Origin of the sequence: Streptomyces sp. NBC_00234, assembly GCF_036195325.1 — a bacterium.
Classification (GTDB): Bacteria; Actinomycetota; Actinomycetes; order Streptomycetales; family Streptomycetaceae; genus Streptomyces.
On the sequence record NZ_CP108101.1, the window covers coordinates 4,736,770 to 4,966,473 of the forward strand.

The window sequence follows — 229,704 nt, forward strand, 5'->3', positions numbered from 1 at the left end:
TGGTCTTCCCGGTCGCTGCGGTCGCCGAGAAGCCCGGCACCTTCCTCAACTGGGAGGGCAGGGCCCGGATGTTCGAAGCGGCGCTGAAGCCCGACCAGATGACGCGGACGCTCGCCCCGAGCGACGCGCGCGTGCTGCACATGCTGGCCGACGCCATGGACGTGCACCTGGCACTGCCCGATCCGAGGGCGGCCCGGCGCGAGCTGGACCGGCTCGGGGGCCGGCAGGGCGACCACGCGGCCGACCCGCACGAATCGGGCCGTCCGCTGCCGAGGCCCGGCGACGGCGAGGCGATCCTCGCGGGTCACCGGATGCTGCTCGACCTGGGCCGGCTCCAGGAGGGCGACGAGGCGCTGGCCGGGACCCGGCACGCGGCCGTCGCCCGGCTGTCGGCGGCCACCGCGGCGGAGACCGGGGTGAAGGACGGCGACCTGCTGGCCGTCACCGGTCCGGTCGGCACCGTGGAACTCCCGCTGGCCGTCACGGTCATGCCGGACCGGGTGGTCTGGGTGCCGCTGAACTCCGTCGGGCGCGGCGTCCCCGCCGACACGGGTGCGCAGCCCGGCGGTCCGGTCCGGATCGGCCCCGCCGCCGGAACCCCCGCAGACTCACCGGAGGTGCGAGCGTGACTGGCCTCGATCGACTCGCCGCGGCACCGCACGGTGCGGTGCTCGCCGCCGAGGATCTCTCGATGTTCGGCACCGACCCGTGGTGGCTGGTCGCCATCAAGGCGGTCTTCTGCTTCGCGTTCCTGATGGTGACCGTGCTCTTCTCCATCGTGTGGGAGCGCAAGGTCGTCGCCTGGATGCAGCTGCGCATCGGGCCGAACCGGCACGGCCCGTGGGGCATGCTCCAGTCCCTCGCCGACGGCATCAAGCTGATGCTGAAGGAAGACGTCATCGTCAAGCGGGCGGACAAGGTCGTCTACGTCCTGGCGCCGATCATCGCCGCCATCCCCGCGTTCATGGCGATCGCGGTGATCCCGTTCGGCCCGGCGGACAACGAGGTCTCGATCTTCGGGCACCGTACGGCGATGCAGCTCACCGACCTGCCGATCGCGATGCTGTACATCCTCGCGGTCGCCTCGGTCGGTATCTACGGCATCGTGCTGGCGGGCTGGTCCTCCGGATCGACGTACCCGCTGCTGGGCGGGCTGCGTTCCTGCGCCCAGATGATCAGCTACGAGATCGCGATGGGCGCCGCGTTCGCCTCGGTCTTCCTCTACTCCGGGTCGATGTCGACCTCGAAGATCGTGGAGGCGCAGGAGGACCGCTGGTTCGTCATCCTGCTGCCGGTCTCCTTCATCATCTACATCGTCACGATGGTCGGTGAGACCAACCGGGCGCCGTTCGACATGCCGGAGTCCGAGGGCGACCTCGTCGGTGGCTTCAACACCGAGTACTCGTCGATCAAGTTCGCGATGTTCATGCTCGCCGAGTACGTCAACATGGTGACCGTCTCCGCGGTCTCCGTGACCCTGTTCCTGGGCGGCTGGCGGGCTCCGTACCCGGTCAGCACCTTCTGGGAGGGCGCGAACCACGGCTGGTGGCCGATGCTCTGGTTCGTCATCAAGGTGCAGCTGCTGCTGTTCTTCTTCATCTGGCTGCGCGGCACGCTGCCCCGTGTGCGCTACGACCAGCTGATGAAGCTCGGCTGGAAGGTCCTGATCCCGGTCTCGGTGGTCTGGCTGATGCTCGTCGCCACCGTCCGGGCGCTGCGCAACGAGGGCTACGACTTCTCGAAGATCGTGCTGTACGTCGCCGGAGCCGTGATCGCGATCCTGCTGATCTCCTTCGTCGTCGACATCTTCCGCGACCGCAAGGCCAAGGAGGCGGACGCGGCGGCGGAACCGGAGCCGGCGTTCGACCCGATGGCGGGTGGATTCCCGGTGCCGCCACTGCCCGGACAGGCCCTGCCGCCCGTGCCGAGGCGCAGATCGCGCCGTGAGCGCGAGCTCGTTGTCAGTGGCGGGTCGGATACTCACAGTGACGAGAAGTCGAGTGACGGAAAGGAGGCTGACGGTGTCTGAGTCATCAGAGCCCTCAGGGGAGAAGTTCCAGAATCCTGTGGCCGGCTTCGGCGTGACCTTCAAGGCCATGTTCAAGAAGCGGCTGACGGAGCAGTATCCGGAGACGCCGAAGGTGACGGCGCCGCGCTTCCACGGCCGGCATCAGCTCAACCGTCATCCGGACGGCCTGGAGAAGTGCATCGGCTGTGAGCTGTGCGCCTGGGCGTGTCCGGCCGACGCGATCTACGTGGAGGGCGCGGACAACACCGAGGAGGAGCGCTACTCCCCGGGTGAGCGCTACGGCCGCGTCTACCAGATCAACTACGCCCGCTGCATTCTCTGCGGACTGTGCATCGAAGCGTGCCCCACGCGGGCGCTGACGATGACGAACGACTTCGAGCTCGCCAACACCACCCGCGAGAGCCTCATCTACACCAAGGACGAGCTGCTCGCCGGGCTGGAGGAAGGCATGGTCGACAGTCCGCACGCGATCTTCCCCGGTATGGACGAACAGGACTACTACCGGGGCCTGGTGACCGAGGCGGCGCCCGGCACGGAGCGCCAGACGGCGGTCTCCAAGGGCGAGAACGAGAAGGCCGCGGCGGACGAGGAGGTGGACGCATGACCGGCCTGGCCGCTGCGGCCTCCACCACCTCGACCGGCGAGGCCGTCCAGTTCTGGATTCTCGCCACGGTCGCCGTGATCGGCGCGCTCTCCACCGTCCTGATGAAGAAGGCCGTGCACAGCGCGCTGTCGCTCGCCGCGACCATGATCATCCTCGCGGTGTTCTACCTCGCCAACGGGGCGTACTTCCTCGGTGTCGTCCAGATCGTCGTCTACACCGGCGCGATCATGATGCTGTTCCTCTTCGTGGTCATGCTCGTCGGTGTCACGGCGGCGGACTCGCTGAAGGAGACGCTCAAGGGCCAGCGCTGGCTGGCCGCCGGATGCGGGCTCGGCTTCGGCATCCTGCTCTGCGCGGGTATCGGCAACGCCTCCCTGAGCAACTTCAACGGGCTCGGCACCGCCAACGCCGCGCACGGGGGGAACGTCGAGGGGCTCGCCAACCTCATCTTCACCAAGTACGTCTTCGCCTTCGAGATCACCGGCGCCCTGCTGATCACGGCGACCGTCGGCGCGATGGTGCTCACGCACCGCGAGCGCACCGAACGGGCCAAGACCCAGCGGGAGATGTCCGAGGACCGGGTGCGCAGCAACCACCTCCCGCCGCTCCCCGCACCGGGTGTCTACGCCCGGCACAACGCGGTGGACATCGCGGGACTGCTCCCGGACGGCACCCCGTCCGAACTCACCGTCATGCAGACGCTGCGCCGGCGCGGCCAGATGCGCGACGTGTCGAACGAGGCAATGGCCGACCTCAAGGCGCTGGAACAGCGCTCGGGGGCGCGGCTGGGCCGTGACAACGACGAAGAGGAGGTCGCCAAGTGAATCCGGTCAACTACCTCTACCTCGCGGCCCTTTTGTTCACCATCGGCGCCTCCGGGGTGCTGATCAGGCGGAACGCGATCGTGGTGTTCATGTGCGTGGAGCTGATGCTCAACGCCTGCAACCTCGCGCTCGTCACGTTCTCCCGGATGCACGGCAACCTCGACGGCCAGATCATCGCCTTCTTCACGATGGTCGTCGCCGCCGCGGAAGTCGTGGTCGGGCTCGCGATCATCGTGTCGCTGTTCCGCTCCCGCCACTCGGCCTCGGTCGACGACGCCAGCCTGATGAAGCTGTAAGGGGTCGGAATCGTGGAGAACCTGATTGCGCTGCTGGTCGCGGCGCCTCTGCTCGGAGCGGCGGTGCTGCTGTGCGGCGGCCGTCGGCTCGACCGGGCCGGCCACTGGATCGGCACCCTGTTCGCCGCCTCGTCGTTCGTCGTCGGTGTCGTGCTCTTCAGCACCATGCTGGGGTACGAGACCGATGCGCGGACGATGCGTCAGTATCTGTACAGCTGGATTCCGGTCGAGGGCTTCCAGGCCGACATCGCCTTCCAGCTCGACCAGTTGTCGATGACGTTCGTTCTGCTGATCACCGGTGTGGGCACCCTGATCCACATCTACTCGATCGGCTACATGGAGCACGACGAACGCCGTCGCCGCTTCTTCGGCTATCTCAACCTCTTCCTCGCGGCGATGCTCCTGCTGGTCATCGCCGACAACTACCTGCTGCTGTACGTCGGGTGGGAGGGCGTCGGTCTGGCGTCGTACCTGCTCATCGGCTTCTGGCAGCACAAGCCCAGTGCGGCGACCGCCGCCAAGAAGGCGTTCCTGGTCAACCGCGTCGGCGACATGGGTCTGTCGATCGCGATCATGCTGATGTTCACCACCTTCGGCACCTTCGCCTTCGGTCCGGTGTTCGCGGCGACCGGAGAGACGAGCGAGGGCAAGCTGACGGCGATCGGCCTGATGCTCCTCCTGGCGGCCTGCGGCAAGTCGGCCCAGGTGCCGCTGCAGTCCTGGCTCGGTGACGCGATGGAGGGCCCGACCCCGGTCTCGGCCCTCATCCACGCCGCCACCATGGTCACCGCGGGTGTCTACCTGATCGTCCGGTCCGGCGCGATCTTCAACGCCGCTCCCGACGCGCAGCTGGCCGTGGTGGTCGTCGGCGCGGTCACGCTCCTGTTCGGTGCGATCGTCGGTTGCGCCAAGGACGACATCAAGAAGGCCCTCGCCGGGTCGACGATGTCGCAGATCGGCTACATGATCCTCGCCGCGGGCCTCGGCCCCATCGGCTACGTCTTCGCGATCATGCACCTGGTGACGCACGGCTTCTTCAAGGCCGGGCTCTTCCTCGGTGCCGGTTCGGTCATGCACGGCATGAACGACGAGGTCGACATGCGGAAGTACGGCGGCCTCCGTAAGTACATGCCGGTCACCTTCGTCACCTTCGGCCTCGGCTATCTCGCGATCATCGGCTTCCCCGGTCTGTCCGGCTTCTTCTCCAAGGACAAGATCATCGAGGCCGCGTTCGCCAAGGGCGGCACCGAGGGCTGGATCCTCGGCTCCGTCGCCCTGCTGGGCGCCGCGATCACCGCGTTCTACATGACGCGGGTGATGCTGATGACCTTCTTCGGCGAGAAGCGCTGGCAGCCGGACGCGGAGGGCCACGAGCCGCACCCGCACGAGTCCCCGAAGTCGATGACGATTCCCATGGTCGTGCTGGCCTTCGGTTCGGTGTTCGCGGGCGGGTTCTTCTCCATCGGCGACCGCTTCGTGCAGTGGCTGGAGCCGGTCACCAAGTTCGAACACGGGCACCCGCCGGTCAGCGCGGCCACCGTCACCGGCGCCACCATGGTGGTGCTCGTCATCGGTGTCGCCGTCGCCTGGGCGATGTACGGGCGCAGGCCCGTCCCGGTCGTCGCCCCGCGCGGTTCGCTGCTCACCCGGGCCGCCCGCCGCGACCTGTTCCAGGACGACTTCAACCACGTGGTCCTGGTCCGTGGCGGTGAGCACCTCACCCGCTCGCTGGTCTACGTCGACCACAGTCTGGTCGACGGCGTCGTCAACGGTACGGCCGCTTCGGTCGGCGGGCTCTCCGGCCGGCTGCGCAAGCTGCAGAACGGCTACGCCCGCACCTACGCGGTCTCGATGTTCGGCGGTACGGCGGTCGTCATCGCCGCGACCCTGCTGATGAGGGCGGTCTGATCACCATGTCCTTTCCCCTCCTGACAGCGACGGCGGTGCTTCCGGCGATCGGAGCGATCGCCACCGCCGCCGTCCCGGCCGCGCGGCGCACCGCCGCCAAATGGCTGGCCCTGCTGGTCTCGCTCGGCACGCTCGTCCTGGCGGGCATCGTGTTCGCCCGGTTCGAGCCCGGCGGCGACCGCTACCAGCTGACCGAGTCCCACGCCTGGATCGCGGACTTCGGTGTGCGGTACGAGCTGGGTGTGGACGGCATCGGGGTGGCGCTCATCGCGCTCACCGCGCTGCTGATCCCGTTCGTCGTGCTGGCCGGCTGGCACGACGCCGACCCGCTGGAGACCAAGTCCTCGCGGTGGCGGCCCACTCAGGGCTTCTTCGCCCTGATCCTGATGGTGGAGGCGATGGTGATCCTCTCCTTCGAGGCCACCGACGTCTTCCTCTTCTACATCCTCTTCGAAGCCATGCTCATCCCGATGTACTTCCTCATCGGCGGCTTCGGGGACCGGGCGCACACCGGCAGCGACGAGAACGCGGCGGCCCAGCGTTCGTACGCCGCGGTCAAGTTCCTGCTCTACAACCTCGTCGGCGGCCTCATCATGCTGGCCGCGGTCATCGGGCTGTACGTGGTCGCGGGGAGCTTCTCGCTCTCCGAGATCGCCGAGGCGCGGGCCAGTGGCTCGCTGGAGATGGCGACCAGTACCGAGCGGTGGCTGTTCCTCGGGTTCTTCTTCGCCTTCGCGGTGAAGGCCCCGCTGTGGCCGCTGCACACCTGGCTGCCGAACGCGATGGGGGAGGCGACCGCACCGGTCGCCGTGCTGATCACCGCGATCGTCGACAAGGTCGGCACCTTCGCGATGCTCCGCTTCTGCCTCCAGCTGTTCCCGGAGGCCAGCAAGTGGGCGACGCCGGTGATCATCGTCCTCGCACTGATCTCCATCGTGTACGGGGCGCTGCTCGCGGTCGGCCAGCGCGACATCAAGAGGCTGATCGCGTACGCCTCGATCTCGCACTTCGGCTTCATCATCCTCGGCATCTTCGCGATGACGAGCCAGGGCCAGTCCGGCGCCACGCTCTACATGGTCAACCACGGGATCTCGACGGCCGCGCTGATGCTGGTCGCCGGGTTCCTGATCACCCGGCGCGGCTCCCGGCTCATCGCCGACTACGGCGGGGTGCAGAAGGTGGCGCCGGTCCTGGCCGGAACCTTCCTGATCGGTGGTCTGGCCACGCTCTCGCTGCCCGGCCTGGCGCCGTTCGTCAGTGAGTTCCTGGTCCTGGTCGGCACGTTCAGCGCGTATCCGGCGGCGGGCATCATCGCCACCTCCGGCATCGTGCTGGCCGCGCTCTACGTCCTCGTCCTCTACCAGCGGACGATGACCGGGCCGGTCAAGGCGCAGGTCCAGGGCATGCCCGACCTCAAGGTCCGGGAGCTGGCGGTCGCCCTTCCGCTGATCGCGGTGCTGATCTTCCTCGGGGTCTTCCCGAAGCCGCTGACCGAGGTCGTCAACCCCGCGGTCGAGCACACCATGCAGGACGTACAGAAGCAGGACCCCCAGCCCGAGGTGGAGGCCGCCAAGTGAGCGCAACAGCTGTCCACAGCCTGTGGACAACGGTGGGCGGGGTGACATCGGCCGCTCCGGACGAGAAGTTCACGGCGCCGACCATCGAGTACGCCCAACTGGCGCCCGTCCTCATCGTCGTCGGCGCTGCCGTCCTCGGCGTGCTGGCGGAGGCGTTCGTCCCGCGCAGGGGCCGGTACTACACGCAGGTCTTCCTGACCGTCGTCGCACTCGCCGCCGCCTTCGCCGCCGTCATCGGCCTGGCGGCCGGCGGGTACGGCACGACGAAGGCCCACATCGCGGCGATGGGCGCCATCGCCGTGGACGGCCCCGCGCTGTTCCTGCAGGGCACCATTCTCCTGGTCTCCATGGTCGCCGTGTTCACCTTCGCCGAACGGCGACTGGACCCCGTGACGCACGGAAACCGCGTCGACTCCTTCGCCGCGCAGGCCGGCTCGGTCCCGGGCAGCGACAGCGAGAAGGCCGCGGTCCGGGCGGGATTCACCACGACCGAGGTCTTCCCGCTGGTCCTCTTCGCCATCGCGGGCATGCTGGTCTTCCCGGCGGCCAACGACCTGCTGACGCTCTTCATCGCGCTGGAGGTCTTCTCCCTCCCGCTCTACCTCCTGTGCGCCGTCGCCCGCCGCAAGCGGCTGATGTCGCAGGAGGCCGCGGTGAAGTACTTCCTGCTCGGCGCCTTCTCCTCGGCGTTCCTGCTCTTCGGGATCGCCCTGCTCTACGGCTACGCGGGCTCCGTCTCGTACGCCACCATCGCCAACGTGGTGGACGGCTCGGTCCAGGCCATCGACCCGGCACTCGCCGACACCATGGGCAACGACGCACTGCTGCTCATCGGCGGCGCGATGATCGTGACCGGCCTGCTCTTCAAGGTCGGCGCCGTCCCGTTCCACATGTGGACGCCGGACGTCTACCAGGGCGCCCCGACCCCGGTCACCGGATTCATGGCGGCGGCCACGAAGGTCGCCGCGTTCGGTGCGCTGCTGCGCCTCCTGTACGTGGTGCTGCCGGGCCTCGCCTGGGACTGGCGCCCGGTCATGTGGGCGGTCGCCATCGTCACGATGCTGGGCGGCGCGATCGTCGCGATCACCCAGACCGACATCAAGCGCCTGCTCGCGTACTCCTCTATCGCGCACGCGGGCTTCATCCTCGCCGGTGTCATCGCCACGACCCCGCAGGGCATCTCCTCGGTGCTCTTCTACCTGGTCGCGTACTCCTTCGTGACGGTCGGCGCCTTCGCCGTCGTCACCCTGGTCCGCGACGCGGGCGGCGAGGCGACGCATCTGTCGAAGTGGGCCGGACTCGGCCGTCGCTCGCCGCTGGTCGCCGCGGTCTTCGCGGTGTTCCTGCTGGCCTTCGCCGGCATTCCGCTCACCTCCGGCTTCTCCGGGAAGTTCGCCGTGTTCAAGGCGGCGGCGGAGGGCGGTGCGGGCGGTCTGGTCGTGGTCGGTGTGATCTCCTCGGCCATCGCCGCGTTCTTCTACATCCGGGTCATCGTCCTGATGTTCTTCAGCGAGCCGAAGGCGGACGGCCCCACGGTCGCCGTCCCGTCCCCGCTGACGATGACGACGATCGCCGTCGGAGTCGCCGTGACCCTGGTGCTGGGCCTGGCCCCGCAGTACTTCCTGGACCTGGCGAGCCAGGCGGGCGTGTTCGTACGGTAGCCGGAACGGCACCCACCGTCCCCGGACGCCGGACGGGCTCGATCCAGAGCCCGTCCGGCGTTGTCGTAGGTGCCGCCTATCGTGGTGGGGGACGGGACAGGCCCGACAGGCCGGACCACGGGGGACAGAGCAGATGAGCGGGACGGGCGTGACCATGGGTGTGACCGAGAGCGAAGCGCAGCAGACGCTTCACCGGGTGTTCGGGTACGAGGCGTTCCGCGGCGAGCAGGGCGCGGTCATCGAGCACGTGGTGGCGGGCGGCGACGCGGTCGTGCTCATGCCGACCGGTGGCGGCAAGTCCCTCTGCTACCAGATCCCGGCGCTGGTCAGACCCGGCACCGGCATCGTGATCTCGCCGCTCATCGCCCTCATGCAGGACCAGGTCGACGCCCTGCGGGCGCTGGGCGTGCGGGCCGGCTTCGTCAACTCCACGCAGGACTTCGACGAGCGCCGGTCGATGGAGTCCCAGTTCCTCGCGGGCGAGCTCGACCTCCTCTATCTGGCCCCCGAGCGGCTGCGCCTGGACTCCACCCTCGCGCTGCTTGCCCGAGGCGAGATCTCCGTCTTCGCCATCGACGAGGCGCACTGCGTGGCGCAGTGGGGCCACGACTTCCGCCCCGACTATCTGGCCCTGTCCGTCCTGGGCGAGCGCTGGCCCGACGTACCCCGCATCGCGCTGACGGCGACCGCGACGGATGCCACGCACCGGGAGATCACCCAGCGTCTGGGGATGCCGGAGGCCAAGCACTTCGTCGCGAGCTTCGACCGGCCCAACATCCAGTACCGCATCGTGGGGAAGTCCGACCCGAAGAAGCAGCTGCTGACCTTCCTCAAGGAGGAGCACGCCGGGGACGCGGGCATCGTCTACTGCCTCTCGCGCAACTCCACCGAGAAGACCGCCGAGTACCTCTGCCGCAACGGCATCGAGGCCGTTCCGTACCACGCGGGCCTGGACGCCGGGACGCGCGCACTCCACCAGTCGCGCTTCCTGCGAGAGGAGGGCCTCGTCGTCGTGGCGACCATCGCCTTCGGCATGGGCATCGACAAGCCCGACGTCCGCTTCGTCGCCCACCTCGACCTGCCCAAGTCGGTCGAGGGGTACTACCAGGAGACCGGCCGCGCCGGCCGTGACGGCGGCCCGTCCACGGCCTGGATGGCGTACGGGCTCCAGGACGTCGTCCAGCAGCGCAAGCTGATCCAGGGCGGCGAGGGGGACGAGGCGTTCCGGCGCCGCGCCGCCTCCCACCTCGACTCGATGCTGGCCCTGTGCGAGACGGTCCAGTGCCGTCGCGCCCAGCTCCTGACGTACTTCGGCCAGGAGCCCGGAGCGGAGACCTGCGGGAACTGCGACACCTGCCTGACCCCGCCCGAGACCTGGGACGGCACGGTGGTCGCGCAGAAGCTGCTGTCCACGGTGGTGCGGCTGAAGCGGGAGCGCGGCCAGAAGTTCGGCGCGGGCCAGATCATCGACATCCTGCTCGGCCGGAAGACCGCGAAGATCATCCAGTTCGATCACGACCAGCTCTCGGTCTTCGGCATCGGCGAGGAGCTGGCCGAGGCCGAGTGGCGGGGCGTGGTGCGTCAGCTGCTGGCGCAGGGCCTCCTCGCGGTGGAGGGCGAGTACGGCACGCTGGTGCTGACCGACGACAGCGCGTCCGTCCTCGGGCGTGAGCGCGAGGTGCTGCTGCGCAAGGAGCCGAAGAAGCCCACGTCCCGGTCCTCGTCCTCCTCGAAGGGCGAGCGCAGGGGCAAGGCCGCAGCCGCTGTCGCGGAGCTCCCGGCGGAGGCCGTCCCCGTCTTCGAGGCCCTGCGCGCGTGGCGCGGCGCTCAGGCGAAGGAGCTGGGGCTTCCGGCGTACGTCATCTTCCACGACGCCACGCTGCGGGAGATCGCCGCTCTGCGGCCCGGCTCGGCGGCCGAGCTGGGCGGGGTCAGCGGCCTGGGCGAGAAGAAGCTCGCCACGTACGGCGAAGGGGTGCTGGAGGTCCTCGCGACGTTCGGTGCGGTCGAGGCCGGGACCGGGGCAGCGGACGCACCGCGTGCCGAGCCGGCCGAGCGACCTGCCGTACCGGCCACCAGGGAAGCCCCCGGACGTCCCGTCCACGCGGCGGCCCCGGACCCGGAGTTCGGCTGGGACGAGGAACCGCCCGAGTACGAGTGAGCCGTGGAGCCGGGCGGCGGTGGTCGTGGGACTACTGCGGGTCCGCCGCCCGGCGGCGCGGGGTGATGGCGGTGAGGTCGAGATCGACCGGGAAGGGGACGGACACCTTCATCCGGTCGTGGAAGATCCCCGTGGAGGTGTAGACGCCGGTGGCCGGTTCCAGCTCGAAGACGTAGACCACGGCACGCCCGTCGTGGTTCTCCACCCGCCAGAAGTGCGGGATCTTGACCCGGGCGTACTTCACGGGCTTGGTCTCCCGGTCCCGCGACCGGGACTCGGGTGAGACGACCTCGATGGCCAGCCGCACGGACTCGGCGGGGAATCGGGTCTGGTTCGGGTTCTGGATGATCTCGCCGTCGACGACGATCACATCGGGCTCGGGCCGGTTGTAGCGGTCGATGTCGATGGTGAACTCGCGCACGACCTCCAGCTCGGGCGGCGCCAGCGACTGCAGCTGCCAGTTGAAGAAGTCGACCGCCCGTGAATGGAACAGGGTCTGCGGACTCACGAAAACAAGGCTCCCGTCGATCAGCTCCGTGTGCGGAGGCAGATTCGGGAGTGTGTCCAGGTCATCGGCGGTCCAGCCGCCCACGGGCGGAACCGCCCACCGCGGCTCGGGCGCCTCGGGTTCGATGCTCATCAGTGCTCCCATACGAAGGAGTCTCGCGGGTCCGTCCAGCGTATCCGCCGATAACCCGTTCGGAACCGCGCGAACAGGTGAACCCATCGGTGCCGTTGACGGCCGCGCGCCGGCAGGGGCGCGCGGCCGTCAACGGGCGGACCTCATGCGGACGGCACGATCCGCCCGGTGACCTCGCCGAGGCCGACGCGTGTGCCGTGCGGCCCCGGGGCCCACGCGGTCAGGGTGACCACGTCGCCGTCCTCCAGGAACGTGCGCTTGCCCTCGGGAAGGTCCAGCGGGTCGCGGCCGTTCCAGGTGAGCTCCAGGAGGGAGCCGCGCTGGGCCGGCTCGGCGCCGCTGATGGTGCCGGAGCCGTAGAGGTCGCCGGTACGCAGCGAGGCGCCGTTCACCGTCATCTGGGCCAGCTGCTGGGCCGCGGTCCAGTACATCGAGGAGAACGGCGGCTCGGAGACGAGGTGCCCGTTGATCGCGACGGAGATCCGCAGATCGATGCCGCCGTGCTCCTCCTCGTCCGCGTCGTCCAGGTAGGGAAGCAGCGGGAAGTCGCGGGCGGGCGGCTGCGTGCGGGCCGCGTCCAGCGCCTCCAGCGGGGTCACCCACGCCGAGACGGACGTGGCGAAGGACTTGCCGAGGAACGGCCCCAGCGGCACGTACTCCCACGCCTGGATGTCGCGCGCCGACCAGTCGTTGAGCAGGCAGAGCCCGAAGACGTGCTCACGGAAGTCGCCGAGCGGCACCGGGGTGCCCTGCTCCGAGGGGACGCCGACGACGAAGCCGACCTCCGCCTCGATGTCCAGCTTCACGGAGGGGCCGAAGACCGGCGCCGGGTCCGAAGGGGCCTTGCGCTGGCCCGAGGGGCGCACCACGTCCGTGCCGGAGACGACGACCGTGCCGGCCCGCCCGTGGTAACCGATGGGCAGGTGCTTCCAGTTGGGGGTCAGCGCGTCGCCGTCCGGCCGGAAGATCTTGCCGACGTTGGTGGCGTGGTGCTCGCTGGCGTAGAAGTCGACGTAGTCCGCGACCTCGTACGGCAGGTGGAGCGTCACCGAATCCACCGGGTGCAGCAGGGGCTCGACGTCCGCGCGGTGCGCCGGGACCGTCACCCAGGCCGTCAGCGCGCGCCGCACGTCGCGCCAGGCGGTGCGGCCGGCTGCGAGCAGGGGCATCAGGCTGGGCTGTGCGAGCAGTTGCGCGTAGGGGGAGCCGAGCGCGTGGGCCGCGGCTCCGGCGTCCAGCACGTGGTTGCCGATGCGGACGCCGACCCTGCGGTGGCCGGCGTGGTCGGGGGTGGAGAACACACCGTACGGAAGGTTGTGCGGACCGAAGGGGTCGCCCTCGGCCAGATCGAGCGGGCTGCTCTGCTCGGGCATGTGTTGCTGCCTCGCTTTCCAGGTCACTTGAAGGACACGTTACGTCGGTGTTGATACCCAGTGACAGTGTCTCAACTGTGCCTAATGCCCGGAAAGTTCTATGGGGTCCCCGGAAATCCGGGAACCCCATGGGTGAACATGTCCGGATCAGCCCGCCGTGCGCGGAATGCGCTTCTCCCAGGTCCGGTGGAAGACGACTTCGCCGCCGTCCTTGCAGATCACCTCGTTGGAGGTGATGAAGTCCTCCGCGTCCGCGCCGATTTCGGAGTGGGTCTCGATCTCCACGTCCCAGGCCAGCTCGGGGCGGTGCAGCCGGATCGTCCAGTCCGAGCGGGTGCGGGCGGAGAGCGGGTCCTGCTCCTGGATGGTGTACGTCTCCACCGCGTCCTCGGTGAATTCGAGCCCGTCCGGGTAGACACGGGTGCCGCCGTAGCGCGGGTCGACCTCCATGCGCCACTCGCCCTTGGCGACGTCCCGGATCACCAGGCGCTCCGGGCGCTGTTCGTCGAGCGTGGCCGGGTAGACGACGCCGAGCGCTTCGGACTGCTCCGGTTCGCCGAACGAGATGCCGTTGTCCTCGGTGTGGCGGCGCACCGGCAGTTCGACGAAGCTGCCGTCCGCGTCCAGCGTGAAGCCCGCCGAACCGGCCTGCGGCCAGATCCACGGCCAGTACGAGGACGAGACCGCGAGCCTGATCCGGTGGCCGCGCGGGAAGGTGTGGCCGATGCCGTTCAGCTCGAAGGTCACGTCCTCCGTCTCCCCGGCCGGCCAGTCCTCGGCACGGTCGCGGCCGTGCCGCGCGGAGAGGTTGAGGACGCCGCGGGTGACCAGGGTGGAGGAGCCGTCCGGTGCCACGTCGCAGAGCCGGGCGATGGCCGTGCCGCGCGGTACGTCCATCCGGATGCGGAGCTTCACCCTCGGGCGGCCCAGGATCTCGATGGGGGCGTCCTCGACGGGGAACTCGAACGAGACGGACTTGGCGTCCTCGTCGCGCTGGTCGGGCGGCAGGTCGCCGTCGTTGCCGAAGGGGAAGAAGCGGCCGGCGTCCACCCCGGTCTGCTGCGGCGAGAGGACGATCTGCGGGCCGCCCTGGAGGGCGTACACGACGGGGGAGACGTTCTCCGACGGCCAGCTCGCGTCGCCGACCCAGCGGCCGGGGAGCGTCTCGTAGACCGTGGCGGGCGGGTGCGAACCGCTGATCCAGGAGCGCAGCAGGGGCTCGTTCATCACCCCGTTGTCGACCCCCTTGAGGTGGTGGTCCCACCAGCGCAGCGTCTCCTGGAGGAAGCCGATGCCGGGGCCGGGGGGCAGCCCCCGGTCCGGGTACTGGTGCGACCACGGGCCGATCAGCCCGCGTACCTTCGCCGGGTCCAGGTGCTCGACCAGCCGCAGCACGGTGTCGCGGTACGGGTCGTGCCAGCCGCCCACCGCGAGCACGGACGCCTTGATGGCGCCGTAGTCCTCGCAGACGCTGCCGTGCTTCCAGTACGCGTCACGGGTCTGGTGGGCCAGCCAGGTGTGGATGAACGGATCGACGCCCTCCAGCCGGTTCAGCCACATCTCCTTCCACTTCTCGCCGACCTGCTCGGGGTCCGGCGGCCGGGAGACGAACGCCAGCATGGTGGCCGCCCAGGCGTGCATGTCGACGGCGAGGACCGAGCCGCCCATGTAGTGGACGTCGTTGTCGTAGCGGTCGTCGGTGGAGCAGACGGTCACGATCGCCTTGAGGGGCTCGGGGGCGAGCGCGGCGAGCTGGAGCGAGTTGAAGCCGCCCCAGGAGATGCCGAACATGCCCACGTTGCCCGAGCACCACTCCTGCTGGGCGAGCCAGTGGATGACGGCGACCCCGTCGGCCAGCTCGGTCGCGTCGTACTCGTCGCCCGGCATGCCCTCGCTGTTGCCGTGCCCGCGCACATCGACGCGCACGGAGGCGTACCCGTGTCCCGCGTACCAGGGATGCCGCTGCCAGTCCCGGGGAGCCGTCCAGTCGCTCAGCCGGTAGGGCAGGTACTCCAGCAGCGCCGGTACGGGTTCCTCGGTGACCGGCCGCCAGATCCGGGCGTACAGCCGCGTGCCGTCCGGCAGCGGGATGTACAGGTCCTCGCGGGTCGTCTCGTACGGGAATTCAGTGCGGATGTGCATGGCGGTACCTCAGTGGACGGGGTGCATGGTGCGCTTGAGCCAGGGGCCGGCGGCCATGACGGCCAGGCCGGCGACCACCGCGATCGCGCCATTGACACCGAAGTAGGCGGGGTTGGAGACCTCGCCGTACAGCTTCACGATCTGGGCCTGGATGCCGTTGGCGAGCGCCAGGGACAGGAACCACAACGCCATCGTCTGGCTGGCGAACGCCTTGGGGGCGAGCTTGGTGGTGGCGGACATGCCGGAGGTCTCCAGCAGGACGTCACCGAGTCCGAGCAGGAGGTACGAGCCGACGATCCACCAGGCGGCCATCTTGTACGTGTCGTCGGCGTGCCCGGAGGTCGGCAGGACCATCAGGAGGAAGGACAGACCGCCGAGGACGACCCCCATGGCGATCTTGTTGGAGGCGTGCGGCTGGCGCGGGCCCATCCGGGCCCAGACGGCGGCCACGACGGGTGCGAGCGCCACCTCGAAGGCGCCGAGCGCGGAGGCGTACCAGCTCGCCGGGAAGTGGAAGCCGAAGATCTCCGTACGGGCGTTGGTCGACGCGAGCAGCATCATCGTCGAGTACGCCTGGAAGAGGATGAAGTTGAAGACGACCGAGGCCAGGAAGAGCACGACGTACGGGCGCAGCCGCCCGCGCTCCTCGGAGGTGACCCGGGGGCTGCGGAACATCACTACGAAGTAGACGACCGGAGCGATCACCGAGATCAGGGTGAGCAGGTCGACGAAGCGGTCGATCGTCAGCCAGCCCGCCAGGGTGAGCGCGGTGGCGAGGAGGGCGAACCCGACGATGCCGGCGGCGATGTTCAGCAGGGCGCGCCGCATCGGGCCGGGCGCGAGGGCGAACTCGGCGGCGTGCTTACGCCCGGCCAGGTGACGCCGGCCCGCCACGTACTGGATGAGGCCGAGCGTCATGCCGACCGCCGCGGCCGAGAATCCCCAGTGCCAGCTGGCATGCTCGCCGAGCCAGCCGGTGATCAGCGGTCCGGCGAACGCGCCGATGTTGATGGCCATGTAGTACAGGGCGAATCCGGCGTCGCGCCGGTCGTCGTCGGTGCGGTAGAGCTTGCCGACCATCGAGGCGACATTGGGCTTGAGCAGGCCCGTTCCGGCGCTGATCAGCCCCAGGCCGACCCAGGTCATGGTGTCGGTCGGTACGGCCATCGAGTAGTGGCCGCAGGCGATGAGGATGCCGCCGTACAGGACGGCGCGGTACGAACCGAGGATCCGGTCGGCCAGCCAGCCGCCCGCGACGGAGACCAGATAGACCAGGGTGCCGTAGGCGGCGGAGACCGACGCGGCCGTTCCCGGGTCCATGCCCATGCCGCCGTTGGACACCGTGTCGGCGAAGAACAGGACGAGGATCGCCTGCATGCCCAGGAACGAGAACCGCTCCCAGACCTCCAGGCCGGACAGGGTCATCAGACCCCGCGGCTGGCCGAAGAAGGCGCGGTCGTCCTCCGGGGGCGGCTGGGTCGGCTCGGTATCGCTGGCGGTGTGGGACAAAGCGACAACTCCTGATCGTATGAGCTGATCCCGAACATACCGGCGGTCGCGGGAAGGCGCCCACGGTGATCCAAAGGGGACCGGATACGCTGACTTGAGTGAAGACAGCGACACATCGACATTCCGTGTGATCGTCAGCAGACAGGAGATCCCCTCGTGACCGTCGTCGGGCCGTTCGGACTGTGCGTTCGGGACCAGGCTCTTGAGGCCGATGTCCAGACCGGTTTGGCCGCTGTCGAGGCGGGGCTGCTCGAGGCCACCAAGAGTGAGGTGCCCTTCATCACGGAGGCCGCACAGCACCTGGTACGTGCAGGGGGCAAGCGTTTCCGTCCGCTGCTGGTGATGCTGGCTTCCCAGTTCGGTGACCCCGACGCGCCGGGTGTCGTGCCCTCGGCCGTGGTCGTCGAACTGACCCATCTGGCGACGCTGTACCACGACGACGTGATGGACGAGGCGGACGTACGCCGCGGGGTCGACAGCGCCAACACCCGCTGGGGCAACTCGGTCGCCGTACTGACCGGGGACTTCCTCTTCGCCCGTGCGTCGCACATACTGGCCGACCTCGGTCCGGAGGCCGTACGCATCCAGGCCGAGGCGTTCGAGCGCCTGGTCACCGGTCAGATCCTGGAGACCGCGGGCCCGCGCGACGGACGCGATCCGGTCGGCCACTACCTCGACGTCATCGGCGGCAAGACCGGTTCGCTGATCGCCGTCTCCGGGCGGTTCGGCGCGATGATGTCCGGCGCCGACGAGTCGGTCGTCGACATCCTCACCCAGTACGGGGAACGGCTCGGCGTCGCCTTCCAGCTCGCCGACGACGTGCTCGACATCGCCTCCGACACCCACGAGTCCGGCAAGACGCCCGGCACCGACCTGCGCGAGGGCATCCCGACCCTCCCCGTGCTCCTGCTGCGGGCACAGGCCGCGGCCGACGGGAAGCCGGACGACGTGGAGCTCGTCGAGCTCCTGGACGGCGACCTGAGCGACGACGACCGGCTCGCCGAGGCGCTGCGCAGGCTCCGCGCCCACCCGGCGCTGGAGCAGGCGCGACGGGACACCATCCGTTACGCGCAGGAGGCGCGGGCCTCGCTGGCGCCGCTGCCCGAGTGCTACGCGAAGGCCGCGCTCGAAGAGCTCTGCGACGCCGTGGTGCACCGCGCGGGCTGACGCTCCGCCCGGCCCGGGTTTCGGCTCGGTCCGCGCACGGCAACCCTTACTGGAAGGGTGGCCCCCGAGGGTTCGGTGTCATACCGGAGCAGTACGTGGAGTTGATCCCGCGGGCTGACGCTTGTGGCCGCCCGATTTGGTCAGATGGAGAACAACCACTCCTGACCACATCGGGTGAGCAGGGCGGCAGGGAGTGGCTGCAGAGCGGACGGAAGCCGCCGACCACGGAGGTAGGGCACACATGGCACCGAACGACAGCGCGGAGACCACCAGCGAGGCCACGGGTACTGTCGCGGGCCGTCGCAAGGCGGCGCGATACATCGTCCCGTTCGCGGTCGCGGGAGTCGCGGCGGCGACCATCGGGCTCGTCCCGGCACTGGCGGATTCCGGGGACCCGGAGCTGCCGAAGATCACCGCCCAGGAACTCATCGAGAAGATCGCCGCCTCGGACCAGCAGCAGCTCTCCGGCACGCTGAAGGTCACCGCGGACCTCGGACTCCCGTCGATCGGCGGACTCGCGGGCTCCTTCGCCCCGGGCGGCACCGGAGCGGGCGAGGGCGACTCCGCGGCCGACCCGCAGGCCAAGCTCATGGAGCTCACCTCCGGTACGCACACGCTGCGGGTGGCGGCCGACGGCCCCGACAAGCAGCGTCTGTCGATCCTCGGGGACGCCGCCGAGTACAGCCTGATCCACAACGCCGGCGAGGTCTGGGCGTACGACAGCCAGTCCGACGAGGCGTACCACGCGAAGAGCGACACCTCGAAGGCCGGCAAGCACGAGAAGGCGCCGAAGGGTGTGCCCGCCACGCCCGACGCGCTGGCCGAGGAGGCACTCAAGGCCGCCGGTGACACCACGTCGGTCACGGTCGACGGCACGGCGCAGGTGGCGGGGCGCGACGCGTACCGGCTGCTGATCAAGCCGAAGCAGTCCGGTTCGACGATCGGCTCGGTCACGATCGCGGTCGACGCGAAGAACGGCGTACCGCTGAAGTTCACCCTGGCCCCGAGCGGCGGCGGCAAGGCCGTGATCGATGCCGGGTTCACCAAGGTCGACTTCGGGAAGCCGGACGCGTCCTCCTTCACCTTCACCCCGCCCAAGGGCGCGAAGGTGACCGAGGCCGAGGACCTGGCGGCCGAGGCGGAGAAGAACGGCAAGGCGGACCGGCTTCCGGAGGAACTCGGCGCGCTGGAGGGCTTCCAGGGGCTCGACGTGATCGGCGAGGGCTGGACCTCGGTCGCCGCGCTGGAGGTCCCCGGCGGGGCCGGGCTGCCCACGCAGGGCGCCGAAGGCGTCCCGGCCGAGGCGCAGCAGTTCCTCGACGCGCTGGGCGACCGGGTCACCGGGACGTTCGGCTCGGGCACGGTCTTCAAGACGCGCCTGGTGAACGCGCTGATGACGGACGACGGCAAGGTCTACGTCGGCGCCGTCACGAAGGACGCGCTGGTGCGCGCGGCCGACACCGCCAAGTAGGCACCGCCCCGCGAGCCGCCCCGCCGTACGCTCCGTACGGCGGGGCGGCTCCGTACGGTGGGACCGTCCGCGCAGCAGTGAGCGTGACTGGGAGTGCGTATGAGCGACGCAGGGGCCGGGGAAGCGGCCGTCATCGAGACGCGAGGTCTCACCAAGCGCTACCGCGGCGGCTCGCTCGCCGTGGACGGGCTCGACCTGCGGGTCCCCGCGGGCAGCGTCTTCGGCTTCCTGGGGCCCAACGGCTCCGGCAAGACCACCACGATCCGGATGCTCATGGGCCTCATCGAGCCGACCGCCGGCACCGCGCGGGTCCTTGGCCGGCCGATGCCGGCCGGGTCGCGTTCCGTGCTCCCGCAGGTCGGAGCGCTGATCGAGGGACCCGCGCTGTACGGCTTCCTGACCGGCCGGGACAACCTGGTGCGCTTCGACTCCGCCGACCCGGCCGCCGATCCGCGCACCCGTCGCGCCCGGGTCGAAGCCGCCCTGGACCGGGTCGGACTCGCGGCGGCGGCCGGCAAGAAGGCCAAGGCGTACTCGCTCGGTATGAAGCAGCGCCTCGGACTCGCCGCCGCCCTCCTCCGGCCGCGCCGTCTCCTCGTCCTCGACGAGCCGACCAACGGCCTGGACCCGCAGGGCATGCGCGAGATCCGTTCGCTGGTCCGGGAGCTGGCGGCGGAGGGCACCACCGTCTTCCTCTCCTCGCACCTCCTCGACGAGATCGAGCAGGTCTGCACGCACGCCGCCGTGATGGCGCGCGGCCGTCTCGTCACCCAGGGCCCCGTCGCCGAACTCGCCGCGGGCTCCCGGGGCCGGCTGGCCGTCACCACCCCGGACCCGGGCGAGGCCGCCCGCGTCCTGGAGGAGCTCGGGGTCACCGGCCTGGTGGCCGACGGGCAGCGGCTGACCGCCGACGCCCCGCCGCCCGGCACGGACCCGGCCGAGCTGAACGCGGCGCTGGTACGGGGCGGGGTGCGCGTCCGGTCCTTCGGGGTCGAACGGGCCTCGCTGGAGGACGCCTTCGTCGCACTCACCGGAGAGGGATTCGATGTCGCAGGCTGAGCTCACCGGCGTCACCACACCCGCCAACGCCCTGTGGACCTTCGGGATCCTCCGGTCCGAACTGGTCACGACCCTGCGCCGCCGCCGCACCTTCGTCCTGCTCGGGGTGCTCGCCGCCGTTCCCGTACTGATCGGCATCGCGGTGCGGATCGAGACGGGCGGCGGCGGCCCGTCGGGCGGACCCGGCGGCCCGGCGGGACCCGCCTTCCTCGCCCAGGTCACCAACAACGGGCTGTTCCTGGTCTTCGCCTCGCTCGCGGCCACGCTTCCGGTGTTCCTGCCGATGGCGGTCGGTGTCGTCGCGGGCGACTCGATCGCGGGCGAGGCCGGCAGCGGCACGCTGCGCTATCTGCTGGTCGCCCCGGCGGGCCGTACCAGGCTGCTGCTCGCCAAGTACGCCTCCGTGCTGGCGTTCTGCCTGGTCGCCACGGTGGTGGTGGCGGCTTCGGCGCTGGCCGTGGGTGTGCTGCTGTTCCCGGTCGGCGACGTCACGACGATCTCGGGGACCCGGATCGGCTTCGGCGAAGGTCTGGTGCGGGCCGGGCTGATCGCCGTCGCGGTGGCGGCGTCACTGATCGGATTCGCGGCGCTCGGTCTGTTCGTCTCGACGCTCACCAGCAGTGGCATCGCGGCGATGGCCGCCACCGTCGGGGTGCTCATCACCGTGCAGATCGTGGACACGATTCCGCAGCTCGACGCCGTGCATCCGTATCTCTTCCCGCACTACTGGCTGTCGTTCGCGGACCTTCTGCGCGAGCCGGTCCTCTGGGACGGGCTGGCCGACAACCTCGGCCTGCAGGGTCTGTACGCGGCGGTGTTCGGTTCGGCGGCCTGGGCGCGGTTCACCGCGAAGGACATCACGACGTGACCGGGGGAGTGGGGTTCGCCCGTGCCGTCGGCCGGTCGAGCCGTCCCCCGATCGGCTCGTCGCGGCACGACGGCACGAACGGTGCGAACAGCTGGAACGTGACGACACGGTACGTTCCGTTTCCGCGTGGTTATTGTTCGACTTCTGACGACACGCTGTCAACAAGAAATGGCTCGAATCCACCTATGCTCACCGAATGATCACATCGCCGAGTTCCCAGCGCCGGAGCGAGCGATCACGCAAGGCCACGCTCGAGGCCGCTCTCGACCTGTGTGCGGAGAAGGGGTACGCCCGCGTCACCGTCGAGGCCATCGCCGCCCGCGCGGGCGTGAGCAAGAAGACGATCTACCGCTGGTGGCCCTCGAAGGGCGCGGTGATGCTGGAGGCGTTCACCGAGGGCCTCGTGGGCGCCACCCCCTTCGTCGACACCGGCGATATCGCCGCCGACCTGCGTACCCACATCGGTGCCGCGGTGCGACTCCTGTCCACCTCGCCCTTCGGGCCCGCCTACGCCGGAATCCTCTCCGAGGTGCACCACGACGACGCCCTCGCGAAGGCCGTCAGGGAGGACCTGGTCGAACCGCGTTTCACACGCGCGGTGGGCCGTCTGCGCCAGGCCCAGGAGCAGGGCCAGATCCCCGAGGACGCGGATCTGCCGCTCGCGGTCGAGATGCTCTACGGCCCCGTCTACTACCGCCACGTGCTGCGCAAACCGCCGCAGGACGAGGCGACGATCGCCGCCCTGGTCGCCCACGTGCTGCGTTCCCTGGGGGCGCGGGAGACCTGATCCCCGCCGCGATCCGGTGGCGGAGTGGGCGGGGTGGCTCGATGCTGGTCTGAAGCAGGCCGGAGCGCGAGATGCGCAGAGCCATCGACGGTGGGGTGAATCCGTGACGGACGCAGGTACGGGGGGACCGGGGTCCCGGGTGTGGGAAAAGGCTCCCGAGGGACTGGGAGCGGCGCTCCTGAACACGCTGTTCGACCAGTCCGCGGTCGGCCTGCACGTCCTCGACACGGACCTCCGGCTGGTACGCGTCAATCTCCTGACCGACATGGGCCCCGTCGACCGGCTGCTCGGCCGCCGGTTCGACGACGTCTACCACCTCGACGCCCCGCGGGAGACCGCGGAGCAACTGCGGGAGGTGATGCGCACCGGGGTCCCCCTGGTGGGGCTGCTGATGCGCGGACGGTTCACGGACGCGGACGGTCCGCTCCGCAGTCTGACGGTCTCCGTCTACCGGCTGGACAACGAGGCGGGCGAGGTGATCGGCCTCCTGGCAGCGGTCGTCGACGTCACCGAACGGGAGAAGGTGCGTGCCCGGGACAGGTGCCTGACCGCGGTCCGTGACGGCGTGGGCAGCTCCCTGGACGTGGCGGACATCTGCGAGGCGTACATCGAAGCCGTCGTGCCGCGCTTCGTCGACTTCGCGACCATCGAGGTGGTGGACGACGTGCTGCGCGGCGCGGATCCGCCGCTCGGGCCGCTGGGCCCCGACGTCCCGCTGCGGCGGGCCGCCCGTACGGGGTTCCTCGGCGGCCTGGGGTGGGAGCAAGACGAGCACGAGGCCGCGCCGGCCCCCGAGGTGCGGCGGCTGGCCCCCCGCACCCCGTACGCCCTGGCGGCCTCGGACCTGGGCGTACGGGTCGTACGCCTCGACAGCGACACCCCGTGGCTGGACGCCGACCCCGACGCGGCCCGGCTGATCGGGGCGACCGGCGCGCACTCGTTGATGGTGGTCCCGCTGACGCTGCGCGGCACGGTCCTCGGGCTGGTGAGCCTGTACCGGTGCGGGGTTTCGGACTCCTTCGACGAGGACGACGTCAGTCTCGCCCTGGCCACCGCCACCCGGGTCGCGCTGAGCATCGACAACGCCCGCCGCTACGAGCGCGACCACGTGATCGCCTCTACGGTCCAGCGCCGCCTGCTCCCGCAGGAGGAAGGCCCCCGGATCGCCGTCGAGACGGCGCACGTCCTGCTGCCCGGGCGCAACAGCGGTTCCTGGTTCGACACGATCGCGCTCTCCGGGGCCCGTACCGCCCTGGTCGTCGGGACGGTCGCCGGGCGCGGCCTCCAGACGGCCATCGTCATGGGGCAGCTGCGCACGGTCATCCAGGCGCTGTCCGGTATCGACCTGGAACCCGACGAGATGCTGGCCCGGCTCAAGGACACCGCCGACCGTCTCGCCAAGGAGCGGGCCGCGCTGCCGCCCGGCGACTCCCTGCAGAAGGAGACGCTGACGGCGACCTGCATGTACGGCGTCTACGACCCGTTCTCCCGTACCTGCACGATCGCCCGGGCCGGCCACCCGGGGCCGGTCGTGACCGGGCCCGACGGCACCCCGCTGGACGTCGAGGTTCCCGAGGGTCCCGGTCTGTTCTCGAAGGACACCGCACCCTTCGCCCCGGCCACCATCGCGCTCGAAGAGGGCAGTGTCCTCGCCTTCTTCACCAGCGCGTTCCGGTCCGACGCCGCGGCGCCCGCCCTCATCAGGGACACACTCGCCCACCCGGACAAGCCGCTCCAGGACCTGTGCGACAACCTCGTCTACACGCTGCCCCCCGACTCCCACCCGGACGGCGCCGCGCTCCTGCTGGCCCGCACCGGCACCGTGCCGGCCGACCACGTCGCGACGTGGGAGCTGGAGCACGACCGGACGACTCCGAGCCTGGCGCGCGGGCTGGTGCGCGAACAGCTCGAAGCCTGGCAGCTCGACGAGGAGACGGTCTACGCCACCGAACTCATCGTCAGTGAACTGATCACCAACGCCGTCCGGTACGGCACTCCGCCGCTCCATCTGCGGCTCCTCCTGGACCGCACCCTCACCTGCGAAGTCCACGACAGCAGCTCGGTCGCCCCGCATCTCAGGCACGCCCGCACCGTGGACGAGGGCGGACGCGGACTGTTCATCGTGTCGCAGCTGGCCAGCCACTGGGGTACGCGGTTCAGCCGCGACGGCAAGGCGCTCTGGACCGAGCAGGAGGTGAGCCCGCCCCAGGGCCGGGAGGGCACCGGTTCCTGAGCGGCTCCGCTCCGCCTCAGCCGAACACCCGCTCCAGGACCTCCGCCACCCCGTCGTCCTCGTTCGAGGACGTCACCTCGTCCGCCACCGCCTTCAGTTCGGGGTGGGCGTTGGCCATCGCCACGCCGTACCCGGAGCGGCGGAACATCGGCAGGTCGTTGGGCATGTCGCCGAAGGCGATCGTGCCGGCCGGGTCCAGGCCGAGCGCCTCGGCGGCGAGGGCCAGGCCGGTGCCCTTGTCGACGCCGTACGGGGCCAGTTCGACGGTGCCGGGGCCCGCCATGGTGACGGTGGCCAGATCGCCCACGACGGCGCGGGCGGCGGACGCCAGCGCGTCGTCCGAGAGCTCCGGGTGGCGCACCAGCACCTTGATGACCGGGCGCTCCCAGAGCGCTGCGCGATGGGGTGTCCGTACGGCGGGCAGCGTCGGATGGGGCATCCGATAGCCCGGTTCGATGAGCGTCCGGCCGTCGGTGCCGTCCTGGTCCACGGCGGCGAAGACCCCGCCGACCTCCGCCTCGATCTTGCCGAGCGCCGTCTCGGCCAGCTCCCGGTCGAGCGTCACGGAGCGGAGCAGGCGGCCGGTCCCCGCGTCGTACAGCTGGGTGCCCTGCCCGCAGACGACCGGGCCGTCGGAGCCCAGTGCGGCGAGCAGGGAGCGTATGCCGGGCACCGGGCGGCCGGTGACGACGAGATGCCGTGCGCCCGCCGCCGCGGCGAGGGAGAGCGCGGCGCGGGAGCGGGGGCTGACGAGGTCTCCGGGGCGCAGCAGCGTGCCGTCCAGATCCGTGGCGACCAGAGTGAATGAAGGTGCGGGTGGGGTGGGCATGGGAGCCACCCTATGGAGTGCGCGGAGCCCCGGTACGACCGCTGTCGCGGTGCGTGCCGGGGCTCGCGTGCCGGGGGCTGCCGGGCAGGTCAGCTGAAGACCACGGAGCGGACCTTCAACCGCTCGGAGGCGTGCCCGCCGTTCGGGCGGAGGCTGAAGTAGGGGCCCTCGCAGTCGGCGTCGGCGAAGACCGTGGCGACCGAGTCCGTGTAGTTCCTCGGGGTGTGGGCCGGCGGCGTCCACCCGGGGGCCACCTCGGGAAGCGTGATGCACACGCCGCTCGGCGGGTCGGCCAGGGTGCCCGTCTGCTGTGCGCCGCCGGGGATCTCGTACTGGTAGGTGAAGTATCCCTCCGCCGCCGAGGCGGAGCCGGGGGCGGCGAGGAGCACGGCGAGGCCGCAGGCGGCGGCAGCGGTGAGGGTGCGCAGGCGCATGGAAGAACGTCCCGATTCATCAGGGGGGTGGGTGTGACGTCCCAGCCCTTCCCGGGGTGATCACGGGTACGCGGTGCCGGCCCTGCGGAAACGATCACTCGCCGCCCGTTCGGAGTACCGGGGCGCTACTGCACGCAGAATTCGTTGCCCTCCGGATCGGCGAGCACCGTCCAGGAACCGCCCTGCTCCTCGACGTTGCGCAGCACGCTCGCCCCCAGCCCCACCAGCCGTGCCGTCTCCGCCTCCCGGCGCTCGGGACCGGCGTGCAGATCCAGGTGGACGCGGTTCTTCACCGTCTTGGGCTCCGGTACGCGCTGGAACAGCAGCCGGCGCCCGAGACCCGTGCCGGACTTCTCCTCGTACGGATCGTCGGGGTGCCGCGCCGCCGCGAGGTCGCGCCAGGCGCGGCGTCCGTGCGCCTGCGTGGTCACCGACTCGGTGACGGCCCCGAGGCCGAGGAGTTCCTCGATCAGGGGGCTGTTGTCCTCGACCAGGTAGCCCAGGGCCTCGGCCCAGAAGCCTGCCTGGGCATGCGGATCGGCTGCGTCGATGACGACTTTCCAGTCCAGAGTCATGGCAACCGTTCATAGTGGCTGCACGCCGGGGACGGCAAGGGACACGCCGGGGCGGTGGCCCCGGCGTGCCGGTGGTGCGGGGTCAGGAGGTCATGTCCGCCTGGAACTCGTCGAGGATCTTGCCCGCGGCCGTGTAGCCGATGCCGGCGATCCACAGACGGTCGTCGACCTTGATGGTCCTGTCGTTCCTGGTCGCCTTCAGGCCCTTCCACAGACCGCTGTTCATCGTCTCGGTCGTCCCGGCCTTCGCAGGGTCGCCGTACGTGGACGTGAAGATGACGTCGGCGTCCGCGAGGTCGATCTTCTCGGGGCTCACGTCGTACGAGAACCCGTCCTTGGCCTTGTCGGTGATCGCGGGGCGGCCCACCCCGATGTCGGCGAAGAGCGAGCCGATGTAGTTCTGCTTGCCGTAGATGCGGATGTCGGCACCCTCGACGAAGCGGACGAAGTTGACCTCGGTGGCCGCCGCCTTCTCCTTGCCGCCGATCGCCTCCGTCACCTTCGCCACGTGCGCGTCGTAGGCGGCGACGACCTTCTCGGCCTCGGCCTTCTTGTTGAGCGCGTCCGCGTGCAGCCGGAAGTTCTCCTTCCAGGCGGTACCGGTGGACTCCGTCATCACGGTCGGGGCGATGGCGCTGAGCTGCTCGTAACGCTGGCCGTCGCGGACCTTGCTCGTCAGGATCAGGTCGGGTTCGAGCGAAGCGACCGTCTCCATGTTGGGGTTGGCGATCTCGCCGACCACCTTGATGTCCGCCACGTCGTCCGCGGGCAGGTAGGAGGGGAAGCCGTCCTCCGTCGCGGCGTGCGTCGCGCCGACCGGACGCACGCCGAGGGAGATCGCGGAGTCCAGTTCGCCGGTGTCCAGGACCACGACGCGCTGGGGGTTCGTGGGCACCTTCACGTCGCCCATCACCGTCGTGACCGTGCGGGTCTTCGCCGGAGCGGAGCCGGCGGAGTCGCTGTCCGGGTCCGAGGAACCGCACGCGGACAGGGCCATCACGCCGGTCAGGGCCAGCGCGCCCGAGGTGAGGATGCGGCGGGAGATGCGGGACATGGGGCGCCTCTCGGGTGGGACGGTCCGGGTCGGCGCCGGACGTCCACCGGTTCTGGTTCGGTAAGGCTTGGCTAAGCGCCAAGCTTACGCAGAGGCGGAGGGCTCCCATAGGGGGCATCGGGGGCGCGAACCACCCGCTTCAGGGCGTCGGCGCCCGCTCCGGAGTCCCCGCGCCCGCACCCGATTCCGGTGCGGGCTTCGGCACCGTTTCCGGCACCGGCTTCGGCGTCGGCTTGTGGGCGGCACCGGAAGCGGAATCGGCGCCGAGACCGGGGGCGGCGTTCGCCACCGCTTCGGCCAGCCGCGCCGCCTGAGCCCTCGTCCGCCGTGCCTGCCGCAGGGCGTCCCAGGTCAGCAGGGTCAACGCCAGCCACACCAGCGAGAAGCCGGCCCAGCGCTCGGGCGGCATCGCCTCGTGGAAGTAGAGGATGCCGAGCATGAACTGGAAGACCGGCGCCAGATACTGCAACAGCCCCAGCGTGGACAGCGGTACGCGGATCGCCGCCGCGCCGAAGCAGACCAGCGGGCCGGCCGTGACGATGCCCGTGGCGGCGAGCAGCACCCCGTGCCAGGGGCCTCCCGCCGTGAACGTCGCCTCGCCCGAGGCGCCCAGCCACAGCAGGAAACCGAGTGCGGGCAGGAAGAGCACGGCGGTCTCGGCGGCCAGTGACTCCAGGCCGCCCATGTTGACCTTCTTCTTCACCAGTCCGTACGTCGCGAAGGAGAACGCCAGCGTCAGCGAGATCCAGGGCGGCTGCCCGTATCCGATCGCGAGCACCAGTACTGCGGCGAATCCGGTGGTGACCGCCACCCACTGGGCGGGCCGCAGCCGTTCGCCGAGGAGCAGGACGCCCATGGCGATGGTGACCAGCGGGTTGATGAAGTAGCCGAGCGATGCCTCGACGACCTGGCCGTTGTTGACGGCCCAGATGTAGAGCCCCCAGTTGACCGTGATGACGGCCGCGGCCGTCGCGATCAGCCCCAGCTTGCGGGGTTGCCTGAGCAGTTCGCCGATCCAGGCCCAACGGCGTACGAACAGAAGGGCGACGGCGACGAAGCCGAGCGACCAGACCATCCGGTGGGCGAGGATCTCGACCGCCCCGGAAGGCTTCATCAGCGGCCAGAACAGGGGGACCATTCCCCACATCCCGTACGCACCGATTCCGTAGAGCAGACCTGCCCGCTGCTCGTTCTTCCCCTCCACGGGCCCTCCCCGGCGTCCTCGTCGACGGAACGGCCGACCTGACGAAGGTAGCGCCGCGAAGGGGGTCGTGTCATGGCCGTCTCATGGAAACGGTCGTGACGCCCGCGAGGGGGGTGGTCGCCCGCTCCGGGGGCCGAGGGCGCCCGCGACGGTACGGGCGCCGCGTCTGCGGCGTCAGACGCCCGCGACCGCTGCCTTCACCGAGTCCGCGAGCGGTGTCGTCGGCCGGCCGATCAGCCGGGCCAGGTCGCCGCCGGTGCCGGCGAGCAGCCCGCGCCCGATCGCCTCGTCGACGTCGACGAGGATCGCCGCGAAACCTTCGGGCACCCCCGCGCCGACCAGGATCTCCTGGTGCACGGCGGCCGGGACGTTCTTGTACGTGATCTCCTTGCCGGTCGCCTCGGCGATCGCCGAGGCGTACTCCGCGAGCGACCAGGCGGCGTCGCCGCTCAGCTCGTACGCGGCGCCGAGGTGGCCCTCGCCGGTGAGTACGGCCGCGGCGGCTGCCGCGTAGTCGGCGCGCGTGGCGGAGGCGACGCGCCCTTCGCCCGCGTTGGCGACCACGGCGCCGTGCTCCAGGACCGGAGCCAGGTTCGCCGTGTAGTTCTCCGTGTACCAGCCGTTGCGCAGGAAGGTGTACGGCAGCCCCGAGTCGAGGATCAGCTGCTCGGTGGCCTTGTGCTCGGCGGCCAGCAGGAAGTCGGCCTCGGGTCCGCCCAGTACGCCGGTGTACGCGAGCTGGGCGACGCCCGCCGCCTTCGCCGCGTCGATCACGGCGCCGTGCTGCTCCGTCCGCCGGCCCACCTCGCTGCCGGAGACGAGGAGCACCCGGTCGCCGGCCCGGAAGGCATCGGCGAGCGTCTCCGGCCGGTTGTAGTCGGCGATGCGCAGCTCCACGCCGCGCGCGGCCAGGCCGGCCGCCTTCTCCTTGTCGCGGACGACGGCGGCGACCGACGCGGCGGGGACGGTGGCGAGCAGCTGGTCGATGACGAGGCGGCCGAGCTCTCCGGTGGCTCCGGTGACAACGATGCTCATGGGGGCTGCTCCTTCGTGGTGATTTGGTCCGTTTTCCGGCGTTCGGATCCTCACTTTACGGCGGGTACTAACTTTCGGATAGTACCCACTTTGAAGTAAGGTACTGACATGACCGTTAGTGCGATGGACCCCGTTCCCGACGTCAACCGGACGATGTGCCCCTCCCGGCTGGTGCTGGAGCACGTCACGAGCCGCTGGGGTGTCCTCGTGCTCGCCGCGCTGCTGGAGCGCTCGTACCGCTTCAGCGAGCTGCGCCGCACGGTCGGCGGCGTCAGCGAGAAGATGCTCGCCCAGACCCTGCAGACGCTGGAGCGCGACGGCTTCGTCGACCGGGACGCCAAGCCGGTGATCCCGCCGCGGGTGGACTACTCCCTCACGCCGCTCGGCCGGGAGGCCGCCGAGCAGGTGTGGGCGCTGGCCCGCTGGACGGAGCGCCAGGTGCCGGCGGTCCAGGCGGCCAGGGAGGCGTACGACGAGGCCCGGAGCTGACCGTTCGGGTCGGCTCCGGGCCTCGTGTTCCTGCGGTACGGGGGTGGCGGCCGGTCAGCCGACCACCGTCCAGGTGTCGTTGCCCGCGAGCAGCGAGCTCAGGTCGCCCTTGCCGTCCCGCTCGATGGCGGTGTCCAGCTGCTCCGACATCAGGGTGTCGTAGACCGGCCTGACGACGCTGCGCAGCACCCCGATGGGGGTGTGGTGCAGGGTGTCCGGGTCGGCGAGCCGGGAGAGGGCGAAGGCCGTGGCCGGCGACGCGGCGTGCGCGTCGTGGACCAGGATCTGCGACTGGTTCTCCTCGGTGACCGCGACCACCTTCAGATCGCCGGTGACCGTGTCCCGTACGACGCCCTTGGTGCCTTCGGCGCCGAAGCGGATCGGCTCGCCGTGCTCCAGCCGGATCACCGCCTCCTGTGCCTGCTCCTGGTCCTTGAGGACCTCGAAGGCGCCGTCGTTGAAGATGTTGCAGTTCTGGTAGATCTCCACCAGGGCCGTGCCGGGGTGGTCGGCCGCCGCGCGCAGCACGCTCGTGAGGTGCTTGCGGTCGGAGTCAACGGTGCGTGCGACGAAGGTCGCCTCCGCGCCGATCGCCAGCGACACCGGGTTGAAGGGCGCGTCCAGCGAGCCCATCGGCGTCGACTTGGTGATCTTGCCGACCTCGGACGTGGGGCTGTACTGGCCCTTCGTCAGCCCGTAGATCCGGTTGTTGAACAGCAGGATCTTCAGGTTGACGTTGCGTCGCAGCGCGTGGATCAGGTGGTTGCCGCCGATGGACAGCGCGTCGCCGTCACCGGTGACGACCCAGACCGACAGGTCGCGGCGCGAGGTGGCGAGCCCGGTCGCGATGGAGGGGGCGCGGCCGTGGATGGAGTGCATCCCGTACGTGTTCATGTAGTACGGGAAGCGGGAGGAGCAGCCGATGCCGGAGACGAAGGTGATGTTCTCCTTCGCCAGGCCCAGCTCGGGCATGAAGCCCTGGACGGCTGCGAGGACCGCGTAGTCACCGCAGCCCGGGCACCAGCGCACTTCCTGATCGGACTTGAAGTCCTTCATGGACTGTTTTGCCTCGGCCTTGGGCACCAGCTGAAGAAGCTCGTTGGTGTCAGGCATCGATGGCCTCCTTGAGAGCTGTGGCGAGCTGCTCGGCCTTGAACGGCATTCCGTTGACCTGGTTGAAGCTGTGGGCGTCCACCAGGTACTTCGCCCGGAGCAGCATGGCCAGCTGACCGAGGTTCATCTCCGGTACGACCACCTTGTCGTAACCCTTCAGCACCTCGCCGAGATTCCTCGGGAAGGGGTTGAGGTGACGCAGGTGGGCCTGGGCGATGGGGGCTCCGGCGGCCCGCAGCCGGCGTACGGCGGCGGTGATCGGGCCGTACGTCGAACCCCAGCCCAGCACCAGGGTCCTGGCGCCCGCGGGGTCGTCGACCTCCAGGTCGGGGACCTCGATGCCGTCGATCTTGGCCTGCCGGGTGCGGACCATGAAGTCGTGGTTGGCGGGGTCGTAGGAGATGTTGCCCGTGCCGTCCTGCTTCTCGATGCCGCCGATGCGGTGTTCGAGACCGGGTGTACCGGGCACGGCCCACGGGCGAGCCAGGGTCTGCGGATCGCGCTTGTAGGGCCAGAACACCTCGGTGCCGTCGGCCAGTTCGTGGTTGGGTCCGGTGGCGAACTGCACCCGCAGATCGGGCAGCTGGTCGACCTCGGGGATCCGCCAGGGCTCGGAACCGTTGGCGAGGTAGCCGTCGGAGAGCAGGAACACCGGGGTGCGGTACGTCAGCGCGATCCGGGCGGCGTCGATCGCCGCGTCGAAGCAGTCGGCCGGAGTCCTCGGCGCCACGATCGGGACCGGGGCCTCGCCGTTGCGCCCGTACATCGCCTGGAGCAGGTCGGCCTGCTCGGTCTTGGTGGGCAGACCCGTGGAGGGGCCGCCACGCTGGATGTCGATGATGAGCAGCGGCAGTTCGAGCGAGACCGCGAGCCCGATGGTCTCCGACTTGAGTGCCACACCCGGACCGGACGTGGTCGTCACCGCGAGCGAACCGCCGAACGCGGCGCCGAGTGCGGCGCCGATGCCCGCGATCTCGTCCTCCGCCTGGAAGGTCCGCACGCCGAAGTTCTTGTGCTTGCTGAGCTCGTGCAGGATGTCCGAGGCCGGAGTGATCGGGTACGAACCCAGGTACAGCGGCAGATCGGCCTGGCGGCCCGCGGCGATGAGCCCGTAGGAGAGGGCGAGGTTGCCGGAGATGTTGCGGTACGTACCGGTGGGGAACGCCTGGGAGGCGGGCGCCACCTCGTAGCTGACCGCGAAGTCCTCGGTGGTCTCGCCGAAGTTCCAGCCGGCCCGGAAGGCCGCGACGTTCGCCTCGGCGATCTGCGGCTTCTTGGCGAACTTCTCCCGCAGGAACTTCTCGGTGCCCTCGGTCGGCCGGTGGTACATCCACGACAGCAGTCCGAGCGCGAACATGTTCTTGGAGCGCTCGGCCTCCTTGCGGGAGAGCCCGTACTCCTTGAGCGCCTCGACGGTCAGCGTGGTGAGCGGCACCGGATGGACGTTGTACGCCTCCAGTGAACCGTCCTCCAGCGGACTCGTCGCGTAACCGACCTTCGCCATCGGCCGCTTGGTGAACTCATCGGTGTTCACGATGATTTCGGCGCCGCGCGGCACGTCCTCGATGTTGGCCTTGAGCGCTGCCGGGTTCATCGCGACCAGCACGTTCGGCGCGTCACCCGGCGTGAGGATGTCGTGGTCGGCGAAGTGCAGCTGGAAGGAGGAGACCCCCGGCAGGGTGCCTGCGGGGGCCCGGATCTCGGCCGGGAAGTTGGGCAGCGTCGATAGGTCGTTCCCGAAGGACGCGGTCTCGGAGGTGAAGCGGTCACCGGTGAGCTGCATGCCGTCACCGGAGTCACCCGCGAACCGGATGATCACCCGGTCCAGGCGGCGGACCTCTTTCTCGCCGGTGCCGCCCGCTGTGTCGGACACGGGGACTCGTTGTTCCCCGACGACAGCCTCACTGGCCTCGTCGGCCCTCTCGGCTGGGCTACTGACCTGGGTCACTGAACTGGACCTCCCTCGGGGCGGCGGCTCGGGAACGGCCGGCCCACCGGCGGTCCCGCAACCCACCCTACTTCGGTAAGGGTCGCCTTCCCTGGACCGATCATATGGTGGACTTCATTTTGAGACGCGCGTTTGTCCTGGTTCGTCATAGTTAACAGGCCCCCCGGCCGTTCGTCGAAGACGCCGTGCGCTCATTCTTTGGGTCTAGGACCTGGCCCGGCCCCCCGGCCCCTCGCCATCATCTGACGAAGTGTCAGTCCATTACGACTTCAAGTACGTCAGGACAGCGAGAACGCGCCGGTGATCCCCGTCACTGGGTGAGAGGCCCAGCTTCAGGAAGATGTTGCTGACGTGCTTCTCCACGGCCCCGTCGCTGACCACGAGCTGCTTGGCGACCGCCGAGTTCGTCCGGCCCTCCGCCATCAGACCGAGGACCTCCCGCTCACGCGGTGTCAGTCCCGCCAGCACGTCCTGCTTACGGCTCCGCCCCAGCAGCTGCGCCACGACCTCGGGGTCCAGCGCCGTGCCGCCCTGCGCCACCCGGACCACGGCGTCCACGAACTCCCGGACCTCGGCGACCCGGTCCTTCAGCAGATAGCCCACGCCCCGGGTGCTGCCGGCGAGCAGCTCGGTGGCGTACTGCTCCTCGACGTACTGCGACAGGACGAGCACCCCGATCTCCGGGTAGTCCTTGCGCAGCCGTACGGCGGCCCGCACGCCTTCGTCCGTGTGCGTCGGCGGCATCCGTACATCGGCGACCACGACATCGGGCAGCGTGTCCTGCGCGGCGAGATCCCCCACGGTCTTGAGCAGTGCCTCGGCGTCTCCCACCCCCGCGACGACGTCGTGCCCGAGATCGGTCAGAAGCCGGGTGAGTCCTTCCCTGAGCAGCACCGAATCCTCGGCGATGACCACCCGCACCCTGTCCTCCACGACGCTGTGTCCCCCCACATTCGATCTGTACGCGCCGGCACGCGTCCACTGACCCGTGCCCCGCCCCTTGCGGGGTCCAGCATCCCAGCATCGGCGCCCCGATGGGCCGAGCGGAGGCACTTTCGGGCCGGGCGCACGGGAGGGGGCCGAGGGGTGCGCGGGAAATGGCTGGTTCAGCCCCGCCAGGGGAGCTCGGCGGTGACCGTCGTCGGGCCGCCGGCCGGGGAATCGACGACCAGGATGCCGTCCACCGCGTCCAGCCGCTCGGTCAGTCCGGCCAGGCCGCTGCCGGCCGTCGTGTCGGCGCCGCCCCGGCCGTTGTCGGTGACCTGGAGCATCAGCCGGTTCGACGTCCGCCAGACGTCCACCGACGCGCGGGTCGCGTGCGCGTGCTTGCTGACGTTCTGCAGCAGCTCCGACACGGTGAAGTACGCGATCCCCTCGATCGCCTGGGCGGGCCGCGCGTCGAGGTCCACATCGACCTTCACCGGGACGGTGCAGCGGGAGGCGATGGCGGAGAGTGCGGCGTCGAGGCCGCGGTCGGTGAGGACGGCGGGGTGGATGCCGCGGGCGAGGTCGCGCAGCTCCTGGAGGGCGACCTTCACCTCTCCGTGGGCCTCCTCGACCATGCGGGCGGCTGCTTCGGGGTCGTCGGTCAGCTTCTCCTTCGCCAGGCCCAGATCCATGGCGAGGGCGACGAGGCGTGCCTGCGCGCCGTCGTGCAGGTCGCGCTCGATGCGGCGCAGGTCGGCGGCGGCGGTGTCCACGACCACTCCGCGGTCCGACTCCAGCTCGGTGACCCGGTTCGCCAGGCTGGAGGGGCCCAGCAGGCCGAGCACCATCACCCGGTCGACCGAGGTCAGACCCCGGATGATCCACGGAGTGACCAGGACGAGGACCAGACCCACGGCACTGGTCACCGCCAGCTCGAAGGGGGAGTCGAGGTAGACGCGGTGCCCCCGGTCGCCGTACAGCTGGATGCCGTCGACCCCCGCGTACACCGGGAAGACCCAGCGCCACAGCGGATAGGTGAGCGCGCTCCACCCGTACGCCCAGAACGTCAGCGAGACGCAGAAGGCGAACACCGCCCACGGGAAGTGCAGCAGCGCGTAGAGCAGGTGCCGCCAGGACACGCCGCTCCTCAGGACCGCGCCGACCCAGGACATCAGGCCGCCCGTCCGGCCCCGCACCCGTGCGGGATCCGCCACGTCCACCTTCAGCAGCGCGCGCGCCCGGGCGCGCTCCATCGCGCCGAAGCCGCGGCACATGGCGAGACCCGCGGCGAGTATCGGAATGCCGAGGAAGGTGATCAGCATGCCGATGCCCAGCGAGGTCATGGTGACCGCGAAGCTGAACAGCACCGTGCTGATCGGCAGGCTCAGCATCAGAAAACCGAACTCGCGCCAGGTCCGCGCCTCGAAGGGGGCGCGGAGCGCGGCCGGGAAGAAGTGCTTCGCCGGGGGATGGTCCCCGGAACCGGACACGGACCGCTGGTGGTCCCGGGTGTCCGGTTCGTATGCCGTGGCCATGGGTGCCGTCCGTTCCTTCTCAGCGGGGTCTGTTCGTCTCACGGGGCTTTTCTCCATCCCGAGCTCAAGGGTGGCGGTCCGGAGGGTTCCGCACCATGAGGGCGGTCGCCGTATCCGGGCGGGGGTTTTCCCCACCCCTCCGGGGTGCTCACACACCCCGGGGCCTTCGGGACCACTACGACAGGACCTAGTGCTTCTGCATCGCGTCCACGCGGTCCCGCCACGGCAGCTCCGCCGTGACCGTCGTCGGACCGCCCACCGGGGAGTCGAGGACGAACATCCCGTCGACCGCCCCGAGGCGCTCGGCGAGCCCGGCCATGCCCGTACCGCCGTCCATCCGCGCACCGCCGGTCCCGTCGTCCTGCACCTGGATGAGCAGCCGGTCCGTCGACCGCCACACCTGCACGGACGCCGACCGGGCGCCGCTGTGCTTGCTGACGTTCTGCAGCAGCTCCGACACGGTGAAGTACGCGATCCCCTCGATCGCCTCCGCGGGCCGCCCGGGCAGCTCGACCCTCACCTCGACGGGGACGGTGCAGCGGGAGGCGATGGCGGAGAGTGCGGCGTCGAGGCCGCGGTCGGTGAGGACGGCGGGGTGGATGCCGCGGGCGAGGTCGCGCAGTTCCTGGAGGGCGACCTTCACTTCTCCGTGGGCTTCGTCGACCATGCGGGCGGCTGCTTCGGGGTCGTCGGTCAGCTTCTCCTTCGCCAGGCCGAGCCCCATGGCGAGGGCGACGAGGCGTGCCTGCGCGCCGTCGTGCAGGTCGCGCTCGATGCGGCGCAGGTCGGCGGCGGCGGTGTCCACGACCACTCCGCGGTCCGACTCCAGCTCCGCGATCCTGCGCTCCAGCTCGTCGGAGGGGGAGAGCAGCGCGCGCACCATGGCCCGGTCCGCGTTGGTCAGGCCGCGGGCGATGAACGGGAGCACCGGCCAGAGAACGAACAGGCTCACCAGCGTGATCGTGAACGTCAGGACGCCCCAGGGCAGCCGTATGAACGAGTACAGCAGGGCACGCCACCCCACCGGATCCTTCAGCCCCGCCCACAGCCAGGAGAAGAACCCCTTCTCCCGGCGGCCGAGCGAGACCGGGCTCGGCTCGTCGATCCGTACCCCGAGCATCGCCCGCGCCCTGCCCCGCTCCATCCGGCCGATCCAGCGGGCCCCGTGGAGCCCCGCCACGAGAAGCGGCAGACCGATGACGGTGACCGAAAGCCCCACGCCGACACCGATCATGAACACTGTGTAAACAAAACCGGCAATCGCCATCGGGAGGTTGGCCAGAAGGTAAGCGATCTCCTTCCAGGTCCAACCGCCCAGGGCGAAGCGGGCGGGCGGCGGCCGGTCGTTGTCCGGCACGGAGGGGCTCATGGTCATACGCTCCAGCCTGCCGGGCCGTCCCTGTGGACGCCATGGGGTAAGTGGGTGGGGTGAAGTAGGGATAACCCCACCGTTGTCCGACGCGGCTGCTTACCGTCCCTTTAGCAGGGCCTAGACTCCCGTGCGTACAGATCGTCGAACAGGTTCGAGGGAGCGAGGGGCGGACGTGGCGGACGTGCGGAGCATGCCGGAATCGACCGTTCTCGCGGCGGAGTACTTCGAGAGCTATTCAGTGGTCGGACTGCTCGCCCTCATCGGCGTGCTGTTCGTCGCCGTCGCCTTCGGGGCCGGCCGACTGCTGAGGCCCGTGGTCCCGACGCCGGAGAAACTCCTCACCTACGAGTGCGGTGTCGATCCCGTCGGTGAGGGCTGGGCGCACACTCAAGTCCGTTATTACGTCTATGCCTTCCTGTACGTGATCTTCGCCGTCGACTCGATCTTCCTTTTCCCGTGGGCGACGGTATTCGCCGCACCCGGATATGGGGCGACGACGCTGGTGGAAATGTTCATCTTCCTCGGCTTCCTGGCCGTAGGACTGCTCTACGCATGGAAGAAGGGCGTCCTCGAATGGGCGTGACGAGCGAACCGCAGCCCGGACCCGTCGCGCTGCCGGACCCGACGCTGCTGGAGCCCAAGCGGCTCGGCGTGCTGTCCCGGCTCGCGCCCGAACCCATGAAGGTGGTCCTGAACTGGGGCCGCCGCTACAGCCTCTGGGTCTTCAACTTCGGGCTCGCCTGCTGCGCCATCGAGTTCATCGCCGCGTCCATGGCGCGCCACGACTTCATGCGGCTCGGCGTGATCCCGTTCGCTCCGGGCCCCCGCCAGGCCGACCTCATGGTCGTGTCCGGCACGGTGACGGACAAGATGGCCCCGGCCGTGAAGCGTCTGTACGAGCAGATGCCCGAGCCGAAGTACGTCATCTCCTTCGGGGCCTGCTCCAACTGCGGCGGCCCCTACTGGGACTCGTACTCCGTGACGAAGGGCGTCGACCAGATCATCCCGGTCGATGTGTACGTACCGGGCTGCCCGCCCCGCCCCGAGGCCCTGCTCCAGGGCATCATCAAGCTCCAGGAGAAGATCGCCCGCGAGTCGCTCGCGGAGCGGTACGGCACGGACGACTCGGGCCGCCCCTCCACCGCCGCACTCCGCAGCGGCCTGGTCGCGGCTCCGACCGCTCCGACCGCTCCGACCGCTCCGACCGCCCCGACGGCCTCGGGGGAGGAGCACCGGTGAACGCGAACCCCTCCGCGGACGCGTCGTCCGATGCGTCCGAGGCATACGACCGGCTCCCGGACGCCGTCACCGAGATCTTCGGCGAAGAGGCCACGGCCGAATTCGCCTACGACCTGCTGACCGTGGACGTCCCGGCGGCCTCCTGGACCGCCGCCCTGGAAACGGCCAGGGACCGGCTCGGCCTCAGTTACTTCGACTGGCTCAGCGCCGTCGACGAACCGGGCACGGGCTTCCGCGTCTGCGCCCACCTCGCAGCTCCCCGGGCCGGTACGGTCCGGAGCCTGATGGTCCGTACGACCGTCCCGCACGACGCCCCCTCCCTCGCCACGGCCATCGGCGTCTACGCGGGCGCCGACTGGCACGAGCGCGAGACGCACGAGATGTTCGGCATCGCTTTCGAGGGCCACCCGCACCTGGTCCCGCTGCTGCTGCCCGAGAACTTCGAGGGCTACCCGCTCCGCAAGGACTTCGTCCTGGCGGCCCGGGTCGTCAAGGCGTGGCCCGGCGCGAAGGAGCCGGGCGAGTCCGAGCACGGCGGTCCCAAGCGGCGCACGATGCTGCCGCCCGGCGTCCCCGACCCGAACGAGTGGGGCCCCCTGAAGGGCCAGCTCCCGCCCGCCCCGGCCCGCCCCGCCAGGGCAGCCCGCCCCGCGGGCGACCGCCCGGTACGCCGGGCCCGGACCGCGGGTGAGGGCGAGGCCACGGAGACCGCCGCCCGCCGGCCCCGCACCGAGGCCGAGCCGACGGAATCCGCGACGCCGACGGGCCCGGTGCGCCGCAGCCGCAGCGTGTCCCAGGGCTCGGCAAGCCAACAGCCGGCCCCGACCACCCCGGACACCACCCCCGCGGAACCCGCTCCGGACACCACCCCCGCGGAACCCGCCCCGGACACCACCCCCGCGGAACCCGCCCCGCGCCCGTCCCGCAGCCCGGACGCGCCGTGGCACAACGTGGCCCCGGAGGCTCCCGAGTCCGCCCGTCCTTCTGCGGGCGAGGGCGAGGGCAAGGGCAAGGGCGAGGGCGAGGACAAGGCCGCCGCCCCCACCGACAAGCCCGCCGCCCCCACCGAGCAGCCCGACACCACCCCGACGCCGCCCCCGGCCCCCGAGCCCGAGGCCGACCCCGACCGTCCCGCCGGAGGCGATACCGCGTGAACGACGTACTCGACGTCGCCCTCCGGCTCCTCATCGTCTTCGCCGTGTTCATGCTCGTCCCGCTGATCGTGGGACAGACCGAACACAAGGTGATGGCCCACATGCAGGGCCGCCTCGGCCCCATGTACGCGGGTGGCTTCCACGGCTGGGCCCAGCTCGCCGCGGACGGCGTGAAGTTCGTGCAGAAGGAGGACATCGTCCCGGCGGAAGCCGACCGACGCGTCTTCCAGCTCGCACCCGCCGTCGCCCTGCTCCCGTACCTCCTCGTGCTCGTCGCCATCCCGATCGGCCCGAGCGAGGGCGCGGTCGGCCAGGTCGTCGACGCGGGCATCTTCTTCGTGCTCGCCGTGATGGGCATCGGCGTGCTCGGCTCGCTCATGGCGGGCTGGGCCTCGGCCAACAAGTTCTCCCTCCTCGGCGGACTGCGCACCGCCGCGCAGCTGCTCGCGTACGAGCTGCCGATGCTGCTCGCCGCCGCCTCCGTCGCCATGGCGGCGGGCACGGTCTCCCTCCCCGGCATCCTCAACGCCTTCGAGTGGTGGTGGCTGCCCTGGCAGATCGTCGGAGCCCTGGTCTTCTTCGTGGCCGGCCTCGCCGAACTCCAGCGCCCCCCGTTCGACATGCCGGTCGCCGACTCGGAGATCATCTTCGGCGCCTACACCGAGTACACCGGCCTGCGCTTCGCGCTGTTCCTGCTCGCCGAGTACGCGGGCATCGTCGTCCTGTGCGGGCTGACCACCGTCCTCTTCCTCGGCGGCTGGCACGGGCCGCTCGGCGCCGACGGCCTCGGCTGGGTCTGGACCCTCCTCAAGACCGCGGTCCTCGCCTTCGTCGTCATCTGGCTGCGCGTCACCTACCCCCGACTCCGCGAGGACCAGTTGCAGAAGCTCGCCTGGACCACGCTCATCCCGCTCGCGCTCGCGCAGATCGCGCTCACCGGCATCGTGAAGGTGGCGATCAACTGATGGCTCCGATCCCCGGCTCCGGCCTGGCCAAGGGCCTCGCAGTCACCCTGCGGACCATGACGAAGCGCACGGTCACCGCGCAGTACCCCGACGTCCAGCCCGAACTGCCGCCCCGCAGCCGCGGCGTCATCGGACTGTTCGAGGAGAACTGCACGGTCTGCATGCTCTGCGCCCGTGAGTGCCCCGACTGGTGCATCTACATCGACTCCCACAAGGAGACGGTGCCCGCCGCCGCTCCGGGGGGCCGCGAGCGCAGCCGCAACGTCCTCGACCGCTTCGCGATCGACTTCGCCCTCTGCATGTACTGCGGTATCTGCATCGAGGTGTGTCCCTTCGACGCGCTGTTCTGGTCTCCGGAGTTCGAGTACGCCGAGACGGACATCCTCGAACTCACCCATGAGCGCGACAAGCTCCGCGACTGGATGTGGACGGTGCCGGAGCCGCCCGCACTCGACCCGGGAGCCGAGGAGCCGAAGGAGCTCGCCGCCGCACGCAAGACGGCGGAGAAGCTGAAGGCCCAGCAGCAGGCCGAAGAGGCCGAGCAGGCCGAGCAGGCCGGGACGCCCCAGGGGCAGACCGACCAGCAGACCCAGCAGCCCGAGGAACCCGGACAGGAGGGCCAGGAGTGACTCTCGCAGCCGCCGCGGCCCACCCGGGATTCCTTTCCCCGACCGGTGTGGAGATCGCCTTTCTCCTGGTCGGCCTCGCCACCTTCGGCGCGGCCGTCATCACCGTCACGACCAGGCAGCTCGTGCACGCCGCACTCTGGCTGGTCGTGGCGCTCGGCGGCATCGCCGTCGAGTACCTCCTGCTCACCGCCGAGTTCATCGCCTGGGTGCAGGTACTGATCTACGTCGGTTCCGTGGTCGTCCTCCTCCTCTTCGGGCTGATGCTCACCAAGGCCCCCATCGGCCGCTCCCCGGATGCCGACTCGGGCAACCGCTGGGTCGCTCTCGGCGTGGCCGCCGTCGCTGCCGCCGCCCTCGTCTGGGTGGTCGTGGACGCCTTCCGGACCACCTGGATCGACCTGGACGGCCCGGCGCAGGGCTCCACCGACGCGACCGGAGAGTTCCTCTTCCGGCACTGGGTGCTGCCCTTCGAAGCGCTCTCCGTCCTGCTGCTCGCCGCCCTCATCGGCGCGATCGTCCTGTCCCGCAAGGACCGAGAGGACAAGAGCTGATGCACCTCGCCTATCCCGCCGTGCTCGCCGCCCTCCTCTTCTGCACCGGGCTCTACGGAGTGCTCGCCCGCCGCAACGCGATCCTGGTCCTGATGTCCGTCGAGCTGATGCTCAACGCCGTCAACCTCAACCTGGTCGCCTTCGACGTCTGGCTGCGCGAGGCCCTCCACTCCGGCCAGGCCCTCACGCTCTTCACCATCGCCATCGCCGCGGCCGAGATCGGCATCGGCATGGCGATCGTCCTCGCCGTCTACCGCAACCGCGGCAGCTCCGACGTCGACCGCCTCCGCGACACCGCCGAGACCGACGCCGCCGAGACGCTCCCCGGTGACGAGGACATCCACGGCACCGAAGACCAGGCCACTGCTCCGGCAGGGAAGGCAAAGAAGGCTGAGGCCACCGCGTGACCACCACGACCCTCGCCGTTCTCGTCCCCCTTCTCCCGTTCCTCGGTGCCGCGGCGGGCCTGCTGCTCGGCCGCACGGCCCCGGGGTTCGTACGCCCCCTCGCCGTCCTGCCCACGTTCGCGGCCCTGGTGATCGCCGTCGTCGTCGCCGTACGGCAGGGCGGTGGCCGGGCCATCGAGGCAGCCACCGAGCTGACGCCCACCGGCTCCGTACCGATCGATCTCGCGCTGTACCTGGACGGCTTCGCCGTCCTCGTGGCCGTGCTGGTCGGACTCGTCGCCACCTGCGTGCAGATCTACTCGACCGCCTACCTGCGCGACGACCCCCGCTACCCCTCGTACGCGGCGCTGGTCTCCCTCTTCACCTCCGCGATGCTGCTCGTCGTCTACTCCGGCGACCTGATGGTGCTCCTGGTCGGCTGGGAGATCATGGGCATCTGCTCGTACTTCCTCGTCGGCCACTACTGGGAGACGCCGGAAGCCCGCGCCGCCTCCCTCAAGGCGTTCCTGGTCACCAAGCTCGGCGACGTCCCCTTCCTGATCGGCCTGTTCGCACTCGCCGCCGACGCCGGCACGTTCCGCATCACCGGCGTCCTCGGTGCCGTCGCGAACGGCGGCCTCGACCACCCCACCGTCATCGCCCTGCTGCTCCTCGCGGGCGTGGCCGGCAAGTCCGCGCAGTTCCCCCTGCACACCTGGCTGCCCGATGCGATGGCCGGCCCCACCCCCGTCTCCGCGCTCATCCACGCGGCGACGATGGTCGCCGCCGGTATCTACTTCGTGGCCCGGCTCCTCCCGGTCTTCACCGCATCCGGCGCGGCCCTGGTCGTCCTCTCCGTGATGGCCGCGATCACGATGATCGGCTCAGGACTCGCCGCCCTCGCCCAGGACGACATCAAGCGCGTCCTCGCGTACTCGACCATCGGCCAGCTCGGCTACATGGCCGGCGCCCTGGCCGTCGCCGACCGCGGCGCCGCCGTCTTCCACCTCATCTCGCACGGTGCCTTCAAGGCCGTCCTCTTCCTTGGCGCAGGCGTCGTCATCCACGCCGCCGGGACCAACTCACTGGCTGCCATGTCCCGCATGGGCGGCCTGACGAAGCGCATCCCGGACGCCTACTGGACGATGACCGTCGCCCTCCTCGCGCTGGCCGCCATCCCGCCGTTCGCCGGCTTCTTCTCCAAGGAAGCCATCCTCGTCGCCGCCGAGCACACCGCCTTCGGCGACCGTGACGTCGCCCCGGCCGCCGCGGGCTGGACGATCCTCGTCGCCGGACTGCTCGCCGCGGTGCTCACCGCCGCGTACGCCACCCGCCTCTGGCTCCTCGCCTTCAAGGGGCGTGGCGCCGAGGTCCCCGACCACGGCAAGCAGCCCGTCGCGATGACATCGGTCCTCTGGCTCCTCGCCGTCCCGACCATCGGCTTCGGACTGACCGTCGGCGTGATCACCGACTGGTTCGACGGCCACAGCCTCACCCCCTCCGTCACCACCGCGGTCCTTTCCACCGGCGTCGGTCTCGTCGGCGGACTCGTCACCTACGGCGCCTGGCGTCACACCACCGCCCTCGCCGCCCGCACCCCGGCCGGCATGGTCGTCGCCCACCCCGACGCCGAACCCGCGCTCGTCGAGATCGAGGCACTGACCGCGCACACCGCCGCCTACGGCGCCAGCGGTGACGCCCCCGACCCCGCCGACCCCGGCCGGCTGCTCCTCGGGCGGCTCCACCACCACGCCGCCACCGGCTTCCACCTCGACGCGCTCTACGCGACGCTGTTCGTCCGCCCCGTCGAGGCCGCCGCCCGACTCGTCCGCTTCCTGGACCGCGAGGTGATCGACACCTACGTACGCGGCTCCGGCACCGGCGCACGCTGGCTCGGCGCGGCCGTCCGCCGCGCCCAGACCGGCAACGTGCAGACCTACCTCAGCGCACTGCTGGCCGGTTCCTTCGTCCTGGCGATCGCCGCCGTCGTTTTCGCCAACATCAACGCCGGGTCGTGAGCCGTGATCGATATCAGCGAATCCGTGATGCAGTTCCTTCTCGCGTTCATCGTCGTCGGCCCTCTCCTCGGTGCCGCCGCTGCCCTGCTCCCCGCCCCGCCCGGACTGAAGGGCAAGAACCCCGACCAGGCCGTGCTCCGCCACGGGGTCACCATCACCGGCGCCATCCTGCTCGCGGCGATCGTCCTGGCCATCGGCTTCGACCACGACCAGCCGTCGAAGATGCAGGCCACCACGGACATCAGCTGGATTCCGGCGCTCGACGTCCGGATCCACCTCGGTGTGGACGGCATTTCGCTCCCCCTCCTCGTACTGACCGCGCTGCTGACCTTCCTCTGCGCGCTGTACAGCTACTTCAAAATGCCGGCGGGCCCGTCCCCGAAGGCATTCGTCGCACTCGTCCTCGTGCTCGAGTCCGGCACCCTCGCGACCTTCGCCGTCCTCGATCTGCTGCTGTTCTTCCTGGCCTTCGAGATGGTGCTCATCCCGATGTACTTCCTCATCGCCCGCTGGGGCGGCGAGAGGAAGCAGGCCGCGGCCTGGAAGTTCATCCTCTACACACTGCTCGGCTCGGTGGTCATGCTGCTGGGCCTGCTCCTCATCGGTCTGAAGAGCGGCACGTTCGACATGGTGGCACTCGCCACTGACAACGGCCGTGGGCTCACCTCGTCCGTGCAGGTCATCGCCGTACTGGCCATCGGGATCGGCCTCGCCGTGAAGACCCCGATGTGGCCGCTGCACAGCTGGCTCCCCGACGCCCACACCGCCGCCCCGACCGTCGGCTCGGTCCTGCTCGCCGGCGTCCTGCTGAAGATGGGCACGTACGGGTTCGTACGCATCCTGCTCCCCATCACCCCCGACGGGATGCACACCTTCGCGCCCTACCTCGCGGCGTTCGCGGTCGTCGGCATCATCTACGGATCGCTCGCCTGCCTCGCCCTCGTCCGCGCCGGCGCCAAGGGCGACCTCAAGCGTCTGATCGCGTACTCCTCCGTCGGCCACATGGGCTTCGTGCTGCTCGGCATCGCGACCATGACCCCCACCGGGGTCAACGGCGCGCTGTTCGCCAACATCGCCCACGGCCTCATCACCGGCCTGCTGTTCTTCCTGGTCGGCGCGGTCAAGGACCGGTACGGCACCGCCGACCTCGACACCCTCGCCGGCGCGACCGGAGCCGCCCTCTACGGGCGGGCTCCCCGCCTCGGCGCCCTGCTCGCCTTCGCCGCCGTGGCCTCGCTCGGCCTCCCCGGCCTCGCCGGGTTCTGGGGCGAGATGCTCACCCTGTTGGGCGCGTTCGACCCCGCCGAGGGGCTCAGCCGCCCGGCCTTCCTCACCTTCATGGCGATCGGCGCCTTCGGCACGCTCCTCACCGCCGCGTACATGCTGCTCGTCGTGCGCCGCGTGTGCATGGGTGAGCCCGCCAAGCAGCAGCGGTCGGCCATCGCCGACATCCAGACCTACGAGTTCGCCGCCTGGACCCCGCTCGTCGCCCTCACCGTCCTCGCCGGACTCTGGCCCGCCGTCCTCCTCGGCCTCACCGACCCGGCCGTGCAGAAGCTCCTCGCAGGAGGCAAGTCGTGACCGCAGCCGTCGTCACCACCGCGGCCGAGAGCACCACAAGCCTCGTCCAGTCCGTCGACTGGCTCGCGATCGCGCCCCCCGTCATCGCCGCCGCGGTGGCCCTCGGGGTGCTCGTCGCCGACCTCTTCCTGGCCGAGCGGCACAAGCCGCTCCTCGGGTACGTGACCATCGCCGGACTCGTCGCGGCCCTCGCCTTCCTCGTACCGCTGCGCGACGGCGACCGCTCCACGTTCTGCGTCTCCGGCCCGGCCGAGGCGTGCAGCTACACCGCCGACCACTTCGCCCTGGTCATCCAGGCCCTGGTACTCGGCGGCGCCCTGCTCACCGCGCTGCTCTCCCTCGACGACACCCGCAAGCTGCCCGCGGGGGAGTACTGGTTCCTGCTGCTCTCCTCCGCGGCCGGCGCGGCCCTCCTGCCCGCGGCCCGGGACCTCGCCACGCTCGTCGTCGCCCTCGAAGTCGCCTCGCTCCCCGCGTTCGCGCTCGTCGGCATCAAGCGCGGCGACCGGCGTTCCTCCGAAGCGGCGCTGAAGTTCTTCCTGTCCTCCGTCGTCGCCACCGCCGTCATGCTTCTGGGTGTCAGCTTCGTGTACGCGACGACCGGCACCATGCACCTCACCGAGATCGCCGCCCGCCTCGACGACGTGCCGGGCCAGTTCGACACCCTCGCCAAGGCCGGTGTCGTCCTCACCCTCGTCGGATTCGCGTTCAAGACGGCCGCAGCCCCGTTCCACTTCTGGGTCCCCGACACCTATGTGGGCGCGCCGCTGCCCATCGCCGCGTACCTCTCCGTCGTCGGCAAGGCGGTCGGCTTCTCCGGCCTCATCCTCGTCACGGTGATCGCGTTCCCGTCGTACGCCGACGTCTGGGGACCGGCCGTCGCCGTCCTCGCGGCGCTCACCATGACCATCGGCAACGTCGCCGCCCTCCGGCAGAGCGCCACCCGCGCCCGCAGCGCCGTACGCCTGCTCGCCTGGTCCTCCGTCGCCCAGGCCGGCTACCTCCTGGTCCCGATCGCCGCCGCCGCGTACTCCAGCGACGAACAGATCGGCTCGACCGTCGCGTACGCCCTGATGTACGCCGTCGTGAACCTCGGCGCCTTCGCGGTGGCCGCCGTGGTGGCCCGTACGCACCCGGGCAACCGGATCTCCGACTACCGCGGTCTCTACGCCACGCGCCCCCTCACGGCGCTCGCGATGGGCTTCTTCCTGCTCTGCCTGGCCGGTCTGCCGCCCGGCATCATCGGCCTCTTCGCCAAGGTCACCGTCTTCTCGGCGGCCGTGGACGCGGGGCTCGGCTGGCTCGCGGTCGTGATGGCCGTCAACGTCGTGATCGCGCTCTACTACTACCTCCAGTGGACCGCGCTGCTCTTCCGCGCCCCGGAGACCGCCGAAGCCGCCGAAGGCGCCACGGAGTCCACCCCGGCCCCCGCCGTGACCAGGCTCCGCGTCCCGGCCCCCCTCACCACGGCCCTCGTCCTCACCACCGTCGTCGGCATCGTCCTCTCCGGCGCCCCGCAGCTCGTCCTGAGGTTCGCCGCCGTCAATCTCTTCTGACCGGCCCAAGATCGGTTTGCCCGGAGCAGCCGCCACACGGCATGGTCTTGCCTGCATACGTCACGTATCGAGCAAAGAGGAGCAAAGCGGTGCTGAACGGGTTCAAGGACTTCATCCTGCGCGGGAACGTCATCTCGATGGCCATCGGCCTGGCCGTCGGAGCGGCCTTCACGGCCGTCGTCACCGGCTTCAGCACGGCCTTCATCACCCCGCTGATCGGTCTCGCCACCGGCTCCGTGGGTGACTTCAGCGCGGCGGAGTTCAGCGTCGAGGGCGCGATCTTCCCGTACGGAAAGTTCCTGGCCGCCGCCATCGCCTTCCTCATCACCGCCGCGGTCCTCTACTTCTGCGTCGTCGTGCCGATGGCCAAGGTGCAGAACCGATTCACGACCAAGGAAGAAGAGAAGAAGGCCGACATCAAGGCCGCCCTGCGCGACTGCCCCCGCTGCTTCTCGGAGATCCCGGCCGTCGCCTCCCGCTGCGGCCACTGCACCAGCGAGGTCGAGCCCGACCACGAGGCGCTGGCGCTCGCGGGTCTTCCCGCCCAGCGCTGAGGCAGTCGCGACCGCGCCCTCCGAACACGGCGCAGGCAGCGGCCGGCCACCCGGACGGCCCATGCCTGCGCCCGCGCGCACAAGGGAACTAGCTTTCCCCGCCTGGCGTTGACCAGTACGGGAGGCTCCACTGGGGAGTGGAGCACCACCAAGCAAAGGGTTCCCCTGCCGCACCATCTGGAGGGCGTACCGTGCACCGCCGGCACAACGGGCTGAGAACCGCCGTACTCCTCGGGGGCCTGTCAGCACTCATCATCGTCATCGGCAGCTTCTTCGGCCGTACGGGGCTGATCGTGGCCCTCGTCGTCGCGATCGGCACCAACGCCTACGCCTACTGGAACAGCGACAAGCTCGCACTCCGCGCCATGCGGGCCAGGCCCGTCAGCGAGTTCGAGGCGCCACAGCTCTACCGCATCGTCCGTGAGCTCTCGACCGCCGCCCGGCAGCCCATGCCCCGGCTCTACATCTCCCCGACCCAGGCGCCCAACGCGTTCGCGACGGGCCGCAACCCGCGCAACGCGGCCGTGTGCTGCACCGAGGGCATCCTCCAGATCCTCGACGAGCGCGAGCTCCGGGGGGTGCTGGGGCACGAGCTGAGCCACGTCTACAACCGCGACATCCTCATCTCGTCGGTCGCGGGCGCGCTCGCCTCCGTGATCATGTTCCTGGTGAACTTCGCCTGGCTGATTCCTGTCGGCCGGTCCAACGACGACGAGGGCCCCGGGCTCTTCGGCATGCTGCTGATCATGATCCTCGGCCCGCTCGCGGCCTCGGTGATCCAGCTCGCCGTCAGCCGCTCCCGGGAGTACGAGGCGGACGCCTCGGGAGCCCAGCTCACCGGCGACCCACTTGCCCTCGCGAGCGCTCTGCGTAAGCTCGAAGCAGGTACGAAACAGCTTCCGCTGCCACCCGAGCCGAAGATCGAGACCGCGAGTCACATGATGATCGCGAACCCGTTCCGACCCGGCCGCGGTATGTCCAAGATGTTCTCGACGCACCCGCCGATGGCGGAACGCATTGCCCGACTCGAGCAGATGGCAGGTCATCGCCCGTGAAGACAATTCTGAACGTCATATGGCTGATTCTCTGCGGCTTCTGGATGTTCCTCGGCTACGTGACCGCGGGACTCCTGCTCTGCATCACGATCATCGGCATCCCGTTCGGGCTGGCCGCGTTCCGCATCGGCATCTACGCCCTCTGGCCCTTCGGCTACACGGTCGTGGACCGCCATGACGCGGGCGCCCCCTCCTGCGTCGGGAACGTCCTCTGGCTGATCCTCGCCGGATGGTGGCTCGCCCTCGGCCACATCTTCACGGGCATCGCCCTGTGCATCACGATCATCGGAATCCCGCTGGGCATCGCGAACTTCAAGCTCATCCCGGTCTCGCTGATGCCGCTCGGCAAGGAGATCGTCCGCTCGGACCAGCCGTTCGCCACCCGTTAGGGCCGGTCGTCACACTTCCGTCTGCCGCGCGGTGTCTGACCCTGGGGCCGGTCGTCCAAGCCACCGCCGGGCCCCGCGAGCCCGGTCTCGCGCAGCGTCAGGTTGAGCCGCCCGCCGCGCATCCCGCTCGCGGGATCGGCTGTCCCGGCGTACACCTTGGGCACCCCGTGGAACGCGTAACGCGACGGCCCGCCGAACACGAACAGATCGCCCGAGGCCAACTCCACGTCCGTGTAGGGCCGTCCACGGTCCTCGGTGTTCCCGAAGCGGAACACGCACCGGTCACCGATGCTCAACGACACCACAGGAGCGCCGGAGCGCTCCTCCTTGTCCTGGTGCATGCCCATCCGCGCGGCACCGTCATAGAAGTTGATCAGCGCGGCGTCCGGTGCGTACGCCTCCGCCGTGCCCGCGTCCCCGTATGCCTCCGCCACCGCCGCCCGCCCCAACTCGCCGAGCCGGACGGGGAACGGGGCCACCCGGGCGCCGTTCACGTCGTCCGCGGTACGGGAATAGCGGTACGGCTGCCAGTGCCACCCCAGGCACACCGTCCGGACCGACATCACGCCACCGGCCGGCAGCACCGTGTGCCGCAGCGGCACGGGCCCGTGGGCCCACTCGCGGCACGCCTCGACCAACTCCCGCTGCTGCTCCTCAGAAAGCCACTCGGGCACATGGACGGCACCCGGAGCGACGACGGCCCGGGGCCGTGGAAAGAGACCTGACACCGAGGCACCACCCTTCTCCCTCACCCGCGCGGACGCGTCACCCCGCGACCCGTCCGGGGCCGTCCACCGGAGCCCCCTCGAGCCCCAGCAACTGCTTCTTGCGCTCCAGCCCGCCCGCGTAGCCCCGCAGCGCCCCGTCCGCGCCGATGACCCGGTGACAGGGCCGGACGATCAGCAGCGGATTGCGCCCGATCGCCGTTCCCACCGCCCGCACCCCCGGCCCCGGGGAGCCGACCTGCTCGGCCACCTGGCCGTACGACACGGTCTCCCCGTACGGGATCGCGTCCAGCGCTTTCCAGACACGCCGCTGGAAGTCCGTGCCGACCCCATCGGCGTACGCGACGTCGAAGCGGGTCAGCCGTCCCTCGAAGTAGGCCGCGAGCTGTCCGGCGATTCCGGCGAACGCCTCCGGGGCGTGGAGCCATCCGTCCTGGACCGTGGAGCCACCCTTCTGGCCCGGCAGGGACAGCGACACCAGGGCCACACCGGACGCCGCACCAGCAGCCCCGGAGGCCCTCTCGCCGACGAGCAGAAGCTCGCCCAGCGGGCTGCCCACCCTCGCGTACATCGTCATGACCCTCACGCTCCTTGCCCGTATCGCTTGCTGCCCTGCCGAGTCTGCGACCCGCAACGGCCCGCGACCGGCGGTATTCGGACATCGCGTCCGACGTCCGCGGAGACCGCGACCGGAACGAATACGGGGCGGACTGCCGACCGGCACGCCCGCCCCGCCCGCGACTGCCGCACGGCAGCGACCGGACTACCGGTAGTTCGCGAACTGCACCGCGAAGTCGAGGTCCTTGCCCTTCAGCAGCGCCTGGACGGTCTGCAGGTCGTCCCGGCTCTTCGAGCTGACCCGCAGCTCGTCGCCCTGGACGAGCGCCTTGACGCCCTTGGGACCCTCATCGCGAATGATCTTCGCCACCTTCTTGGCGTTCTCCTGGGAGATGCCTTCCTCGATCGTGGCGAAGATCTTGTACTCCTTGCCGGAGAGCTGCGGCTCACCCGCGTCCAGCGCCTTCAGCGAGATACCGCGCTTGACCAGCTTGGACTGGAAGATGTCGAGGATGGCCTTGACCCGCTCCTCGCCGTTCGCCTCCATCAGGATCTTCTCGCCGGACCACGAGATCGTGGCGCCCGTGCCCTTGAAGTCGTAGCGCTGGGAGATCTCCTTGGCGGCCTGGTTGAGGGCGTTGTCGACCTCCTGCCGCTCGACCTTCGAGACGATGTCGAAACTGGAGTCGGCCATGACGTGTGGCTCCTTGCGTCGAATGCGTGTGACGTACGCCCAAAGCCTAGCCATCCCGGCTCGTCCGGAGTGCTGATCAATTGGGTAGCGGAGCACCCCCAGTCATCGGGTATCGTTTACGTCGTCGCCCAGGGGGTCCTCACGGACTGCCCAGGCGCTGTTCTAGGCGGTGTGCCCGAGTGGCCAAAGGGAGCAGACTGTAAATCTGCCGGCTCAGCCTACCCAGGTTCGAACCCTGGCGCCGCCACAGAACGGGGAACCCCCGTCGACCTGCTGACAAGCAGATCGGCGGGGGTTTCTTCATGTTTCCGGCAGGGGCTGTCAGTTGCCCGCGATGTCCTTCACCGCGACCGTCACCGGCACGTTCCCGGAAATGAGTTCCAGCGTGAGGCCCGCGCTGGCCGGGGTGTCCAGGAGTTCCACGATCGAGGCCGCCACGTCGTCGCGCGGCACCGGGCCGCGGCCGGTCGAGGCCGCCAGGAGGATCAGGCCGGTGCCCGCGTCGTCCGTGAGCATGCCGGGACGCAGGATCGTCCAGTCCAGTGAGGGCCGGGAGCGTACGTAGTCGTCGGCCGCACCCTTGGCGCGCAGATACACGTCGAACACCTCGTTGCCCGCGTGGCCGGCGTCCGCGCCCATGGACGAGACCACCACGTAGCGCCGCACGCCCGCCCGTTCCGCCGCGTCGGCGAAGAGCACCGCTGCCCCCCGGTCGACGGTGTCCTTGCGGGAGGTGCCGCTGTTCGGGCCCGCTCCGGCGGCGAACACCACGGCGTCGGCGCCGCGCAGCACCTCCGCGGTCTCCTCGACGGAGGCCGATTCGAGATCGAGGACGACCGGTTCGGCGCCCCTTTCCCGTAGGGCGTCGGCCTGTTTCGGATTGCGGATGATTCCGACCGCTTCGTCTCCGCGCGCAGCGAGCAGCCGCTCCAGCCGCAGCGCGATCTGACCATGTCCACCTGCGATGACAATGCGCATGCCCCCGACCGTACGCCGCAGCGGGCGAGCGTGCTCACGAGCCGCAGCCGGGACCCTTGCCGGGCCCTCCTTCCGGTGCGCAGGGGCCACCCGAAGGAGGGCCCTTCTCGGGGCGGCCCTGGCGTGGGAGGTCGAGTGGGACGGTCGCCTCCGAGTCGCAGTACTCGCGCACGGCGCTGGTCCGCGCGACCACCCGGCCCCGGTGGACCACGATCCGGCTGTACGCGAGGGAGAGCACGCCGGAGAGCCGCTCCCCGCGCACCGCGAGGAGCTCCGCGGGGAAGCCCGCCTCGACGCGTACCTCGGGAAGCCCCATGGCCGCCCTGGCAGCCGCCGAGACGGCCTCGTAGGCGTGCTCGGCGCGCATGCCGTGCTGGGAGGCCAGGAGGTAGGCGGCTTCGAGCGGGTCGCCGCGGCCCACGGGGTTGGCGACGTCCCGCAGTGCCCCGCTGCCCGCCGCGACCCGGACCCCGGCGGCCCGCAGCAGCCGTACGGGCGCGGAACCCCGGCGCTCGACGCCGGAACAGCCGCCCTGGGGGAGGCAGATGACGGTCACTCCGGCGGCGGCGAGCTGGTCGGCGGCGCGGACGGCGGCTTCGAGGGGCAGCTGGGACAGACCGCCGCAGGGGCCGATGGAGACGCCCGGCCGCAGTCCGGCCGCCATGGCGGCGAGCCGGGCCAGCCGGGCCGGATCGTCACTGTCCGTGTGCAGATCCACGGGGCAGCCGTGCTCGGCGGCGATCTCCAGGACGGCCTCGGCGTAGCCGGCCGGGTCGGGATCGAGGTCGGGGCAGCCTCCGACCACGCCCGCGCCCATCTTCACGGCGTCGCGCAGCATGGCGAGGCTGTCGGCGCCCGCGACGCCGGTGAGCAGGCGGGGCACGGCGACCGGAGTGAGGTCGGCGAGCCCGCGCAGCGCACGCCGGGCCTGGAGGACGGCTTCGAGCGGGGCGAGCCCCTGGACGTCCCCGATGCGCACGTGGGAGCGCAGCGCGGTCGCGCCGTGCCCGACCTGGAGCAACGCGGCCTCGGTGGCGCGGCGCTGGATGTCCTCGGCGAGGTGGGACGCCGGGCCCTGGCTGTCCGGCCCGGCGCTGTCGGCGGTGAGCGCCGTGTCGCTGTGCGCGTGGGGTTCGGCGGGGGCCGGGAGCAGCAGGTAGCCACGCAGGTCCACACGGGCGCCCCGGGCGGTCAGGCTGCCCGCGGTGCCGACGGCTTCGATACGGCCGCCACTGAGCCGTACGTCCACGATGCGGCCGTCGGTGAGCCCGGCGCCGCACAGGACGAGTGCGGCGTCGGGAGCGGCTGTGGCGTCGGGGCTGCTCGCGGGGCCGGCCGCACCGGCACCGTCGGCCGCGCTGTCGTCGGGCCGCCGCGGCTGGCTGTCGGGCATCGTGCTCCTGGAGGAGGGGGGCAAGATCACACAGAGTGAGTCGAGCCTAGGGGGGTACCCGGTCCGCTTCGATGAGGAGCGAAATAGTCGTACCGGTGTGGCCTTGCGGGACGCGCGTGACCCCTGGGTGCGGCAGGAGGCGGGGTGTCCCGGGAACGTGCCGTACCGCTCTCCGGCTCCGCGACCGGAACCCCTGTGCGAGTCCCCGGTGGGGGCCCGCCGGGAGGCCGATCGGGAGGTCGATCAAGAGTCCGATCAAGTGCCTGGTCAAGGGCCTGATCAAGGGGTCCGGGACGGGTCCGGTCGACGCCGCGGAGAAGGCCGCGGAAACGGATTTGGGCGATCGGCGACAGACCGTGTAATGTCTTCATCGCTCGCCCCAATAGCTCAGTCGGTAGAGCGTCTCCATGGTAAGGAGAAGGTCTGCGGTTCGATTCCGCATTGGGGCTCTGGTGATCGGGAAACCCCGCTTCGGCGGGGGGACTCGTCATCAAAGCGGTGTAGCTCAGTCGGTAGAGCAAGCGGCTCATAATCGCTGTGTCACCGGTTCAAGTCCGGTCACCGCTACTTACGGTAGCCGATTGTGGGGTCGGTCCTTCGATCGGCTACTCTTTTTTGCGTTCATCCGTCCATCCGTCCGTCCAAGGAGCACTCACGTGGCTGCCACCGACGTCCGCCCGAAGATCACGCTGGCCTGCGTGGAGTGCAAGGAGCGGAACTACATCACCAAGAAGAACCGGCGTAACAACCCGGACCGTCTTGAGATGAAGAAGCACTGCCCGCGCTGCAACTCGCACACTGCGCACCGCGAAACCCGCTAAACAGGCTCGTACACGAGGCCGTCCCCATTGGGGGCGGCCTCGTGTCGTTTGCGAGGGCTGTACTCCGGCCCATTCGTCTTTACATCAGGAGGGAGCGAGCCCATGGCGCTCGACCAGTCCTTCGTGGGACGGACTTATCCGCCCACCGCGCCGTACGAGGTCGGCCGGGAGAAGATCCGTGAGTTCGCCGAGGCGGTGGGTGACGCCAATCCCGCGTACACCGATCCGCAGGCCGCGGCGGCTCTCGGTCATGCCGATGTGATCGCCCCGCCCACTTTCGTCTTCTCCATCACGTTCAAGGCCGCGGGGGATGTCGTACGGGACCCGCAGCTGGGCCTGGACTACAGCCGCGTGGTGCACGGGGACCAGAAGTTCGCGTACGTGCGTCCGGTGCGGGCGGGGGACCGGCTGACGGTCACCTCGACCATCGAGGGCATCAAGTCCCTCGCGGGCAACGACATCGTGGACATCCGCGGTGAGGTCCACGACGAGGCCGGCGAGCACGTGGTGACCGCCTGGACGAAGCTGGTGGCCCGCGCCGCCGAGGAGGCGTGATGACGGCGAAGGTCGCTTACGAGTCGGTCGAGGTCGGTACCGAGCTGCCCGCGCAGTCCTTCCCGGTCACCCGCGCCACGCTCGTGCAGTACGCGGGTGCCTCGGGTGACTTCAACCCGATCCACTGGAACGAGAAGTTCGCGCTCGAGGTCGGGCTGCCCGACGTGATCGCGCACGGCATGTTCACCATGGCCGAGGCGATCCGGGTGGTCACGGACTGGGCCGGTGACCCCGGAGCGGTCGTCGAGTACGGGGTGCGCTTCACCAAGCCGGTCGTCGTCCCGAACGACGACAAGGGCGCGCTGGTCGAGGTCAGTGCCAAGGTGGCCGCCCTGCTGGGCGACAACCAGGTGCGGGTGGACCTGACGGCCATGAGCGACGGCAAGAAGGTGCTGGGCATGTCCCGCGCCGTGGTCCGGCTCGCCTGAGTCCGGTAGCTGTGAGTAAGGGGCGCCCCTCCTGAAGGGGCGCCCCTTACGCGTCTCCTCCGGCGGTACACGTGCTCCGGATACCCGCTTGCCAAGTTAGTGATTGAGCAATAACTTAGCTTCATGGCAAGGATGAGTGCAGAGGACCGGCGCGAGAGCGTGGTGCGTGCGGCGATCACCGAGTTCGCCCGCGGGGGCTACAACGGCACGTCCACCGAGGCGATCGCCAAGCGCGTGGGCGTCTCGCAGCCGTATCTGTTCCGGCTCTTCCCGAACAAGCAGGCCATGTTCCTGGCCGCCTCCGAGCGCTGCCTCGCGGACACCCGGAAGGTGTTCATGGACGCCACGGAGGGGCTGGAGGGGGAGGAAGCCCTCCACTCCATGGCGGCGGCGTACCAGCGGCTCATCGTCGACGACGCCGACAAGCTGCTGATGCAGATGCAGATGTACGCGGCCATCGCGGCGGCCGAGGCGTCGGGGGACCACGAGTTCGGCGAATCGGTGCGCAGGGGCTGGGAGCTGATGTGGGACGAGATCCACGTCGTCCTGGGCGCGGACCAGAACGAGACCACCACGTTCCTGGCGTACGGAATGCTCGTCAACACCCTGGCCTCGCTGGGTTTCCCGGCGGACCACCGGGTCTGGTCCGGCTTCTACCCCTCGGCCAGGCCCGTCACCTGACAGACCCGTCACCTGTCAGGCCCACCATCTGACGGATTCGCCGCCCGGTGGACTCTCCCGCCGGGTGGATGGGAACGGCGCGGCCCGGGTTCCGCCCGGTTTTCTGCCCATGAAAGTTAGTAATCAATAACTAACCCCTTGGGGGAGCAGTGGACCAGCACACAGCCAGTCGCGGGGGAGCCGTCTGGGCCCTCGTCATCACCAGCGTCGCCGGCTTCATGGCCGCGCTCGACAACCTCGTCGTGACCACCGCCCTGCCCTCGATCCGCGAGAGCCTCGGCGGTGAACTGGAGGAACTCGAATGGACGGTGAACGCCTACACGCTCACCTTCGCCGTCCTGCTGATGTTCGGCGCCGCACTCGGTGACCGGTTCGGCCGCCGCCGGCTCTTCCTGGCCGGCCTCACCGTCTTCACCGGCGCCTCCGCCGCAGCCGCCCTCTCGCCCGGAATCAACGAGCTCATCGCCTTCCGCGCCGTGCAGGGCGTCGGCGCGGCGATCATGATGCCGCTGACCCTCACCCTGCTCACCGCGGCAGTCCCGGCCGCCCGGCGCGGCATGGCCCTCGGCATCTTCAGCGCCGTCACCGGCCTCGCCGTGGCCAGCGGGCCGCTCATCGGCGGCAGCCTCACCGAGCACATCTCCTGGCAGTGGATCTTCTGGCTGAACGTCCCGATCGGCCTGGCCCTGCTCCCGCTGGCCCGGCTGCGCCTGCGCGAGTCGTACGCCCCGGACGCCCGGCTCGACGTCCCCGGCACCCTGCTCGTCAGCGGCGGACTCTTCGGCATCGTCTACGCGCTGGTCAGCGCCACGGCCGACGGCTGGACCAGTCCCGCCGTCCTGACCGGCCTGATCGCGGGAACGGCGCTCCTGATCGTGTTCGTGTTCCACGGCTTCACCGCCAAGAACCCGATGCTCCCCATGCGGCTGTTCCGCGACCGCGCCTTCTTCGGGATCAACATCGCCAGCATGCTGATGTTCCTGGGAATGTTCGGATCGATCTTCCTGCTCAGCCAGTTCCTCCAGAACGGGCTCGGCTACTCGCCCACCGAGGCCGGTCTCCGGATGCTTCCGTGGACCGGGATGCCGATGCTGGTGGCCCCGATAGCCGGCTATCTCTCCGACCGTTTCGGTGGCCGCCCGGTCGTCGTGGCCGGTCTCACCCTCCAGGCCGTCGGCCTCGGGCTCTTCGCGATGGTCCTCGCGCCCGATGTGAGTTACGCGGCCCAGCTGCCGGGCCTGATCATCGGCGGTATCGGCATGGCGATGTACTTCGCGCCCGCCGCCAGCCTCGTGATGTCCAGCGTCCGCAGCGGCGAGCAGGGCATCGCCTCCGGAGCCAACAACGCGCTGCGGGAGGTCGGGGGCGCGCTCGGGGTCGCCGTGCTCGCGTCCGTCTTCTCGGCCCAGGGCGGGTACGAGTCCCCCCAGGCGTTCTCGGACGGAACGGTTCCGGCCCTCTGGATCGGCGCCGCGGTGGTGGCCCTCGCCGCGCTCGTCGCCCTGCTGATCCCCGGCCGCCGCGCCGCCGGCAACCCGGAGCCGGAGCCGGTGCGTGAGCGGACGCCCGTCGCCGCCTGACCGGCCGCTCCACGCCCACGGTCCGTGGCCCCGCCCGAGCGGCGGGCCCACGGACCGTACTCTTGTCCCCGTGCAGGAACTCCACGACGCCCCCCTCGCCCCCCTGACCACCTTCCGGCTCGGCGGACCCGCGGCCCGCCTCCTCACGGCTACCACCGATGCCGAGGTGGTCGCCGCCGTGCGCGAGGCCGACGAGACGTCCACCCCGCTCCTGGTGATCGGCGGCGGATCCAACCTGGTCATCGGCGACAAGGGCTTCGAAGGCACCGCGCTGCGCATCGCCACCAAGGGCTTCGCCCTGTCCGGTACGACGCTGGAGCTGGCCGCCGGCGAGGTCTGGACCGACGCCGTCGCCCGGACGGTCGAGGCGGGTCTCGCGGGCATCGAGTGCCTCGCCGGAATTCCGGGCTCCGCCGGTGCGACACCGATCCAGAACGTCGGCGCGTACGGCCAGGAGGTGTCCTCCACCATCTCGGAGGTCGTCGCCTACGACCGCCGCACCCGCGAGACGGTCACCATCCCGAACGCCGAGTGCGCCTTCTCGTACCGCCACAGCCGCTTCAAGGCCGAACCCGACCGCTACGTGGTGCTTCGCGTCCGCTTCGAGCTGGAGGACGCGGACGGGATGTCCGCGCCCCTGCGCTACGCGGAGACGGCGCGGGCCATGGGCGTGGAGCAGGGCGACCGCGTTCCCGCCGCGGCTGCCCGCGAAACGGTCCTGCGACTCCGTGCCGGCAAGGGCATGGTGCTGGACCCCGAGGACCACGACACCTGGTCGGCCGGATCCTTCTTCACCAACCCCGTCCTCGGCCCGGAGCAGTACGAGGCGTTCCTCGTCCGCGCCAAGGACCGCCTGGGCGACGGCGTGACGCCTCCCGCCTTCCCCGCCGCCGATGGCCGCACGAAGACCTCCGCGGCCTGGCTGATCGACAAGGCCGGCTTCACCAAGGGGTACGGCACGGGCCCGGCCCGTATCTCCACCAAGCACACCCTCGCCCTCACCAACCGGGGCGACGCGACCACCGAGGACCTCCTGGCCCTCGCCCGCGAGGTCGTGGCCGGTGTCCACGCGGCCTTCGGTGTCACGCTCGTCAACGAGCCCGTGACGGTCGGCGTCGGCCTGTAGGGCGCGCGGGCCGCTCAGTAGGCGATGCCCACGCCCTGCTTCAGGGCCGCCGGCTCGTCGATCAGCGCCAGCATCGCGTGTGCCACGTCGGCCCGCGAGATGGACCGGCCGCTGCGGGGCGTGCCACCCACGACCGTCCGGTACACCCCCGTGCGGGGCCCGTCGGTCAGCTTCGGCGGCCGTACGGACGTCCAGTCCGTCGTGCTGCGCGCCAACGCGGCCTCCATCAGCGTCAGATCGGCGTACACGTCCTTGAGGACCGCCCCGATCGCCCTGCGCATCGCCCGGTCCAGCAGCGGTTCGTCCGCCGCCTCCGGGCCCACCGGCGCCGCGCTGACCACCAGCAGCCGCCGTACGCCCTCGGCCTCCATGGCCCCCAGCACCTGCCCGGTCAGCCGCTCCGCTACCCCGTCGGCCTTCCTGCCGCGCGAGCCGAGGCCCGAGAGCACCGCGTCCCGTCCCGCCACCGCCCCGCGGACCGCCGCCGCGTCGTCGAGCCGCACCACCGCGTGGAGGTCCGCCGCGGCCAGGCCCTCCGGGAGCCGGGCGGGGTCACGGACCACGGCCGTCACCTCGTGCCCCGCCTCCGACGCCTGCCGCACGAGCTGCCGGCCGATGGCTCCCGTGGCCCCGAACACTGTGAGTCTCATGGCGCACCCTCCAGGGTGGGTAAGTGTTCACTCACCTCTAGAGTGAGTGGATACTCACCCGCTCGTCAAGGTTGGTTGGAGCACGCATGGAGCAGAAGCCGGCCCGGGTCCGCATCGTCGAGGCCGCCCACGAACTCATGCTCGGCATCGGCCTCGCACGGGCGACGACGAAGGAGATCGCCAAGGCGGCAGGCTGCTCCGAGGCGGCGCTCTACAAGTACTTCGGCAGCAAGGAAGAGCTCTTCGTGACCGTGCTCGGCGAGCGGCTGCCCCGGCTCGGCACGCTCCTGAGCGAGCTCACGGAAGACCCCGGCGCACGCACCGTCGAGGCGAACCTGACCGAGATCGCCCGCAGAGCCGCACTCTTCTACGAGCAGACGTTCCCGATGGCCGCGTCCCTGTACGCAGAGCCCCGGCTCAAGCGCCGGCACGAGGCCGCCATGCGCGAGCTGGGCACCGGCCCGCACAAACCGATCCAGGGCGTCGACGCCTATCTCCGCGCCGAGCAGAGGGCAGGCCGCATCCACCCCGAGGCCGACACCTACGCCGCCGCGTCCCTGCTCCTGGGCGCCTGCTCCCAGCGCGCCTTCGCCTACGACATGCTGCCCGGAGGCACGCCCCCGCAGCCGCTGGACGAGTTCGCCGCCTCGGTCGCCCGCACCCTGCTGCGCGGAATCAGCAGCTGAGCCAGTCGTCGATCCCGCCGAGCAGCTTCTCGCGTACGTCCGTGGGCGCCGCGGACCCCCGTACGGACTGCCGCGCCAGCTCGGCCAGTTCCTCGTCGGTGAAGGCGTGGTGGCGCCGTACGAGCTCGTACTGGGCGGCCAGCCGGGAGCCGAAGAGCAGCGGATCGTCCGCGCCGAGCGCCATCGGTACGCCCGCTTCGAACAGCGTGCGGATGGGGACGTCCATCGGCTTCTCGTAGACCCCGAGCGCCACGTTGGAGGCCGGGCAGACCTCGCAGGTCACCCCGCTCTCGGCCAGCTTGCGCAGCAGGCGCGGGTCCTCGGCGGCCCGCACGCCGTGCCCGATCCGGGAGGCGTCGAGGTCGTCCAGACAGTCCCGCACGCTCGACGGGCCGGAGAGCTCGCCGCCGTGCGGGGCCGCGAGCAGCCCTCCCTCGCGGGCGATGGCGAAGGCCCGGTCGAAGTCACGGGCCATACCGCGGCGCTCGTCGTTGGAGAGCCCGAAGCCGACGACACCGCGGTCCGCGTACCGCACGGCCAGCCGCGCCAGCGTGCGCGCGTCCAGCGGATGCTTCATGCGGTTGGCGGCGATCACGACCCGGATACCCAGCCCGGTGTCCCGGGCCGCGGAGTCCACGGCGTCGAGGATGATCTCGATCGCCGGAATCAGCCCGCCCAGCAGCGGGGCGTACGAGGTTGGGTCGACCTGGATCTCCAGCCACCCAGAGCCGTCCGCGACGTCCTCCTGGGCGGTCTCGCGCACGAGCCGCTGGATGTCCTCCGGCGCCCGCAGACAGGACCGGGCGATGTCGTAGAGGCGCTGGAAACGGAACCAGCCCCGCTCGTCCGTCGCCCGCAGACTCGGCGGCTCGCCACCGGTCAGCGCCTCGGGCAGGCGCACGCCGTACTTGTCGGCGAGTTCGAGCAGCGTCGTGGGTCGCATCGACCCGGTGAAATGCAGGTGCAGGTGGGCCTTGGGCAACAGCCGTACATCACGCTCCATCCCAAGATCCTGCCGTACGGGCGGGCCGTCGCGGTAGCCGCTTTCCCTCTTGGGACTGTCCTCGAACAAAAAAGCAGACCCCCGGACCGGAGTCCGGGGGTCTGCCTGTGCGACGGGGAGCGGTCAGTCCTTGGCCTCGCCCAGCAGCTTCTGGAGCCGCGAGACACCCTCGACGAGGTCGGTGTCACCGAGCGCGTACGAGAGCCGCAGGTAGCCCGGCGTACCGAACGCCTCACCCGGTACGACGGCGACCTCGGCCTCGTCCAGGATGAGCGCCGCGAGCTCGACCGAGGTGGCCGGACGCTTGCCGCGGATCTCCTTGCCGAGCAGCTCCTTCACCGAGGGGTACGCGTAGAACGCGCCCTCCGGCACCGGGCACAGCACGCCGTCGATCTCGTTGAGCATCCGCACGATGGTCTGGCGGCGGCGGTCGAAGGCCGTACGCATCTCGGCGACCGCGTCCAGGTTGCCCGAGACGGCGGCCAGCGCGGCGATCTGGGCCACGTTGGAGACGTTCGAGGTGGCGTGCGACTGCAGGTTGGTCGCGGCCTTCACCACGTCCTTGGGGCCGATGATCCACCCGACGCGCCAGCCGGTCATCGCGTACGTCTTGGCGACACCGTTGACCACGATGCACTTGTCGCGCAGCTCGGGGAGGATCGCCGGGAGCGAGGTGAAGGTGGCGTCGCCGTAGACGAGGTGCTCGTAGATCTCGTCGGTCAGCACCCACAGGCCGTGCTCGACGGCCCAGCGGCCGATCGCCTCGGCGTCGGCCTCGCTGTAGACGGCGCCGGTCGGGTTGGACGGCGAGACGAAGAGAACGACCTTCGTACGCTCGGTGCGCGCCGCTTCCAGCTGCTCGACGGAGACCCGGTAACCGGTGGTCTCGTCGGCCACGACCTCGACCGGGACACCGCCGGCGAGACGGATGGACTCCGGGTAGGTGGTCCAGTAGGGCGCCGGGACGATGACCTCGTCGCCCGGGTCGAGGATCGCGGCGAACGCCTCGTAGATGGCCTGCTTGCCGCCGTTGGTCACCAGGACCTGGGAGGCGTCGACCTCGTAGCCGGAGTCGCGCAGCGTCTTCTCTGCGATGGCGGCCTTGAGCTCCGGGAGCCCGCCGGCCGGGGTGTAGCGGTGGTACTTCGGGTTGCGGCACGCCTCGACCGCGGCTTCGACGATGTAGTCGGGCGTCGGGAAGTCGGGCTCACCGGCGCCGAAGCCGATCACCGGACGGCCGGCGGCCTTCAGGGCCTTGGCCTTGGCGTCGACGGCGAGGGTCGCGGACTCGGAAATCGCACCGACGCGGGCGGAGACCCGACGCTCGGAGGGAGAAGTTGCAGCGCTCATGGCGCCCATGCTCCCAGACCGGAAAAGCCGTCGGCACACGGGTTTCAGGGACCGGACAGGACTCGGACAGCATGCGGACAGGACCGGTCGGTTCCTATCTGTTCGACGCAGCGGCGTTGAGCACGTACACTCACCTGTCGTTGGCCTTCACCAGCCGCACCGTTTCAGCTTCTGGTTCATTCCGGGGGATGCGGTAGGTTGGTGGAAACCACAAAGGGTCGTAGCTCAATTGGTAGAGCACTGGTCTCCAAAACCAGCGGTTGGGGGTTCAAGTCCCTCCGGCCCTGCTACACACGTCTTCGCCAGGATGTGTGCGCATGTACGTACTTCATTGCACAGTCGTGCGGCTCCCCCGGGCGCGGCACGGCCACGACCCGGAATCAGGTGAGTAGCGTGACGGACGCCGTGGGCTCCATCGACATGCCTGATGCTGAGGATGAAGTCCCCGAGTCGAAGAAGAAGACTCGGAAGGGCGGCAAGCGCGGCAAGAAGGGCCCCCTGGGCCGGCTCGCGCTGTTCTACCGCCAGATCGTCGCCGAGTTGCGCAAGGTCGTCTGGCCGACTCGCAATCAGCTGACGACGTACACATCCGTGGTGATTGTGTTCGTAGTCGTCATGATTGGTCTCGTTACCGTGATTGACTTCGGATTCGCGCGGGTCATCAAGTACGTCTTCGGCTGATCCCGCGAAGGGCGCCTCACAGGCGCCCCTTTCGCATGTTCCAGCCATTTGTATCCAGGAAGAAGCAGCCATCGTGTCTGACCCGAACCTGAACGACGCCGCCGAGCCTACGGTGGACGCCGTCGAGTCCGCCGAGGACGAGCTCGACATCGTTGAGGCGGCGGACTCCGTGGAGCCCGACCAGGCCGAAGCTGCCGACGAAGCCGCGGGTGAGCCCTCCGAGGAGGCCGCCGTGCACGTCGAGTCCGACGCTGAAGAGTCCGCGGACGAGGAGTCCGACGAAGAGGTGGCCGAGGCCGCCGACGACGAGAGCGCCGACGAGGAAGAGGCCGAGCCGGCCGCCCCCGTCGACCCCGTCGCCGCCCTGCGCGAGGAGCTCCGCACTCTCCCCGGCGAGTGGTACGTCATCCACACGTACGCCGGTTACGAGAAGCGCGTGAAGGCCAACCTCGAACAGCGTGCGGTTTCGCTCAACGTCGAGGAGTTCGTCTACCAGGCGGAAGTCCCCGAGGAAGAGATCGTTCAGATCAAGAACGGTGAGCGGAAGAACGTCCGTCAGAACAAGCTCCCGGGTTACGTCCTGGTGCGCATGGACCTGACGAACGAGTCCTGGGGTGTTGTCCGCAACACGCCCGGCGTCACCGGCTTCGTGGGCAACGCCTACGACCCGTACCCGCTGACCCTCGACGAGATCGTCAAGATGCTCGCCCCCGAGGCCGAGGAGAAGGCAGCCCGCGAGGCCGCCGAGGCCGAGGGCAAGCCGGCTCCGTCCCGCAAGGTCGAGGTCCAGGTTCTGGACTTCGAGGTGGGCGACTCGGTCACCGTCACCGACGGCCCGTTCGCGACACTGCAGGCGACGATCAACGAGATCAACGCCGACTCGAAGAAGGTTAAGGGCCTCGTCGAGATCTTCGGTCGCGAGACCCCGGTCGAGCTCAGCTTCGACCAGATCCAGAAGAACTAGCAGCTTCCGCAGGTTTCTGGACACATGCCTACCGAGCAGGTCAGACAGGCTCTCGCAGCCGTCTGACCTGCTCGGTTTTTGGTCGCGCAGCTATACCCGTTATCGTTGTGCGGTATGCCTGCATCCGGATGACCGGATGACGGCGAAAAACTCTCACTAGGACCCGGAGAGAGCAATGCCTCCCAAGAAGAAGAAGGTCACGGGGCTTATCAAGCTCCAGATCAACGCCGGTGCGGCCAACCCGGCTCCGCCGGTCGGCCCCGCACTGGGCCAGCACGGCGTCAACATCATGGAGTTCTGCAAGGCCTACAACGCCGCGACCGAGTCGCAGCGTGGCATGGTCGTGCCGGTGGAGATCACGGTCTACGAAGACCGCTCCTTCACCTTCATCACGAAGACTCCGCCGGCCGCCAAGCTGATCCTCAAGGCCGCGGGTGTGGACAAGGGCTCCGGCGAGCCGCACAAGACCAAGGTTGCCAAGCTGACGGCTGCCCAGGTTCGCGAGATCGCCACGACGAAGCTCCCCGACCTGAACGCCAACGACCTCGACGCCGCGTCGAAGATCATCGCTGGCACCGCCCGTTCCATGGGCATCACGGTCGAAGGCTGATCCAGCCCTTCAAGCCCTCAGTGGTAGGACCAAGCGCTGGTCCGCACCACGACTCCACACTCTGAAACCACAGGAGTAGAAGTGAAGCGCAGCAAGAACCTCCGCGCTGCGGACGCCAAGATCGACCGGGAGCGCACCTACGCCCCGCTCGAGGCCGTCCGTCTCGCCAAGGACACCGCCGCCACCAAGTTCGACGGCACCGTCGAGGTCGCGTTCTGCCTGGGTGTTGACCCTCGCAAGGCCGACCAGATGGTCCGTGGCACCGTGAACCTCCCGCACGGCACCGGCAAGACCGCCCGGGTCCTGGTCTTCGCGACCGGTGACCGTGCTGCGGCAGCGGAAGCCGCGGGCGCCGACATCGTCGGCGCCGACGAGCTCATCGACGAGGTGGCGAAGGGCCGTCTGGACTTCGACGCCGTCGTCGCCACCCCGGACCTCATGGGCAAGGTCGGCCGCCTGGGCCGCGTGCTCGGTCCGCGTGGTCTGATGCCGAACCCGAAGACCGGCACCGTCACCCCCGATGTCGTCAAGGCTGTCAACGACATCAAGGGCGGCAAGATCGAGTTCCGCGTCGACAAGCACTCGAACCTGCACTTCATCATCGGCAAGGTTTCTTTCGATGACACGAAGCTGGTCGAGAACTACGCCGCGGCGCTCGAGGAGATCCTCCGTCTGAAGCCGTCCGCCGCCAAGGGCCGCTTCATCAAGAAGGCGGTCATGAGCACGACGATGGGCCCCGGCATCCCGCTGGACTCCAACCGCGTGCGCAACCTCCTCGTCGAGGAGGACCCGGCCTCCGTCTGAGCCCCCGTGCTCACCCGGTAGCCGCGTCACGGCATTCCGACGGGCCCCGCACCTTCCGAGGTGCGGGGCCCGTCCCCGTATCCCCGGAGACGCTTTCGTGGGCCTCCGGGGACCCGGACAGCGCGTTCCAAACCTCCCGCACCACTCGAACCGGGACGGATTTGCTCCGCGAGCCCCGGGTCACGTACTCTCCTGAAGAAGCCAAAGACCGCTGGTCGTTGCTGTGCTCTCGCAAGAGGGACCGGTGACCGAAGGATCCGTGAAGAACGGACGACCTGCGCAGGTGACTGTGGAAAGCTCCCGGACTTCGTGCGGTTGAGCTACGCCCTGGCACTTGTGCTGGGGCGTTTTGTTTTTCCCGGCCCCTTCTGAGCGGTCCTCATCACCCGGAAGGAGGCCGACGCTCATGGCAAGGCCCGACAAGGCTGCCGCGGTAGCCGAGCTGACGGACCAGTTCCGCAGCTCGAACGCCGCTGTGCTGACCGAGTACCGGGGTCTCACCGTGGCGCAGCTCAAGACGCTGCGTCGTTCGCTCGGTGAGAACGCCCAGTACGCCGTGGTGAAGAACACGCTGACCAAGATTGCGGCCAACGAGGCCGGGATCGACACGCTGGACGACCTGTTCGCAGGTCCGACGGCGGTTGCCTTCATCACCGGTGACCCGGTGGAGTCGGCGAAGGGTCTTCGTGACTTCGCCAAGGACAACCCGAACCTCATCATCAAGGGCGGTGTCCTTGATGGTAAGGCGCTGACCGCTGATGAGATCAAGAAGCTCGCGGACCTCGAGTCCCGCGAGGTTCTGCTCGCCAAGCTGGCCGGCGCCATGAAGGGCAAGCAGACTCAGGCTGCGCAGCTCTTCCAGGCTCTGCCGTCGAAGTTCGTCCGCACCGCGGAAGCGCTTCGCGCCAAGAAGGCCGAGCAGGGCGGTGCCGGTACGCCGGCTCCCGCCGAGGCTGCCGAGTAACCACTCGGTAGTCCAGCGGGCACCACGTACGCCCGCCGACATATACATCCGGCACCTGCCGAATTAGTGGAAGGACGCCATCATGGCGAAGCTCAGCCAGGAAGACCTGCTCGCTCAGTTCGAGGAGCTCACCCTCATCGAGCTCTCCGAGTTCGTTAAGGCGTTCGAGGAGAAGTTCGACGTCACCGCCGCCGCGGCCGTCGCCGTTGCCGGCCCCGCCGGCCCGGGCGCCGTTGCCGAGGCCGCTGAGGAGCAGGACGAGTTCGACGTCATCCTCACCGCCGCCGGTGACAAGAAGATCCAGGTCATCAAGGTCGTGCGCGAGCTGACCTCCCTGGGCCTCAAGGAGGCCAAGGACCTCGTGGACGGCGCCCCGAAGCCCGTCCTCGAGAAGGTCGCCAAGGAGGCCGCCGAGAAGGCTGCCGAGTCCCTCAAGGGCGCCGGCGCCTCCGTCGAGGTCAAGTGATCCTGCGAGTCATCTGACTCCTCAGGACCGTCCCTGCCGCGAGGCGGGGATGTCACATCGCAAAGGGCGATCACCCATTCGGGTGGTCGCCCTTTGGCGTACCCGTGGCGGCTGCCTTGCTCTTCTGCCGCTGACGAGTATCGTGATCTTCGCCGTGCGCCTCTCAGGGGCCGCCAGCAGGCGTTCTGAGGCACCTGGAGGGGATCTCCGGGACCACCTCCTGGCTGAGGGGCCTTGACGAACCGCACGCGGCGCGCAATTCTCAGGACGCGTCGTCACATCGATCCGCATCCGAGGCATGGATCGAGAGTGAAGAGGGCAGTAAAGAAGTGCGCACCCCGCGCGAGGGCTAGGCATAGGTGTTGAGAACAGCTGTTGAGAGCAACGTGGGTCTCTGAGAACCCCGACTGGACATCAGTGTGGCACTTGGCTACACTGACCCTTTGCGCTGCCTGTTAGCTGCCTCCTGCCCGTCACCAGGGGCATGCCCAATCTTGAGCACCGTTGGCCGATCCTCCCTGACCTGGGATTTCTGTCTCCGTGTCCAACTTGGGACCGGTACGCGCGTAGTGAGTCCGAGCCCTCGGAAGGACCCCCTCTTGGCCGCCTCGCGCAACGCCTCGACCGCGAATACGAACAACGGCGCCAGCACCGCCCCGCTGCGCATCTCTTTTGCAAAGATCAAGGAGCCCCTCGAGGTTCCGAACCTCCTCGCGCTGCAGACCGAGAGCTTTGACTGGCTCCTCGGCAATGCCGCCTGGAAGGCTCGCGTCGAGGCTGCTCTGGACAGTGGACAAGACGTCCCCACCAAGTCCGGCCTGGAGGAAATCTTCGAGGAGATTTCACCGATCGAGGACTTCTCCGGGTCGATGTCGCTTACGTTCCGCGACCACCGCTTCGAGCCCCCGAAGAACTCGATCGACGAGTGCAAGGAGCGCGACTTCACGTTCGCCGCGCCGCTCTTCGTCACGGCCGAGTTCACCAACAACGAGACCGGCGAGATCAAGTCCCAGACGGTCTTCATGGGCGACTTCCCGCTCATGACCAACAAGGGCACCTTCGTCATCAACGGCACCGAGCGTGTCGTCGTGTCGCAGCTGGTCCGCTCGCCGGGTGTCTACTTCGACTCCTCGATCGACAAGACGTCCGACAAGGACATCTTCTCCGCGAAGATCATCCCGTCCCGGGGTGCCTGGCTGGAGATGGAGATCGACAAGCGCGACATGGTCGGTGTCCGCATCGACCGCAAGCGCAAGCAGTCCGTGACCGTACTCCTGAAGGCTCTCGGTTGGACCACCGAGCAGATCCTCGAGGAGTTCGGCGAGTACGAGTCCATGCGCGCCACCCTGGAGAAGGACCACACCCAGGGCCAGGACGACGCGCTCCTCGACATCTACCGCAAGCTGCGCCCGGGCGAGCCGCCCACGCGCGAGGCTGCTCAGACGCTGCTCGAGAACCTCTACTTCAACCCGAAGCGCTACGACCTCGCGAAGGTCGGCCGCTACAAGGTGAACAAGAAGCTCGGCGCGGATGAGCCGCTCGACGCCGGTGTTCTCACCAGCGACGACATCATCGCGACCATCAAGTACCTGGTGAAGCTGCACGCCGGGGAGCTCGAGACCGTCGGCGAGTCCGGCCGGACGATCGTCGTCGAGACCGACGACATCGACCACTTCGGCAACCGTCGTCTGCGTAACGTCGGCGAGCTCATCCAGAACCAGGTCCGTACGGGTCTGGCTCGTATGGAGCGCGTCGTGCGTGAGCGCATGACGACCCAGGACGTCGAGGCGATCACGCCGCAGACCCTGATCAACATCCGGCCGGTCGTCGCCTCCATCAAGGAGTTCTTCGGCACCAGCCAGCTGTCGCAGTTCATGGACCAGAACAACCCGCTGTCGGGTCTCACCCACAAGCGCCGCCTGTCGGCTCTTGGCCCGGGTGGTCTGTCCCGTGAGCGGGCCGGCTTCGAGGTCCGTGACGTGCACCCGTCCCACTACGGACGCATGTGCCCGATCGAGACCCCTGAAGGCCCGAACATCGGTCTGATCGGTTCGCTCGCCTCGTACGGACGCGTCAACGCGTTCGGTTTCATCGAGACGCCGTACCGCAAGGTCGTCGACGGTCAGGTCACCGACGAGGTCGACTACATCACGGCCGACGAGGAAGACCGTTACGTCATCGCCCAGGCGAACGCGACGCTCTCCGACGAGCTGCGCTTCACCGAGCCCCGTGTCCTGGTCCGCCGTCGTGGCGGAGAGGTCGACTACGTGCCCGGCACGGACGTCGACTACATGGACGTCTCGCCGCGCCAGATGGTGTCCGTCGCCACCGCGATGATCCCCTTCCTGGAGCACGACGACGCCAACCGTGCCCTCATGGGCGCGAACATGATGCGGCAGGCGGTGCCGCTCATCAAGTCCGAGGCGCCGCTCGTCGGCACCGGCATGGAGTACCGCTGCGCCACCGACGCCGGTGACGTGCTCAAGGCCGAGAAGGACGGTGTGGTCCAGGAGGTCTCCGCGGACTACATCACGGTCACGAACGACGACGGCACGTACACCACGTACCGCATCGCCAAGTTCATGCGCTCCAACCAGGGCACCTCGGTCAACCAGAAGGTTGTCGTCTCCGAGGGCGACCGGGTCGTCGCCGAGCAGGTGCTCGCCGACGGACCGGCCACCGAGAACGGTGAGATGGCCCTGGGCAAGAACCTGCTCGTGGCGTTCATGCCGTGGGAGGGTCACAACTACGAGGACGCGATCATCCTGTCGCAGCGCCTCGTGCAGGACGACGTCCTCTCCTCGATCCACATCGAGGAGCACGAGGTCGACGCCCGTGACACCAAGCTCGGCCCGGAGGAGATCACCCGGGACATCCCGAACGTCTCCGAAGAGGTCCTCGCGGACCTCGACGAGCGCGGCATCATCCGTATCGGTGCCGAGGTCACGGCCGGTGACATCCTCGTCGGCAAGGTCACGCCCAAGGGTGAGACCGAGCTGACGCCGGAGGAGCGTCTGCTCCGCGCGATCTTCGGTGAGAAGGCGCGCGAGGTGCGCGACACCTCGCTGAAGGTGCCGCACGGCGAGATCGGCAAGATCATCGGCGTCCGCGTCTTCGACCGCGAAGAGGGCGACGAGCTGCCGCCGGGCGTGAACCAGCTGGTTCGCGTCTACGTCGCGCAGAAGCGCAAGATCACCGATGGTGACAAGCTCGCCGGCCGTCACGGCAACAAGGGCGTCATCTCGAAGATCCTGCCGATCGAGGACATGCCGTTCCTGGAGGACGGCACCCCGGTCGACATCATCCTCAACCCGCTGGGTGTCCCGTCCCGAATGAACCCGGGACAGGTCCTGGAGATCCACCTCGGCTGGCTCGCCAGCCGCGGATGGGACGTCTCCGGCCTCGGTGACGAGTGGGCCCAGCGCCTGCAGGCCATCGGCGCCGACCAGGTCGCCCCCGGCACCAACGTCGCCACCCCGGTCTTCGACGGTGCCCGTGAGGACGAGATCACCGGCCTCTTCCAGGCCACGATCCCGAACCGCGACGGTGACCGGCTGGTCCAGCCCTCGGGCAAGGCCAACCTGTTCGACGGCCGCTCCGGCGAGCCGTTCCCGGACCCGGTTTCGGTCGGGTACATGTACATCCTCAAGCTGCACCACCTCGTCGACGACAAGCTCCACGCTCGTTCGACGGGTCCGTACTCCATGATCACCCAGCAGCCGCTGGGTGGTAAGGCTCAGTTCGGTGGACAGCGATTCGGTGAGATGGAGGTGTGGGCACTCGAGGCTTATGGCGCTGCTTACGCCCTCCAGGAACTGCTGACCATCAAGTCCGACGACGTGACCGGCCGCGTGAAGGTCTACGAGGCCATCGTCAAGGGCGAGAACATCCCCGAACCCGGCATTCCCGAGTCCTTCAAGGTGCTCATCAAGGAAATGCAGTCGCTCTGCCTCAACGTGGAGGTGCTGTCCTCGGACGGCATGTCCATCGAGATGCGCGACACGGACGAGGACGTCTTCCGCGCTGCGGAAGAGCTCGGTATCGACCTGTCCCGGCGCGAGCCGAGCAGCGTCGAAGAGGTCTGACGGGCCTGGCCGGGGCCTCCTCGTGAGGCCCCGGCCGCCCCGGACCGTTCAGACCATGTTTGACACTCGACCCTGAAAGAGGGATTGACGACAAGTGCTCGACGTCAACTTCTTCGACGAGCTGCGGATCGGCCTTGCCACCGCGGACGACATCCGGACCTGGTCGCACGGCGAAGTGAAGAAGCCGGAGACCATCAACTACCGCACGCTCAAGCCCGAAAAGGACGGACTCTTCTGCGAGAAGATCTTCGGTCCGACCCGGGACTGGGAGTGCTACTGCGGCAAGTACAAGCGTGTCCGCTTCAAGGGCATCATCTGTGAGCGCTGCGGCGTCGAGGTCACTCGCGCCAAGGTGCGTCGTGAGCGGATGGGCCACATCGAGCTTGCCGCTCCCGTCACCCACATCTGGTACTTCAAGGGCGTCCCGTCGCGTCTCGGCTACCTGCTTGATCTCGCTCCGAAGGACCTCGAGAAGGTCATCTACTTCGCCGCGTACATGATCACGTTCGTGGACGAGGAGCGCCGCACGCGTGACCTGCCCTCGCTGGAGGCGCACGTCTCCGTCGAGCGTCAGCAGGTCGAGAACCGTCGCGACTCCGACCTCGAGAACCGCGCCAAGAAGCTCGAGACCGACCTGGCCGAGCTCGAGGCCGAGGGCGCCAAGGCCGACGTACGCCGCAAGGTGCGCGAAGGTGCCGAGCGTGAGATGAAGCAGCTGCGCGACCGTGCGCAGCGCGAGATCGACCGCCTCGACGAGGTGTGGAGCCGCTTCAAGAACCTCAAGGTCCAGGACCTCGAGGGCGACGAGCTGCTCTACCGCGAGCTGCGTGACCGCTTCGGCACGTACTTCGACGGCTGCATGGGTGCCGCTGCTCTGCAGAAGCGCCTCGAGTCGTTCGACCTCGACGAGGAGGCCGAGCGCCTCCGCGAGATCATCCGTACCGGCAAGGGCCAGAAGAAGACCCGTGCGCTCAAGCGCCTCAAGGTCGTCTCCGCGTTCCTGCAGACCAGCAACAAGCCCAAGGGCATGGTGCTCGACTGCGTGCCGGTCATCCCGCCGGACCTGCGTCCGATGGTGCAGCTGGACGGTGGCCGCTTCGCGACCTCCGACCTGAACGACCTGTACCGCCGTGTGATCAACCGCAACAACCGCCTCAAGCGTCTCCTTGACCTCGGTGCCCCCGAGATCATCGTGAACAACGAGAAGCGGATGCTGCAGGAGGCCGTCGACGCGCTGTTCGACAACGGCCGCCGCGGTCGCCCGGTCACCGGTCCCGGTAACCGTCCCCTGAAGTCCCTGAGCGACATGCTCAAGGGCAAGCAGGGTCGATTCCGTCAGAACCTTCTCGGTAAGCGTGTGGACTACTCCGCGCGTTCCGTGATCGTCGTCGGCCCGCAGCTGAAGCTGCACCAGTGCGGTCTGCCCAAGGCCATGGCGCTGGAGCTCTTCAAGCCGTTCGTGATGAAGCGCCTGGTCGACCTGAACCACGCGCAGAACATCAAGAGCGCGAAGCGCATGGTCGAGCGCGGCCGCACGGTCGTCTACGACGTGCTGGAAGAGGTCATCGCCGAGCACCCGGTTCTCCTGAACCGTGCGCCGACGCTGCACCGCCTCGGCATCCAGGCGTTCGAGCCGCAGCTCGTCGAGGGCAAGGCCATCCAGATCCACCCGCTCGTCTGCACCGCGTTCAACGCGGACTTCGACGGTGACCAGATGGCCGTGCACCTGCCGCTCTCCGCGGAGGCGCAGGCCGAGGCCCGCATCCTGATGCTGTCCTCGAACAACATCCTGAAGCCGGCCGACGGTCGTCCCGTCACCATGCCTACGCAGGACATGGTGCTGGGTCTGTTCTTCCTGACCACCGACGGCGAGCTCCGTGACACCAAGGGCGAGGGCCGCGCGTTCGGCTCCACGGCCGAGGCGATCATGGCGTTCGACGCCGGCGAGCTGGCGCTGCAGTCGCCCGTCGACATCCGCTTCCCGGTGGGCACCATCCCGCCGCGTGGCTGGGTGCCGCCGGTCGCCGAAGAGGGCGAGCCCGAGTACCAGCCGGGTGACACCTTCCGGCTGCGGACGAGCCTGGGCCGCGCGCTCTTCAACGAGCTGCTGCCCGAGGACTACCCGTTCGTCGACTACTCCGTCGGCAAGAAGCAGCTCTCCGAGATCGTCAACGACCTCGCCGAGCGCTACCCCAAGGTCATCGTGGCGGCGACGCTCGACAACCTGAAGGCGGCGGGCTTCCACTGGGCCACCCGTTCCGGCGTCACCGTCGCCGTTTCGGACATCGTCGTCCCCGAGGCCAAGAAGGCCATCGTCAAGGGCTACGAGGACCAGGACGAGAAGGTCCAGAAGCAGTACGAGCGCGGTCTGATCACCAAGGACGAGCGCACGCAGGAGCTCATCGCGATCTGGACCAAGGCGACCAACGAGGTTGCCGAGGCGATGAACGCGAACTTCCCCAAGACGAACCCCATCTTCATGATGGTTGACTCGGGTGCCCGAGGAAACATGATGCAGATGCGTCAGATCGCCGGTATGCGTGGTCTGGTGTCCAACGCCAAGAACGAGACGATTCCTCGTCCCATCAAGGCGTCCTTCCGTGAGGGCCTCACCGTTCTGGAGTACTTCATCTCCACGCACGGTGCCCGTAAGGGTCTGGCGGACACCGCCCTGCGTACCGCCGACTCGGGTTACCTGACCCGTCGTCTGGTGGACGTCTCGCAGGACGTGATCATTCGCGAGGAGGACTGCGGCACCGACCGTGGCCTCAAGCTGAAGATCGCGGTCAAGGGCGCCGACGGCGTGCTCCGCAAGACGGACGACGTCGAGACCTCGGTCTACGCCCGCATGCTCGCCGAGGACGTCGTCGTCGACGGCAAGGTCATCGCGCCTGCCAACGTCGACCTCGGTGACGTCCTGATCGACGCCCTGGTGGGCGCCGGCGTCGAGGAGGTCAAGACCCGTTCGGTCCTGACCTGTGAGTCCGCGGTCGGCACCTGTGCCTTCTGCTACGGACGCTCGCTCGCCACCGGCAAGCTGGTCGACATCGGTGAGGCGGTCGGCATCATCGCCGCCCAGTCCATCGGTGAGCCCGGTACCCAGCTGACGATGCGTACCTTCCACACCGGTGGTGTGGCCGGTGACGACATCACGCAGGGTCTGCCGCGTGTCGTCGAGCTCTTCGAGGCCCGTACGCCCAAGGGTGTCGCCCCGATCTCGGAGGCGGCAGGCCGCGTCCGGATCGAGGAGACCGAGAAGACCAAGAAGCTCGTCGTCACCCCGGACGACGGCAGCGAGGAGACGGCGTTCCCGATCTCCAAGCGTGCCCGTCTCCTGGTCGGCGAGGGCGACCCGGTCGCGGTGGGCCAGAAGCTCACCGTCGGTGCCACCAACCCGCACGACGTGCTGCGGATCCTCGGTCAGCGCGCGGTCCAGGTCCACCTGGTCGGCGAAGTCCAGAAGGTCTACAACTCGCAGGGTGTGTCGATCCACGACAAGCACATCGAGATCATCATCCGGCAGATGCTGCGCCGCGTGACGATCATCGAGTCCGGCGACGCGGAGCTGCTGCCGGGCGAGCTCGTCGAGCGCTCGAAGTTCGAGGTCGAGAACCGTCGTGTGGTCACCGAGGGCGGTCACCCCGCCTCCGGCCGTCCGCAGCTGATGGGTATCACCAAGGCGTCGCTGGCCACCGAGTCGTGGCTGTCGGCGGCGTCCTTCCAGGAGACGACCAGGGTCCTGACCGACGCGGCGATCAACGCCAAGTCGGACTCCCTGATCGGCCTCAAGGAGAACGTCATCATCGGTAAGCTCATCCCGGCCGGTACGGGTCTCTCCCGCTACCGCAACATCCGGGTCGAGCCGACCGAGGAAGCCAAGGCCGCTATGTACTCGGCCGTCGGCTACGACGACATCGACTACTCGCCGTTCGGCACGGGCTCCGGCCAGGCCGTTCCGCTGGAGGACTACGACTACGGTCCGTACAACCAGTAAGCGAGTCGTTCCACGACCGCAGGGCGGTCACCCCGTTTCGTACGGGGTGGCCGCCCTGCGGCGTATTCCGGGGCCGGCGTCCGGCGGCGTGCCGTCGTGACGGCCTTCTGCCGGTGCTCTGCGAGGTCGCGGCCGTGCGGTCCGCCGTGCGGGGCCGACCCGGGCGGGGGAGTGGTGCTGTGCCGCTCGTACGGGACCGGCCCGGTCCCGGCGCGCTGTGGTGGACAGCATTTGTTTTGACCGGAGTCCGTGAGGTAGGTACGCTCAAGCCTTGTGCCTGGGGTGTGCCTGGGCTCGGGTGCGTGTCCTCAACCGCATCGCGAGTCCGTAAGTGGCCGCCGCAATCTGCGCTTTTCCTGCCCTCGGGCAGGAGCTTGCAGTATTCGACACACCCGACCGCGTGGGTCGGAGATGTTCCAGGTTAGTTTCAACGAACGGCACACAGAAACCGGAGAAGTAGTGCCTACGATCCAGCAGCTGGTCCGGAAGGGCCGGCAGGACAAGGTCGAGAAGAACAAGACGCCCGCGCTCGAGGGTTCGCCCCAGCGTCGTGGCGTCTGCACGCGTGTGTTCACGACCACCCCGAAGAAGCCGAACTCGGCGCTCCGTAAGGTCGCGCGTGTGCGTCTGACCTCCGGTATCGAGGTCACGGCCTACATCCCGGGTGAGGGACACAACCTGCAGGAGCACTCCATCGTGCTCGTGCGTGGTGGCCGTGTGAAGGACCTGCCGGGTGTTCGCTACAAGATCATCCGCGGCTCGCTCGACACCCAGGGTGTCAAGAACCGCAAGCAGGCCCGAAGCCGCTACGGCGCCAAGAAGGAGAAGTAAGAATGCCTCGTAAGGGCCCCGCCCCGAAGCGCCCGGTCATCATCGACCCGGTCTACAGCTCTCCTCTTGTCACCTCGCTGATCAACAAGATCCTCCTCGACGGCAAGCGTTCCACCGCCGAGCGGATCGTGTACGGCGCCATGGAAGGCCTCCGCGAGAAGACCGGCGCTGACCCGGTCATCACGCTGAAGCGCGCGCTTGAGAACGTCAAGCCCTCGCTCGAGGTCAAGTCCCGCCGTGTCGGTGGCGCCACCTACCAGGTGCCGATCGAGGTCAAGCCCGGTCGTGCCGCCACCCTCTCGCTGCGCTGGATCGTGGGTTACTCCCGCGCCCGTCGCGAGAAGACGATGACCGAGCGGCTCATGAACGAGCTGCTCGACGCCTCCAACGGTCTTGGCGCTGCCGTCAAGAAGCGCGAGGACACCCACAAGATGGCCGAGTCGAACAAGGCCTTCGCGCACTACCGCTGGTAGTCGCTTACCCCATCGAGACCGAGAGAAGATTGAGCCTTATGGCCACCACTTCGCTTGACCTGGCCAAGGTCCGCAACATTGGGATCATGGCCCACATCGACGCGGGCAAGACGACCACCACCGAGCGGATCCTCTTCTACACCGGTGTGAGCTACAAGATCGGTGAAGTCCACGACGGCGCTGCCACGATGGACTGGATGGAGCAGGAGCAGGAGCGCGGCATCACGATCACGTCTGCCGCGACGACCTGTCACTGGCCGCTCAATGAGGTTGATCACACGATCAACATCATTGACACCCCCGGTCACGTCGACTTCACCGTCGAGGTGGAGCGTTCGCTCCGCGTCCTCGACGGTGCCGTCACCGTGTTCGACGGTGTGGCGGGCGTCGAGCCCCAGTCGGAGACTGTCTGGCGTCAGGCGGACCGCTACGGCGTGCCGCGTATCTGCTTCGTCAACAAGCTCGACCGCACCGGCGCGGAGTTCCACCGCTGCGTCGACATGATCATCGACCGCCTCGGTGCGGTTCCGCTGGTCATGCAGCTTCCCATCGGCGCCGAAGCCGACTTCAAGGGCGTCGTCGACCTCGTGACGATGAAGGCCTTTGTCTGGTCGGAAGAGGCCGCCAAGGGCGAGATGTACGACACTGTCGACATCCCGGACACCCACGTCGAGGCAGCCGAGGAGTGGCGCGGCAAGCTGCTCGAGGCCGTCTCCGAGAACGACGACGAGATGATGGAGCTGTACCTGGAGGGCGTCGAGCCTTCCGTGGACCAGCTCTACGCGGCGATCCGCCGTATCACCCTCGCGTCGAAGGGTTCGGCCGACTCCGTCACCGTCACCCCGGTGTTCTGTGGCACGGCGTTCAAGAACAAGGGCGTCCAGCCCCTGCTCGACGCGGTCGTCCGCTACCTGCCTTCTCCCCTGGACGTCGAGGCCATTGAGGGCCACGACGTCAAGGACCCGGAGAAGGTCGTCAAGCGTCAGCCGTCGGACGACGAGCCGTTCTCCGGCCTGGCGTTCAAGATCGCGAGCGACCCGCACCTGGGCAAGCTCACCTTCGTCCGGATCTACTCCGGTCGCCTCGAGGCCGGCACCGCGGTGCTGAACTCGGTCAAGGGCAAGAAGGAGCGCATCGGGAAGATCTACCGTATGCACGCGAACAAGCGTGAGGAGATCCCCTCGGTGGGCGCCGGTGACATCGTCGCCGTCATGGGCCTGAAGCAGACCACCACCGGTGAGACGCTGTGTGACGACAAGAGCCCGGTCATCCTGGAGTCCATGGACTTCCCGGCCCCGGTCATCCAGGTCGCCATCGAGCCCAAGTCCAAGGGTGACCAGGAGAAGCTGGGTGTCGCCATCCAGCGCCTCTCGGAGGAGGACCCCTCCTTCCAGGTGCACTCCGACGAGGAGACCGGCCAGACCATCATCGGTGGTATGGGCGAGCTTCACCTCGAGGTGCTCGTCGACCGCATGAGGCGCGAGTTCCGCGTCGAGGCGAACGTCGGCAAGCCGCAGGTCGCTTACCGCGAGACGATCCGCAAGACCGTCGAGCGCATTGACTACACGCACAAGAAGCAGACTGGTGGTACCGGCCAGTTCGCGAAGGTGCAGATCGCCCTCGAGCCCATCGAGGGTGGCGACTCGTCCTACGAGTTCGTCAACAAGGTCACCGGTGGCCGCATCCCCCGTGAGTACATTCCCTCGGTGGACGCGGGTGCCCAGGAAGCCATGCAGTTCGGCATCCTGGCCGGTTACGAGATGGTCGGCGTCCGCGTCACCCTTCTCGACGGTGGTTACCACGAGGTCGACTCCTCCGAGCTCGCCTTCAAGATCGCCGGTTCGCAGGCGTTCAAGGAGGGTGCTCGCAAGGCGTCCCCCGTGCTTCTCGAGCCGATGATGGCCGTCGAGGTCACCACGCCCGAGGACTACATGGGTGACGTGATCGGCGACCTCAACTCCCGCCGTGGCCAGATCCAGGCCATGGAGGAGCGCAGCGGCGCTCGCGTCGTGAAGGGCCTCGTGCCCCTCTCGGAGATGTTCGGCTACGTCGGAGACCTCCGCAGCAAGACCTCGGGTCGCGCAAGCTACTCGATGCAGTTCGACTCCTACGCCGAGGTTCCGCGGAACGTCGCCGAGGAGATCATCGCGAAGGCCAAGGGCGAGTAACTCTCCCGAGTTGACGCTTTAGGCTTATCACCGGAGCCCGGTGGGGCATTTGACGCGACGCGCGAGCGATGCGGCGAATGCCCCCGGGACCCGGCATCCCAGCAAAGATCACCTGGCGCCGATGAAGCAAGGCGTACAGAACCACTCCGCAGGAGGACCCAGTGGCGAAGGCAAAGTTCGAGCGGACTAAGCCGCACGTCAACATCGGCACCATCGGTCACATTGACCACGGTAAGACGACCCTCACGGCCGCCATTACCAAGGTGCTGCACGACGCGTACCCGGACCTGAACGAGGCCTCGGCCTTCGACCAGATCGACAAGGCGCCGGAAGAGCGCCAGCGTGGTATCACCATCTCCATCGCGCACGTCGAGTACCAGACGGAGTCGCGTCACTACGCGCACGTCGACTGCCCGGGTCACGCTGACTACATCAAGAACATGATCACGGGTGCCGCGCAGATGGACGGCGCGATCCTCGTGGTTGCCGCCACCGACGGCCCGATGCCGCAGACCAAGGAGCACGTGCTCCTGGCCCGCCAGGTCGGCGTCCCCTACATCGTCGTCGCGCTGAACAAGGCCGACATGGTGGACGACGAGGAGATCCTGGAGCTCGTCGAGCTCGAGGTTCGTGAGCTCCTCTCCGAGTACGAGTTCCCGGGCGACGACCTTCCGGTCGTCAAGGTCTCGGCGCTCAAGGCTCTTGAGGGTGACAAGGAGTGGGGCCAGACCGTCCTCGACCTGATGAAGGCCGTCGACGAGTCCATCCCGCAGCCCGAGCGTGACGTCGAGAAGCCGTTCCTCATGCCGATCGAGGACGTCTTCACGATCACCGGTCGTGGCACCGTCGTCACCGGTCGTATCGAGCGTGGTGTCCTGAAGGTCAACGAGACCGTCGACATCGTCGGTATCAAGACCGAGAAGGTCACCACCACGGTCACCGGTATCGAGATGTTCCGCAAGCTGCTCGACGAGGGCCAGGCCGGTGAGAACGTCGGTCTGCTCCTCCGTGGCATCAAGCGCGAGGACGTCGAGCGCGGCCAGGTCATCATCAAGCCGGGTTCGGTCACGCCGCACACCGAGTTCGAGGCGCAGTCCTACATCCTGTCGAAGGACGAGGGTGGCCGTCACACCCCGTTCTTCAACAACTACCGCCCGCAGTTCTACTTCCGTACCACGGACGTAACGGGCGTTGTGACCCTTCCCGAGGGCACCGAGATGGTCATGCCGGGCGACAACACCCTCATGAACGTCTCGCTGATCCAGCCCGTCGCCATGGAAGAGGGCCTGAAGTTCGCCATCCGTGAGGGTGGCCGGACCGTGGGCGCCGGCCAGGTCACCAAGATCGTCAAGTAATTACCTGACTGTCTGACCTGGTAGCTCCGCACAGAGCACCAAGGAGGGCCCCGGCCCGCCGCGCAAGCGGTGGACCGGGGCCCTTCTGCATGCCCGGGCGGGGCCGTGACCTATGCGGGCCGCCAGATCCAGGGCAGCGCGTCCGGCCCCAGGCCCACGACAGCCGGTCTGCCGTCGGCCCCGAGGTGGAGCGCGGCCCCGTCGAGGGCCGCGGGCCCCTGGTCACGTACGTGGAGTCCGCGGCCGGTACGGAGCTGGACCAGGCCCCCCGCCGTACGGCCGAGCAGCACCGGGCCGAGGGGGGAGGCGGCGGCGGTGACGGGCCCGTACCCGTCGAAGTCGCTCCGCTCCACGACGGCTCCCCGGCGCACGGCCGTCAGCCCGGGCTCCGCCTGTGCGCGGTAGTACACCTCGACGGACCCGTCCTCGGCCGTGAGCGCGGCCGGCGCCACACCGGGCACCGGCGCCCCGTCGAGCTGGGTGCGGGCGGTCAGCGCCTCGCCCGGCGCGTCCTGCGTCCAGTGGTGCACCGCGTGATGGCCCGCCGCGAAGACATGGACCCGTCCCGCTCCGTCGACCGCGGCGGCGAGGCCGTCCTGGACCTGCCCGCCGCCGGTGTCGCGCCACCCGCTCCACCGCCCCGACCTGCCCCGTACCCGGGTACTGACACCGCCCTCGGCGTTCCGTACGAAGAGGTGGACCCGCCCGTCGGGGGCCGCGAGGGCGACCGGGACGCCGATCCGGCGACCGTGGTCCCGTCCCCGGGCCGGATTGCCGAGCCCCCGCCAGGGCAGGAACCCGCCGCCGGGGGAGCGCTGCTCCAGCAGCACGATCTCGCGCTCGTTGTCGCTGCCGTGCCCGCCGAGCGCCGCGAAACGCAGCCCGAACAGCAGCTGCCTGCCGTCGGCGAGGACCGCCGAGCCGAGTACGGGGGCGAGCGGACCGCCACCGAGATCGTCGGGGCGGTCCCAGATCCCGCTGCCGGGAGCACTCTCGCGCCGGCGGACGGCCCGCAGGCCGAGCACGCCGTACGCCACGAGCCGCCCGTCCGGTTCGGAGGCGAGGACGGTCCTGGCTCCCGGGTAGCGGTGGTGGGTGGAGCGGACCCAGCCCTTCCGGTTGGTCAGCGGACGGTCGCCGCCCACGTTGTAGTCCCCGCAGCCCGCCGGGTTGCCGCACTCCCAGTCGGGGGAGCCGCCGTACGGGACGAGATGGCCGGCCTTCCGGGCGAGCACGGCGGGCGGGAGGTTCTTGGGCCAGTGGCGGTTGTAGTAGCCGCGGAAAGAGGTGGCCACGAAGGCCGGCACAGTGCTGCCGCTCCGGGTCGTCCGGGCCGCCCAGCGGATCATGGCCGCCCAGGCGAAGCAGGCCGCCGCGGTGTGGTCGGCGTGGTCGGAGTAGCCGCGCTGCTCGCTGTCGCGCCGGCGCGCCGCCTCGGTGCTGTGCTGGATGTCCGGGTCGGGGTCCAGGGTGTGGACGACGGTCGGCCGGTACTGCTCCAGCAGTCCTGCGAGTACGTCGACGAGGCTCTCGTAGGTGTACGAACCCGCCCTGCCCAGAGGGGAGTTGTCGGCGACGACGGTGCGCAGGACGCGGTGCCGGTCGTGCCAGAGGCTCGGCAGTCCGAGACGGCCGTGCGAGGTGTGCATCGCCGTGTTGAGGAAGATCAGCTCGACCCGGCGGACGCCGTCGGTCAGGACGTCCGTCTCGGCCCGGTGCCGGCCGTGCAGGTTCACGACGGACCGCTGCCAGGGGGTGAACCGGTCGAGGCCGAGCAGGGCCGCGTACGCCTGCCGGAGTCCCTGCTGGCGGGAGGAGGAGTACGCGGACCGGTCCGGGGCCGGACGCGGCGCACCGGGGATCCTGTTGACGCCGTCGGCCTCACCCGCGGTGAGGTAGACGCAGACCAGGGGCGTCCCGGAATCCAGGGTCTGCCGGGCGTCGGGGTTCATGAAGTACAGATCGTCGTCCGGATGGGCGAGTACCTGCATCAGCCGGGCCCGCCCGGAGGCGCTGATGGGGAGGCCCGGAGCCGGATTCGGCATCGGGTTACGGCGCCGGGGGGCCGGTACGGAGCAGGCGGTCAGCGCCACCAGCCCGGTGGCCGCCATCACCGCCGTCCGCCGTCGCACTCCGACTGTGGGCAGAGCAGGTCGATCCGTCACGCCGCGCACCCTTCGCGTTCCGCTTCCCCCGCAGCGGGCGTATGGGTGCCCTGAACTGCGTACCACCGCTTCCACGCAGGTCACGGCCGGTCGGGCCGTTCCCGCGAGGGAGTAGACGGACGCGGGGGCGTCAGGGTTGCCCGGCTCAGCGGGCGGGCCGGCGGACCATGAAGACGTCGACGGGGTCCTCGGACTCCAGGACGAAGCCGTGGCGCTCGTACAGACGCCTGGCCGCGCTGCCCTGGAGCACGTCGAGGCGTACGGGGGCGCCCTCGGCGTCCGTACGGGCGAGCAGGGCGCCGAGGACGGCGGAACCGAGCCCGTGGCCCTGGTGGGCGGGGGAGAGGTAGAAGTGCTCCAGCCAGTGCCCGTCCAGGTGCGGGCGCAGGGCGACGCACCCGGCGAAGGAGCCGTCGGCCAGGACGACGGAGGTGTGCTCGGCGCAGAACGCGTCCCGCAGCCGCTGCCGTACACGGTGGTCGTCGTAGCGGCCCAGGCGCTCCAGGTCGGGGCGCATCACGACGGCCCGGAGCTCGGCGATCGCCTCGACGTCCGCAGGCTCCGCGGGGCGCAGGGTCCAGGTCGGCCGCGTGTTCGTTTCCATGGCGGGAGTCTCGCAGGGCCGCGTGGAGGCGCCTCAGGCCGGCCGGGAACGTGCCCGCGTTTGACCATCCGACCACGGGGGGTAAGATCCTCCGCCCGATTGGCCAGGCCTGCGACCCGTATGGCACACTAGCCAGGTTGCTCGGTTGAGTGTCAATGCTGCGCGCCTCCCGCCGGGAGGACCGGAAGCGAGTCCCACGGTACTCGTCGACCCCATGCGGGTCGGACGTACGGGAATCTTTCGGGAAGTTCAGCAGGGCGCCGATCAGGCACCCGGTGGGTGTTCCGCCCCCGGTTCGCGAGGTCTCAGGCCCGCACCCCCTTGGTTGGGATTTCCTTCGGGAGATTTTCGTAGAGGGGATGCGACACGCCCGACCGCGTGGGTCGGAGACGGAGTTACGAGAACCCCCGGGTTCCAGAGCGTTATGAGAGACAGGACTACTAGTAGCCATGGCGGGACAGAAGATCCGCATCCGGCTCAAGGCCTACGACCACGAGGTCATCGACTCCTCGGCGAAGAAGATCGTCGAGACGGTGACCCGCACTGGTGCGTCGGTCGCGGGCCCGGTGCCGCTGCCCACTGAGAAGAACGTGTACTGCGTCATCAAGTCGCCGCACAAGTACAAGGACTCTCGCGAGCACTTCGAGATGCGCACGCACAAGCGCCTCATCGACATTCTCGACCCCACGCCGAAGACGGTTGACTCGCTGATGCGCCTCGACCTGCCGGCTGGCGTCGACATCGAGATCAAGCTCTGAGGGGACGGGCCGAGATGAGCAAGAACATCAAGGGCGTCCTGGGCGAGAAGCTCGGCATGACCCAGGTCTGGGACGAGAACAACCGGGTTGTCCCGGTGACCGTCGTCAAGGCCGGGCCGTGCGTCGTGACGCAGGTTCGTACGAACGACAGCGACGGCTACGAGTCGGTCCAGATCGCCTTCGGCGAGATCGACCCGCGCAAGGTGAACAAGCCCCTCAAGGGCCACTTCGCCAAGGCCGACGTGACCCCCCGCCGCCACCTGGTGGAGCTCCGCACCCCTGACTCCAGCGAGTACACGCTGGGCCAGGAGATCACTGCCGAGGTGTTCGAGTCCGGCGTCAAGGTTGACGTCACGGGCAAGAGCAAGGGCAAGGGCTTCGCCGGTGTCATGAAGCGTCACAACTTCAAGGGCCTCGGCGCCGGCCACGGCGTCCAGCGCAAGCACCGTTCCCCCGGTTCGATCGGTGGCTGCGCCACCCCTGGGCGTGTCTTCAAGGGCATGCGCATGGCCGGCCGGATGGGTAACGAGCGCGTCACCACCCAGAACCTGACCATCCACGCGGTTGACGCGGAGAAGGGTCTGCTGCTCATCAAGGGCGCAGTCCCCGGTCCGAACGGCGGCCTCGTCCTGGTCCGTACCGCGGCCAAGGGGGCTTGAGGTAATGAGCACCATTGACATCCTTTCGCCGGCAGGCGACAAGGCCGGTACCGTCGAGCTCCCTGCGGAGATCTTCGACGCGAAGACCAGCGTTCCGCTGATCCACCAGGTCGTTGTCGCACAGCTGGCAGCTGCCCGTCAGGGCACGCACAAGACCAAGCGTCGCGGCGAAGTCCGTGGTGGTGGCCGCAAGCCTTACCGCCAGAAGGGCACCGGCCGCGCGCGCCAGGGTTCGACCCGTGCGCCGCAGTTCGCCGGCGGTGGCGTCGTCCACGGCCCGCAGCCGCGCGACTACTCGCAGCGCACCCCGAAGAAGATGAAGGCCGCCGCCCTGCGCGGTGCCCTCTCCGACCGGGCGCGTCACTCCCGCATCCACGTCGTCACCGGCGTGGTCGAGGGTGGAGTTTCCACGAAGGCCGCCAAGACGCTGTTCGGCAAGATCTCGGAGCGCTCCAACCTGCTCCTGGTCGTCGACCGCGCCGACGAGGCCGCGTGGCTGTCCGCACGCAACCTGCCCCAGGTGCACATCCTGGAGCCGGGCCAGCTGAACACGTACGACGTGATCGTCTCTGACGACGTGGTCTTCACCCAGGCCGCTTTCGAGTCCTTCGTGTCTGGCCCCCAGACCGCTGAGACCGAAGGGAGCGACGCCTGATGAGCGAGGCGACCGTTACCAGCTCGACCATCACGAGCAAGACCTACTCGGACCCGCGTGACGTTCTCGTCAAGCCGGTTGTCTCCGAGAAGAGCTACGCGCTGCTCGACGAGAACAAGTACACGTTCATCGTCGCGCCCGGCTCCAACAAGACCCAGATCAAGCAGGCCGTGGAAGCGGTCTTCTCGGTCAAGGTCACCGGGGTCAACACGATCAACCGGCAGGGTAAGCGCAAGCGGACCAAGACCGGCTTCGGCAAGCGTGCTGACACCAAGCGCGCCATCGTGACCCTTGCCGAGGGCGACCGTATCGACATCTTCGGCGGTCCGACCGCCTAACGGCGGTCTGGATCGTCCGGAATCGGACGAGGACTGAGAAATGGGAATCCGCAAGTACAAGCCGACGACCCCGGGCCGTCGTGGCTCCAGCGTCGCCGACTTTGTCGAGATCACGCGGTCCACGCCGGAGAAGTCGCTGGTCCGCCCCCTGCACAGCAAGGGCGGCCGTAACAACGCCGGTCGTGTGACCGTTCGCCACCAGGGCGGTGGCCACAAGCGCGCCTACCGAGTGATCGACTTCCGTCGTCACGACAAGGACGGCGTGCCGGCCAAGGTCGCGCACATCGAGTACGACCCGAACCGCACCGCGCGCATCGCGCTGCTGCACTACGCGGACGGCGAGAAGCGTTACATCGTCGCTCCCCGTGGCCTGTCGCAGGGTGACCGTGTCGAGAACGGTCCGACTGCAGACATCAAGCCCGGTAACAACCTGGCGCTGCGCAACATCCCGGTCGGTACGACCATCCACGCCATCGAGCTGCGGCCCGGCGGCGGCGCGAAGTTCGCCCGTTCCGCGGGTGCCTCCGTGCAGCTGCTGGCGAAGGAGGGCACCATGGCCCACCTTCGTATGCCGTCGGGTGAGATCCGCCTGGTCGACGCCCGCTGCCGCGCCACGATCGGCGAGGTCGGCAACGCCGAGCAGTCGAACATCAACTGGGGCAAGGCCGGCCGTATGCGCTGGAAGGGCGTTCGCCCGACCGTCCGCGGTGTCGCGATGAACCCGGTTGACCACCCGCACGGTGGTGGTGAAGGCAAGACCTCCGGTGGACGTCACCCGGTCTCGCCGTGGGGTCAGAAGGAGGGTCGTACTCGTTCGCCGAAGAAGGCATCGAACAAGTACATCGTCCGCCGCCGCAAGACGAACAAGAAGCGCTAGGAGCGGGTTTAGATGCCGCGCAGTCTCAAGAAGGGGCCCTTCGTCGACGGCCACCTCATCAAGAAGGTGGACGTACAGAACGAGGCAGGCACCAAGAACGTCATCAAGACCTGGTCCCGTCGCTCGATGATCGTCCCGGCCATGCTGGGTCACACCATCGCGGTGCACAACGGCAAGATCCACGTCCCGGTGTTCGTCACCGAGTCGATGGTCGGCCACAAGCTCGGCGAGTTCTCGCCGACTCGCACCTTCCGCGGCCACGTCAAGGACGACCGGAAGTCGAAGCGCCGCTAAGCGCGGGGTGGAAACGACTATGACTTACACCGAAGGGACAACCATGGAAGCCAGGGCCCAGGCGCGGTACATCCGCGTCACGCCCATGAAGGCCCGCCGAGTGGTGGACCTCATCCGTGGCATGGATGCCACGGAGGCTCAGGCGGTCCTGCGTTTCGCCCCGCAGGCCGCGAGCGTGCCGGTTGGCAAGGTGCTTGACAGCGCCATTGCCAACGCTGCACACAACTACGACCACACCGACGCCTCTTCGCTGGTCATCAGCGAGGCGTACGTGGACGAGGGCCCGACCCTGAAGCGGTTCCGTCCGCGTGCTCAGGGCCGTGCCTACCGGATCCGTAAGCGGACCAGCCACATCACCGTGGTCGTCAGCAGCAAGGAAGGAACCCGGTAATGGGCCAGAAGGTTAACCCGCATGGGTTCCGGCTCGGCATTACCACGGACTTCAAGTCCCGTTGGTACGCCGACAAGCTGTACAAGGACTACGTCAAGGAAGACGTTGCCATTCGTCGCATGATGACGAAGGGCATGGAGCGTGCCGGTATCTCGAAGGTTGAGATCGAGCGCACCCGCGACCGCGTCCGCGTTGACATCCACACCGCCCGCCCGGGCATCGTCATCGGTCGCCGTGGCGCCGAGGCCGACCGCATCCGTGGCGAGCTGGAGAAGCTGACCGGCAAGCAGGTCCAGCTGAACATCCTCGAGGTCAAGAACCCCGAGGTCGACGCTCAGCTGGTGGCCCAGGCCGTCGCCGAGCAGCTCTCCTCCCGCGTCTCCTTCCGTCGTGCCATGCGTAAGAGCATGCAGAGCACGATGAAGGCCGGCGCCAAGGGCATCAAGATCCAGTGCGGCGGTCGCCTCGGCGGCGCCGAGATGTCCCGCTCGGAGTTCTACCGCGAGGGCCGCGTGCCCCTGCACACGCTCCGCGCGAACGTGGACTACGGCTTCTTCGAGGCCAAGACGACCTTCGGCCGTATCGGTGTGAAGGTCTGGATCTACAAGGGCGACGTCAAGAACATCGCCGAGGTCCGCGCCGAGAACGCCGCAGCCCGTGCCGGCAACCGTCCGGCTCGTGGTGGCGCTGAGCGTCCCGCCGGCCGTGGTGGCCGCGGTGGCGAGCGTGGCGGTCGCGGAGGCCGCAAGCCGCAGCAGTCCGCGCCGGCAGCCGAGGCCCCCAAGGCCGACGCTCCCGCCGCCGCTGCTCCGGCTGAGAGCACCGGAACGGAGGCCTGACCGAAATGCTGATCCCCCGTAGGGTCAAGCACCGCAAGCAGCACCACCCGAAGCGCAGCGGTATGTCCAAGGGTGGCACGCAGGTTGCGTTCGGCGAGTACGGCATCCAGGCGCTGTCCCCGGCGTACGTGACGAACCGCCAGATCGAGGCCGCTCGTATCGCGATGACCCGCCACATCAAGCGTGGCGGAAAGGTCTGGATCAACATTTATCCGGACCGTCCCCTGACGAAGAAGCCTGCCGAGACCCGCATGGGTTCCGGTAAGGGTTCTCCCGAGTGGTGGATCGCGAACGTCAAGCCGGGTCGGGTGATGTTCGAGCTGTCCTACCCGAACGAGAAGATTGCTCGTGAGGCGCTTACCCGCGCTGCTCACAAGCTTCCGATGAAGTGCCGGATCGTTCGGCGCGAGGCAGGTGAGTCGTGATGTCGGCCGGTACCAAGGCGTCCGAGCTGCGCGAACTGGGCAACGAGGAGCTCCTCAACAAGCTCCGCGAGGCCAAGGAAGAGCTGTTCAACCTCCGCTTCCAGGCGGCGACGGGCCAGCTCGAGAACCACGGTCGGCTCAAGTCCGTCCGTAAGGACATCGCCCGGATCTACACCCTGATGCGCGAGCGCGAGCTGGGCATCGAGACGGTGGAGAGCGTCTGATGAGCGAGAAGAATGTGACTGAGACGACTGAGCAGCGCGGTTTCCGCAAGACCCGTGAGGGTCTCGTCGTCAGCGACAAGATGGACAAGACCGTCGTCGTCGCTGTCGAGGACCGCGTCAAGCACGCGCTGTACGGCAAGGTCATCCGCCGTACCAACAAGCTCAAGGCCCACGACGAGCAGAACTCTGCCGGCGTCGGCGACCGTGTCGTCATCATGGAGACGCGGCCGCTGTCTGCGACGAAGCGCTGGCGCATCGTCGAGATCCTCGAGAAGGCCAAGTAATCCCTGAGGGGGTTTCCCCTCAGGACAGTTCCGCCAGGCTCGGTGGGGGTCCGCTCCGTAACGGAGTGGCCCCCGCCGGGAACCGGCAGACGATCAGGAGATAGACGTGATCCAGCAGGAGTCGCGACTTCGCGTCGCCGACAACACGGGTGCGAAGGAAATTCTCACCATCCGTGTTCTCGGTGGCTCGGGTCGCCGCTACGCGGGCATCGGTGACGTCATCGTCGCCACCGTCAAGGACGCAATCCCCGGTGGCAACGTGAAGAAGGGTGACGTCGTCAAGGCCGTCATCGTTCGCACCGTCAAGGAGCGTCGTCGTCAGGATGGCTCGTACATCCGCTTCGACGAGAACGCTGCCGTCATTCTGAAGAACGACGGCGACCCCCGCGGCACCCGTATCTTCGGCCCGGTGGGCCGAGAGCTGCGCGAGAAGAAGTTCATGAAGATCATCTCGCTCGCGCCGGAGGTGCTGTAAGCATGAAGATCAAGAAGGGCGACCTGGTTCAGGTCATCACCGGTAAGGACAAGGGCAAGCAGGGCAAGGTCATCGTTGCCTACCCTGCTCAGGACCGCGTCCTCGTCGAGGGTGTCAACCGGGTCAAGAAGCACACGAAGGCCGGCCAGACCGCTCGCGGTTCGCAGACCGGTGGCATTGTGACGACCGAGGCTCCGGTCCACGTCAGCAACGTGCAGCTGGTTGTTGAGAAGGACGGCAAGAAGGTCGTTACTCGCGTCGGCTACCGTTTTGACGACGAGGGCAACAAGATCCGCGTTGCCAAGCGCACCGGTGAGGACATCTGATGACTACCACCACAGCGCCGCGTCTCAAGACGCGCTACCGCGAGGAAATCGCCGGCAAGCTGCGTGAGGAGTTCTCGTACGAGAACGTCATGCAGGTTCCCGGTCTGGTCAAGATCGTGGTCAACATGGGTGTGGGCGACGCCGCCCGCGACTCCAAGCTGATCGACGGGGCCGTCAAGGACCTCACCACGATCACCGGTCAGAAGCCGGCCGTCACGAAGGCCCGCAAGTCGATCGCGCAGTTCAAGCTGCGCGAGGGGCAGCCGATCGGCTGCCACGTCACCCTCCGTGGTGACCGCATGTGGGAGTTCCTGGACCGTACGCTGTCGCTCGCGCTTCCGCGTATCCGTGACTTCCGCGGCCTGTCGCCGAAGCAGTTCGACGGCCGTGGCAACTACACCTTCGGTCTCACGGAGCAGGTCATGTTCCACGAGATCGACCAGGACAAGATCGACCGGGTCCGGGGCATGGACATCACCGTGGTCACCACGGCGACCAACGACGACGAGGGTCGTGCCCTCCTTCGTCACCTCGGCTTCCCGTTCAAGGAGAACTGACCGTGGCGAAGAAGGCTCTGATCGCTAAGGCCGCCCGCAAGCCGAAGTTCGGCGTCCGCGGGTACACCCGCTGCCAGCGCTGCGGCCGGCCCCACTCCGTGTACCGCAAGTTCGGCCTGTGCCGCGTGTGCCTTCGTGAGATGGCTCACCGTGGCGAGCTGCCGGGCGTGACCAAGAGCTCCTGGTAATTCTCCTTCGCCCTTTGGGCGTTGGGATTACCCGGAGACTCTCGGTAAGCATCTGGTCGGCAGGAGCCCCTCCTCGCATGCCGTAGGCTTGTGGGGTTGGGCGCCTGCCGCCCAAGACCGACTTACTACGCCGTAGGTCCCCGCACCGCACCCGTCCCGCCACTGAGTGGGGAGAGGGATGGCGCATACAGGAAACCCCGGCGAGAGAGGCCGAAGGCCAACTCATGACCATGACTGATCCCATCGCAGACATGCTCACGCGTCTGCGCAACGCGAACTCGGCGTATCACGACGACGTCGCGATGCCGCACAGCAAGATCAAGTCGCACATCGCGGAGATCCTCCAGCAGGAGGGCTTCATCACCGGCTGGAAGGTCGAGGACGCCGAGGTTGGAAAGAACCTTGTCCTCGAGCTGAAGTTCGGACCGAACCGCGAGCGCTCGATCGCCGGCATCAAGCGAATCTCGAAGCCGGGTCTGCGTGTATACGCAAAGTCCACCAATCTGCCGAAGGTTCTCGGCGGCCTGGGCGTGGCGATCATCTCCACGTCCCACGGTCTCCTGACCGGCCAGCAGGCCAGCAAGAAGGGCGTAGGTGGGGAAGTCCTCGCCTACGTCTGGTAGTCGGGAACGGAGGAATAGCTCATGTCGCGAATCGGCAAGCTCCCCATCCAGGTTCCCGCCGGTGTGGACGTCACCATCGATGGCCGCACGGTCGCAGTGAAGGGCCCCAAGGGCACCCTCTCGCACACCGTTGCAGCGCCGATCGAGGTCACCAAGGGTGAGGACGGCGTGCTCAACGTCGTTCGCCCTAACGACGAGCGTCAGAACAAGGCCCTTCACGGCCTGTCCCGCACGCTGGTGGCGAACATGATCACCGGCGTGACCGCGGGATACAGCAAGGCGCTCGAGATCAGCGGTGTCGGTTACCGAGTCCAGGCGAAGGGCTCCAACCTGGAGTTCGCCCTGGGTTACAGCCACCCGATCCTCATCGAGGCTCCGGAAGGCATCACCTTCAAGGTCGAGTCGCCCACGAAGTTCAGTGTCGAGGGCATCGACAAGCAGAAGGTCGGCGAGGTCTCCGCGAAGATCCGCAAGCTGCGGAAGCCCGACCCGTACAAGGCCAAGGGCGTCAAGTACGCCGGCGAGGTTATCCGCCGCAAGGTCGGAAAGGCGGGTAAGTAAGCCATGGCATACGGTGTAAAGATCGCCAAGGGTGACGCCTACAAGCGTGCCGCCCTCAAGCGCCGCCACATCCGCGTCCGCAAGCACATCTCCGGTTCGCCGGAGCGGCCGCGCCTGGTTGTGACGCGTTCCAACCGCCACATGGTGGCTCAGGTCATCGACGACGTCGCGGGCCACACGCTCGCCTCGGCATCGACCCTGGACGCTTCCATCCGTGGTGGCGAGGGTGACAAGAGCACCCTGGCCAAGCAGGTCGGGGCCCTGGTCGCCGAGCGCGCCAAGGCCGCAGGCGTCGAGGCCGTCGTGTTTGACCGCGGTGGTAACCAGTACGCCGGGCGGATTGCCGCTCTGGCTGACGCCGCCCGTGAAGCCGGGCTGAAGTTCTAAGCCCCGGTTCCTACGCACAGCGGACGTAACAGAGAGAGGTAATTCCAATGGCTGGACCCCAGCGCCGCGGAAGCGGTGCCGGTGGCGGCGAGCGGCGGGACCGGAAGGGCCGTGACGGTGGCGCAAGCGCCGCCGAGAAGACCGCGTACGTCGAGCGCGTCGTCGCGATCAACCGCGTCGCCAAGGTTGTGAAGGGTGGTCGTCGCTTCAGCTTCACCGCGCTGGTCGTGGTGGGCGATGGTGACGGCACCGTCGGTGTCGGATACGGCAAGGCCAAGGAAGTTCCCGCGGCCATCGCCAAGGGCGTTGAAGAGGCCAAGAAGAGCTTCTTCAAGGTTCCGCGTATCCAGGGCACCATCCCTCACCCGATCCAGGGCGAGAAGGCTGCAGGCGTCGTTCTGCTCAAGCCTGCTTCCCCCGGTACCGGTGTGATCGCGGGTGGCCCGGTGCGCGCCGTTCTGGAGTGCGCCGGCGTTCACGACATCCTGTCGAAGTCGCTCGGTTCTTCGAACCCGATCAACATCGTGCATGCGACCGTGGCGGCCCTTCAGGGCCTGCAGCGTCCCGAGGAGATCGCGGCTCGCCGTGGTCTGCCCCTCGAGGACGTCGCCCCCGCGGCTCTGCTTCGTGCACGTGCGGGAGCGGGTGCGTAATGGCTCGCCTCAAGATCACGCAGACGAAGTCGTACATCGGCAGCAAGCAGAACCACCGCGACACACTGCGTTCGCTCGGGCTCAAGCGCCTGAACGACTCGGTTGTCAAGGAGGACCGCCCCGAGTTCCGCGGAATGGTTCACACCGTCCGCCACCTCGTGACGGTTGAGGAGGTTGACTGACATGGCGGAGAACAGCCCGCTGAAGGCCCACAACCTCCGGCCTGCCCCGGGCGCCAAGACCGCCAAGACCCGTGTGGGTCGTGGTGAGGCGTCCAAGGGTAAGACCGCAGGCCGTGGTACCAAGGGTACGAAGGCTCGTTACCAGGTTCCGGAGCGCTTCGAGGGTGGCCAGATGCCCCTCCACATGCGTCTCCCGAAGCTCAAGGGCTTCAAGAACCCGTTCCGCACGGAGTACCAGGTCGTGAACCTGGACAAGCTCGCGACGCTCTACCCCGAGGGTGGAGAGGTCACGGTGGCCGACCTGGTCGCCAAGGGCGCTGTGCGCAACAACCACCTCGTCAAGGTCCTCGGACAGGGCGAGATCTCCGTGGCACTGCAGGTTTCGGTTGACGCCGTTTCCGGCTCCGCCAAGGAGAAGATTGCCGCTGCCGGCGGCACTGTCACCGAGCTCGTCTGAGACAACTCGGACAAGCTGGTGGCCTGAACATCCGACCGGGGATGCCTCTCATATGGGGCATCCCCGGTTGGTCGTTCCTAGGGGGGCATGGTCGCCGGTAAGGTGGCCAGCGTTGTTGTGTGCTGACCCCCTGGGCGTCCGCCCGGGGACCTTTGACTGTTACCTAATCGTCGATCCTCAAGACCGTCACCTCTACGCATTGCGCGGGGGTCGCAGGAGGCACCGTGCTCACCGCGTTCGCCCGGGCGTTCAAGACGCCCGACCTGCGCAAGAAGCTGTTCTTCACGCTCGGCATCATCGTGCTCTACCGTCTCGGGGCGCACATTCCCGTACCGGGAGTGAGCTACGAGAACGTCCAGACCTGTGTTGATCAGGCAAGCAAGGGCAACAACAGCCTCTTCGGCCTGGTGAACATGTTCAGCGGTGGTGCACTGCTGCAGATCACGATCTTCGCGCTCGGCATCATGCCGTACATCACGGCCAGCATCATTCTTCAGCTGCTGACCGTCGTCATCCCCAGGCTCGAAGCCCTCAAGAAGGAGGGGCAGTCGGGCCAGGGCAAGATCACGCAGTACACGCGTTATCTGACCGTGGCGCTCGCCATCCTCCAGGGCACCGGCCTGGTGGCAACCGCCCGCAGCGGGGCTCTGTTCAGCGGCTGTCCGGTCGCCGACCAGATCGTTCCCAACCAATCGATCTTCACGACGGTCGTCATGGTCCTCACCATGACCGCCGGAACTGCCGCTGTCATGTGGCTCGGTGAGCTCATCACCGACCGCGGCATCGGCAACGGCATGTCGATCCTGATGTTCATCTCGATCGCCGCCAGCTTCCCCGGCGCCCTGTGGGCCATCAAGACGAGCGGCAAGCTCGCGGACGGCTGGATCGAGTTCGCCACCGTCATCCTGATCGGCTTCGTGATGGTCGGGCTCGTCGTCTTCGTCGAGCAGGCCCAGCGCCGCATTCCGGTGCAGTACGCGAAGCGAATGATCGGACGCCGGTCCTACGGCGGTACGTCCACGTACATCCCGCTGAAGGTGAACCAGGCGGGTGTGATTCCCGTCATCTTCGCCTCTTCGCTGCTCTACATCCCGGCGTTGATCGTCCAGTTCTCCAACTCCACTGCGGGCTGGGCGACATGGATCAAGGATCACTTCGTCAAGGGTGACCACCCGTACTACATCGCGACGTACTTCCTGTTGATCGTTTTCTTCGCCTTCTTCTATGTGGCGATCTCGTTCAACCCCGAGGAAGTCGCCGACAACATGAAGAAGTATGGTGGCTTCATCCCGGGTATCCGGGCTGGTCGCCCGACCGCCGAGTATCTGAGTTACGTGCTCAACAGGATCACTTGGCCGGGCTCGCTGTATCTGGGTCTGATCGCACTCGTGCCGACGATGGCGTTGGCAGGCTTCGGCGGTGCCAACCAGAACTTCCCGTTCGGCGGGACAAGCATCCTCATCATCGTGGGTGTGGGTCTGGAAACCGTGAAGCAGATCGAGAGTCAGCTCCAGCAGCGCAATTACGAAGGGTTCCTCCGCTGATGCGAATCGTCCTCGTCGGGCCGCCCGGTGCCGGCAAGGGAACGCAGGCTGCGTACCTTGCCCAGAACCTGTCGATTCCGCAGATCTCCACGGGCGACCTCTTCCGCGCCAACATCAGCCAGGGCACCGACCTTGGCAAGCAGGCCCGCGCCTACATGGACGCAGGCCAGCTGGTGCCGGACGAGGTCACCATCGGGATGGCCAAGGACCGTATGTCCCAGCCGGACGCCGTCAACGGCTTCCTGCTCGACGGCTTCCCCCGCAATGTGGGGCAGGCCGAGGCTCTCGACGGGATGCTCAAGGACGAGGGCACCAAGCTGGACGCGGTCCTGGACCTCGAGGTCCCCGAGGACGAGGTGGTCAAGCGCATCGCCGGCCGCCGCATCTGCCGGAACGAGGGCTCGCACGTCTTCCACGTGACGTACAACCCGCCGAAGACCGAGGGTGTCTGCGACACCTGCGGCGGCGAGCTGTACCAGCGGGACGACGACAGCGAGGAGACGGTCCGTACCCGGCTCGAGGTCTACCACACGCAGACCGAGCCGATCATCGACTACTACAGGGCCCAGGGCCTGGTGGTCACCATCTCCGCGCTCGGCAAGGTCACGGACGTGACCGCGCGGGCCATGGAGGCGCTCAAGAAGTCCGACGAGGGCTGAGACCTCCCCGCATCACCTTCACAGTCGGCCGCGGCGCCTCAGGGCGTCGCGGCCGACTGTTTGCGCCGTATCGTGGGGTACGCCGCACCCGTATCCCTTAGACGCAGAGAGGCGCCGAGCAATGGTGCAGATCAAGACCCCCGAGCAGATCGCGAAGATGCGCGAGGCCGGCCTGGTGGTCGCTGCCATTCACGCCGCCACCCGCGAGGCGGCCGTGCCCGGCGCCACCACGAAGGACCTGGACGAGGTCGCCCGCAAGGTGATCGCCGACCACGGTGCGAAGTCGAACTTCCTCGGGTACGGCGGATTCCCCGCGACCATCTGCACCTCGGTCAACGAGGTCGTCGTGCACGGCATCCCGGACGACAAGACGGTCCTCAAGGACGGCGACATCATCTCGATCGACGCCGGAGCGATCATCGACGGCTGGCACGGCGACGCCGCGTACACCGCCTTCGTCGGTACCGGTCACGCCCCGGAGCTCGTCGAGCTGTCCCGGGTGACCGAGGAGTCGATGTGGGCCGGGATCGCCGCGATGAAGGTGAACAACCGCCTCGTCGACATCTCGAAGGCGATCGAGTCCTACATCCGCCGCCAGCCCCGCCCGGCCACCGGCAAGTACGGGATCATCGAGGACTACGGCGGCCACGGCATCGGCACCGAGATGCACATGGACCCGCACCTGCTGAACTACGTCTCCCGCAAGCGCGGCAAGGGCGTCAAGCTGGTCCCGGGCATCTGCCTGGCCATCGAGCCGATGGTGTCCCTCGGTACGGCGCAGACGAAGGTCCTCGACGACGAGTGGACGGTCCTGACGACCGACGGCACCTGGTCCTCGCACTGGGAGCACTCGATCGCTCTGACGGAGCAGGGCCCGCTGGTCCTGACCGCCCCCGACTGCGGTCGCGCCAAGCTGGCCCAGTACGGGATCGAGGCGGCGCCCGACCCCCTGGGCTGAGTGCGCGGGCGGGCGCTGGTTTTTGGATCAGCCGAAGTGGGCAAACTTGACGGATTCGTCTTTTCGAGTCCTCTGACGTAGACTGACTCGTCGGCTCTCGTGCATCCGTGTGTCCGCATACGGAAGCCGAAGTCGATCAAGGTAGCCGATTCGAAAGGCGAAGCGTGGCCAAGAAGCAAGGTGCCATCGAAATTGAGGGCACCGTGATCGAGTCCCTCCCGAACGCCATGTTCAAGGTGGAACTCCAGAACGGTCACAAGGTCCTCGCGCACATCAGCGGCAAGATGCGGATGCACTACATCCGTATCCTCCCGGATGACCGGGTCGTGGTGGAGCTCTCTCCGTACGACCTGACGCGTGGCCGGATCGTCTACCGATACAAGTAGATCTTGCCCGCACCGCGCTTCGGCGCGGTGGTGGCACTGACCCGGAGAACCTGACATCCCATGAAGGTCAAGCCGAGCGTCAAGAAGATCTGCGACAAGTGCAAGGTGATCCGCCGTCACGGCCGGGTCATGGTCATCTGCGACAACCTGCGCCACAAGCAGCGCCAGGGCTGAAGCACGACCCCCTGCATCTCGCAGACTTCGCGCGACGCACGTAATTCGTATACGCAGTGCTCGTCCAAGCCACGGCTGACGACACCTCCGGCGGGGGCCGGGGACCCGGACGTACCACCTCCGTACTTCGTACGAGAGGTCGGCGGCCGGGAGTGGCACTGTGGAAGACCCCCGAAATAACAACTGGAGCCATTGAATGGCACGCGTTTCAGGTGTTGACATCCCGCGCGAAAAGCGCGTGGAGGTTGCCCTCACCTACGTCTTCGGTATCGGGCGCACCCGGTCCAAGGAGATCCTCGCCACCACCGGCGTGAACCCGAACACCCGCGTTCGTGACCTGGCCGAAGAGGACCTGGTCAAGATCCGCGAGTACGTGGACGCCAACCTCCGCACCGAGGGTGACCTCCGTCGCGAGATCCAGGCCGACATCCGCCGCAAGGTCGAGATCGGTTGCTACCAGGGCATCCGTCACCGCCGCGGTCTGCCGGTGCACGGCCAGCGCACCAGCACCAACGCGCGTACCCGCAAGGGCCCGCGTCGCGCGATCGCCGGTAAGAAGAAGCCGGGCAAGAAGTAGTCCTCAGCGGACGCTATCCAGCGGTCTTCGCTGTAGGACCGATCACCTCCCCTCTCCATCTGGAGTCAAGACATGCCCCCCAAGGGTCGTCAGGGCGCAGCCAAGAAGGTGCGTCGCAAGGAAAAGAAGAACGTCGCTCACGGCCACGCGCACATCAAGAGCACGTTCAACAACACCATCGTCTCGATCACGGACCCCTCGGGCAACGTGATCTCCTGGGCCTCCGCCGGCCACGTCGGCTTCAAGGGCTCGCGCAAGTCCACCCCCTTCGCCGCGCAGATGGCCGCCGAGTCGGCCGCCCGCCGCGCGCAGGAGCACGGCATGCGCAAGGTTGACGTCTTCGTCAAGGGTCCGGGCTCCGGCCGCGAGACCGCGATCCGCTCCCTCCAGGCCACGGGCCTCGAGGTCGGTTCGATCCAGGACGTCACCCCGACGCCGCACAACGGCTGCCGCCCGCCGAAGCGTCGTCGCGTCTGACGCACGACGGCCGGTAACGGTTGTTGCGTTTCTTTCGGGTCCGGGCGGTATGTCTCTTCCGAGGCGTGCCGCCCGTACCCTTGTTCTACCTGTCGGGCATCAAATAGTGGGTGCCCACGACTGAAGGATTCTTCTCATGCTGATCGCTCAGCGTCCCTCGCTGACCGAAGAGGTCGTCGACGAGTTCCGCTCCCGGTTCGTGATCGAGCCGCTGGAGCCGGGCTTCGGTTACACCCTCGGCAACTCCCTGCGCCGGACTCTTCTCTCCTCGATCCCGGGTGCGGCTGTCACGTCCATCCGCATCGACGGTGTCCTGCACGAGTTCACCACCGTGCCGGGCGTCAAGGAAGACGTCACCGACCTCATCCTCAACATCAAGCAGCTGGTCGTCTCCTCGGAGCACGACGAGCCGGTCGTGATGTACCTGCGCAAGCAGGGTCCCGGCCTGGTCACCGCTGCTGACATCGCCCCGCCGGCCGGTGTCGAGGTCCACAACCCGGACCTCGTCCTGGCCACGCTGAACGGCAAGGGCAAGCTGGAGATGGAGCTGACCGTCGAGCGCGGTCGCGGTTACGTCTCCGCCGTCCAGAACAAGCAGGCGGGCCAGGAGATCGGCCGGATTCCGGTCGACTCCATCTACTCCCCGGTGCTCAAGGTCACGTACAAGGTCGAGGCGACCCGTGTCGAGCAGCGCACCGACTTCGACAAGCTGATCGTCGACGTCGAGACCAAGCAGGCCATGCGTCCCCGTGACGCCATGGCGTCGGCCGGTAAGACCCTGGTCGAGCTGTTCGGTCTGGCGCGCGAGCTCAACATCGACGCCGAGGGCATCGACATGGGCCCGTCGCCGACGGACGCCGCGCTCGCCGCCGATCTGGCGCTGCCGATCGAGGAGCTCGAGCTCACGGTCCGTTCGTACAACTGCCTCAAGCGCGAGGGCATCCACTCCGTGGGTGAGCTCGTGGCTCGTTCCGAGGCCGACCTGCTCGACATCCGCAACTTCGGTGCGAAGTCGATCGACGAGGTCAAGGCGAAGCTGGCCGGTATGGGCCTCGCGCTCAAGGACTCGCCTCCCGGCTTCGACCCGACCGCCGCCGCGGACGCCTTCGGTGCGGACGACGACGCGGACGCCGGTTTCGTGGAGACCGAGCAGTACTGATCCATCTCCGGCGGGGGTGTCCGGGATTCCGGATGCCCCGCGCCGGGGTGAGGCTTCGGCCTCGACCGCCGGACGGACCACTCGTGTCCGTCCGGCACCCGAATGCTTCCGTGGGGCGTCCGCTTCACGGGAACTGACACCGGTACCTGATACGGCCGGTGCAGCACACAAGGAGAAACACCATGCCGAAGCCCGCGAAGGGCGCCCGTCTGGGCGGCAGCGCTGCGCACGAGAAGCTTCTTCTCATCAACCTTGCGAAGTCGCTGTTCGAGCACGGCCGCATCACCACGACCGAGGCCAAGGCCCGCCGCCTGCGTCCGGTCGCCGAGCGTTTCATCACCAAGGCGAAGAAGGGCGACATCCACAACCGTCGCCTGGTGCTGCAGTCGATCACGGACAAGGGCATCGTGCACACGCTCTTCACCGAGATCGCCCCGCGGTACGAGAACCGCCCCGGTGGTTACACCCGTATCACCAAGATCGGCAACCGTCGTGGCGACAACGCCCCGATGGCGGTCATCGAGCTGGTCGAGGCGCTGACCGTGGCGCAGCAGGCCACCGGTGAGGCCGAGGCCGCGACGAAGCGTGCGGTTAAGGAAGACTCCCTCAAGAAGGACGAGGCCCCGGCCGAGTCCGTCGAGGACGCCACGCCGGCCGAGGCCGACGCGGAGTCCAAGGACGCCTGAGCGTTCTGAGACCACTGGACGGGCCCGCATCACCCTTCGGGGCGGTGCGGGCCCGTTCTGCTTGAGAGGATGCGCGGGTGAGTGACGAGGTGGAGTCCGGTTTCGTACGGGTACGGCTGGACCTTTCCTACGACGGGAAGGACTTCTCCGGCTGGGCGAAGCAGACGAGCAGGCGCACCGTGCAGGGTGAGATCGAGGATGCGCTGAGGACCGTGACACGGTCCTCGCGCACGTACGACCTGACCGTTGCCGGGCGGACCGATGCCGGGGTGCACGCGAGGGGGCAGGTCGCGCACGTCGATCTGCCGGCCGAGGTGTGGGCGGAGCACGAGGAGAAGCTGCTGCGTCGCATGGCCGGGCGGATGCCGCAGGACGTGCGGATCTGGCGGGCCGCCGAGGCGCCGGCCGGATTCAACGCGCGGTTCTCCGCGCTGTGGCGGCGCTACGCATACCGGGTGGCGGACCGGCCGGGCGGGGTGGACCCGCTGCTGCGGGGGCATGTGCTGTGGCACGACCGGCCGTTGGACATCGACGCGATGAACGAGGCGGCGGCGCCGATGGTCGGGGAGCAGGACTTCGCCGCGTACTGCAAGAAGCGCGAGGGCGCGACGACCATCCGTACGTTGCAGAAGCTGAACTGGGTACGGGACGAGGCGTCCGGTGTCATGACGGCGACGGTGCAGGCCGACGCCTTCTGCCACAACATGGTGCGGGCGCTCATCGGCGCCGCGCTGTTCGTGGGCGACGGGCGCAGGCCCGCCGGCTGGCCCGCCGAGGTGCTGGCGGCGCGGGTGCGGGATCCCGGAGTGCACGTGGTCCGGCCGCACGGGCTGACGCTGGAGGAAGTGGCCTATCCGGCGGACGAGTTGCTGGCGGCGCGGGCCGTGGAGGCCCGGAACGTACGGACGTTGCCCGGGGGCGGCTGCTGCTGAGCCCCCGGGCGGACCGTCAGGCGGCGGGAACGCCGGCCGCCGCCGACGCCTGGACCTCGCCCCGGTGGCGGATCTGACGGAACGTGAAGTTCGTCAGGTCGTCGCCCACGGTGAAGACGTTGGCATCGGCCTTGGTGACGTTCTTGCCGTTCGTGAAGCCGCCCACGGTGAAGTAGGCATAGCGGCCGTAGGAGTTGGCGGTGCGGCGGCAGACCGCACCGCCCCGGCAGAAGGTGGGGACGCCCGCGCCGTTCAGCGAGGCGATGCCGCCCGTCGCCTGCTGGGCGGCCTTCTTGGCCTGGGCCTCGGTCTTGAACACCGCGAGGCCGACCGTCACCGCGACGCCGTCCTTGCGGTAGGTGGCCCGGATGACCTGCTCACAGCCGTTGTTGGTGAGGATGGAGCCGAGCGCGCCCTGGGTCGTCGCGGCGCAGTTGCGGGTCTGTGCCGTCGCGCCCTTGGTGTGGACGCGGTCGCCCATGGTCAGGCGCTTGCCGGGGAAGAAGGCGTCGGCGGTGATCGGCGCCTTGTCCTTGCGGGCGTCGGAGATGTACTCCTTCGGGTCCGGCGGGGGCGGCGGCGCGACGGAGGAGAACGAGGGCTCGGGTGCGGCGGACTCCGAGGGCAGGTCCGCGGGAGCGGGCAGCTCGCTCGCGTTCTTGTCCGCCCGTGCGGGTCCGTCGTCGCCGTTGGCCGTGATCACGGCCGTGGCCACGATCGCGGCGACCGCCGCGGTGGCCAGCGCCCCACCGCCGATCATCAGCCATTTCCTGCGGCGGCTGCGTGCGGCGGATTCCTCCGCCAGTGCCGCCCAGTCCGGAGTCTGACCGCCCCCGGGCCCCCAGGAGGGCCCCCCTTGCCCAAAGCTCATGCCGCGAATCTTAGGGCCTTGGTAATCCAGTTGGGCCAGGGGTTCGCGGGCCGTGACAATGCTGTGCATGGGACATCTTGAAGCAGGCCACCTGGAGTACTACCTACCGGACGGGCGGGTGCTGCTCGGCGATGCTTCGTTCCGGGTCGCCGACGGCGCCGTCGTCGCTCTCGTCGGGGCGAACGGTGCGGGCAAGACGACGCTGCTGCGGCTGCTGGCCGGTGAGCTCCAGCCGCACGGCGGTTCGGTGTCGGTGAGCGGCGGGCTCGGCGTGATGGCCCAGTTCGTGGGGTCGGTGCGGGACGAGCGGACCGTGCGGGATCTGCTGGTGTCCGTGGCCCAGCCCCGTATCCGGGAAGCGGCCAGGGCGGTGGATGCGGCCGAGGAGCTGATCCTGTCCGTCGACGACGAGGCCGCGCAGATGAAGTACGCGCAGGCCCTGAGCGACTGGGCCGAGGCGCGGGGGTACGAGGCCGAGACCGTCTGGGACATGTGCACCATGGCCGCGCTCGGCGTCCCGTACGAGAAGGCGCAGTGGCGGGAGGTACGGACGCTCAGCGGTGGTGAGCAGAAGCGGCTCGTGCTGGAGGCGCTGCTCCGGGGGCCCGACGAGGTGCTGCTGCTCGACGAGCCGGACAACTATCTGGACGTGCCGGGCAAGCGGTGGCTGGAGGGGAAGCTGAAGGAGACCCGTAAGACGGTGCTCTTCGTCTCCCACGACCGGGAGCTGCTGTCGCGGGCCGCGGAGAAGATCGTGAGCGTGGAGCCGAGCCCCGCGGGGTCGGACGTCTGGGTGCACGGCGGCGGATTCGCCACGTACCACGCGGCCCGCAAGGAACGGTTCGCGCGCTTCGAGGAGCTCCTGCGGCGCTGGGAGGAGGAGCACGCCCGCCTGAAGGCACTCGTCCTGCGGATGCGGCAGCAGGCGGCGAACAGCCCCGACATGGCCAACCGCTACCACGCGATGCAGACGCGCTTCAAGAAGTTCGAGGAGGCGGGCCCGCCGCCGGAGCCGCCGCGCGAGCAGGAGATCAAGATGCGGCTGCGCGGCGGGCGGACCGGGGTGCGGGCGGTGACCTGCAAGAACCTGGAGCTGACCGGGCTGATGAAGCCGTTCGACCTGGAGATCTTCTACGGGGAGCGGGTTGCCGTCCTCGGATCCAACGGGTCGGGGAAGTCGCACTTCCTGCGGCTGCTGGCCGGGGACACGTCCGTGGCGCACACGGGGGAGTGGAAGCTCGGGGCGCGGGTCGTGCCCGGGCACTTCGCGCAGACCCACGCGCATCCGGAGCTGCTGGGCCACACGCTGGTCGAGATCCTCTGGACCGAACATGCCAAGGACCGGGGCGGGGCGATGTCCGTGCTGCGGCGGTACGAGATGGAGCGGCAGGGGGACCAGCTCTTCGAGAAGCTGTCGGGCGGGCAGCAGGCGCGTTTCCAGATCCTGCTGCTGGAGCTGGCGGGGACGACCGCGCTGCTGCTGGACGAGCCGACGGACAACCTGGACCTGGAGTCGGCCGAGGCCCTGCAGGACGGGCTGGAGGTGTACGACGGCACGGTGATGGCGGTCACGCACGACCGGTGGTTCGCGAAGTCCTTCGACCGGTATCTGGTCTTCGGGTCGGACGGGGTCGTGCGGGAGACGGCCGAGCCGGTGTGGGACGAGCGGCGGGTGGAGCGGGTGCGGTAGGGCGGCGCGTTTTGACCCGTCCGGGGCGGGGCGGGTACTGTCGTGGTTGTTATGCGTATTGGCTTCGTCGTTCTCACGCGAAGGGCCCTTACGTAGGTTCCCTGGAGCAGTTTCCAGTGGCTCGCATACGGGCGGTGTTCCCGGCATTGTGTGCCCCAGCTGCATGATCGCTTCAGAGGTGCCGTGTGTCTGGACCCCATCCACTGAAGAAGCGAAGGCTACGAAGTGCGTACGTACAGCCCCAAGCCCGGCGATGTCACTCGCCAGTGGCACATCATTGACGCCGAGGACATCGTCCTGGGCCGTCTGGCCACCACGGCTGCGAACCTCCTTCGCGGCAAGCACAAGGCGATCTACGCCCCCCACATGGACATGGGCGACTTCGTCATCATCATCAACGCCGAGAAGGTTCACCTCTCCGGCAACAAGAAGACCCAGAAGATGGCGTACCGCCACTCCGGCTTCCCGGGCGGTCTCCGCTCCGTGCGTTACGACGAGCTTCTCTCGAAGAACCCGGAGAAGGCCGTCGAGAAGGCCATCAAGGGCATGATCCCCAAGAACACCCTCGGCCGTCAGATGATCTCGAAGCTCAAGGTCTACGCGGGCGACCAGCACCCGCACGCTGCGCAGCAGCCGGTCCCGTTCGAGATCACCCAGGTCGCGCAGTAGTTCCGGCCTCCCCCCAAAGACGTAAAGAAAGATCTGAGGAGAATCGTGGCCGAGACCACTGTTGAGACGCCCGTCGAGGGCACCGAGGGCGAAGAGACCTTCGCCGAGGTGACCACCTTCGAGTCGGAGGTCCCCGTCGAGGGTGAGTACACCTCCGAGTCGCTCGCAGGCCGCTTCGGCGACCCGCAGCCCGCGGCCGGCCTTGGCCGTCGCAAGAACGCCATCGCCCGCGTCCGGATCGTTCCGGGCACCGGCAAGTGGAAGATCAACGGTCGCACCCTTGAGGACTACTTCCCCAACAAGGTGCACCAGCAGGAAGTCAACGAGCCCTTCAAGGTGCTCGAGCTCGACGGCCGCTACGACGTCATCGCCCGCATCTCGGGTGGCGGCGTCTCCGGTCAGGCCGGCGCCCTGCGCCTCGGCGTGGCCCGCGCGCTGAACGAGGCGGACGTGGACAACAACCGCGCCGCGCTCAAGAAGGCCGGCTTCCTCTCCCGTGACGACCGTGCGGTCGAGCGCAAGAAGGCCGGTCTCAAGAAGGCCCGTAAGGCCCCGCAGTACAGCAAGCGCTAAATCGCCTGCTCGTCTGCTTTACACGTTCGCCCCGGCGGCACATTTCGTGCCGCTGGGGCGTTCGTTTATCGGCCCTCGCGGGCGTATAACGGCATGAGTGGTTCATAGGGTCGAAGGCCGGGCCCTGTCGCGCGGTGGTCGCGGCAGCATGCCCTGGCCGGCCCCGTTTTCGTATTTCTTGGGTTTGTGGTTTCGGAGCAATCTCGGAGGACACCAGTGGGACGACTCTTCGGCACGGACGGCGTGCGCGGCGTCGCCAACGCGGACCTGACGGCCGAGCTCGCGCTCGGTCTGTCGGTCGCGGCGGCGCACGTACTTGCCGAGGCGGGGACCTTCGAGGGGCATCGGCCGACGGCCGTGGTGGGCCGTGACCCGCGCGCGTCCGGAGAGTTCCTGGAGGCCGCCGTCGTGGCGGGCCTGGCGAGCGCGGGCGTGGACGTCCTGCGCGTGGGCGTGCTGCCCACCCCTGCCGTGGCGTATCTCACCGGCGCGCTCGGCGCCGATATCGGCGTGATGCTGTCCGCCAGCCACAACGCGATGCCGGACAACGGTGTCAAGTTCTTCGCCCGCGGCGGCCACAAGCTCGCCGACGAGCTGGAGGACCGGATCGAGACGGTCTACGAGCAGCACCGCACCGGTGAGCCGTGGGCGCGCCCGACGGGTGCCGGAGTGGGCCGGGTCAACGACTACGCCGAGGGCTTCGACCGGTACGTCGCCCATCTCATCGCGGTCCTTCCCAACCGGCTCGACGGGGTGAAGGTCGTCCTCGACGAGGCGCACGGTGCCGCTGCCCGGGTCTCGCCCGAGGCGTTCGCGCGGGCCGGTGCCGAGGTCGTCACCATCGGTGCCGACCCGGACGGTCTGAACATCAACGACGGCTGCGGCTCCACCCACCTGGGTCTGCTGCGCGCCGCCGTTGTCGAGCACGGCGCCCACCTCGGTATCGCGCACGACGGCGACGCCGACCGCTGCCTGGCCGTGGACGCCGAGGGCCAGGAGATCGACGGCGACCAGATCCTGGCCGTGCTCGCCCTCGCCATGCGCGAGGCCGGACAGCTGCGCAAGGACACCGTCGTCGGCACGGTCATGTCGAACCTGGGCTTCAAGATGGCGATGGAGCGCGAGGGCATCGCGCTCGTCCAGACCGCCGTCGGGGACCGTTACGTCCTGGAGTCGATGAAGGCCGAGGGCTTCGCGCTGGGCGGCGAGCAGTCCGGCCACGTCATCGTTCTGGACCACGCCACGACCGGCGACGGCACGCTGACCGGCCTGATGCTGGCGGCCCGGGTCGCCGCGACCGGCCGTACGCTCGCCGATCTGGCCGGTGTCATGCAGCGCCTCCCGCAGGTCCTCGTCAACGTCCCGGACGTCGACAAGTCCCGGGTGGACACCTCGCCCGAGCTCGCCACCGCGGTCGCCGAGGCGGAGCGCGAGCTGGGTGCCACCGGCCGCGTACTGCTGCGCCAGTCGGGCACCGAGCCGCTGGTACGGGTCATGGTCGAGGCCGCCGACATCGACCAGGCCCGGTCCGTGGCGGGCCGGCTGGCCGACGTGGTGAAGTCCGCCCTGGGGTGACCTGCCGTCACATGCCGCCGGACGGGGCCGTCTTCGGTGCCGTCCGGCGGCGGTGGGTGGCCCACAGGCCCTTCTGGACCAGCAGGGTCAGGGTGCCCGCGAGCACGATGCCGCCGAGGTTCGCCAGCAGCTGGCCGGCCGAGCCCCACATCTGGGCGTAGTCCGCGTAGCTGAACGCCACCGCCGCGTTGGCCGCCGCGGGCACCGTCGTCACCGAGATCGCCACGCCGATCAGCGCACCGGACTTCGCCGAGGTGAGCGAGAGCGTGCCGGCGATGCCCGCGAGGAACGCCACCACGAACGACATCCAGTCCGGCTTCCAGATGAACGCCGTGTTGGGCCGGTCGCCCTCGACCATCGAGCGGGTGAAGAGGCCGAAGGCGTCCATCAGCCAGGCGAAGCCCGCGGTCACCACCATCGCCACCGCGAATCCGCCGATCAGGGCCCACAGGGAGCGCGCCGCCAGGCGCGGAGCGCGCTGCACCAGGGCCGTGCAGACGCCGGCCAGCGGACCGAACTCGGGACCGACCGCCATCGCGCCCACGATCAGGATCGCGTTGTCGAGCATCACACCGCAGGCCGCGAGCATCGTGGCGACGGAGAGGAACGCCAGGTAGGTGATGCTGAGCGTCGACTCCTCGTGGGTGGCCTCCGTCAGCTCCTCCCACAGCACCGCGTCCGCGCCCTCCCCCGGCGCGTCCTCCTCCGCCTGGTCGGCGTGCGCGGAGAGCGTCAGGTCCATGTCCTCGACGGTGATCGAGCCGGACTTGTCGATACCGAGCCCGCGCAGCGCGCCGATCACTTCGTCCCCCGCCTCGCGCGCCACGTCGCACATCACCACGTCGCCGACCGGGCTGCGGGCCGCGCCGGTGAGCACCGCGAGGTGGGTGGTTCCCACGGAGTCCTCCAGCAGACGCACCACCTCGTCCGAACGGTCGACGGGGACGATCAGGCGCAGATGCAGCACGGAGGGACTCCCGGGAGGTCAGAGCTTGCGCAGCGACAGGCGTTGGACCTTGTGGTCGGGCCCCTTGCGCAGCACCAGGGTGGCACGGCCCCTGGTGGGCGCGACATTCTCCAGCAGGTTGGGCTTGTTGATGGTCCGCCACATCGTGCGCGCGTAGTCCATGGCCTCCTCCTCGGAGACCTGGGTGTACTTGCGGAAGTACGAGAACGGGTTCTGGAACGCCGTCTCGCGCAGCGTGCGGAAGCGGTTGAGGTACCAGGTCTCGATGTCCTCGGCCCGGGCGTCCACGTACACGCTGAAGTCGAAGTAGTCGGCGAGCCCGACCCTGGTCCGGCCGTCCTTGCCGGGCATCGCGGGCTGGAGCACGTTCAGCCCCTCGACGATCAGGATGTCCGGGCGGCGTACGGTCAGCCGCTCGTCCGGGACGATGTCGTAGATCAGGTGCGAGTAGACCGGCGCCGTGACCTCGTCCTTGCCGGCCTTGATGTCGGCGACGAAACGGGTCAGGGCCCGGCGGTCGTACGACTCGGGGAAGCCCTTGCGGGACATCAGGCCGCGCGCCCGGAGCTCCTTCATCGGCAGCAGGAAGCCGTCCGTGGTCACGAGTTCGACCCGGGGGTGCTCGGGCCAGCGTGCCAGCAGCGCCTGGAGGATGCGGGCGCTGGTGGACTTGCCGACGGCGACACTGCCCGCGACCCCTATGACGAACGGGGTGCCGCGCTGTGCCCCGTGGCCGTTGCCCGCGTCGCCGAGGAAGGTGTTGAGGGCGCCGCGCAGTCCGGATGTGGCCTGGACGTACAGGTTGAGGAGCCGGGAGAGCGGCAGGTAGACGTCCCGTACCTCGTCGAGGTCGATGACGTCGCCGAGTCCCCGCAGCTTCTCCACCTCGTCCGCGGAGAGCGGCAGCGGGGTCTTGTCGCGCAGAGCGCTCCACTCGGCGCGGGACAGGTCGACGTACGGCGTCGGCGCGTGCTCGGTGCGACGGTGGGTGGTCCGTGGCGGCGAAGAGATCACGCGTTCATTGTTGCGGGAGTTTTAACTCCGTGGGGGGTGGGGTCGGTCACGTGGCCGAGACCTGCACGGAGGCTCAGGCGTACGGGGGCATGCGGGCCGCTTTTCCCCGCGCCCGTGGGTGCAAGGGGGTGCGGTCCCACGCCCACCCGTTCCGTAACCCCGGGCAGCCGTACCCCCCGGCCTTATGGTGCCGCTATGTGTGGAATCGTGGGTTATGTCGGTGGACAGTCGGCGCAGGACGTCGTGGTCGCGGGTCTCAGGCGTCTTGAGTACCGGGGGTACGACTCGGCGGGGCTCGCCCTTCTCGCGGACGGCGGACTCGCCGCCGCGAAGAGGGCCGGGAAGCTGGTCAATCTGGAGAAGGAGCTGATGGAGCGGCCGTTGCCGGCCGGGAACGTCGGTATCGGGCACACCCGGTGGGCCACGCACGGCGGGCCGACCGACGCCAACGCCCACCCGCACCTGGACAACGCGGGGCGCGTCGCCGTGGTGCACAACGGGATCATCGAGAACTTCGCCGCGCTGCGCGCCGAGCTCGCCGAGCGCGGCCACGACCTGGCGTCCGAGACCGACACCGAGGTCGTCGCCCATCTGCTGGCCGAGGCGTTCTCGGCGGACACCGATCTGGCGGAGGCCATGCGGCAGGTGTGCCGGCAGCTCGAAGGGGCGTTCACCCTCGTCGCCGTGCACGCCGACCAGCCGGACACGGTGGTCGGCGCCCGGCGGAACTCGCCCCTCGTGGTGGGGATCGGGGAGGGGGAGAGCTTCCTGGCCTCCGACGTCGCCGCCTTCATCGCACACACCCGGTCCGCGATCGAGCTGGGCCAGGACCAGGTCGTGGAGCTGACCAGGGAAGGGGTGACCGTCACCGACTTCGGGGGGCGGCCCGCCGAGACCCGCGCCTATCACGTGGACTGGGACGCCTCGGCGGCCGAGAAGGGCGGCTACGCCTCCTTCATGCTCAAGGAGATCGCGGACCAGCCGAAGGCCGTGGCGGACACCCTGCTCGGGCGGATCAGCGGGGAGGAGGGCGAGCTGCGGCTCGACGAGGTGCGCATCGCGCCCGGTGTGCTCCGGGAGATCGACAAGGTCGTCATCGTCGCCTGCGGGACCGCGTTCCACGCCGGAATGATCGCCAAGTACGCCATCGAGCACTGGACCCGGCTGCCCTGCGAGACGGAGCTGGCCAGCGAGTTCCGCTACCGCGACCCGATCCTGGACCAGCGGACGCTCGTCATCGCGATCTCGCAGTCCGGCGAGACCATGGACACCCTGATGGCGCTGCGGCACGCCCGTGAGCAGGGGGCGAAGGTGCTCGCCATCTGCAATACGAACGGGTCGACCATCCCGAGGGAGTCCGACGCCGTCCTCTACACGCACGCCGGACCGGAGGTCGCGGTCGCCTCGACCAAGGCGTTCCTGACGCAGCTCGTCGCCTGCTACCTCGTCGCCCTCTACATCGGGCAGGTGCGCGGGACGAAGTGGGCCGACGAGATCCGGACGGTCGTGCGGCAGCTCTCCGAGATGGCCGAGGCGGTCGAGCGGGTCCTGGAGACCATGGAGCCGGTGCGCGAACTGGCGCGGTCGCTGGCGGGCAAGAACACCGTGCTGTTCCTGGGGCGGCACGTCGGCTACCCGGTGGCCCTGGAAGGCGCGTTGAAGCTCAAGGAACTCGCGTACATGCACGCGGAGGGGTTCGCCGCGGGCGAGCTCAAGCACGGGCCCATCGCGCTGGTCGAGGACGATCTGCCGGTCGTCGTGGTCGTCCCCTCGCCGCGGGGGCGCTCGGTGCTCCACGACAAGATCGTCTCGAACATCCAGGAGATCAGGGCACGCGGGGCGCGCACCATCGTGATCGCCGAGGAGGGCGACGAGTCGGTCGTTCCGTACGCCGACCACCTGATCCTGATCCCCGCTACGCCTACGCTGCTTCAGCCACTGGTCGCCACCGTCCCGTTGCAGGTGTTCGCCTGCGAACTGGCGACGGCCCGCGGCAACGAGGTGGACCAGCCACGCAATCTGGCGAAGTCAGTGACAGTCGAGTGAGTGAGTGAGCACGTGATCATTGGTGTCGGGATCGATGTGGCCGAGATCGAGCGCTTCGGCGCGGCGCTGGAGCGTACGCCCCAGATGGCCGAGCGGCTCTTCCTGGAACGGGAGTTGAAGCTGCCGAGCGGGGAGCGGCGCGGAATCGCCTCGCTCGCCGCCCGTTTCGCCGCCAAGGAGGCCGTCGCCAAGGCGCTCGGCGCACCCGCCGGTCTGCACTGGTCGGACGCCGAGGTGTACGTCGAGGAGAGCGGCCAGCCCCGGCTGCGGGTGCGCGGCACGGTCGCCGCGCGCGCCGCCGAGCTCGGGGTGCGGCACTGGCACGTGTCGCTCAGCCACGACGCGGGGGTGGCGTCGGCCGTGGTGATCGCGGAGGGTTGACCGTATGCGAACCGCTTACAGCGTGGAGACCGTACGGGCCGCCGAAGCGGCACTGATGGCGCGGCTGCCGGAGGGCGCCCTGATGCAGCGGGCCGCCGCGGGCCTCGCGGTGGCCTGCGGCGATCTGCTGCGGCGCAACGGCCGGGTGTACGGGTCCCGGGTCATCCTCCTCGTGGGCAGCGGTGACAACGGCGGTGACGCGCTGTACGCCGGTGCCCGGCTGGCGAGGCGCGGGGCCGGTGTACGGGCGCTGCTGACCTCGCCCGACAAGGTCCACGCGGGCGGTTTCGCCGCGCTGGAGGCGGCCGGCGGGCGGGTCCTGGAGAGCGCGGAGGGGCTGGGCGCGGTCGATCTCGTCGTCGACGGCATCACCGGGATCGGCGGCCGTGGCGGACTGCGCCCCGAGGCGGCGGCCCTGGTGGCGGCCGTCACCGGGCACGGGGCGCCCGTCCTCGCCGTGGATCTGCCGAGCGGGGTGGAGGCGGACACCGGCGAGGTCCACGGCACCGCCGTGCGCGCCGACGCGACGGTCACCTTCGGGACGTACAAGCCGGCGCTGCTGATCGATCCGGCCGCCGAACGGGCGGGCGCGCTGCGGCTCGTCGACATCGGCCTGGGGCCGGACCTGCCCGAGCCGCCCGACCTGGAGGCGCTCCAGTACGCGGACGTGGCGGCGCTGCTGCCGGCTCCGGGCGTGGAGAGCGACAAGTACCGGCGCGGGGTCGTGGGCGTGGTCGCCGGCTCGGAGCGGTATCCGGGGGCCGCGGTGCTCGCGGTCGCGGGTGCGCTGCGGGGCGGTGCCGGAGCGGTGCGGTACGTCGGACCGGGCGCCGGAGCGGTGATCGCCCGCTTTCCGGAGACCCTCGTGCACTCCGGGCCGCCGTCGAAGGCGGGGCGGGTGCAGGCATGGGTCGTCGGGCCGGGTCTCGGCGACGGTTCGCGGGCCGCTGCCGCCGTGGCCGACGTGCTGGCCGCCGATGTGCCGGTACTGGTCGACGCGGACGGGCTGCGGCTGCTGGACGCGGAGACCGTACGGTCGCGCTCTGCGCCCACCGTGCTGACCCCGCACGCCGGAGAGGCCGCTGCCCTGCTCGGCGTGGCCCGCGAGGAGGTCGAGGCCGGCCGGCTCGCCGCCGTGCGGGAACTCGCCGCCCGCTACCGGGCCACCGTCCTGCTCAAGGGGTCGACGACCCTGGTCGCCGAGGCCCGGGACACGCCCGTACGGGTCAATCCGACGGGCACGTCCTGGCTGGCCACGGCGGGCAGCGGCGATGTGCTCTCCGGCCTGGCCGGCTCGCTGCTGGCCGCGGGCCTCGCCCCGCGTGACGCGGCATCCGTGGGGGCCTATCTGCACGGGCTCGCGGCCCGGCGCGGGTCGGCGGGCGCGCCGGTGGCCGCGCAGGACGTCGCGGACGCGATCCCGGCGGCCTGGCGCGATGTGCGGGAGGCGTGAGGCTGCTCCACGCTGGGGTGGTGCGGCGGCGGAAGGAGAAGGACCGTGGGCAAGAGCTCCCTACGCGTACGACGGGTGTACGACCCTCTTGAGGACGCGGACGGCGTGCGGGTTCTCGTCGACCGGCTCTGGCCGCGCGGGGAGAGCAAGGCCAAGGCCGCGATCGACCGGTGGGCGAAGGACGTCACCCCGTCGAACGAACTGCGGTCCTGGTACCACCAGGACCGCGGATCCCGGTACGACGACTTCGTCGACCGCTACCGCGCCGAGCTGGCGGACCCGGCGCACACCGCGGCGGTCGGCGAGCTGCTCGCCCTGATCCGTGAGGGCGGCCCGGTGACGCTGGTGACGGCGGTGAAGGACGTCCCCCACAGTCATGTGCCGGTGCTCGTGGAGCATCTGGAACACGAGCTGGCGCGCCCCTGACCAGGTCCGCTGTCCGGGCCGCGCGGTTCGGGGGACACGTACTGGCGTACGCCTCTGAGACACTGGGCGCGATGAACGAGACAGCGACCCTGAGAGCCCGCGCAGAGATCGACCTCGCCGCACTGCGCGCCAACGTGCGTGTCCTGCGTGCGCGCGCGGCCGGTGCGCAGCTCATGGCCGTCGTGAAATCCGACGCGTACGGACACGGTGCGGTGCCCTGCGCCAGGGCCGCGCTGGAGGCGGGCGCGACCTGGCTGGGCACCGCCACCCCGCAGGAGGCGCTGGCCCTGAGGGCGGCAGGACTCGGCGGCCGGGTGATGTGCTGGCTGTGGACGCCCGGCGGCCCGTGGCGCGAGGCGATCGAGGCCGGCATCGACGTGTCGGTGAGCGGTATGTGGGCCATGCGCGAGGTCGTCGACGCGGCCACCGCGGCCGGCGCCGTCGCCCGTGTCCATCTCAAGGCCGACACCGGCCTCGGGCGCAACGGCTGCCAGCCCGCCGACTGGCCTGAGCTGGTCTCGGCGGCGCGCGCCGCCGAGGAGAGCGGCACGGTCCGGGTCACCGGCCTCTGGTCGCACTTCGCCTGCGCCGACGAGCCGGGGCACCCGTCGATCGCCTCCCAGCTGGACGTGTTCCGGGACATGGTGGCGTACGCGGAGAAGGCCGGCGTCCGGCCCGAGGTCCGGCACATCGCGAACTCCCCGGCGACCCTCACGGTCCCGGAGTCCCACTTCGATCTCGTACGGACCGGGATCGCCATGTACGGCATCTCGCCCAGCCCCGAGCTGGGCACGCCGGCCGACTTCGGGCTGCGCCCGGTGATGACGCTCGTCGCGTCGGTCGCGCTGGTCAAGCAGGTGCCGGCGGGCCACGGCATCAGTTACGGCCACCACTACACGACACCCGCGGAGACGACCCTCGGTCTGATCCCCGTCGGGTACGCGGACGGGATTCCGCGCCACGCCTCGGGCCGGGGCCCGGTCCTCGTCGGGGGCCGGCGGCGCACGATCGCGGGACGCGTGGCGATGGACCAGTTCGTGGTCGACCTCGAAGGCGACGAGCCGGAGCCGGGCGCGGAGGCGGTGCTGTTCGGGCCGGGAGACCGGGGCGAGCCGAGCGCCGAGGACTGGGCGGTCGCGGCGGACACGATCGCGTACGAGATCGTCACCCGCATCGGGGCACGGGTGCCCCGGGTCCATCTGAACTGAGGGCGGTCTTTTCGGTATCCGGCCGGTTCGACATCCGGCCGAACAGGACAAGGACGAGGAGCGCGGCACGGTGAGCGAGAGCAGCGCGGGGGACGTGGCGGCGACGGCCGCCGCGGCGGTCGGCTGGCGCCGGGCGGGCATCGCGGGTGCGGCGATAGGTGTGATCGCGGCGGGTGCGGCGGCCGGCGTCGCGGTCGAGCGGATGACCGTGGGCCGGGGCATGCGGAAGAAGGCCCGTCTCGCGCTCGACGCCACGGGTCCCTACGGCGCCCTGCGGGGTGTGGCGGGGAAGGCGGTCGCGGACGACGGCACCGCGCTGCACTACGAGGTCGACGAGGTCGAGACCGAGGGCGCCGTCGCTGCCCAGGGCGGGGCGGCTGCCACCGGTTCGCGCCGGCGCAGGCTCTTCGGCCGCAAGTCGCCCGCGCCCGTGACCGTCGTCTTCAGCCACGGCTACTGCCTCAGCCAGGACTCCTGGCACTTCCAGCGGGCCGCGCTGCGCGGTCTGGTGCGTACGGTCCACTGGGACCAGCGCAGCCACGGCCGGTCGGGGCGGGGCAGGGCGCAGGCCGAGGGCGTGCCCGTCTCCGTGGACCAGCTCGGCCGCGACCTGAAGGCGGTCATCGACGCGGCGGCGCCCGAGGGCCCGCTCGTGCTGGTCGGGCACTCGATGGGCGGCATGACGATGATGGCGCTCGCCGACCAGTACCCGGCGCTCATCCGGGACCGGGTGGCCGCGGTCGCGTTCGTCGGCACCTCCAGCGGGAAGCTCGGCGAGGTCAGTTTCGGGCTGCCGGTGGCGGGCGTGAACGCGGTGCGGCGGGTGCTGCCTGGGGTCCTGAAGGCGCTCGGCTCGCAGACGGAGCTGGTGGAGCGCGGGCGGCGGGCCACGGCGGACCTCTTCGCGAGCCTCATCAAGCGGTACTCGTTCGGCTCACGCGATGTGGACCCGGCGGTCGCGCGGTTCGCCGAGCGGCTGATCGAGGCCACACCGATCGACGTGGTGGCCGAGTTCTATCCGGCGTTCACCGAGCACGACAAGAGCGGCGCGCTGCCCGCGTTCCGCGAGGTCCCGGTGCTGATCCTGGCGGGCGACAAGGACCTGGTGACGCCCAGTTCGCACAGTGAGGCCATCGCGGACGTCCTGCCCGACGCGGAGCTGGTGATCGTGCCGGACGCCGGGCATCTGGTGATGCTGGAGCACCCCGAGGCGGTGAACGACCGCATCGCGGACCTCCTGGTGCGGATCGGTGCCGTGCCGTCGACGGCCCCGACCGTTTAACGTTGACCGGCATGGAAGCAGTGCAGAAAAGTCCGGTGGCCGAGACCTCCGCACCGGACGCCGTCACCCTGGGCGTGGCCGTCGAGTCACCCGAACAGATGCAGGACCTCGGCCGCCGGATCGCCGGTGTGCTGGCCCCCGGTGACCTGGTGATGCTCACGGGCGAGCTGGGTGCCGGAAAGACGACGCTGACCCGGGGGCTGGGTGAGGGGCTCGGAGTGCGGGGCGCCGTCACCTCGCCGACCTTCGTGATCGCCCGCGTGCACCCCTCGCTGGTCGGCGGTCCCGCGCTGGTCCACGTCGACGCGTACCGCCTGGGCGGCGGGCTCGACGAGATGGAGGACCTGGACCTCGACGTGTCGCTGCCGGATTCGGTGGTGGTCGTGGAGTGGGGCGACGGCAAGGTCGAGGAGCTGTCCGACGACCGTCTGCAGGTGGTGATCGACCGCGCGGTCGGGGACACCGACGACGAGCGGCGCACCGTGACGCTGGTGGGCATCGGGCCCCGCTGGTCCGGACTGCGGACGGATCTGGGCCCGGAGGCGTAGCGGCCGGGTGCGCACCCCCGGGTGTGGGCCGAATACCGCCCGGGACTTTCCGACAGGCCGTCGGCAAATTGTTGCGCGCGGGACCGTGGGCGTGTTCACATGGAGAGAAGACGCGGTTAGGTCTACCTAACCACGCCTTCCACCGGAGCCCCAGGAGGCATCCATGCCGACGCCCGAGCGTGAAGCGCAGCCGCAGTCGCCGCAGGCGCGGCCCTCGGCGGCGGTGTCCATGAAGGATCTGCTGGCCTCCTGCGCCGCCGCGACCGCGGTCTCCACACCACCGCGTGAGCGGGACGAGCACCCGGGCGAGGACGGCCGCGAGGAGGGCACGGACCGCGAGGAGCGGCCGGGACCTCCGGCCCGGCGCGACGCGGCCTGAGGCCGCCGGCGCACGCCTACGGAACGACGACGACCTTGACGCCGACCGTCGCGAAGGTCCACATCGCGTCGCCGTCCGCCCGCTTCATCCGTACGCCACCGGTCTTCGACGTCGGGTCCGGGCTCTTCATCGTGCCGTCCTGGGCCGCGCTGAAGCCGATGGCCACGTCGTCGACGCTCGTGAAGCGCACGACGTGCTCGATCATCACGCCGTCCGAGCCCGTCACGCTCCCGGTGCGCGAACCCACCTGGTAGGCCCCGGGCATCGGGCTGACGGGACTCGGCATGACCGTGAACGTCCGGCCCGCGTTCCCCTTGGCGTCCACCAGCCAGACCCGCCGGTCCTTCAGCGCGTACACGACGCGCAGCCCGGTGCCGGAGTGCTCGGGCACCGCCAGCGGCGACTTCTTGGCCTTCGGCTTCTTCGTGGGCTGCGCCGAGGCGGAGGGCGAGGAGGTGGGTGCCGCCAAGGAATCGGGTGCGTTCGCCGATGCCTGGTAGGCGAGGAAACTGACCGCGATGACAGCGGCCGCAGTGAGCCCGGCCACCATTCCCGAGCTGCCCCTTGCCACCTGAGCTCCCCTTTCGCCTGCCATCCGGCGTATGTCGTACAAGCGTTTATGTCGTACACACGTATACCCGGTGACGGTAGCAGCCGGGGCGGGGCGGACCGGGACGCCGTACGGGCGCGGTGACCCCGTCGGCGGAGCCGTAGGCTGTTTGTGTGCTGCTGCTCGCCGTGGATACCGCCACCCCCGCCGTCACCGTCGCCCTGCACGACGGCTCCGCCGTCGTCGCCGCGACGAGCCAGGTCGATGCCCGGAGGCACGGCGAACTGCTGCTGCCCGCCGTCGACCGGGTCCTCGCCGAGGCCGGGGTGAAGCTCGACGCCGTCACCGACCTGGTCGTGGGCGTCGGCCCCGGCCCGTACACCGGCCTCCGCGTCGGTCTCGTGACGGCGGCTGCCTTCGGCTCCGCGCTCTCCGTCCCCGTGCACGGCGTGTGCACCCTGGACGGCCTCGCGTACGCCGCCGGGCTCGCCGGCCTCCGGGGGCCCTTCGCCGTCGCCACGGACGCCCGCCGCAAGGAGGTCTACTGGGCGCGGTACGAGGACCCCCTGACCCGCACGGGCGACCCGGCGGTCGACCGGCCCGCCGACATCGCGGAACAGCTCGCGGGACTGCCCGTCGTCGGGGCCGGCGCGGTGCTGTACCCGGAGGCGTTCCCGGACGCCCGCGCGCCCGAACACGTGTCGGCCGGCGCGCTGGCCGCCCTCGCGGCCGAACGCCTCGCCGCGGGCCAGGAGCTGCTCCCTCCGCAGCCGCTCTACCTGCGCAGGCCCGACGCCCAGGTGCCGAAGAACTACAAGGTGGTCACCCCGAAGTGACCGACGCGATCCATGGGGCAGGCGCGGCGACCGTGACCGCCGTGCTGCGCGAGATGCGCTGGTGGGACATCGATCCGGTGCTGGGGCTCGAACACGAGCTGTTCCCGGAGGACGCCTGGTCGGCCGGGATGTTCTGGTCGGAGCTGGCCCACGCCCGCGGCCCCGGGGCCACCCGCCGCTACGTCGTCGCCGAGGAACCGGCCACGGGCCGGATCGTCGGTTACGCCGGACTCGCCGCGGCCGGAGACCTCGCCGACGTCCAGACCATCGGCGTCGTTCGGGACCACTGGGGCGGCGGCCTCGGCTCCGAACTCCTCACCGACCTGCTGAAGCACGCCACGGCCTTCGAGTGCACCGCGGTGCTCCTGGAGGTCCGGGTCGACAACACCCGTGCGCAGAAGCTGTACGAACGCTTCGGCTTCGAGCCGATCGGCTTCCGGCGCGGTTACTACCAGCCGGGCAACATCGACGCGCTCGTCATGCGCCTCCACGTACAAGAGACTGAGACTGACTGATGGCTGACGAACCGCTCGTACTCGGCATCGAGACCTCCTGCGACGAGACCGGGGTCGGCATCGTGCGCGGCACGACGCTGCTCGCCGACGCCGTCGCCTCCAGCGTCGACACGCACGCCCGGTTCGGCGGGGTCGTCCCGGAGATCGCCTCCCGTGCCCACCTGGAAGCGATGGTCCCGACCATCGAACGCGCCCTGAAGGACGCCGGGATCAGCGCCCGCGACCTCGACGGCATCGCGGTCACGGCCGGCCCCGGGCTCGCCGGTGCGCTGCTCGTCGGCGTCTCGGCGGCCAAGGCGTACGCGTACGCGCTGAACAAGCCGCTCTACGGGGTCAACCACCTCGCCTCGCACATCTGTGTCGACCAGCTGGAGCACGGCCCGCTCCCCGAGCCGACCATGGCGCTGCTGGTCAGCGGCGGGCACTCCTCGCTGCTGCTCGCGCCGGACATCACCAACGACGTACGGCCGCTCGGCGCGACCATCGACGACGCGGCGGGCGAGGCGTTCGACAAGATCGCCCGGGTGCTGAACCTCGGCTTCCCCGGCGGTCCCGTCATCGACCGGCTGGCGAAGGAGGGCGACCCGAAGGCCATCGCGTTCCCGCGCGGTCTCAGCGGTTCGCGCGACCCCGCGTACGACTTCTCCTTCTCCGGGCTCAAGACGTCCGTGGCGCGCTGGATCGAGGCCAAGCGGGCGGCGGGCGAGGAGGTGCCGGTACGGGACGTGGCGGCGTCCTTCCAGGAGGCCGTGGTGGACGTGCTCACCCGCAAGGCGGTCCGGGCCTGCAAGGACGAGGGCGTCGGCCATCTGATGATCGGCGGCGGTGTCGCGGCCAACTCGCGGCTGCGGGCCCTGGCCCAGGAGCGGTGCGAGCGGGCCGGAATCCGGCTGCGGGTGCCCAGGCCCGGACTCTGCACGGACAACGGGGCGATGGTTGCCGCGCTGGGCGCCGAGATGGTGGCCCGCAACCGGCCGGCCTCGGACCTGGAACTGTCGGCGGACTCCTCGCTTCCGGTGACGGAGACCCATGTTCCCGGCGCCCATGACCACGATCACGTGCACGAGATCAGCAAGGACAACCTGTACTCATGAGCGGCACCGTCGCGCTGATGTGGGAGGCCCGGGCCACCGAGGGCCGGGGCGCCGAGCTGCTGGAGTGGGCGCGGGCGCGGTCGGCGGAGCTGGCCCGCGAGCCCGTACGCCGCGAGCTGCTGCGTGCCCCGCAGGACCGGGTGCTCGTCATCACCTGGTGGGAGGGCGGGTACGGTGACGACTTGCCCGAACTCCCCGAGCCCGACGCCGGATTGATCGCGCGCCCGGTCCACCGGTGGCGCTTCGAGTCGGTCGGCTGAGACTCCTCGGAAAAAAGATTCGCCGGGGTGTCGATCCGGGGTGGGCCCGTTCGACGTACGAGTGTGAGGCGGGAAAACAGCCCGCCCCGACCCGAGGAGTCACCGTGCCGCGCTATCTGACGATGGTCCGTATCGACGAGAACAACGCCCCGGCCGAAGGCCCGAGCGAGGAGCTCATGCAGCGCATGGGCGCCCTGATCGAGGAGATGACCAAGGCCGGTGTCCTGCTGGACACGGCCGGGCTCACCCCGACCTCGGAGGGCACCAGGGTCACCTGGTCCAACGGCGAGTTCACCGTCACGGACGGGCCGTTCACCGAGACGAAGGAAGTCATCGGCGGCTACGCGATCATCCAGGCCAAGGACAAGGCCGAGATCCTGGAGTGGACCAAGCGCTTCCTCGCCGTCCACGAGCCGTTCTGGACCGTCACCTCCGAGATCCGCGAGATCGCCGGAGGCTGACGGCCCCGCACGGCCAGGGGTGGGGCGGCGGTCCTTGCCGCCCCGGCCCCCGGGCTGCTCTGATGGGTGGCCGTGACAGAAGCACGCAGTGCCGTCGAAGCCGTGTACAGGATCGAGTCGGCACGGATCATCGCCGCGACCGCCCGCATCGTGCGGGACGTCGGCATCGCCGAGGAGATCGCGCAGGACGCCCTGCTCGCCGCGCTGGAGCAGTGGCCGGAGTCCGGGGTCCCGGACCGGCCGGGCGCCTGGCTCACGGCCACCGCGAGGCACCGGGCGATCGACCTCGTACGCCGCAAGGAGACCTACCGGCGCAAGCTGGCGGAGGTCGGGCGGGCCCTGGAGGACGTACCGCCGCCGGAACCCGCCGATCCGGACCACATCGACGACGACCTGCTGCGGCTGATCTTCACCTCCTGCCATCCGGTGCTCTCCACGCAGGCCCGGATCGCCCTCACCCTGCGCCTCCTCGGCGGCCTCACCACCGAGGAGATCGCCCGCGCGTTCCTGGCCTCCGAACCGACCGTCGCCCAGCGCATCGTCCGGGCGAAGCGGACCCTGGGCCGGGCGGGCGTTCCCTTCGAGGTGCCGTACGGCCCCGACCGCGCCGCCCGCCTCGACTCCGTGCTCGAAGTCATCTACCTGATCTTCAACGAGGGGTACGCGGCCACCGCGGGCGACGACCTCCTGCGCCCGGCCCTGTGCCAGGACGCGCTGCGTCTCGCCCGGGTGCTGGCCGGGCTGATGGAGAAGGAGTCCGAGGTCCACGGGCTCGTCGCCCTGCTGGAACTCCAGGCGTCGCGCGCCGCCGCGCGGACCGGGCCGGACGGTGCGCCGGTGCTGCTCGCCGACCAGAACCGGGCGCGCTGGGACCAGTTGCTGATCCGGCGCGGTTTCGCGGCCCTGGGGCGGGCGAACGCGGCGGGCGGTTCGACGGGACCGTATGCCCTCCAGGCCGCGATCGCCGCCTGTCACGCGCACGCGGTGACGTACGAGGACACCGACTGGACGGCGATCGCCACGCTGTACGGGCACCTGGCCGTGCTCGCTCCGTCCCCGGTGGTGGAGCTGAACCGGGCGGTGGCGGTGTCGATGGCCGAGGGGCCGGCGGCGGGGCTCGCCCTGGTCGACGCGCTGGCGGAGAGTCCGGAACTCAGGGCCTACCACCTGCTGCCGAGCGTGCGGGGCGATCTGCTGGAGCGGCTGGGGCGGGGGGAGGAGGCGCGGGCGGAGTTCGTGCGGGCGGCGGAGCTGACCCGTAACGAGCAGGAGAGGACGTTGCTGCTGGCGCGTGCCGACCGGGTGTCGCGATGAGTTCCGGGGGCTTGGCGGGTCTACCTTCCGAAGGCATCCGGCGGTGCTCCGGCGGCGCCGTGCGCTGTGGCGTTCCGAGGCTGCGGGGTTCCGGCCCCCGGCCCCCGGCTGCCGGCATTCGGCTTTTTCGGCGAGGAGAAGACCATGCAGAAGATCACTACGTTCCTGTGGTTCGACGACCAGGCCGAGGAGGCGGCGCGTTACTACGTCTCCGTCTTCGGCGGCGACTCGCGGATCCTGGGGGTCACCCACTACGGTGCGGCGGCCCCGGGAGAGACGGGCTCCGTGATGACGGTCGCCTTCCGGCTCGCGGACCAGGAGTACATCGCCCTCAACGGCGGCCCGCAGTTCCCGTTCACGGAGGCCATCTCGCTCTCCGTCGACTGTGAGGACCAGGCCGAGGTGGACCGGCTGTGGGACACGCTCACCGAAGGCGGCGAGGAGGGCCAGTGCGGGTGGCTCAAGGACAGGTACGGCCTGTCCTGGCAGATCGTCCCGAAGGGTCTGACCGAGGTGCTGTCCGATCCGGACCCGGCCAGGGCGGAGCGGGCGATGAAGGCGATGCTGGGGATGCGGAAGCTGGACATCCAGGCGCTGCGGGACGCCTGAGTTCCGCGGAGCGGGCGGCCGTCGCGTCGTGCGTCACGGCCGCGCCCCGTGGCCGCCGGTCCGGTCGGTAGTGTCTGGGGCATGTCACCCCGTTCACCGCTGCCGCCGCCCCCGCCGCCCGTGGAGCTGCGCTCCTGGCCCGACCGGCAGTCGATGCTCGCCGACCGCTCCGCGGTCCTCGGCGAGCTGGTCACGACGCACCTGGGGCACGCGCGGCTCGGCCTGCTCTGGCTGTGGGGGGCACTGGCGGCGCTCGGCTGGTCGTTCGTGGGCACGGCGATCATCTCGTTCGAGGAGCCCGACGACCCCTTCGCCGCGATGCTGGGCCTGGTCGCCTTCGCCCTCGGTGCCTGCCTGCTGGTGCCCTCGGTCGCGTTCGTGGTCGTCGGACTCGCCCGGGACCGGCAGGTCCGCCGGCTGCTCGTCCAGTGGGGCGCGCTGGACCGCGACCCGGTGGGCGATGTGCGCCTGCGGATTCCCGGGGTCAGCCTCATCTGGATGCTGACGTCCTTCGTGCTGTGCGCCGTCGGCCTGTACGCGTGCGTGGTCGTTCCGGCTGGCGCGGAGGCGGGCGAGGAGACCTACGGCGAGGTGGCCCTGTTCATGGGCCTCGGTCTCATCTGCTGGCTGACCGGCCTGATCGGGGTCGTCAAGGCGTTCGCGCACCGCCGCTGGGTGCTCCGGGTCCTCGTCGGCGTACCGGCCGAACCGCGGGTCAGGGCCGCTTCAGGGGCTGACCGACCAGCATCGTAGGAGCGCCCGCCACCCGGGTCAGGAACACCGTCGCCGCGTTCGGCCCCTGGAGCTTCATCTTGCGGCGCAGTTCCTCCGGTTCGACCGCGGAGCCACGCTTCTTGACGGTCAGGACGCCCACCTGCCGCTCCCGCAGCAGGGCCTTGAGCTTCTTCATGTTGAAGGGGAGTTCGTCGGTGATCTCGTACGCCGTCGTGTACGGGGACTCGTAGGCCCGGTCGCTCGTGACGTACGCGATGGTCTCGTCGACCAGCCGGCCGCCGCACCGGTCCACGATGTCGGCGACCAGGTGGGCGCGGATGACGGCGCCGTCGGGTTCGTACAGATAGCGGCCGACGGGGCCCACGGGCGGGGCCGGCAGCGGGGCGGGGGCCGTCAGGGTGGCGCCCGCCGGAAGCAGCGTCGCCCGGAACGAGCCGGTGGCGAAACCCTCGCCGAACCAGAGCACCGCCTCCTTCACGTCCCCGCCGTCCGAGATCCATTCCGCCTCGGCCTGCGGGCCGATCGCCTCGTGGGGGACGCCGGGGGCGATCTTCAGCGCGGCGCGGGGGGCCTTCAGCGCGGCCCCGGTGGCCCAGGACAGCGGGGGCGAGTACGCCTCCGGGTCGAAGATCCGGCCCCGTCCGCCGCGTCGGGCCGGGTCGACGAAGACCGCGTCGTACGGAGCGGTGTCGATCTCGGTGACATCGGCGCAGCGCACCTCGATCAGCGCCTCCAGGCCGAGCGCCGCCGCATTGGCCCGGGCCACCTCGGCGGTCAGCGGATCGCGGTCCACGGCCAGCACCGCGATGCCCGCGCGCGCGAGGGCGATCGCGTCGCCGCCGATCCCGCAGCACAGATCGGCCACGCTCCGCACCCCGAGACCGGCGAACCGCTGGGCCCGGTACGCGGCGACCGAGGTGCGGGTCGCCTGTTCGACACCGTTGGGGGTGAAGAACATCCGGTACGCGTCCTGCGCGCCGAACTTCGCCACCGCCCGCTGTCGCAGCCGGGCCTGTCCCAGGGCCGCCGACACCAGCGCGGCGGGGTGGTCGCGGCGCAGGCGGGTCGCGGTGGCCAGTTCCCGGGCGGGGTCGTGGTCGCGCAGCTCGGCCAGGAGCGCGGCGCCCTCGGGGGCGAGCAGGGCGCGGAAGCCGGCGATCGGGTCGGGGACATCGGACGTCGGGAGAGCGTTCACCCGGCCCATTGTGAGCCAGCCGGGGGACCGCGCGGGCCGGGTGGCGGTGTCGGGCCGGGCACCCGGCCGGGCACTGGCAGGATGCGGCGCCATGCAGCTAGTACGACAAAAGGAAGAATCAGCCATGAAGCGGCGCAGACCGGGACACCCCGCTCGCGGGCCGGCCTGCACCGCCCTGATCGCACTCCTCGTCGCCGCACTCGCCTCGGGGTGCGCCGCCGAGGACGCGGACGGCTCCTCCACCGACGGAGCGCACCGGGCGGCGCCCGCCGCCGGTCAGGAGGGTCCGCCCGCGCTGAAGGCGGCGCCGGCCGACGCGCTCTCGGTGTACGCCGAGAAGCTGAGGCGGAAGCAGGCTGCCCGGGTCGCCGTCGCCAAGAAGTGGCGGCTGGCGAAGGTCCCGCTCGTCGCCCCCGAACCGCCGTCCGTCAAGCCGCGCATCACCACCCGCAAGGGCTTCGAGGTCACCGGCGGGGGCGCGCTGCCGCCCGTCTTCACCACCGTGCCGACGAAGGAGCGGATCGTCTTCCTGACGATGGACGACGGGGCCGAGAAGGATCCCGAGCTGCTGCGGATGATGACGGAACTCGACATCCCGTACAGCGCCTTCCTCAGCGACTACCTGGTGAGCGAGGACTACGGCTACTTCAAGAAGATGCAGGCCCGCGGCGTCACCCTCAGCAACCACACGCTGAACCACCGCTATATGCCCGGCCTGTCGTACGCCGAGCAGAAGAAGGAGATCTGCGGCCAGCAGGACAAGATCGCGAAGCACTTCGGGAAGCGGCCGACGCTCTTCCGCCCGCCGTACGGCAACTACAACCGCGACACCCTGCGCATCGCCAAGTCCTGCGGCATCAAGGCCGTGCCGCTGTGGTCCGCCGAGGCGTTCCCCGACCACATGGAGTGGCGGGAGTGGGACCGCGACCTGCATCCCGGCGACATCATCCTCACCCACTTCCGGGGGCGCGGGGACTGGAAGGGCTCCATGCCCGACATGATCCGGCGGGTCATGAAGACGATCACGGACAAGGGCTACGCGGTCGCCAGGCTGGAGGACTACGTGTGATCCCGGCGCACCGGCCGGGCCCGGCCGGTGCGCCACGCGGGGGTGGTCAATTGGCACTCCGCTTGACCGAGTGCTAATCGCGGTCATAGTCTCGGGTCTGGCACTCCTCACTGGAGAGTGCCAGCACCACTGCGCGACAGGGCAGGTCCGGCACCCGCGACGACGGATCGACCTGGTCGCCACCCCAAAGACTGTTAAACCCCGTGAGATCTCCGAAGGGGGAGACCGGATCGTGTCGACCACCAGCTCCAAGGTTGCGATCAAGCCGCTCGAGGACCGCATTGTGGTCCAGCCGCTCGACGCCGAGCAGACCACGGCCTCCGGCCTGGTCATTCCCGACACCGCCAAGGAGAAGCCCCAGGAGGGCGTCGTCCTGGCCGTGGGCCCGGGCCGCTTCGAGAACGGCGAGCGCCTTCCGCTCGACGTCAAGACCGGCGACGTCGTTCTGTACAGCAAGTACGGCGGCACCGAGGTGAAGTACAACGGCGAGGAGTACCTCGTCCTCTCGGCTCGCGACGTGCTCGCGATCGTCGAGAAGTAATTCACCCACGTTTGTTTCTGTTCTGCGCCCCTGGCCCCCTGCGAAATAACTAGCCGGGCGGACAGGGGCGCAGTTCGTTTTGAGAGGACAGGCAACAGCCCATGGCGAAGATTCTGAAGTTCGACGAGGACGCCCGTCGCGCCCTTGAGCGCGGCGTCAACAAGCTTGCCGACACGGTCAAGGTGACGATCGGCCCCAAGGGCCGCAACGTCGTCATCGACAAGAAGTTCGGCGCTCCCACCATCACCAACGACGGTGTCACCATCGCGCGCGAGGTCGAGCTCGACGACCCGTACGAGAACCTCGGTGCCCAGCTGGTGAAGGAGGTGGCGACCAAGACCAACGACGTAGCCGGTGACGGCACCACCACCGCCACCGTCCTGGCCCAGGCGCTCGTCCGCGAGGGTCTGCGCAACGTCGCCGCGGGTGCTTCCCCGGCCGCCCTGAAGAAGGGCATCGACGCCGCGGTCAAGGCCGTGTCCGAGGAGCTCCTCGCGACCGCCCGCCCGATCGACGACAAGTCCGACATCGCCGCCGTGGCCGCGCTCTCCGCGCAGGACAGCCAGGTCGGCGAGCTCATCGCGGACGCGATGGACAAGGTCGGCAAGGACGGTGTCATCACCGTCGAGGAGTCCAACACCTTCGGTCTGGACCTCGAGTTCACCGAGGGCATGGCCTTCGACAAGGGCTACCTCTCCCCGTACATGGTGACCGACCAGGAGCGTATGGAGGCCGTCCTCGACGACCCGTACATCCTGATCCACCAGGGCAAGATCGGCTCCATCCAGGAGCTGCTCCCGCTCCTGGAGAAGGTCATCCAGTCGGGTGGCTCGAAGCCGCTGCTGATCATCGCCGAGGACGTCGAGGGCGAAGCCCTGTCGACCCTGGTCGTCAACAAGATCCGTGGCACCTTCAACGCCGTCGCGGTGAAGGCCCCGGGCTTCGGTGACCGCCGCAAGGCCATGCTCGGCGACATCGCCACCCTCACCGGTGCGACCGTCATCGCCGAAGAGGTCGGCCTCAAGCTCGACCAGGCCGGTCTCGACGTGCTGGGCACCGCCCGCCGCGTCACCGTCTCCAAGGACGACACGACCATCGTCGACGGCGGCGGCGACTCCGCCGACGTCAAGGGCCGGGTCAACCAGATCAAGGCCGAGATCGACTCCACGGACTCCGACTGGGACCGCGAGAAGCTCCAGGAGCGCCTCGCGAAGCTGGCCGGCGGCGTGTGCGTGATCCGTGTCGGTGCCGCCACCGAGGTGGAGCTCAAGGAGAAGAAGCACCGTCTGGAGGACGCCATCTCCGCGACCCGCGCCGCGGTCGAGGAGGGCATCGTCTCCGGTGGTGGCTCCGCTCTGGTCCACGCCGTCAAGGTCCTCGAGGGCAACCTCGGCAAGACCGGCGACGAGGCCACCGGTGTCGCGGTCGTGCGCCGCGCCGCCGTCGAGCCGCTGCGCTGGATCGCCGAGAACGCCGGCCTGGAGGGTTACGTCATCACCTCCAAGGTCGCCGAGCTCGACAAGGGCCAGGGCTTCAACGCCGCGACCGGCGAGTACGGCGACCTGGTGAAGGCCGGCGTCATCGACCCGGTCAAGGTCACCCGCTCCGCCCTGGAGAACGCCGCGTCCATCGCGTCGCTGCTGCTCACGACCGAGACCCTGGTCGTCGAGAAGCCGGCCGAGGAAGAGGCCGACGCCGGTCACGGCCACGGTCACTCCCACTAGTACGCACCCGGTACACCACTGAGGCCCGGTACCCCCGTCGCGGGGGTACCGGGCCTCGGTCGTTGCGTGGACCGCCCGGCCGGCGGCCGTGTCCGGGGTCACGCCGAGTGGTCCAGCACCTCCGGGGTCACCGGGTCCGCGAACGGCTGTCCCTGGGCGAAGCGTTCCAGCTCGTCCAGCGCGTGATCGGCCATGCGGTGCAGCTCGTTGCCCAGCGACCCCGCGATGTGCGGGGTGAGCAGGACGTTCGGCAGGTCGTACAACGGGGAAGCCGCCGCCGGGAGTTCGGGCGCCGTCACATCCAGCACGGCGTGCAGCCGGCCGCCCACCAGCTCGGGGAGCAGCGCCTCCTCGTCGACCAGGGAGCCGCGCGCCGTGTTGATGAGGGTCGCCCCCGTCGGCATCAGGGCCAGCTGTTCCGCCCCGATGAGGTGGCGGGTCTCGGGGAGCTGGGGAGCGTGGACGGAGACGACCGAGCTGCGGGCGCACAGCTCCGCCAGCGTCGCCGACCGCACACCGAGCCCGGCCGCCTCGGCGGCGGAGACGTACGGGTCGTACAGCAGCACGTCCAGATCGAACGGGCGCAGCAGCTCGATCACCCGGCGGCCTATCCGGGACGCCCCGACGATGCCGACCGTACGGCGGTAGTTGCCGCTCGCACCGAGGTCCTGGAGCCAGTCGTGGTCGGCCCGCAGCGCCCGGTAGCGCTGAGCGGCGTGCAGCACCCGCTTGTTGGCGAAGATGATCGCGGCGAGGGTGAACTCGGCGACGGGCAGGGCGTTGGCGCCGGCCGCCGAGGTGACGGCGATGCCGCGTTCCCAGCAGGCGTCGGTGATGTGGTGCTTGACGGACCCGGCCGCGTGCACGACGGCGCGCAGCCGGGGGGCGGCGGCGAGGATCTCCGCGGTCAGCGGGGTGGCGCCCCAGCAGGTGAGGAGCACGTCCGCCCCGGCGAGGGCCGTGGCCACCTCCGGTCCGGGCGCGGCCAGGTCGTGGGCGACGAGGCCGGGGTCCGTACGGGTGAGGGCTGCCAGCCGGGTGCGGTGGCGCTCGGCGAACAGCCTGTCGGCGATGCCGGGCCCCATCGCGAGCAGTGCGCGGGGCCGGTTGTCAGTGGCGTGGGGCATGGTGGAACTCGACTCCTCAAGGTCTCGCGCTGACGGTCACTTGACGCTTCCGGCCGTCAGACCCGCCTTCCAGTGCCGCTGCAGTGAGACGAAGGCGACGATCAGGGGGATGACGGCGAGGAGGGAACCGGTGACGACGAGAGGGTAGAAGCTCGGCTCGCCATGGGTGTTGGTGTTCCAGGAGTACAGACCGAGGCTCAGGGGGAAGAGCTTGCGGTCCGAGAGCATCACCAGGGGGAGGAAGAAGTTGTTCCAGATCGCGGTGAACTGGAACAGGAAGACCGTCACGAAGCCCGGCATGACCATCCGCAGACCGATCGACCAGAAGGTGCGCAGCTCACCGGCGCCGTCGATCCGGGCCGCCTCCAGCGCCTCGTTCGGGATGTATCCGGCGCAGAAGACCCGCGCGAGATACACGCCGAACGGGTTGACCAGGACGGGGATCAGCACCGACCAGTAGGTGTTGACCAGCCCGGTCTTCGAGGCCAGCAGGTACATCGGCAGGGCCAGCGCGGTGGTCGGGACGAGCACGCCCATCAGGACGAGGCCGAACAGCTTCTCCTTGCCCCGGAATTCGTACGTGTTGAAGGCGTAGCCCGCCGCGACACAGATCAGGGAGCAGACGAGCGCGCCGCCTCCGGCGTAGAGAAGGCTGTTGACGTACCAGCGGAAGTAGATGCCGTCGCCGTACGCGGCGAGGTTCGAGAGGTTCTCGCCGAGGTTGAAGCCCTCGAAGGAGAAGGCGTTGCCCGCGAGCAGGTCACCGGTGTCCTTGGTGGCGGCGGTGACCAGCCAGACGAGCGGGAAGAGCATGTAGACGACGGCGAGCACCAGGAAGCCGTTGACGGCGGTCTTCGACAGCCAGCGGTTCGGGGGAGCTGAGGGGTTCATGCCTTCCTGCCCTTGCGTCCGGTGAAGCGGGTGACGACGAAGGACAGCAGCGCGGCGGTCAGGGCCAGCAGGATGGAGGCCGCGGCGGCGAGCCCGTAGTCGTTGCGTTCGAAGGCCGCGGTGTACGCGTACATGTTCGGCGTCCAGGTGGAGGAGACGGCGGAGCCGGTCCCCTTGTTGAGGATCAGCGGCTCGGTGAACAGCTGGAGCGAGCCGATGATCGTGAACAGGGCGACCATCGCGACCGAGGCGCGGATCAGCGGCACCTTGATGGAGAAGGCGATCCGCCAGGCCCCCGCGCCGTCCACCGTGGCCGCTTCGAGTACGGAACGGTCCACGGCCTGGAGGGCGGCGTAGAAGATCACCATGTTGTAGCCGAGCCATTCCCACAGCGCGATGTTGACGATGGAGGGGAGGGCGCCTTCGGAGGAGAAGAAGTCGAAGCCGATTCCCCCGGACTCCATGGCGCTGACCACCGGGCTGAGCTGGGGTGTGTAGAGGTAGACCCAGATCAGCGCGGCGATGATGCCCGGCACGGCATGCGGGAGGAAGAGCGCGAGCTGGAAGAACCTGCGGGCGCGGGCGAGTGTGGAGTCCAGCAGCAGGGCGAGCGCGAGGGCTCCGACGAGCAGCAGCGGAATGTAGAAGAGGCAGTATCCGAGCAGGACGACGAAGCCCTCGCGGAAGGCCCGGTCACCCAGCGCCGCCGCGTAGTTGTCGAGGCCGCTGAAGACGGTCTCGGTACCGCCGAAGCCCAGTCCGGACTGCTTCTCGGTGAACAGGCTGAGCCAGACCGCGTAACCGATCGGCACCACCATGACCACGGTGAACAGTGCGAAGAACGGGCCCAGCAGGACGGCGGCGGCTCTGGTTGTCCGGGCGCGCTTCATCAGCCGGCGTCCTCGACCTTCAGGCCGCGCTTCTTGAGCTCGGCGACCGTGGCGTCGTGGCCCGCCTTCACCGCTTCGGTGAGGGTCGTGTCCCCGCTCGCGACCTTGCCGAACTGGTCCTTGATGATCGTGTTGGAGGTGCCGGTCGTCGGGCCCCAGGCCCAGTCGGGCCGGATGGACGTCGCGGCGCCCTCGAAGACCTGGTAGATGTCCTCGCCGCCGTAGTAGCTCGCGTCGAACGCGGCCTTCGCCACCGGGCGCAGCTCGGCCGCTGCCGGGAAGGCGCTTGACGTGCCGGATGCGATACGGGCCTTGATGCCTTCCGGTGTGGTGGACATCCAGGTGGCGAACTCGACGGCCGCCTCGGCCTTCTTGCTGTTCTTCGACACGGCGAAGGTGGACCCGCCGAGCATGCCGCTCGCCGGGGTGCCGTCCCAGCTCGGCATCGGCGCGACCGCCCACTTGCCGCTCTGCTCGGGCAGCGTGCCCTTCAGGACACCGGCGCCCCAGGCGGCTCCGAGGTAGCCGACCGTGCCGCCGCTCTTGAGGGAGTTGGTCCACTCCGGGCTGAACGAGGCGTTGGCCCGGATCAGGTCGTCGTCGAGCAGGCCCTGCCAGTAGTCGGCGGTCCTGGTGGTCGCCGCGTCGGTGGTGTTCACCTTCCAGGTGTCGCCCTCGGCCTTGTACCACTGGGCCCCCGCCTGCCAGGCCATCGCCTGGAAGGTGGTCGGGTCGTCGGGGAAGAAGGTGCCGATGCGGGCCTTCTTGTCGGCCTTCTTGACCTTCTCGGCCGCCTTGCGGAAGTCGTCCCAGGTCTTGGGGACCTCGACGCCGTACTTCTTGAACAGGTCCTGCCGGTAGTAGAACGCCTGCGGCGAGGCGTCGAACGGGACGGCCCAGTTCTTGCCGCCGAGCGTGGTCAGTTCGACCGCCTGCGGCAGCAGCTTCTTCTTGATGTCGTCCGTGACGTACGCGCTGATGTCCTGGACCGAGCCCTGGCTGACGAATTCGGGCAGCTGCGGGTACTCGATGCTGACGAGGTCGGGCGCGTTGCCCGCCTTCACCGCGTTGGAGATCTTGGCGTAGCCGCCCGCGTTACCGGACGGGATCTCCTCGTAGACGACCTTGACGTCCTTGTGCGAGGCGTTGAACGCGTCGACGACTTCCTTCGATCCCTTCGCCCAGCCCCAGAAGGTGATGCTGACGGGCTTGCCGTCGCTTCCGGGTGCGGCTTCGTCCTCACCGCTGCCGCCGCAAGCCGTGAGAACGGCGAGGGCGGTGGCGGTGCCGACTATGACGTGGGACGTTCTTCTGCTCCAACTGCGGCTCACAGCGTGGCTCCTGAACAGGCGGCGACATGGGGCGTTGGCCGTGATCTTTGAACCAGTCGTGACCGAAGTCAAGAGCGAAAGATTGATTGAGCGAAAAAAGATCAGAACGGTTATGAAGCGACGTGATCGAAAGGGCTACGCCAGGGGGTCTCCGCAGGAGTCCCGGACGCGCAGCTGCGGGAGCAGCGTCAGATGGCGGCGGGGCAGCCCCTCGCCCGCGTCCCTGGCCTGCGTGAGGCGTTCCACCAGCAGGTCCGTGGCGTGCCGTCCCACCTCGCGCTTGGGCGGGGCCACGGCGGTCAGCGGGGTGTCCGCGAGCGCCGCGACCTCGTCGTCGTAGGCGATGAGGGCCAGGTCCTGCGGCACCCGCACGCCGAGCTCCGCCAGGCGCTGCACGACCTGGATGGCGTCCACGTCGTTGTGGATCAGGGCCGCGGTCGCCACCCCGGAGACGACCGCTTCGCGCAGGGCCTGGACGGCCTCCTCGAAGGCGTCGGGCGCATGGTCGGCGGGTACGGAGGCGATCACGCCCTGCGGGGCGCGCAGCCCCAGGGCGGCGAGCGCCTCCTCGTACCCGGACCGCACCGCGAGGGCCGTCGGCGAATCGGCGCGGGCCATCAGCAGCGGCGCCCCGTGACCCAGCCCCACCAGGTGGCGCAGGGCGAGCAGCACTCCGTGCCGGTGGTCCGAGCAGACCCGGTCCAGGCCGTCCAGCGGCGAGCCGGCGGCGGGCTGCCGTTCCAGGAGCACCGTGGGCACCGGCAGCGAGGTGATCCAGTCGCCGTACGCGGCAGGGTCGCCGGGCCGCCGCCAGCCGGGCGCGATCAGCACGCCCTCGGCGCCCGCGGCGAGCAGGCCCTGGGTGCGTGCGTGGTCCTCCTCCGGCCGGTAGTCCGAGATCCGCAGGATCAGCCGGGCCCCGGCGCGGGCCGCGGCCTCGTGCGCCCCGCGGATCACTTCGGCGAAGTAGTACGTCGCGGAGGGCGCGAGCATGCCGAGTACCAGTCCGCCGCCCGCGGCGTCGGAGGCCGCGGGGCCCTGGCCCTGCGGCCAGGAGACCGAACCGTGCACCCGGTCGAGCAGGCCCCGACCTGCCAGATCCTCGACGTCCCGGCGCACCGTGACGGGTGAAACCCCCAGCTGGGAGGCGAGGTCGGAGACGCGGGCCGAGCCCCGTTCCCGTACCAGCCCCAGCAGGCGGTCATGACGTTCAGCAGCACTTTCGCGCACGGCAGGAGTCCCCTCGACATGTGTGTCCCCGATCCTAGACCACAATGATCGAACGACGGGAGTTTCGATCATTCAAACGTTTTCCATTGACGTTCGATCAGTCCGAGTCCAGGATTCCGGGCGATGCCGACCCGATCCGATCCGACTCGGACTCTTCGTACGGAGGAATTGTGAGACATCGCGTCACCGCTGCCGCGCTCGCCGCCCTGACCGCCGCCGCCGGTCTGACCGCCGTGAGCCAGGGCGCCGCGCAGGCCGCACCCACGGGCCGCGCCTTCCATGTCGACTGCTCCGCCGCGCCGCAGGGAGCGGACGGAAGCCCCCGGCACCCCTGGACGACCCTCGCCGAGGCCAACGCCGTCACCTACGGGCCCGGCGACCGGCTGCTCTTCAAGCGCGGAGCCACCTGTACCGGCACCCTCACCCCCAAGGGCGCGGGATCGGCCGACGCCCCGTTCACCATCGCCGACTACGGCGACAGCCCGGAACGGGCCAGGCTCGACGGCGCGGGCGCACACGACGTCGTCCTCCTCGCGGACACCGAGCACGTCCGGCTCACCGCGCTGGAGATCACCAACGCCGCGAACCCCGGCAGCGAACGCAACGCCGTACGGCTGCGTCTGACCGACTACGGCACGGCCCGCGGGTTCGAGATCGACCACCTCTACATCCACGACGTGCGGGGCGGCGACTACAAGACGATCACCGGCTCCAGCGCCATCCACGTGGCGGTCCAGGGCACGGCCAGGGCCAGCAGCTACGACGGCGTCGACATCCACCACAACCTCATCGAGGACGTCGACCGGGAGGGCATCTACTTCAAGTCGACGTTCTCCAAGCGCGCACTGGTCGGCAACCAGCAGGACCCGAACGTCTACCCCGGCCCCTGGACCCCGTCCACCGGCGTCCGCATCCACCACAACACGCTCCGGTCGCTGGCCGGCGACGGCATGAAACTGGACACCACCGCGGGTGCCCGCGTGGACCACAACCGCGTCGACGGCTTCCAGCTGCGCTCGCCCTCCGCCAACGCGGGCATCTGGACCTTCAACACCGACGACACGACCATCGAGTACAACGAGGTCTCGGGCGGCGGGAACACCCACGACGGCATGTCCTTCGATGCCGATGGCGCCTCCAACCACACGGTGTTCCAGTACAACTACAGCCACGACAACAAGGGCGGCTTCCTGCTGGTCTGCCCCTACAGCGGCGCCAAGACCGTCGACACGGTCGTCCGCTACAACGTCAGCCGCAACGACGGAGCCCGGCTGTTCCAGAACTGCTGGGGACCCATCCTCAACACCCGGATCTACAACAACTCCTTCTACAACAAGGAGAAGATCCCGGCCTATCTGGTGCAGGACGACAACAGCAACCCCTCCGCCACCGTCCACGAACAGACCATCCGCAACAACGTCTTCGTCAGCGGCGGCACCGGCGGATACGGCTTCACCAACCCCACCCCCGGCCTGTCCTTCGACCACAACGCGTTCTACGGCATCACGATGACCCGCCCCAACCCCGGGGGAGTCACCGGCGACCCGCTGCTGCGCGCGGACTGGCGGCTGGGCGCCGGCTCACCCGCCCTCGGAGCGGGCGCCGTCGTCGAGGACAACGGAGGCAAGGACTACTTCGGCAACCCGCTGCCGGACACCGCCCCGAACCTCGGCGCCTACGAAGGCCCCGGCCTTCCGTAACACCCTACTGAGGACCGTACTTGCGGCCTGTCCTGGAGGTGACCCCTCCGAGCAGGCCGCGAGGCGTCACCTTCACCAGCCCCATCAGGGCCTTGTACCGGGCGTCGGGAACCGACACGGTCCTGCCGCGCGCGAGGTCCGCGAGCGCGCTCGTCACCAGCTTGTCCGCGTCGAGCCACATCCAGCCGGGGATGTTGCCCGTCCCCATCCCGGCCCGCTCGTGGAACTCCGTCCGCACGAATCCGGGGCACAGCGCCATCAGCCGCACCCCCGAGCCGGCCAGGTCCTTGGCCGCACCCTGGGTGAACTGCACGACCCACGCCTTCGACGCCCCGTACGTCCCGCGCGGCACGAACGCCGCGACGGACGCCACGTTGATGACTCCGCCGCGCCCCCGCTCCTTCATCCCGGCCGCCGCGGCGGACGTCAGCCGCAGCACCGCCTCGCAGTGCACCTTCAGCATCGTCAGCTCGTCGGCCATGGGGACCTCCAGATAGCGCCCCTTGTTGCCGAAGCCGGCGTTGTTGACCAGGAGGTCGACGGACTGGTGGCGATCCCGGAGCCGGGCCTCCACCGCCGCGATGCCCTTGTCCTCGGAGAGGTCGGCCGTCAGGACCTCGGCCTCGATGCCGTGCCGGTCGTGCAGTTCGGTGGCCTGGACCCGCAGCCGCTCGGTGTCACGGGCCACCAGCACCAGGTTGTGCCCCTCGCCCGCGAGCCGCCGCGCGAAAGCGGCCCCGATTCCCGCCGTCGCGCCCGTAATCAGTGCAGTCGTCATACGCGGCACGTTAGTGCCCCGCGTGCACCGGTGGTCGACCCGCCCGCTGTCCCTCGTCGACGACCACGAACTGGCCCATCATCCCGTCGTCCTCGTGTTTCAGCAGATGGCAGTGGTACATGTACGGAGTGTCGGGGTCGGCCGGCCCGTCGAACCGCAGAACGATCTTCACCGTCGTGCCGAGCGGCACCGCCACCGTGTCCTTGCGGCCACGCAGCGCGGGCTCCGGTTCCTTCCCGTTCACCTCCACGACCCTGAACTGGACGTCGTGGACGTGGAAGTTGTGGGTGACGTCGCCACCGTTGCGCAGGGTCCAGGTCTCCGTCGTGCCCCGGACGACGGTCTCGTCGATCCGGTCCATGTCCATCGCGCGGCCGTTGATCCCGGACTGGAGCAGTTCGAAGTGACGGCCGCGCACCGAATCCTCCGCCCGGGGCAGTTCGAGCTCGCCCAGGGCCGCGGGCAGGGCGGGCGACTTCCGCAGCTGCTTCGCCGCCCGCAGCTCCAGTACGTCGAAGGAGTCGTCGCCCCCGTTGAACCGCCGCTCGAAGGAGTTCCCGCCGCGCCACGGATAGCTGCGCAGCACCGTGCGCTCGCCCGGAATCATCCGTACGACGATCTCGGCACGCTCGCCCGGGGAGAGCTGGACGCGGTTCATGGCGGCGGCCTTCTCCAGCAGCCCGCCGTCGGTCCCGATCAGGTCGAACGAACGGTCGTCGTCGAAGCCGAAGGTGTAGATGCGTGCCGTGGACGCGTTGAGCAGGCGAAGCCGTACGAGCTCGTCGCCGACCTCCCGGTACGGGTCGAGCGTGCCGTTCACCAGGGTCTGCTTGCCGAGGAAGCCGGTGTTCGCGAGGAAGAAGCGCCCGTGGTCGAACCGCGCGCCCTCGAACGTCACGTCCTGGACGACGACCGGCAGATCGTCGACCCCGTACTTCTTGGGCAGCGCGAGCCGCTTCGCGCGTTCGTCGTCGATCAGGAACATGCCGGCCAGTCCGCGCTGGACGTGCTGAGCGGTCCGGCCGTGCGGATGCGGGTGGTACCAGAGCGTCGAAGCGGGCTGGTCGACCTTCCAGTGCGGGGTCCAGTCGCCGCCCGCAGGGACCGGCTGGTGCGGTCCGCCGTCCATCGACGCGGGCAGATGCATGCCGTGCCAGTGCACGCTCGACGCCTCGTCCAGGGTGTTCCTCACCCGGACCTTGACCTGCTCGCCGCGGTTCGCGCGCAGCGTGGGCCCCAGATAGCTCCCGTTGAAGCCCCAGGTCGGTGTGGACCGCCCGTCCTGGAACTCCGTCTCTCCCGCCTGCATGCGCAGATCGAAGACCCGGGTGCCGTCCGCGTCCACGGTCGACTCCGCCAGAGGCGGCACGGCCATCCGATGGCTGAAGCGGACCTTCCCCACCGTGCTCACGTCGGCGCCGGTCCACAGCCATGCGAACGCGACGCCGACCGCGGACACGAACACCCCCGCGATCACGCCCAGCGTGACCAGTACCCGTACCAACCGCCGCCGCCCCCTGGTTTTCTCCATGCGCACCAGGGTTCCGCCCGGGGAGCGGCAGGGCATGGGGCGCATCCCTGACCCTCCCCTGATCCGCCCCCTACGGACCGTCGGCCGTCAGACCCCGTGCTTCTCCACGTACGCCCGTGCGTCGCGCAGCGCCTCGGGGTGCAGGGCGTCCCCGGCCGCGAGCAGCTGGGGCAACAGCGTCCGCTCGGTCGTGACGGCCCGGAACACCAGGGAGACGGTGACGTCGTGGTCCGGCCGGTGCGCCACCTCGACCGGATCACCGGCACGGATCGTTCCCGGCTCCAGCACCCGCAGGTACGCACCGGGCGCGGCCTCCTGGGTGAACCGCTTCACCCACGCCTTCTCGCCCAGGTGACCCGCGAACGTACGACACGGGATGCGGCCCGTGGTCACCTCCAGCAGGAGCCCGGAGCCGATCCGCCAGCGCTCCCCGATCCTGGCCCCGCTCACATCGAGCCCCTGGGTCGTGAGGTTCTCGCCGAACGAGCCGTTGGCCAGGTCCCGGCCCAGTGCCTTCTCCCAGGCGTCGAGCTCCTCGCGCGCGAAGGCGTACACCGCCTGGTCCGTTCCCCCGTGGTGCCGCAGATCGCACACCGCGTCGCCGGCCAGCCCGCTGCCGCCCGCGCCCTTGGGGCCGGGGTCCGAGACCTGTACGGGCCCGTCGGCCGGATGCTTGTCGATTCCGGTGAGGCCCCCGGGGCCATTGGTGTGTTCGGACGCCGTGGGGCGGCCCAGATTCACGGTCAGCAGCTTCATGGCGTACACGCTAGCGAGTCACCACCCAAAGTGGCACGCCAATTATTCGCCAGTGCTACAAGAGTCCCTTATGGTGGAGGGGTGATCGAAGCCCGTCATCTCCGAGTCCTGCGTGCCGTGTCCACCACCGGTTCGTTCTCCGCCGCCGCGCGCGAACTCGGCTGCACCCAGCCCGCGGTCAGCCAGCAGATGAAGGCGCTGGAGGCATCGGCGGGCACCACGCTGCTGATCCGTACGGGGCGCGAGATGAGGCTCACCCAGGCCGGCGAGGCCCTGGTGCGCCACGCCTCCGGCATCCTCGCCGGGCTGACCGCCGCCGAGGAGGAGGTCGCGGCGATCGCCGGACTGCGGGCGGGCCGGGTCCGGCTCGTCTCGTTCCCCAGCGGCAGCTCCACCCTGGTCCCCGGTGCGCTCGCGGCCCTGCGCGCCGCCCACCCGGGCACCCGGGTCTCGCTCGTCGAGGCGGAGCCGCCCCGCTCGGTGGAGATGCTCCGGGACGGCGACTGCGACATCGCGCTGGCCTTCCGTTACGGGGCGTCCGGCGGGGAGTGGGACGACCTGGTCGTACGCCCGCTGCTGGCCGACCGGCTGATCGGGCTGGTTCCCGAGGGGCACCGGCTGGCCGGTGCGCAGGCCGTGGGCATCGCGGAGCTGGCCGACGAGCCGTGGATCGCGGGCTGTCCGCGCTGCCGCCGCCAGCTCGTGGAGGTCTGCGAGGCGTCCGGCTTCACCCCCCGGATCGACTTCGCCACCGACGACTACCCGGCGGTGATCGGACTGGTGGGAGCGGGCCTCGGGGTGGCCGTCCTCCCGGAGCTGGCGATCGAGTCGGTACGCCCCAAGGGGGCCAGGACCGTCACGGTCGAACCGGCCATCGAGCGCGAGATCGTCGCGCTGACCCTCCCGGACCTGGCCCGGGTGCCGGCGGTGGCGGCCACCCTGGATCAGCTGTCCCTGGCCGCCGCGCGCTGAAGCGGGCAGCTCCGTAGACATGGAGCTGCCCGCTTCAGTGGGTTTTCCGGGTCCTGCGGGTTCTGCGGGTGCGGGGGGTCCTGCGGTCGCGCCGGGGCCTGCGCTTGATGTGGCCGGGTGCTGCGGCCGGTGCTGCGGGTCATGTGGAACGTTCGTGAAGAAACGTTTCTCTGATAGGTGGAGGCGTCGGTGTCAGGCGTGTCCGGGGCCGGCCGGGGTGCCCGAGTGGGCGGCCGTGATCAGCCGGTTGCGTGCACGGCCCATGAGCTCTTCGCGTTCGTCCTCGGTCAGGCCGCCCCACACTCCGTAGGGCTCCCGTACCGCCAGGGCGTGTGCCGCGCACTCGGCCCGTACCGGGCAGCGCATGCACACCTCTTTCGCCGAGGTCTCGCGAGCGCTCCGAGCCGCCCCGCGCTCACCCTCCGGGTGGAAGAAGAGTGAGCTGTCGACCCCTCGGCAGGCGGCCAGCAGCTGCCAGTCCCACAGGTCTGCGTTGGGTCCGGGAAGGCGGGAGAAATCTGCCATTGCTTGTCCCCTCGAAACCGTGCTGAGTCGGAAACGGCATCCTCGACCGTTGTCGAGCGTCGGTGACCGGAGTCCCGACCGTACATCTACGGTGTTAGTAGATGTAAATATGACTGATTGCGAATCTAGCCACAGACACCCTCAAAAGGGAAGTAAATCCGCTAAATGGGGCATACCTTCAGGTGAAGTTTCCGTTGACGCCTGGACGATCTGCGCCGCTCTCCTCCGTGTGCGGCCCCTCACGTAGAGTGCCGAACTCGACCTTCCGACCCGTAACTCTTTCGAGTGACCATCGTTGAGAGTGCGGAGGCGGTTGACGAAGAACGAGCTCGGGCAGATGTCCGAGGGGGTCAACCGCACAGGTGACGACTTGTATCAGCCTGGAGGCACAAGGTGACGCGCATCAGCTGCGGAGGACGGTCATGACATCCGTCCTCGTCTGCGACGACTCCCCGCTTGCCCGAGAAGCGCTCCGCCGCGCGGTTGCGACCGTTCCCGGCGTCGAGCGTGTGACGACGGCGGCCAACGGCGAGGAAGTCCTCCGCCGCTGGGGGGCCGACCGTTCGGATCTGATTCTGATGGACGTACGCATGCCCGGTCTGGGGGGTGTGGAGACGGTCCGGCGACTGCTCTCCGCCGACCCGGGGGCCCGGATCATCATGCTGACCGTCGCCGAGGACCTGGACGGTGTCGCGCTCGCGGTCGCCGCCGGCGCCCGCGGATATCTGCACAAGGACGCCTCGCGCGCCGAACTGCGGGCCACAGTGACGCAGGCCCTGGCCGATCCGACGTGGCGGCTCGCCCCCCGTCGGCTCCGGTCCGCCGAGATGGGCGCGGCGCCGACGCTCACCGCGCGTGAGATCCAGGTGCTCGAAGGCATGAGCCACGGGCGGTCCAACGCGGAGATCGGGCGCGAGCTCTTCCTCTCCGAGGACACGGTGAAGACGCACGCCAGGCGCCTGTTCAAGAAGCTCGGCGCCTCGGACCGCGCGCACGCCGTGGCACTCGGCTTCCGCTGGGGCCTGGTCCGCTGATTCCGGGCCACGGCCGGTAGTCGAATCCACCCCCCGTCCGCGCAACGGCGGGCGGGGTGACGGGGACGGCGGGGCGGCGGACCCGCGATCGGGCCCTTCCGACCAGCGATATGTGACGCTTCCCGGCCGATGACGCATCCTTGAGATGTGGAGTTCCTCGGGAACGATTCGGTCGAGCGGAAGGGGAGGGCGCAGGACATGACATCCGGCGCACCCGCTCATAACGCTTCGGTGCACAACTCAGGACGCGGTGCCGCGGATCCGGCAGCGTCAAGGCACCATGGTTCGATGCGCGACGACGAGACAACGGTGATCGGTGCTCTGGTGCACCGAGCCGTGGACGGCGACGCGCAGGCCACCCACGATCTGCTGGCCCATGTCCACCCCCTCGCGCTGCGCTACTGCAGGTCCCGGCTGAACCGGCTGCCCGGTGATGCCCGTCACTTCGTGGAGGACCTGGCGCAGGAGGTCTGTGTCGCGGTGCTCATGGCGCTGCCGCGGTACAAGGACACCGGCAGACCCTTCGAAGCCTTCGTCTTCGCCATCGCGGGTCACAAGGTCGCCGACCTCCAGCGCGCCGCCATGCGGCACCCCGGGTCGACGGCCGTGCCCTCCGACGAGATGCCGGAGCGGCCCGACGATTCGCTCGGCCCGGAAGAGCGTGCCCTGCTCAGCAGTGACGCGGCCTGGGCCAAGAAGCTCCTGGCCAACCTCCCGGAGAACCAGCGCGAGCTGCTGGTCCTGCGGGTCGCCGTCGGACTCACGGCCGAGGAGACCGGACAGATGCTGGGGATGTCCCCGGGGGCCGTCCGGGTCGCCCAGCACCGCGCGCTGAGCAGGCTGCGCGCCCTCGCGGGGCAGTAGGGATGTCCGTCCGTGCTCACGTAGGAAGCTACAGAACCGCTAACTGATCTTGATCGTGGAATGAGACACCCCTGATGCCCGTTAGCATGGACATCCGCACCGATCAAGGCCATTTGGGGAAGGTGTCATGACTGCAAACGTCGACGGAGTGCCCGAGAAATTCGCGACGCTCGGGCTGACATACGACGACGTGCTGCTGCTGCCCGGCGCGTCCGACATGGCGCCCGATCAGATCGACACTTCCTCGTACATCTCGAAGAACGTCCGGGTGAACATCCCGCTGCTCTCCGCGGCGATGGACAAGGTCACCGAGGCGCGCATGGCCATCGCCATGGCCCGTCAGGGCGGCGCGGGCGTGCTGCACCGCAATCTCTCCATCGCCGACCAGGCCAACCAGGTCGACCTGGTGAAGCGCTCCGAGTCCGGCATGGTCACCGACCCGATCACGGTGCACCCGGACGCGACGCTGCGCGAGGCCGACGAGCTCTGCGCCAAGTTCCGCATCAGCGGTGTCCCGGTGACCGACGCCGCCGGCAAGCTGCTCGGCATCGTCACCAACCGTGACATGGCCTTCGAGTCGGACCGCGGCCGTCAGGTCCGCGAGGTCATGACGCCGATGCCGCTGGTCACGGGCAAGGTCGGCATCTCCGGCGTGGACGCCATGGAACTGCTGCGCCGCCACAAGATCGAGAAGCTTCCGCTGGTCGACGACCACGGGATCCTCAAGGGCCTCATCACGGTCAAGGACTTCGTCAAGGCCGAGAAGTACCCGAACGCCGCCAAGGACAAGGAAGGCCGGCTGCTCGTCGGCGCCGCCGTCGGTGTCGCGGGCGACGCCTACGAGCGGGCCCAGGCGCTCGTCGAGGCCGGTGTCGACTTCATCGTCGTCGACACCGCCCACGGCCACTCCCGGCTCGTCGGCGACATGGTCGCCAAGATCAAGTCGAACGCCTCGGTCGACGTCATCGGCGGCAACATCGCCACCCGTGACGGCGCCCAGGCGCTGATCGACGCGGGCGTCGACGGCATCAAGGTCGGCGTCGGCCCGGGCTCCATCTGTACCACCCGTGTGGTCGCCGGCATCGGCGTCCCGCAGGTCACCGCGATCTACGAGGCATCGCTCGCCGCCAAGGCGGCCGGTGTCCCGGTCATCGGTGACGGCGGCCTCCAGTACTCCGGTGACATCGCCAAGGCCCTGGTGGCCGGCGCCGACACCGTGATGCTCGGCTCGCTGCTCGCGGGCTGCGAGGAGTCGCCGGGTGAGCTGCTCTTCATCAACGGCAAGCAGTTCAAGTCGTACCGCGGCATGGGTTCGCTCGCCGCGATGCAGACCCGTGGCGACCGCAAGTCGTTCTCCAAGGACCGCTACTTCCAGGAGGGCGTCGCCTCCGACGAGAAGCTGGTTCCCGAGGGCATCGAGGGCCAGGTCCCCTACCGGGGCCCGCTCTCCGCGGTCGTGCACCAGCTCACCGGCGGTCTGCGCCAGTCGATGTTCTACGTCGGCGGCCGGACGGTGCCGGAGCTCCAGGCCAACGGCCGTTTCGTCCGGATCACCTCGGCGGGTCTCAAGGAGAGCCACCCGCACGACATCCAGATGACGGTCGAAGCGCCGAACTACAGCAGGAAGTAACCGCAGAGTCGCCGGAGGGGCGGCCCCGGGGGGTTCCCGGGGCCGCCCCTCCGACGTGTGTCGGGGATACTGGCATGGCAGACGTAGAGGGAAAGGCCACACCATCGTGACTGAGATCGAGATCGGGCGCGGCAAGCGCGGCCGCCGGGCGTACGCATTCGACGACATCGCCGTCGTACCGAGCCGCCGTACGCGGGACCCGAAGGAGGTCTCGATCGCCTGGCAGATCGATGCCTACCGGTTCGAGCTGCCCTTCCTGGCCGCCCCCATGGACTCCGTGGTTTCTCCGCAGCACGCCATCCGGATCGGCGAGCTCGGCGGCCTGGGCGTTCTCAACCTGGAAGGGCTGTGGACCCGGCACGCCGACCCGCAGCCGCTCCTCGACGAGATCGCCGAGATGCCCGTCGAGTCCGCGACCCGCCGGCTCCAGGAGATCTACTCCGCCCCCATCCAGGAGGAGCTGATCGGGCAGCGCATCAAGGAGGTGCGCGACTCCGGTGTCGTCACCGCCGCCGCGCTCTCCCCGCAGCGCACCGCACAGTTCTCCAAGGCGGTCGTCGACGCGGGCGTGGACATCTTCGTGATCCGCGGTACGACGGTCTCCGCCGAGCACGTCTCGGGTGCGGCCGAGCCGCTCAACCTGAAGCAGTTCATCTACGAGCTGGACGTCCCGGTGATCGTCGGCGGCTGCGCCACGTACACCGCGGCCCTGCACCTGATGCGCACCGGCGCGGCCGGTGTCCTCGTCGGCTTCGGCGGCGGCGCGGCGCACACCACGCGCAACGTCTTCGGCATCCAGGTCCCGATGGCGACCGCGGTCGCCGATGTGGCCGGGGCCCGTCGCGACTACATGGACGAGTCCGGCGGCCGGTACGTGCACGTGATCGCCGACGGTGGCGTCGGCTGGTCCGGCGACCTGCCGAAGGCCATCGCCTGCGGCGCCGACGCCGTGATGATGGGCTCTCCGCTGGCCCGTGCGACGGACGCGCCCGGCCGCGGCCGGCACTGGGGCATGGAGGCCGTCCACGAGGACGTGCCGCGCGGCAAGCTGGTGGACCTGGGCTCCGTCGGGACGACGGAGGAGGTCCTCACGGGCCCCTCGCACACCCCTGACGGCTCGATGAACATCTTCGGCGCCCTGCGCCGCGCGATGGCCACGACGGGCTACAGCGACCTCAAGGAGTTCCAGCGCGTCGAGGTGACGGTGGCGGACTCGCAGCACCGCCGCTGATCCACCCCGGACATCCGGACATGACGGGAGGGCCCGGACCACAGCTATGGTCCGGGCCCTCCCGTCATGCGTACCGCGTGGTGACTAGTCGGCCTTGCGGGCGCCACCGATGGCGGCGATCGGACCGAGGGCGAGGAAGAGGTACGTCATGAAGTCGGCCTCTTCCTTCCAGATCTTCGTGACGTCACCGAAGTGGTCGAAGAAGACGCCGGAGAACGACAGCCCGGACGCGTCCGCGAGGATCATCGACATGCCGACGAGCTGGCCGAGGTAGACGGCGCCGAGGGAGAAGACGGCGCCGGCGCCGATCACGGCCGGGTTGCTGCCGCCGACCTTCGCCGCGGCGAAGCCGACGAGGAAGCCGACGCCGACCGCCGCGTAGCCGACCTCGCGCTCGATGGAGCCGGCGATGACGCCGTAGAGGATCGCCGCGACGATGGCCGTGCCCAGCGCGGTCAGGATGCCGAGGGCGAGGTTGTTGCGCGCGGGGGGTGCCGGGGCGAACGGGGCGCCGCCGCCGAACTGGCCGGGCTGCTGGTCACCGGCGAAGGGGTTGCCCGTCGGGGCACCCGGCTGCTGGGCGTACGGGTTGCCGTCGGTGGGCTGACCGCCGAAGGGCTGCTGCGGCTGGTTCGGCGGCACGGGCTGACTCATGGTGGATTTCCCCCTGGGACGGAAGCGCACGGCTGTGCGAGAAGTGACGCCGCAGGCTAGCAGTCCGTTCGGACATCGCCCACCGGAATCCCTTGCGGGAGTTGGCCGGGGGGCCGTTCTCACAGCCGGTGCGCGGCTCCCGCCGGGGTGGCTCCCCGGGTGTCCAGGAGGAGTTGGGCCTTCACGGCGAGGCCCTGGAGGTCGTACGTACGGTGGTGCTGGAGGAGCACCGTCAGATCGGCGCTGGCCGCGGCCTCGTACAGCGAGTCCGCACGGGGGACGGGCAGTTCGCGCACGCGCCAGTCCAGGACGTGCGGGTCGTGGTAGCCGATCTGTGCGCCCATGTCCATCAGCCGGCCCGCGATCTCGCGGGCGGGGGACGCCTCCTGGTCGGCGAGGTCCGGCTTGTAGGTGACCCCGAGAAGCAGCACGCGGGCGCCCCGGACGGACTTGCCGTGTTCGTTGAGAAGGGTGGCGCAGCGCTGGATCACGTACTGCGGCATCCGGTCGTTGATCTCCTGGGCGAGCGAGACCATGCGCAAGGGGTGGCCCGGGGTGCGGCTGTTGTACGGGAGGTAGCCGGGGTCCACGGGGGCGCCGTGGCCGCCGACGCCGGGGCCGGGGCGGAAGGGCTGGAAGCCGAAGGGCTTGGTCTCGGCGCACCGGATGACGTCCCAGAAGTCGACCCCGAGGTCGTGGCAGAGCACCGCCATCTCGTTGACCAGGGCGATGTTGACGTGCCGGAAGTTGGTCTCCAGGACCTTGGTCATCTCCGCCTCGCGCGGGCCGCGGGCCCGGACGACCTTGTCGGTGAGCCTGCCGTAGAACGCCGCGGCCGACTCGGTGCACGCCGGGGTGAGTCCGCCGATCACCTTGGGGGTGTTGGCGTAGCCGTGGGTGCGGCTGCCCGGGTCGAGGCGGCTGGGGGAGCAGGCGAGGTGGAAGTCGCGTCCGGCGCGCAGCCCGGAGCCCTCCTCCAGCAGGGGCCGCAGGAAGCTCTCGGTGGTGCCGGGGGGCACGGCCGATTCGAGGAGCACGGTGGTGTGCGGGCGCAGCCGGGCGGCGAGCGCGCGCGCCGCGTCGCCGAGGGCGCCGAGGTCGAGGGTGCGGTCCGCGCCGAGGGGGGTGGGGGCGCAGATGACGGCGGTACGGATCCGGCCCAGTTCGGCGGGGTTGGTGGTGGGGCGGAATCCTCCGGCGAGCATCCGGCGGATGTCCGAGGCCGTGAGAGAACCCTCGACGGGGCTGCGACCTGCGGAGAGTTCGGCGAAGGGGCGGGGATCGGTGTCGTATCCGACGGTCTGGATACCCGCTGCCACAGCGGCTTGGGCGAGGGGCAGGCCGAGGTGACCGAGTCCGATGACAGCGAGGTCTGCGGGCATGTGGATGGTCGTCCTTCCCTAAGACCATGAGGCCAGAAGCGCAACTGCTGGGGACAGCGCAATGTCAGACTAAGCGTAAATATGACCTATATGTCGCATTGTGTGAGTCCAGTCGTCCGGGTGTTGTCCACAGGCGGTGGCTGAAGTCGCGGTCCGCGGACAGAATCGACTCGTGGGCACACGTGGCCGGCCGCCCGCGCCGGTCCGCGGCACCGTGCCGGACACCCCGATCTACCGGGAGGCAGCAGTGAGGACAGCGACACTGGGACCCGCCGAGCGCGCCGAGGCGCTCGCCGCGATGGCCGAGCGCGAGTTGGACGTGCTGGTCGTGGGGGCGGGCGTGGTCGGCGCCGGGACCGCACTGGACGCGGCCACCAGAGGGCTCTCGACCGGTCTGGTCGAAGCGCGCGACTGGGCGTCCGGCACGTCGAGCAGGTCGAGCAAGCTGATCCACGGCGGGCTGCGCTATCTGGAGATGCTCGACTTCGCGCTCGTGCGGGAGGCGCTCAAGGAGCGCGGGCTGCTGCTGGAACGGCTGGCGCCGCATCTGGTGAAGCCCGTGCCGTTCCTCTATCCCTTGCAGCACAAGGGCTGGGAGCGGCTCTACGCGGGCTCGGGCGTCGCCCTCTACGACGCGATGTCCGTGTCCTCCGGGCACGGCCGCGGGCTGCCCGCCCACCGGCACCTCTCCCGCCGCCAGGCCCTGCGGGTCGCGCCCGCGCTGAAGAAGGATGCCCTGGTCGGAGCCCTGCAGTACTACGACGCCCAGATGGACGACGCCCGCTATGTGGCCACGCTGGTGCGCACCGCCTCGGTCTACGGCGCGCACGTGGCCAACCGGGCGCGGGTCATCGGATTCCTCCGTGAGGGTGAACGGGTCGTCGGGGCCCGTGTGGAGGACGTCGAGGCCGGCGGCGTCTACGAGGTCAGGGCCAAACAGGTGGTGAACGCGACCGGGGTGTGGACGGACGACACCCAGGCGCTGATCGGTGAGCGCGGACAGTTCCACGTCCGTGCGTCCAAGGGCATCCATCTGGTGGTGCCGAAGGACCGCATCCACTCCTCGACCGGGCTGATCCTGCGGACCGAGAAGTCCGTGCTGTTCGTGATCCCCTGGGGCCGGCACTGGATCGTCGGTACGACGGACACCGACTGGGATCTGGACAAGGCGCACCCCGCGGCGTCCAGCGCCGACATCGACTATCTGCTCGAACATGTGAACTCCGTCCTGGCCACGCCCCTGACCAGGGACGACGTGCAGGGCGTCTACGCGGGACTGCGGCCCCTGCTGGCAGGGGAGTCGGACGCGACCAGCAAGCTGTCGCGCGAGCATACGGTGGCGCACCCGGTACCGGGGCTCGTCGTGGTCGCGGGCGGCAAGTACACGACGTACCGGGTGATGGCGAAGGACGCGGTGGACGAGGCGGTGCACGCGCTCGACCAGCGTGTGGCGGCCTGTGTCACCGAGGACATCCCGCTGCTGGGCGCCGAGGGCTACCGGGCCCTGTGGAACGCGCGGGCCAGGATCGCGGCCCGGACCGGACTGCACGTCGCCCGGGTGGAGCATCTGCTCAACCGCTACGGCTCGATGACCGAGGAACTCCTCGATCTGATCGTCGCCGATCCCTCGCTGGGCCAACCACTCCCCGCCGCGGACGACTATCTGCGCGCGGAGATCGTCTACGCCGCCTCGCACGAGGGGGCGCGTCACCTCGACGACGTTCTGACGCGGCGCACCCGGATCTCCATCGAGACCTTCGACCGGGGCACCCGCAGCGCACGGCTCTGCGCGGAGCTGATGGCGCCGGTGCTCGGCTGGGACGCCGGTCAGGTCGACCGGGAGGTCGAGCACTACGAGAAGCGGGTGGAGGCGGAACGCGAGTCGCAGCGGCAGCCGGACGACCAGACGGCCGACGCGGCACGGCTGGGGGCGCCGGATATCGTGCCGCTTTAGGGGGACTGACTGTTCCGGGGCTGTCCGGCGGGCGGGGGCGCGGGGCAGAACTCCGCTTCCACCAGCCCCGTTTCCAGCGCCTCGTCGGACAACGCGTCCGTGTTGATGCGGAAGGTGAGGGTGTGTCCGCCGTCGCGGGTCGCGACGGTGCGGGCGAAACTGCCCTGGATGCGGCCGTCGTGGCCCCAGACCGTGATCCCGCAGGACAGCCTCTGCGGGTAGATGCCCAGCCCGTAGGCGCCCTGGGCGCTACGGGTGTCCAGCAGCTCCCTCAGCCGGGCCGGCGGCAGGAGACGGCCGCTCAGCAGGGCCGTGTAGAAGCGGTTGAGATCGGTGAGCGTGGAGATCAGTTCGCCGGCCGCGCCCGCGAAGCGCGGGTCGAGCGCCGTGACGTCGCGGAGCGCCTCCTCGGGCCGGTCGCGGTGGTAGCCGCGGGAGTGCGGCGCGGGCAGGCCGGTCCTGGCACCGGGGAGGGAGGTTCCGTCGAGGTGGAGGGGGGTGAGAATGCGATGCCGTATCTCGGTGGCGTACGTATGTCCCGTGACGCGTTGAACGACCAGGCCGAGCACCGCGTAATTGGTGTTGGAGTAGGAGTAGATGCCGCGAGTGGGCGCCGGGTTCCGGGCCACGGCCGCACGCACGGCGCCCGTGCCGGAGCGGACGCGCGCGGACGGTCCCGCACCGTCCGCCGCGCCGGGAACGTCGGTGTAGTCGGACAGGCCGCTGGTGTGGGTGAGTAGCGCGCTCAGGCTGATGCGGCGGCCGTCGTTGCCGTTGCCCCGTATCAGGCCGGGCAGATACCGGTCGACGGGATCGGACAGCCGCAGCCTGCCCTCGTCGGCGAGTTGGAGCACCACCGTCGCGACGAACGTCTTGGTGATGCTGCCGGCCCGGAAGTGGTCGTCGGGCCGGATGCCGGAGCCGGCCGAGGAGTAGAAGTCGTAGGGCGGGTAGGCGCTGTTGCGGGCCAGAAGAGCTGCCGCCGGGGCGCCGCCCTGGACGACGAGCCGGGGGAGGTAGGAGGCTGCGGGTGTCGAGTGTGGTTCGCTGGGCAGGCTCGCCGTTCCCAGGCCGAGCAGACTCAGTACGAGCGGGGCGGCAAGCAGCGCCCTGGGAATCGGCATGGCGGGGGGATCCCTTCCTCCCGTCCCATCATGGCCGACCCCGGACCCGGCACCAGGACCGGTCCCGGGGTGAGGGACAATGAACGCTCTGCCAGGGCGGGTTGATCGCAGAGGGGACGCATGTCGGAGGCGGAGCAGGCACGGGAGCCCCAACGGGACAAGGAAGGCCGTCTTCTCGCGGGGCGCTACCGGCTCGGAGAGGTGCTCGGCCGGGGCGGCATGGGCACGGTCTGGCGCGCTGCCGACGAGACGCTGGGCCGCACGGTGGCCGTCAAGGAACTGCGGTTCCCCTCGGCCATCGACGAGGACGAGAAGCGCCGGCTGATCACGCGCACGCTGCGTGAGGCGAAGGCGATCGCCAGGATCCGCAACAACGGTGCGGTCACGGTCTACGACGTCGTCGACGAGGACGACCGGCCGTGGATCGTCATGGAGCTCATCGAGGGCAAGTCGCTCGCCGAGGCGATCCGCGAGGACGGGACGCTGACGCCGAAGCGCGCTGCCGAGGTGGGTCTCGCCATCCTCGACGTGCTGCGCCAGGCGCACCGCGAGGGAATCCTGCACCGCGACGTGAAGCCGTCCAACGTGCTGATCTCCGAGGACGGCCGCGTCGTGCTGACCGACTTCGGGATCGCCCAGGTCGAGGGTGACCCGTCCGTCACCTCGACGGGCATGCTCGTCGGCGCCCCCTCGTACATCTCGCCGGAACGGGCCCGCGGTCACAAGCCGGGGCCGCCCGCCGACCTGTGGTCGCTGGGCGGACTGCTGTACGCGAGCGTCGAGGGCTGCCCGCCGTACGACAAGGGGTCGGCGATCGCGACCCTGACCGCCGTGATGACCGAACCGCTCGACCCGCCCAAGAACGCGGGCCCGCTGGAGGAGGTCATCTACGGCCTGCTGGCCAGGGACCCCGATCAGCGGCTCGACGACGCCGGTGCGCGGGCCCTGCTCAACGACGTCATCAACGCTCCCGAGCAGCCGGACCGGCCCGTACCGCCGCCGGCCGACGCGACCCAGGTCATGGCCCTGCCCACGAACGTCGCCGCCGACGGTGCCGGGGCGGCGCCGAAGCGGACCCCCAAGGCCGCGTCGAAGTCCGTCCCGAAGCCGGCCGCGAAGGCCGCTGCGGCATCGGCCGCCGCGACCGCTGGGTCCGGCGACGGCGCCCGGGAGCGGCTGCGCGGCGCACTGCGCTCCGTACGGAACGCCAAGGCGGCGCCCGCGTCGGCCGTCGCGACCGCTTCGGCCCCGGGTGTGCCGCCGCAGCGCCCCGCGAGCTCGCCCACCACCCAGGCCCGCGCGTCGCTCACCGACGTGGTGCCGCGCCGCACGCTCGCCGTCATCGCGGGCATCGTGGTGCTCGCCGTGGTCGGCACCGTGCTCGCGCTGACCTTCGACGGCGGCGACGAGGACAACCGGGGCGTCGGCTCGACCGGGGGCGACACGTCCGCCTCGGCGGGAGCCGCGGGCGGCTCCGACGCGTCCGGCAAGGGCGAGGACGACGGCACGGACGAGAGCGGGAAGAACGGCCAGGGCACGGGCAAGGCGTCGGAGGAGCCGTCCGACAAGCCGTCGGACGACCCGAAGACCGACAAGCCCGACCCGGCCGACGGGCTCCCCGCCGGATACAAGACGGTGACCGACAAGCGGTTCCACTTCGTCATGGCGATGCCCGCGGACTTCCGGCGCAACGGCATAGCGGGCAGTAACTCGGGCGGCATCTACAACGTCGACGACGGATTTCCGCGCGTCCAGGTCGACTACAACAGCTCGCCCAAGGACGACGCCGCTGCCGCGTGGTCGGCTGCGGTGGCGGGCACCAGGGCCTTCAGCGACGGCTACAAGCACCTCGGCATCGACACGGTCCAGTACAACGGCTATCCGACCGTCGCCGACTGGAAGTTCGAGCGGAACCAGAAGGGCCAGCGCATCCGGATACTGAACCGGGGCTTCAAGGTCGACGCCACGCACGGCTACTCGATCATGATCAGCTGCAAGGCGAGCGAGTGGAACGGCAAGGAGTGCCGGACGCTCCGCGAGACGGCGTTCGCCACCTTCAAGCCGGCCGACTGACGGGGCGGCGGAACGGCCGGGTTGCGGTGACCCGGCCGCGCAGCCGCGACTTGCCACGTATCGTGAGAGGCCGAGGACCGTACGCAGCCGGAATGATGGGTCAATTGCACGGCAAGTGACCGTAATTGACGGATTTGTGCGAGCTCGGTGACCGGGGGGACAGCGCGCTCTGGGGAGGCGTCGTGGACGACTACGCGGGTCGGGTACTTGCCGACCGCTACCGCCTTCCGCTGCCCCCGTCCGACGAGTACGAACTGGTCGAGACCCGGGCGTTCGACACCTACAGCGGCCAGGAAGTCCTGGTCCGCCAGGTGCCGTTGCCCGAGGTCGTGGACGCCGAAGTGCTCGACGACGGTCCGCCCTCCGCCGCCAGGCTCGCGGCCGGCCGTACGGTACGGCGGTCCACGGACCCCGCGGTGCGGCGCGCGATCGAGGCCGCCCAGGCCGCCGCGCAGGTCCCCGACCACCCCCGGCTCGACCAGGTCTTCGACGTGTTCGCCGAGGCGGGCTCCCTCTGGATCGTGAGCGAACTGGTCGCCGCCCGCCCGCTCGCCGCCCTCCTCGCGGAGCGACCGCTCAATCCCTACCGGGCCGCCGAGATCGGCTCCGACGTGCTGACCGCCCTGCGGGTGCTGCACGCCCACGGCTGGACCCACCGGAACATCACCGTCCGGACGGTGCTGATCTGCGACGACGGCCGGGTCGTGCTGACCGGCCTGGCCGCCGGTGCGGCCGAGGAAGCGCTGTGCGGATACGTCCCGGCGCCGCAGCCCGAGGACGAGGACGTGTACGCCGCTCCGGCGGTCGAGTCCGGTCCCACCGGCCCGTACGTGCCGCCGACGGCCCCGGAGCCGTACCGGCCCGCCCCCGAGGTCCCGGCCTCCCGCGCACCCGCGGCGCTCGACCCGCCGGCACGCTCGCCGTTCGCGCCGCCGCCGGCGGCCGACGGCCAGGAGCTCGTCCCGCGCCCCGTCCACCCGGCCGTACCCGTCGCCGAGCCAGGCGCGGGGGACCCGGCCCATCTGCGGGCCGCGCGGGCCGGAGCCATCGCCGCCTACCGCGCGGGCGCCCGCGCCGCGGGCCGCGTCAACGAGCCGCGGGACCACGGCCAGGACGCGGCGACCGACGACGAGGACGGACGCAACGCCCTTCCGGTCCAGCGGTCCGCCGCCGAGCGGTCGCTGCTGCCGGGCGCATGGGGGCCCACGGCCGAGGACCCGTACGACGACGAGGACGAGGACGACGAGGACGGCGGGAACGAGCCGCCCGGCCGCCGCGTGCACCTGGCGGGCACCTGGGACGACGGCCCCGGCTCCGGGCGCCCCGTGCCCGCGGGCGGCTCAGGCGAGGACGCGCTGCGCGCCGACTCCCGCCGCCAGGGCACCGCCGACGCCCGGGACCACCGCGAGCGGCAGCCGCAGCCCGTGGGCGCACCGGCGGCCTCGGGCAGCTGGGAGGAGGTCGTCGCGGGCAGCCGGAACACCCCCGCCTACCGCGGCCCCGCGACTCCGCTCGCCGCCGAACGCGCACGCCAGGCACGGATCGCCGTCGTCGGCGCCGTCACCGAGCGCTGGGCACCCGAACAGGCGGGCCCGGTCCACGAGAACTGGCAGCTCGCACCGCCCATCGGCCCGTCCACGGACCTGTGGGCGCTCGGCGCCCTCCTCTACCGAGCCGTCCAGGGCCACGCCCCGTACCCCGAGGAGAACGCGGCCGAACTCGTCCAGATGGTGTGCGGCGAACCGCCCGCCTTCGCGGAGGAGTGCGGGGCGCTGCGCCCGGTCGTCGAGTCGCTGTTGCGTCAGGACCCCACGGAGCGGCCCGACTTCGAGGAGCTGCGCGGCTGGCTGCGCTCCCTCGTCCGCTCGGCGCCCGAGCCCGAGGCGGGCACCGACGTCGTCACCCTGCCGTCTCCGGACGACACCCGGCTGCCCGTCGTGCGCCGCCGGGGCGAGCTGGTCCGCAGGCGCCGAGGGCGGTCGGGTGCGTCCGCACAGGGACGGCACCGCCAGCCGAAGCAGAAGCAGCGGCACGACAAGGCGCAGTACGAGAGGACGCAGTACGAGAACCCGCGGTACGAGAAGCCGCAGCGCGAACCCCGGATGCCTCGCGAGCCCAAGGGGCCCAAGGCCCTGCGCACGCCGCCGCCCCGCCGGGACGACGGCCACTCGCCCCGGCGGCTGGGGCGGCTGCTCCTGGTCCTCATCCTGCTCGCCATGGCCGCGGCCGTCGCGTACGCCCTGATGTTCATGCCGAAGGACGAGCCCGGGGGGACCGGTGCCCAGGGCGGTTCGTCCGCTTCGGCAGCCCCCGGTGAGCCGGGCGGCGGGCAGCCTTCGGACGACGGCTCGGACACCGCCGGTTCGCAGCAGCCGCAGACCAGCCGCTCCGCCGTCGCGCTCGCCCCCGGTTACGCGCTGCGCAAGGACGCGGAGGGCTTCGAGATCGGCGTACCCAAGGACTGGCGGCGCAGCCCGGCCAATGCGGACCGTCAGATCCGTTACGGCAGCGACGGGTTCAGCCTGCTGGTCGTGCCGGGCCGCGACACGGTCGAGGCGAACGGCAGCGACCCGCTCGACTACCAGCGCGACAAGGAGCCCGAGCTCCAGCCGTTCCGCGAGTCCAGCTGGTCCTCCTCGTCCGGGCTGCGTCGTGTCGACGTCGGCCGACAGGCCATGGCCGAGGGCCAGTTCACCTGGCAGGAGACCGGCGGCCGTGAGGTCTACGTGCGCAACCTCGTGATGATCGTCGACGGCCGCTACCACACGGTCCAGGTCATCGGCCCGGAGGACGAGCGCGACCGGGTCACCGAGATCTACGAACAGGCCATCGTCTCCTACCGTGTTGCTCCCTGAGCGCTGTGCGCCTCCGGGCCGGAGCGACAAGCATCACAGTGCGGTCTCGTGAGCGGTCCGAGGTTCCATGGCCGTGCGTCCCCTCCGTAACCTGGCAGTCGAAGGAACGGGGCGGGGACACACGTGGAACATTCGCAGGGCACAGACGCGGGACCCGTACTGGCCGGGCGCTACCGGCTCGGTGACGTCCTCGGGCGGGGCGGCATGGGCAGGGTCTGGCGCGCCCACGACGAGGTGCTGCACCGGACGGTGGCCGTCAAGGAACTCACCGCCGGGCTGTACGTGGCCGAAGCCGACCGGGCCGTACTGCACGCCCGTACGCAGAAGGAGGCGCGCGCGGCGGCCCGTATCACCCACCCCGGTGTCGTCACCGTCCACGACGTCATCGAGCACGACAACCGCCCCTGGATCGTCATGCAGTACGTCGACGGGCCCTCGCTCGCCGACGCGACCAAGGAGTCCGGGGAGATCGTGCCCCGGGAGGCGGCCAGGATCGGCCTCCATGTGCTGAGCGCCCTGCGCGCCGCGCACAGTGCCGGAGTGCTGCACCGCGACGTCAAGCCCGGCAACGTCCTGCTCGCCCGCGACGGGCAGGTGCTGCTCACCGACTTCGGGATCGCCGCCATCGAGGGCGACTCCACCATCACCCGGACCGGCGAACTCGTCGGCTCCATCGACTATCTGGCGCCCGAACGGGTACGCGGCGGCGACCCCGGGCCCGCATCCGACCTCTGGTCCCTGGGTGCCACGCTCTACACGGCGGTCGAGGGGCGCTCGCCGTTCCGCCGGACGTCGCCCATCTCCACCATGCAGGCCGTCGTCATCGAGGAGCCTCCCGCGCCCACGCGCGCGGGTCCGCTGGGCCCCGTGATCACCGCACTCCTGCGCAAGGAGCCCGGGGACCGGCCGACGGCGGCCGAGGCGGAACGCATGCTGCTGGACGCCATGGAGGGCCGCGAGCCCCGGTCGGCGCAGGCGTACGTACCGACCCAGCGCGTTCCCGACGAGGTCCTTCGGGGCCTTTCGGCGCCGGAGGGCTCGACGGACCGTCTGCCGGAGCCGGTTCATCCGGACAACCCGCCCACGCTCGCCGGGCCCGAGGGAACACCCGGCCCCGAGGGAATACCCGGACACGTCCCCGCGTACGCGACCCCGCGGCGCAACCGGTGGCGTACGGCACTCGTGGCCGTCGCCGTCCTCGTCGTGCTCGCCGCGGCGGCCGGTCTCGTGGTGAAGAAGTACGGGGGCGGCGGCGGGGAGGGTTCGCGTACCGGGAACACCGCGTCCCCGGACCAGGAGACCAGGACCACCGCGCCGCCGGAGTCCCAGCAGCCGGAGTCCTCCGCCGACGTGGTGCCCGAGGGCTGGCGCCGGGTCGACGACCCCGAGGGCTTCAGCCTCGTCGTGCCGGACGACTGGTACCGGCAGACGGACGGCAACCAGATCGACTACACGCCGGACAACGGGGCGCACCGCATCCGGATCAGCATCGACCCGGACCCGGACTTCGAGAACCCGTACATGCACACGCTGAACATGGAGAAGGACCTGGAGAAGCGGCTGCCCGGATACGACCGGGTGACGCTCCACTCGAACACCTACCGGGACCGTCCCGGCTCGCTCTGGGAGTTCACCTGGATCGAGTCCAAGGACCACCCGGGCCCGCGCCACGGGATCGACCAGATGTACTACGCGGAGGCCGACGGGCCGGAGTACGCGCTCTACATGACGAGCCCGGAGGAGGACTGGCGGACCAGCCGGGAACAGTTCGACACCATGGTGCGCTTCTGGAAGCCCCCGGCCGCCGGCGGCTGACCCGCGAGGAATTTCGCTGCGCTCGTCACAGGGCCGTGCCGGGAGGATCCCGGGCCTCGGGCGCGCGTGGTCGGTGCGGGGATAGCCGCTGATCAGCGGTTATGTGGCCAGCGATCACTGGCTCGGTTCCCGGCTCGGCGGCAGGCCCGCTCGCGGGGCTGTTGTGGGGATGGTGAAAACCTATTACCGACGGGTACCCAAAGTCTGCGGCTGGACATACTCTCGCCCTCATGACGGACTCGCAGGCACTCACGGCCACCTCCGGCGCCTCCCTGGGCACGAACCCGGTCGCCCCCGCCCCGGCGGGTGCGCGCACCGCCGCCGACGTGGTCACCCCCGAGGTGATCGCCCAGCTGATCCGTGGCGTCGTCGGTTCCGGCCGCACCGCCAACCACACCCCCTTCACCGGGGAGAAGCTGGCCGACCTGCCCGAGTCCACTCCCGAGGACGTGGCGACCGCCTACGAGCGGGCCCGCGCCGCGCAGCCCGCATGGGCCGCGACGCCCGTACGCACCAGGGCCGCCGTGCTCCTGCGCTTCCACGACCTCGTCCTGGAGCGCCAGGCCGAGGTGCTCGACCTCATCCAGCTGGAGACCGGCAAGGCCAGGCTGCACGCCCACGAAGAGGTCCAGGCGGTCGCCGTCGCCGCCCGGCACTACGGCCGCCGGGCCTCCGCGTACCTCAAGCCGAAGCGGCACACGGGTGTCATCCCGACCCTCACCAAGGTGACGGAGCTGCGCCAGCCGCGCGGAGTGATCGGTCAGATCGCTCCCTGGAACTACCCCTTCGAGCTGTCGGTGGGCGATGCGCTGCCCGCCTTCGTCTCCGGCAACGCCGTCGTGATGAAGCCCGACACGGAGACCGCGCTGACCGCCCTGTGGGCCCGTGACCTGCTCATCGAGGCCGGGCTGCCCGCCGAGGTGTTCCAGGTGGTGCTCGGGGAGGGACCCGTCGTCGGCCCCGAGGTCGTCAAGCACGCCGACTACGTCTCCTTCACCGGCTCGACCGGCACCGGACGCCAGGTCGCCCAGGGCGCTGCCGCCCGGCTGGTCGGGGTCTCGCTGGAGCTCGGCGGCAAGAACGCCATGCTCGTCCTGAAGGACGCGGACGTGGAGAAGGCCGCTGCGGGTGCTGTCCGCGCCTGCTTCTCCTCCGCCGGCCAGCTCTGCATCTCCATCGAGCGGCTGTACGTCCACGAGTCCGTCGCCGACGACTTCGTACGGCGCTTCGCCGAGCGCACCAAGGCGATGCGGCTGGGCAACTCCCTGTCGTACGGCGCCGACATGGGCTCGCTCGTCGGCGAACGCCAGCTGGAGACCGTCACCCGCCATGTCGCCGAGGCCGTCGAGAAGGGTGCCACGCTCGTCGCGGGCGGTGTCGCCCGGCCGGACATCGGTCCGCTCTTCTACGAGCCGACCATCCTCGACGGCGTGCAGGCGCCGATGGCCGTCTGCAGCGAGGAGACCTTCGGTCCGGTCGTCTCCATCTACCGCTTCAGCGACGAGGACGAGGTCGTCGCGCTGGCCAACGCCACGCCGTACGGCCTCAATTCGAGCGTATGGACCAAGGACGGCAAGCGCGGCCACCAGGTCGCCGCCCGGCTGCGGACCGGCACGGTCAACATCAACGAGGGGTACGCGCCCGCCTACGGCAGCGTCCAGTCCCCGATGGGCGGCATGAAGGACTCCGGTCTCGGCCGGCGCCACGGTTCCGAGGGCATCCTCAAGTACACCGAGGCCCAGACCGTCGCCCAGCAGCGGCTGATCCCGCTCGCGCCGTCCTTCGGGATGGACGACGCGAAGCACGCGGCCTTCATGAGCGTCAGCCTCAAGGTGATGAAGGCGTTCCGCCTGCGCTGACCGGCCGTCACACCGCACCACCTCTTGCCCTTTTCGTACCGAGGAGAGCCATGTCCCAGGACAGCCCTGCCCAGAAACGGTCCGTGAACGACGTGGCGGCCGACGACGACGCCGCCTACGACTACGACGTCCTGATCGTCGGATCGGGCTTCGGCGGCGCCGTGTCGGCGCTGCGGCTGACCGAGAAGGGGTACCGGGTCGGGGTCCTGGAGGCGGGCCGCCGCTTCACCCCGGCGACCCTCCCCAAGAACTCCTGGGACATCAAGAACTTCCTCTGGGCCCCCGCCCTCGGCCTCTTCGGCATCCAGCGCGTCCATCTGCTCGGCAACGTGATGGTGCTGGCCGGGGCGGGAGTCGGAGGCGGCTCCCTCAACTACGCCAACACGCTGTACGTACCGCCGGCCCCGTTCTTCCAGGACCGGCAGTGGGCGGACATCACCGACTGGCAGGAGGAGCTGAAGCCGTACTACGACCAGGCGAAGCGGATGCTGGGGGTGCGGCTCAACCCGACCACGACCCCCTCGGACGTCCATCTGAAGGCGGTCGCGCAGGCCATGGGCGTCGGCGACACCTTCCACCTGGCCCCGGTCGGCGTCTTCTTCGGTGACGGCGAGGACGCCGACGGTACGGCGAAGGCGCGGCCGGGAGCGACGGTCGCCGACCCGTACTTCGGCGGCGCGGGCCCCGACCGCAAGGCGTGCACCGAGTGCGGCGAATGCATGACGGGCTGCCGGCACGGCGCGAAGAACACCTTGAACGAGAACTACCTCCACCTCGCCGAGAAGGGCGGCGCCGTCATCCACCCGATGACGTCCGTCGTCGCCCTGACGGACGATCCGGACGGGGGCTACCAGGTCTCGACCGTTCCCACGGACCGCCGCAGGAAGGCGGAGCCCACCCGGCTGCGCGCCCGGAAGGTGATCGTGGCGGCGGGGACGTACGGCACGCAGACCCTCCTGCACACGATGAAGGACCAGGGTCTGCTGCCCCGGCTCTCGTCCCGGCTCGGCGAGCTGACCCGTACCAACTCCGAGGGCCTGGTCGGCTCGCAGACCAGCGACCGCAGGTACCGCAAGAAGCACGGCGCCGCGAAGGCGGACTTCTCCCGGGGCGTCGCCATCACCTCGTCGATCCACCCCGACGAGAACACCCACATCGAGCCGGTCCGTTACGGCAAGGGCTCCAACGCCATGGGCGCGCTGACCATCCTCCAGGTGCCGTACGGCAGCCGGCGGGTCCTGCGCTGGGCGGGCAGCATGGTCAGGCACCCGCTGCTGGCCATGCGTTCCCTCTCCAACCGTCGCTGGTCCGAGCGGACCATCATCGGCCTGGTCATGCAGTCGCTGGACAACTCCCTGACGACGTACCGCAAGCCGGGCGGCATCGGGAAGGGCCTGCTGACCGCGCGGCAGGGGCACGGTGCGCCCAACCCCACGCAGATCGAGGAGGCGACGCGCGGCGCGACGCTGCTCGCCGAGGAGATCAACGGCTTCGCCGGTTCGAACATCGGTGAGCTGATGGGCACCCCGCTCACCGCGCACTTCCTGGGTGGCTGTCCGATCGGTGCGGACGCCGGGAGCGGCGTGATCGACCCGTACCACCGGCTGTACGGCCACCCGGGCATCTCGGTCGTCGACGGCTCGGCGGTCTCCGCGAACCTCGGCGTCAACCCCTCGCTGACCATCACCGCGCAGGCGGAGCGCGCCATGTCCTTCTGGCCCAACAAGGGCGAGGCGGACCCGCGTCCGGCGCAGGGCGAGGAGTACCAGCGGCTGTCGGCGGTCGAGCCGCGGTCACCGGCGGTACCGAAGGAGGCGTTCGGCGCGCTGAAGCTGCCGTTCCTGGGCATGCCCCCGGTCCCGCCGAAGGCGAAGCGGTAGCGGAGCCGGAGCCCGGAACGGCCGGTGGCTGCACCCCCCCGCTGTGCAGCCGCCGGCCGTTCGCTTTGCCGTGCCCAATCCGTGATCTTGGCCGGGGCAACTCTTCGTACCGCTGCGTGGTCGAACTCGCTGCTGCGTCACAGCAGTTCCACAGCTCCTGCTGATCACCAGAGGTTTCGCGATGACACGCATCTCCCCGAGGACTGCGCTGCGCCGTGCCGCCGGCGGCCTCGCCGCCGCCGGTCTGCTGGCGGCAGGTTCGCTCGCCGTCGGCGCACCCGCCCGGGCGGCCGGCCCGGAGTTCACGCTCGGCGGCGCGGCCGAGACCGCCCTGCACCCGTACCCGTCGAGCGGAGCGCCCCGGACGACCTCGCTCGGGATCACCGTCGACAACCCGTCCCAGGACGAGGAGAACGGCGGTTACGAGGGCGAGGTCACCGTCACCTTCGACCTGAGCGGGATCGCGGGCGTCGCGGACGTCTCGTTCGGCGAGGACGCGGGCGCGGACTGCGAGGTCACCGGCACCACGGCCGTCTGCCACGACTACGGCGTGCACCCGGGGCTCAGCACCCTCGCCGAGCTCGATCTCGCCGCGGCCGAGGGCAGCGAGGACGGCGCTTCGGGGACCATCAGGGTGTCGGGCACGGCGGACGGGGCCACCTTCGTCCCGTTCTCCACGAAGGTCGTCATCGGCGGCCCCGACCTGGTGATGAAGCAGCTCCCCTTCGATCAGGAGCCCGTGCCGGGCCAGGTTCAGCCCGCCCCGGTCACCTTCACCAACGAGGGCACGGCAGCGGCCGACGGCGTCCTGCTCACCCTGATGTACTCGCGCGGCCTGGACCTCCCGGAGCGCTACAGCAACTGCGCGTACACGGACGGCGCGGACACCCGGGCCGGCATCCCGTGGTCCACCGCGCTGTGCTCCTTCGCCGGTTCGTACGAGGCGGGCGCCACGTACACCCTGGCGGAGCCGCTCTCGGTCGAGGCCACCGACCGCGCGTTCTACGACACCTTCGTCTACCGCATCAACGAGGACGGCGCCGCGCAGCGCGCCGCACAGCGCGCGGGCGCGCGCTTCGACAGGGGCACCGGCCCCGCCCTCGCGCTGAAGAAGGTCCCGGCCGCCCTGAGCACCGACCTCGACCCGCACGACAACCAGCAGGAAGTGGACTTCCGCACGGAGAACACCGCCGACTTCGTCGCGTACGGCGACGAGCTGACCGGAGCCGAGGGCGACACCGTCACGGCCAGGATCGGCTTCCGTAACGCAGGCCCGGCCTGGATCGGATACCTCCGCTCCGGAGAATCCGTCGCCACGCTCGACCTCACCGTGCCGGAGGGTGCGACCGTCACCGGGAAGCCCGACGCCTGCCGGGGCGTGACGGCGGACGGCGCGTACCGCGAGCAGCAGCTCGGCGCTCCCCGCTACGTCTGCGAGACGGGGATGACCGTGCGGGACGGCGCCGATGTCGCCCAGTCCTTCGACCTGAAGATCACCAAGCTGGTGCAGGGCGCCTCCGGCGCGGTCGAGGTCCGCAATCTCCGGCTCGCCGACCCCGCGCTGCCCTTCGACCCGAAGCCGGCGAACAACACCGCGCGGTTGGTCCTGAACGACAGCGGCTCGCAGGACTCCGGCGGTACGTCGGACGGCTCGGCGGGCTCCACCGGCGGCGGCTCGGCGGGCACCACGTCGGGCTCGGGCACCTCGGGTTCGGCGGGCGGCTCGGGCACCTCCGGCACCTCTTCGGCCTCGGGTTCCACCGGTTCCGCAGGCGCCTCGGGCTCCCAGGGCTCCACAGGCTCCACGGGTGGCGGTCTCGCCGCCACCGGCTCCGCCGTCCTGTGGGCATCCGCAGCGGCCGTCGTGGCCCTGGCCGCGGGCGGCGTGCTGTACGCGGTGTCCCGGCACCGCACCCGGCAGGGCTGACCCCGGCGGGCAGCGGAACGGAACACAGCAGGACAAGGGCCCCCGGACCGTGCACCGGTCGAGGGGGCCCTTGCCGCGGGAGCACCGGAGGGGCGGCGTGCCGGTGCCGGTGAGCGGCGCCGGGGGAAGCGCCGCGGGTATGCGGGCATGTGGTGGTACGGAGTGGGCGGGGACGGACCGGGACGTGCCCTGGGGATCGGGCGGGAAGGCTGCGGCCTGCGCAACCGTGGGGGACCGGATGCGGCCGGCTCGGGCGTCCCCGAGACCGACCGCACTTGGGGTGACCGGGCTGCTGTCCCCTGCCGACCGGTCACGCGCGCCGGGATGCGGTCCCACGACGTACCTGCAGTACGTCACACATCCCGACGGAGCCACGCGTGGTTTCCTACCGATGCCGCCCCTGGTTGGCACGGACACCCGGACCAACGAAGCCGGTGCGGCACCGGTCACGCGCCGTACGGGTGAGACCCGGCCCGAACGCAGATACGGCCCTACAGCCTCCGCGTACCTCACACCCGGCCGCGGCACAGCTCCAGCAGCGTCATGGCGAGCGAGGTGCCCGGCTTGCCGAGCGCCTCCCTGTAGTGGCTGAGGACGTCCATCTCGCGGGAGAGGTTCACCCGCCGGCCCCCGGAGGTGATCCGGGCCTCCTGGATGACCGCCGAGACCGCCATCCGTTCCTGGACGAGACCGATGATCCGGTCGTCGAGCATGTCGATGCGGCTGCGGGCGTCGCCGATCAGCGAGGCGGCCTCTTCGGTGTGCGCACCGGTCTGCTCGGTGGCCGTCTTCGCGGGGGCGGTGCTGCTCATGGTGTGACTCCTGGTGGGGTGCGGCCCCCCGGAACCACAGGCCCGGAACGCCAGAACGCCCCGGGCCTGTCGGCCCGGGGCGCCTGGAACGTTGCTTGTCAGTAGCTCAAGCAGCACGACCATGGCAGCCGGCGGACCGGGTGCCATAGGTAAAGACGAAGATCGTGTGCTGACGCATGGCGCCCAGTATGGCCCCGTCCGGGCCGCCGGGCCAAAGCCGGGCCCGGATGGTGAGACGGGGGCCGGGCGGGAGCGGTATTCCGCCGGGCGGGGAGAGGCCGTTCCACGGCCGGTAGAATCGACAAATACCGACCCCTCTCCACCGCCGGAAGGCCGCCCCGTGCCAGCAGCACCCCCCGCCGCCCCCGACACCGCCACCGACGTGGTCCTCGTTGTCGACTTCGGCGCGCAGTACGCCCAGCTCATCGCCCGCCGTGTCCGCGAGGCGCGGGTCTACAGCGAGATCGTCCCGTCCACGATGCCGGTGGCCGAGATGCTGGCCAAGAACCCGCGCGCGATCATCCTGTCCGGCGGCCCGTCCTCGGTGTACGCGGAAGGGGCGCCCACCCTGGACCGTTCGCTGTTCGAGGCCGGGGTTCCCGTCTTCGGCATGTGCTACGGCTTCCAGCTGATGGCCACCACGCTCGGCGGCACCGTCGACGACAACGGTGCCCGTGAGTACGGCCGCACGCCGCTCTCCGTCTCCAAGACCGGCTCCACCCTCTTCGAGGGCACGCCCGCCGAGCAGCCGGTGTGGATGTCGCACGGCGACGCCTGCTCCGCCGCTCCCGAGGGCTTCACCGTCACCGCGTCCACCGACGTCGTACCGGTCGCCGCCTTCGAGAACGACGAGAAGAAGCTCTACGGCGTCCAGTACCACCCGGAGGTCCTGCACTCCACGCACGGCCAGCAGGTCCTGGAGCACTTCCTCTACCGCGGCGCCGGCATCGAGCCGACCTGGACGACCACCAACGTCGTCGAGGAGCAGATCGCCCTCATCCGCGAGCAGGTCGGCACCAAGCGCGCCATCTGCGGCCTCTCCGGCGGCGTGGACTCCGCGGTCGCCGCGGCTCTCGTCCAGAAGGCCATCGGCTCGCAGCTCACCTGCGTGTACGTCGACCACGGTCTGATGCGCAAGGGCGAGACCGAGCAGGTCGAGAAGGACTTCGTGGCCGCCACCGGCGTCCAGCTGAAGGTCGTCGACGCGGCGGACCGCTTCCTGAACGCGCTGGCCGGGGTCTCCGACCCGGAGCAGAAGCGGAAGATCATCGGCCGCGAGTTCATCCGCGTCTTCGAGCAGGCCCAGGCCGAGATCGTGGCGGAGGCCGCGGGCGGCGAGGACGTCGCGTTCCTCGTCCAGGGCACGCTCTACCCGGACGTCGTGGAGTCCGGCGGCGGCACCGGAACCGCCAACATCAAGTCCCACCACAACGTGGGCGGGCTGCCCGAGGACATCGAGTTCCAGCTCGTCGAGCCGCTGCGCCAGCTGTTCAAGGACGAGGTCCGGATGGTCGGCCAGGAGCTCGGCCTGCCGGAGGAGATCGTCCAGCGCCAGCCGTTCCCCGGCCCGGGTCTCGGTATCCGGATCGTCGGCGAGGTCACGAAGGACCGGCTCGACCTGCTGCGCGAGGCCGACGCCATCGCCCGCGAGGAGCTGACCGCGGCCGGCCTGGACCGTGACATCTGGCAGTGCCCGGTGGTCCTCCTCGCGGACGTGCGCAGCGTCGGTGTCCAGGGCGACGGCCGCACGTACGGCCACCCGATCGTCCTGCGCCCGGTCTCCTCCGAGGACGCCATGACGGCCGACTGGTCGCGCCTGCCGTACGAGACGCTGGCGAAGATCTCCACCCGCATCACCAACGAGGTCGCCGACGTCAACCGCGTCGTCCTCGACGTGACGAGCAAGCCGCCGGGCACCATCGAGTGGGAGTAGTCCCACCCGGACCCGATGGCCGACGCCGCCGCCCCTCCCCGGAGGGCGGCGGCGTCGCCGCGTCCGGAACCGGTCCGAAAACCGGTGGCGTCCCGCGGGGGACTCGTGGGAGGCTCCGCCCTCATGTCCGCAGATGAGATCCGCGCCCTCATGTCCGCCGCCCACAACGACCGTCTGACCTGGAACACCCCGCTTTCCGAAGAACACGCGGCCCAGCTGGTCGCCGCCTGCGATCCCGGCCGGGGGGCGCGGATAGCGGACCTCGGCAGCGGCTGGGGCGAACTCCTGATGCGCCTCGTCGAGGCGGCCCCCGAGTCCACCGGCGACGGTGTGGAGACCGACGCGGAAGCCGTGGAGCGCGGGCGGCGCCTCGCGGTGGAGCGGGGTCTCGCCGAGCGCGTGCGGTTCCACGAGGTGCCCGCGGCCGAATGGACCGGCGGCGACTACGACCTGGCCGTGTCGATCGGTGCCGCGCACGCCTGGCCCGGTTCCACCCCGGAGGCGCTGAAGGCCCTCAAGTCGTCTCTGCGGCCCGGTGGACGGGTGCTGTTCGGCGACGGGTTCTGGGAGAAGGAGCCCTCGGCCGCCGTGCTGGAGGGGCTGGAGGCCGAACCGGGTGACTTCCCCACCCTGCTCGAACTGATCAGGCAGGCCGAGGCCGCCGGGCTGCGCCCGCTCCAGGTGACCGTCGCCGACCAGCGCGAATGGGACCTCTTCGAGGCGAACGCCAATATCGGACGGGGTGAGCGCTGGGCCCTGGCGAACCCCACGCATCCGCTGCACGACGGGGTCGTCGCCGCTGTCGACGCCCGTCGCACCGGTTATTACGGCGGGTACCGGGGAACGCTCGGCCTCGCCTACCTCGTGCTGAGCGCCTGACCCGTACCGAATCGGTGACGTGAGCACTCTGGCCACCTGGGGCGACCGGCGGTAACTTCCGGTTCCGTACGCCCCGGGAGCCAGAGGAGCCGCCGTGTCCGAGCCCGCCGCCACCCCCGTCCCTGCCGCCTCCGTACCCGCCCCCGTGCCCGTGGAGCAGCTGCGGTTCGCGATGCCGCCCGCGCACGCGACGGCCGACGAGGAGCGCGTCCACCGCAAGGAGCGGCTGGCGGGTGCGCTGCGGCTCTTCGGGGAGTACGGGTACGAGGAGGGTGTCTCCGGGCACCTCACCGCGCGGGACCCGCAGTACCCCGACTGTTTCTGGGTGAACCCGTTCGGGGCGCCCTTCGACGGGATCGCCCCGCAGGACCTGATCCTGGTCAACGGTGACGGCCAGGTCGTCCAGGGTCGCTTCCACGTCAACCAGGCGGCGTTCGCCGTGCACGCCCAGGTGCACCGGGCCCGCCCGGACGTCGTCGCCGTCGCGCACACCCACTCCCTGCACGGGCGGGCGCTCTCCGCGCTCGGGGAGCTCATCGAACCGATCACCCAGGAGGCGTGCGCCTTCTACGAGTCCCATGCCCTCTACGACGCCTACACGGGCGTGGTCGTGGACGAGGACGAGGGCCGGCGGATAGCGAGCGCGCTCGGCGGCCACAAGGCGATCATCCTGCGCAACCACGGGCTGCTGACCGTCGGGGACTCGGTGGACGCGGCGGCCTGGTGGTTCCTCACGATGGAGCGTTCCTGCCAGGTCCAGCTGGCGGCCCGGGCCGCCGGGAAGCCCGTACTGATCGAGCACCGGGACGCCGTCGCCACCCGCGAACAGCTCGGCAGCGACCTCGTGGCCTGGATCAACTACCAGCCCCTGTGGCAGCGGATCAGTCGAACATTCTGACGAAACGCGCTGCCCTTTCGCCCCGATGCGGTCCCCGGCCGTCCGGTACGGCACAATTCGCAGAAATCACAGGTGAGTTGGCCGGGAGCCAGAGCGGAAAGGGCGGCGTTCTTCGTGGCGTTGGACGAGGCGAGAAAGAGCAGTACGCACGGCGGTGGCTGTACGTGCGGCGACTGCCCGCACGGAGCGCGCGAAGGGCACCGGCGGGCGGTCGCGGCTTTCCTCGCCAAGCGGGACGAACTGGCCGCGGGCAACGGACTGCCCGCAGGGGTCGCCCAGTCGGCCTCCGCGTCCCGGCAGTGGGTGTCGGACGAACTGACCGAATCGGCCCGCACCGTCGCCGACCGCGGCCGGGAGGCGGGCGACGCCTGGCTCCACCAGGTCTGGCGCAGCACGCTGTTCGTCGTCTGGGGCGCGGTCGCCGCCCTGGTCGTCGGCGAGACCGTCACCGCCATCGGGGCGGGCTGGTCGACCGCCCGCACCGCCGGACTGGTCGCCGGTCTCGTCACCGCGGGACTGCTGACCGGCGCCGCCCGCTTCCACCGGGCCCGCGGCGGCCTCCTCGCCCCGCTGATCGGCGAGGACAACCGGCTCTCCACCTCCCGTACGGTCGCCGCGTCCTGGGTGCTGCTCGCCGTCTTCTCCGTGCTCGTCCTCGCGCTCCAACTGGCGGGCGCCTCCGGGCACGCGGACCGCGACGAGCTGATCGAGGGCCTGGACCTGGTGCGCTCCGCCGGCGTGCTGACCGTGCTCGCGCTGGTCTGCGCCGTCGCCGTCCTCGTACGACGGGTGGTGACCGTACGCGTCCTGGCGCAGCGCCTGCAGAAGCTGCGGGCCGAGCGCCCGCGCGCCGCCGACCTGCTCACGGACGACTCCGGGCGCGGCAGTTTCACCGATGTGCAGTACGTGCTCGTCAGCGCCGTCGCCGTGCTGTTCGCCGCGGTCCGCCTGGCCCGCCGCCCCGAGCAACTGCCGGACCTGCCCTGGGGGCTCGCGCTCCTGGTGGTGGTCTCCGCCGCCACGTACTTCGCGGGGAAGTACGCGGAGGGCGGCCGTCCGGTCATTCTCTCCGTCGTGCGGACCCGGGAGGCCGGGGACCTGGACGCCCCGATCCGGACCGGGGACGACATCGAGATCCGCGGTGCCGGCTTCGTGCCGCCCGGGGCGGGCGGCCCGGACCGGCTGGCCCGGATGGTCGTCAGGATCGGCCGGGTCCACGTCCACGTCCCGCTGATCCCCGTCACCGGCGGCTTCGCCAACCCGACCGACACCGTGCTCACCGTGCCGGTGCCCGTGGAGGTCGAGCCGGGAGTCGTCGACGTCCAGGTCGTCACCGCGGCCGGGGTGGAGACCAACCGCGTCGTCATCGAAGTGACGGACTGACAAACACGCGCGGACATGCACCGGTTGGCTCCCCGACAGTACGATTTGAGCGTCGGGTAAGCGGCGGCGACGGGATGCGTGACCGGGATGACAGTGGACAGCTCAACAACGCCTCCGGCCGGGACGGGCCCTTCGCACCGGGCGCTGCTCCTGTTCGTACCGGAGTACACCTCCACGGCCTGGCAGCCGCTGGACTACCTCGACGACGAGTACCGCGATCTGCGGACCGCGCTCACCGACCAGGGATACGCGATCGACCCGGCCAGTGGCTGCCGGAAGTTCGAGAGCAAGGCACTCGTGCAGGCGATCGCCCGGTTCATCGCCGACGGACGCGACGGCGAGCACCTGATGGTCTTCCTCAGCGGCCACGGCTTCCACCACGACAGCAAGCACTGGTTCGCCGGGACCGACTCCTCCGTCGAGACCTGGAGCGCGCAGTCGCTCTCGACGACCAACGTCGATCTGGAGAACGACTGGGCGGACCAGGCCGAGCGGAGCGCGGCCGGGCAGATCCTCTTCGTCGTGGACGCCTGCCGCGACCGGCTGGAGGACGACCGGAGCGCGTTCAAGGTGCCCGCCGGTACGGACAAGCTCGGCTATCTGATGGCGTGCGAGCCGGAGCGGTCCGCAGCCGTCGCGGGCCCGGACGGGGCCCGCTTCAGCCTCTTCACCCAGGCCATGCGGGAGGTGCTCGCCGACGCCCAGGGCGAACTCCTCGCCGACCGGTTCTGCACCCTGCTGGAAACCGCGATGGCCGACCTCCGCACCCGGCAGTCGAATCCGCCGCCCCCGCAGGTACCCCGGCTCGGCGGGGACACCGGCCCCCGATTCGTCGTCCTGCCCGAACGGTCCACCGAGGGGCGGCGGGTACGGCTGGTGCGCGAGCACCCGGTGTGGGCCAAGGTCACCGACTCGCTGGAGGCCAAGGAGTGGCGGGCGCAGGCGGAGACCGTGGTCCGCACGCTCGACCGCGAGCTGGCCTCCGAGCGGGAGGGACTGCGGGACGACCCGTGGCTCGACTGGGAATCGGACCTGCGGACCTCGGAGCGCCTGGCGGAGCTGGTGGACCGCGCGGAAGTCGCCGCGTTCACCCCGGCCGAGGCGGCACTGCTCGCGGTGGCACCGGCGCTGTACTTCGGGTTCCGGGTCCGGCTGGCGGCGCGGGCCGACCACCGGGATCTACGGACGGAGTGGGACCAGTACCCGCGGCTCCAGCGCCAGACAGATCCCGGGGCGGGGCCCGGCAGCCCGCCCAGGGACCGCAGGGTGGCGGGGTCCTGGGTGCTGCACCAGACCCGCTGCGACCCGGGCAACGCGCACGACCACCTCAGCGAACTCGTCAACTTCCTCCGTACGGTGCTCGACGGCACCGACGAGCTGGACGACGAGTGCAGCCCGCCGGTCGTGTCCTGGCTGTTCCGGGCCATGCGGCACGGCGGCGGTGTGCTGGCCGAGCCGCCCGTCCTGGCCGCGCAGGCCCGCAAGGGCGAACCCAACTACCAGCGGGTCGGCCTGATGCTCTGCGTGGCCCGTCTGATGGCGCTCGACCGCAGCGAACTCCCCTCGGTCCTGGTCGAGCACATGGGGGGACGGGAGCCCATCGGCCTGGTCCGCGTACGGCTCTCCGTCGACGGAGCCCGGTGGTCCCTGCCGGACGAGAGCAGGGGCACCCTGACGCTGGCGGCCGAATGCGGCCACCAGGCGCTGATGGTCGCCCTCCAGGAGCAGGTACAGGCCCTGGACGGACTGCTCTGCAGCAACCTGCGGATTCCGGGCCTCGCCGATCTGCCGAGCCGGGCCTCCGACGTCCAGGTGAAGCCGGAGACGGACCCGGAGACCGGGGAGCCGCGGTTCTACCCGGTCGCCACCCGGTTCGGACTCGACGCCACCCGCGTACGGGACCTGCTCACCGGCGAAGCGCTGTACGGCGACCGCCATCTCGCCATCCGTGAGCTCTACCAGAACGCGATGGACGCCTGCCAGGTGCGCCAGGCCCGGGAGATGGCCCTGCTGAAGCACGGGAACACTCCGGAGTGGCGGGGCGCCATCGAGTTCACGCAGCAGCTCGACCGCACCCGGGGCCGCTGGTACGTCGACTGCGTCGACAACGGCTCGGGCATGGGCCGCGGGGAACTGCTCCACTCCTTCGCCCAGGGCGGTGTCCGGCTCTCCCACCTGACCTCGTTCCAGGAGGAGATGCTCGAATGGCAGAAGCGCGCCATCCCCTTCCAGCAGATCAGCCGTTTCGGCATCGGCGTCCTGAGCTACTTCATGATCGCCGACGAGATCGAGGTGGTCACGCGCAAGTTCCAGCGTGACGGCACCCCGGAGAGCACGGCGCTGCGCGTCACGATCGACGGTCCCGAGCACCTCTTCCAGGTGGCCCAGCACCAGGAGGACATGACGTTCATCGGGGACGACTGCGGCACCCGTATCCGCCTCTACCTCCGTGAGGACCTGAAGAACTTCTCGTGCGTCAAGGTGCTGCGGTCGGTGCTGGGCGTGGCCCGGTTCCACACGGTGGCGGACCATGTCGGCACCGATGCGGAGACCTGGGTACCGGAGGAGTACGGCAGCAAGCCCGACACCGGGGCGGACCCGGTCATCGGGGCCGAAGGCACCGTCGTGCCGGTGGACGGCGGCATGGTGTTCTGGTGCGAGCGCGGCGGGGCGCTGCTGGTCGACGGCATCTCGGTGAAGGGACAGTGGTTCCGGGGCGAGGGCACGGAGGGGCGGAGCAGGGCGGGAGCGATGGTGGTGCGCGGCGCCGTCGTCAATCTCCGGGGGCCGGTGATCAGGTCGGCGGGGAAGAAGGCCCTGCCACGGCTCTCCGTGAACCGGTCCGAAATCCTCGACGAAGTCGCCCCCACGGTCTTCGCGCTGCTCGCCAAGAGGGACGCGGCGGAGGTGTTGAGCGCGAGCGAGCTGCTCACGGAAGCGTGGCTGGAGGACATCGCGACCGCCGAGCCGCGGATCGCCGACGCGATCGTCGCCGGGCTGGTCAGGGTCGGCGCGAAACTCACCTACCGCGACGGGGTCGCCGATCTCTCCCGGACGGGCTATCTGGTCGGGGACCGGGAGGTGCGGGCGCTGTGGGTGGCGGACTGGCCGCGCGCACGGCCGAGGTCCGAGTACCGGTCGCGGGATCTGGCCTCGCATCTGCCCGGACACCTGGCGCTCTGGCGCTACGCCGCTCACTTCCCGGACGGGGTCGCCGCGGTCCTGGGGGACGTGTGCCCGGAGGATCTCGCCACCGTGTGTCTGCGGCCGGCCGCGCCCTCGGACTCCGTGCTCCTCGGGCACAGCTGGAAGGGCACGCACGGAACGTTCGCCACCTGGGACGGCTGGGTCGCGCCCGGACTTCTGTACCGGCGGGCCGAGGAACAGCACGAGTCGCCCGCGTGGGCAGCCGCCCGTCTTGCCGAACTCGGACTGCGGCTGCCGCTGACGGACCGGGCGACCGCACTCAGCCCTACCGATCTGACCCGGTTGACCAGCGCGGACGCCGACGGTCTGCGACCGTCCATCCGGCCGGGGGACCCCGTGGGCCCGCGTCAGCTGCTGAGCGCGTGCGGGGACTTCGACGTGCAGGCCCTGGGCGAGGTGATGGAAATCCTCCAGGACCTCGGCTACGACACCTCGCGCTGCTCCTCGCTCCTGCGACCGGACTCGGTCGAGGGCGGACTGATCCGCGCGTTCGAGGAGCGGAACCCGCGCCGGGCTCCCTGGCTCCTGGTACAGAGCACCGATCACGAACACGTCGCCGATCTGGCGGAAGCCCGGGGGCTGTCCGTCCCCGAGGTGCTGAGGATTCTCTCGGAGCACGGCTACTCGCTGCCGGGCCAGGGCGAACTGAGCGGACTCAGCGACGGCTGGCGGCTGACCAGGCCCGTCCCGGAGGAACGCCGCACGGTGGCCTCCCTCGCGGACGTTCACCGCATGGTCCAGGTGAAGGGCTGCACGATGGACCGGGCGGTCCGGCTGCTGGAGGCGTTCGGATCCACCGTGGACGCCGAGATCCCCGAGATTCCCGAGGGAGCCGGGCCTTCGGAGGCCGACCTGGAGTTGCTCGTCCTCCCGGCCGCGGGAGGTCAGCGGCTCGATCTGCGGAAGCCGGCGACCCTCCTCGACCTGCACGCTCTGGGGCGCGAGGCCCATATGCCCCTTCCCGAGGTCGCCCGGCGGCTGCGCTCCGTAGGGGTCGAGGTGCCGTCCGGCGAGCTGCCGGACGCCCTCGACGGCGACGACCTCGTCCTGCTGGCCGATGCCCACAGCTCGCACAGCAGCCACCGCCACGGTCTCGACCCCCGCGCACCGGTGCCGGTCGCCCATCTGACGATCATGGCCGGCCGTCTCGGCTGGACCGTCACCGAGGTGCGGGACCGGCTGCTCGCCCGTGGCATGACGCTGGCCGAGCTGCCCGAGTTGCCTCTGGACCTGTTCGACGAGCGGACGGAACGCATTCTGGCCGGCCAGTGGATCCAGTACAGCCAGGAGGACGAGGACGACGAGGTCCCGTTCGGCCATGTGCTCCAGGTGTCCGCCGAGCTGGGGTGGGAGCTGGACGCCACCGTGGAGGCGATGCGGGCCAGACGGCTGCGGATGCCCGAAGCCTGGGCCGAAGCCCTGCCGCAGGTGCAGGACACCGACCAGATCCTGTTGAAGCAGGACGGAGACCGGCACAGCACCTGGCTGGGCCCGCTCGACAGCGCCTCCTTCCTGCATGTCGTTCCCGCCGCGGACGCGGCCGGGATGACGGTCGACGAGGCCCGTTCCCGGCTGGAGGCACTCGGCGTCACCGTCGAGACCCTGAGGTTCGCTGATGACGGCTTCCGTGAGGAAGCCTGGCTGGGCGACATACTGGACGGCGGCTACCTGGCCGCGTCCAGTGGTCCCAAGGGCGGCATCCGCGACGACCTCTCCGTCCGTCCCGCCTACGTCCGGATCGTCTCGCGGCTCACCCGCCGATCCCCGTACGACGTCGCCCGACATCTCCGGGCCGCCGGCGCCGACATCGTGCCCGACGACCATCCCCACGAGCAGCCCACTCCCGGCGAACTGCTCCTGTTGCGCGAGGACGCCGCGCCGAACGGCGAGTGGCTCCCCCTCGACGAGCCCGTGAGCCTCGAACACCTCCTGCTCTGCGCCCACCGGCTCTCCACCACCGTCACGGTCGTCGCCGACCGCCTGCGGGCCCTGGGCCTGGAGGTGTCCGACGTGGCCACGACGGTGGCCGAGACGTGGGCGAGGGTGCCCAGGGCCACGGCCGGCTGCTGACCGGCCCACACCCGGTGAGCAGCACGATCCCCGCGTACGTATCGTCTGGTGACGGGTCAATGGAAGGCGGGTCAGCCATGAACGGCTACGGAAACACCTACGGACTGAGCGAACCGAGCAGCCTCAAGGACCGCGCCCGGCAGTACGCGCTGCTGCCGTTGCGGATCTTCCTCGGTGTCACCTTCATCTACGCCGGTCTGGACAAGCTGACCGACAGCGGCTTCATGTCCGCCGAGGGCGCCGGCTCCATCGGCGAGATGATGAACGCCGTGCGGGACTCCTCCGCGATCCCGGCCCTCGTCGACCTCGCGCTGAAGAGCCCCGTCGGCTTCGGCTACGCCATCGCGATCGGTGAGCTCGCCGTCGGGCTCGGCACCCTCATCGGGCTGTTCGCCCGGCTCGCCGCGTTCGGCGGAGCGATGATCTCGCTCAGCCTGTGGCTGACCGTGAGCTGGCAGACCGAGCCGTACTACTACGGCAACGACCTGATCTACCTCATGTCCTGGCTGCCGCTGGTGCTGGCGGGTGCCGCCTTCTTCTCCGCGGACGCCTTCCTCGCGGCACGGCGGCGGCGCAACCTGTAGCTCACCCAGGTGGCCGTGGCGGCCAGCCCGAGGCCGCCGAAGAACACCGGGAAGAAGAACGTCCAGGGGGCGTCCCACTCGCCCGCCGCGTCCGCCGCGTAACCGGCGGCCAGGGCGAGCATCACGACGCCCGCCACCGCGCGGCCCGGCCGGAACTCATGACGCAGCACGGATGACCTCCACTTGTCCGACGCCGACTTCCAGTCTCAGCTCGACCGTGCCGGCCGGCTTGGCGCCCCCGGGCGGCGCGAGGGTCTCCCTGCTCGTCCGGTCCGGGCCCACGTCCACGTCCTCGGGCTTCTGGGCCGGCAGCTGGATGTCCCCGAGACCCGCCTCGGCGTCCACCTCCACCGTCACGTTCCGGGGTACGACGACGACCGCGCGGCCCGCGCCGACCTCCAGTTCCGTACGGACGGTGGCGCCGGCGGGGACCGGTACCCCGGACAGGTCGAGCCGGGCGACGCCGGTGCCCAGCTCGTACCGCGGCTGGACCGCCGCCACCGAGGCCGGGTTCCACTCCTTGCGGACCCAGTCGGTGCCGATGTCCTTCGGTACGGCCGCCGAGCCGGCCAGCAGCCCGGCCGTGACCATCGCCAGGAAGAGCGTGCCGAAGCCGGTCCGCCCCAGGAACGAGCTGACCACCAGTCCGAGACCGAAGACCGCGAGCGCGGCGGCGAGCCCGGCCTGCAGGCTCGTGCCGAGTGGCTGGGTGTCCCAGGTCAGCCCCGTGCCGACACCCCCCGCGATCAGCGCGAGGAGGAAGACCAGGCCGCCGATCGAGCGCGGTCCGCGCGTCCCCGGAGGGCGGTAGGGCGCGCTGTACGGGGCATCAGCCGTGGCCGTACGCGCACCCGGTGCCCGGGGGACGAGCGCCGCGTCCTGCGGTCCCCACAGATAACCGGGCCCGATCGGGCCCGACGTGCCGTCCTTGACGATCGGATCGCGCCACCAGGAGGGGCTTCCCGGCGTCGGAGGGGCCTTCACCTCCGGGGGTGCCCCGTGGCCCGGCGCGCCCCCGGCCGTCTGCGGCGACGAGGTGTCCAGCGGGGTGTCGGGTACGGCCGTCCTGCGGTGCTGCGCCCAGACCGTGGAGCCGATGACGGCGAGCGACAGCATCGCGGCGAAGGCCAGCATCCCCCGGTTGTGCAGCATCGAGAGGAACAGGCCGCAGCCGACCAGGGCGAGCACCAGCGCGACCAGCGACGCGCCCTCGACCCGGCCGGAGAGCAGTTTGCGTGCCTCGTTCTCGTCCTCGCCGTCCAGGGGGAGCAGCAGCCAGGCGAAGCCGTAGAAGATCAGTCCGATGCCGCCGGTCACCGAGAGGACGCCGAGCACGATCCGGAAGATCACCGGGTCGACGTCGCAGTACCGGCCGAGCCCGCCGCACACCCCGGCCACCACTTTCTGCCGCGAGCTGCGGTGCAGCTGCGGTTTCGGCTCGGGGGGCGGCGTGACGCCGGGGGAGGCGTCCTGGGTAGCGGTCATGTCCCCATGGTGACGGTCCGTACGGCCCCGTGGCACCCGCCCCGACCCTGGACGGTCCCTGATATTACCCCTGCGGGCCGTGGGGCGCTCCCGTGCGCGGGTCAGGGTCGAGTAGGGGCCGACCCTGATGCCACCACCGGCGCGTCCGTGTGACGATCGTCGTATGCCAGCCGCCACGACCCGAGCCGCAAGCTCCCTCGCCTCCGATCCGGAGGAGCCGCCCGTACGCAAGCTGTACCGCAGCGCCGACGGACGGCTGCTCGGCGGCGTCGCGCGCGGGCTGGCGGGGCACCTCGGGCTGCCGGTCGCCTGGGTGCGGTTCCTGTTCCTCGGGCTGTTCTTCGCGGACGGCCTGGGCGCCCTGCTGTACGCGGTGTTCTGGATCGTCGTCCCGCTCGGCGTCGGTGGGGTGGACGCGCCGCGCTCCGTCTTCGAGACCGCGCCGGACGGCCGGCGCAGGCTCCGCAAGCCGGACAAGGGGCAGTTCTTCGCACTCGTCGCGCTGCTCGTCGGCGCCATGATCTTCGTCGGCAACGTCGACATGGGCAGCAAGGCCGACCGCTACATCTGGCCGACCCTGCTGATCGGCGCGGGCTCCGTGCTGGTCTGGCGCCAGGCCGACAACGCACGGCGCGCCCGCTGGATGGAGGTCGGCCGCAGACGCCGGGTGCTGCAACTGGCCCGCGGTCTCGCCGGTGTGGCCCTGGTCGGCCTCGGCCTCGCCGTCTTCATCGTGGTGCGCGGCTCGGCGGCGCAGCTCGGCAACGTCCTGACCGCGGCCATCGCCGTGCTCACGGGCATCGCCCTGCTGGCCGGTCCCTACCTCGTACGCATGACGCAGGACCTCTCCGAGGAGCGGCTCATGCGCATCCGCGCCCAGGAGCGTGCCGAGGTGGCGGCGCATGTGCACGACTCGGTCCTGCACACCCTCACGCTGATCCAGCGCAACGCGGACGACGGCGGCGAGGTCCGACGGCTGGCCCGCGCCCAGGAGCGCGAGCTGCGCAACTGGCTGTACAACCCCGAGGGCACCGGCAAGGACGAGGACGACGAACCGTCGAGCCTCGCCGAGGCGGTCAAGCGCGCCGCAGCCGAGGTCGAGGACAAGCACGGTGTTCCCCTGGAGGTCGTCGTCGTCGGCGACTGCCCCCTCGACGAGAAGCTGGCCGCCCAGATGCAGGCCGCACGCGAGGCGATGGTGAACGCCGCCAAGTACGGTGGCGAGGGCGGAGCGGTCCAGGTGTACGCGGAGGTCGAGGGCCGCACCGTCTTCGTCTCCGTGAAGGACCGCGGTCCGGGATTCGACCTGGATTCGGTCCCGGGCGACAGGATGGGCGTACGAGAATCAATCATCGGCCGGATGCAGCGCAACGGCGGTACGGCCCGGCTGCGTTCGGTGCCCGGTGGGGGCACGGAAGTCGAGCTGGAGATGGAAAGGGCGGGCGAATGACCGAGAACACCGAAGCCACCGGGGGCCCGGAGCGGCGGGTACGGGTCGTGCTCGTCGACGACCACCGGATGTTCCGTACCGGGGTCCAGGCCGAGATCGGCCGTACCGAGGAGACCGGGGTCGAGGTGGTCGGCGAGGCCGCCGACGTCGACCAGGCCGTCACGGTCATCACCGCGACCCGTCCCGAGGTCGTCCTCCTCGACGTCCACCTGCCGGGCGGCGGTGGAGTCGAGGTGCTGCGGCGCTGCGCCCCGATGATGGGCACGGCCGAGAACCCCGTGCGCTTCCTGGCGCTGTCCGTGTCGGACGCCGCCGAGGACGTCATCGGTGTCATCCGTGGCGGCGCGCGTGGTTACGTCACCAAGACGATCACCGGTACCGACCTGGTCGACTCGGTCTTCCGGGTGCAGGACGGCGACGCCGTCTTCTCGCCCCGGCTGGCCGGCTTCGTGCTCGACGCCTTCGCGTCGACCGACGCGCCGCCGGTCGACGAGGACCTGGACCGGCTGACCCAGCGCGAGCGCGAGGTGCTGCGGCTGATCGCCCGGGGGTACGCGTACAAGGAGATCGCCAAGCAGCTCTTCATCTCGGTGAAGACGGTCGAGTCGCACGTCTCGGCGGTGCTCAGGAAGCTCCAGCTGTCCAACCGCCACGAGCTGACCCGGTGGGCGACGGCGCGCAGGCTGGTCTGAGCCCCGCGGGGCTCGGCGCGTGGTGCTCCTCGGGCGGCGTTCGTCGGGCGTGGCGTCGTCGGGCGGGGTTCCTCAGGCGGGGTCGAGCGAGATGTTCAGCTTCTCGCCGATCCTGCGGTAGCCGATGCCCGCGTAGATCCGCTCCGCCTCGGGGCCGCCCGGTTCCAGCCACACCGTCCGGCAGCCCTGGGCGAAGGACGTTTCCGTCAGCCACGCGGAGAGCGCGGCGCCGACGCCGCGGCGGCGGAAGCCCGCGGCGACCGCCACCCCGGCGAGTTCGCTGAGGCCGTCGACCGCGATCGAGCAGCCGCCCGCTCCGGCGGGGGAGCCGTCCACGACGGCCAGGGCGGCCACTCCGCCCCCGGCCGCCGCCGTGCGCAGCCAGTCGGTGGTTCCCTCTTCGGGTTCGCCCTCACCGCCGAAGCCCTGGTGCTGGACGCGTGCGGCGTCGGCGAACTCCGCGTCGGTGACCGGCACGGCGATCCGGAGCCCGTCCACCGGCTTCGGCGCCAGCAGGTCGCCGGGTGAGCAGGCCAGCAGCGGGGCCCGGTTCTCCACGGTGAAACCGGCTGCCAGCAGCGCCGGTTCGACGGCGGGGGCCCAGGCCGGCAGGTACTCCAGACGCGGGATCCGGCCGCGCTCGCGGAACGCGGCGATCAGGTCGACCACGTCGAGTGCTGCCGGTTCGGCGCCCCGGTCGGGGATGGCGTAGTTGGCGTACTTCAGCTCCCAGCCCGGGTTGTGGCGCACGGTGAAGGGGCCGACCCGGTAGTGGTCGGGGGAGCGCAGGGTCAGGGTGCGCGCGTACGACTGGACGTCGGTGTCCATGGCCATGTGGTGGATGCCCCTCTCCGGATGCCGCCCCGTCCGCTCGGGGCGGCGCCGGGAGCCTATGCCACCCGGGTGGCTCCCGCGAAGGGCATCTGGTCGATCGGCGCGATACGCACGGGGGTGCCCGGCCGCGGTGCGTGGATCATCTGGCCGCCGCCGATGTACAGCCCGACATGGCTGATGCCCGAGTAGAAGAACACCAGGTCCCCCGGGGCCAGTTCGGAGCGGGACACCCGCTGACCGGCGTTGATCTGGGTGTACGTGGTGCGGGGCAGGGAGACGCCCGCGGAGCTCCAGGCGGCCTGGGTGAGGCCGGAGCAGTCGAAGGAGGAGGGGCCGGTGGCGCCCCAGACGTACGGCTTGCCGAGCGCCCCGTACGCGAAGTCCACGGCTTGCGCGGCACGGGCGTTGGGGGCGTCGACGGCGCCGCGCCGGGTGCTGCGGTCGGCGCGGACGGCCGCGCCGCCGTGCCCCGCGTCGGCCGAGCGCTCGTAGTCGGCGCGCTGGCCGTCGGTCAGGGTGTCCAGCAGGCGCCGGGCGTCGGCCAGTTTGGCGCGCACCGTCGCCTTGTGCTTCGTCAGCTCCGCCCGCCGCGCGGTGAGCGTCGCGAGTTCGCCCGCGGCCCGTGCGCGGAGCTGGGCGACCCCGGTGACCTGCCGGCGGATCCCGTTGAGGACCCCGGCCTGGCGGTCGCCCGCCCGGTCGAGGTAGGAGGCGCGTTGCAGATACTGGTCGGGGTCGGAGGACAGCGCGAGCTGCACGGCGGGGTCGAGGCCACCGGAGCGGTACTGGGCGGTGGCGAGCGAACCCAGGGTGTCGCGTGCGGAGTTGAGGCGTTCGGTCCTGCGGGCGGCCTCGTCGCGCAGCGCGTCCACGGACCGGGCGGCGGCGGTGGCCTTCTCCTTCGTGCCGTTGTACTGCTCGGTGGCGACCTCGGCGTCGTGGTACAGCCGGTCGATCTTCGCCTTGACCTGGGCCTGCGTGAGCTGCGGTTCGGCGAGTGCCGCGCCGTCGAAGGCGGTGGCGGTCGCGGCCCCGGCGAAGGCCAGGGTCGCGGCGGTGCGGGCAGCGGGGCCGGTGAACGGGCGTCGCCCGGGCTTCCGGTGAGCTGCTTTCCGGTGTGCTGCCACGAGGGCGGCATCCTTCCTGTTCGGCTGCCCGTCGGGAGCTACCGGCGGGCCCGGGAGGGCCGGTGACGGGACACCACAGGGGGAAGTGGCCCGTCACCGGATCTCCCGGCAGACGACCGGGTGCCGTCCGGTACGGGGCGGCGGTGGAAGTCGGTCGTCTGGGGAAGGACGCTAAACCCACGACACGGGAAAGAGACGGCATGACAGCTATTGCCTTGATGTGGCGTTTCGCTACCTCGGCATGACCGGAAAAATAGCGTCAGAGTCAGGCAATTCGCGCAGGCGCGAGCGAAGTCACGAGGTAGTGGTACCTGACCGCCGAGCGGTGATAAGGGCCCGGCTAGGCTGCGGAGCCATGGACGTACTCATCAATGTCTTCGTCGCCCTGCACATCATCGGTATCGCCGCGCTGCTGGGCGGTTTCCTGACCCAGATGAAGGCGATGGGCGCCGGCACGGCCCGCTTCGTACCGGCCATGCTGCACGGCGCACTGACCATGCTGGTCACGGGAGTCGCGCTGGTCGGCCTCAACCAGGCCGACGACCAGACCGTGAACAACGTCAAGATCGGCGTCAAGCTGCTGATCCTGGTCGTGATCCTCGGGCTCGTCTACGTCAAGCGGGACGAGGAGAAGGTCGGCAAGGGCGCGTTCGCCGCGGTCGGCGGTCTGACGGTCGCCAACATCTTCATCGCCACGCTCTGGACGTGACACGACGTGAGGGCCCGGCCGGGCCCGGAGCCGGACGGGCCCTGAAGCCCGTCCGGTGACCGGGACCGTCGTGCCCGGCCGGCCGATCCGGCCCGATCCGAACGGAAGGCCCTACGCCGGCCGCACGCTGCCGTAGATCGGCATGTAGTAGATCGATTCCTCACGCACGTTCGCACCCGGCTTCGGCGCGTGGATCATCATGCCGTCGCCCTTGTAGATGCCGACGTGGCTGATGTCGTCGTAGAAGAAGACCAGGTCGCCCGGCTGCAGATCGGCCGTCGCCACCCGTGTGCCGACCTCGACCTGGTCCCAGGTGGTACGCGGCAGGTCGACGCCCGCCGCCTTCCAGGCCGCCTGCGTCAGCCCCGAGCAGTCGTACGAGGAGGGGCCCGTCGCCCCCCAGACGTACGGCTTGCCGATCTGGTCCCGCGCGAAGGCGAGGACCTTCTCGGCCTTCGCCGCGTAGCTGCTGTCCGCGTCCGAGCCGCTGCCGGTGTCCGTGCCGGTGCCGGGCTGCTCGGCCTCCTGCGCGGCGTCCTCGGCGGCTTCCTTCGCCGCCGCCTCTTCCTGGGCCTGGCGCTCGGCCTCCGCGGCGGCGGCCTGCTGGCGTGCCAGCTCCTCGGCCTTGCGCTTGGCCTCCGCCTCCTTCTTGCGCTCCAGCTCCGCGAGCCGCGCCTTCTCCTCGGCGGTCAGCTCCGACAGCAGGGTGCGCGCCTCGGCCAGCTTGTCCTGCACCTGCTGCTTGCTGCTGCGCAGCGTGGTCTGCGCCTCGGTGAGCGTCTCCAGGCTCTTCGTGGCCTCGGCACGCTTCTTCGCCGCCTGGTTCTGCTGCGTACGGAAGTCGGCGACGGTCTTCTGCTGCTGGCTGGTCATCCGCGCCATCAGCTGGTCCTGGTCGAAGTACGACTGCGGGTCGTCCGCAAGGAAGAACGTGGCCGTCGGGGCGACCGAACCGCTCCGGTACTGCGCCGCCGCGAGCTGACCCAGTTCGCGGCGCGTCTCGTTCAGCTTGTCGGCCCGCTTCGCCGCGGCGTCCAGGAGTCCGTCGACCTTGGCGCGCTGCTCGGTGGAGGCGGACTTCGCCTTGTTGTACTGCTGGGTCGCGGTGCCCGCCTGCCGGTAGAGGTCGTCGACCTTCTTCTGTACGTCCTCGATGCTGGGCCGGGGTGCCGCGGGCGCGGCCGTCGCGGTCTGCGTGGAGAGCAGAGTCACAGAGGCCAGTGCGGCCGTCGTGAGCCCGACTCCGGGGGTGGTGGTGCGCAAGCGGGTGCGCGGTTTGCGATGCGACGCCAAGGCCGGCATCTCCTTCCGTGGACCGCCTACCGGGTTAGCTGTCGGGTTCGGGCGGAACGGAAGGCTGCCCTACGGTCCAAGTGGGGGTCGCGGACCGATTCACCCCGGTGCTGCTTGTGGGTCCCCGGTTCCGAACGGCCCTGGGGCAGCCCGGATTCGGCGTGGGTGCCCGCTCGGCGTGGTTCGCCTCAAGGGGGTACGGGCCGCCCGACGGAGCACGCTAGCCAACCCGTGGTGTCCCTGTGAAGGTTGATGTTCGATATGCCCGATACGTTTTCGTGACCTTGGGGAAATCGATACGTACGGACCCGGAGGGGCTCCCCTTTCCCTCACCCGGTGTGGCCGAACCGTCTCCGTACGCGCATGTCCGCGGGCCGTCCTGCGGAATGCGGCCCCGGGGTGTCAGTGGGGCCGCCTAGACTCGTCAAGCGATGAGCAGCCTCTTTGACGACAGCTTCCTGACCGGCCTCCAGAACTCGGAGGAAGGGCCCCCGCCGCCCCCCGAGGACCACGCACCCGAAGCGGTGCCGGAGGGTCTCTTCGAGGGCGTCTTCGACGCGCCCCCGCCGCCCCGCGAGGGGTACTACCGCGACGGCGCCCCCCGTCCGGTCATCGATGCCGCCGCGCTGCTCGACGGGCTGAACACCGAACAGCGCGCCGCCGTCGTGCACGCCGGTTCGCCGCTGCTCATCGTCGCCGGCGCCGGATCGGGCAAGACCCGCGTGCTCACCCACCGGATCGCCCATCTGCTGGCCGAGCGCGGGGTGCACCCGGGCCAGATCCTCGCCATCACCTTCACCAACAAGGCCGCGGGCGAGATGAAGGAGCGGGTCGAGCAGCTCGTCGGACCGCGCGCCAACGCCATGTGGGTCATGACCTTCCACAGCGCGTGCGTACGCATCCTGCGCCGCGAGTCCAAGCGGCTCGGCTTCACCTCGTCGTTCTCGATCTACGACGCCGCGGACTCCAAGCGGCTGATGGCGCTCGTCTGCCGCGATCTGGACCTCGACCCGAAGCGCTACCCGCCGAAGTCGTTCACGGCCAAGGTCTCGAACCTGAAGAACGAGCTGATCGACGAGGAGACCTTCGCCGGGCAGGCCGCGGACGGCTTCGAGAAGACCCTCGCCCAGGCGTACGCGATGTACCAGGCGCGGCTGCGTGAGGCCAACGCCCTGGACTTCGACGACATCATCATGACGACGGTGCACCTGCTCCAGGCGTTCCCCGATGTCGCGGAGCACTACCGCCGCCGCTTCCGGCACGTCCTGGTCGACGAGTACCAGGACACCAACCACGCGCAGTACACGCTCGTACGCGAGCTGGTGGGCCCGGCCGGCGAGGCCGACGCCCCCGCGGAGCTGTGCGTCGTCGGTGACGCGGACCAGTCGATCTACGCCTTCCGGGGCGCGACCATCCGCAACATCCTCCAGTTCGAGGAGGACTATCCGGACGCGACCACGATCATGCTGGAGCAGAACTACCGCTCCACGCAGACGATCCTCTCCGCGGCCAACGCGGTCATCGAGCGCAACGAGAGCCGCCGTCCCAAGAACCTCTGGACGAACGCTGGCACCGGCGCCCGGATCACGGGATACGTTGCGGACACCGAGCACGACGAGGCGCAGTTCATCGCCGACGAGATCGACCGGCTCACGGACGCCGGCGACGCGAAGGCGGGCGACGTCGCCGTCTTCTACCGTACGAACGCGCAGTCCCGTGTCTTCGAAGAGATCTTCATCCGGGTCGGCCTGCCGTACAAGGTCGTCGGCGGGGTGCGCTTCTACGAGCGCAAGGAGGTCCGCGACGTCCTGGCCTATCTCCGGGTGCTCGCCAACCCCGAGGACACCGTCCCGCTGCGCCGCATTCTGAACGTGCCGAAGCGCGGCATCGGCGACCGCGCCGAAGCGATGATCGACGCCCTGTCGATGCGCGAGAAGATCTCCTTCCCGCAGGCCCTGCGCCGCGTCGACGAGGCGTACGGCATGGCGGCCCGCTCGTCGAACGCCGTCAAGCGCTTCAACACGCTGATGGAGGAGCTGCGCACGATCGTCGAGTCCGGGGCGGGCCCGGCGGTCGTCCTGGAAGCGGTCATGGAGCGCACCGGCTACCTCGCCGAGCTCCAGGCGTCGACCGACCCGCAGGACGAGACCCGGATCGAGAACCTCCAGGAACTGGCGGCCGTCGCCCTCGAATTCGAGCAGGAGCGCGCGGAGGAGGAGGGTGCGGGCACCCTCGCCGAGTTCCTGGAGAAGGTGGCGCTCGTCGCCGACTCCGACCAGATCCCCGACGAGGACGAAGAGGGCTCCGGCGTCATCACGCTGATGACCCTGCACACGGCCAAGGGGCTGGAGTTCCCGGTCGTCTTCCTGACCGGCATGGAGGACGGCGTCTTCCCGCACATGCGGGCGCTGGGACAGGCGAAGGAGCTGGAGGAGGAGCGGCGGCTCGCCTATGTCGGCATCACCCGCGCCCGGGAGCGGCTGTATCTGACCCGGGCCGCGATGCGCAGTGCGTGGGGCCAGCCCTCGTACAACCCGCCCTCGCGGTTCCTGGAGGAGATCCCGGACCAGCATCTGGAGTGGAAGCGCAAGGGCCCGATGGCCGCTCCGGCCGGACCGACGTCGGGGATCACCTCCTCGCTGTCGTCCTCGCGCGCGAAGTCCGGGCCTTCGGGTTTCGCGACCCGCCGCACCTCGGACAAGCCGGTGGTCACGCTGGTGGTGGGAGACCGGGTCACGCACGACCAGTTCGGTCTGGGCACGGTGACGGCGGTCGAGGGCTTCGGGGACCAGGCGAAGGCCACGGTCGACTTCGGGGACGAGCGGCCGAAGAAGCTCCTGCTGCGGTACGCACCGGTCGAGAAGCTCTAGGGCCGCTCGTTTGGATCATGCCGGGCTCGCGTGCCCTGGCGCGCGCATCTGCGGCGTTGTCGTCGGTCGCCGACGCTCCGCGTCGACTCCCCCCTCCGCCTTGCAGCTGCCCCCACCAGACCCCGCTCCCTCATCCGCCCAGATCCAAACGAAAGACCCTAGGGCCTGTCGTTGCACAGATGGCTGTGCCCCGTCCCTCAGGACGGGGCCACAGCCATCTGCGACGTGGTGATCAGTTCGGGTTGAGGCCGTGGCTCCGGAGCCACGGCATCGGGTCGATCGCGGAGCCGCCGCCGGGCCGGACCTCGAAGTGCAGGTGCGGACCGGTGGAGTTGCCCGAGTTCCCGGAGTACGCGATGGTGTCGCCCGCCTGCACGGAGCCCGAGCGGATCCGGGTGCTGCTGAGGTGGCAGTACCAGGTCTCGGTCCCGTCGGGCGCCGTCACGATGACCATGTTCCCGTAGGCGCTGTCCAGCTGGGTGCGTACGGTTCCGTCGGTGGCGGCCATCACCGGGGTCCCGTACGAGACGGGGAAGTCGATGCCCGTGTGCACGGACATCCAGTTGACGCCCGCCTGGCCGTAGTACGCGCTGAGACCGTGCTGCGCGACCGGCAGGGAGAACTTGGGGCGCAGCGCCTCCTTGCGTGCGGCCTCCTGCTCGCGCTTCTTCTTCTCCTCGGCCTGGCGCTCCCGCAGGTCGATGCGCTCCTGGGTGCGGCTCGCGCGGTCGGCGAAGTCGTCGGCGTCGGCGCTGAGGTTGGCGAGCTGGGTGTCCAGCTCGTTGTTGGCCGCGACCGGCTTGACGGTGCCGGGGTCGGCCGCCGCCATCGAGGTGGTCTCGTCCTTCTTGTCCTCGCCGGTGATGCCGCTGACCGAGGCGGCCGCGATGCCCGCGACGCTCATGACGCAGGCCGAGGGAACGGCGACGGTCAGGAGCGCGGATCGCTTGGCGGGGCTACGGCGTCGGCTGCGGTTGCCCGCTCCGGCGCGGGGCGTCCGGCCGCCCGCCGGGCGGGGGGAGACGGAGGAGTGCGGGGCGGCGGTCACGAGGTCGGGCTCGTCGCTCCCGTGCCCGGCCGCGGACTCGTGCGTCCCGGCGTCGTGCTCGTCCTCGTCGTGCGCGTGGCCCTCGGGGCCGGCGTGACTGTCGGCGTCCACGTCCGAGGCGCCGAACTCGGTTGTTCCGTAAGGCTCGTAGGAAACCTGCTGCTCGGCCGGCTGGTGTTCGGCACGCTGCTGTTCGTACGAGGGGTACGACACCTGTTCGGTCTCGTACGGCGCGTTCCCGGGCGTGGCGCCGGAGTTCCAGGCGGTGGCGTCGTAGGCGCCGGTGTCCGCGCCCGCGTTCATGAATCCCGTGGTGGCGTACGTGCCGGTCTCGTAGCCGGTGGCAGCGAAGGGGGCGGTGGGGAAGGCGCCGGTGTCGGTCGTCGCCCACTGGTCGGTCGGGGCGGACTGGATCCATCCCGAGGTGTCCCACTGCCCGGTGCCGTCCGCGGTCGCGGTCTGCGCGGGAATCCCGGCGTCCGGCACCCAGGTGCCGGTGGTGTCGTACTGCTGCGGCTCGTGCGGGCGGGCGGCGTAGGCGTCGTACGAGGCGGTCTGGTGCGCGCCCGTGTCCCACTGGCTGGAGTCGTACGTTCCGCTGTGGCTCTGCCCGGCGGCCTGATAGCCGGTGTCGTAGCCGTACGGGGCGCTCTGAGCGGTGTCGTAGCCGCTTCCGTAGCCGCCGCCGGTCTCGTAGCCGCCCGTGTGAGTGCTGTCGTAACTGCCGTCGTGATGACCGGGGAGAGCACCGAAGAGCGGATCGGTGTCGAAGCTGCCGGTGGGGTGGCTGTCGTAGTCGACGTACCCGGCGTGGGGGTGCTGGTCGTTCACCAACTTCTCTCTCGCCTCGGCAGCAGGACCTGTTCCGGGGTCCGTGGGGGATCCCAGGGGAAAGCAGTGGCCGCGACTGTACCCGGCGGTACGTGACGACGACAATCTTCGCCGGGTCACGGCCGCTCAGGAAACGGGCAATCGGCCGTCTTTCGGTGGACAGCAGGCGGAGCCTTGGCCCTACGTTCGAAATGTGTTCTATTCACGGGCCCGGGTGGGGGTCGTTCCCGTGCCCGGGTACAGGCCCTTCGTGGGCGGATTCAGGCCACGGAGGCGGTCCCTGGCCTGCCGATGCCCGCTTCCTGGGACTCCAGCGCCTCCCGGACCCCGGCGGCGACCGCCGGGTGCACGGGCAGGGCGAGATGACCGATTCCGGTCACCCGTACGTTCAGCACGTCCAGGTCGGGGTGGTCCATGCAGGCCGTCTCGACCGGCACCATCACTCGGTCCAGTTCGCTCCAGAAGTTGACGAACCGGGTCCGGCAGCCGGGAGCGGGGCTGCGCAGTTCCGCGATGAGGGCGGATCCGCTGCGCATCTGCCGCACGATGGGATGAGCGCTCGCCGGCGGAGCGACGGAGGTGCCGTTGTGCGGGGTGCCGAGCGTGATCAGGGTGCGTACCCGCTGGTCGCCGCCGAGTCGCTGCACGTAGTAGCGGGCGATCAGCCCGCCGAGGCTGTGTCCGACGATGTCGATGCGGGGGTGTCCCGTGCGGGCGCAGATCTCCTCGACGTGCCGGCCGAGCAGCTCGGCGGCCGTACGGACGTCGCAGGTCAGCGGGGAGTAGTTGAGCGACTCCAGATGGCGCCAGCCGTGCCGGGTGAGTGAGCGCCGCAGCAGGACGAACACCGAGCGGTTGTCGATGAACCCGTGCAGCAGGACGACGGGCGGGCGGCCCGCGCCCCCGCCGACGGGCAGGGCGGTGGGTCCGGCCGGTCCGGTGCCGGGGCGGCCTGGGTCGGCCGGGTCCGTTTCCCGGTCCGGGGCGGGCGGTGTGTCCCGGCGCTCCGGAGTGATCCCCGAGGGGTAGATGAGGATGTGCCCGGCGAGGATCACGAGCTCCAGCGCGGTGGCTTTGACCAGCGTCGATGACAGCCGGGCAGAGAGCGTGCGCGGTGTGCGCAGCAGTGGGGAAAAGAAGGACAGGACCTGCATGGCCGACCTCCTGCAATGACATGCGGGACGGCGGCTCCGGGTCCCGTATGTCCTCATGGGATGTCGGTGCGAGGCCGACGGCGATCGGTGGGCGATCGGCCGATGAGCCGTACCACCGTGCCGTGCGGCTGACGGCGCGGTGGTACGGCGACCTCGCAGCGGCTCCCTTTGCGACCGTCCCCGTGCGGCGGGTGGGCCACATGGTCCGGGAACGACGCGTAGCGAACATGTCCCATGTGTGATTTCCCCCTCCCCGTCCACCGCGAAACGGCGGCTTGCGGGATGCTGTAGATAACGTTCGTTCACATCCCCGGCCCTTCAGGCGCGGGAGATCCATGTGGAGGCAGTGATGGGTGTGACCGGTCCGATCCGTGTGGTGGTGGCCAAGCCGGGACTCGACGGCCACGACCGTGGAGCCAAGGTGATCGCGCGGGCGCTGCGGGACGCAGGGATGGAGGTCATCTACACCGGCCTCCACCAGACGCCCGAGCAGATCGTCGACACGGCGATCCAGGAGGATGCAGACGCCATCGGCCTCTCGATCCTCTCCGGTGCGCACAACACGCTCTTCGCGAAGGTGATCGAGCTGCTGAAGGACCGCGAGGCCGAGGACATCAAGGTGTTCGGCGGCGGCATCATTCCGGAGGCGGACATCGCGCCGCTGAAGGACCAGGGTGTCGCGGAGATCTTCACCCCGGGTGCGACGACGACGTCGATCGTCGACTGGGTGAACGCCAACGTCCGCCAGACGGCGGGCGCCTGACCCGTCGGGTCACGGCCGACGGACCGGTCACGGCGGGCGTGTCAGCCACGGCCGGCGACCGGTCGCGTCCGTCGGCCGCGTCCGCCGGGCTGCGCCCGTGGGTCCGGGCTGCCCAGGTCCGGGCCGCCCGGATCGCGTCTCCCCCCGGTCTGCGTCACCCCGGACTATGCCGCGCCCGGAGTCAGCTCCCGGTCCATGGCCGCCCGCAGGCGCAAGGTGGAGACCAGACGCTGGAACGCCTCCGACCAGTAGCCCCCCGCACCCGGTGAGGCGCCTTCCGGTTCGTCCGGGGTGGTCGTGAGGACTTCGAGCCGGTCCGCCTCGGCCGGGTTCAGACACCGTTCGGCCAGGCCCATCACGCCGCTGAAACTCCACGGGTAACTCCCGGCGTCCCGAGCGATGTCCAGGGCGTCGACGACCGAGCGGCCCAGCGGCTCCGCCCAGGGCACCGCACAGACGCCGAGCAGCTGGAACGCCTCCGACAATCCGTGCGCGGCGACGAAGTCGGCCACCCATACGGCCCGTTCCTCGCCCGGCAAGGTGGCGAGGAGCTTCGACCGCTCCGCCAGCGAGGCCGTGCCCGGGCCGTTCGCCGGAGGCGTCGCGGGGGTGCCGAGGAGGGCGCGGGCCCACTCCGGATCCCGTTGCCGCACCGCCGCCCGGCACCACGCGGCGTGCAGTTCCTCGGTCCAGCCGTCGGCGACCGGAAGCCCGACGATCTCCTGCGCGGTGCGCCCGCCGAACTGCGTCCGCCAGGTGGCCAGCGGGGTGGCCTCCACCAGTTGGCCGAGCCACCAGGACCGTTCTCCCCGCCCCGAGGGCGGCGCCGCCACCACACCGTCCCGCTGCATCGAGGCGTCGCACTCGTGCGGGGCCTCCACCGCGATGGACGCCACCGCGCCCGTACGGTCGGGATTCACGCAGGACACGGCGCGGGCGGCCATGCGCTCGGCGAGGGCCGAATGCGGCAGGGTGGACAGCAGCTCGGCCGCCGTCGCGCGGACATTGCGGCTGCGGTCGGTCAGCGCCTGCTCCAGGAACGCCTCGTCCGCGCCGGAGAGCGCGGTCCGCAGCGAGTCGAGGAACATCAGCCGGTCCTCGGCCCGCTCGCTGGACCAGGTGGTGGAGAGCAGGGCGAGTGCGGCGGCCGGCTCCCGTCTCCGTACGGCTCCGAGGAGCGCGACCCGTTCGGCGAACAGGCCCTCTTCCCACAGGCGCCGTACCCCTTCCGGATCCGTCGTCGGGGACGGAAGCGAGCTGCCGGCGGCGGCGCGCAGCGCGAACTTCCACTCCGGGTTCATTCCGGCGAGCCACAGCCCGAGCGGACCCGCGAAGGCCAGGACGTGCGGACGGAGGTCCGTGCGCGCCCGCGCGGCGTCCAGCAGGGCGGGCAGCAGGACGGCCGGCGCCCGGAACCCGTGCCGGCCGGCCGTGGCCAGCCACTGCGGAAGGAGCTCCGTGAGATCGGGAGCCGTACCGCGCCGTCCACCGCCCCCGGAGGGTGCGGAGCGGTCGGCGAGCAGCTGGGCGAGTCTGCGCCGGGCGGCGGCGGGGAGCGGTGGGCGTGGATCGGCGGGCGCGGGCTCCGGCCGTCCGGCCGCGGCTGCCGGCAGCAGCCCGGCTCTGCGGCGCACGGTGTGGAGCGCCGCCGCGTCCAGCAGGGCGACCGGGCCCGCGGCGCCTCCCGGCCCCGCGGCCGGCGGGCGGCGGTCGGTGCCGAGCAGCGCCGAAGTGACGAGCTCCTCCCACGGCATGGGCGTGGTCGTGTCCGTGGTGGTGGCGGTGTTCGCAGGGGTGGAAGTCATCGGTCCCGTCCGGGTGTCAGGGAGTCCGGAGCCGGATGTCCGGTTCACAGGTCCAGGGATGGAGGGCGGCACGCGTCAGATGAGCGGAACGGGCAGTCCGTCGCCGGTGCCGTCCGGGCCCGTCGTCCAGGCCGCGAGCGGGTCGAAGCCCCGGTGGCCGCATTCGCCGAAGACCGTGACGGGGCCGCCGCCCGACAGCGCGACGAGCTTCCACAGTCCCGGCCGGGACAGTGCCTGCGGGGCGACCGGCAGCGCCGATGTGCCCTCCGCGTCGGCCAGTTGCCACCCGCCCTCGGACGGCGTGGGTACGACATCGCGGAGCGCGACCGGCCAGGACTCCAGCCAGGGATCGTCCCGCAAGGCGTTGCCGTAGGCCGCGACCGCCGCGGCCGTCGGCCCTCCGGCCGGCGGTGTCCCCGTCGTGGCGGGCGTATCGAACTGCCGCCCCAGGTCCGCCCGTGGCTGTCCGGCGCCCGCGTACGGAGTGAGTTCGGCATCGATCGTCAGGCCCACCGGCAGCGCATGGCCGGGGGACCGTCCTGCCGCCCCGAAGGAGAGCAGCAGCGCCGTGCGCCCCGACTCCCTGCCGTGGAGCCAGATACGACGGGTGACGATTTTGCCGTCCGGGGTGTCGTACTGCGCGAGGACCAGCCAGTGGTCACGGACGGGGGCGCCGTCGGCGACGGCCGCCAGCCCCACCCGCGTACGGACGGTCGCGGCCAGGGGGGCCGGCAGCCGGTCGACGCCCAGCCAGGCGGTGTCCAGCAGGTGGAGCAACGCGCACTCCTCCAGCAGCCGCACCGGCCAGCCGGGACCGGAGGCGGGTATCGCCCCCAACTCCCGCACGCGCGCGGCGAGTCCGGGCGCCTGGGCATCGACCATGCGGGCCGCGGTCTCCTCCCACAGCCCGTATCCCGCCTGGTCGGCCGCGGCGAGTCCACCACGCAGCAGGTCGGCGAGGCGCTGCTCCAGCTCCTCCGCGCCTCCGGTGACGCGTGCGGCCCGGCGCTCGGCGCGCCGTCGCGCCGCCTCCGGATCGGCAGGTCCGGAGGCGGGAGCCCCGTCCGCGGCGGACCGATGCTGCTCCGCCGCCCGCTTGCGGCGGCCGTCCAGCCATTCCCGCGCCCAGTCCGGCGCTTCGCCCGGTCCCACCGCCACACTGTCGGAGGCGCGGAGCAGCAGCAGTCCCAGAGCGTGCTTGCAGGGGAACTTGCGGCTGGGGCAACTGCACTTGTAGGCGGGGCCCGCCGTGTCGATCACCGTCCGGTACGGCTTGCTGCCGCTGCCCTTGCACAGTCCCCACACCGCCCCCGCGTGATCGTGGCCCGTCCCGGACCACGGGCCCGCCGAACCCAGCTTGTGACCCGCCTTGCGTGATGCTTCGTCAGGAGCCAGGGCCTGTACCTGCTCCACCGTCCAGCGCGCCACCGGGTCAGCGGTGCGCGAGGGTTCTCCCCCGTGAGATAGCAGCATGGGAACGACGGTAGGGCGCACCACTGACAACGGCCTCCGGCCAGGCTTCCGACCTGGGGAGGGACCGCCTCCGATGCCGACTGTCAGTGGCATGGTGCACGGTGGAAACCACATCGGGTCGAACGATCTGGAGGGGGATCCATGACCGTGTCCGCAACCACCGAGGCCGTCGCGAACGAGGCTCTGCGACCGCATGCCGAGGACGCCTTCGCCGACGAGCTGAAGGCACTCGCCGCCGCCGACGACCGTCCGAGGCCCGCCCGTTGGCGGCTCTCGCCGTGGGCCGTGTCCACCTATCTCCTCGGCGGCATACTGCCCGACGGCACCGTGATCACGCCGAAGTACGTGGGTCCGCGCCGCCTCGTCGAAGTCGCCGTGACCACACTCGCCACCGACCGGGCGCTGCTGCTGCTCGGCGTGCCCGGCACCGCGAAGACCTGGGTCTCCGAGCACCTCGCCGCCGCCGTGAGCGGCGACTCGACCCTGCTCGTCCAGGGCACGGCGGGCACTCCCGAGGAAGCCGTCCGCTACGGCTGGAACTACGCGCAGCTGCTCGCGCACGGCCCCAGCCGTGACGCGCTGGTCCCCAGCCCCGTCATGCGGGCCATGTCCGAGGGCATGACCGCCCGGGTCGAGGAGCTGACCCGTATCCCCGCCGATGTGCAGGACGCGCTCATCACGATCCTGTCCGAGAAGACGCTCCCGGTGCCGGAGTTGGGGCAGGAGGTCCAGGCCGTCCGCGGCTTCAACCTCATCGCCACGGCCAACGACCGCGACCGCGGGGTCAACGAACTCTCCAGCGCGCTGCGCCGCCGCTTCAACACCGTCGTCCTCCCGCTTCCGGCCACCCCCGAGGACGAGGTGGACATCGTGTCCCGTCGCGTCGACCAGATCGGGAGCTCACTCGATCTGCCCGCCGCCCCGGACGGCCTCGCGGAGATCCGCCGCGTGGTCACCGTCTTCCGCGAACTGCGCAACGGCATCACCACCGACGGCCGCACCAAACTCAAGTCGCCGTCCGGCACGCTCTCCACGGCGGAGGCCATCTCCGTGGTGACCAACGGACTTGCGCTCGCCGCCCACTTCGGGGACGGCATCCTTCGCCCGGGCGACGTGGCGGCCGGAATCCTCGGCGCGGTCGTCCGTGACCCGGCGGCCGACCGGGTGGTCTGGCAGGAGTATCTGGAGACGGTCGTCCGGGAGCGGGACGGCTGGAAGGACTTCTACCGCGCCTGCCGTGAGGTCTCGGCATGACGGGGACCACCGCGTCCACCGGGCCGCTGCTGCTGGGAGTGCGCCACCACGGCCCGGGGTCCGCCCGCGCCGTACTGGCCGCGCTGGAGGCCGCCCGCCCGCGGGTCGTTCTCATCGAGGGCCCGCCCGAGGGCGACGCACTGCTGCCGCTCGCGGCCGACGAGCAGATGAAGCCGCCGGTCGCGCTGCTCGCCCACGCCGTGGACGACCCGGGACGGGCCGCGTTCTGGCCGATGGCCGAGTTCTCGCCCGAGTGGGTGGCGATCCGCTGGGCCCTCGCGCACGACGTCCCCGCGCGCTTCATCGACCTCCCCGCCACGCACTCCCTGGCCCTCACGGAGGCCGGGGCGGCCGAGGAACCGCCGGCCTCGCCGGCCGTCGACCCGATCGGCGTGCTCGCCGAGACCGCGGGCTACGACGACCCGGAGCGCTGGTGGGAAGACGTCGTCGAGCACCGCTCCCCCGACGGCGGGGCGGGCGACCCGCTGGCACCCTTCGCCGTCCTCGCCGAGGCGATGACGGCCCTGCGCGAGGTGTACGGGGACGGCGGCCACCCGAGGGACGCGGTCCGCGAGGCGTACATGCGCATCCAACTGCGGGCGGCGCGCAAGGAGTTCGGCGACGAGATCGCCGTCGTCTGCGGCGCCTGGCATGTCCCCGCTCTCGCCGCGAGGACGACGCTCGCCGCCGACAAGGCCCTCCTCAAGGGCGTCCCGAAGGTCAGGACCGAGCTGACCTGGGTGCCCTGGACGCACCGCAGGCTCGGCCGGCACAGCGGGTACGGGGCGGGGGTCGACTCACCCGGCTGGTACGGGCACCTCTTCGGCGCCCCCGACCGCCCGGTCGAACGGTGGATGACGAAGGTCGCCGGACTCCTGCGCGACGAGGACCGGTTCATCTCCTCCGCCCATGTCATCGAAGCCGTGCGGCTCGCCGGCGCCCTCGCGGCCGTGCGGGGCCGCCCGCTCCCCGGACTGACCGAGACCACCGACGCGATCCGCGCCGTGATGTGCGAGGGCTCCGACGTGCCCCTGGCGCTCGTGCGCGACCGGCTCGTCGTCGGCGAGACGCTCGGTGAGGTGCCGGACGGAGCTCCCGCCGTGCCCCTCCAGCGTGATCTGAACCGGCAGCAGCGCACACTCCGGCTGAAGCCCGAGGCGGGCGAGCGGGAGCTGGAGCTCGACCTCCGCAAGGACACCGACGCGGCCCGCAGCAGACTCCTGCACCGGCTCCGCCTCCTCGACGTCGGCTGGGGCGACCGCGCCGCGGGCCGGGGGAGTACGGGCACGTTCCGGGAGACCTGGCGGCTGCGCTGGGAACCCGAACTGCACGTGCGGGTCGCGGAGGCCGGCGTATGGGGCACCACCGTGCTCGCCGCCGCGACGGCGAAGGCCGAGTCGGAGGCCGTTTCGGCGACCGCGCTCGCCGATGTCACCGCACTCGCCGAGCGCTGCCTCCTCGCCGAGCTGGCCGAGGCGCTTCCCGTGGTGATGAACGCCCTCGCCGACCGGGCCGCCCTGGACGCCGGCGTCGGTCATCTGGCCGAGGCGCTGCCCGCCCTGGCCCGCTCCCTGCGGTACGGGGACGTGCGGGCCACGGACACGGCCTCGCTCGGAGCGGTCGCCGTCGGGCTCGCCGAGCGGATCTGCGTCGGACTGCCGCCGGCCTGCACCGGCCTCGACGCGGACGGGGCGGCGGAGCTGCGCCGCCGTGTCGACGGAGTGCACACCGCCATCGGGCTGCTCGCCGGAGCCGTCCCGGCGGACGGTCTGCGCGAACGGTGGGCGGCCGTGCTGCGCAAGCTGGCAGCCAGGGACACCGTCGCGGGAGTCATCCGGGGCCGCGCCACCCGGCTCCTGCTCGACGAAGGACAGCTCACCCAGGACGAGGCGGCGCGGCTGATGGGCCTCGCGCTCTCGCCGGGCACCCCTCCGGCCGATGCCGCGGCCTGGATCGAGGGCTTCGTCGGAGGGGCCGGGGGCGGCGGCATGCTGCTCGTCCACGACGAGCGTCTGCTGAGCCTGATCGACACCTGGCTGACCGGCGTACGGGCCTCGGCGTTCACGGATGTGCTGCCCCTGCTGCGGCGCACCTTCTCCGCCTACGAACCGGGTGTACGGCGCACCCTGGGCGAGCTCGTCCGCCGCGGCCCGGCTCCCGGGGGACCGCAGCACGGGAGTGCGGAAGCCTCCCCGTCCGGCTTCGGACCGGGACTCGACGAGGCGCGGGCGGACGCGGTGGTGCCGGTGCTCCGGCTGCTGCTCGGCCTCGACCCCGGGCCCGCTCCACGCAACGACCACACCGAACAACCGCTGGGGGCGACGGCATGACCACGCGGACCGTGACGACGACGGAACCGGAGAACCCGGAGGAGAAGGAGGCGGCGACGGGGGCGTCCGCCCACGACGAACGGCTGCGGCGCTGGCGGATGGTGCTGGGCGGGGACAGCGCGGAGAGCACCGGCTGCACCCTCACCGGCCGTGACGTCGCGATGGACGGCGCCCTGGCCGCGCTGTACGGAGGCGGGGGCAAGCCCGGCGGCCGGGGAGGCTCGGAGCGTTCGGGGGGACTCGGCGCGTCCGCCCCGTCCGTCGCCCGCTGGCTCGGCGACATCCGCACGTACTTCCCCAGCTCCGTCGTCCAGGTCATGCAGCGTGACGCGATCGACCGGCTCGGGCTGTCCGCGCTGCTGCTGGAGCCGGAGATGCTGGAAGCCGTCGAGGCCGACGTCCACCTCGTCGGCACGCTGCTCTCCCTCAACAAGGCGATGCCGGAGACGACGAAGGAGACGGCAAGAGCCGTCGTGCGCAAGGTCGTCGACGACCTGGAGAAGCGGCTCTCCACCCGTACCAAGGCGACTCTGACCGGCGCCCTGGACCGCTCGGCGAAAATCAACCGGCCGCGTCACCGGGACATCGACTGGGACCGCACCATCCGGGCGAACCTCAAGAACTACCTGCCCGTCCCCGGAAAGGACGGAGCAGGCACGGTCATTCCCGAACGGCTCATCGGGTACGGGCGCGCGGCCCGCGCCGTGAAGAAGGACGTCATCCTCTGCATCGACCAGTCGGGTTCCATGGCCGCTTCCGTCGTCTACGCCTCGGTGTTCGGCGCGGTGCTCGCCTCCATGCGCACCCTGGCGACCCGCCTCGTCGTCTTCGACACCGCCGTCGTCGACCTCACCGACCAGCTCGACGACCCGGTCGACGTGCTCTTCGGTACCCAGCTCGGCGGTGGCACGGACATCAACCGGGCGCTGGCCTACTGCCAGTCGAAGATCACCCGGCCCGCCGACACCGTGGTCGTCCTCATCAGCGACCTCTACGAGGGCGGCATCCGCGACGAGATGCTCAAGCGCGTCGCCGCGATGAAGGCGTCCGGTGTGGAGTTCGTGACGCTGCTCGCGCTCTCCGACGAAGGAGCGCCCGCCTACGACCGTGAGCACGCCGCCGCACTCGGCGCCCTGGGTGCGCCTGCCTTCGCCTGCACCCCCGATCTCTTCCCCGACATCATGGCGGCGGCGATCGAGAAGCGCCCCCTGCCCATTCCGGACAAGGAGACCCATCAGTAACACGGGACTTGCGCGACCCCCTGAGGGTCGTGCAAGCATCGCCCCCGTCGCCTGCGGAGGACCGCATTCCGCGGCCCCGTGCCCCTTGGGAAGGCTCACCCCGACATGACCACTGCTGTTGCCCGTGCGGCTGACGGCCTGCGCCCTGTGCGCGGGACGGCCGGCCGGCGCGTGCTGCAGGTGGTGCTGTTCCTCGGGGCCCTGCTGGCACTCGGTCTGCTCTTCGGGGGCGAGGCGCACGCGACGCAACGGCTCACTCCGGAGCTCACCGACGCCGGGACGGCGATGACGTCGGAGGCGGAGGCGACAGCCGACCGGCTGGTGGACCACGCCGAGGAGTCCGTACCCCCGTCGGCCGAGCAGCCGGAGGAAGCCGCGGACCGGCAGGCGGCGACGCCTACCGCCGGGTCCGTAACTCCGTCGAACGCCGTGCCGGTTCGGGACGTACGCCGGGAGTGGGAGCGGGAACCGCAGCGGCTGCCGAGCGCAGTCGTCCGGACCGTGCGGGACGACGTTGCCCGGCCTGCGGAGGACGTGGTCACGCACTCCGCCCAGGACACCGTCCACGAGCTCACCCGTGTCCTCGGCTCCGTCGCGGGCGCCCTCCCGCCGCTGCCGCACCTGTTGCCGTCCGCACCGCCCGTGCCGTCGCTGCCGGGAGCCACGGACCCGCTGCCCACCGCCCCGGCGGACGGCGCCGCGGATTCCGTCCACCCCGGTGTCGCAGCACAGGACAGCGGCCTTCCCGCTGCGGACACCTCCGTGACGGGCCTCCGTGCCACCCCGCTCGGCGCGGTCGTGGCCGGCGACGGCACGGACCGGGCTGCCGCGCCGGAGTTCCGGCGGGCCGAGGGCCGTTCGCCCCTCGACCCCTGCGGAGGCTTCGGCCGTACGCCGGCGGCCGAGACCCACCAACCGCGCGGCGCCGATCAGCAGGCCGCACCGGTGGCGCACGGGCCCTCCTTCGGACTGACGAGCGGCGCCGGCCTCCCGGCGACCACCGCGCCGGTCCGCGACCGATCGGGCCAGATCCTCGCATTCCCCGGCTAGGGCAGGCCGTTCCCCGCCTCGACCTGCCGCGCGGGGGCGGAACAGGTCTGCCCGCCGTCCGGAACGTTCCGGACCGCCGATCGAATCCGAAGGATCTGACATCCACATGCACAAGAACATCCGCCGTTCCATAGCCGTCGCCGCCACCGCCACCGGAATGTGGGCGCTCGGTACCGCTGCGGCCGCCGCGGACGAACTCCCGGTTTCCGTACCGCTGTCCACCCCGGATCTCGGCGCCGAAGCAACCGACGCGGTGAACGGGGTCGACGGCATCGAGGCCGTCACGGACACCGTCCGGTCGACGACCACCGAGGTCGGGGAAGCCGTCGGGACCAGCACGGCGGCAGTGAAGAGCGCCGTGACCGACGAGGCCGCCCCGGTGGCCGGGAAGACCCGGCAGGCCGCCGGCGCGGTGACCGGCAAGGCCACGGGCACCGTCGAGCACGCCCGTGCCCGGACCGGCGTCCCGGCCGCGCAGGACCTCCTGACCGTCCCGAACGCCCTGGACGTCCAGGACGTGGACGCCGGCAAGGACCTCCCGGGCGCGCAGGGCCTTCCCGCCTGGGCCCTCCCGGTCTGGGCCCAGCCCTCGTACGACGTCCCCGCAGTCCCCGAGGCGGAGATCGACTACCTCTTCGGCCCCATCGAGCAGATCCCGGGCTACGCGCAGGAGGCGACCCCCGCCGTCCTGAGCGCCACCCAGGACGCCGCCCGGGGCACGACCCGCACGGCAGTGGCCCAGGCCGGACCGGCGGTCGGCCAGACCTCCGACGCCGTGCTGCCGCCCGTCGTCGGCCAGGCCGTCTCCGCGCTGCTGCCCGTCGTCGGTCAGGCGCTCGGCGACCTCGGCGGGCTCGTCGAGGGCGTCGTCGGCGAGGTCGGCCCGTTCGCCGACGGTGTCGTGGGCGAGACCGTCGCCCCCTTCGCGCAGGGCGTGGCCACCGAGGTCCAGCCGCTCGCGTACGGCGTCTCCGGTGCCGTCCAGCCCTTCGCCGAGGGTGTCGTCGCGGACGTCCAGCCGCTGGCGCAGGGCGTGACGCAGGGCGCCGTCGCCCCGTTCGCGCAGGGGGTCACCGCCCAGGTGCAGCCGCTGGCGCAGGGCGTGGGCGGCCAGACCCGGCCGTTCGCCGACGGGCTGGTGGGCACGGCGGGCGACAGCGCGCGTCCCGCGGTGGCGAACGCCGCGTACGGAGCAGCCGGTCTGACCTCGGTCGCTCCCGCCTTCGTGACCGGGGCGACGTCGTGACCGTGGCGACGTCGTGACCGGGCCGACTTCGTGACCGTGGCGACGGTCCCGTTCACCGCTCCGGAGTACCCGGCCGGCCGGATCTGACCCGCGGGCCGCACCCGTGGTCCGGTGCCGGCACAGGCGCCGGGCGGTTCCCCGTCCCCTCCGTTCACACGGTCGGGGGCAGGGAACCGCCCGGCGCCGCCGTCGTTCCGGCAGAGGCCGCCACCTGCCGTTCTGTCCACCACGACCCGGTATCCGGGGCGATCTGTGACAGTAATCACCGCCCAGGTGTGATCTGCGATTTAGGGTCCGGAGGAGCGCGGAGATAACCTGCGGGATGGACATGCCGCGTACCCGGACACCGTGTGCGCCTCCCTGGTGACAGCGCAGTCACGTTGCCCTTCGCGGCACTGCCCACGCAGAAGAACGAACCGCGAGACCACTAAAAGGGACGGACGCGCGTGGACCTGTTCGAGTACCAGGCGAGGGACCTCTTCGCCAAGCACGGTGTACCGGTGCTGGCCGGTGAAGTCATTGACACGCCTGAGGCAGCCCGCGAGGCGACCGAGCGGCTGGGCGGCAAGTCCGTCGTCAAGGCGCAGGTGAAGGTCGGTGGCCGAGGCAAGGCCGGCGGCGTCAAGCTGGCCGCCAACCCCGACGAGGCGGTCGCCCGTGCGACCGACATCCTCGGCATGGACATCAAGGGCCACACGGTCCACAAGGTGATGATCGCCGAGCTCTCCCCGGAGATCGAGGCGGAGTACTACGTCTCGTACCTCCTCGACCGCACCAACCGCACCTTCCTGGCCATGGCCTCGGTGCAGGGCGGCATGGACATCGAGGAGGTCGCGGAGAAGACCCCCGAGGCCCTCGCGAAGGTCCCGGTCAACGCCGTGGACGGCGTTGACATCGTCAAGGCCCGCGAGATCGTGGCCCAGGCGAAGTTCCCGGCCGACGTGGCCGAGGGTGTCGCCGAGGCCATGGTGACCCTGTGGGACACCTTCGTCGCGGAGGACGCCCTCCTCGTCGAGGTCAACCCGCTGGTGAAGACCAAGGACGGCCGGATCCTGGCCCTGGACGGAAAGGTCTCTCTCGACGAGAACGCCGACTTCCGCCAGCCCGGCCACGAGGCCCTCGAGGACAAGGCCGCAGCCAACCCGCTCGAGGCTGCCGCCAAGGCCAAGAACCTCAACTACGTCAAGCTCGACGGCGAGGTCGGCATCATCGGTAACGGTGCCGGTCTGGTCATGTCGACCCTGGACGTCGTCGCGTACGCCGGTGAGAACCACGGCAACGTGAAGCCCGCCAACTTCCTCGACATCGGTGGCGGCGCCTCCGCAGAGGTCATGGCGAACGGCCTGGAGATCATCCTCGGCGACCCGGACGTCAAGTCCGTCTTCGTCAACGTCTTCGGTGGCATCACCGCTTGTGACGAGGTCGCCAACGGCATCGTCCAGGCGCTGGCGCTGCTTGAGTCCAAGGGCGAGAAGGTCGAGAAGCCGCTGGTCGTGCGCCTCGACGGCAACAACGCGGAGCTGGGTCGCAAGATCCTTTCCGACGCCAACCACCCGCTCGTGCAGCGCGTGGACACCATGGACGGCGCGGCCGACAAGGCCGCCGAGCTCGCCGCGGCTGCGAAGTAAGGGACGAGGGACTCCAACACCATGGCTATCTTCCTCACCAAGGACAGCAAGGTCATCGTCCAGGGGATGACCGGCGCCACGGGCATGAAGCACACCAAGCTCATGCTGGCTGACGGCACCAACATCGTCGGTGGCGTGAACCCGCGCAAGGCCGGTACGTCCGTCGACTTCGACGGCACCGAGGTTCCGGTCTTCGGTTCCGTCAAGGAAGCGATGGAGAAGACGGGCGCCGACGTGTCCGTTCTCTTCGTGCCGCCGGCGTTCGCGAAGGCCGCCGTCGTCGAGGCGATCGACGCCGAGATCCCGCTGGCCGTCGTCATCACCGAGGGCATCGCCGTCCACGACTCGGCCGCCTTCTGGGCGTACGCCGGTTCGAAGGGCAACAAGACCCGGATCATCGGTCCGAACTGCCCCGGCCTGATCACCCCCGGCCAGTCCAACGCCGGCATCATCCCGGGCGACATCACGAAGCCCGGCCGCATCGGTCTCGTGTCCAAGTCCGGCACGCTGACCTACCAGATGATGTACGAGCTCCGTGACATCGGCTTCTCGTCCGCCGTCGGCATCGGTGGCGACCCGGTCATCGGTACGACGCACATCGACGCCCTCGCGGCGTTCGAGGCCGACCCCGAGACCGACCTCATCGTGATGATCGGCGAGATCGGTGGCGACGCCGAGGAGCGTGCCGCCGACTTCATCGCGAAGAACGTCACGAAGCCGGTCGTCGGTTACGTCGCGGGCTTCACCGCCCCCGAGGGCAAGACCATGGGCCACGCCGGCGCCATCGTCTCCGGCTCCTCCGGTACCGCCCAGGCGAAGAAGGAGGCCCTCGAGGCCGCCGGCGTGAAGGTCGGCAAGACGCCGACCGAGACCGCCAAGCTGGCGCGCGAGATCCTCGGCGCCTGATCGCGGCGACGCGGCGGCAGCCGCCGCGTCACCGCGTCACCGCACGGACGGCGCGGGCCCGCACCCTGATCGAAGGGTGCGGGCCCGCGCCGTTTTCGTGCGCGCTCCGTGGGGAACGCCGTCAGCGAATCTGCGGGACCAGCCGCTCCGGGCCGTGCGCGAGCTCGCCGCGGAGCGCCTTCTGGAGCTTCAGGTCCTGCGGGGTGAGCTTCTGAGGTCCGCCTCGCGGAGGCACTCCGCCGACCCGTTCGGCGGGGGCCAGCGGCTGCTCGTAGTGGGTGGGGGCGGTGTGCAGCGTGAGGGCCGTGACGCCCACGAGCAGCGCCGCGAAGGCGATGGCCGCCCGGGTCCAGAGCCTCGCCTTGCGCTCGCTCCCCGAGCGGACGATGCCGGCCGGGGACGGCGCGGGCACGTGTTCGGCGAGGGCGAGCGCACCGAGCCGGTCGTGCAGCAGCGCCGACTGCTCGACGGGGGAGGAGAGGTCCGCCAGTTCGGGGAGCCGCTCGGCGACCGCGGCCCTCGCGGTCATCAGCCGGCCGGCCGCCGCGGGGGTGCTCGCCTCGGTCTCGGCGGCGGTCTCGGGCAGGTCCAGGCCCACACCGTCGTAGAGCAGCAGGGTGCGGCGGTACGACGGGGGCAGATCGAGCAGCGCGTCGAACAGGGCGCGGCGCTTCGGTTCGGTCGGCGGCGCGTCCGGGTGCCGGTGGGCGCGGCGCAGCTGGTGCCAGGGCGACATCGCGTACTCGTACGCGGCGGCCCGTACCCAGCCCGCCGGGTCGCGGTCCACGGCGACCTCGGGCCAGCGCTGCCAGGCCAGCTGGAACGCGTGCTCGACGGACTCCCGGGACAGCCTGCGCCGGCCGGTCAGCAGATAGGTCTGGCGGACCAGGCCCGGTGCGGCGTGCGTGTACAGGGCGTCGAACGCCTCTTCGGCCGAGATGCCGGAGATGCCGGCGGCGTCGGCGGCGTCCGTGGCGTCCGTCGCATCGGCGGTGTCGGCGGTGCGGGGGACATCGGCAGGGACTTCCGGGACTTCGGTGACGTCAGGCGCGTCAGGGGCCTCAGGGGTCTCCCGCGCTTCGGGGGGATCGGCCTCGGCGGAGTTCTCGGCGTCCGTGCCGGTGTCGGGCTCGGTCGGGGACATGGGGGTGCTCCCGGGGGCTTCGACGGAGGGCTGCGGTGTGCCCCGCACCGGGGTGCGGGGCACGGTCGACGGGGTGGGCGGCCCGGTCTCGCGCGGTGCGGCGGACTCCGGCCGGGTGTTCGGTGGTGGTGTTCCGGTTCGTTCGGCCGGTTCGGTCGTCCGCTCCGGCGGCCGTGGCTCCTCCGCGGAGCCGATCAGCCTGGCGTACGCCTCGCGTCTGCGCCCTTTGGGGCTGCTGCGCCCCGTCTCCCAGGAGCGGACGGTGGCACGGGTGACGCCGACAGCGGTCGCCACCTGCTCTTCACTCAGTGACTGTGCTTCTCGCAGCCTGCGCCGCTCCTTGGGGGAGGGCAACGGGGCCGCTGCGGTGGACTCCGACGTGCTCTGAGTCATGAGGCGGCCTCGGGAGCGCTGCACTGGGTGAAAAAGTACATAAACGTATATTGAGCGACACAGCGGCCGTTCGCCTGTTACGCGAAATAAGCGCGTGTCGTTGGGAGCATGGCGGGCGTGACCCAAGTGACCGAGCGCAGCCCCATGTTGTCGGCCGAGCGGAGCCGGACCGCCGTGCTGGCTTCCTCCTTCCTGCGCGGAGCGATCGCCGCCGGGCTCGGGCTCGGCTCGCTCGCCGTGCTCGTCATGGTGCTGTGGATCAGCTCCCCGTACCCGGACAGCGGTCCGGGCGGCGCCCTCCATGTCGCGGCCGGACTCTGGCTGCTGGCGCACGGCGCCGAGCTGGTCAGGACCGACACCCTCAGCGGGATCCCGGCCCCCGTCGCGACGGTCCCGCTGCTGCTCGTCGTCGGCCCGGTGTGGCTGACGCACCGGGCGACCCGTGACGCCCTGGAGCCCGACGAGGGGCGCCCCGTGCCCTCGGCTGCTGGGGTGTTCTGCGCCGTGACGGCGGGATATCTGCTGGTCGCCGCCGGTGTCGCCGCCTACGTGCGGGGCGGGCCGATGCCTGCCGACCGCCTCTCGCTCGCCTTCCCGCTGGCCCTGGTGGTGGCCGGTTCGGCGGCTGCCGGGGTGTGGACGGCCTCGGGGCGGCCCATGGGTCCACTGCCGTCCTGGGCGCCGCTGAGGCTCCAGGAAGGGATCGCGCGGACGCTGTTCCGTACCCGGGCCGAGGCAGCCGTCCGGTCCGCGGCTGCCGGGGTGGCGGTGCTGCTCGGCGGCGGGGCGCTGCTGGTCGCGGTGGCGCTGGTGTGGCACGTCGGGGCCGCCCGGGATTCGTTCCTGGCGCTCTCCGGCGACTGGTCGGGGCGGCTCGCCCTGTTGCTGCTGGCCCTGGCCCTCGTACCGAATGCGGCGATGTGGGGTGCGGCGTACGGCCTGGGGCCCGGCTTCGCCCTCGGTACGGGGGCCACGGTCACTCCGTACGCCGTCGAGGGGCGTCCGGCGCTTCCGGAGTTCCCCCTGCTCGCGGCCGTGCCGTCGCCGGGCCCGGCGACGGCCGCCGACTGGGCCGCCCTGGCGGTGCCCCTCGTGGCCGGTCTGGCGGTCGGCTGGTTCACCGCGGGGAGGGCGGCTCCCGTCCAGGCGGGACGGAGCGAGGTCTGGAGCGTGCGCGAGACGGTGCTGGTGACGGTGCTGGCCGCGGTGGGCTGCGGCATCGGTACGGGGTTGCTGGCCGCGGCGTCCGGCGGGCCGCTCGGGACGGGTGCGCTGACGGAGTTCGGTCCGGTGTGGTGGCTGGTGGGCCCTGCCGCACTCGCCTGGACGGCCCTGCTCGGCGTGCCGGTGGCGCTCCTGCTGAGGTCGTGGCGGCTGCGGGAGCGCGGCTGGGCGTGGCGGCGGGACCGTACGGAGCCGGGCGCCGGGCAGGACGCGAGCGGTACGGCCGAAGAGGAAGCCCCGGAGCCGACGAGCGGGAAGGGCGCGGTCGCGGGGGAGACGGGCCGGAGCGGCGAGCCGGAGAAGGGCGGTGCGGGGCGGTGGTGGCGCCGCGGGAGTGCGGACGGTGCGGCCGGGCAGGCGCCGGCGCCCCCGCCCGTCACGCACCCGGCGTCCGGCGGCGCGGGACGGGCGGACGAGGAGGGCGCGGCGTTCGAGCCGTACGACTTCCTGCCGACCGACCCGTGGCACGAGAAGACGGCCAGGGAGGCCCGCTGGGCCTCGCTCAAGAAGGGATCCGGCGGGCTGATGGCGGAGTTCCCGGCCCCCGGCGCCCCGGCGGCCGACGCTCCGGTCGCGGAGGGCACACGCGACGGCCGGGCCCCGGAGGCGTCGGAGCCTCCGGAGTCCGGCCGGGGAACTGCTTCCTGAGAGCCGGGTCCTGTCGGGACCCGGCTCCGAGGCGGGTTACTTCTTGACGCCGAAGAAGGGTTCCAGCGGCTCGGGCAGCAGATCGTTGCAGGCCAGCGCGCCGGACTTGGTCAGCGCGTCGTTCACGCAGGTGTAGTAGTCGCGGTAGACCAGCTGCACGGTGAACGTCGTCGCGACGATCGACAGGGCGAGCAGGGCCATGACGAGACCGCTGACCGCCGCCGTCGTCTGCGGCCTGCCGTAGCCGACGCGGGCCGCGCCGGGGGCGGGCCCGTCTCCCGGTGCCGCGCCGGCCGGGGCTCCGGTGACCGAGGGGCGCGAGGTCCCCGCGACGTCGTCCGCGGTGGCGTGGGTGGAGGTCGTCGGCGCCTTCGGCTTGGCGCGCAGCGCGCTGACCGACCAGTACACCGAGAGTGCGCCGAGGAGCAGCGCGATCTCCGGGAAGTCGAAGAGGGCGAAGAAGAAGGCCCACATGCCGCCCAGTACGGCGTAGCGGGCGCGCCGCTGGGCGGGGTCGGTCGGGTCCCAGCGCATGCCGCCGCCCGCACCGCCGTCCGGGCCGCCCTGTCCCTGGCCGCCGGGGCCGTTGCTGCCGGGGCGGCTGCCGAAGCCGCCGCTCTGCCGGCCGGGCTGCTTGTTGCTCCACTGGCTGCCCCAGGCCGGGCGGTCGCCGGACGAGCCGTTGCCGGAGTCGTCACCTGGCCTGTCGTCGCCGTTGTTCCCGTTGCCGTCCCCGGTCCGCGCGGGGTGGCGCGGCTGCCAGGGCTGGTCGGGCCGGTTCTCGGGGGGAGCCGCGAAGGGATTGTCCTCCTGCGGCTTCGACCCGTTGGAGCCGGAGGAGTCCGAGGACGAGCCCGGCGAGGAGGACTGGCGTTCCCGCAGCATCATCGGGGCCCGCTCGGGCAGCGGGAGGCGGAAGGCGGTGCGGCGGCGTCGGTCCGGCATGTGGTGAACGTCTTCCCCATCTCGTCGTTTCCCGCCCGGTGGACGGTTCGCTGTCCCCAGACGCTACCCCCCGGCCACGCCCCCGTCCCGTGGGGGCCGCTGGGTGTGCCGGTATCGTTGCTGACGGTCGGCCGGTTCGTAGAGTTCCCCGTATCAAGGGGCGAGATTCTTTCGTACGACCGTACAAGTAGCACCGCAAGCACTTCGCACCTGCGTTACCACGCGAGAAAGGGCCCAGCTGTGGCCTCCCCGCCCCCCTCCGCCGCTCCGGCCCGCCTGGTCGTGCTGGTCTCCGGATCCGGTACGAACCTCCAAGCCCTGCTCGACGCCATCGGCGACGACCCCGGCGGCTACGGGGCCCAGGTCGTCGCGGTCGGCGCGGACCGCTCCGGCACCGTCGGACTGGAGCGCGCCGAGCGTGCCGGACTCCCGACCTTCGTGTGCCGGGTCCGCGACCACGCCACCCGTGAGGAATGGGACGCGGCGCTCACCGCGGCCACCGCGGAGCACCGGCCGGACCTCGTCGTCTCGGCGGGCTTCATGAAGATCGTGGGCAAGCGGTTCCTCGCCGAGTTCGGCGGCCGGGTCGTCAACACCCACCCCGCCCTGCTCCCCAGCTTTCCCGGTGCCCACGGAGTGCGCGACGCTCTCGCGTACGGCGTGAAGGTCACCGGGTGCACCGTCCACTTCGTCGACGACGGCGTCGACACCGGTCCGATCATCGCGCAGGGCGTGGTCGAGGTGACCGAAGAGGACACCCCGGAGGGCGAAGCCGCTCTCCATGAACGCATCAAGGAAGTCGAGCGCAAGCTGCTCGTCGAGGCCGTGGGGCGGCTCGCCCGCGACGGCTATCGCATTGAGGGACGAAAGGTTCATCTCGGTCATGTCGGTGAATAAGCCCATCCGCCGCGCCCTGGTCAGTGTCTACGACAAGACGGGGCTCGAAGACCTCGCGCGCGGTCTGCACGAAGCGGGTGTCGAGCTCGTCTCCACCGGCTCCACCGCCGGGAAGATCGCCGCCGCCGGTGTGCCGGTCACCAAGGTCGAGGAGCTCACCGGCTTCCCCGAGTGCCTCGACGGCCGGGTCAAGACGCTGCACCCCCGTGTGCACGCCGGCATCCTCGCCGACCTGCGCCTGGACGCCCACCGCGAGCAGCTCGCCGAGCTCGGGGTCGAGCCCTTCGACCTCGTGGTCGTCAACCTGTACCCGTTCAAGGAGACCGTCGCCTCCGGCGCCTCCGACGACGAGTGCGTGGAGCAGATCGACATCGGTGGCCCCTCGATGGTCCGCGCCGCGGCCAAGAACCACCCGTCCGTGGCCGTCGTGACGAGCCCGGAGCGTTACGCCGACGTCCTCGCCGCGGTCAAGGCGGGCGGCTTCGACCTGACCGCGCGCAAGCGCCTCGCCGCCGAGGCGTTCCAGCACACCGCCGCGTACGACGTGGCCGTGGCGTCCTGGTTCGCGGCCGACTACGCCGCCGCCGACGACTCGGGCTTCCCCGACTTCTTCGGTACGACGTACGAGCGCGGCAACGTCCTGCGGTACGGCGAGAACCCGCACCAGCCCGCCGCCCTCTACACCTCGGGCGCCGGCGGCCTCGCCGAGGCGGAGCAGCTGCACGGCAAGGAGATGTCGTACAACAACTTCACGGACACCGACGCCGCGCGCCGGGCCGCGTACGACCACGCCGAGCCGTGTGTCGCGATCATCAAGCACGCCAACCCGTGCGGCATCGCGATCGCCGACGACGTCGCCGCCGCGCACCGCAGCGCCCACGCCTGTGACCCGCTGTCCGCCTTCGGCGGGGTCATCGCCGTCAACCGCCCGGTGACCGTCGCCCTGGCCGAGCAGGTCGCGGAGATCTTCACCGAGGTCATCGTCGCCCCCGCCTACGAGGACGGCGCGGTCGAGGTGCTCGCCCGCAAGAAGAACATCCGCGTGCTGCGCTGCCCGGACGCCCCGTCCGCCCGGGTCGAGGTCAAGCCGATCGACGGCGGTGCGCTGCTCCAGGTCACCGACCGCCTCCAGGCCGAGGGCGACGACCCGGCGAACTGGACCCTCGCCACCGGTGAGGCCCTTTCCGCCGACGAGCTCGCCGAGCTCTCGTTCGCCTGGAAGGCGTGCCGCGCGGTGAAGTCCAACGCGATCCTGCTCGCCAAGGACGGCGCCTCGGTCGGCGTCGGCATGGGCCAGGTCAACCGTGTGGACTCCGCGAAGCTCGCCGTCGAGCGGGCGGGCAAGGAGCGCGCACAGGGTGCGTACGCCGCGTCCGACGCGTTCTTCCCGTTCCCCGACGGCCTGGAGATCCTGACCGCGGCCGGCGTCAAGGCGGTCGTCCAGCCGGGCGGGTCCGTCCGCGACGAGCTGGTCATCGAGGCCGCGAAGAAGGCGGGCGTGACCATGTACTTCACCGGTACGCGCCACTTCTTCCACTGAGCCGAATCCGGCATCATCTGCCGTTCCGTATCCGGCACCGCGCAGGCCGTATCCCGACACCGGGGTGCGGCCTGCGCCGCGTCCGGGGTGCTGCCCCGCCTCGTCTCTCTGTTCTAATAAACGGCCAGAGATTCCGTTGCGGGGGCGTTGTGCTCGAACTGAACAAGAGGGAACCGGACCGGTCCGAAACGGACGTCGGCCCTCCGGCGCCCGCGCCGGCAGCCGACACCGGGACGCCCGGGAACCGCGTCCCGATGCGCCCCTATCTGATCGCGGCGGCCGTCCTGTGCGCGCTGTACTTCCTGTACTCGTACCTCCAGTACAGGAGCTTCGACTCGCCCTCCTGGGACCTCGGGATATTCGAGCAGGAGGTCCGCGCCTACGCCGGACTGCACGCCCCCGTCGTGGACATCAAGGGACCCGGCTATCTGATCCTCGGCGACCACTTCAGCCCGGTCGTGGCGCTCCTCGTGCCGCTCTACTGGATCTGGCCGTCGGCCCTGGCCCTGCTGTTCGCCCAGGCCGCGCTGTTCGCCGTCTCGGCCGTCGTCGTGGGCCGCACCACCCAGCAGCTCCTCGGCGGCCGTTCGGGGCTCTGCGCCACCGTCGCGTACGGGCTGTCCTGGGGACTCCAGGAAGCGGTGAAGTCCGACTTCCACGAGATCGCCTTCGCGGTGCCCCTCCTCGCGCTCGTCTGCCGGGCGCTGCTCACCCGCCGCTGGACCGCCGCGGTCCTCTGGTCGCTGCCCCTGGTGCTGGTCAAGGAGGACCTGGGAGCCACCGTCGCGGTCGTCGGATTCCTGCTCTTCCTCTACGGCCGCCGCCTCCAGGGCGCGCTGCTGGCCGCCTTCGGAGTGGTGGCCTTCGTCCTCACCGTGCTGGTCCTCATACCGGCGGCCAGCAGTCAGGGGACGTACGACTACTGGAAGAAGATCGACAAGAACGGCGAGCAGGACGTCGCCCTGTTCGACTCGGTCCTCGGGATCCTCGATTCCGCCGTCAAGCTGGAGATGCTGGTCTTCCTGGTCGGCATCACCGCGTTCATGGCGCTGCGCTCGCCCCTGATCCTTCTCGTGGTGCCCACGCTCGGCTGGCGGCTGCTGTCCCAGGACTCCAACCACTGGGGCATGGTCTGGCACTACAGCGCCATCCTGATGCCGGTGCTCTTCCTCGCCATGGCCGACGGGGTACGCCGCAGCCGCACCTCGTCACGGCCCTGGCTCGTCTCGTACGCGAAGGTCGCCGTGCCCGTCGCCACCGCGGTCGCCGTGGCGCTCACCCAGCACCTGCCCCTGCGCGACCTGCTGCGGCCGGAGACCTACCGCACCGACGCCCGCACCCACGCGGCCGAGGAGGCGCTGGAGGCCATCCCCGCGGGGGCGCGCGTCGAGACCGACATCACGCTCATGGCGCACCTGACCGGTGACCGCACGGTCTACTGGATCGGCGGGGCCCCGGGCACCGCGCCGGACATCGTCGCCGTGAACCTGGACTTCAGCTGGTCGCGGCCGATCCAGGACCCCGTGGCGTACGCGGAGCAGCTCCACCCGGAGGCCCGCTACCGGCTCAAGCACCGGGCCGGGTCGTTCGTGGTGCTGGAGCGGACCTCGCCCGCCCCGGCCGGCTCGGGCCGCTGAGCGGGCGGGGCCGGACCCCCTGGAAAGGCCGAAGGCCGTAAGCCCGCGGTGAGCGGGGTTACGGCCTTCGTGCGCGTACGAGCGGTCGGGCCGGCGGAGAGCCGGCCCCGGCCGGTCAGTACTGCGGCTGCTGCTGACGGTTGAACCACGCGCCACCGTCGGCCTTCGCCACGAAGACGATGACCAGCACGGCGAGGACGGTGTGGACGAGACCGACCACGATGAACGGGTAGATACCGAGCAGAGCGGTGATCGCGCCGAACACGAGGGTGGCGATACGGATTCCGTTACCGCCCTTGCCGAACTTGGCGGCGAGGAAGGCACCGAAGACGCCCCAGAGGAGCACGACGAGGGCGAGGCCCCACAGGGCGCCGCCCGAGTAGTCGGCGAGCTGCTGGAACTGGACGTCGTCCTTGACCGCCGCGTCGTTCTTCGCCGCGTTCACGGCGACCGCCGAGAGGATGAAGAGGATCGTGCCGATCAGTTGGAAGCCGGCGATCACGTAGAGCATGACGCGGGCGGCCTTCACACCGCCCGGCATCTCGGTGGGTGCACCGGGGAAGCCGTAACCGGCCTGGACGGGCGGGGCGGCAGGGTAGCCGTAGCCGGGCTGCTGGCCCTGCGGCGGCACGCCCTGGGGGGCCTGCTGGGGGTAGCCGTAACCCGGCTGCCCGCCCTGCTGCTGCTGGCCGTAGGGGTTGTTCGGGTCGCCGAAGCTCATGGCGAGATTCCTCCGTTGGATATTGCGGGGACGACGCGGTCCGGGCGGAGGAATTGCGCGCAAATTGAACGGTCTGTCCCCCCGACACTGTCCGCGGTATGCGCGCCTCATCGTCGTCTTGACAGCGGGTTTTTGTCCAGCCGGTTGCGGAATGTGTTGTGCAAGTGCAATCTCGCGTCCATCCCCGGCACCCAGAATTGGTATGCGGGCGGGGTCATCCGCGAGGATGGGGCCATGACTGCCCAGATTCTCGATGGCAAGGCCACCGCAGCTGCGATCAAATCCGATCTGACCGTCCGCGTGGCGGCCCTCAAGGCGCAGGGCGTCACCCCGGGCCTGGGGACCCTGCTGGTCGGGGACGACCCGGGCAGCCGGTGGTACGTGAACGGCAAGCACCGTGACTGCGCCCAGGTCGGTATTGCTTCCATTCAGCGCGAACTTCCCGACACCGCCACCCAGGAGGACATCGAGGAGGTCGTACGCGAGCTCAACGACAACCCCGAGTGCACGGGTTACATCGTGCAGCTTCCCCTCCCCAAGGGCATCGACACCAACCGTGTCCTGGAGCTCATGGATCCGGCCAAGGACGCCGACGGCCTGCACCCGATGAACCTGGGCAGGCTCGTGCTGAACGAGACCGGTCCGCTGCCCTGCACCCCGCAGGGTGTCGTCCAGCTGCTGCGCGCCCACGGTGTCGAGATCAACGGTGCGCACGTCGTGGTCGTCGGGCGCGGTGTCACCATCGGCCGCTCGATCCCGCTGCTGTTGACCCGCAAGTCCGAGAACGCCACGGTCACCCAGTGCCACACCGGCACCCGTGACCTCGCCTCCCACCTCAAGCAGGCCGACATCATCGTCGCCGCCGCAGGGGTGCCCCACCTCATCAAGCCCGAGGACGTGAAGCCGGGCGTGGCCGTGCTCGACGTCGGCGTCAGCCGCGACGAGAACGGCAAGATCGTCGGCGACGTGCACCCGGGTGTCGCCGAGGTGGCGGCCTGGGTCGCCCCGAACCCCGGTGGCGTCGGCCCGATGACCCGCGCCCAGCTACTGGTCAACGTGGTCGAGGCGGCCGAGCGTGCCGCCGCCGACGCCGCTGCCGTCTCCGGCTGACCCGATCCCGGAAGGAACGTCATGGGTGCTGGTACGAGTCCGGCCGGCCAGGACTCCGTCGACCCGGATTCCGTGGACCGGGAGGCGCCGGTGACTCCTGCCCCGGACGCAGGCGGTCCGGCGGAGGAGCCGGGCCCGGAGGCGGACGGTTCGACGCCGGAAGGTTCGACGGCGGGTGCTTCGGCGCCCGCTGGTTCCACGGCTGCCGGTTCCACGGCGGCCGTCGAGCCGGGCGCCGTCGAGGACGATGCATCGGGTACGGCCGGTGAGGCCGTCGCTCCGCGCTCCCGGCGTTTCCCCTCGCTGACCCGTGACACCGCGCGGCCCGAGGGCGGCGGACGGGCGGCGCCGGGCGACGCGCCCGCCCCCGCCCGCCAGTGGCCCCTGCTCACGGTGCTCTGCACGGCCGCGGCGGGGCTGCTGATCGTCGCCACCGATCCCTTCGACCAGGCGTTCCGGATCGGCACGATGCTGATCGGGATCGCCCTCGTCACGGGAGCCGTGCTGCGCTGGGTCGTCCCGTCGGTCGGCATGCTCGCCGTGCGGTCCCGGTTCACCGACCTGGTCACGTACGGACTGATGGGCACGCTCATCGTGCTGCTCGCGCTGATGGTGCAGCCGAAGCCGTGGCTGGACGTCCCGATCCTCGAGGACGTAGTCCACTTCACCATTCGCTAGGTCCGTACTGCGGCGGTGTCCGTCCCCTCCCCCGAGAAGGGACGGACACCCCAGGACGGGGCTCCGTAGCAAGCGGCTCCGGAATGTGGTGACTTGAGCGGCCTTGCCCCGTCCTGCATCCAGGGTCATGGACATGCCCTGGGGGTACAAGGGATGCTTGGTGCCTGTGGCACGGAAGTGACCATTCCGCCACGGTGTGATCGCCGCGCAACGGTGGCAGACTGTCACGGCATCCGGCCAGGGGCGCTCGCGGAGCGCGCTGACGTACCGAATGCTCCCGTGCGCTCCCTCGCCAGGAACTGACCCCCTGGCATCGCGCATCCTCATGGGTAGTCCAGAACGAGGACCACCGGATCTGGGCAGGGGGCATCGGGACCGGCGTCACTGAGCGGGGCACCATCAGGCACGTTCGGGGGAACACAAGGGGGAGCAATGCCTCGTTGGAAGGCACTACCGGAGGAACTCGACCCGCAGGTCAAGGAGTTCGCGGGACAGCTGCGCAGGCTCGTCGACCGCAGCGGGCTGAGCCTCGCCGCGCTGGCCGACCGCACCGGTTACAGCAAGACGTCCTGGGAGCGCTATCTCAACGGCCGGCTGCTCGCGCCCAGAGGGGCGATCGTCGCGCTGGCCGAGGTGACGGGCACCAACCAGAGTCACCTGACGACCATGTGGGAGCTGGCGGAGCGTGCCTGGAGCCGCGCCGAGATGCGCCACGACATGACGATGGAGGCCATCCGGATCTCCCAGGCGCGTGCCGCGCTCGGTGAGGCCGGCACCCCTCCTGCCGCCGGTGGCAGGGGCGTCCGCGCCGGTACGGGCGTGTCCACCGCCCCGGGATCCGGCGCCGGCCGCGAGGGCGAGGCGCTCGACGGGACGCGCCTGCCGTCCGTGCCGGCCCAGCGCGGTCCGATACCCACGGCCCCGCGCCGGTCCTCGGGACCGACGCCCGGAGTGCCGCAGCACGGCCCGGCCGACGGCTTCGGTCCGGCGGGCCCGGGCTCGGGTGGGCCCGGCAGCCGCCGCAGGCTCACGATGCTCCTGGTGGGCCTGGCCGGGGCTCTGCTGGTGATCGTCGGCGCGGTCCTGCTGGCCGATCCCGGAGGCGACGAAGGCGGGCCGGAGGCGAAGCCCTCCGCCTCGCCGACGACGAAGGCCCCGGTCCTTCCCGCGGGCGTCGAGTGCGCGGGCGCCGACTGCACGGGACAGGACCCGGAGGCCATGGGCTGCGGGGGCGAGCTCGCCCGTACGGTCTCCACCGCCACGGTCGGCGGCAGCCTCGTCGAGGTCAGGTACAGCAAGACCTGCGCGGCTTCGTGGGCCCGGATCACCAAGGCGGCCCCGGGCGACACCGTGCGGATCAGCGCGGGCGCGGACGGGCAGGACGGCACGGTGGGCGCGGAGGCGGACACGGACGCGTACACCCCGATGGTCGCGGTGAAGAAGTCCGCCGATGCCACGGCCTGCGCCACCCTCGCCTCCGGAACGAAGGGCTGCACGACACCCCGGTGATGCCCCGGCAGGGGCGTGTTGTGCGCTGTCCCACAGGGGGGCGGGCGGCCGGGGTGTCCCGGGTCCGATAGCCTGACCGCTGGATATCTCTTCACGTCAAGATTCAGAGGTATCCAGCACCAGGGGCAGGGACCCCCACCGCCAGCTGTCTAACGGAGATCGCCATGACCCGCACTCCCGTGAATGTCACCGTGACCGGCGCAGCCGGCCAGATCGGCTACGCGCTGCTCTTCCGCATCGCCTCCGGCCACCTGCTCGGCCCGGACGTGCCGGTCAACCTGCGACTCCTCGAGATTCCGCAGGGCCTCAAGGCCGCCGAGGGCACCGCGATGGAGCTCGACGACTGCGCCTTCCCGCTGCTGCGGAACATCGAGATCACGGACGACCCCAACGTCGGCTTCGCCGGTGCGAACGTCGCGCTGCTCGTCGGTGCCCGCCCGCGCACGAAGGGCATGGAGCGCGGCGACCTGCTCTCCGCCAACGGTGGCATCTTCAAGCCGCAGGGCAAGGCCATCAACGACAACGCCGCGGACGACATCAAGGTCCTCGTCGTCGGCAACCCGGCCAACACCAACGCGCTCATCGCGCAGGCCGCCGCCCCGGACGTACCGGCGGAGCGCTTCACCGCGATGACCCGTCTGGACCACAACCGCGCGATCTCGCAGCTGGCCGCCAAGACCGGTGCCGCCGTCTCCGACATCAAGAAGCTGACGATCTGGGGCAACCACTCGGCGACCCAGTACCCGGACATCTTCCACGCGGAGATCGCCGGCAAGAACGCCGCCGAGCTCGTCAACGACGAGGCGTGGCTGGCCGACACCTTCATCCCGACCGTCGCCAAGCGCGGCGCGGCGATCATCGAGGCCCGTGGCGCGTCCTCGGCCGCCTCGGCCGCCAACGCCGCCATCGACCACGTGCACACGTGGGTCAACGGCACCGCCGCGGGCGACTGGACCTCGATGGGTATTCCGTCGGACGGCTCCTACGGTGTGCCCGAGGGCATCATCTCGTCGTTCCCGGTCACCACGAAGAACGGCGTGTACGAGATCGTCCAGGGCCTGGACATCAACGAGTTCTCCCGTGCGCGCATCGACGCGTCGGTGCAGGAGCTCACCGAGGAGCGCGACGCGGTGCGCGAGCTCGGTCTCATCTGACCGGCCCTCCCTTTCGACGAAGCGCCCCCGGCAGCACACGCTGCCGGGGGCGCTTCGTCGTGCGGACTGTGCGGACGGTGCGGACTGTGCGTCAGAGGCTGCCGCTGCGCAGCGCTTCGGCCGTCTCGTGGACGGCAGCCATGGCCCGGCGCTGCATCAGGGGGCCGAAGGTGACCCTCGACGCGCCCAGTTCACCGAGGCGGCGCAGGGCCGCCGGGTCGTGCGGGGAGCCGTTGATGTTGAGCGGGACCGGGATCGCCGCGGCCAGCCGGGGGAGGTCGGCCGGGGGTGCGGTGATCGGGTAGGCGCAGTCCGCACCTGCCGCCGCGTAGAGACGCGCCCGGGCGATCGTCCCGGTCTCCGGGTCGGGCACGCCGCGGAGGTACGTATCGACGCGGGCGTTGACGAAGAGCCGGCCGCCGGCGAAGGACCGCACCTCGGCCAGCCGGTCGGCCTGCAGCTGCGGGTCCACGAGGACGCCGTCCACGGAGTCCTCCAGATTGCAGCCCACGACGCCCGCTTCGAGGAGGCGTTCCACGAGCTCTTCCGGGGCCAGCCCGTAACCGGCCTCGATGTCCGCGGACACGGGAACGGACACCGACCGCGCGATCCTGGCCACCGCCGCGAACATCTCGGCGGCGGGTGTCCGGCCGTCCTCGTAGCCCAGCGAGGCCGCGACGGCGGCGCTCGGTGTCGCGAGCGCCGGGAAGCCGGCCTCCTCGAAGGCGCGGGCACTCGCCGCGTCCCAGGGGCCGGGCAGGACCAACGGGTCACCGGGTGCGCGCCCCTGGTGCAGCTCGCGGAAGACGGTGACCGGATCGGGCGTGGACATGAGGGGACTCCCGGTGGAGGGGCGGGCCGGCGGGATGCTCCGGCGCGGTGGTGTGCGGCGCGGAGGCGGTGCGGTCGTGAGGCCGGGTCGTGGTCAGTGCTTGATGTCGCCGGGGGTGTAGTGACCGGGCGTCAGCCGGGCGGCCACACCGAACCTGTTCCAGGCGTTGATCACCGTGATGGCGGCGATGAGCTGGGCGAGCTCCGCCTCCTCGAAGTGCTTCGCGGACCGCGCGTACACCTCGTCCGGCACGAAACCGTCGGTCAGCACCGTCACGGCCTCGGTCAGTTCGAGCGCGGCGATCTCCTTCTCCGTGTAGAAGTGCTGCGACTCCTGCCAGGCGCTGAGCTGAATGATCCGCTCGACCGACTCGCCCGCCGCGAGCGCGTCCTTGGTGTGCATGTCCAGGCAGAACGCGCAGTGGTTGAGCTGGGACGCCCGGATCTTCACCAGCTCGACCAGCTTCGGGTCGAGTCCCTTACGGGAGGCGGCGTCCAAGCGGACCATGGCCTTGTAGACCTCGGGGGCGAGCTGGGCCCAGGGCAGGCGGGCGGGGTGTTCGGGAGCGTAGGCGGAGGGGGCCGCATCGTGCGCGTGGGTCGTCATGGTGACGACGCTACGGGTCAGGTGGCGTACGGGTATGGTCCATTTCCATGACGGATGCCTGGGCCACTTTCGGGGCCGACCTGCATATCGAACCGGTCGGTGGCGGACTGCGCAGCGGACTGATGGAGGCTCTGCGGGAGGCCGTGCGCAGTGGGCGGCTGACTCCGGGCACCCGGCTGCCGTCGTCCCGGACGCTCGCCGCCGATCTCGGAATCGCCCGGAACACCGTCGCCGACGCCTACGCCGAACTCGTCGCCGAGGGATGGCTCACCGCCCGGCAGGGCTCGGGCACCCGGGTCGCCCAGCGGGCCGTCCCGCGCCGTACGGCCACCAAGGCGCCTCTGTCCCGGCCGGTACGGGGCCGGCCCACCTACAGCCTGAACCCCGGGACCCCCGACCTCGCGTCCTTCCCCCGCGCCGAATGGCTCAAGGCGGCCCGCCGCGCACTGACCGCCGCACCCAACGAAGCCTTCGGATACGGAGACCCGCGCGGGCGCGTCGAACTGCGCACGGCGCTGGCCGACTACCTGTCGCGGGCCCGCGGCGTGCACGCGGACCCGGAACGGATCGTGATCTGCTCCGGATTCGTCCACGCTCTGATGCTGATGGGAAAGGTGCTGCGCCGGCGCCGGGTGAGGGAGGTCGCCGTCGAGTCGTACGGGCTCGATGTGCACTGGAACCTCCTCACGGACGCGGGACTGCGCACCGTGTGCCTGCCCCTGGACGCCTTCGGGTCCCGGACCGGTGAGCTCCGGTCACTGCGGGGAGCGGGCGCGGTACTGATGACGCCGGCGCACCAGTTCCCGATGGGCGTCCCGCTCCACCCGGACCGGCGGGCCGCCGCGGTCGACTGGGCGCGGTCCTCGGGGGGCCTGATCCTGGAGGACGACTACGACGGGGAGTTCCGCTACGACCGGCAGCCGGTCGGCGCGCTCCAAGGGCTCGATCCGGAACGGGTCGTCTATCTGGGCACCTCCAGCAAGTCCCTGGCCCCGGGGCTGCGACTGGGCTGGATGGTGCTCCCGCAAGGGCTGGTGGCGGAAGTGACCGAGGCGAAGGGAGTCTCCGACTGGGCGACCGGCGCGCTGGACCAGCTGACCCTCGCGGAGTTCATCACCTCGGGTGCGTACGACCGTCATGTCCGCTCCATGCGGCTGCGCTACCGGCGCCGGCGCGACCAACTCGTCGCCGCGCTCGCCGAACGGGCACCGGACGTCCGGGTCAGCGGCATCGCCGCCGGTCTGCACGCCGTCCTCGAACTGCCCGAAGGAACCGAGCGATCGGTGATCCAGGCCGCCGCCTTCCAGGGCCTGGCCCTGGAAGGCGTGTCGCGCTACCGGCACCCGGCGGCGGCACCGGGGCGCGATGCCCTGGTCATCAGCTACGGATCACCCCCGGACAGCGCCTGGTCGGGCACGCTCGACGCCCTCTGCCGCGTACTGCCCTAGGAGGCCGTCCTCTCGTCCGGCCCGTGGATCAGCCGCGCAGGACGGCGCGGAACTGGTCGAGGCCCCAGTCCAGGTCCTCCTTGCTGATCACGAGCGGCGGGGCGATGCGGATCGTCGAACCATGGGTGTCCTTGGCCAGCACACCGCGATCCATCAGCTTCTCCGAGATCTCCCTCCCCGTCCCACGGGCCGGGGAGACATCGACACCCGCCCACAGGCCCCGCCCGCGGACGGCCTCCACGGAGCCCTGGCCCACCAGCAGGCCCAGTTCGTGGTGGAGATGGTCGCCCAGCTCGGCCGCCCGCTGCTGGAACTCACCGGTGCGCAGCATCGCGATGACCTCCAGCGCGACGGCGCAGGCCAGAGGGTTACCGCCGAACGTCGAGCCGTGCTCACCCGGGCGGTACACACCGAGCACCGCCGCCGAGGACACCACCGCCGACACGGGCACGACACCCCCGCCGAGTGCCTTGCCGAGCACATACATGTCGGGCACCACGCCCTCGTGCTCACAGGCGAAGGTCTTCCCTGTCCTGCCCAGGCCCGACTGGATCTCGTCCGCGATGAACAGCACGTTCCTCTCCCGGGTCAGCTCGCGCACCCCGGGGAGATATCCGGCGGGCGGCACCAGCACCCCGGCCTCGCCCTGGATCGGTTCCATCAGCACCGCGACGGTGTTCTCGGTCATCGCCGCGCTGAGTGCGGTGAGGTCCCCGTACGGCACGATCTCGAACCCCGGTGTGTACGGCCCGAAGTCCGCCCGTGCCTCGTGGTCCGTGGAGAAGCTGACGATCGTGGTCGTCCTGCCGTGGAAGTTGTCCGAGGCGACGATGATCTTCGCCATCCCGTCGGGGACGCCCTTGACCCGGTAGCCCCACTTGCGGGCGGTCTTCACCGCGGTCTCCACGGCCTCCGCCCCGGTGTTCATGGGCAGGACCATCTCCATCCCGCACAACTCCGCAAGCTGCGTACAGAAGTCGGCGAAGCGGTCGTGGTGGAAGGCGCGCGACGTGAGCGTCACACGATCCAGCTGGGCCTTGGCGGCGTCGATCAGCCGACGGTTGCCGTGGCCGAAGTTGAGTGCCGAATACCCGGCGAGCATGTCGAGGTAGCGACGCCCCTCGATATCGGTCATCCAGGCGCCGTCCGCGGAGGCTACGACGACGGGCAGCGGGTGGTAGTTGTGTGCGCTGTGCGCCTCGGCGGAGGCGATGGCAGTTTCCGTGGTGGACACGGGATCTCCGTTCGTCGTGCGGCGTGGGCGGGGGTCGTGCCCACTTTGTATCGTCGGTCGGTTACCTGGCGAGGAAACCTTCAATGCGCGGCGCGCCCCCGGCTGCCCCTCCCGCCGTATCGGTTCCAGGACCGGCACCGGCACACCCTCGGCGACGAGCTGCGCCATCACCCGCTCGGCCATCGTCCGGCCGTCGGTCGCCGGAACGTCCAGCCCGCGCCCCAGCGCCAGCAGCTCCGCACGGAGCCCGGCCCGGGCGTCGTCCGGGTCCGCCCCGGCCTCCCGGCCCCGCTCACCCTCGCCCGCTTGCTCTCCCATGCCCTCCACCTCCCTCCCGCTCCCGTTCCTGCTGCGGCTCGTGTTCCCGCTCCCGTTCCCGGCCCCGCTCAGGCCCCTGGCGCAGCTTCTCCTTCAGCTCCTTCTCCAGCTTCTTCAGGGCGCGGTTCAGCCGGGACTTCACCGTCCCTCTCGGCCAGCCCAGCGCCTCTGCCGTCTCCGCCTCGTCCATCTCCAGCAGATAGCGGTACGTCACGACCTGGCGCTGTTCCTCACTCAGCCCGTCCAGTGCGGCCGCCAGAAGGCTCCGCCGCTCCTCCGCGAGCGCGGCCACCGCCGGGTCCGACGATTCGGGTATCAGCGGATCGGTCCCGTGGAACCTGGCCTCGCGTCCTGCCACCGCCCGCGCCCGGCCCGCCGATCGCACTGTGTTTCTCGTCTCATTCACGACGATCCGTAACAACCATGGACGAAACGTCGCGCCGTCCCGGAAACGCCCGAGAGCGCGGTACGCCTTGAAGAAGGCGGACTGCACCACATCCTCGGCATCCGCGCCCGCGCCGAAGGCGACCGCCACCCGCAGCGCGACCCCCGTGTGGGCATGCACCAGCTGCGCGTATGCCTCCGCCTCCCCGGCGCGCACACGAGCGATGACCTCGGCCTCGCCGTCGGTCCGGCCCCCGGGCTGCCCTCCGGCCTGCCCGACGGTGCCGCCCCCGGACCTGTCGTCGAGGGTGCGGCCCCTCTCCGGCCCCGGCTGCAGGGCCCCCTCCCGCGTCCTCACACCTTTCATACACCGGTTGCCGGAGATCGGTTCCGCACCTGAGACAATGAGTTTTATGGCCTCTGAACGCCCCCGCGTGCTCTCCGGAATCCAGCCCACCGCAGGCTCGTTCCACCTCGGCAACTATCTCGGTGCGGTCCGCCAGTGGGTGGCGCTGCAGGAGTCCCACGACGCCTTTTACATGGTCGTGGACCTGCACGCGATCACTGTTCCGCAGGACCCCGTCGAGCTGCGCTCGAACACCCGGCTCGCGGCGGCCCAGCTGCTGGCGGCCGGCCTCGACCCGGAGCGGTGCACGCTCTTCGTCCAGAGTCACGTCCCCGAGCACGCCCAGCTCGGCTGGATCATGAACTGCCTGACCGGCTTCGGTGAGGCGTCCCGCATGACGCAGTTCAAGGACAAGTCCGCCAAGCAGGGCGCCGACCGCGCGACCGTCGGCCTCTTCACGTACCCGGTCCTCCAGGTCGCCGACATCCTGCTCTACCAGGCGAACCAGGTACCGGTCGGCGAGGACCAGCGCCAGCACATCGAGCTCACCCGCGACCTCGCCGAGCGCTTCAACGGCAGGTTCGGACAGACGTTCACGATCCCGGCGCCGTACATCCTCAAGGAGACGGCGAAGATCTACGACCTCCAGGACCCGGCGATCAAGATGAGCAAGTCGGCGTCCACGCCGAAGGGCCTCATCAATCTCCTGGACGAGCCGAAGGTCACGGCCAAGAAGGTCAAGAGCGCGGTCACCGACACCGACACGGTCATCCGCTTCGACGCGGAGAAGAAGCCGGGCGTCAGTAACCTCCTGACCATCTACTCCACCCTCACGGGGACCGGTATCGCGGATCTGGAGCAGAAGTACGAGGGCAAGGGCTACGGTGCGCTGAAGACCGACCTCGCGGAGGTCATGGTGGAATTCGTCACCCCGTTCCGCACCCGTACACAGGAATATCTGGACGACCCGGAGACGCTGGACTCGATCCTGGCCAAGGGCGCGGAGAAGGCCAGGGCCGTCGCCGCCGAGACTCTGGCGCAGACCTACGACCGTATGGGCCTTCTGCCTGCCAAGCACTGAGTCCAAGGACCCTGGCGAGAACGCGGTCCCAGGCGGCACACTGGCGTCTGCACGACCGAAAATCGACCATCGAAGACTGAGGAGAACGACGTGGGGACCGTAACGCTCGGCGTTTCGATCGCGGTCCCGGAGCCCTACGGCAGCCTGCTCCAGGAGCGGCGCGCGAGCTTCGGGGACCCTGCCGCACATGGCATTCCCACCCACGTCACGCTTCTCCCGCCGACCGAGGCCGAGGCGGCCGACCTGCCCGCGATCGAGGCGCACCTCGCGCAGATCGCGGCGGCCGGCCGCCCCTTCCCGATGCGGCTGTCCGGAACGGGGACCTTCCGTCCCCTCTCGCCGGTCGTCTTCGTCCAGGTCGTCGAGGGCGCCTCCGCCTGCTCCTGGCTGCAGAAGCGGGTCAGGGACGCCTCCGGGCCGCTGGTGCGCGAGCTCCAGTTCCCGTACCACCCCCATGTGACCGTGGCGCACGGCATCGCCGAGGAGGCGATGGACCGTGCCTACGAGGAGCTGTCCGTCTACGAGGCGGCCTGGACCTGCGGTTCCTTCGCTCTGTACGAGCAGGGCGCCGACAGCGTCTGGCGCAAGATCAACGAGTTCCCCTTCGGGGCGGGGGGCGGGGCGCCCGCCGTGCCCGCACAGGGCGGCAGCGCCGTCGACCAGCCCTCCCTGCACACCTGATCCGGCACGGCTGATCCGGCACGGCCGGCGGCACCGTTGACCTACTGGACCGGGAGCCGTCGGAACAGCGGGCGCGGTACGTGGCGCAGGGCCGACATCACGACCCGGAGGGTCCCGGGCACCCACACCGTCTCCGAGCGGCGCCGCAGCCCCGTCACGATGGCCTCCGCGACCGCTTCCGGGGTCGTCTCCAGCGGTGTCTCCGGCATGGCCGCCGTCTTCGCCGACCGTACGAAGCCGGGACGCACGACCATCACATGCACCCCCGTGCCCTGCAACGCGTCCCCGAGCCCCTGGGCGAACGTGTCCAGCCCCGCCTTGCTCGACCCGTAGATGAAGTCGGCGCGCCGGGCGCGCTCGCCGGCCACGGAGGAGAGCACGACCAGCGAGCCGTGGCCCTGCGCCTGAAGCGCGCCGGCGCACACCAGCCCGGCGGAGACCGCCCCCGTGTAGTTGGTCTGGGCGACCCGGACCGCGGAGAGGGGCTCCTCCTCGTCGCGGCCCTGCTCGCCGAGCACACCGAACGCCATCAGCACCATGTCGACGTCCTCCTCGGCGAACAGCCCGCCGAGCGTCGCCTCGTGCGACTCGGGGTCCAGCGCGTCGAAGGCGACCGTACGGACGTCGGCTCCGAGCGCCCGCAGGTCATCGGCGGCCTTCTCCAGGGCGGGGGAGGGCCGGCCGGCCAGCCGGACGGTGCGGGTGCGGCGGCCGATCAGGCGGCGCGCGGTGGCCAGTCCGATCTCCGAGGTGCCGCCGAGGACGAGCAGGGACTGCGGAGCACCGAAGGCGTCCTTCATGGAAACTCTCCTGGTCATGGCGGATCTGGGCCCCGGGCAGAGCAACCCGGGGCCGGGGTGACGGGTGTTCAGAGGGCCAGCCGGCGGGACAGGTCCGACCGGAACGCTCCGTTCGGGTCCACCTCCGCCCGCAGCGCGCGGAATTCGTCCAGCCGCGGATACATCGCCGCGAGCGTCTCCGGGCGCAGCCGCGAGTCCTTCGCCAGACAGACCCGGCCGCCGGCGGAGGCCACCTCTTCGTCGAGTTCGTCCAGGAAGCCGGCCAGACCGGGGAGGGTCGCGGGCAGCCCCAGGGAGAGGGACCAGCCGGGTACCGGGAAGGAGAGCCAGCCGGGGTCGCCCTCGCCGAACCGTTCGAGCACGGCCTGGAACGAGGGGCAGCGGCGCAGGGAGATCCGCCGGACGATGCGCCGCAGCGTCTCCTCCTGGCCGTGCCCGACGAGGAACTGGTACTGCACGAAGCCGCTGCGGCCGTAGACGCGGTTCCAGTGCGGGACCCCGTCCAGGGGGTGGAAGAAGGTGGAGATCCGCTGGAGCTCGCCGGTGCGGTGCCGGGGGGCCGTGCGGTAACGGACCTCGTTGTACAGGGCGATGGACGCCCGGCCCAGCAGCCCTTCCGGTACGTACGGGGGCACGGCGGGCAGGTGCACCGGGCGGAACGCGAGCGGGGTGCGCCGGGCGCGCGCCGGGAGTGCGTCCAGCGGTGCGTGCTCTCCCCTGGTGAGTACGGCGCGCCCCGTTGACCGCCCGCGCGCCAGAAGATCGATCCAGGCGGCCGTGTACGTGGAGCGCCTGCTGCCCGCCGTGAGACGGGCCATCAGATCGTCGAGGTCGGTGGCCCGTTCGGTGGTGACCGACATCAGCGAGGTGGTGACGGGGCGGAGGCCGATGGTGGCCGAGAGGATGACGCCGGTGAGGCCCATCCCGCCCGCCGTCGCGTCGAAGAGGCCGGTGCCGGGACGGACCGTGCGCACCTCGCCGTCGGCGGTCAGCAGGTCCAGGGAGCGCACGTGCCGGGAGAAGGATCCCGAGACGTGCTGGTTGCGGCCGTGGATGTCGGCGCCGATCGCGCCGCCCACGGTGACGTAACGGGTCGCGGGGGTCACCGGCACGAACCAGCCCAGCGGCAACAGCGCGTGCATCAGCCGGTGCAGGCTCACTCCGGCGTCGCAGACCACCGTGCCCCCGGCGGTGTCGACGGAGCGGATGCGGTTCAGGGCGGTCATGTCGAGGACGGAGCCGCCCGCGTTCTGCGCCGCGTCGCCGTAGGCGCGGCCGAGGCCGCGGGCGATGGAGCCGCGGGGCCCGCAGCCGCGCACCGCGGCCACCGCCTCCTCGTACGTACGGGGCCGGAACCGCAGTGCGGTCGTCGGGGCGGTGCGGCCCCAGCCGGTCATGGAGACGGTGTCGACGGACATGGTGTGACGTTATCGCCCGAGAAAACACCTTTGAGGGATTTGTTACACCACTCACCGAAATGGGGGATTGAGCGGGTGTCACGGCCTATTGGGGCAAAACTTTCGATTGCATCCGGAGAGGGCGCCCGGTTTTCGGCGCCCAGGGGGGTACGCGTAGGTAATGGACTGGCTGAAAAAACTTCCCGTCATCGGGCCGCTCGTCTCCCGGCTGATGCTGACGCACGCCTATCGCTCGTACGAGACCCTGGAGCGCGCCCACTGGGCCCGGCTGGCCGCCGCGATCACCTTCATCAGCTTTCTCGCGCTCTTCCCGCTGATCGCGGTCGGCGCGGCGATCGGCGCGGCACTGCTCTCCTCCGAGCAGCTGGACAAGATCGAGGACAAGCTCTCCGAGCAGGTCCCCGGCATCTCCGACCAGCTCGGCATCGACAATCTGGTGGCCCACGCGGCCACGGTCGGTCTGGTCGCCGGTGCGCTGCTGCTCTTCACCGGCGTCGGCTGGGTCGGCTCGATGCGGGACTGCCTGCGCGCGGTCTGGGGCAGGGACGACGTGGACGAGGGCAATCCGGTCCTGCGCAAGCTCAAGGACGCCGGGGTGCTGCTCGGGCTCGGCGGCGCGGCGCTCGTCACGCTCGCCGTCTCCGCGGTCGGGTCGACGGCGGTCGGCTGGACCGCCGACCGGCTCGGCATCTCGGGTGACGGCTGGGGCGGTGTGCTGTTGCAGGTGGCCGCCCTGGTGGTCGGCGTGCTCGCCGACTTCCTCTTGCTGCTCTACCTGCTGACACTGCTTCCGGGCGTACAGCCGCCGCGGCGCCGGCTGGTGGTCGCGGGGCTGATCGGCGCGGTCGGCTTCGAACTGCTCAAGCTGCTGCTCGGCAGCTATATGAGGGACGTCGCGGGGAAGAGCATGTACGGCGCGTTCGGTGTGCCGGTCGCCCTGCTCCTGTGGATCAACTTCAGCGCGAAACTCCTGCTCTTCTGCGCCGCCTGGACGGCGACGCCGAGCGGAGACCCGGCAACGAAGACGGCAGAGGAGCAGGGCGACGGGGCACCCGACCCGGTACGGGACGTCAGCGGCGCGGGAGACGCCGGACCAGATCCGGCAACGGCCAGCGCCGGTTGACCAGGAACACCGCGGCCGAGAGCACCACCAGCAGCCCGCCGACGATCGCCAGAGCGATCCCGACGCCGCTGGAGCCGTCGGTGGCGGCGACGGCCTTGGCGTCCTTCCGTTCCTCGTCGGACGTGTTGGCGCCACTGGCCGGCTGGGCGCCCTTCCCGGCCCCGGTGTCCACGGACTTCGGGGGGACCAGCTCGCCGACCGGGGTCACCTTGCCGCTCGCGGCGAAGCCCCAGTCGAGGAGGCTCGCCGCCTCCTTGTAGACGGCGTGGCTCTCCTCGGAGGACGGATTCATGACCGTGACCAGCAGCACCTTGCCGTCGCGCTCGGCGACACCGGTGAAGGTGTTGCCCGCGTGCGTCGTGTAGCCGTTCTTGACGCCCGCGATGCCCTTGTACGGGTCCACGCCGATGTCACCGGTGATCAGCCGGTTGGTGTTCTGGATCTCGAAGGTCTCGCGCTTCTTCCCCTTCTTCTTCTCGCCGGGGAACTTGGCGGTGGCCGTCGCCGCGTACTCCCGGAAGTCCGGTTTCTGCAGCCCGCTGCGGGCGAACAGCGTGAGGTCGTACGCGCTGGAGACCTGCCGCGGGGAGTCGTAGCCGTCGGGCGAGACCACCGTCGTGTCGAGGGCCTGCAGCTCTTCGGCGTGCTCCTGCATGGCGTCGACCGTCTTGGGCACACCGCCGAACATCGACGACAGCACGTGCACGGAGTCGTTGCCCGAGCGCAGGAACACCCCGAGCCACAGGTCGTGCACCGTGTAGGACTGGTCCTCCTTGATGCCGACCAGGCTGCTTCCCTCGCCCACGTCGGCGAGTTCCAGCTCGGTCACCTCGTGGACCTTGGTCTTCGGCAGCAGTTCCGGCTGCGTCAGGAGGGTGTCAGCGAAGAGCATCTTCAGCGTCGAGGCGGGCGGCAGACGCCAGTGGGAGTTGTGCGCGGCGAGCACCTGGCCGTTCTCCGCGTCCGCGACGATCCACGACCGGCCGGTGAGCCTCTTCGGAAGGACGGGGGCGCCGGGGCCCAGCTTCACCTGGGTGCCGACCCGGCCCAGCTGTTCGCCGCCGACCTGCGACATCGGCTGGTTGGGCTTCGGCTGTTTGTCGTCGGTCTTGTCCTTGTCCGCCGCCGAAGCGGGGCTGACGACAAAAGCGGACAACAACGCAGCGGAGGCGACCGTCAGTACGATCTTTTTCAGTGCAGGCACGGTCGGAAACGTACAGGGCGAAGTTCGGGATGGGGACCCCGATCGTCTGACCCGCCGTGCGTACCGCCGGGACAGCCCATGCCGGACCCCGCCGGGCCCCTCTTCGGGGCCCCCACCCCGGGCGAGCCGCGCGGCGGTCGAGGGCGATACTGAAACCATGAAGCTCAGCCGCCCCGTCTCCTGGTTCCTGCTCGCCTTCGGGGTGTGGAGCTGGTTCATCTGGATCACTTTCGTCAAGAACCTGTGGAAGGACGGCAGCGGGCTCGCCTTCGACGACGCGGGCGACCCGACGGCGTACTTCTGGGTGCATCTGCTGCTCGCCATCGCGTCGTTTCTCCTGGGGACGGCGGTCGGCGTGATCGGGTTCCGTGGCGTCAGGGCTTTGCGCGCAGAGCGCACATAACAAGCCGGGGCAGAGCAACAAGCCGGGGCACGAGCGGGCACCGGACAACGCGTGGGTGGGGGAGCGGACGTGGTAGTGGTCTTCGTGCTGGTGGCCGTGGCGGTGCTGGCGCTGCTCGCGGGCGTGCACCGCTATGTGTGGCGGCGCTTCGTCGGCGACACGACGGTGCCGGGCAGCGCGCTGCGCAGGGCGGGCACGGTGGCGGCCTTCGTCCTGCCGCTCCTCACCGTGGGAGCCCTGGTCTCCGGCCGTGCGGGTGCCCCCTTCTGGCTGCAGCAGGTGCTGGCCTGGCCGGGCTTCCTGTGGCTGGCCGCCCTCCTCTATCTGACGCTGGCTCTGCTCGTCGGCGAGGCCGTGCGGCCCGTCCTGCGCCGGGTGCTCGACCGCCGGGACCGTGCCGCGGCGGAGCCGCAGGAGCCCTCCGCGGTGCGTACGGAGGCGGGCACCGGGCCCCGCGCCGACGCCAGGACCCGTAACGACGCACTGGTTCCGTCCGGCGCCGGTTCCTCGCCCGCACCGCAGACCCCCGGGCCGCACAGCGGAGCGGACCCCGCTCCCGCCGTGGCCGTCCCGTCCGTCGCCTCGCCCTCTCGCCGGCTGTTCGTCGCCCGGGCGGTCGGCGGCGCCGCCGCCGTCGCCGGCCTCGGGACCGTCGGGTACGGCACCTACGGCGTGATGCGCGGTCCCCGCGTCAAGCGGGTGACGGTGCCCCTCGCCAAGCTGCCGCGCTCGGCGCACGGATACCGGATCGCCGTCGTCAGCGACATCCACCTCGGCCCCGTCCTCGGGCGCGCCCACACTCAGCGGATCGTCGACACGATCAACGGGACACGGCCGGATCTGATCGCTGTCGTCGGAGACCTCGTCGACGGTTCCGTCGCCGACCTCGGTACGGCGGCCGAGCCCCTCGCCGGGCTCCGCGCCCGCCACGGCAGCTACTTCGTCACCGGCAACCACGAGTACTTCTCCGGCGCCGCCCAATGGGTCGACCACGTGCGCGAGCTGGGTCTGCACCCGCTGGAGAACGCGCGGGTCGAGATCGACGGCTTCGATCTCGCCGGGGTCAACGACGTCGCGGGGGAGAGCGAGGGCCAGGGCCCCGACTTCGTACGCGCCCTCGGCGACCGGGACCGCAGCCGAGCCTCCGTTCTCCTCGCCCACCAGCCCGTCGTCATCCACGACGCCGTCGAGCACGGCGTCGACCTCCAGCTCTCCGGGCACACCCACGGCGGTCAGCTCTGGCCCGGCAACCTCGTCGCCGAGCTCGCCAACCCGACGGTCGCGGGGCTCGAACGCTACGGCGACACCCAGCTCTACGTCTCGCGCGGCGCGGGAGCCTGGGGTCCGCCCGTGCGGGTGGGCGCGCCGTCCGACATCACCGTCGTGGAGCTCGCCTCCCGGCAGGCGTAGCACCTGCCGGGAGAGCATGAAAAACGCACAGGACCATCACAGCCAGCGACGAAATCTCCTGACTCAAGGCGCCAATTCAGCCATTTCGGACTTGCTTGGTTTCAAGTGCCGAACAAAAGGCTGTGAGTGTCCGATTTACTCTTCCAGATGTGAAAATCGTGTGATTGGGTAGGGCACGAGCATGCGGTGATGTGCGTGTCTGAGCACATCTGCCGAGGTGGGGCTGGTAAGGGAGAGCACGGCAATGCGGTCGATCCGGGTACGGATTCTCGCGATATTCGCGGTATTGGTCATCGCAGGCGTCGGCGCCTGGCAACTCCTTCCCTCCGACGAGGTGAAGAAGGACCCCATCACGGTCGGTACGACGGACGAGGTCACCTCGCTCGACCCGGCGGGAGCGTACGACGCCGGTTCCTGGGCGATCTACAGCAACCTGTACCAGTCGCTCATGACCTTCAAGTCCGGTGCGATCGTGCCGGAACCCGACGCCGCCGAGAGCTGTGGCTTCATCGGGCAGAAGCTCCAGACGTACCAGTGCAAGCTCCGCGACGACCTGACGTTCTCCAACGGCCGGAAGGTCACGGCGAAGGACGTCGAGTACTCCTTCGAGCGGATGCTGCGGATCAAGACGGACGTCGGCCCCTCGGTGCTCTTCCCGAGCCTGAAGTCGATCGTCGCCGAGGACCGCACGGTCACCTTCAACCTCTCCGCACGCGATGCGACGTTCCCCCAGAAGCTGGCCACCGGTGCCGGTTCGATCGTCGACCGTGAGCAGTACCCGGCGGACAAGCTGCGCTCCGGGAGCCAGGTCGACGGCTCGGGGCCGTACGTCCTGAAGGCGTACGAGCCCGGCATCAGTGCCGAGCTCACGCCCAACCCGGCGTACAAGGGCGCGCTGAAGAAGTCGGGCGTGCCGGTGACGATCCGCTACTACAAGGGATCCGACGAGCTCCTGACGGCGTGGAACGCCTCCGTGCTCGACATCACGCACCGTCAGCTGCCGCCCGCCAGGCTCGCCGAGCTGAACCCGGCCGACCCCGACCTGCGGATCACCGAGGCCGACAGCGCCGAGATCCGCAACCTGGTCTTCAACGTCCGTCAGGGCTCCCCGCTGGCGAACAAGAAGGTCCGCCAGGCCATCGCGTCGATCATCGACCGCGGGCCGCTGGTGACCGACGTGTACAAGAGCACCGTCGAACCGCTCTACTCGCTGATCCCGCAGGGCTACATCGGGCACAGCACCCCGTTCTTCGACGCCTACCCGCAGCCCGACGCCGCGCGTGCCAAGCGGCTGATGCAGGAAGCGGGCGTGCAGACGCCGCTGCACATCACCTTCGCCTACCGCGCCGACGACGCGTACACGAAGGAGACCGCGGAGCTGCGACGCCAGCTGGAGAAGGACGGTCTGTTCAAGGTCTCGGTGAAGGCCGTGGAGTGGCAGGACTTCCAGAAGGGGTACGCGGCGGGCGACTACGACGCGTACACCGTCGGCTGGCTCCCCGACTACCCGGACCCCGACACCTTCAGCCAGCCGCTGGTCGGCCGCGAGAACAGCCTCCACAACGGCTACACCAGCAAGCGCATGGACTCGCTGATCACGTCGACACTCCAGTACAGCGACCGCAGCCGCACCTCGTCCGACTTCAAGGACCTGCAGGCGCTGGTGGGCGAGGACGTCCCGCTCGTACCGCTGTGGCAGAAGAAGGACTACGTCGTCAGCCGGACGGACGTGTCCGGTTCGCAGTACCTCTCGGACGGCACCGGTGTCTGGCGCCTGTGGGAACTGAACTGGATCTGACCGGCCCGTTCGCCGAGCGGCCCCGGGCCTTCCCCTTCGAGGGAAGGCCCGGGGCCGCTCGGCGTTCCGGAGGAGCCGGTGACAGGCCCTAGGACCTCTTGCGGGCGGTGGCCGTCTCGGCCATGCCCGGCAGGAAGTCCGTGAACAGCTCGTGCACTTCGTGGACGAGCGGGCGCAGGACCCGGAACCGGGCGAGGGCGACGCCCCGGGTGGTGAGCCGGGCGCCGCGGGCCGCGAGGCGGCGGCTGCGCTCGCGCTCCGGTGAGCGGTCGAAGACCCAGTACAGGACGAGTCCCATCTGGGAGAGCCACATCAGCTCGGGGAGGATGTCCTCGAGTTCCGCGGGGATCTTGGCCTTGGAGCCGGACAGTACCTCGCGGTGAATCGCGATGGACGCCTCGCGGGCGGGCTCCGATTCCGCGGAGAAGGGGCTGAGCGGGCTCTCCGGGTCGGCGGCGTTCTTGAAGAACTGGGCCGCGAACTCGTGGTACGGCGCCGCGATGTCCAGCCAGGCCGTCAGCACCCCGGCGAGCCGCGTCTCCAGGTCCGTCTCCTTGTTCAGGACCTCACGGACGGCGGCGCCGTGCTCGGCGCCGATCCGGTCGTAGAAGCCCTGGACGAGGTGTTCCTTGCTGGCGAAGTAGTAGTAGGCGTTGCCGACGGAGACCCCGGCCTCCTTGGCGATGGCCCGCATCGTCGTCTTGTCGAAGCCGCGCTCCTGGAAGAGCCGGAGCGCCGTTTCGAGGATGAGCGTGCGGGTCTGCTCGCTCTTCTGGGCCTTGACCGGCTTGGCTTCGTTACCGCCCTGCTCGTCCTTCACGCCCGGCTCGTCCGTCTCGTCGTGCTCGTCGCTCGCCACGGGCCCAAGGCTATCCGCCTGCTTCGTCGCCCAGCACCGGGACCTCGCAGGCCGTGCCCTCGCCGCACGGAGCGGCCGTCACCGAGCGGTACTTCGCGGCGGCGAGCACCGTCGCCCGGGCGAAGGGCCGGCCCGCCGGGGTGGTCAGCCAGTGGGCCCTGGGCCGGTGCTCGGACAGTGCCCAGAGGCAGACGATCCACGCGGAGGTGCCGCGGTAGATCTGGCCCCGGTCGCCGATCACCGTGATCTCGCTGAGCGTGCTCGCGTGGTCGAGCCCGGGGAAGCGCCGGCGCGCCTCCTCGGAGGCGGCCGGCACGAGGTCGAGCGGGACCAGCTGGTGCTGCTTCAGCAGCCAGTGACGCACATGGACGCAGAGCGAGCACTGGGCGTCGTACAGCACCGTGAGGTGTGCGACCGGGGTGTGCGGATCCGTGGTGGTCACGGGTCACTTCCCGGTGGCGGGCGCGGCCCACGGGCCCTGGTTCGGTCCGACCCAGCCCTGCGGCGGTACGGGCGGGGTCTGCCGGCGCTCCATCAGGCCGCGGCGGCGCATCTTGTTGAGTACGTAGACGTTGGCGAGGTGCATCGCGCCGAGGACCAGCAGGACGACACCGACCTTCGTCGAGAGTGCGTCGAAGAGCTGCCTGGCGTCGGTCACGCTGTCGGCGTTCTTCAGGTAGAGCGTCACGAAGCCCAGGTTGACCAGGTAGAAGCCGACCACCAGCAGGTGGTTGACGGCTTCCGCCAGCTTCTCGTTCCCGTGCAGGACGTCGGCCAGGAACACCCTGCCGTTGCGGCTGAGGGTGCGGGCGACCCAGACCGTGAGGGCGACGCTGATGAGCAGGTAGATGCAGTAGGCGACAACGGTGAGATCCATGCCCCGAGCTCCCTTGAACGTGTTCAAAAGCTGTTGTCATGGACTGTAGACCTATCTTTGAACATGTTCAAGACAGGGTGTCCGCGGACTCCTGCCGTGCGGACCGCGCCTTCGGGGCCGCGCCCCCGAAGGCCCGTACGCCGGGCACGGCGGCCGTGCCCACGCAGGCCGCCGCGACCGCCACCGCCGCCACGGCGAGGGGCACTTCGGCGCCCCAGGCGGCTGCGGCGAGCGGCGCCAGCGCGTACCCCAGGGGCATCGCGCCGAGGGAGAGGAGCCAGTCGTACGAGGTCACCCGGGCCAGCGCGTGCGCGGGTACCGCCGTCTGGAC

At 70.3% G+C, this 229,704-nt stretch carries 214 protein-coding genes, 4 tRNA genes and 1 riboswitch (2 of these 219 cut by a window edge); of the genes, 152 read left to right on the plus strand and 66 right to left on the minus strand.

Translation table 11 applies throughout. The features are described from left to right. The 9 genes from OG230_RS20945 to recQ form a co-directional block, all read left to right on the plus strand. Positions 1–629, plus strand: partial view of an NADH-quinone oxidoreductase subunit G gene (locus OG230_RS20945; protein WP_328905260.1) — the 3' portion only. The gene continues 1,876 nt to the left of window position 1, outside the view; only the last 629 of its 2,505 coding nucleotides appear in the window; its start codon lies beyond the left edge, outside the window; its stop codon occupies positions 627–629. Next, complete coding sequence (nuoH, locus tag OG230_RS20950; protein ID WP_328905261.1) at positions 626–2,029, plus strand: NADH-quinone oxidoreductase subunit NuoH; 1,404 nt, start codon at positions 626–628, stop codon at positions 2,027–2,029. The genes OG230_RS20945 and nuoH overlap by 4 nt, the downstream gene beginning before the upstream one ends. Further along, complete coding sequence (gene nuoI, locus OG230_RS20955) at positions 2,022–2,633, plus strand: NADH-quinone oxidoreductase subunit NuoI (protein WP_328905262.1); 612 nt, start codon at positions 2,022–2,024, stop codon at positions 2,631–2,633. The genes nuoH and nuoI overlap by 8 nt, the downstream gene beginning before the upstream one ends. After that, the gene (locus tag OG230_RS20960; RefSeq protein WP_328905263.1) at positions 2,630–3,457 is read left to right on the plus strand and encodes an NADH-quinone oxidoreductase subunit J; all 828 of its coding nucleotides are present in this window, start codon (positions 2,630–2,632) and stop codon (positions 3,455–3,457) included. The genes nuoI and OG230_RS20960 overlap by 4 nt, the downstream gene beginning before the upstream one ends. After that, complete coding sequence (nuoK, locus tag OG230_RS20965; protein ID WP_185299156.1) at positions 3,454–3,753, plus strand: NADH-quinone oxidoreductase subunit NuoK; 300 nt, start codon at positions 3,454–3,456, stop codon at positions 3,751–3,753. The genes OG230_RS20960 and nuoK (OG230_RS20965) overlap by 4 nt, the downstream gene beginning before the upstream one ends. 12 nt (positions 3,754–3,765) lie before the next feature. Next, entirely contained in the window at positions 3,766–5,661 is a 1,896-nt protein-coding gene (gene nuoL, locus OG230_RS20970) for an NADH-quinone oxidoreductase subunit L (protein WP_328905264.1), read from the plus strand. Between the two features lie 5 nt (positions 5,662–5,666). Beyond that, positions 5,667–7,238, plus strand: coding sequence for an NADH-quinone oxidoreductase subunit M (locus OG230_RS20975; protein WP_328905265.1), 1,572 nt, complete (start codon positions 5,667–5,669; stop codon positions 7,236–7,238). Beyond that, positions 7,235–8,899: an NADH-quinone oxidoreductase subunit NuoN gene (gene nuoN / locus OG230_RS20980; RefSeq protein ID WP_328905266.1), complete on the plus strand. Its 1,665-nt coding sequence runs from the start codon at positions 7,235–7,237 to the stop codon at positions 8,897–8,899. The genes OG230_RS20975 and nuoN overlap by 4 nt, the downstream gene beginning before the upstream one ends. 133 nt (positions 8,900–9,032) lie before the next feature. Beyond that, the gene (gene recQ, locus OG230_RS20985) at positions 9,033–11,060 is read left to right on the plus strand and encodes a DNA helicase RecQ (protein ID WP_443051348.1); all 2,028 of its coding nucleotides are present in this window, start codon (positions 9,033–9,035) and stop codon (positions 11,058–11,060) included. Between the two features lie 31 nt (positions 11,061–11,091). Here recQ and OG230_RS20990 read toward each other — a convergent pair whose 3' ends face one another. The 4 genes from OG230_RS20990 to OG230_RS21005 form a co-directional block, all read right to left on the minus strand. Further along, positions 11,092–11,700, minus strand: a complete 609-nt coding sequence (locus tag OG230_RS20990; protein WP_328905267.1) for a Uma2 family endonuclease — start codon at positions 11,698–11,700, stop codon at positions 11,092–11,094. Positions 11,701–11,843: 143 nt separating this feature from the next. After that, positions 11,844–13,073, minus strand: coding sequence for a fumarylacetoacetase (gene fahA, locus OG230_RS20995; protein WP_328905268.1), 1,230 nt, complete (start codon positions 13,071–13,073; stop codon positions 11,844–11,846). A 147-nt stretch (positions 13,074–13,220) separates the two neighbouring features. Further along, a complete protein-coding gene (locus OG230_RS21000) occupies positions 13,221–15,215 on the minus strand; it encodes a CocE/NonD family hydrolase (protein WP_328905269.1) in 1,995 nt (664 codons plus the stop codon). 9 nt (positions 15,216–15,224) lie between these two features. Further along, a complete protein-coding gene (locus OG230_RS21005) occupies positions 15,225–16,724 on the minus strand; it encodes a peptide MFS transporter (RefSeq protein WP_328905270.1) in 1,500 nt (499 codons plus the stop codon). Between the two features lie 156 nt (positions 16,725–16,880). Here OG230_RS21005 and OG230_RS21010 point away from each other — a divergent pair, with 156 nt between their 5' ends. The 6 genes from OG230_RS21010 to OG230_RS21035 all read left to right on the plus strand — a co-directional run bounded on the left by OG230_RS21010 (position 16,881) and on the right by OG230_RS21035 (position 24,309). Further along, entirely contained in the window at positions 16,881–17,891 is a 1,011-nt protein-coding gene (locus OG230_RS21010) for a polyprenyl synthetase family protein (RefSeq protein WP_328905271.1), read from the plus strand. 241 nt (positions 17,892–18,132) lie between these two features. After that, on the plus strand, positions 18,133–19,362 hold the full coding sequence (locus tag OG230_RS21015) for a LolA family protein (RefSeq protein ID WP_328905272.1): 1,230 nt from the start codon (positions 18,133–18,135) through the stop codon (positions 19,360–19,362). A 99-nt stretch (positions 19,363–19,461) separates the two neighbouring features. Beyond that, complete coding sequence (locus OG230_RS21020; protein ID WP_328905273.1) at positions 19,462–20,421, plus strand: ABC transporter ATP-binding protein; 960 nt, start codon at positions 19,462–19,464, stop codon at positions 20,419–20,421. Further along, complete coding sequence (locus OG230_RS21025) at positions 20,408–21,289, plus strand: ABC transporter permease (protein ID WP_328905274.1); 882 nt, start codon at positions 20,408–20,410, stop codon at positions 21,287–21,289. The genes OG230_RS21020 and OG230_RS21025 overlap by 14 nt, the downstream gene beginning before the upstream one ends. Positions 21,290–21,485: 196 nt before the next feature. Next, positions 21,486–22,076, plus strand: coding sequence for a TetR/AcrR family transcriptional regulator (locus OG230_RS21030; protein WP_328905275.1), 591 nt, complete (start codon positions 21,486–21,488; stop codon positions 22,074–22,076). Between the two features lie 103 nt (positions 22,077–22,179). Next, positions 22,180–24,309 (plus strand): SpoIIE family protein phosphatase, encoded by a 2,130-nt coding sequence (locus tag OG230_RS21035; RefSeq protein WP_443051349.1) that lies wholly within the window; start codon positions 22,180–22,182, stop codon positions 24,307–24,309. Positions 24,310–24,325: 16 nt separating this feature from the next. Here OG230_RS21035 and OG230_RS21040 read toward each other — a convergent pair whose 3' ends face one another. The 6 genes from OG230_RS21040 to OG230_RS21065 all read right to left on the minus strand — a co-directional run bounded on the left by OG230_RS21040 (position 24,326) and on the right by OG230_RS21065 (position 29,440). Then, positions 24,326–25,138, minus strand: a complete 813-nt coding sequence (locus tag OG230_RS21040; RefSeq protein WP_328905276.1) for a Cof-type HAD-IIB family hydrolase — start codon at positions 25,136–25,138, stop codon at positions 24,326–24,328. Positions 25,139–25,227: 89 nt separating this feature from the next. Continuing rightward, positions 25,228–25,572, minus strand: a complete 345-nt coding sequence (locus OG230_RS21045; RefSeq protein WP_328905277.1) for a hypothetical protein — start codon at positions 25,570–25,572, stop codon at positions 25,228–25,230. Positions 25,573–25,697: 125 nt separating this feature from the next. Beyond that, on the minus strand, positions 25,698–26,147 hold the full coding sequence (locus OG230_RS21050) for a VOC family protein (RefSeq protein ID WP_328905278.1): 450 nt from the start codon (positions 26,145–26,147) through the stop codon (positions 25,698–25,700). Between the two features lie 82 nt (positions 26,148–26,229). Further along, entirely contained in the window at positions 26,230–27,201 is a 972-nt protein-coding gene (locus OG230_RS21055) for an ABC transporter substrate-binding protein (RefSeq protein WP_328905279.1), read from the minus strand. Positions 27,202–27,340: 139 nt separating this feature from the next. After that, positions 27,341–28,405 (minus strand): EamA family transporter RarD, encoded by a 1,065-nt coding sequence (gene rarD / locus OG230_RS21060; protein WP_328905280.1) that lies wholly within the window; start codon positions 28,403–28,405, stop codon positions 27,341–27,343. A 174-nt stretch (positions 28,406–28,579) separates the two neighbouring features. Then, positions 28,580–29,440 (minus strand): SDR family oxidoreductase, encoded by an 861-nt coding sequence (locus OG230_RS21065; RefSeq protein ID WP_328905281.1) that lies wholly within the window; start codon positions 29,438–29,440, stop codon positions 28,580–28,582. A gap of 108 nt (positions 29,441–29,548) precedes the next feature. On the opposite strand from OG230_RS21065, the gene OG230_RS21070 reads away from it, so the two are divergent. Then, positions 29,549–29,929, plus strand: coding sequence for a winged helix-turn-helix transcriptional regulator (locus tag OG230_RS21070; protein WP_328905282.1), 381 nt, complete (start codon positions 29,549–29,551; stop codon positions 29,927–29,929). A 54-nt stretch (positions 29,930–29,983) separates the two neighbouring features. Here the strand turns inward: OG230_RS21070 and OG230_RS21075 are convergent, their stop codons facing one another. The 5 genes from OG230_RS21075 to OG230_RS21095 form a co-directional block, all read right to left on the minus strand. Next, a complete protein-coding gene (locus OG230_RS21075; protein WP_328905283.1) occupies positions 29,984–31,042 on the minus strand; it encodes a 2-oxoacid:ferredoxin oxidoreductase subunit beta in 1,059 nt (352 codons plus the stop codon). Further along, positions 31,035–32,990 (minus strand): 2-oxoacid:acceptor oxidoreductase subunit alpha, encoded by a 1,956-nt coding sequence (locus OG230_RS21080; RefSeq protein WP_328905284.1) that lies wholly within the window; start codon positions 32,988–32,990, stop codon positions 31,035–31,037. The genes OG230_RS21075 and OG230_RS21080 overlap by 8 nt, the downstream gene beginning before the upstream one ends. Before the next feature lie 261 nt (positions 32,991–33,251). Continuing rightward, entirely contained in the window at positions 33,252–33,911 is a 660-nt protein-coding gene (locus OG230_RS21085; RefSeq protein ID WP_328911474.1) for a response regulator transcription factor, read from the minus strand. Between the two features lie 185 nt (positions 33,912–34,096). Beyond that, entirely contained in the window at positions 34,097–35,452 is a 1,356-nt protein-coding gene (locus OG230_RS21090; RefSeq protein ID WP_328905285.1) for a sensor histidine kinase, read from the minus strand. A 187-nt stretch (positions 35,453–35,639) separates the two neighbouring features. Then, positions 35,640–36,827, minus strand: a complete 1,188-nt coding sequence (locus tag OG230_RS21095) for a sensor histidine kinase (protein WP_328905286.1) — start codon at positions 36,825–36,827, stop codon at positions 35,640–35,642. Between the two features lie 187 nt (positions 36,828–37,014). Here OG230_RS21095 and OG230_RS21100 point away from each other — a divergent pair, with 187 nt between their 5' ends. From OG230_RS21100 to OG230_RS21160, 13 genes are all read left to right on the plus strand, one after another. Then, positions 37,015–37,407: an NADH-quinone oxidoreductase subunit A gene (locus tag OG230_RS21100; RefSeq protein ID WP_328911475.1), complete on the plus strand. Its 393-nt coding sequence runs from the start codon at positions 37,015–37,017 to the stop codon at positions 37,405–37,407. Beyond that, a complete protein-coding gene (locus OG230_RS21105; RefSeq protein WP_328905287.1) occupies positions 37,398–38,063 on the plus strand; it encodes an NADH-quinone oxidoreductase subunit B in 666 nt (221 codons plus the stop codon). The genes OG230_RS21100 and OG230_RS21105 overlap by 10 nt, the downstream gene beginning before the upstream one ends. After that, positions 38,060–39,217 carry an NADH-quinone oxidoreductase subunit C gene (locus tag OG230_RS21110; protein WP_328905288.1) on the plus strand — a complete coding sequence of 386 codons (1,158 nt, stop codon included), beginning with the start codon at positions 38,060–38,062 and terminating at the stop codon, positions 39,215–39,217. Before OG230_RS21105 ends, OG230_RS21110 begins: the two co-directional genes overlap by 4 nt. Further along, entirely contained in the window at positions 39,214–40,182 is a 969-nt protein-coding gene (locus tag OG230_RS21115) for a complex I subunit 1/NuoH family protein (protein WP_328905289.1), read from the plus strand. The genes OG230_RS21110 and OG230_RS21115 overlap by 4 nt, the downstream gene beginning before the upstream one ends. Further along, the gene (locus OG230_RS21120; RefSeq protein WP_328905290.1) at positions 40,182–40,811 is read left to right on the plus strand and encodes a NuoI/complex I 23 kDa subunit family protein; all 630 of its coding nucleotides are present in this window, start codon (positions 40,182–40,184) and stop codon (positions 40,809–40,811) included. The genes OG230_RS21115 and OG230_RS21120 overlap by 1 nt, the downstream gene beginning before the upstream one ends. Further along, positions 40,808–41,362, plus strand: coding sequence for an NADH-quinone oxidoreductase subunit J family protein (locus OG230_RS21125; RefSeq protein WP_328905291.1), 555 nt, complete (start codon positions 40,808–40,810; stop codon positions 41,360–41,362). The genes OG230_RS21120 and OG230_RS21125 overlap by 4 nt, the downstream gene beginning before the upstream one ends. Beyond that, positions 41,362–41,769: an NADH-quinone oxidoreductase subunit NuoK gene (nuoK, locus tag OG230_RS21130; protein ID WP_328905292.1), complete on the plus strand. Its 408-nt coding sequence runs from the start codon at positions 41,362–41,364 to the stop codon at positions 41,767–41,769. Before OG230_RS21125 ends, nuoK (OG230_RS21130) begins: the two co-directional genes overlap by 1 nt. After that, on the plus strand, positions 41,766–43,766 hold the full coding sequence (locus OG230_RS21135) for an NADH-quinone oxidoreductase subunit 5 family protein (protein WP_328905293.1): 2,001 nt from the start codon (positions 41,766–41,768) through the stop codon (positions 43,764–43,766). Before nuoK (OG230_RS21130) ends, OG230_RS21135 begins: the two co-directional genes overlap by 4 nt. A 27-nt stretch (positions 43,767–43,793) precedes the next feature. Continuing rightward, positions 43,794–45,347 (plus strand): NADH-quinone oxidoreductase subunit M, encoded by a 1,554-nt coding sequence (locus OG230_RS21140; protein WP_328911476.1) that lies wholly within the window; start codon positions 43,794–43,796, stop codon positions 45,345–45,347. Beyond that, complete coding sequence (locus tag OG230_RS21145; protein ID WP_328905294.1) at positions 45,344–46,903, plus strand: NADH-quinone oxidoreductase subunit N; 1,560 nt, start codon at positions 45,344–45,346, stop codon at positions 46,901–46,903. The genes OG230_RS21140 and OG230_RS21145 overlap by 4 nt, the downstream gene beginning before the upstream one ends. An 89-nt stretch (positions 46,904–46,992) precedes the next feature. Next, the gene (mscL, locus tag OG230_RS21150) at positions 46,993–47,457 is read left to right on the plus strand and encodes a large conductance mechanosensitive channel protein MscL (protein ID WP_328905295.1); all 465 of its coding nucleotides are present in this window, start codon (positions 46,993–46,995) and stop codon (positions 47,455–47,457) included. Positions 47,458–47,648: 191 nt separating this feature from the next. Continuing rightward, positions 47,649–48,512, plus strand: coding sequence for a zinc metalloprotease HtpX (gene htpX, locus OG230_RS21155; protein ID WP_328905296.1), 864 nt, complete (start codon positions 47,649–47,651; stop codon positions 48,510–48,512). Continuing rightward, positions 48,509–48,901, plus strand: a complete 393-nt coding sequence (locus OG230_RS21160; protein ID WP_328905297.1) for a YccF domain-containing protein — start codon at positions 48,509–48,511, stop codon at positions 48,899–48,901. The genes htpX and OG230_RS21160 overlap by 4 nt, the downstream gene beginning before the upstream one ends. Here OG230_RS21160 and OG230_RS21165 read toward each other — a convergent pair. The 3 genes from OG230_RS21165 to OG230_RS21175 all read right to left on the minus strand — a co-directional run bounded on the left by OG230_RS21165 (position 48,898) and on the right by OG230_RS21175 (position 50,878). After that, a complete protein-coding gene (locus OG230_RS21165; RefSeq protein WP_328905298.1) occupies positions 48,898–49,629 on the minus strand; it encodes an alpha-ketoglutarate-dependent dioxygenase AlkB family protein in 732 nt (243 codons plus the stop codon). The genes OG230_RS21160 and OG230_RS21165 overlap by 4 nt on opposite strands. Before the next feature lie 37 nt (positions 49,630–49,666). Next, positions 49,667–50,203, minus strand: coding sequence for a methylated-DNA--[protein]-cysteine S-methyltransferase (locus OG230_RS21170; protein ID WP_328905299.1), 537 nt, complete (start codon positions 50,201–50,203; stop codon positions 49,667–49,669). A 186-nt stretch (positions 50,204–50,389) separates the two neighbouring features. Next, a complete protein-coding gene (locus OG230_RS21175) occupies positions 50,390–50,878 on the minus strand; it encodes a YajQ family cyclic di-GMP-binding protein (protein WP_328905300.1) in 489 nt (162 codons plus the stop codon). Between the two features lie 165 nt (positions 50,879–51,043). Here OG230_RS21175 and OG230_RS21180 point away from each other — a divergent pair. Beyond that, positions 51,044–51,125 (plus strand) — tRNA-Tyr (locus OG230_RS21180). Positions 51,126–51,199: 74 nt separating this feature from the next. On the opposite strand, the gene OG230_RS21185 is transcribed toward OG230_RS21180, so the two are convergent. Together OG230_RS21185 and OG230_RS21190 are read right to left on the minus strand one after the other, a co-directional pair. Further along, the gene (locus tag OG230_RS21185; RefSeq protein ID WP_328905301.1) at positions 51,200–51,856 is read right to left on the minus strand and encodes an SDR family oxidoreductase; all 657 of its coding nucleotides are present in this window, start codon (positions 51,854–51,856) and stop codon (positions 51,200–51,202) included. Positions 51,857–51,890: 34 nt separating this feature from the next. Then, positions 51,891–53,249, minus strand: a complete 1,359-nt coding sequence (locus tag OG230_RS21190; RefSeq protein ID WP_328905302.1) for an amidohydrolase family protein — start codon at positions 53,247–53,249, stop codon at positions 51,891–51,893. A 376-nt stretch (positions 53,250–53,625) separates the two neighbouring features. On the opposite strand from OG230_RS21190, the gene OG230_RS21195 reads away from it, so the two are divergent. From OG230_RS21195 to OG230_RS21230, 8 genes are all read left to right on the plus strand, one after another. Further along, positions 53,626–53,698, plus strand: a tRNA-Thr gene (locus OG230_RS21195). Between the two features lie 45 nt (positions 53,699–53,743). Next, positions 53,744–53,816 (plus strand) — tRNA-Met (locus tag OG230_RS21200). 89 nt (positions 53,817–53,905) lie between these two features. Beyond that, complete coding sequence (gene rpmG, locus OG230_RS21205) at positions 53,906–54,070, plus strand: 50S ribosomal protein L33 (RefSeq protein WP_003956487.1); 165 nt, start codon at positions 53,906–53,908, stop codon at positions 54,068–54,070. Between the two features lie 102 nt (positions 54,071–54,172). Next, the gene (locus OG230_RS21210) at positions 54,173–54,625 is read left to right on the plus strand and encodes a MaoC family dehydratase N-terminal domain-containing protein (protein WP_328905303.1); all 453 of its coding nucleotides are present in this window, start codon (positions 54,173–54,175) and stop codon (positions 54,623–54,625) included. Then, positions 54,625–55,053, plus strand: coding sequence for a MaoC family dehydratase (locus OG230_RS21215; protein WP_328905304.1), 429 nt, complete (start codon positions 54,625–54,627; stop codon positions 55,051–55,053). The genes OG230_RS21210 and OG230_RS21215 overlap by 1 nt, the downstream gene beginning before the upstream one ends. Positions 55,054–55,185: 132 nt before the next feature. Then, complete coding sequence (locus OG230_RS21220; protein ID WP_328911477.1) at positions 55,186–55,734, plus strand: TetR/AcrR family transcriptional regulator; 549 nt, start codon at positions 55,186–55,188, stop codon at positions 55,732–55,734. Positions 55,735–55,883: 149 nt separating this feature from the next. Next, a complete protein-coding gene (locus OG230_RS21225) occupies positions 55,884–57,314 on the plus strand; it encodes an MFS transporter (protein WP_328905305.1) in 1,431 nt (476 codons plus the stop codon). 70 nt (positions 57,315–57,384) lie between these two features. After that, positions 57,385–58,440, plus strand: a complete 1,056-nt coding sequence (locus tag OG230_RS21230; RefSeq protein ID WP_328905306.1) for a UDP-N-acetylmuramate dehydrogenase — start codon at positions 57,385–57,387, stop codon at positions 58,438–58,440. A 14-nt stretch (positions 58,441–58,454) separates the two neighbouring features. Here the strand turns inward: OG230_RS21230 and OG230_RS21235 are convergent, their stop codons facing one another. Next, positions 58,455–59,090, minus strand: coding sequence for an NAD(P)-dependent oxidoreductase (locus OG230_RS21235; RefSeq protein ID WP_328905307.1), 636 nt, complete (start codon positions 59,088–59,090; stop codon positions 58,455–58,457). 86 nt (positions 59,091–59,176) lie between these two features. Between OG230_RS21235 and OG230_RS21240 the strand changes: the two genes are divergently transcribed. After that, positions 59,177–59,776: a TetR/AcrR family transcriptional regulator gene (locus tag OG230_RS21240; protein ID WP_328905308.1), complete on the plus strand. Its 600-nt coding sequence runs from the start codon at positions 59,177–59,179 to the stop codon at positions 59,774–59,776. Here the strand turns inward: OG230_RS21240 and OG230_RS21245 are convergent. Both OG230_RS21245 and OG230_RS21250 read right to left on the minus strand, forming a co-directional pair. Next, a complete protein-coding gene (locus OG230_RS21245) occupies positions 59,766–60,779 on the minus strand; it encodes an adenosine deaminase (RefSeq protein ID WP_328905309.1) in 1,014 nt (337 codons plus the stop codon). The genes OG230_RS21240 and OG230_RS21245 overlap by 11 nt on opposite strands. A 123-nt stretch (positions 60,780–60,902) precedes the next feature. Beyond that, a complete protein-coding gene (locus OG230_RS21250) occupies positions 60,903–62,129 on the minus strand; it encodes a pyridoxal phosphate-dependent aminotransferase (RefSeq protein WP_328905310.1) in 1,227 nt (408 codons plus the stop codon). A 214-nt stretch (positions 62,130–62,343) separates the two neighbouring features. Here OG230_RS21250 and OG230_RS21255 point away from each other — a divergent pair. From OG230_RS21255 to tuf, 13 genes are all read left to right on the plus strand, one after another. Then, positions 62,344–62,416, plus strand: a tRNA-Trp gene (locus OG230_RS21255). Positions 62,417–62,522: 106 nt separating this feature from the next. Further along, a complete protein-coding gene (gene secE, locus OG230_RS21260) occupies positions 62,523–62,810 on the plus strand; it encodes a preprotein translocase subunit SecE (RefSeq protein ID WP_328905311.1) in 288 nt (95 codons plus the stop codon). A gap of 73 nt (positions 62,811–62,883) precedes the next feature. Further along, on the plus strand, positions 62,884–63,774 hold the full coding sequence (nusG, locus tag OG230_RS21265) for a transcription termination/antitermination protein NusG (RefSeq protein ID WP_328905312.1): 891 nt from the start codon (positions 62,884–62,886) through the stop codon (positions 63,772–63,774). Positions 63,775–63,949: 175 nt separating this feature from the next. Beyond that, on the plus strand, positions 63,950–64,384 hold the full coding sequence (gene rplK, locus OG230_RS21270) for a 50S ribosomal protein L11 (protein WP_010058817.1): 435 nt from the start codon (positions 63,950–63,952) through the stop codon (positions 64,382–64,384). Between the two features lie 81 nt (positions 64,385–64,465). Further along, on the plus strand, positions 64,466–65,188 hold the full coding sequence (gene rplA, locus OG230_RS21275) for a 50S ribosomal protein L1 (RefSeq protein WP_328905313.1): 723 nt from the start codon (positions 64,466–64,468) through the stop codon (positions 65,186–65,188). Positions 65,189–65,594: 406 nt separating this feature from the next. Then, positions 65,595–66,152, plus strand: a complete 558-nt coding sequence (gene rplJ / locus OG230_RS21280) for a 50S ribosomal protein L10 (RefSeq protein WP_328905314.1) — start codon at positions 65,595–65,597, stop codon at positions 66,150–66,152. 82 nt (positions 66,153–66,234) lie between these two features. Then, positions 66,235–66,618, plus strand: coding sequence for a 50S ribosomal protein L7/L12 (gene rplL, locus OG230_RS21285; RefSeq protein WP_328905315.1), 384 nt, complete (start codon positions 66,235–66,237; stop codon positions 66,616–66,618). Between the two features lie 599 nt (positions 66,619–67,217). Further along, positions 67,218–70,703, plus strand: coding sequence for a DNA-directed RNA polymerase subunit beta (gene rpoB / locus OG230_RS21290; protein ID WP_328905316.1), 3,486 nt, complete (start codon positions 67,218–67,220; stop codon positions 70,701–70,703). 94 nt (positions 70,704–70,797) lie between these two features. Beyond that, a complete protein-coding gene (locus tag OG230_RS21295; RefSeq protein WP_328905317.1) occupies positions 70,798–74,697 on the plus strand; it encodes a DNA-directed RNA polymerase subunit beta' in 3,900 nt (1,299 codons plus the stop codon). 459 nt (positions 74,698–75,156) lie between these two features. Further along, entirely contained in the window at positions 75,157–75,528 is a 372-nt protein-coding gene (rpsL, locus tag OG230_RS21300; protein WP_003948652.1) for a 30S ribosomal protein S12, read from the plus strand. A gap of 2 nt (positions 75,529–75,530) precedes the next feature. Beyond that, on the plus strand, positions 75,531–76,001 hold the full coding sequence (rpsG, locus tag OG230_RS21305; protein ID WP_014154599.1) for a 30S ribosomal protein S7: 471 nt from the start codon (positions 75,531–75,533) through the stop codon (positions 75,999–76,001). Positions 76,002–76,039: 38 nt separating this feature from the next. Further along, on the plus strand, positions 76,040–78,169 hold the full coding sequence (gene fusA, locus OG230_RS21310; RefSeq protein ID WP_328905318.1) for an elongation factor G: 2,130 nt from the start codon (positions 76,040–76,042) through the stop codon (positions 78,167–78,169). A gap of 161 nt (positions 78,170–78,330) precedes the next feature. Then, the gene (gene tuf / locus OG230_RS21315; protein ID WP_328905319.1) at positions 78,331–79,524 is read left to right on the plus strand and encodes an elongation factor Tu; all 1,194 of its coding nucleotides are present in this window, start codon (positions 78,331–78,333) and stop codon (positions 79,522–79,524) included. 110 nt (positions 79,525–79,634) lie between these two features. Here tuf and OG230_RS21320 read toward each other — a convergent pair whose 3' ends face one another. Next, positions 79,635–81,635 (minus strand): PIG-L family deacetylase, encoded by a 2,001-nt coding sequence (locus tag OG230_RS21320; RefSeq protein WP_328911478.1) that lies wholly within the window; start codon positions 81,633–81,635, stop codon positions 79,635–79,637. A gap of 199 nt (positions 81,636–81,834) precedes the next feature. After that, entirely contained in the window at positions 81,835–82,293 is a 459-nt protein-coding gene (locus OG230_RS21325) for a GNAT family N-acetyltransferase (protein ID WP_328905320.1), read from the minus strand. Between the two features lie 449 nt (positions 82,294–82,742). On the opposite strand from OG230_RS21325, the gene rpsJ reads away from it, so the two are divergent. From rpsJ to truA, 31 genes are all read left to right on the plus strand, one after another. Next, the gene (gene rpsJ, locus OG230_RS21330) at positions 82,743–83,051 is read left to right on the plus strand and encodes a 30S ribosomal protein S10 (protein ID WP_003948644.1); all 309 of its coding nucleotides are present in this window, start codon (positions 82,743–82,745) and stop codon (positions 83,049–83,051) included. Between the two features lie 14 nt (positions 83,052–83,065). Further along, positions 83,066–83,710 (plus strand): 50S ribosomal protein L3, encoded by a 645-nt coding sequence (rplC, locus tag OG230_RS21335; protein ID WP_328905321.1) that lies wholly within the window; start codon positions 83,066–83,068, stop codon positions 83,708–83,710. A 4-nt stretch (positions 83,711–83,714) separates the two neighbouring features. Next, positions 83,715–84,365 carry a 50S ribosomal protein L4 gene (rplD, locus tag OG230_RS21340; RefSeq protein WP_328905322.1) on the plus strand — a complete coding sequence of 217 codons (651 nt, stop codon included), beginning with the start codon at positions 83,715–83,717 and terminating at the stop codon, positions 84,363–84,365. After that, positions 84,365–84,703 (plus strand): 50S ribosomal protein L23, encoded by a 339-nt coding sequence (gene rplW / locus OG230_RS21345; RefSeq protein WP_328905323.1) that lies wholly within the window; start codon positions 84,365–84,367, stop codon positions 84,701–84,703. The genes rplD and rplW overlap by 1 nt, the downstream gene beginning before the upstream one ends. Positions 84,704–84,743: 40 nt before the next feature. Beyond that, positions 84,744–85,580 carry a 50S ribosomal protein L2 gene (gene rplB / locus OG230_RS21350; protein WP_003966957.1) on the plus strand — a complete coding sequence of 279 codons (837 nt, stop codon included), beginning with the start codon at positions 84,744–84,746 and terminating at the stop codon, positions 85,578–85,580. Positions 85,581–85,592: 12 nt separating this feature from the next. Beyond that, the gene (rpsS, locus tag OG230_RS21355) at positions 85,593–85,874 is read left to right on the plus strand and encodes a 30S ribosomal protein S19 (RefSeq protein ID WP_003966956.1); all 282 of its coding nucleotides are present in this window, start codon (positions 85,593–85,595) and stop codon (positions 85,872–85,874) included. Positions 85,875–85,917: 43 nt separating this feature from the next. Then, entirely contained in the window at positions 85,918–86,265 is a 348-nt protein-coding gene (rplV, locus tag OG230_RS21360) for a 50S ribosomal protein L22 (protein ID WP_004571827.1), read from the plus strand. After that, positions 86,265–87,104 (plus strand): 30S ribosomal protein S3, encoded by an 840-nt coding sequence (gene rpsC / locus OG230_RS21365; RefSeq protein WP_328905324.1) that lies wholly within the window; start codon positions 86,265–86,267, stop codon positions 87,102–87,104. The genes rplV and rpsC overlap by 1 nt, the downstream gene beginning before the upstream one ends. A 5-nt stretch (positions 87,105–87,109) precedes the next feature. Further along, positions 87,110–87,529 carry a 50S ribosomal protein L16 gene (gene rplP / locus OG230_RS21370; RefSeq protein ID WP_014154587.1) on the plus strand — a complete coding sequence of 140 codons (420 nt, stop codon included), beginning with the start codon at positions 87,110–87,112 and terminating at the stop codon, positions 87,527–87,529. After that, positions 87,529–87,753: a 50S ribosomal protein L29 gene (rpmC, locus tag OG230_RS21375; protein ID WP_014047786.1), complete on the plus strand. Its 225-nt coding sequence runs from the start codon at positions 87,529–87,531 to the stop codon at positions 87,751–87,753. The genes rplP and rpmC overlap by 1 nt, the downstream gene beginning before the upstream one ends. Then, a complete protein-coding gene (gene rpsQ, locus OG230_RS21380; protein WP_328905325.1) occupies positions 87,753–88,037 on the plus strand; it encodes a 30S ribosomal protein S17 in 285 nt (94 codons plus the stop codon). The genes rpmC and rpsQ overlap by 1 nt, the downstream gene beginning before the upstream one ends. 106 nt (positions 88,038–88,143) lie before the next feature. Continuing rightward, positions 88,144–88,512, plus strand: a complete 369-nt coding sequence (gene rplN / locus OG230_RS21385) for a 50S ribosomal protein L14 (RefSeq protein ID WP_003966950.1) — start codon at positions 88,144–88,146, stop codon at positions 88,510–88,512. 2 nt (positions 88,513–88,514) lie between these two features. Beyond that, the gene (gene rplX, locus OG230_RS21390; RefSeq protein WP_111337423.1) at positions 88,515–88,838 is read left to right on the plus strand and encodes a 50S ribosomal protein L24; all 324 of its coding nucleotides are present in this window, start codon (positions 88,515–88,517) and stop codon (positions 88,836–88,838) included. Further along, on the plus strand, positions 88,838–89,395 hold the full coding sequence (rplE, locus tag OG230_RS21395) for a 50S ribosomal protein L5 (RefSeq protein WP_073718383.1): 558 nt from the start codon (positions 88,838–88,840) through the stop codon (positions 89,393–89,395). Before rplX ends, rplE begins: the two co-directional genes overlap by 1 nt. A 2-nt stretch (positions 89,396–89,397) precedes the next feature. Continuing rightward, complete coding sequence (locus OG230_RS21400; protein WP_003948630.1) at positions 89,398–89,583, plus strand: type Z 30S ribosomal protein S14; 186 nt, start codon at positions 89,398–89,400, stop codon at positions 89,581–89,583. A gap of 224 nt (positions 89,584–89,807) precedes the next feature. Further along, positions 89,808–90,206, plus strand: coding sequence for a 30S ribosomal protein S8 (rpsH, locus tag OG230_RS21405; RefSeq protein WP_028439249.1), 399 nt, complete (start codon positions 89,808–89,810; stop codon positions 90,204–90,206). A 21-nt stretch (positions 90,207–90,227) separates the two neighbouring features. Next, positions 90,228–90,767, plus strand: a complete 540-nt coding sequence (gene rplF, locus OG230_RS21410; protein WP_328905326.1) for a 50S ribosomal protein L6 — start codon at positions 90,228–90,230, stop codon at positions 90,765–90,767. 3 nt (positions 90,768–90,770) lie between these two features. Beyond that, positions 90,771–91,154 (plus strand): 50S ribosomal protein L18, encoded by a 384-nt coding sequence (gene rplR, locus OG230_RS21415; RefSeq protein WP_328905327.1) that lies wholly within the window; start codon positions 90,771–90,773, stop codon positions 91,152–91,154. Between the two features lie 47 nt (positions 91,155–91,201). Then, positions 91,202–91,807, plus strand: coding sequence for a 30S ribosomal protein S5 (gene rpsE, locus OG230_RS21420; RefSeq protein ID WP_056796577.1), 606 nt, complete (start codon positions 91,202–91,204; stop codon positions 91,805–91,807). Continuing rightward, a complete protein-coding gene (rpmD, locus tag OG230_RS21425) occupies positions 91,807–91,989 on the plus strand; it encodes a 50S ribosomal protein L30 (RefSeq protein ID WP_003966943.1) in 183 nt (60 codons plus the stop codon). Before rpsE ends, rpmD begins: the two co-directional genes overlap by 1 nt. A 1-nt stretch (position 91,990) precedes the next feature. Next, positions 91,991–92,446, plus strand: a complete 456-nt coding sequence (gene rplO, locus OG230_RS21430; protein ID WP_014047794.1) for a 50S ribosomal protein L15 — start codon at positions 91,991–91,993, stop codon at positions 92,444–92,446. Between the two features lie 224 nt (positions 92,447–92,670). Beyond that, complete coding sequence (secY, locus tag OG230_RS21435; RefSeq protein ID WP_328905328.1) at positions 92,671–93,990, plus strand: preprotein translocase subunit SecY; 1,320 nt, start codon at positions 92,671–92,673, stop codon at positions 93,988–93,990. Continuing rightward, positions 93,990–94,649 carry an adenylate kinase gene (locus OG230_RS21440; RefSeq protein WP_328905329.1) on the plus strand — a complete coding sequence of 220 codons (660 nt, stop codon included), beginning with the start codon at positions 93,990–93,992 and terminating at the stop codon, positions 94,647–94,649. Before secY ends, OG230_RS21440 begins: the two co-directional genes overlap by 1 nt. Before the next feature lie 121 nt (positions 94,650–94,770). Further along, positions 94,771–95,607: a type I methionyl aminopeptidase gene (map, locus tag OG230_RS21445; protein ID WP_328905330.1), complete on the plus strand. Its 837-nt coding sequence runs from the start codon at positions 94,771–94,773 to the stop codon at positions 95,605–95,607. A 164-nt stretch (positions 95,608–95,771) separates the two neighbouring features. Beyond that, positions 95,772–95,993, plus strand: a complete 222-nt coding sequence (infA, locus tag OG230_RS21450) for a translation initiation factor IF-1 (protein ID WP_003956442.1) — start codon at positions 95,772–95,774, stop codon at positions 95,991–95,993. Between the two features lie 60 nt (positions 95,994–96,053). Beyond that, positions 96,054–96,167, plus strand: coding sequence for a 50S ribosomal protein L36 (gene rpmJ, locus OG230_RS21455; RefSeq protein ID WP_003956441.1), 114 nt, complete (start codon positions 96,054–96,056; stop codon positions 96,165–96,167). 196 nt (positions 96,168–96,363) lie between these two features. Next, positions 96,364–96,744: a 30S ribosomal protein S13 gene (gene rpsM, locus OG230_RS21460; RefSeq protein ID WP_018490826.1), complete on the plus strand. Its 381-nt coding sequence runs from the start codon at positions 96,364–96,366 to the stop codon at positions 96,742–96,744. 72 nt (positions 96,745–96,816) lie between these two features. Then, the gene (gene rpsK / locus OG230_RS21465; RefSeq protein ID WP_003956432.1) at positions 96,817–97,221 is read left to right on the plus strand and encodes a 30S ribosomal protein S11; all 405 of its coding nucleotides are present in this window, start codon (positions 96,817–96,819) and stop codon (positions 97,219–97,221) included. A 136-nt stretch (positions 97,222–97,357) separates the two neighbouring features. Continuing rightward, positions 97,358–98,380, plus strand: a complete 1,023-nt coding sequence (locus OG230_RS21470; RefSeq protein WP_024755423.1) for a DNA-directed RNA polymerase subunit alpha — start codon at positions 97,358–97,360, stop codon at positions 98,378–98,380. 182 nt (positions 98,381–98,562) lie between these two features. Continuing rightward, complete coding sequence (gene rplQ / locus OG230_RS21475) at positions 98,563–99,066, plus strand: 50S ribosomal protein L17 (protein ID WP_328905331.1); 504 nt, start codon at positions 98,563–98,565, stop codon at positions 99,064–99,066. Positions 99,067–99,143: 77 nt separating this feature from the next. Further along, positions 99,144–99,998, plus strand: coding sequence for a tRNA pseudouridine(38-40) synthase TruA (truA, locus tag OG230_RS21480; protein ID WP_328905332.1), 855 nt, complete (start codon positions 99,144–99,146; stop codon positions 99,996–99,998). 16 nt (positions 99,999–100,014) lie between these two features. On the opposite strand, the gene OG230_RS21485 is transcribed toward truA, so the two are convergent. After that, a complete protein-coding gene (locus OG230_RS21485; protein ID WP_328905333.1) occupies positions 100,015–100,869 on the minus strand; it encodes a hypothetical protein in 855 nt (284 codons plus the stop codon). Positions 100,870–100,936: 67 nt separating this feature from the next. On the opposite strand from OG230_RS21485, the gene OG230_RS21490 reads away from it, so the two are divergent. The 4 genes from OG230_RS21490 to glmM all read left to right on the plus strand — a co-directional run bounded on the left by OG230_RS21490 (position 100,937) and on the right by glmM (position 105,376). Then, positions 100,937–102,559: an ATP-binding cassette domain-containing protein gene (locus tag OG230_RS21490; protein ID WP_328905334.1), complete on the plus strand. Its 1,623-nt coding sequence runs from the start codon at positions 100,937–100,939 to the stop codon at positions 102,557–102,559. 225 nt (positions 102,560–102,784) lie between these two features. Then, a complete protein-coding gene (gene rplM, locus OG230_RS21495; protein WP_031096418.1) occupies positions 102,785–103,228 on the plus strand; it encodes a 50S ribosomal protein L13 in 444 nt (147 codons plus the stop codon). A 45-nt stretch (positions 103,229–103,273) separates the two neighbouring features. After that, on the plus strand, positions 103,274–103,801 hold the full coding sequence (rpsI, locus tag OG230_RS21500) for a 30S ribosomal protein S9 (RefSeq protein ID WP_203182001.1): 528 nt from the start codon (positions 103,274–103,276) through the stop codon (positions 103,799–103,801). A 216-nt stretch (positions 103,802–104,017) separates the two neighbouring features. After that, positions 104,018–105,376, plus strand: a complete 1,359-nt coding sequence (gene glmM / locus OG230_RS21505; protein ID WP_328905335.1) for a phosphoglucosamine mutase — start codon at positions 104,018–104,020, stop codon at positions 105,374–105,376. 7 nt (positions 105,377–105,383) lie between these two features. On the opposite strand, the gene OG230_RS21510 is transcribed toward glmM, so the two are convergent. Both OG230_RS21510 and coaA read right to left on the minus strand, forming a co-directional pair. Then, a complete protein-coding gene (locus OG230_RS21510) occupies positions 105,384–106,343 on the minus strand; it encodes a DUF389 domain-containing protein (RefSeq protein WP_328905336.1) in 960 nt (319 codons plus the stop codon). A gap of 18 nt (positions 106,344–106,361) precedes the next feature. Next, a complete protein-coding gene (gene coaA / locus OG230_RS21515) occupies positions 106,362–107,357 on the minus strand; it encodes a type I pantothenate kinase (protein WP_328905337.1) in 996 nt (331 codons plus the stop codon). Positions 107,358–107,552: 195 nt separating this feature from the next. Here coaA and glmS point away from each other — a divergent pair, with 195 nt between their 5' ends. The 8 genes from glmS to OG230_RS21555 all read left to right on the plus strand — a co-directional run bounded on the left by glmS (position 107,553) and on the right by OG230_RS21555 (position 115,080). Further along, positions 107,553–109,403 carry a glutamine--fructose-6-phosphate transaminase (isomerizing) gene (gene glmS / locus OG230_RS21520; RefSeq protein ID WP_328905338.1) on the plus strand — a complete coding sequence of 617 codons (1,851 nt, stop codon included), beginning with the start codon at positions 107,553–107,555 and terminating at the stop codon, positions 109,401–109,403. Positions 109,404–109,415: 12 nt separating this feature from the next. Next, the gene (locus OG230_RS21525; protein ID WP_328911479.1) at positions 109,416–109,784 is read left to right on the plus strand and encodes a holo-ACP synthase; all 369 of its coding nucleotides are present in this window, start codon (positions 109,416–109,418) and stop codon (positions 109,782–109,784) included. A 4-nt stretch (positions 109,785–109,788) separates the two neighbouring features. Continuing rightward, positions 109,789–111,237 carry an NAD(P)H-hydrate dehydratase gene (locus OG230_RS21530; protein ID WP_328905339.1) on the plus strand — a complete coding sequence of 483 codons (1,449 nt, stop codon included), beginning with the start codon at positions 109,789–109,791 and terminating at the stop codon, positions 111,235–111,237. A gap of 45 nt (positions 111,238–111,282) precedes the next feature. Further along, complete coding sequence (locus OG230_RS21535) at positions 111,283–111,663, plus strand: DUF488 domain-containing protein (RefSeq protein ID WP_328905340.1); 381 nt, start codon at positions 111,283–111,285, stop codon at positions 111,661–111,663. A gap of 71 nt (positions 111,664–111,734) precedes the next feature. Beyond that, the gene (gene alr, locus OG230_RS21540; RefSeq protein ID WP_328905341.1) at positions 111,735–112,871 is read left to right on the plus strand and encodes an alanine racemase; all 1,137 of its coding nucleotides are present in this window, start codon (positions 111,735–111,737) and stop codon (positions 112,869–112,871) included. Between the two features lie 70 nt (positions 112,872–112,941). Continuing rightward, positions 112,942–114,153, plus strand: coding sequence for an alpha/beta fold hydrolase (locus tag OG230_RS21545; protein ID WP_328905342.1), 1,212 nt, complete (start codon positions 112,942–112,944; stop codon positions 114,151–114,153). A gap of 11 nt (positions 114,154–114,164) precedes the next feature. After that, positions 114,165–114,701 carry a tRNA (adenosine(37)-N6)-threonylcarbamoyltransferase complex ATPase subunit type 1 TsaE gene (gene tsaE, locus OG230_RS21550; RefSeq protein WP_328905343.1) on the plus strand — a complete coding sequence of 179 codons (537 nt, stop codon included), beginning with the start codon at positions 114,165–114,167 and terminating at the stop codon, positions 114,699–114,701. 163 nt (positions 114,702–114,864) lie between these two features. Beyond that, positions 114,865–115,080: a hypothetical protein gene (locus OG230_RS21555; RefSeq protein WP_328905344.1), complete on the plus strand. Its 216-nt coding sequence runs from the start codon at positions 114,865–114,867 to the stop codon at positions 115,078–115,080. A 16-nt stretch (positions 115,081–115,096) separates the two neighbouring features. Here the strand turns inward: OG230_RS21555 and OG230_RS21560 are convergent, their stop codons facing one another. After that, positions 115,097–115,630, minus strand: a complete 534-nt coding sequence (locus OG230_RS21560) for a hypothetical protein (protein ID WP_328911480.1) — start codon at positions 115,628–115,630, stop codon at positions 115,097–115,099. Between the two features lie 173 nt (positions 115,631–115,803). Between OG230_RS21560 and tsaB the strand changes: the two genes are divergently transcribed. The 8 genes from tsaB (at position 115,804) to OG230_RS21600 (ending at position 121,472) form a co-directional block, all read left to right on the plus strand. Then, on the plus strand, positions 115,804–116,466 hold the full coding sequence (tsaB, locus tag OG230_RS21565; RefSeq protein ID WP_328905345.1) for a tRNA (adenosine(37)-N6)-threonylcarbamoyltransferase complex dimerization subunit type 1 TsaB: 663 nt from the start codon (positions 115,804–115,806) through the stop codon (positions 116,464–116,466). Between the two features lie 53 nt (positions 116,467–116,519). After that, positions 116,520–116,981: a ribosomal protein S18-alanine N-acetyltransferase gene (rimI, locus tag OG230_RS21570; RefSeq protein WP_328911481.1), complete on the plus strand. Its 462-nt coding sequence runs from the start codon at positions 116,520–116,522 to the stop codon at positions 116,979–116,981. Then, positions 116,981–118,075, plus strand: coding sequence for a tRNA (adenosine(37)-N6)-threonylcarbamoyltransferase complex transferase subunit TsaD (gene tsaD, locus OG230_RS21575; RefSeq protein ID WP_328905346.1), 1,095 nt, complete (start codon positions 116,981–116,983; stop codon positions 118,073–118,075). The genes rimI and tsaD overlap by 1 nt, the downstream gene beginning before the upstream one ends. Next, positions 118,072–118,335 (plus strand): hypothetical protein, encoded by a 264-nt coding sequence (locus OG230_RS21580; RefSeq protein WP_328905347.1) that lies wholly within the window; start codon positions 118,072–118,074, stop codon positions 118,333–118,335. The genes tsaD and OG230_RS21580 overlap by 4 nt, the downstream gene beginning before the upstream one ends. A 104-nt stretch (positions 118,336–118,439) precedes the next feature. Next, positions 118,440–118,796: a YciI family protein gene (locus OG230_RS21585; RefSeq protein ID WP_328905348.1), complete on the plus strand. Its 357-nt coding sequence runs from the start codon at positions 118,440–118,442 to the stop codon at positions 118,794–118,796. A gap of 72 nt (positions 118,797–118,868) precedes the next feature. After that, positions 118,869–120,110 (plus strand): RNA polymerase sigma factor, encoded by a 1,242-nt coding sequence (locus tag OG230_RS21590; RefSeq protein WP_328905349.1) that lies wholly within the window; start codon positions 118,869–118,871, stop codon positions 120,108–120,110. Positions 120,111–120,254: 144 nt separating this feature from the next. Beyond that, a complete protein-coding gene (locus OG230_RS21595; RefSeq protein ID WP_328905350.1) occupies positions 120,255–120,719 on the plus strand; it encodes a VOC family protein in 465 nt (154 codons plus the stop codon). Between the two features lie 81 nt (positions 120,720–120,800). Then, on the plus strand, positions 120,801–121,472 hold the full coding sequence (locus OG230_RS21600) for a hypothetical protein (RefSeq protein ID WP_328905351.1): 672 nt from the start codon (positions 120,801–120,803) through the stop codon (positions 121,470–121,472). On the opposite strand, the gene OG230_RS21605 is transcribed toward OG230_RS21600, so the two are convergent. Next, complete coding sequence (locus tag OG230_RS21605; protein WP_328911482.1) at positions 121,435–122,658, minus strand: THUMP-like domain-containing protein; 1,224 nt, start codon at positions 122,656–122,658, stop codon at positions 121,435–121,437. The two genes, OG230_RS21600 and OG230_RS21605, sit on opposite strands and share 38 nt — an antisense overlap. A 115-nt stretch (positions 122,659–122,773) precedes the next feature. On the opposite strand from OG230_RS21605, the gene OG230_RS21610 reads away from it, so the two are divergent. The 3 genes from OG230_RS21610 to groL all read left to right on the plus strand — a co-directional run bounded on the left by OG230_RS21610 (position 122,774) and on the right by groL (position 125,983). Further along, positions 122,774–123,718, plus strand: coding sequence for a polysaccharide deacetylase family protein (locus tag OG230_RS21610; protein WP_328905352.1), 945 nt, complete (start codon positions 122,774–122,776; stop codon positions 123,716–123,718). 232 nt (positions 123,719–123,950) lie between these two features. Beyond that, positions 123,951–124,259, plus strand: a complete 309-nt coding sequence (gene groES / locus OG230_RS21615) for a co-chaperone GroES (protein WP_003966899.1) — start codon at positions 123,951–123,953, stop codon at positions 124,257–124,259. Positions 124,260–124,360: 101 nt separating this feature from the next. Next, positions 124,361–125,983: a chaperonin GroEL gene (groL, locus tag OG230_RS21620; RefSeq protein WP_328905353.1), complete on the plus strand. Its 1,623-nt coding sequence runs from the start codon at positions 124,361–124,363 to the stop codon at positions 125,981–125,983. Positions 125,984–126,081: 98 nt separating this feature from the next. Here groL and OG230_RS21625 read toward each other — a convergent pair whose 3' ends face one another. The 5 genes from OG230_RS21625 to OG230_RS21645 all read right to left on the minus strand — a co-directional run bounded on the left by OG230_RS21625 (position 126,082) and on the right by OG230_RS21645 (position 131,452). Beyond that, positions 126,082–127,110, minus strand: a complete 1,029-nt coding sequence (locus OG230_RS21625; RefSeq protein ID WP_328905354.1) for a hydroxyacid dehydrogenase — start codon at positions 127,108–127,110, stop codon at positions 126,082–126,084. 36 nt (positions 127,111–127,146) lie between these two features. After that, positions 127,147–128,001 (minus strand): carbohydrate ABC transporter permease, encoded by an 855-nt coding sequence (locus tag OG230_RS21630; protein WP_328905355.1) that lies wholly within the window; start codon positions 127,999–128,001, stop codon positions 127,147–127,149. Then, positions 127,998–128,891: a carbohydrate ABC transporter permease gene (locus OG230_RS21635; RefSeq protein WP_328905356.1), complete on the minus strand. Its 894-nt coding sequence runs from the start codon at positions 128,889–128,891 to the stop codon at positions 127,998–128,000. The genes OG230_RS21630 and OG230_RS21635 overlap by 4 nt, the downstream gene beginning before the upstream one ends. After that, positions 128,891–130,222 carry an ABC transporter substrate-binding protein gene (locus OG230_RS21640; RefSeq protein WP_328905357.1) on the minus strand — a complete coding sequence of 444 codons (1,332 nt, stop codon included), beginning with the start codon at positions 130,220–130,222 and terminating at the stop codon, positions 128,891–128,893. Before OG230_RS21640 ends, OG230_RS21635 begins: the two co-directional genes overlap by 1 nt. A gap of 135 nt (positions 130,223–130,357) precedes the next feature. After that, a complete protein-coding gene (locus OG230_RS21645; protein WP_328905358.1) occupies positions 130,358–131,452 on the minus strand; it encodes a substrate-binding domain-containing protein in 1,095 nt (364 codons plus the stop codon). Positions 131,453–131,622: 170 nt separating this feature from the next. Here OG230_RS21645 and OG230_RS21650 point away from each other — a divergent pair, with 170 nt between their 5' ends. After that, positions 131,623–133,152, plus strand: a complete 1,530-nt coding sequence (locus tag OG230_RS21650; protein WP_328905359.1) for a right-handed parallel beta-helix repeat-containing protein — start codon at positions 131,623–131,625, stop codon at positions 133,150–133,152. 4 nt (positions 133,153–133,156) lie between these two features. On the opposite strand, the gene OG230_RS21655 is transcribed toward OG230_RS21650, so the two are convergent. From OG230_RS21655 to OG230_RS21665, 3 genes are all read right to left on the minus strand, one after another. Then, the gene (locus OG230_RS21655; RefSeq protein ID WP_328905360.1) at positions 133,157–133,930 is read right to left on the minus strand and encodes an SDR family NAD(P)-dependent oxidoreductase; all 774 of its coding nucleotides are present in this window, start codon (positions 133,928–133,930) and stop codon (positions 133,157–133,159) included. A gap of 10 nt (positions 133,931–133,940) precedes the next feature. Then, on the minus strand, positions 133,941–135,461 hold the full coding sequence (locus OG230_RS21660; RefSeq protein ID WP_328905361.1) for a multicopper oxidase family protein: 1,521 nt from the start codon (positions 135,459–135,461) through the stop codon (positions 133,941–133,943). 87 nt (positions 135,462–135,548) lie between these two features. Then, on the minus strand, positions 135,549–136,217 hold the full coding sequence (locus OG230_RS21665; protein WP_328905362.1) for an MOSC domain-containing protein: 669 nt from the start codon (positions 136,215–136,217) through the stop codon (positions 135,549–135,551). A gap of 81 nt (positions 136,218–136,298) precedes the next feature. Here OG230_RS21665 and OG230_RS21670 point away from each other — a divergent pair, with 81 nt between their 5' ends. Continuing rightward, positions 136,299–137,189: a LysR family transcriptional regulator gene (locus OG230_RS21670; protein ID WP_328905363.1), complete on the plus strand. Its 891-nt coding sequence runs from the start codon at positions 136,299–136,301 to the stop codon at positions 137,187–137,189. 192 nt (positions 137,190–137,381) lie between these two features. Here the strand turns inward: OG230_RS21670 and OG230_RS21675 are convergent, their stop codons facing one another. Further along, entirely contained in the window at positions 137,382–137,714 is a 333-nt protein-coding gene (locus tag OG230_RS21675) for a WhiB family transcriptional regulator (RefSeq protein ID WP_328905364.1), read from the minus strand. A 422-nt stretch (positions 137,715–138,136) separates the two neighbouring features. On the opposite strand from OG230_RS21675, the gene OG230_RS21680 reads away from it, so the two are divergent. The 4 genes from OG230_RS21680 to OG230_RS21695 all read left to right on the plus strand — a co-directional run bounded on the left by OG230_RS21680 (position 138,137) and on the right by OG230_RS21695 (position 142,473). Next, on the plus strand, positions 138,137–138,748 hold the full coding sequence (locus OG230_RS21680) for a response regulator transcription factor (protein ID WP_003948568.1): 612 nt from the start codon (positions 138,137–138,139) through the stop codon (positions 138,746–138,748). A 288-nt stretch (positions 138,749–139,036) separates the two neighbouring features. After that, positions 139,037–139,612, plus strand: a complete 576-nt coding sequence (locus OG230_RS21685) for a sigma-70 family RNA polymerase sigma factor (RefSeq protein WP_056796454.1) — start codon at positions 139,037–139,039, stop codon at positions 139,610–139,612. Between the two features lie 127 nt (positions 139,613–139,739). Then, a complete protein-coding gene (gene guaB, locus OG230_RS21690) occupies positions 139,740–141,242 on the plus strand; it encodes an IMP dehydrogenase (protein WP_328905365.1) in 1,503 nt (500 codons plus the stop codon). Between the two features lie 106 nt (positions 141,243–141,348). Beyond that, positions 141,349–142,473 carry a GuaB3 family IMP dehydrogenase-related protein gene (locus OG230_RS21695; RefSeq protein WP_007453079.1) on the plus strand — a complete coding sequence of 375 codons (1,125 nt, stop codon included), beginning with the start codon at positions 141,349–141,351 and terminating at the stop codon, positions 142,471–142,473. Positions 142,474–142,557: 84 nt separating this feature from the next. Here the strand turns inward: OG230_RS21695 and OG230_RS21700 are convergent, their stop codons facing one another. Together OG230_RS21700 and OG230_RS21705 are read right to left on the minus strand one after the other, a co-directional pair. After that, positions 142,558–143,127 (minus strand): hypothetical protein, encoded by a 570-nt coding sequence (locus OG230_RS21700; protein WP_328905366.1) that lies wholly within the window; start codon positions 143,125–143,127, stop codon positions 142,558–142,560. Between the two features lie 119 nt (positions 143,128–143,246). Beyond that, positions 143,247–144,509, minus strand: a complete 1,263-nt coding sequence (locus OG230_RS21705; protein ID WP_328905367.1) for a nucleotide sugar dehydrogenase — start codon at positions 144,507–144,509, stop codon at positions 143,247–143,249. 247 nt (positions 144,510–144,756) lie between these two features. Here OG230_RS21705 and OG230_RS21710 point away from each other — a divergent pair, with 247 nt between their 5' ends. After that, complete coding sequence (locus OG230_RS21710; protein ID WP_328911483.1) at positions 144,757–146,463, plus strand: glycerol-3-phosphate dehydrogenase/oxidase; 1,707 nt, start codon at positions 144,757–144,759, stop codon at positions 146,461–146,463. Here the strand turns inward: OG230_RS21710 and OG230_RS21715 are convergent. Beyond that, entirely contained in the window at positions 146,460–147,587 is a 1,128-nt protein-coding gene (locus OG230_RS21715) for a serine hydrolase domain-containing protein (RefSeq protein ID WP_328905368.1), read from the minus strand. The two genes, OG230_RS21710 and OG230_RS21715, sit on opposite strands and share 4 nt — an antisense overlap. A gap of 120 nt (positions 147,588–147,707) precedes the next feature. Between OG230_RS21715 and OG230_RS21720 the strand changes: the two genes are divergently transcribed. The 6 genes from OG230_RS21720 to OG230_RS21745 all read left to right on the plus strand — a co-directional run bounded on the left by OG230_RS21720 (position 147,708) and on the right by OG230_RS21745 (position 159,996). Next, positions 147,708–149,660, plus strand: a complete 1,953-nt coding sequence (locus OG230_RS21720) for a serine/threonine-protein kinase (protein ID WP_328905369.1) — start codon at positions 147,708–147,710, stop codon at positions 149,658–149,660. 182 nt (positions 149,661–149,842) lie between these two features. Further along, positions 149,843–152,515 (plus strand): protein kinase, encoded by a 2,673-nt coding sequence (locus OG230_RS21725; protein ID WP_328905370.1) that lies wholly within the window; start codon positions 149,843–149,845, stop codon positions 152,513–152,515. Between the two features lie 123 nt (positions 152,516–152,638). Beyond that, positions 152,639–154,330, plus strand: a complete 1,692-nt coding sequence (locus OG230_RS21730; protein WP_328905371.1) for a serine/threonine-protein kinase — start codon at positions 152,639–152,641, stop codon at positions 154,328–154,330. A 230-nt stretch (positions 154,331–154,560) separates the two neighbouring features. Beyond that, the gene (locus OG230_RS21735) at positions 154,561–156,189 is read left to right on the plus strand and encodes a succinic semialdehyde dehydrogenase (protein ID WP_328905372.1); all 1,629 of its coding nucleotides are present in this window, start codon (positions 154,561–154,563) and stop codon (positions 156,187–156,189) included. Positions 156,190–156,239: 50 nt separating this feature from the next. After that, positions 156,240–158,069 (plus strand): GMC family oxidoreductase, encoded by a 1,830-nt coding sequence (locus tag OG230_RS21740; protein ID WP_328905373.1) that lies wholly within the window; start codon positions 156,240–156,242, stop codon positions 158,067–158,069. Positions 158,070–158,250: 181 nt separating this feature from the next. Next, positions 158,251–159,996 (plus strand): peptidase, encoded by a 1,746-nt coding sequence (locus tag OG230_RS21745; RefSeq protein ID WP_328905374.1) that lies wholly within the window; start codon positions 158,251–158,253, stop codon positions 159,994–159,996. A 509-nt stretch (positions 159,997–160,505) separates the two neighbouring features. Here OG230_RS21745 and OG230_RS21750 read toward each other — a convergent pair. Next, positions 160,506–160,808 carry a chorismate mutase gene (locus OG230_RS21750; RefSeq protein ID WP_328905375.1) on the minus strand — a complete coding sequence of 101 codons (303 nt, stop codon included), beginning with the start codon at positions 160,806–160,808 and terminating at the stop codon, positions 160,506–160,508. A 340-nt stretch (positions 160,809–161,148) separates the two neighbouring features. On the opposite strand from OG230_RS21750, the gene guaA reads away from it, so the two are divergent. From guaA to OG230_RS21780, 6 genes are all read left to right on the plus strand, one after another. Beyond that, on the plus strand, positions 161,149–162,741 hold the full coding sequence (guaA, locus tag OG230_RS21755; protein ID WP_328905376.1) for a glutamine-hydrolyzing GMP synthase: 1,593 nt from the start codon (positions 161,149–161,151) through the stop codon (positions 162,739–162,741). Positions 162,742–162,864: 123 nt separating this feature from the next. Beyond that, the gene (locus OG230_RS21760) at positions 162,865–163,620 is read left to right on the plus strand and encodes an SAM-dependent methyltransferase (RefSeq protein ID WP_328905377.1); all 756 of its coding nucleotides are present in this window, start codon (positions 162,865–162,867) and stop codon (positions 163,618–163,620) included. Between the two features lie 94 nt (positions 163,621–163,714). After that, the gene (locus OG230_RS21765; RefSeq protein ID WP_328905378.1) at positions 163,715–164,518 is read left to right on the plus strand and encodes a class II aldolase/adducin family protein; all 804 of its coding nucleotides are present in this window, start codon (positions 163,715–163,717) and stop codon (positions 164,516–164,518) included. Positions 164,519–164,632: 114 nt separating this feature from the next. Further along, a complete protein-coding gene (locus OG230_RS21770; protein ID WP_328905379.1) occupies positions 164,633–165,901 on the plus strand; it encodes a hypothetical protein in 1,269 nt (422 codons plus the stop codon). A gap of 93 nt (positions 165,902–165,994) precedes the next feature. After that, positions 165,995–171,178 carry a wHTH domain-containing protein gene (locus tag OG230_RS21775; RefSeq protein ID WP_328905380.1) on the plus strand — a complete coding sequence of 1,728 codons (5,184 nt, stop codon included), beginning with the start codon at positions 165,995–165,997 and terminating at the stop codon, positions 171,176–171,178. A gap of 77 nt (positions 171,179–171,255) precedes the next feature. After that, positions 171,256–171,762 carry a DoxX family protein gene (locus OG230_RS21780; RefSeq protein ID WP_328905381.1) on the plus strand — a complete coding sequence of 169 codons (507 nt, stop codon included), beginning with the start codon at positions 171,256–171,258 and terminating at the stop codon, positions 171,760–171,762. Here the strand turns inward: OG230_RS21780 and OG230_RS21785 are convergent. After that, on the minus strand, positions 171,669–171,932 hold the full coding sequence (locus OG230_RS21785; protein ID WP_328905382.1) for a hypothetical protein: 264 nt from the start codon (positions 171,930–171,932) through the stop codon (positions 171,669–171,671). The genes OG230_RS21780 and OG230_RS21785 overlap by 94 nt on opposite strands. Next, entirely contained in the window at positions 171,919–173,247 is a 1,329-nt protein-coding gene (locus tag OG230_RS21790; RefSeq protein ID WP_328905383.1) for a PspC domain-containing protein, read from the minus strand. Before OG230_RS21790 ends, OG230_RS21785 begins: the two co-directional genes overlap by 14 nt. Before the next feature lie 163 nt (positions 173,248–173,410). On the opposite strand from OG230_RS21790, the gene OG230_RS21795 reads away from it, so the two are divergent. Then, a complete protein-coding gene (locus tag OG230_RS21795; RefSeq protein WP_328905384.1) occupies positions 173,411–174,697 on the plus strand; it encodes a PspC domain-containing protein in 1,287 nt (428 codons plus the stop codon). Next, positions 174,694–175,389 carry a response regulator transcription factor gene (locus tag OG230_RS21800; protein WP_328905385.1) on the plus strand — a complete coding sequence of 232 codons (696 nt, stop codon included), beginning with the start codon at positions 174,694–174,696 and terminating at the stop codon, positions 175,387–175,389. Before OG230_RS21795 ends, OG230_RS21800 begins: the two co-directional genes overlap by 4 nt. A 72-nt stretch (positions 175,390–175,461) precedes the next feature. On the opposite strand, the gene OG230_RS21805 is transcribed toward OG230_RS21800, so the two are convergent. Next, positions 175,462–176,223 carry a GNAT family N-acetyltransferase gene (locus OG230_RS21805; protein WP_328905386.1) on the minus strand — a complete coding sequence of 254 codons (762 nt, stop codon included), beginning with the start codon at positions 176,221–176,223 and terminating at the stop codon, positions 175,462–175,464. Between the two features lie 56 nt (positions 176,224–176,279). Continuing rightward, the gene (locus OG230_RS21810; protein ID WP_328905387.1) at positions 176,280–177,350 is read right to left on the minus strand and encodes a C40 family peptidase; all 1,071 of its coding nucleotides are present in this window, start codon (positions 177,348–177,350) and stop codon (positions 176,280–176,282) included. A 355-nt stretch (positions 177,351–177,705) separates the two neighbouring features. Here OG230_RS21810 and OG230_RS21815 point away from each other — a divergent pair, with 355 nt between their 5' ends. Further along, positions 177,706–178,059, plus strand: coding sequence for a hypothetical protein (locus OG230_RS21815; protein ID WP_328905388.1), 354 nt, complete (start codon positions 177,706–177,708; stop codon positions 178,057–178,059). A gap of 111 nt (positions 178,060–178,170) precedes the next feature. Here OG230_RS21815 and OG230_RS21820 read toward each other — a convergent pair whose 3' ends face one another. Next, entirely contained in the window at positions 178,171–179,361 is a 1,191-nt protein-coding gene (locus OG230_RS21820; RefSeq protein WP_328905389.1) for a C40 family peptidase, read from the minus strand. Beyond that, positions 179,360–179,524, minus strand: a riboswitch (cyclic di-AMP (ydaO/yuaA leader). Its footprint overlaps the gene before it by 2 nt. Before the next feature lie 259 nt (positions 179,525–179,783). Between OG230_RS21820 and pcrA the strand changes: the two genes are divergently transcribed. After that, positions 179,784–182,222, plus strand: coding sequence for a DNA helicase PcrA (gene pcrA, locus OG230_RS21825; RefSeq protein ID WP_328905390.1), 2,439 nt, complete (start codon positions 179,784–179,786; stop codon positions 182,220–182,222). 232 nt (positions 182,223–182,454) lie between these two features. Here the strand turns inward: pcrA and OG230_RS21830 are convergent, their stop codons facing one another. After that, positions 182,455–184,101 (minus strand): M23 family metallopeptidase, encoded by a 1,647-nt coding sequence (locus OG230_RS21830; RefSeq protein WP_328905391.1) that lies wholly within the window; start codon positions 184,099–184,101, stop codon positions 182,455–182,457. A gap of 260 nt (positions 184,102–184,361) precedes the next feature. Continuing rightward, positions 184,362–185,255 (minus strand): esterase/lipase family protein, encoded by an 894-nt coding sequence (locus OG230_RS21835; RefSeq protein WP_328905392.1) that lies wholly within the window; start codon positions 185,253–185,255, stop codon positions 184,362–184,364. Positions 185,256–185,604: 349 nt separating this feature from the next. Here OG230_RS21835 and OG230_RS21840 point away from each other — a divergent pair, with 349 nt between their 5' ends. Then, entirely contained in the window at positions 185,605–186,018 is a 414-nt protein-coding gene (locus tag OG230_RS21840) for a cobalamin B12-binding domain-containing protein (protein ID WP_328905393.1), read from the plus strand. A 164-nt stretch (positions 186,019–186,182) separates the two neighbouring features. Here OG230_RS21840 and OG230_RS21845 read toward each other — a convergent pair whose 3' ends face one another. Both OG230_RS21845 and OG230_RS21850 read right to left on the minus strand, forming a co-directional pair. After that, positions 186,183–187,823, minus strand: coding sequence for a DUF5691 domain-containing protein (locus OG230_RS21845; protein ID WP_328905394.1), 1,641 nt, complete (start codon positions 187,821–187,823; stop codon positions 186,183–186,185). 75 nt (positions 187,824–187,898) lie between these two features. After that, positions 187,899–189,296, minus strand: a complete 1,398-nt coding sequence (locus OG230_RS21850) for an SWIM zinc finger family protein (protein ID WP_328905395.1) — start codon at positions 189,294–189,296, stop codon at positions 187,899–187,901. A 141-nt stretch (positions 189,297–189,437) separates the two neighbouring features. On the opposite strand from OG230_RS21850, the gene OG230_RS21855 reads away from it, so the two are divergent. The 7 genes from OG230_RS21855 (at position 189,438) to sucD (ending at position 198,951) form a co-directional block, all read left to right on the plus strand. Continuing rightward, positions 189,438–190,550: an ATP-binding protein gene (locus tag OG230_RS21855; protein ID WP_328905396.1), complete on the plus strand. Its 1,113-nt coding sequence runs from the start codon at positions 189,438–189,440 to the stop codon at positions 190,548–190,550. Continuing rightward, positions 190,547–192,880, plus strand: a complete 2,334-nt coding sequence (locus OG230_RS21860; protein WP_328905397.1) for a DUF5682 family protein — start codon at positions 190,547–190,549, stop codon at positions 192,878–192,880. Before OG230_RS21855 ends, OG230_RS21860 begins: the two co-directional genes overlap by 4 nt. Positions 192,881–192,978: 98 nt before the next feature. Further along, complete coding sequence (locus tag OG230_RS21865) at positions 192,979–194,121, plus strand: VWA domain-containing protein (RefSeq protein ID WP_328911484.1); 1,143 nt, start codon at positions 192,979–192,981, stop codon at positions 194,119–194,121. Between the two features lie 105 nt (positions 194,122–194,226). Further along, positions 194,227–195,171 (plus strand): hypothetical protein, encoded by a 945-nt coding sequence (locus tag OG230_RS21870; protein ID WP_328905398.1) that lies wholly within the window; start codon positions 194,227–194,229, stop codon positions 195,169–195,171. 106 nt (positions 195,172–195,277) lie between these two features. Then, positions 195,278–196,417, plus strand: coding sequence for a hypothetical protein (locus OG230_RS21875; RefSeq protein ID WP_328905399.1), 1,140 nt, complete (start codon positions 195,278–195,280; stop codon positions 196,415–196,417). 446 nt (positions 196,418–196,863) lie between these two features. Further along, complete coding sequence (sucC, locus tag OG230_RS21880; RefSeq protein WP_328905400.1) at positions 196,864–198,045, plus strand: ADP-forming succinate--CoA ligase subunit beta; 1,182 nt, start codon at positions 196,864–196,866, stop codon at positions 198,043–198,045. 21 nt (positions 198,046–198,066) lie between these two features. Next, the gene (gene sucD, locus OG230_RS21885) at positions 198,067–198,951 is read left to right on the plus strand and encodes a succinate--CoA ligase subunit alpha (RefSeq protein ID WP_328905401.1); all 885 of its coding nucleotides are present in this window, start codon (positions 198,067–198,069) and stop codon (positions 198,949–198,951) included. Positions 198,952–199,072: 121 nt separating this feature from the next. On the opposite strand, the gene OG230_RS21890 is transcribed toward sucD, so the two are convergent. Beyond that, entirely contained in the window at positions 199,073–200,488 is a 1,416-nt protein-coding gene (locus OG230_RS21890) for a helix-turn-helix domain-containing protein (RefSeq protein WP_328905402.1), read from the minus strand. A 108-nt stretch (positions 200,489–200,596) separates the two neighbouring features. On the opposite strand from OG230_RS21890, the gene OG230_RS21895 reads away from it, so the two are divergent. After that, positions 200,597–202,360: a cell division protein PerM gene (locus OG230_RS21895; RefSeq protein WP_328905403.1), complete on the plus strand. Its 1,764-nt coding sequence runs from the start codon at positions 200,597–200,599 to the stop codon at positions 202,358–202,360. A 36-nt stretch (positions 202,361–202,396) separates the two neighbouring features. On the opposite strand, the gene OG230_RS21900 is transcribed toward OG230_RS21895, so the two are convergent. After that, the gene (locus OG230_RS21900) at positions 202,397–203,305 is read right to left on the minus strand and encodes a hypothetical protein (RefSeq protein ID WP_328905404.1); all 909 of its coding nucleotides are present in this window, start codon (positions 203,303–203,305) and stop codon (positions 202,397–202,399) included. A gap of 240 nt (positions 203,306–203,545) precedes the next feature. Here OG230_RS21900 and purN point away from each other — a divergent pair, with 240 nt between their 5' ends. The 3 genes from purN (at position 203,546) to OG230_RS21915 (ending at position 207,379) form a co-directional block, all read left to right on the plus strand. Next, on the plus strand, positions 203,546–204,202 hold the full coding sequence (gene purN, locus OG230_RS21905; RefSeq protein ID WP_328905405.1) for a phosphoribosylglycinamide formyltransferase: 657 nt from the start codon (positions 203,546–203,548) through the stop codon (positions 204,200–204,202). Next, positions 204,189–205,742 carry a bifunctional phosphoribosylaminoimidazolecarboxamide formyltransferase/IMP cyclohydrolase gene (purH, locus tag OG230_RS21910; RefSeq protein ID WP_328905406.1) on the plus strand — a complete coding sequence of 518 codons (1,554 nt, stop codon included), beginning with the start codon at positions 204,189–204,191 and terminating at the stop codon, positions 205,740–205,742. Before purN ends, purH begins: the two co-directional genes overlap by 14 nt. Before the next feature lie 149 nt (positions 205,743–205,891). Beyond that, the gene (locus tag OG230_RS21915; protein WP_443051350.1) at positions 205,892–207,379 is read left to right on the plus strand and encodes a DUF2079 domain-containing protein; all 1,488 of its coding nucleotides are present in this window, start codon (positions 205,892–205,894) and stop codon (positions 207,377–207,379) included. Between the two features lie 115 nt (positions 207,380–207,494). Here the strand turns inward: OG230_RS21915 and OG230_RS21920 are convergent, their stop codons facing one another. Then, positions 207,495–208,100 (minus strand): hypothetical protein, encoded by a 606-nt coding sequence (locus OG230_RS21920; RefSeq protein ID WP_328905407.1) that lies wholly within the window; start codon positions 208,098–208,100, stop codon positions 207,495–207,497. Between the two features lie 234 nt (positions 208,101–208,334). Here OG230_RS21920 and OG230_RS21925 point away from each other — a divergent pair, with 234 nt between their 5' ends. The 4 genes from OG230_RS21925 to OG230_RS21940 all read left to right on the plus strand — a co-directional run bounded on the left by OG230_RS21925 (position 208,335) and on the right by OG230_RS21940 (position 212,551). Continuing rightward, positions 208,335–209,210, plus strand: a complete 876-nt coding sequence (locus OG230_RS21925; RefSeq protein ID WP_328905408.1) for a bifunctional methylenetetrahydrofolate dehydrogenase/methenyltetrahydrofolate cyclohydrolase — start codon at positions 208,335–208,337, stop codon at positions 209,208–209,210. Positions 209,211–209,231: 21 nt separating this feature from the next. Then, complete coding sequence (locus OG230_RS21930) at positions 209,232–209,888, plus strand: DUF3017 domain-containing protein (RefSeq protein WP_328905409.1); 657 nt, start codon at positions 209,232–209,234, stop codon at positions 209,886–209,888. Between the two features lie 432 nt (positions 209,889–210,320). Next, positions 210,321–211,397 (plus strand): XRE family transcriptional regulator, encoded by a 1,077-nt coding sequence (locus OG230_RS21935; RefSeq protein WP_328905410.1) that lies wholly within the window; start codon positions 210,321–210,323, stop codon positions 211,395–211,397. A gap of 164 nt (positions 211,398–211,561) precedes the next feature. Next, entirely contained in the window at positions 211,562–212,551 is a 990-nt protein-coding gene (locus OG230_RS21940; protein WP_328905411.1) for a malate dehydrogenase, read from the plus strand. A 91-nt stretch (positions 212,552–212,642) separates the two neighbouring features. Here the strand turns inward: OG230_RS21940 and OG230_RS21945 are convergent, their stop codons facing one another. Continuing rightward, complete coding sequence (locus tag OG230_RS21945) at positions 212,643–213,383, minus strand: isocitrate lyase/PEP mutase family protein (protein WP_328905412.1); 741 nt, start codon at positions 213,381–213,383, stop codon at positions 212,643–212,645. 93 nt (positions 213,384–213,476) lie between these two features. Further along, positions 213,477–213,989, minus strand: coding sequence for a carboxymuconolactone decarboxylase family protein (locus OG230_RS21950; RefSeq protein ID WP_328905413.1), 513 nt, complete (start codon positions 213,987–213,989; stop codon positions 213,477–213,479). A gap of 47 nt (positions 213,990–214,036) precedes the next feature. On the opposite strand from OG230_RS21950, the gene pdxR reads away from it, so the two are divergent. Continuing rightward, positions 214,037–215,437 (plus strand): MocR-like pyridoxine biosynthesis transcription factor PdxR, encoded by a 1,401-nt coding sequence (gene pdxR, locus OG230_RS21955; protein ID WP_328905414.1) that lies wholly within the window; start codon positions 214,037–214,039, stop codon positions 215,435–215,437. 28 nt (positions 215,438–215,465) lie between these two features. On the opposite strand, the gene rocD is transcribed toward pdxR, so the two are convergent. Beyond that, a complete protein-coding gene (gene rocD, locus OG230_RS21960; RefSeq protein WP_328911486.1) occupies positions 215,466–216,671 on the minus strand; it encodes an ornithine--oxo-acid transaminase in 1,206 nt (401 codons plus the stop codon). 292 nt (positions 216,672–216,963) lie between these two features. Then, complete coding sequence (locus OG230_RS21965; RefSeq protein WP_328905415.1) at positions 216,964–217,740, minus strand: RNA polymerase sigma factor; 777 nt, start codon at positions 217,738–217,740, stop codon at positions 216,964–216,966. Positions 217,741–217,786: 46 nt separating this feature from the next. Here OG230_RS21965 and trpS point away from each other — a divergent pair, with 46 nt between their 5' ends. Next, positions 217,787–218,800 carry a tryptophan--tRNA ligase gene (gene trpS, locus OG230_RS21970; RefSeq protein WP_328905416.1) on the plus strand — a complete coding sequence of 338 codons (1,014 nt, stop codon included), beginning with the start codon at positions 217,787–217,789 and terminating at the stop codon, positions 218,798–218,800. A gap of 90 nt (positions 218,801–218,890) precedes the next feature. Next, positions 218,891–219,481, plus strand: coding sequence for a 2'-5' RNA ligase family protein (locus OG230_RS21975; protein ID WP_328905417.1), 591 nt, complete (start codon positions 218,891–218,893; stop codon positions 219,479–219,481). Between the two features lie 41 nt (positions 219,482–219,522). Here the strand turns inward: OG230_RS21975 and OG230_RS21980 are convergent, their stop codons facing one another. Beyond that, positions 219,523–220,281 carry a decaprenylphospho-beta-D-erythro-pentofuranosid-2-ulose 2-reductase gene (locus OG230_RS21980; protein ID WP_328905418.1) on the minus strand — a complete coding sequence of 253 codons (759 nt, stop codon included), beginning with the start codon at positions 220,279–220,281 and terminating at the stop codon, positions 219,523–219,525. A gap of 68 nt (positions 220,282–220,349) precedes the next feature. After that, positions 220,350–221,699 carry an FAD-binding oxidoreductase gene (locus OG230_RS21985; RefSeq protein WP_328905419.1) on the minus strand — a complete coding sequence of 450 codons (1,350 nt, stop codon included), beginning with the start codon at positions 221,697–221,699 and terminating at the stop codon, positions 220,350–220,352. A 160-nt stretch (positions 221,700–221,859) separates the two neighbouring features. Here OG230_RS21985 and OG230_RS21990 point away from each other — a divergent pair, with 160 nt between their 5' ends. Next, complete coding sequence (locus OG230_RS21990) at positions 221,860–222,822, plus strand: YihY/virulence factor BrkB family protein (protein WP_328905420.1); 963 nt, start codon at positions 221,860–221,862, stop codon at positions 222,820–222,822. Here OG230_RS21990 and OG230_RS21995 read toward each other — a convergent pair. After that, positions 222,770–224,026: a D-alanyl-D-alanine carboxypeptidase family protein gene (locus OG230_RS21995; protein WP_328905421.1), complete on the minus strand. Its 1,257-nt coding sequence runs from the start codon at positions 224,024–224,026 to the stop codon at positions 222,770–222,772. The two genes, OG230_RS21990 and OG230_RS21995, sit on opposite strands and share 53 nt — an antisense overlap. 157 nt (positions 224,027–224,183) lie before the next feature. Between OG230_RS21995 and OG230_RS22000 the strand changes: the two genes are divergently transcribed. The 3 genes from OG230_RS22000 (at position 224,184) to OG230_RS22010 (ending at position 227,637) form a co-directional block, all read left to right on the plus strand. Beyond that, positions 224,184–224,429, plus strand: coding sequence for an SCO4848 family membrane protein (locus OG230_RS22000; RefSeq protein ID WP_328905422.1), 246 nt, complete (start codon positions 224,184–224,186; stop codon positions 224,427–224,429). Between the two features lie 75 nt (positions 224,430–224,504). Beyond that, a complete protein-coding gene (locus tag OG230_RS22005) occupies positions 224,505–225,839 on the plus strand; it encodes a metallophosphoesterase (protein WP_328911487.1) in 1,335 nt (444 codons plus the stop codon). 244 nt (positions 225,840–226,083) lie between these two features. Then, a complete protein-coding gene (locus OG230_RS22010) occupies positions 226,084–227,637 on the plus strand; it encodes an ABC transporter substrate-binding protein (protein ID WP_328905423.1) in 1,554 nt (517 codons plus the stop codon). 88 nt (positions 227,638–227,725) lie between these two features. Here OG230_RS22010 and OG230_RS22015 read toward each other — a convergent pair whose 3' ends face one another. The 4 genes from OG230_RS22015 to OG230_RS22030 all read right to left on the minus strand — a co-directional run. Continuing rightward, the gene (locus tag OG230_RS22015; RefSeq protein ID WP_328911488.1) at positions 227,726–228,457 is read right to left on the minus strand and encodes a TetR/AcrR family transcriptional regulator; all 732 of its coding nucleotides are present in this window, start codon (positions 228,455–228,457) and stop codon (positions 227,726–227,728) included. A 49-nt stretch (positions 228,458–228,506) separates the two neighbouring features. After that, positions 228,507–228,938 carry a thiol-disulfide oxidoreductase DCC family protein gene (locus OG230_RS22020; protein ID WP_328905424.1) on the minus strand — a complete coding sequence of 144 codons (432 nt, stop codon included), beginning with the start codon at positions 228,936–228,938 and terminating at the stop codon, positions 228,507–228,509. Between the two features lie 3 nt (positions 228,939–228,941). Then, the gene (locus OG230_RS22025) at positions 228,942–229,373 is read right to left on the minus strand and encodes a hypothetical protein (RefSeq protein ID WP_328905425.1); all 432 of its coding nucleotides are present in this window, start codon (positions 229,371–229,373) and stop codon (positions 228,942–228,944) included. A 67-nt stretch (positions 229,374–229,440) separates the two neighbouring features. Beyond that, positions 229,441–229,704 carry the final stretch of an MFS transporter gene (locus OG230_RS22030; RefSeq protein WP_328905426.1) on the minus strand. The gene runs 975 nt beyond the window's last position, so only the last 264 of its 1,239 coding nucleotides appear in the window; its start codon lies off the right edge, out of view; it ends in the stop codon at positions 229,441–229,443.

Bases quoted from the DNA above. Each gene is read 5' to 3' on its own strand.
- OG230_RS22025 (WP_328905425.1), bottom strand. From the start codon at position 229,373: ATGGATCTCACCGTTGTCGCCTACTGCATCTACCTGCTCATCAGCGTC.
- OG230_RS21030 (WP_328905275.1), top strand. From the start codon at position 21,486: ATGATCACATCGCCGAGTTCCCAGCGCCGGAGCGAGCGATCACGCAAG.
- rplP (WP_014154587.1), top strand. From the start codon at position 87,110: ATGCTGATCCCCCGTAGGGTCAAGCACCGCAAGCAGCACCACCCGAAG.
- OG230_RS21635 (WP_328905356.1), bottom strand. From the start codon at position 128,891: ATGAAGCGCGCCCGGACAACCAGAGCCGCCGCCGTCCTGCTGGGCCCG.
- pdxR (WP_328905414.1), top strand. From the start codon at position 214,037: ATGACGGATGCCTGGGCCACTTTCGGGGCCGACCTGCATATCGAACCG.
- rplK (WP_010058817.1), top strand. From the start codon at position 63,950: ATGCCTCCCAAGAAGAAGAAGGTCACGGGGCTTATCAAGCTCCAGATC.
- rplV (WP_004571827.1), top strand. From the start codon at position 85,918: ATGGAAGCCAGGGCCCAGGCGCGGTACATCCGCGTCACGCCCATGAAG.
- rpsQ (WP_328905325.1), top strand. From the start codon at position 87,753: ATGAGCGAGAAGAATGTGACTGAGACGACTGAGCAGCGCGGTTTCCGC.
- OG230_RS21795 (WP_328905384.1), top strand. From the start codon at position 173,411: ATGCCAGCCGCCACGACCCGAGCCGCAAGCTCCCTCGCCTCCGATCCG.
- OG230_RS21900 (WP_328905404.1), bottom strand. From the start codon at position 203,305: ATGCCGGACCGACGCCGCCGCACCGCCTTCCGCCTCCCGCTGCCCGAG.
- rpsS (WP_003966956.1), top strand. From the start codon at position 85,593: ATGCCGCGCAGTCTCAAGAAGGGGCCCTTCGTCGACGGCCACCTCATC.
- OG230_RS21555 (WP_328905344.1), top strand. From the start codon at position 114,865: ATGCCGACGCCCGAGCGTGAAGCGCAGCCGCAGTCGCCGCAGGCGCGG.
- OG230_RS21840 (WP_328905393.1), top strand. From the start codon at position 185,605: ATGGGTGTGACCGGTCCGATCCGTGTGGTGGTGGCCAAGCCGGGACTC.
- OG230_RS21530 (WP_328905339.1), top strand. From the start codon at position 109,789: ATGCGAACCGCTTACAGCGTGGAGACCGTACGGGCCGCCGAAGCGGCA.
- OG230_RS21815 (WP_328905388.1), top strand. From the start codon at position 177,706: ATGGACGTACTCATCAATGTCTTCGTCGCCCTGCACATCATCGGTATC.
- rplB (WP_003966957.1), top strand. From the start codon at position 84,744: ATGGGAATCCGCAAGTACAAGCCGACGACCCCGGGCCGTCGTGGCTCC.
- OG230_RS21965 (WP_328905415.1), bottom strand. From the start codon at position 217,740: ATGAAAGGTGTGAGGACGCGGGAGGGGGCCCTGCAGCCGGGGCCGGAG.
- rimI (WP_328911481.1), top strand. From the start codon at position 116,520: ATGCGCTGGTGGGACATCGATCCGGTGCTGGGGCTCGAACACGAGCTG.
- OG230_RS21000 (WP_328905269.1), bottom strand. From the start codon at position 15,215: ATGCACATCCGCACTGAATTCCCGTACGAGACGACCCGCGAGGACCTG.
- OG230_RS21845 (WP_328905394.1), bottom strand. From the start codon at position 187,823: ATGACTTCCACCCCTGCGAACACCGCCACCACCACGGACACGACCACG.
- rplO (WP_014047794.1), top strand. From the start codon at position 91,991: ATGGCGGAGAACAGCCCGCTGAAGGCCCACAACCTCCGGCCTGCCCCG.
- recQ (WP_443051348.1), top strand. From the start codon at position 9,033: ATGAGCGGGACGGGCGTGACCATGGGTGTGACCGAGAGCGAAGCGCAG.
- glmS (WP_328905338.1), top strand. From the start codon at position 107,553: ATGTGTGGAATCGTGGGTTATGTCGGTGGACAGTCGGCGCAGGACGTC.
- OG230_RS21790 (WP_328905383.1), bottom strand. From the start codon at position 173,247: ATGACCGCTACCCAGGACGCCTCCCCCGGCGTCACGCCGCCCCCCGAG.
- OG230_RS21250 (WP_328905310.1), bottom strand. From the start codon at position 62,129: ATGAGCGCTGCAACTTCTCCCTCCGAGCGTCGGGTCTCCGCCCGCGTC.
- OG230_RS21700 (WP_328905366.1), bottom strand. From the start codon at position 143,127: ATGAGTCAGCCCGTGCCGCCGAACCAGCCGCAGCAGCCCTTCGGCGGT.
- OG230_RS21040 (WP_328905276.1), bottom strand. From the start codon at position 25,138: ATGCCCACCCCACCCGCACCTTCATTCACTCTGGTCGCCACGGATCTG.
- OG230_RS21750 (WP_328905375.1), bottom strand. From the start codon at position 160,808: ATGAGCAGCACCGCCCCCGCGAAGACGGCCACCGAGCAGACCGGTGCG.
- purH (WP_328905406.1), top strand. From the start codon at position 204,189: ATGTCGGTGAATAAGCCCATCCGCCGCGCCCTGGTCAGTGTCTACGAC.
- OG230_RS21470 (WP_024755423.1), top strand. From the start codon at position 97,358: ATGCTGATCGCTCAGCGTCCCTCGCTGACCGAAGAGGTCGTCGACGAG.
- OG230_RS21210 (WP_328905303.1), top strand. From the start codon at position 54,173: ATGGCGCTCGACCAGTCCTTCGTGGGACGGACTTATCCGCCCACCGCG.
- OG230_RS21705 (WP_328905367.1), bottom strand. From the start codon at position 144,509: ATGCCCGCAGACCTCGCTGTCATCGGACTCGGTCACCTCGGCCTGCCC.
- rpmD (WP_003966943.1), top strand. From the start codon at position 91,807: ATGGCTCGCCTCAAGATCACGCAGACGAAGTCGTACATCGGCAGCAAG.
- OG230_RS20960 (WP_328905263.1), top strand. From the start codon at position 2,630: ATGACCGGCCTGGCCGCTGCGGCCTCCACCACCTCGACCGGCGAGGCC.
- OG230_RS20990 (WP_328905267.1), bottom strand. From the start codon at position 11,700: ATGAGCATCGAACCCGAGGCGCCCGAGCCGCGGTGGGCGGTTCCGCCC.
- OG230_RS21890 (WP_328905402.1), bottom strand. From the start codon at position 200,488: ATGACTCAGAGCACGTCGGAGTCCACCGCAGCGGCCCCGTTGCCCTCC.
- OG230_RS22010 (WP_328905423.1), top strand. From the start codon at position 226,084: ATGCGGTCGATCCGGGTACGGATTCTCGCGATATTCGCGGTATTGGTC.
- OG230_RS21100 (WP_328911475.1), top strand. From the start codon at position 37,015: ATGCCGGAATCGACCGTTCTCGCGGCGGAGTACTTCGAGAGCTATTCA.
- OG230_RS21070 (WP_328905282.1), top strand. From the start codon at position 29,549: ATGACCGTTAGTGCGATGGACCCCGTTCCCGACGTCAACCGGACGATG.
- OG230_RS21560 (WP_328911480.1), bottom strand. From the start codon at position 115,630: ATGGTGGCCGGGCTCACTGCGGCCGCTGTCATCGCGGTCAGTTTCCTC.
- OG230_RS21780 (WP_328905381.1), top strand. From the start codon at position 171,256: ATGAACGGCTACGGAAACACCTACGGACTGAGCGAACCGAGCAGCCTC.
- OG230_RS21490 (WP_328905334.1), top strand. From the start codon at position 100,937: ATGGGACATCTTGAAGCAGGCCACCTGGAGTACTACCTACCGGACGGG.
- rpsH (WP_028439249.1), top strand. From the start codon at position 89,808: ATGACCATGACTGATCCCATCGCAGACATGCTCACGCGTCTGCGCAAC.
- OG230_RS21440 (WP_328905329.1), top strand. From the start codon at position 93,990: ATGCGAATCGTCCTCGTCGGGCCGCCCGGTGCCGGCAAGGGAACGCAG.
- rplJ (WP_328905314.1), top strand. From the start codon at position 65,595: ATGGCAAGGCCCGACAAGGCTGCCGCGGTAGCCGAGCTGACGGACCAG.
- rplL (WP_328905315.1), top strand. From the start codon at position 66,235: ATGGCGAAGCTCAGCCAGGAAGACCTGCTCGCTCAGTTCGAGGAGCTC.
- OG230_RS21940 (WP_328905411.1), top strand. From the start codon at position 211,562: ATGACCCGCACTCCCGTGAATGTCACCGTGACCGGCGCAGCCGGCCAG.
- OG230_RS20975 (WP_328905265.1), top strand. From the start codon at position 5,667: ATGTCCTTTCCCCTCCTGACAGCGACGGCGGTGCTTCCGGCGATCGGA.
- rplD (WP_328905322.1), top strand. From the start codon at position 83,715: ATGAGCACCATTGACATCCTTTCGCCGGCAGGCGACAAGGCCGGTACC.
- OG230_RS21600 (WP_328905351.1), top strand. From the start codon at position 120,801: ATGTCACCCCGTTCACCGCTGCCGCCGCCCCCGCCGCCCGTGGAGCTG.
- OG230_RS21625 (WP_328905354.1), bottom strand. From the start codon at position 127,110: ATGCCCCACGCCACTGACAACCGGCCCCGCGCACTGCTCGCGATGGGG.
- OG230_RS21855 (WP_328905396.1), top strand. From the start codon at position 189,438: ATGACCGTGTCCGCAACCACCGAGGCCGTCGCGAACGAGGCTCTGCGA.
- OG230_RS21930 (WP_328905409.1), top strand. From the start codon at position 209,232: ATGGGTGCTGGTACGAGTCCGGCCGGCCAGGACTCCGTCGACCCGGAT.
- OG230_RS21680 (WP_003948568.1), top strand. From the start codon at position 138,137: ATGACATCCGTCCTCGTCTGCGACGACTCCCCGCTTGCCCGAGAAGCG.
- nuoK (WP_328905292.1), top strand. From the start codon at position 41,362: ATGCACCTCGCCTATCCCGCCGTGCTCGCCGCCCTCCTCTTCTGCACC.
- OG230_RS21720 (WP_328905369.1), top strand. From the start codon at position 147,708: ATGTCGGAGGCGGAGCAGGCACGGGAGCCCCAACGGGACAAGGAAGGC.
- tsaD (WP_328905346.1), top strand. From the start codon at position 116,981: ATGGCTGACGAACCGCTCGTACTCGGCATCGAGACCTCCTGCGACGAG.
- OG230_RS21020 (WP_328905273.1), top strand. From the start codon at position 19,462: ATGAGCGACGCAGGGGCCGGGGAAGCGGCCGTCATCGAGACGCGAGGT.
- OG230_RS21075 (WP_328905283.1), bottom strand. From the start codon at position 31,042: ATGCCTGACACCAACGAGCTTCTTCAGCTGGTGCCCAAGGCCGAGGCA.
- OG230_RS21065 (WP_328905281.1), bottom strand. From the start codon at position 29,440: ATGAGCATCGTTGTCACCGGAGCCACCGGAGAGCTCGGCCGCCTCGTC.
- OG230_RS21240 (WP_328905308.1), top strand. From the start codon at position 59,177: ATGGAGCAGAAGCCGGCCCGGGTCCGCATCGTCGAGGCCGCCCACGAA.
- OG230_RS21215 (WP_328905304.1), top strand. From the start codon at position 54,625: ATGACGGCGAAGGTCGCTTACGAGTCGGTCGAGGTCGGTACCGAGCTG.
- OG230_RS21980 (WP_328905418.1), bottom strand. From the start codon at position 220,281: ATGAAGGACGCCTTCGGTGCTCCGCAGTCCCTGCTCGTCCTCGGCGGC.
- OG230_RS21235 (WP_328905307.1), bottom strand. From the start codon at position 59,090: ATGAGACTCACAGTGTTCGGGGCCACGGGAGCCATCGGCCGGCAGCTC.
- OG230_RS21925 (WP_328905408.1), top strand. From the start codon at position 208,335: ATGACTGCCCAGATTCTCGATGGCAAGGCCACCGCAGCTGCGATCAAA.
- trpS (WP_328905416.1), top strand. From the start codon at position 217,787: ATGGCCTCTGAACGCCCCCGCGTGCTCTCCGGAATCCAGCCCACCGCA.
- OG230_RS21245 (WP_328905309.1), bottom strand. From the start codon at position 60,779: ATGGAGCGTGATGTACGGCTGTTGCCCAAGGCCCACCTGCACCTGCAT.
- OG230_RS21665 (WP_328905362.1), bottom strand. From the start codon at position 136,217: ATGAAGCTGCTGACCGTGAATCTGGGCCGCCCCACGGCGTCCGAACAC.
- rplQ (WP_328905331.1), top strand. From the start codon at position 98,563: ATGCCGAAGCCCGCGAAGGGCGCCCGTCTGGGCGGCAGCGCTGCGCAC.
- OG230_RS21485 (WP_328905333.1), bottom strand. From the start codon at position 100,869: ATGAGCTTTGGGCAAGGGGGGCCCTCCTGGGGGCCCGGGGGCGGTCAG.
- OG230_RS21850 (WP_328905395.1), bottom strand. From the start codon at position 189,296: ATGCTGCTATCTCACGGGGGAGAACCCTCGCGCACCGCTGACCCGGTG.
- rpsJ (WP_003948644.1), top strand. From the start codon at position 82,743: ATGGCGGGACAGAAGATCCGCATCCGGCTCAAGGCCTACGACCACGAG.
- OG230_RS21920 (WP_328905407.1), bottom strand. From the start codon at position 208,100: ATGAGCTTCGGCGACCCGAACAACCCCTACGGCCAGCAGCAGCAGGGC.
- OG230_RS21865 (WP_328911484.1), top strand. From the start codon at position 192,979: ATGGTGCTGGGCGGGGACAGCGCGGAGAGCACCGGCTGCACCCTCACC.
- OG230_RS22000 (WP_328905422.1), top strand. From the start codon at position 224,184: ATGAAGCTCAGCCGCCCCGTCTCCTGGTTCCTGCTCGCCTTCGGGGTG.
- OG230_RS21175 (WP_328905300.1), bottom strand. From the start codon at position 50,878: ATGGCCGACTCCAGTTTCGACATCGTCTCGAAGGTCGAGCGGCAGGAG.
- OG230_RS21715 (WP_328905368.1), bottom strand. From the start codon at position 147,587: ATGCCGATTCCCAGGGCGCTGCTTGCCGCCCCGCTCGTACTGAGTCTG.
- OG230_RS21660 (WP_328905361.1), bottom strand. From the start codon at position 135,461: ATGGAGAAAACCAGGGGGCGGCGGCGGTTGGTACGGGTACTGGTCACG.
- rpsG (WP_014154599.1), top strand. From the start codon at position 75,531: ATGCCTCGTAAGGGCCCCGCCCCGAAGCGCCCGGTCATCATCGACCCG.
- OG230_RS21190 (WP_328905302.1), bottom strand. From the start codon at position 53,249: ATGCCCGACAGCCAGCCGCGGCGGCCCGACGACAGCGCGGCCGACGGT.
- OG230_RS21805 (WP_328905386.1), bottom strand. From the start codon at position 176,223: ATGGCCATGGACACCGACGTCCAGTCGTACGCGCGCACCCTGACCCTG.
- guaB (WP_328905365.1), top strand. From the start codon at position 139,740: ATGACTGCAAACGTCGACGGAGTGCCCGAGAAATTCGCGACGCTCGGG.
- OG230_RS21170 (WP_328905299.1), bottom strand. From the start codon at position 50,203: ATGACGATGTACGCGAGGGTGGGCAGCCCGCTGGGCGAGCTTCTGCTC.
- OG230_RS21860 (WP_328905397.1), top strand. From the start codon at position 190,547: ATGACGGGGACCACCGCGTCCACCGGGCCGCTGCTGCTGGGAGTGCGC.
- OG230_RS21835 (WP_328905392.1), bottom strand. From the start codon at position 185,255: ATGCAGGTCCTGTCCTTCTTTTCCCCACTGCTGCGCACACCGCGCACG.
- rplF (WP_328905326.1), top strand. From the start codon at position 90,228: ATGTCGCGAATCGGCAAGCTCCCCATCCAGGTTCCCGCCGGTGTGGAC.
- rplR (WP_328905327.1), top strand. From the start codon at position 90,771: ATGGCATACGGTGTAAAGATCGCCAAGGGTGACGCCTACAAGCGTGCC.
- OG230_RS21950 (WP_328905413.1), bottom strand. From the start codon at position 213,989: ATGACGACCCACGCGCACGATGCGGCCCCCTCCGCCTACGCTCCCGAA.
- OG230_RS21580 (WP_328905347.1), top strand. From the start codon at position 118,072: ATGAGCGGCACCGTCGCGCTGATGTGGGAGGCCCGGGCCACCGAGGGC.
- groL (WP_328905353.1), top strand. From the start codon at position 124,361: ATGGCGAAGATTCTGAAGTTCGACGAGGACGCCCGTCGCGCCCTTGAG.
- OG230_RS21055 (WP_328905279.1), bottom strand. From the start codon at position 27,201: ATGTCCCGCATCTCCCGCCGCATCCTCACCTCGGGCGCGCTGGCCCTG.
- pcrA (WP_328905390.1), top strand. From the start codon at position 179,784: ATGAGCAGCCTCTTTGACGACAGCTTCCTGACCGGCCTCCAGAACTCG.
- OG230_RS21120 (WP_328905290.1), top strand. From the start codon at position 40,182: ATGGCTCCGATCCCCGGCTCCGGCCTGGCCAAGGGCCTCGCAGTCACC.
- rpmJ (WP_003956441.1), top strand. From the start codon at position 96,054: ATGAAGGTCAAGCCGAGCGTCAAGAAGATCTGCGACAAGTGCAAGGTG.
- rpsE (WP_056796577.1), top strand. From the start codon at position 91,202: ATGGCTGGACCCCAGCGCCGCGGAAGCGGTGCCGGTGGCGGCGAGCGG.
- rplW (WP_328905323.1), top strand. From the start codon at position 84,365: ATGAGCGAGGCGACCGTTACCAGCTCGACCATCACGAGCAAGACCTAC.
- rplC (WP_328905321.1), top strand. From the start codon at position 83,066: ATGAGCAAGAACATCAAGGGCGTCCTGGGCGAGAAGCTCGGCATGACC.
- OG230_RS21800 (WP_328905385.1), top strand. From the start codon at position 174,694: ATGACCGAGAACACCGAAGCCACCGGGGGCCCGGAGCGGCGGGTACGG.
- OG230_RS21735 (WP_328905372.1), top strand. From the start codon at position 154,561: ATGACGGACTCGCAGGCACTCACGGCCACCTCCGGCGCCTCCCTGGGC.
- OG230_RS21105 (WP_328905287.1), top strand. From the start codon at position 37,398: ATGGGCGTGACGAGCGAACCGCAGCCCGGACCCGTCGCGCTGCCGGAC.
- tsaE (WP_328905343.1), top strand. From the start codon at position 114,165: ATGGAAGCAGTGCAGAAAAGTCCGGTGGCCGAGACCTCCGCACCGGAC.
- OG230_RS21655 (WP_328905360.1), bottom strand. From the start codon at position 133,930: ATGACGACTGCACTGATTACGGGCGCGACGGCGGGAATCGGGGCCGCT.
- OG230_RS21025 (WP_328905274.1), top strand. From the start codon at position 20,408: ATGTCGCAGGCTGAGCTCACCGGCGTCACCACACCCGCCAACGCCCTG.
- OG230_RS21685 (WP_056796454.1), top strand. From the start codon at position 139,037: ATGCGCGACGACGAGACAACGGTGATCGGTGCTCTGGTGCACCGAGCC.
- rplX (WP_111337423.1), top strand. From the start codon at position 88,515: ATGAAGATCAAGAAGGGCGACCTGGTTCAGGTCATCACCGGTAAGGAC.
- rpmC (WP_014047786.1), top strand. From the start codon at position 87,529: ATGTCGGCCGGTACCAAGGCGTCCGAGCTGCGCGAACTGGGCAACGAG.
- OG230_RS21870 (WP_328905398.1), top strand. From the start codon at position 194,227: ATGACCACTGCTGTTGCCCGTGCGGCTGACGGCCTGCGCCCTGTGCGC.
- OG230_RS21675 (WP_328905364.1), bottom strand. From the start codon at position 137,714: ATGGCAGATTTCTCCCGCCTTCCCGGACCCAACGCAGACCTGTGGGAC.
- fahA (WP_328905268.1), bottom strand. From the start codon at position 13,073: ATGCCCGAGCAGAGCAGCCCGCTCGATCTGGCCGAGGGCGACCCCTTC.
- OG230_RS21320 (WP_328911478.1), bottom strand. From the start codon at position 81,635: ATGGCGGCCACCGGGCTGGTGGCGCTGACCGCCTGCTCCGTACCGGCC.
- OG230_RS21140 (WP_328911476.1), top strand. From the start codon at position 43,794: ATGCAGTTCCTTCTCGCGTTCATCGTCGTCGGCCCTCTCCTCGGTGCC.
- OG230_RS21605 (WP_328911482.1), bottom strand. From the start codon at position 122,658: ATGGGCCGGGTGAACGCTCTCCCGACGTCCGATGTCCCCGACCCGATC.
- OG230_RS21325 (WP_328905320.1), bottom strand. From the start codon at position 82,293: ATGGAAACGAACACGCGGCCGACCTGGACCCTGCGCCCCGCGGAGCCT.
- OG230_RS21185 (WP_328905301.1), bottom strand. From the start codon at position 51,856: ATGCGCATTGTCATCGCAGGTGGACATGGTCAGATCGCGCTGCGGCTG.
- sucD (WP_328905401.1), top strand. From the start codon at position 198,067: ATGGCTATCTTCCTCACCAAGGACAGCAAGGTCATCGTCCAGGGGATG.
- rpsC (WP_328905324.1), top strand. From the start codon at position 86,265: ATGGGCCAGAAGGTTAACCCGCATGGGTTCCGGCTCGGCATTACCACG.
- alr (WP_328905341.1), top strand. From the start codon at position 111,735: ATGAACGAGACAGCGACCCTGAGAGCCCGCGCAGAGATCGACCTCGCC.
- OG230_RS21630 (WP_328905355.1), bottom strand. From the start codon at position 128,001: ATGAACCCCTCAGCTCCCCCGAACCGCTGGCTGTCGAAGACCGCCGTC.
- OG230_RS21740 (WP_328905373.1), top strand. From the start codon at position 156,240: ATGTCCCAGGACAGCCCTGCCCAGAAACGGTCCGTGAACGACGTGGCG.
- map (WP_328905330.1), top strand. From the start codon at position 94,771: ATGGTGCAGATCAAGACCCCCGAGCAGATCGCGAAGATGCGCGAGGCC.
- OG230_RS21760 (WP_328905377.1), top strand. From the start codon at position 162,865: ATGTCCGCAGATGAGATCCGCGCCCTCATGTCCGCCGCCCACAACGAC.
- OG230_RS21990 (WP_328905420.1), top strand. From the start codon at position 221,860: ATGGACTGGCTGAAAAAACTTCCCGTCATCGGGCCGCTCGTCTCCCGG.
- OG230_RS21610 (WP_328905352.1), top strand. From the start codon at position 122,774: ATGAAGCGGCGCAGACCGGGACACCCCGCTCGCGGGCCGGCCTGCACC.
- OG230_RS21745 (WP_328905374.1), top strand. From the start codon at position 158,251: ATGACACGCATCTCCCCGAGGACTGCGCTGCGCCGTGCCGCCGGCGGC.
- OG230_RS21985 (WP_328905419.1), bottom strand. From the start codon at position 221,699: ATGTCCGTCGACACCGTCTCCATGACCGGCTGGGGCCGCACCGCCCCG.
- rplE (WP_073718383.1), top strand. From the start codon at position 88,838: ATGACTACCACCACAGCGCCGCGTCTCAAGACGCGCTACCGCGAGGAA.
- OG230_RS21935 (WP_328905410.1), top strand. From the start codon at position 210,321: ATGCCTCGTTGGAAGGCACTACCGGAGGAACTCGACCCGCAGGTCAAG.
- rpsK (WP_003956432.1), top strand. From the start codon at position 96,817: ATGCCCCCCAAGGGTCGTCAGGGCGCAGCCAAGAAGGTGCGTCGCAAG.
- OG230_RS21045 (WP_328905277.1), bottom strand. From the start codon at position 25,572: ATGCGCCTGCGCACCCTCACCGCTGCCGCCGCCTGCGGCCTCGCCGTG.
- OG230_RS21945 (WP_328905412.1), bottom strand. From the start codon at position 213,383: ATGTCCACGCCCGATCCGGTCACCGTCTTCCGCGAGCTGCACCAGGGG.
- OG230_RS21595 (WP_328905350.1), top strand. From the start codon at position 120,255: ATGCAGAAGATCACTACGTTCCTGTGGTTCGACGACCAGGCCGAGGAG.
- fusA (WP_328905318.1), top strand. From the start codon at position 76,040: ATGGCCACCACTTCGCTTGACCTGGCCAAGGTCCGCAACATTGGGATC.
- OG230_RS21895 (WP_328905403.1), top strand. From the start codon at position 200,597: ATGGCGGGCGTGACCCAAGTGACCGAGCGCAGCCCCATGTTGTCGGCC.
- OG230_RS21820 (WP_328905389.1), bottom strand. From the start codon at position 179,361: ATGCCGGCCTTGGCGTCGCATCGCAAACCGCGCACCCGCTTGCGCACC.
- OG230_RS21095 (WP_328905286.1), bottom strand. From the start codon at position 36,827: ATGACCATGAGCCCCTCCGTGCCGGACAACGACCGGCCGCCGCCCGCC.
- OG230_RS21220 (WP_328911477.1), top strand. From the start codon at position 55,186: ATGAGTGCAGAGGACCGGCGCGAGAGCGTGGTGCGTGCGGCGATCACC.
- OG230_RS21875 (WP_328905399.1), top strand. From the start codon at position 195,278: ATGCACAAGAACATCCGCCGTTCCATAGCCGTCGCCGCCACCGCCACC.
- rpsM (WP_018490826.1), top strand. From the start codon at position 96,364: ATGGCACGCGTTTCAGGTGTTGACATCCCGCGCGAAAAGCGCGTGGAG.
- OG230_RS21015 (WP_328905272.1), top strand. From the start codon at position 18,133: ATGGCACCGAACGACAGCGCGGAGACCACCAGCGAGGCCACGGGTACT.
- OG230_RS21090 (WP_328905285.1), bottom strand. From the start codon at position 35,452: ATGGCCACGGCATACGAACCGGACACCCGGGACCACCAGCGGTCCGTG.
- OG230_RS21050 (WP_328905278.1), bottom strand. From the start codon at position 26,147: ATGACTCTGGACTGGAAAGTCGTCATCGACGCAGCCGATCCGCATGCC.